Here is a 230,686-nt window from a genome sequence, read left to right on the forward strand (position 1 = left end):
CCGACCGCCGACCGCCGACCGCCGACCGCCGACCGCCGACCGCCGACCGCCGACCGCCGACCGCCGACCGCCGACCGCCGACCGCCGACCGCCGACCGCCGACTGCCGACTGCCGACTGCCGCACGCGTCTCGCGCGCACAGCGCCCTAGCTTTTGGACGTCCGCAGCGCCGCCCGCATCACGGCCCGCGCGATCGGCGCCGCGCTGCCGCCCCCGCTGATGTCGGCCCGGTTCACGGACGTGTCCTCGACGACCACGGCCACCGCGACCGCCGGCTGCGGCGCCTCGTACGCCTGCGCCCAGGAGATGAACCAGGCGTACGGCGTACCGGTGTTGCCGACGCCGTGCTGCGCCGTACCGGTCTTGCCGCCGACCGTGGCCCCCTTGATCGCCGCATTGCTGCCCGTGCCCTCCTCGACGACCTTCACCATCAGACGCTGCAACTGCTCGGCGGTCGCCGGGTTCATCGCCTGCCGGTACGGCCGCCGGCCGTGGTGGGCGATCGTCTCGCCGTCCGATCGGGTCACCCGCTCCACCAGATACGGGTACTTCAGATGGCCGTCGCCCGCGACCGCGGCCGACACCATCGCCATCTGCAGCGGCGTCGCCGTCGTGTCGAACTGCCCGATCGACGACAGCGCCAGCTGGTCCTCGCTCATGTCGGTGTCGAAGTTCGACGGGGAGACCGGCGACGGAATCCGCAAGCGCCGGTCGTTGAAGCCGAATCCGCCGACCGCGTCGAGCATCCCCGCCAGCCCGATCCTCACCCCGAGGTGCGCCATCACCGTGTTGCAGGACCACTGGATGGCGTATGCGAGCGAGGCGCCGGAGCAGCCGTCCGCCTCGTTGGGGAGCCTGGTGCGCGTGCCGGGCAGGATGTACGGGTCGGGCGCGCCGGCCGGCGCGTCCACATCGGTCACGACCCCCGCGTCCAGTGCCGCCGCGGCCGTCACGATCTTGAACGTCGAACCGGGCGGATACGTCTGCCGGATCGCCCGGTTCAGCATGGGCTGACTCAACAGGCCGTTGAGTCGCGACCAGGCGCCCGTGACCCCCTTCCCGGTGCCCGACAGCAGTCCGGGGTCGTACGAGGGGCTGCTGACCAGTGCCAGGATCCGGCCCGTCGACGGCTCGATCGCCGCGACCGCGCCCCGTCGGCCGTCGAGCCCCCGGTACGCGGCCTCCTGCACGGACGCCCTGATGGTGGTGACCACATCGCCGCCGGGCCGCCGGAGGCGGGTCAGGTCCTTCAAGAACGGCAGAGGTGACAGCAGGGGGTTGGTGCCGGAGAGGGTGTCGTCCTCGGTGTTCTCGACAAGACTGGTGCCGTACGTCTGCGAGGCGTAGCCGGTCACGGGCGCGTACAGCGGGCCCTGGCGGTAGGTGCGTTCGTAGCGCAGCTGCTGCCCGCTGTCCCGGGAGCCGGTGACCGGTCGGCCGTCGACGAGGATGTCGCCGCGCGGCTCGGCGTAACGGGCGATGACCGGACGCCGGTTGGCCGGATTGCTCTCGAGCCTCTCCGACTGGACGATCTGCACCCGGGCGGCGTTGACCAGCAGGGCGACGAGCAGCAGCAGACAGAACACGGCGGCGTGCCGGATACAGCGGATCACTGCCCTGCCTCCACGGGGTCGGCGACGACGCCCGGCTCGACGGGCGGGGGCCCGGGTGCGCGGGCCGAGTCGCTGGCCCTGATCAGCAGCGCGACGATGACCCAGTTGGTGACGACCGACGAACCGCCCTGGGCGAGGAACGGCATCGCCATACCGGTGAGCGGGATCAGGCCCGTCACACCGCCGGCGATGACGAACACCTGGAGGGCGACGATCGAGGCGAGACCGACGGCGAGCAGCCGCCCGAACGGGTCGCGCAGCGCGAGTCCGGCCCGGTAGCCGCGCTCCACCAGCAGCGCGTACAGCAGGACGAGTGCCGTCAGCCCCGCGAGGCCCAGCTCCTCGCCCGCGGTGGCCAGGATGAAGTCGGACTTGACGGCGAAGCCGATCAGCACCGAGTTGCCGAGCCCCAGACCGGTGCCGAGCATGCCGCCGGAGGCGAAGGAGAACAGCGACTGGGCGAGCTGGTTGGGGCCCTGCCCGGCGTCGATGGTGGCGAAGGGGTGCAGCCAGTCCTCGACCCGGCCGTGGACATGGGGTTCGAGGGAGCCGACGGCGAACGCGCCGGCCGCGGCGAGCACCAGGCCGACGGCGATCCAGCCCGTCCGGGCCGTCGCCACGTACAGCATGATCACGAACAGGCCGAAGAAGAGCAGTGAGGTGCCGAGGTCCCGCTCCAGCACCAGAACGCCCACACTCAGCAGCCAGATGGCCACGATGGGGCCGAGCACCCGGCCGGTGGGCAGTTGCAGCCTGCTGATTCTCCGGCCGGTGTGGGCGAGAGCGTGGCGGTTGGCGGCGAGATACGCGGCGAAGAACACGGCGAGCAGGATCTTCGCGAACTCGCCCGGCTGGAAGGACAGTCCGCCGATCCTGATCCAGATCTTCGCGCCGTTCACCGCGGGAAAGAAGATCGGCACCGTGAGCAGGGCCAGCGCGGTGGCGACCGAGACGTACGCGTACCGCTGCAGCACCCGGTGGTCGCGCAAGGCGATCACCACGGCGATGAACAGCGCGACGCCGAGGGTGGACCACACGAGCTGGGCGGGTGCCGCCCGGTCGCCGGGGGTCTCCAGGTCGAGCCGGTAGATCAGCACCAGACCGACGCCGTTGAGCAGGACCGCGATGGGCAGCAGCAGCGGGTCGGCGTAGGGGGCGCGCAGGCGCACGGCGAGATGGGCGAGGAGCGCGAGGACGCCGAGCCCTCCACCGTAGGCGGCGGCGTCGGGCGGCACGGCGTCGTCACGGGCGAGTCCGACGCCGATATAGCCGTGGACGCAGATGAGGACGGCGCAGACGAGGAGCGAGAGTTCGACACCCCGGCGCTTGGTGAGGCGTGGCTCCGGAGGGGGAGTGTCCGCCGTCGTTGCGGTCATGCCACGCAACGTAGCTCACTGTGTCCGGGTATCAGCTGAAATGGAGCCGTGGTCGCGGCTCCGGTCCGTCCCGCTCGTCGACGTCCGTGAACCGTACGTCCGTGAACCGTACGTACCCGGGCGGCGCGCCCCGCGCGGCCGCGCCGCCCTCCGGGCTGTCCACGACGTGTTCGCCGGCCGGATCCCCCGGCCGGCCGGGTCAGTGGCGGTACGGCTGCTGCTGCCCCGGCTGCTGCACCTGCCCGTACTGCTGGCCGCCCACGTTCTGGACCTGCAGCTGAGCCGCCTGGTCCGCGGTGATCTGCTGCTCGGCCCCGCAGAAGGTGCACTGCGTCCCGTACTTCGTCGAGAACGGGAACAACGGCACGAAGAACAGTGTGAACTTGGTGACGCGCTTCCTGAGCGTGTGCGCGGCCGGATTGCCGCAGTGGCCGCACACCAGCGTCAGTATCGCCAGCTGGTACAGATAGCCCTTGGTGCCAAAGATGATCACGCTGCCGGTCCCTTCCTGTTCACCGCCTGCCGGCACAGGGCCAGCAGCTTCTCATCGGTAAAGATGTCATGAGTGCCCGAGCCGCTGTCCATCGCGTTGTGGCGCCGTACCGACAGCAGCTCACCGACGACGAGCCGCTGCGCCCCCGCGGGCCCCTCCAGGGTGAGCTCCGCCAGGCACTCCGCCGTGGCGACCCGGGTGTGCGGCAGCTCCTTCCAGGCCGAACGCAGCACCGGCCAGGACTGCCCGGGGTCCCCGGTCACCCGCCACAGTGCCATCGCCGCCTCCACCCGGGTCCACGGCTGCCCCGACCGCAGCAGCCTGCCGAGCAGCGGCGCGCCCGCCGCACCCGCCGCGCCCAGGGTGCCGAGCACCGAGGCGGCCGCGCGTCTGGCGTCCTCGTCGCGCGAGGCGAGCACCGCGCGCAGCACCGGGAGCACCTCGTCGGCGTCGCCCTCGATCGCCCACAGGGCGCCCGCGGCCCGGGCGGCGAGCGAGGGCGTGAAGGCAGGCGAGAAAGGCGGGAAACCGGCGTAGGCGCCCGCTGTGAAGCGCTGTCCGTCCGCCCCTGCGGACCCGTCTCGCGCGGTACCGCCCCGGGGGTGCCCGTAGCCGTGTCCTGGGTCGTGTGCCTTGCCGTCGGGTCTGTTCTCCCGACCGCCCGGCCCGCTCCAGGCGTCCTCGATTCCGACACCGAAGGGCGAGCCGGAGCCGAAAGCTGTCCGGAACACGAACCCGGCACCGGCCCCCGATCCGGGGCTGCCGATCCTCGACCGGTGACCTGCGTGGCGCAACAACGCCCGCAGATCGGCCACCGCGTGCGCCGCCTCCGGTCCGAATGTCGTCAGCGTCCGCAGCGCCGACTCGATCACCCACTCCCGCCGGACACCCGGCGCACCCCGCAGCAGCCGCAGCACCGCCGGCACGGCCTGCGCGGCGACCTGCGGTAACGGCCCGGCGGCCCGCAGCGCCGACAGCCCGCACAGCAGTGGCGCCGCCCGGTCGAAGAGCCGGTCGTCGAGCTCCAGTACGGCGAGCCGGTCGCAGAGCGCCGGCGCGAGCGGCGCCGCGACCGCCCCCAGATGGCCGAGCGCGTCCCCGAGATCGCGCGGCAGATCGGCACGCTCCAGGATCCGTGCCAGCACCGGAACCACCCGTGCGTCGCCGGCCCTGGCCAGCGCGACGACCGCGCTGCCGAGCGTCGGAGGGCCGCCCGGCCACTGCCGTACCCACGCCTCCGGATCGGCGGCCACCCGCTCCGCGAGCGCGTCCGCCGCGGGCTCGGCCAGACAGAACAGCTCCTGAAGCGCACAGGCGGCCGCGTCGGCGAGCCGTGGCTCGGGATCGGCGAGCTGCTCGCCGATCAGCGTGACCAGTTCCTCGTACGCGCCCCGCCAGGTGCGCAGCAGTCCGCTGGTCATCCGTACGGCATCGAGCCGCTGCCCCCAGTCGGGACTGCACAACTGGTCGGCCAGCAGCGCGATCCGGTCGTCCACGCGGTCGCCGAGTCCGGCGTGGAGCGTACGCAGCAGGTCGGCGGCCCAGGGCGCGGTGCGACCGGCCGTGTCCGCCTTCCGCGTCCCGCGCAGCTGTCCGAGCAGGGTGGATGCCGCGGCACGTTCGGCGGCCGGGGCGGTGTCGGCGCCCGCTCCGGGGTCTGCCTCGCGGTCGGCGCCGGTGTCCGGCTCGCGATCGGTGCCGGTCCGGGTGTCGCCGGCGGCTCCGGACGAGGCGTCGACGACGTGCGGAACCGACTCCGCCCGCAGCTCGCGCAACAGCGCCGTGACCGCGCTGACGACATTGACCGGCAGCGCCCACGGCGCGCACCGGGCCAGCTGGGCGAGCGCCGCCAACCGCAGCCCGGGGCCGTACTCCACCGCGGTCAGGCCGGTGAACCACTGCACGACCTCGGGCGTAAGACACTGGTGACGCAGTGCGATACGTCCCGCGGCCTCGACATGGGCGAAGCGCACCTCCGCGTCCCGCTCGGCCACGAGCCGCTCCCGCAGCAGCCGCAGCACCCGCACCGGGTCGCTGTGCAGGGTGGCGAGCGCGAGCGGAGCGGTGAGGCGCACCCCGCGGTCCTCGGCCCCGGCCACCTCGATGAAGACATCGGCGCCCGCGGTCACCGCCGAAGCCGCCATCGCGTAGTTCGCGGCTCCCTCGAACTCCTCGTCCTCCGGGTCGAGTTCGTCGTCGCCGTCCAGGTCGATACCGCCGATGCTGGTCAGCAGCTCCACGATGCCGCCGCGGTCCTGCACCGCGGGATCGGCGACGAGCTCCAGCAGGAAGGGGATGCAGGCGAGTGTGGAGTCGTACACATCGCCCTGGTGGTGCACCGCCCCGTACATCCCGTCGAGCGCGGCCTCGCGCACCTCGGGGTCCGCGGATGCGAGTCCGCGCAGCAGCTCCGGCACATCGTCGGCCGGGCCGTAGGCATGCTCCAAAGAGGCCCAGTCGACCTCGTCGATCCCCCCGAACACGCTCGTCCCCCTCCCAACAGGCTTGGTGTCTGGGGAGAGTGTGCACCAACGCCCCGACATCGTGTCCGGTAACGAGGGGTTACAGCCAACGGAGCGCAAAGCCGAGTGGTGGCAGGGCTGTTGCCCCCGGGTACCAGTGGCCGATCCCATGGTCGAGGGCTCATGGCAGGGGGACAGCAGGACCGGACTGCGGGTGACTCCCGCGAGTGAACCGGGCAGGGACCGGTTGTACGTCACCCTCCCCGGCGGCCGTACCGTCGCCCGGTACGACCGCGGCAGCGGCCGGGTCGGCCTGGTCGCCGGCGGCTACGGCGACGAGGTGCCGGCGGCCCCGGCACCCGGTGTGACCGGGGACGTCACGGTGGGACCACCGCCTGTCCGGAGCTCCGCCGACCTTGCCCGCCTCGCCCTCCACCCGGACGACGATCTTGCACCGAACCGTCCCGGCGAGACGCTGCTCACCGAGTCCGAGGGGCCTGCTGTGCCCGGTGCGGGCCGCGCGCCCGGCGCACGCCGGGCAGGTCTGCGGCAGGTCCCGCGACGCGCCGAACTCGCCGCCCAGTACCGGCTGGGCGGCGAGTTCGGCCGGCTGGTGGCGGCGGGCCGGCGGATCCTGCACGCAGTGCCACTGCCGGGCGCCGACCCCATCGACCACCTGGCCATCGGCTCCGGCGGCGTGCCCGCCGTGCACACCCTCGCAGCACATCGGCAACGGGTGCGGATCGCGGACCCCCAGGTCAGGACCGGTCGCGCCGCGCCTCGTCCGTATCTGCGCCCGACCCGCCGCCGGGCCGAACGCGCCGCCCACACGCTCGCCACAGCGGTGTCCCCGGTCCTCGCGGTGGTCGGCGCCGCCCGCTCGGAGAGCGTGCCCCCGGCGCCGCAGGACGTCCGGATCCTGCGGGACGACGAGGTGCCCGTGCCGGCCCGGCTCGGCGGCGTGCTCAAGCCCTCGGACATCGACATCCTGGACGCCGCGGCGCGTGACCGCAGGACCTGCCTGCGGGTGTGAACGCGGCGGCGAACTCCTGGGCACACATGGGCACACGAATGGTTGCTCCGACGCGGTGTGTCGCCCACGTGCCCAGTCGCCTCCTGCCCGCTCGCCCCCCGCTCGCGCATCGGGAAGGCACCCGGACCGGGCGGCAGGCCACACGTGGTCAGTCGTGGATCGCGTCACCGTGACCGAGCTCCTCGGGAAGCCTCAGTCTGAGCACCGTGGTGACGGTGTGCCGCGTCGTGCCCAGCTCCACCTCGGCCGTCAGCCCCGGCTCCACGGCCTCGTACACCACCTCGCCCACCCCGGTCGCGGTCGCCGTGCCGCGCCTGTCGCTCCTCCGCCCGGCGAGCAGCGCGGCCGCCTGCGCCCGTAGCGCCGGTGTCAGGGTGCTCGAGACCACCGGGGTGTCGTCGTCCGGCAGTACCAGTACCAGCGCGGCCGGCCGGGCGGCCCCGCCCGTGAACCCGACGACCACCGCATCACGCGTATGGGTGTGCCGCAGCTTCCGCCAGGCGCGTATGCCGCCCCGGTACGTCTGGTCCAGCCGTTTGACCACCAGCCCCTCGACGCCGATCGCGGGCAGCGTCTCGTACCAGGTGGCCGCCTCCGTGGCGTCCGGCGTCATCGGCACCGGCTGCAGCGGAGGCCCGAGCGCCCCGATCAGGGCGACCAGCCGCTCGCGCCGCTTCTCGTACGCGAGGGACCGCAGATCCTCGTCGCCCGCGGCGAGCAGGTCGAAGGCGGCGTACGAGGCGGGCAGCCGGCCCGCGAGAACCGGTGCCCGCCCCGGCGTTGCGGCCGCGCGTTTTTGCACCGCCGCGAAGTCCGTACGCCCCTCACGCCACACCACCACTTCGCCGTCGAGCACCGTGCCGTCGGGCAACTGCCGTGCCGCGTCCGCGAGATCGGGGAACGCCGCCGTGATGATCCGGCCCGAACGCGCCTGCAGCAGCACCTCCCCGTCGATCCGGAAGATCACCATCCGGTGCCCGTCGAACTTCGGCTCGTACGCCAGCCCAGCCCCGCGCGGCAGCACGTCCACGGACTCGGCGAGCGCGACCTTCAGCGGGGGCCGGGGCGCAGGCCTGTGCGGGCGTGGCGGCCGGGGAGCGGTCACGGCAGCTTTCCCCCCTGGTCGGGGTCGACGAGCGGAGCGAGCAGATCCCCGTAGCGCGCGAGGCGGGGCGCGATGTCGCCGAGCCGGAAGCCGAGCTCCCCGCCCGCCTCGACCTCCTCCCAGGTCACCGGTGCCGAGACGGTCGGCTCGGCACGGGCGCGCAGGGTGTAGGGGGCCGCGGTCGTCTTCGCCGCCGCATTCTGGCTGTGGTCGACGAAGACCTTCCCCGGCCGCAGCGATCGGGTCATCCGGTGCAGCACCAGCTTCGGCAGCGCCGCCTCACCCTCGACCGCGAGAGCCTTCGCGTATTCCGATACCCGCCGGGAGGGCGTGGGGGCCAGCGGTACGAGCACATGCAGGCCCTTGGACCCCGAGGTCTTGACGTACGCCTCCAAGCCGTCGGCCGCGAGCCGCTCGCGCAGCCACAGTGCCACCTCGCAGCACTGGGCGACGGCGGCGGGCGCGCCCGGGTCGAGATCGAAAACCATGCGGTCGGCGACGGCGGGCGCGTGCGCCTGCCACTGCGGCGTGTGGAACTCCACCACCAGATTGGCCGCCCAGATCAGCGAGGCCAGATCCTGTACGACGACCTGGCGGGCGTTCACGTCCTCCGAGCGCGGCACCGAGGCGGTATGCACCCAGTCGGGTGTCCCGGGCGGCGGGTTCTTGGTGAAGAACAGCTGCCCGTCCGGGCCGTCCGGGTACCGCAGGAACGACAGCGGGCGATCGTGCAGATGGGGGAGGATCGCCTCCGCCGTGGTGGCGTAGTAGTGCACGATCTCGCCCTTGGTGGTGCCCGTGGCGGGGTGGATCACCTTCTCCAGATTGGTGAGCGCCAGGCGCCGCCCCTCCACCTCCGTGATCGGCGTCATACGATGAGAATCCCATGAATCCCGGACGAAAGGGATGAAACGTGCGATCCATATGGAACGGCGCGATCTCCTTCGGGCTGGTCAGCATCCCGATCAAGCTGGTGAACGCCACCGAGAGCCATTCCGTCGCCTTCCGCCAGATCCACACGGCCGACGGCGGCCGGATCCGCTACCGCAAGGTGTGCGAACTGGAGGAGACCGAGGTCGCGACCTCGGAGATCGGCAAGGCGTACGAGGACGCGGACGGCTCGCTGATCCCGATCACGGACGAGGACCTCGCCTCCCTTCCGCTGCCGACGGCGAAGACGATCGAGATCGTGGCCTTCGTCCCCGCGAACGAGATCGATCCGATCCAGATCGACGCCGCCTACTACCTCGCCGCCAACGGAGTGCCCGCCGCCAAGCCGTACACCCTGCTGTGCGAGGCCCTCAAGCGCAGCCAGAAGGTCGCCATCGCCAAATTCGCCCTGCGAGGGCGTGAGCGGCTGGGCATGCTGCGCGTCGTCGACGATGTGATCGCCATGCACGGCCTGTTGTGGCCGGACGAGATCCGCACCCCGGAGGGCATCGCTCCGCAGACCGAGGTGACGGTGCGGGAGGCCGAACTCGACCTGGCCGACGCGTTGATGAACACGCTCGGCGAGGTGGAGCTCGACTCGCTGCACGACGAGTACCGGGAAGCGGTCGAGGCGATGATCGCCGCCAAGGTCGAGGGCGGCGTCGCGGCGCCGCAGGCCCCGCCCGAGGAAGGCCGCGGAAAGGTCATCGACCTGATGGCCGCGCTGGAGAAGAGCGTGCGCGCGGCGAAGGAGGCACGGGGCGAGGAGGGGGAGGTCGCGGAGGTCACCGCACTGAAGAGCCGGTCGGCCCCCAAGACGTCGGGCACGAGGAAGTCCACGGCGACGACGGCGAAGAAGACCGCGGCGAAGAAGACGGCGGCGACCAAGTCCACGGCGACGGCGGCGAAGAAGTCGGCGGCCAAGAAGACGGCCGCCAAGTCGACGGCCAAATCGGCGGCGAAGTCAACGGAGAAGTCGACGGCGAAGAAGGCGACCGCGCGCAAGCGCAGCTCGGCGTGAGCCTGGGAACGAGGCGGACCCTGCGCACGAGTCGGCCTCTGTGCCTGCCCGCCGGCACCGCCCGCTCCGCCTACCCGCCCGGCGTGACGAGCGGTCGCCCCGCCGCCACGTTCCACCGCCCTGCCCGGCCACTGAGTTCGGTGGCGGTGAGCGGCCGGACATCCAGCCGCCAGAAGGCCTGGTCGGGTGCGGACAGCGCGTGGACGACGGCGGCGCGTACGACATCGGGTTCGACGACGCAGACAACGCGACCATCGCCGTCGGCCAGGGAGTCGAGCCAGTCGCCGATCCGGATCCGAAGGCCACGCACCGACTCACCGCCGTGGGGGGCCGCCGACGGGTCGGTCAGCCAGGCGGCGACGGCGGCCTCCTCGGCAGCGGCGACCTCATCAAGCCGCAGCCCACGCCAGCGCCCCATGTCACAGCCCGCGAGTTCGGCCAGCGGCTCGGCCTCGAGCCCGAGGCCCTGGGCGGTGGCCCGGCACCGCGCGGAAGTCGACACGTACCCCCGCCCGCTCATGCCCGCGGCCTGCTCGAGACTCGCCAACCCGGCCTGATCGAGCGGCAGATCGTCGTCGAACCGGGCCTGCCGCACCGCCTGGTTCATCGCGGGGGAGACCAGGGTGACCCGTACGCTCATCGGCGCACTTTCATCCACTGCATCCGCGCACCCTACTGAACAGTGGGCAGGGGGGCGTACGGGGGCGTACGGGAGCGAAAGCGAGTGATCCGTGCCTCAGCCTCTTGGCCGAATGCGAGTGTCGCGATACGGTCACCGCGACAATTTCAATCATCACGACGACGGCGAGACGGAAGCCCGGTGAGAGTCCGGCACGGTCGCGCCACTGTAATGCCGCAGCGGCAGCCCGATCTGTGGGCGCACCCGCCGCGGTGAGTCAGACCCGAGGACCGTCGTCGCGCACCACCGTATGGGACGCGTGTTCCCCAAGGAGGTTCCGCCATGGCCGAGGCTGCCGTCTCAAGTGCCGTTTCCACCCCTGTCGTTCCCGAACTGACCTCTCTTCCCGTGCGGGCGGTTCTGCCGTGGGCGGTGTTCGTCGGTCTCCTCATGCTGGTCGCCCTGTACTTCGTCGGCGCCGAGCAGGGCGCCACGTCCGTCTTCGCGGGGGCAGAGGTGCACGAGTGGGTGCACGACGGTCGCCACCTGCTCGGCTTCCCCTGCCACTGAGGGGCGTCGGCACGTGTACGCATCAACTGTCAGAAATCTTCTGGTCCGCGGCATGCTCGCGGGCCTGATCGCAGGCCTCTTCGCCTTCGCCGTGGCCTACACCCTGGGCGAGCCGTCCGTCGACGGCTCGATCGCGGTGGAAGAGGCCGCGGCGGCCAAGGAAGCAGCCCACCACGCGGACCACGGCGGCGCGGCCGCCGAACCCGCCGAGGAGGAAGAGGAACTGGTCAGCCGCGCGGTCCAGTCGACCGTCGGCCTCGGAACCGGCGTCCTCGTCTACGGGGTCGCCCTCGGCGGCATCGCGTCGCTGGCGTTCTGCTTCCTGCTCGGCCGGGTGGGCCGCTTCACCCCGCGCGCGACCGCCGCCCTCACGGCGGCGGCCGCGTTCACCACGGTCTACCTTGTCCCGTTCCTGAAGTACCCGGCGACGCCGCCCGCGGTCGGCAACCCGGACACCATCGGCAAGCGCACCACGCTGTTCTTCCTGATGATCCTGCTCAGTGTGCTGCTGGGCGTCGCGGCCACCATTGCGGGGCGCCGTCTGGCTCCGCGCCTGGGCAACTGGAACGCCACGCTGGTCGCCGGCGCGGGCTTCATCGCCGCGGTGACACTTGCGTTCGTCTTCCTGCCCGGCAACGAGGACGCGGTGGCCGAAGGCTTCCCGGCCAAGCTGCTGTGGGACTTCCGCGTGGCCGCACTCGCGGTGCAGGCAACGCTGTGGGCGGCGTTCGCGATCGCCTTCGGCTTCATGGCGCAGCGCCTGCTGGCGCCCCGCGAGGCCGGATCCCCGGCGGCTGCCGAGGCCACCCCGGCCCTCGGCTGACACGCTCAACGCCTGTGCCCCTGCCGCGACATGCGGCGGGGCACGGTCATGTCCCCGTCTGTGCCCCGGTGCCGGTGGGGTCGGCGGCCTCCAGCAGTCGCGGCAGGCTGCCGGCGACCGGCAGATGGATCCAGCCCTCCACGCGCGCGACATCCAGATCCGCGCCGGCGGGTGGGACCGTCAGCCCCCGGGCCGCCGCACGCGCCGTCAGCGCACAGATCAACGCGTCGAAGGCATGCTCACTGCTCTCGTACGCTGCCCGCACCGCCGCGTCACACTGCAGCCAAGGAGCAGCCCGCAGCAGCTCCGTCATGGAACGCTCCCTGCTCAGCCCCCACCGAAGCCGAGTGGCGCGCGGATACACCTCACAGACGCTCCCCAGCCCGGACCGGTCCACCGGGTTTCCTCGGGCGGCGAGTTCGTCCTCGATGTGCGCCCACCGCGCGACCATGGCCCCGATCCGGTCGAAGGGAGCGGACAGCGGGGGCCGGCCCGGCTTGACCGCGTCCCACACCAGAAGGTCCGTACGCCGAAAGCGCAGCTGCGCGAGCCGGTGCACGGTGCTGTCCATCCCGCGCCCCGGCCACGGCTGCCGGGCGGCATGCGCGGCGACGGCCTGAACGAACGCGACGGGCCACCCGAAGGGGGAGTCGACAGCGGCGCGATCCTCCGGCCCCAGCCGGGCGAGGAGATCCACGAGCTCGTCGTCGAGGCACCGCACCCGCGGCGCCTCGACGACGGCACGGGAAGAGCCCCAGGTGACCACCGCCGCAGCGGTGTTGCCGAGAGTCGCCGAGAGATCGATGCCGACGGTGCGCATGGCGTTCATCGTGGCAGAGACGGTGAGCGGCAGGTCATGAGATGCCCTGAACCACTGCCCGAGGAATTCCCCCTCGCGATGAGTCGTCACCGGCACGCGCGGCCGGATACGGCTCACCGTCCGACTACGGCCCGGCACTCCAGGCCCCGGCCGATGCGACCGCCTTCGAGCGCCCACTCGCGGCGAGCGGCCGCAATCCTGGCCGGCAGGCCTCCTGACCGCACGCCGAAGCAGAGGACCCGCATGAGCATCGACGAGACGGCCGAGCGCCTGATCCCCCGCCCGCCCGCCCGCCCGACCGGCTGCGCGGCGAGGAGCCGTACGACCGCACCCGGCAGGCCGGCATGGACAGTGACACCGGCGGCTTCGGTATCGGCGCCGAGGTGACCCGTACGGCCTGCTTTCCCGGCAAGCGGATCGACTACGTCCTCCGAGTGGCCGCGTACGAGCCGCTCCGGCTGCTCGGCAAGGTCTCCGTGGCCGGCCCCATGCCGGTGCACGTCACCTGGAGGTTCACCCCGCGGGGAGGCGGCACGCCTGCCCGGATCCGTGTCCGCGGCGACGCGCGCGGCTCCTTCCGCATCGCCGCCCCGCCGATGGCCCGCACGGTCCGCAGCTCCCTCACGAGGGACCTGCGCGACCTCGAACACAGGCTCACTCCCAGCGCCTGACCACCGCCCGACCTCCCGAGGAGCACGACATGCCCGACATCGCTCTCCAGGTCGACCTTCACCGCGCGGCCGTCGCGGGCGGAACCTAGACTGGCGAACGCGTGAAACGTCCGGAATGAGGGAGATCCGACACCATGTCGAAGCGAGGCAACAAGCGGCGTGCCCGCAAGAAGAAGAACGCCAACCACGGCAAGCGCCCCAACACGTGAGGTGACGGGTACCGCTGCGAATCATGTGCCGGAGGGCCCACAAGGGGCCGGGCCCGAGAGCGGGCCCGGCCTTTGACGCCTGACCGGACGTGCCCGGCGACGGAACGCCGCTGCCGACACACCTGATGGTTCGCGTGGTGCGACGGTCTCGGTGCCCGGTGAGGAGCCGGACGTCGACCGGTCAGCCGATCGTCGCTGTTTGGCCGCAGAGCATCGTGCGGTGTTAGAAAGGTCAGTGTGGTCAAACGTCTCGACCGATTCCGGAGCGCTCCGGTTCGGTCACTGACCGACAAGCATCCCCGGAGCGTCGCCGGGCAGGTCTTCGCCCTGCAGGTGGCTGTGGTGGTGCTCCTCGTTGCGAGCGCGGTCGTGGCGCTTGTGCTGCAGTCCCGGCACGACAGCAGCACCGAGGCGAAGAACCGTTCGATCGCCGTCGCGGAGACGTACGCGCACTCTCCCGGCCTTCCGGCCGCGCTGAGGCTCCCCGACCCCTCCAAGGTGCTTCAGCCTTCCACCGAGGCGGCACGGAAGGCGGCCGGCGTCGACTTCATCGTGGTGATGGACACGAAGGGGATCCGCTACACGCATCCCCAGCCGGACCGGATCGGGAAGAGGTTCGTCGGCACCATCGAGCCCTCGCTGGCCGGCCGCGTGTACACGGAGAGCGTTGACGGCCCGCTCGGCCACGAGGTGCAGGCGGTCGTCCCGGTCCGCGATCTCAAGGGCAAAGTCGTCGCCCTGGTGTCCGCCGGCTTGAAGGTCGAGAACGTGACCGGCGTGGTGGACAGACAGCTGCCGATCATCCTCGGCGCCGGAGCGGCGGCGCTCGCCCTGGCCACGGCAGGAACGGCGCTGGTGGCCAGGCGGCTGCGGCGGCAGACCCACCGGCTCGGCCCGGCCGAGATGACCCGCATGTACGAGCATCACGACGCCGTGCTGCACGCCGTCCGCGAGGGTGTCCTCATCGTCGGCAACGACGGTCAGCTGCTGCTGGCGAACGACGAGGCCAGGCGGCTTCTGGACCTGCCGTCCGACGCCGAGGGACGGCACATCTCGGAGCTGCCCAGTCTTGATCCCGGCACGGTGGAGCTGCTGACCTCGGGTCGCGTGGCCACGGACGAGGTGCACCTGGCGGGGGACCGGCTGCTCGCGGTGAACCAGCGGCCCACGAACCATCACGGCGGCCCCAAGGGGACGGTCGTCACCTTGCGTGACTCCACGGAACTGCGGGCGCTGTCCGGCAGGGCGGAGACGGCCCGCGAGCGGCTCAAACTCTTGTACGACGCCGGTCTGGGCATCGGTACCACTCTCGACGTGGTGCGTACGGCCGAGGAACTGGCGAAGGTCGCGGTCCCCCGGTTCGCCGACTACGTCACCGTCGATCTGGCCGACCCGGTGCTGCGCGGGGAGGAGCCGGCCGGTACGGCCACCGACATGCGCCGCACCGCCGTCCATGGCATCCGGGACGACCATCCCCTCTACGAACTCGACCGCCTGATCGACTTCCTTCCCTCCACACCACAGGCACGGGGCTTCGGCAGCGGCCGGTCGGAGCTCGTGCCCGACCTGTCCACCGCGCCCGGCTGGCAGGCCCAGGATCCGGAGCGGACGGGCAGGATTGTCGACTACGGCATCCATTCGCTCATCACGGTGCCCCTCCAGGCACGGGGCGTCATCCTGGGCGTGGCCAACTTCTGGCGCTCGCAGAAGCCCGAGCCGTTCGACGAGGACGACCTGACCCTGGCCGAGGAACTGGTCGCCCGGGCGGCGATCAGCATCGACAACGCCCGTCGCTACACCCGTGAGCACACCCTGGCCGTGGCCCTGCAGCGCAGCCTCCTGCCGCGGGCCCTTCCCGAGCAGAGCGCCCTCGAGGTCGCGCACCGCTACCTGCCCGCGCTCTCCGGAGTGAGCGGCGACTGGTTCGACGTGATCCCCCTTCCGGGCGGTCGCGTGGCGCTGGTCGTCGGGGATGTCGTCGGCCACGGCCTGCACGCGGCCGCCACGATGGGACGGCTGCGCACGGCGGTGCACAACTTCTCCACCCTGGACCTGCCGCCCGACGAGATCCTCAGCCACCTCGACGACCTGGTCGGGCGCATCGACCAGGAGGAGGCGGAGGTGGGCGCCGGTACGGGGGTCATGGGCGCCACCTGCCTGTACGCCATCTACGATCCCGTCTCCCGCCGCTGCGCCATGGCGCGGGCAGGGCACCCCGTACCCGCGCTGGTCCACCTCGACGGCAGCGTGTCGTTCCCCGATCTTCCGGCCGGGCCGCCCCTGGGCCTGGGCGGTATGCCGTTCGAGACCGCCGAACTCGAAGTGGAGGAGGGCGCGCAGCTCGTCCTCTACACCGACGGGCTCATCGAGGACCGCACCCGGGACATCGACGTGGGGATCGAGCTGCTGCGTCAGGCTCTGGCGTTCCATCCCGACCGGTCGCCGGAGGAGAGCTGTCAGGCGGTGATCGAGGAGCTCCTGCCCGGCCGGCCGAAGGACGACGTGGCGCTGCTCATCGCCCGCACACGGGCGACCCCGCCCGACCACGTCGTCCGCTGGGACGTGCCGTTCGAACCGGCCGCCGTGTCGAGGATGCGCGCCGCCGTGGCCGAGAAGCTGGACGACTGGGACCTGTCCGAGGTCGCGTTCCCCGTGGAGCTGGTGCTCAGCGAACTGATCACCAACGCCATCCGCTACGGCTCCGCACCGGTCACGGTGCAGCTGCTGCGGGACCGCACCCTGACCTGCGAGGTGGCCGACGGCAGCAGCACCTCGCCGCATCTGCGGTACGCGGCCACGATGGACGAGGGAGGCCGCGGCCTGTTCCTCGTCGCCCAGATGGCAGAACGGTGGGGCACCCGCTACACGCCCCAGGGCAAGGTCATCTGGGCGGAGATTGCACTCCCCCGATCCGACGGGAGCGTGGACGCCGCGGCGTGGTTCGACATCCTCGAGACGGAGCCCTGACGGCCGGCACGTCCTGCAGCACGTGCCGGGACGAGCCGCCCTGCGGTTGCTGAAGTGCGGTGATCCCGTCACCCATCGGACGATGCGTCAGAACCGGTCTGAATGAGGCTTTTCGGCGCTACGATCCTCATGAAGTTCTCCCCGTCCGGCCGACGACGCTGTGGAGGGGGTCTGGCATCGGGGAGTGGGAGAGGCCGGTGAGCGATTCCACGGGGCATGGGGAGGTTACGCCTCCGGAGGGCACCGGGGCCTGGAAACGGGGCCCCCGCGAGCGCAGGCTCTGCCTGATCGTCGATGTGGAGCATTACAGCGGACGCAGTCACGCCGCCCAGATGCAGGTGCAGGACGGTGTCGCCCACGCGCTCGACCATGCCTGTCGGCAGGCCGGTGTGCGTTGGACCGCCTGCGAGAGACAGGACCGCGGTGACGGTCAACTGCTCCTGCTGCCCAGCGGGGTGGACGAGGGCAAGGCCGTCCCCGGGCTGGTGCTCGGCCTGCGGGACATGCTCCCCGTTCTCAACGCCAGGGCCGCTCGAGACCATTGCGTCCGGCTCCGCGTCGCGATGGCGCAGGGCGCCGTACAGCGGGCGCCGCTCGGCTTCGTGGCGTGGTCGGTGGAGCTGGCGTCGCGGCTGCTGGACTGCGGGGAACTGCGCTCCGCCTTGGCCGGGGCACCGTCCAGCGACATGGCCCTGATCGTCCCGCCCGATCTCTACGCGGACTGCTTCGCGCCCGGGGCGGGCGGTCTCTCGGCCGCGGCCTTCCGCAAGGTGAGGGTGGACATCCCCCAGAAGCGCTTCGCCTCCGATGCCTGGATCAGCGTGCTGCCGAGGGGGCGTACCGCGCCGCTCGGTTTCCCGGTGCTTCCGCCGGACGGCCCGTTGGTACGGCCGCGCCGTCGTACGGGGAGGCTGCTGGGCACGGCCGCGGCCGCGGTGGGCGCGGGCACGCTGCTGATGCTGCGCGACGCCCCCGAGGCCGAGGACGACGGAACGACACCTCAGGGCACAGCGGCCCACCACCAGGCCACGCAGGCACAGGCCGAGGCGGAACGGCGCACCATCGGGCACGGGCAACAATCCTCCGCCGAGGCGGAGGACGTGCAGCCGCTGGCGGAGCATGTCGCCCACGCCGGCCACCACGACGAGGCAGCTCACGTCTGGCCCTCGGAGGAGCCGTTCATGGCATACGACAGCGAGCACGACCAGACCTGGGACGACGGCCGTCTCGGACAGGGTGACGTGATCCAGGACATGGACGACATCGGCTACACCTCGATGTCGGACTACATCGACGAAGAGCACGGTCTCGAGCCGGACCCGTCGCCCGGCCCGCACGACGACTGGTGAACGGCGCGAAGGCTCAGTCGCCGCGTGCGCGGAAGTAGAACTCCTCGCACAGCTCGCGTGCGGTACGCGCATGCCGCTGCACCGCACGCGGCGCCGACGCCTCGACGACCCGCCAGCGGACCGCCTCGGCCCGGGACGAAGCGGCCAGTTCGGTGGCCGTGGCGTCCGGATGGACGCCCAGACATGCCGCCGCGTCTCCACCGGTCGCCAGCGCCACCAGCGCCGCCCCGTCGGCCTCGCTGAGGCGCAGACCTCCGGTTGCCAGTTCGGCCAGGGCGGAGGCGAGTTCGGTCTGCCGCATGAGCGGATGGCGGCGCAGCCCCGCGACAGCCGTACGTTGAGCTTCCAGGGCGCCTCGTACGCCGGAATCGGGATTGCCGCGCAGGACGGTGGCCGCCACCTCCTCCAGCAGGCCCAGCGCGGAGGCGGCCCGTAGCCGGTCGGATGCGGCGACGAAGCGTACGTCGATCTCCTCGAACAGCGTCTCCACGCCGGAGGCGGCCCGCAGCGCGTTCAGCAGTGAACGGGCGTCGCGCGCCCCGTCGGCCTCGGTGAGGGAGTCGACCGCCACCCGGATGCCGTAGGTGCCCAGCAGATCGAGCAGCCGGGTGCGTTCCGCCGTGTCGAGCGGGCCACCCCGTCGGCCCAGGAACTCGTCCGGCGAGTACAGAGCCCGCTCCAGCTCCTGGCGTGGCTCCCCGGCCAGTCTCTGCAGCAGCGCGGTGTCGCCCTCGGTGAACTGGTCGCCCGTCGCGGTCTGGGCGAGCAGTCCGGCCACGGGGACGATGCGGGAGACCATGCCGGTGAGGCGGGAGGTGTAGGTGGCGGCGACGCGTTCGGCGCGCGGCCACGGGTCGCCGGTGCCGCTGCCGAGTTCGTCGATGCGGCTGAGCACGCCGAGGACGTTGAGGGCGGTCATCCGTTCGTGAGCCTGGCGCCGCAGGGACTGGAGGGCCTCGGCGTCTCCGGCTCCGGGGTGCGGCATGACGTACAGCAGGGCGTCGGCCCGTGCGAGGGCGCTCAGCGCGACCTCGTCCAGACCGCTGAGGGTGTCCATGCCCGGGGTGTCGACGAGACTGTACCGGTGGGCGAGGAGGGCGCTGTCCGCGACTTCGACGACCAGTTCGGCGATCTCCTGGCGCGGACTGCCGAGCCGGCGAGGGTCGCGCGGGATGCCTCCCCCCGGGTGCCCCGGGACGAAGTAACGCCGCCCGTCCAGGCGCCGCACCTCCACGCGGTTCTGCACCCCTTGTCGGAACCAGGCGACGAGCATGGTGCACTCGGTGGCGGCCGTAGCCGCGAGCCGACGCCCGAGCAGCGCGTTGACCAGGGTCGACTTGCCGGCGTTCATACGTCCACCGACGGCGATCCGCAAGCGGTCCTCGGCCAGCCGGTCGAGGACCGCTCGCACCGCGTCGGCGGCCTCGCCCGCAGGCAGCGCGGCGAGAGCGGCGCGCGCCAGGTCCGCCGCCGCGCCGCACAGTTCGCCGCGGGGCCGGCGGGCGGGACGGCCGGTGCCGGTCACGTGGTCGGCGGCGTGGTACGGGCGCGGGCGGCAGGTCCGCGCCGCTTCACCGGTGCCATGGCTCTCACCGGCCTTCCTGCGCGAGCTGCCCCGTCGGCGGCGCGTGGTCGGCCTGTGCTCGTTCGAGAGCGACGAGCAGTCGTCGGGCTGGAGCACGCAGGGGTTTCAGTTCCTTCGCCTCCTCCTTGGCCCCCTGCTCGTAGCGAAGATACTTCTGCCACTCGCTCTCCTCGCCCTTGATCGTGGAGGTGAGGCTGTTCCATACCCCCGAACGCTCCTTGGCGCCCGCCATCAGGCTCCTGCTGGCCGCCAGTTCCCGCTCCAGATCGGTGACCCTGGCGGACAGATGCTGGGCCAGGCACCACAGCACCGGAACATGCACACCCGCCGGGTCCGCCCCGCAGGAAACCGCAACAGTGGTGTCCAGTACCCGGTGCGAGGTGGCGAGCGCCTGCTGGAGGTCGGCGAGCGGGGCGGTGGCCCGTGCCCACTCCTGGTCCCCGGCCACCAGGTCGGCCTTGGTGTAGGCGACGACGACGGGTACCTTGCCCGGCCGCTCGTCCACCGCTCGCTGGAGCAGCACGGTCAGCCTGCGTACTGCGCGCCGACCGGAGCCGGCGGTGGTGGCCAGATTGTGGGCGTCCACGAAGACCACCAGACCGTCCGCACCGGATATTTCGGCCAGCACCTGGGCCGTCTCCTCGTCCCTCGCGCGGTCGGTCAGCGCGCCGCCCCGGTAGTCGGTCCAGGTGAAGTCGGCGACAGCACGCCGCCGGTGACTGAGCCGGAACACATGTGCGTCCCGCCGGGAGGATGGCGGCGGGTACGTGCCCTGCCGGATGGAGCGGGCCGCCGAGAGCAGTTCGCGGTCCCGGTCCGGCTCGGTGGCGCGGATCTTGAATCCGCCGTATCCCTTGCGCATCAGCTCGTACATCATGGCGATGTACGTCGTCTTCCCCGCGTTGCTGAGCCCCAGCATGACGATCTTCATGCAGGCTCTCCCGTCGGGTCGGCATCACTTTGCCTCTCGGGTCCGGCGAGCTTGCCCGCGAGGTCACGGGCGCGGTCCAGCAGGGCTGCGACAGCGGCGTTGAGGCGCCTGGTGCGCTCGCGGTCCTGGGCGAGCTGTTCCCGGGACGCGGTCAGATTGCGCTGGAGTTCCTCCAACTCCGTCTCCAGCAGCGAGCGCTGGGCGCTGATGCGTTCGGCGAGGCGGGTGGTGAGACGCGCGGTGACCTCCTCCACGGTGCGAGTGATCTCCGGAGGAATCTCGGTGGTCAACTCGGCTATCAGGCGCTGCGCGTAGCGATTGGTGTCACCGCGCAGTCGCGTCAGTTCCTCCCGCCGCCTGCGTCGGCGGGACAGTACGCCGATCATTCCGAAGCCGGCAGCGAGAGGCAGCAGAAGGCCGCCGGTGGCAACGTAGGCCACCGTGGCGGTCAGGCCTCCGGCGCTCCAGGCGGGCATCACCCGCTCGACGAGTCCGAGGACGCCCCCAGCGTCGTGTTCCGTTCGGACCAGGTGGGGGAGTGCGTCCAGGCGCTCCGGGCGGGCGAGTTCCTCCGGAATGCCGTCCGGGTCGATCCCGCACTCGTGCTCCATCAGCGCCGCGAGCTGGGCGGTGCCCTTGCGGGTGGCGTCCTCCAGGTTCATCCAGACCGCCTCTGCCCCCGCCTCCAGATCCCGCGGCAACTCCGCCGCCAGCTCCGGCCCGGACAGTGAGGCGGTCTTCTCCTCGGCCAGTTGCCGCAGGTCGTTGACGTCGCGCAGGAAGCCGGTGCGCAGCCGGCGCTCCAGTTCCAGGGCGGCCTTGCGCAACATGCCGCGCCAGGCGGCATCGGTGCTCTGGAGGGAACGCACGGCCTCGCGACGGTGCTGGATCTCGCCCACGAGGGTGGGGTCCTGGGCGAGCGAGCGTAACCGCCGGTCCTGCGCGGCGGCCAGCGGAGTCAGTGCGGCACGGGTGACATGGACGATGTTGGCCAGCCGCAGTTCGGCGGCGCGGGGGGCGATCCGACCGGTGAGCGTCTCGATCAGCGGGGCGAAGCCGCTCGCCGCGCGGCGCTTCGCGGCGGTTTCCTCGTCTCCGGCCGATGCCGCCGCCTGCGCGTCCTCCTCGGCCCGGCTGCTGACCGGGAACCAGGGCGCGGCCACATAGCGTGGAGCGTGCCGCGCCAGCAGCACGCGGTTGCGGTCCAGTACTTCGGGCCACGCCCGGTACTTGTCGGTCTGGGTGAGGACGAAGAGGACCTCGGAGATGCGTTCGGTGGCCTGTTCCAGAAAGCGCAGTTCGGAGGCGGTCAGTTCGGTGGAACCGTTGACGACGAAGATCAGCGCGTCGGCGCGGCCGAGCGCGGCCATGGTGATGCGGGCGTGGCCGGACACCAGGCCGCCGACGCCGGGGGTGTCCATGAAGCAGAGCCCGGAGGCGAGCCGCTCCGCGGGGATGCCCACCTCGACGTGATGGACGTCGTCGCGGCGCGCGCCCTGGGTGACCGGATCCACGGCGGCGTACTCGGCTATCTCCTCGATGCGGATGGGCAGCCGCTGGGCGCCACCGTCGAGATACGCGACAGCCTCGGGCCGTTCGGCGTGGCGTACGACGATATGGACGCCGGTGGCGACATCGACTTCCACCGGGACCAGGCCGGGGCGTCCGACGAGGGCATTGAGCAGGCGGCTCTTGCCACGCTTCTTTTCGCCGACCACGACCAGGGTGGCGGCGCCGGCGTGCACGGCGGCGGCCTCGGCGCGGATCGCGTCGGCGGTTCCGGGCGGTGTGACGTAGCCGTGGTCGCCGTCGGGACCCGGCTCGATGGCGGGGGTGCCGGGCGGTGTGGGGTGCCGGCGGGACGCAACGCGGTCCAGGAGGGCGGCGGAGTCCTCGGCGAGCCTGAGCACCTCGGCCTGCAGTGGGTGCGGAGTGGGATTCATGGTGTGTCTTCCGTCGGGGGCGAAGTTTCCGGGGGCCCGGTTTCGGTGCGCTCGGATCCCCGAGGTCCGGACGTGGACCGGGGCGGCTCCTCGTCGAACTCGTCGAACGACCCCTCGGCGGAGGCGTCCTCAGGGTCGACTTCGCGGGTACGCCCGTACGCGGGGCCCTGGGGCACGGGCGGGACAGGACGGCGGTACGGATCGCTGCGTTGCTCGCGGTGTCCGTACGGATCGGTGTGCTGCTCGCGGCCGTCACTCGCCTCGTAGGACGCGTCCCGGCGGCCCTTTCCGGGGTCCTGGGCGGGTTCGTCCCCTCCCCCTCCGAGTCCGAACAGGGATTCGAGCACCGACTTGGCCAAGCCACCCAGGCCACCCGAGTCCTCGCGAGGTGGTTCGTACCGCTCCTTGCTCCTGCGGCGCTCGCTCCCGTACTGATCACGGCGGCCGGACCGGTGGTCTCGCTGTGCCGCGGGTGACGGCTGCCACCCTGGCGGGCGCCCGGGCCGTGGGGGAGAGGTCGGGGGTGGGGGTTTGTGCAGGATCTCCTGATGGCCGGTGGCGTCCGCACTGCACAGATGAGTGAGCACCGACGGATCTCCGTCCCTGGCCTCCCGCCACCCGGCTCCCAGTACGAAGTCCTGTCCGGTCCGCAGCACCGCGTCCCACAGCAGGGCGGCCTCGGCCTGCGGAAACACGTGCATCGTCCGTTGTCTGGCCCACAGCTCGGATGGCAGGGCCGTGTGGTCCGCGGTGAAGGGCTTCGCCCCCGGACCGGTCTCGTCCCACGGCGCGGGTCCGGCAGTGCTGGTGAGCATGGTCGCCGAGCGGGAGGTGCGGGCCTCCCATGCCGGCGTTACCCACTCCTGGTATGTGGGCCCGGCCCAGTCGCTCAACCGCTGTTCCAGTTCCCGCAGTCCAGGCAGCCCGGCGATGTGCCGGTCCCGGTGGTGCCAGCCGACGAATCCGTACAACGGGCGCCCGTGGGACTCCACCGCCCTCGTTTGGTCCACCACGTCGATCCGACAGGCCGCGCCCACCAGTACACCGTGCGCGCCGCGTGCGAGGAGGTACCGGGGACTGTCCGCGAGCCGCTTCCCGCCCGCCACGGTGGCCAGTACGGCGCGCCCGACGGGACCTTGTACCGGAACCTCGGCGGGCATGGCCCGCCACCACTCGTCGATGCGGTACGTGCGCCCGTACACCACGGCGCACCAGCCCTGCGGCGTCGGCGGAACCATGGCTTCGCGCTGTTGGCTGTCCGCCATGGCGCTCAGGCCTCCTGCAGTTTGCCGGAGCGGTAGATGGGGCTCGTGCGCAGGTCGTCGGCCATCTGCTCGGCGCGTTTGCGGGCCTCGGCGACCTGGGCAGCCAGCTCGCCGCGTGCGCTGCGGTCGGTTGCCATGGAGGACTCGACCGCGCTGATCCGGCCGCGGTGGAAGATGCCGTCCATGAAACCGCCGCGCAGGCCGGCGAGTTCGCTGCTCTGCGCGTCGAGGCCGCGGTCCATGGAGCTGATCAGCTCCTGGCGTCGGGGAATGATTTCGGTGAGGTAGTGCATGAGCGCGAAGGTGATCGGCTTGTGCAGGTTCTTCGGGTTGACCTGACCGGGGTCGACAGTGGAGAGGTTGGCCCCGTCGAAGGCGCCGATCTGGACGGGGCAGAGCATCACCGTCACTCCCTCGGAACCGAGGACCTGCACCAGCTTGAAGAGATTGCGCTTGACGGCTTCGAGCGCCTCCTTGATGGGTTTTCCACTGAGCTTGCCCAGCAGGTCCGCCTTGGTGAGCAGTACGACGATGGCGGGGGTGGGCTCTTCCGCCTCCAGCCGTTTCACGCAGACCGTCGAGATGGCCTTCGAGAAGCGGGCGATCTTCATCGGGTCATGGGCCCGGCTGAGTCCGGCAGGCGTGTTGTCGGCGACCCACCGGGCCACATGCTGTCCGTCGAGCGCCAGGATGATGGTGTCGGATATGTCCAGCCGGGCGCGGAGTTTGGCGATGTCCTCGGGGGACTCGGGCTTGCCGAGACGCTCGGTGCCCGCGCCGCCACGGAAGTCCTGGCAGTCGATCTCGAGGAGCGTGGTCATGCCGTGCCGGAAGACGAACTCGTAGTCCACCGGTTCGGTGGCAGTCGCGTCCGGGAGGGTGCCGGCCTCGCACAGCTCCTCCCACGCCTCCGCCAGATCGAGGTCCTTGTCGGGGTCGGTGGCGTACAGGAAGTATCCGTTCACGCCGGTGGAGAGGGTGTCGTACATACCGTGCAGGTAGGTGGTCTTCCCGGAGCCGGTGGCGCCGAGCATCGTCATGGTGATCCTGGGAATTTCGTACATGTCCTGATGCGCTCCAGTTCTCGTGCGTCGGTCGTCAGAGGGAACGGCGTGCCCAGAGGGCTCAGAAGGAAGGGACGTCCTCAAGGAGCTGTTCGAGTCGTTGGGCGGGCGCGAGCAGCGGCTCGAGGCGTTCGTACTCGGCTTCAGCGGTCCGCTGGTGGCGGGCGCTGATTTCGGCCCATGTGTCCTCGCCGATGAGCGGGCTGGCGAGGCGGTCCCACCAGGTGTCACGTGCGGCGGCGTTCCGGGCCGATTCGAGCGACTGCTCCAGTGACGCCTCGAGCGCCAGCGCCCGGCCCGCAATTCCGTAGAAGAGACTCCACAGCGCGGGGAAGACCACGTTGACCGGCTCGGGCCCGCAGGCCACCGGGACAAAGGCACCGCGCAGGTGCTGGGTGGCGGCAACCGCGTCGATCAGCTCCTGGAAGGGGCCGACCACCCGGTCCAGATTGCCGTCCTGGTTCATATCGATCAGGTCGCACTTGGTGAAGGTCAGGACCACCGGGGTGAGCTCGGTGGTGCGCTCGGCCATGGCCGAGCGCACCAGCATGATCATCCGGCGCAGCTCCCGGGCCGAACCCGGCACGGTGACCAGCCGGTGGGCGTCGGCGAAGAGGACCACCGCCTGGGCCGCCATGAGGTCCTCGTGGAGCTGCTGTGCCTGCTCGCTGTTCCCCTTGCGCTCGCGCAGCGCACCACCCCGGTAGTCGCGCCAGCGGAAAGGGAACACGTCCTGCCCTTCGTACTGGAGGACGAATTCGAAGACCGAGCGCTGATTGCTGACGTTCGGGTAGCGGCCGCGCAGCACAGCCTCGGCGGCGGCGCTCAGCACCCGGTGGTCGGAGACGTTCTCGGCGCGCAGACCGAAGCCCTCGATGCCGCCGTGCATGGCGGCGTACATCAGTGAGACATAGGTGGTCTTTCCCGCCGCGCTGTGTCCCAGCATCACGATGTCCACCCGATTCCCCTTCGTTGTCACAGATCAGTCGTAGGGAGAGAACTCGAAGTCCGGATCACCGGCGGGCTGGAAGTAGCGCAGTGCCCGGCGCGGCTCACCGGGCCGGGCACCGGCGTCGGCGGGGCCCTCCGCCGGCACGGTCACCACCAGACCGGAGCTGAGGGCGCCGAGGACCACGGAGGCCTTCGGGTCGGCGGTGAGCAGAGGCAGACGCTGCTCCCGTTCGGCGATCAGGTCGGACACCCGGGGCGTCCGGCTGGCGCCGCCGGTGAGGACCACCGCGTGCAGGGCGGCGGGCTCCAGACCCGCCTCGCGTACGGTGGCGGTCAGCAGGTCGTGGCTGCGGGCGAGCAGCGGTTCGACGGCCGACCGGTACTCGTGGGACCGGATCAGAAAGGGCTCGGGGTAGCCGGGGACGGCCAGGTCCACCGAACTCGCCGTGGACAGTGCCTCCTTGGCGGCCGTCAGTTCTCTGCGGAGCAGGGCACGTTGGGCGACCTGTCCGGGCTCGGCGGACCCCCACAGCTCGTCCCAGGGCAGCGGATCGCGGGCCTCGGCGCGCTCGGCGAGCAGCGCGGCCAGGCATTCGTCGAGGTCTTCCCCGCCGAGGTGCGGATCGCCGCCGACGGCGACGGTGGTGAATCCGTTGGAGGTGCGGCGCAGCACTGCCGTGTCGAAGGTGCCGCCGCCGAGGTCATAGACGGCGAGGCAGTCCCCTTCGGGGACCTCTCCCGCTTCGGCGTGGTGGAGGGCGGCCGCAACGGGCTCGGGCAGGTACTCGGGCCCGTCGATGCCGGCCAGCGCCGCCGCCTCACCGAGCCGAGTGCGCTCAGCGGCGCCCCACCGCGCCGGATGGGTGAGCACGGTACGGGAGGGGGCGCTCCCACCGTGAACGGCTTGGGCCTCGGTCAGCGTCCGGCGTAGCACGGCGGCGGCCAACTCGGCGGTGGACACGCGGCGTTCGCCCAGGATCACACCGTCCTGCCGTACCAGGGCGCGCTTGGGGGCACGCTCGGTGAGATCGGGGCGGTTGACCGCGCGTTGCAGGGCGGCTCTCCCGGTGAGGGGAGTGCCGTCGGCGTCCAGACATACGAGCGACGGCAGATAGCGGCTGTTCTCGATTTCCAGCATGGCGGGCGACGATTCGCCGGCCATGTCGCTCGACCCGGCGACTGCTGTGGCGGCCGTAGTGAAGCACGTACCAAAATCGATCGCCAGCGACCACTCCTGAGCGTGGCCATTGGATGCTTGAGCTCCCACGGATCCCCCATTCCCGCAGGTGGGCACCCCTCCGAGCCCACCCCGCCTGGTTCGCGGGACGACGGTGGAGCAGCCACCACCCTGTACGGGCGGCAATGACATGACTGACATCCTGTGCGGCTCGGGCCCCGCAGACTCGGTCAGATGACGGTGTGTGGCCCGCTCGCCCGGTCCTACGCTCGGTGAACCCGGCACCACACCGCGCCCGACCCTGTTTTCTTCGTACGGCAGCCACGGATTGTCGCAATCCCGGTAGGTTTGCCGGGCGCACACACACGCGTACCGGACAAAGGTCACGGCGCGTGCCCACGCGCGTCTCTCAGGGGGAGGACCGGGCACCATGCGTATCCACCCGTCCTTGCTGCCCCGGTGGGCGCCCGGCAGTCTGCTGGACGAACTACCGGAGGCAGCCATGGACTTACTGCTCGGCCTCGGCCGTCCGGTGACCTATCCGGCGGGCGCTTCACTGATCCGTGAAGGGGCCTCGGACACCACCGCCATGCTGATCCTGCACGGCTGCGTCAAGGTGATCGGCACGTGCGAGGACGGCGGGACCGTGCTGCTCGCGTTACGGGCCCCCGGCGAACTCGTCGGCGAGCTCTCGGCGCTGGACTCCAAACCGCGGTCGGCGACGGTCGTGGCCATCCGTCCGGCTGAGACCCGTCTGCTGACCGCGGAGGTTCTGCGCGACTATCTGCGGCGCACGCCCGAGGCGACCGAGGCGCTGCACAGGTCCATGGCAGCGAAGCTGAGGGGGGCCACCCGCTACCGGATAGACGCCGGCTCGGGAAGTGCCACCGCCCGCCTCGCCCGCGTCCTGGACAATCTGCTCCACACCCACGCCGAGCCGTCCCCGGAGGGCGTACAGATCACCGTGCCGCTCAGCCACACGGACCTGGCTGCGCTCGCCAATGTCTCCGACGCCAGTGTGCAGCGCGCCCTGCGGACGCTGCGCAGTTCCGGTGCGGTCGCGACGCGCTACCGGGGTGTGCTGGTGCGCGAGCCCGCCCTGTTACGCGCCATTGCGAATCAGACCGGGCCCGCCCCGGCGGTGCGGCCCGGCCAGATACGACCGAAGGTGGCACGTGAGGGAGGAGCGATACATGATTTCGGCCCGGCCTGAACCGCTGTCCGGGCATGGGCCCGATGCCCCCGACGGCTCCCCGTCGGCAGCGCCGCCGCCCCGCACACCGTCCGCGGCGGAAGCCTCGGATACCGCCTGGCGCATTCATGCCGCCCTGGGCGAGTGGACCGCCCGCGTGGACACCAAGGCGAGCTTCGCCCTCACCCTGGAGACCGCCGCCCTGGTCGGCATCGCCGGGCTCGTCACCAGTGGCAGCTTCCCCGTCCGCGCTCTGGACGGGCCGCTCCTGGTCATGTTCGTCGCCGCGCTGTTGTCGGTGCTGGCCAGCGCCCTGTTCGCTGTCCTCGTCGTCCTGCCCAGGATGCGGGGACGACAGGCCGAGGCCGAAGCACCGTACAACTTCGTCTACTTCGGACACTTGCGGCACTGGGACCCGGAACGACTCCAAGAGGCGCTCTGCGAGCGTGACCCGTTGCCGATGCTGAGTCGTCAGCTCGTGACGATGAGCCGCATCGTGTGGCGCAAACACCGCTGTGTCGAGCTGTCCTTCCTGCTCGCCGTGGCAGGGGTCGGGCTCCTGGTGCTGCTGCTGTTCCTCTCGTGACGCCCGTGGAGCGAGATTTACGACAACAGGCGCTCAGTGGATTCCCGCGTAGGGCGGCCGACCCCGAACAGGCGCGGTCTCGGCTTCATCCCGTCTCGTACGCCGGTGGCTGTCAGCGGGCCCCCGGGTCGGCGCGCCTCGTTTGCCGATGCGTCGCAGGGTCCGGAGCGGTCCTCGTCGGCGGACGCGGCTGAACGTCGGCGGGGCGGTCCATCCGCGCCACCGTGGACGCCGGGAGCTGGCCGACCTCATTACCGCTAGCGCGGCGCGGTGTCGTCGGCCGGGAACGCGGCGCCGTGGCCGGGCACGATCAGATCCGCGGCGGCAAGTACCCGGAGCCGGGATGCCAGCAGCATCTTGTGGTCCGGGGCCACCGGGTCGTCCACCGGGCCGTTGGGGCGCCACCACAGGTCACCCACGAAGGCCACGACACCCGAGTCCGTGCCTGCCAGCAGGGTGATGTCCTCGCGGCTGTGTCCCGGGGTGCGGATCAGCCTGAGCGAGGAGGTCAGTTCGTAGCCCTCGGCGTCGCGGTCGGTCCACTGGTCGTTCTGGTAGATCGCCTTGTGGTCGTGGACGCGAGCCCGGCCGAAGAGGCCGACGTTCATGGTGTTGTCCGGATGGTGGTGGCTGAGCACCACATCGGTGATGTCATCGGGGCCGATCCCCGACTCCGCGAGCGGGCCGAGGATCCGCTCGCGGCCGGCCACCATGCCCGGGTCGACGATCACGCGGCGTCCCCCGTCACTGATGTACGAGACGGTGGCGGCCACCCCCGGGCCGGTGGAGAGGGTGTAGCCGGTGGTCAGGATCCTGTACGTGGCGCTGCGGCCGAGCGGTGCGTCTGTCATGACCCCAAGTCTTCGGGGCAGAAACCTCCTTCACGAGTGGCCGCACTGCCATCGATCGCAGGAATCGTGCCACACTGCCCGCATGCCACCCTTCGTGACCGTCGCCGCCTACGCCTCGCCCGGTGTCGGGGTGCTCGGAGTCGGCATCGTCTCCGAGGTGTTCGACGCGCGCGGCCCGGACCTGCCCCGCTTCGACTTCGCCCTGTGCACCGACCGGCCCGGACGGATCCGCAGTGATGTCGGGCTGCCGATCGTGGTCGAGCACGGCCTGGACCGGCTGGCCGCCGCCGATCTGGTGATCGCCCTGCCCTGGGCGGACTTCCGTACACCGCCGGGACCCGCCGTGCTCGAGGCGCTGAGCGCCGCACACGAGCGCGGCGCGCTGGTCGCGGGACATTGCGTCGGCGCTTTCGCGCTCGCCGCCGCCGGCCTGCTCGACGGGCGACGCGCCACCACCCACTGGCGGTTCGCCGGCTTGCTGGCCGACCGCCACCCGGACGTCACCGTCGAACCCGACGCCCTGTACATCGACGAAGGCCGGATCGCCACAGGTGCGGGAGCCGCAGCCGGCTTCGACCTGTGCCTGCACCTCCTGCGGCGGGAGTACGGCGCCGCCAAGGCCAACGCCATCGCCCGAGACCTGGTCCTGCCGTCCCACCGCGACGGGGGGCAAGCCCAGTACCTGGCGACCCCGACCCCCGAGGACTGCCATGACGATCGGCTCGCCGACGTGCTCGCCTGGGCCCGCGAGCACCTCCACGAGTCGCTTCCCGTGGCGGAGTTGGCCCGCCGATCCCTGATGAGCAGGCGCTCCTTCGCCCGCCGCTTCGCCGCCTCGACCGGCACCACCCCGCACGCTTGGCTGCTCGGCCTGCGGCTCAGCCGCGCCGAGGAACTCCTGGAGACCACGGACTTCCCTGTCGAGGAGATCGCCCGCCTGGTCGGCTTCGGAAGCGCGGCCGTCCTGCGCTCACAGTTCGTACGGCGTCGGGGAGTGCCGCCCCGCTCCTACCGCCAGTCGTTCACCCGCACGCCGTAGCCGGCGAGGGCATGCCCCATCCCTGCCCTTCGGAGCGGTGAACAGCGCTCAATACCGGTACGAACGGGGCCCGCGACAGCGCCCGTCAAACCGTTTCCGCAGGTCAGGCCCCGCAACAGCGCCCAAAGCGCCATAGCTTCCCAAGCTCAGGTCTTCAGGTTCCAGGCTGTGCCCTCATCTGCTGTCGGGGGCGTCTTCTACTGACACACCTCATGGGAAACCACTTCCAAACCGTCGTCGGCTTGGATGCCACACCTGCAGACGCTCCGGCCCTCGCAGCCCGCGGCCCTGACTGGCTCGCCAAGGAAGGCATAGTCCGCGCCGAGCGCACCCGATTGTGTTCTCGGCGCCCGGCTGGGACACCTGCCTGGTCCACTCTGGGGCCAAGGCGCCAAGGCACGAGGACTGGGAGCCCAGCGACGGACTCAAGATCGAGACAGGCAACCTCACGCCCGCCCGCTGGCTGGAGCAGCGCCCGCCCCACACTGACGGATTCGGCACGGTGACGGGGGTGTGCGCACCCGGCTTCGACGCGTACGCGCGGGTCTTCCACCCGGCGCGGCTCGGTGAGGAACCGGTGCGGTGGGACCGAGTCGCCGCCGTGTACGGGCGGTCAGTGTCCGAAGGGACGCGCTGGCACGAGCTGATCGGCGCCCGAGATCCCATCCGCTACCGCAACGACGACACTCCGGCCGTCCCCGGCGTCTGGGACGAGCACCCGCAGGAGGGCCCGACCCCTGCCGACGTGGCCCGCACCCTGATCTCCGTGCTGTCCCAACACACCCGAACCTTTGACCGCTGCTGGTACGGACCGTGGGACGGCTACGGCCACTACGACTGGGACGACACCCCGGTCTTCCGCACCCCCGGCCGCGACGAGATCCTGCTCGCCGGACCTCTCGACGATGCCGACTCGCCCGCGCAAGACCCCCACGAGGCGTGGCTCGAGACCCCCGACCTGTGGTGGCCCCAGGATCGTGCCTGGTGTGTGGGCGGCGACGTCGACCTGGTGAGCACGTACGTCGGCGGTTCGGCGGCCTGCGTCGCGCACCTCCTCGCAACCCCGGGCCTGGAGGCATATGCAGTCGCCGAGACATCCACGGTCCACTGACGCGGACAGCGCTCAGGCCGGCGCCAGGCGTTGTCACGCCCGCCCTGGGGCACGTCATCCGCCGGCGGCGTCCTCGGCCTCCCAGCGCAGCAGGTCGCCCGGCTGGCACTTGAGCACCTCGCAGAGCGCGGCGAGCGTCGCGAAGCGCACCGCCTTGGCGCGGCCGTTCTTGAGTACCGCCAGGTTGGCGGGCGTGATTCCTACGCGGTCCGCGAGCTCGCCCACGGACATCTTCCGCCTGGCCAGCATCACGTCGATGTCGACGGCGATCGGCATCAGATCACCTCGTCCAACTCGGCCTGCATCTGTGCCACTTCGACGTCGCGCGCGACGGCCTGGGCGAGCAGCATCCGCAGCACGAGCACGATGAGCGCGACCCCCAGGATGGCCACGCCAACCCCGCCCATGATGACGGTGACGCCCGGGTCGTCCCGCTGGCCCGGCGCGTTGAGGACCGTGACCGCGAACCACACGAGGGCAGCCGCCACGATCGCGCCGATCACGCCGTCCACGTACCGGAAGGCGGTGTGGGAGAACACGGTTCCGCGTCGCACCATCGTCACCAGCCGCCATACGCAGACCAGGGCGACCTGGGCCGACACCATGCCCAGGATCGTGATCACGCGCAGCGGGGTCAGCGGGAGCGGCCCGTCCTCCGGGTCGGTGGCCAACGCCCACACCATCAATGCCTGTACGAACACGGTGCCGGCGAGCACCACCGCGAGCACGGCGCGCAGCGCACGCACTGTCAGCTTTCCCATGGCCCGTCCTTCCACCGAGTTGCGATGGGAATCTATCGAATGCCGATAGGTGAAGCAAGGGCTGGGAAGGAGGGTGGGGCGGCAGGTTCGCACCGTGGCGGGACGCCGCCGCCCCCCATGGCATGGCGGTTGCGCGAACCGTCTTGATCTTGTCGAAGTTAGCCTCACTTGAATACAAATCGGACGCCACCCGACTACGCCGAAGCCCTGGGGGTGTATGTCGGGCAAGGCCATGAAGCCAGGCCGACCGGCCGAGGACCACCGGGGGCACTGCTGACTGCCGTTGCCGTCCGCGTTCGCTGCCGTGTCACCTTCATTTGTGTCGACGGGCTGCCCACCGCTCGAGGCAGCATGTGATGGCTCCCGTCACTCCTTTAGATGCGCCTCTCATGCGCATTACGCGCATGAGACCCACGATTGACCACGACTCGTTGTGTCTACTCAAGGGGTAAAGGATCATGCCCACGTTTGTTGCGCTGCTGAACTGGACCGACCAGGGGATCCGCGGTTACAAGGACACCCCGCAACGCGCCGAAGCCTTCACCGCAGCGGCACAGAAGCTCGGGGTGAAGGTCCTGAACCTCTACTGGACCGTCGGTCCGTACGACATCGTGGCTGTCGTAGAGGCACCCGACGACGAGACTGCCACCGCAGTGCTCCTGCAGGCCGGCGCGTTGGGCAACGTTCGTAGTACGACCCTGCGAGCCTTCGGCCGGGAGGAGATGGACCGCATCATCGCCAAAGCCACTGGCTGAGGGACTTCCATGTCGAGGATCTGCTGGTTCGAGTGACACACGCTCAAGGCGCTACGGATCGAGGCCCCTGGACCTCTCCGGAGGCCTTCGCCATTCCTGGGGTGCGACCTGGGCTTACGTCCCAAGATCCTGTCCACGAATAGTTCACAGCCCCCGACATACGCCCGCTCCGGGCGGCACACGGCTGCACACGCAAGAAGACCCCGGCCTCAGCGTTTCCGCTGGTGACGGGGTCTTTGGGCACCTCATGAAGGGCGCCCCCGGCAGGATTCGAACCTGCGCACACGGCTCCGGAGGCCCCGTGCGTCTCAGGTGTTCTACCAGGTCAGAGGCCTAGCGAGGGTGCGATGACGCGGAACCGTCCGCGAATAGGCCGCGCGCCCGGCTCACGGTGTCGAGACTCCGCGGGGAGACATGCCTGTGCTACGCGCCGGATGTCCACTTGCTGTGCTCACGCCTACGCCGTTGGCCCTTCTGGTAGTTGCCCCCTCTAGTTTTCAGTGGGGAGGCCCTTCTGCGACAGGTTTTCCCATCGGCGGGACAGCTTTTCGGCTCGGCGGACTGAGTCCAGGGCCAGGTCGTTTCCGAGGACTAGGCGCAGTCCGCCGTAGATCGGCTTCCACTCGTGAAGCAGCTCGGCGATCGGGGAGGACCATTCCGGGACGTTGCACTCCGTGGCGCTCTCCGCCAGTGACATCGCCGACTCCAGATAGGCGAACGCCGTCACCCGGTTCGCCCGGTCCGCTGCGAAGGCCACTTCGAAGTGTTTCTTCCCACGCTGGTGGAATTCCTGCCACCTGTTGTCGTTCTGGCGGGCGAAGAAATCGGCCTTGTTGATCAGGATGGTGCCGCAGGTGGTCCGAGTGAAGGCGTCGTCCAGCAGGTTCACGGCCCGCTCGGCGAACGACTCGGCGCGCGACCAGTCATTCTGGTGTTTCGCGTGGATCGCCCGCTGCTCCCAGTAACGGGCGTTCCAGCCTCCGAACTGGGGAAGTAGGTCGTCGTAGAACTTCTCCACGTCATCGTTCGGGAAGATGCTGGTCAACAGTTTCTGGGTCATCGCGTAACGGACGAACATCGCTGCTCTGTTGCGCGCGCGCAGGCTGTCCTGGTTCACCAGGGGAGACAGGTTCTGAATACATTCCCGAAGGGACGCGAGGGCTCCCCCATTCCCCAGCGATGTGACGATGGGACCCATTAGGACGTCGCGCTGGCGGGCCACCAGGACATCGCCCTGGACCTCGACGAAGGGTGCCATGCTTCGTCGAGCGGCTCGGACGATGGTGTCCGACGAGACGTTGAGAGCCTTGGCGCATTCGAGCAGGCTGACTGAGTTGCGGCCGCGGCTGGCAATGGACAGCAAGAGGATCAGCGATTTCTTCCACTCGGCGTCGAGCGCGATGATCTCCTGCTCCATGCGCTTGCGGAAGCCGGTGCCGTACTCCAGCTCCATCATGGCCGAGAAGACGTCGCGGCCCTTGAAGTGGCCGACCCGACCCTTCCTGTCCAGCTCCTCCAGTTTGCCCAGCCGGCCTAGCTTTTCGCGCTTGGCGACGAGCGCCTCGGCATCGCGGCGCTGGAGCTGGGTGGGCACGGATGGCGCCACGCTCTTCTCGTACGCCCCCTCGAGCCGGGCCTCCAGTTGCAGGTTCCTGCTGGGGAGCTCCGCTGCCACGACGTAGATCTCCGCTGTGCCCTCCAGCCCGGCCTCGCCGAGGAGCTCGTCGATGTCGTCGGCGAAGTCGGCCGCGCCGTCGATGAAGAGGACGGAGGGTCCGTGACCGCTGAATTTGTCGACCAGTCGCTGTACGTCGAATCGGCTCGACCGGTCGAAGACGAACGACCGGACGCCCGCTGACCGTACCTCCTTCGCAATCCACAGTAGGCCGCTGGACACTCCGGTGAGGCGGGATCCGTAAATGAGGTGGATCCTCGGCTTGTGACTCTCCGAGGCGGCCCATTCCCGGATGCCCTTGGAGACCTCCTGCATCCAGGAGAGCGGCGCCACCAGGTTGTCGATGACGTCACACCAGAGGGGCTCGTCACCGTCGAGGTAGCGATGGGACTTTGGCCGAGGTCCGGGATGATTGGTCTGCAGCTCATGGACCTGAGGAATGCTCAGCTGTTCGCTCTGTGCCAGCTCCAGAAGCGAATCGCTGTCCAGCCCGACCTGCGTGAACCAGTCCTTGGTGAACTCCTCGGCCGTGCCCTTGTACACCACGAAGCCGTACTTATTCAGCTCCCACTCGTTCTCGGCCGAGATGCGCGGATCCACGACGATGGACGGCGCGGCCGCACTCGGCCGGTTCCTGGTGAGGAGCCGCTCGACATCAGGGTCATCCAGCAGTCGGGCGCCCACGACGACGAGGGGGTGCGAGCCGATGGTCGACGCGAGTACCTGATCCCAGACGACGTGCCCCTGAGCGGCGGCCTGGTACTCCGACAGCGAGAAGATCAGCTTGCGCGGCTTCGAGCCGATGATGTGACCGTGGAGATGGATGATCTCCAGGGCGCCGGTCTCCGAGAACTGCTCGTCCCAGGAAATGGTACGTGCTTCGCGATAGCGGGCAAGTGGGCTCGATCCGTACGCCTGTTCCGCCGCGTCGTCCACATTTAGAGTCCAGACGCGCTTCCACGGGAGGCTGATCAGGTCGGTGAACCATTCGGCGTGCTGAACGTCTCCGAACACCTTCTTGAGGAACCGCCAGACCGCTTCCGTCGAGGATCCGAGCACCGAACGCTGGTAGGCCCGCGACAGCGTGTCCTCCGCGACGTTGATCGGAACGTCCGGGTACTCCTCGGCCAGAGCTTTCACCAGGGCTTTCGCCATTGGGACCTCGCCGTGCGGGTTATGGGCTCCGTGACTCGCGCCCGCCCCGAGCAGTACGTGGTACGAACCGTTCCTGGCTGCTGTCTTGAGGAAGCGAAGCTGACTTGTGGTCAGCAGGGACTGAAGGTCTGACAACGAGTGACTCCTTCCGATCACCGCGCAGGGCACATCGACGCTGATGGGGAGCGCGGCCGGTCGCCCCAATCGTTTCATGAAGAACGGTGCATGACGCCTCTTCAGGAAAGTAGTCGACAACCATGAGAGCGGTAGTTGTGGTACTCAAGGACACTCGAGTACGGCTAGGAGGCTGGAGGGTGCGGCGGACCCGTGGGTCGCGGCAGAGGAGGATGCGCCACCGATGAGTTGGCTGGTTTTGGCAGTGACGGGCGGTCTCATCACGGCCGGTATCGGGCTCCAGGTCTGGGCCGCCGGGCCGAGGGGGCAGGGGAGGCAGTACGCGCTGCAGTTGCCGTCAGTACTCCTCTACTCGCTGGCGAGCGCTCTCTTCCTGTACTCGATCTTTCCGGACTCGATCTCGGAGGGCCGGGCGATGGGGTTCGGGCTCGGCGGCGCCGCCGGGTTCGCCGCGTTCTTCATGCTGGCTGCCTACGCCTGGCTCGCCAAGACGAGGCCCTATGACGAAACCGTGGGCGCCCTCAAAGCCGCCGCGAAAGAGAACGCCCGGCTCCGCAAGAGCCTGGACATTGCCCTGGCCACGCACGACGCACCGGTGGCGCCGGCTCGCAGCACCCGGTATGAAACGCCGATCAAGGGCGACCGCCGGCACCAGCTCGGAATGATCACCGGGAATCTGGCGAACGTGCTGGGCGTGGACGTGTGGGTGAATCCTGAGAACACCCGCATGGAGATGTCCCGGATCACTGAGCCGACGATCTCCGCCACCATCCGCTATCACGGAGGTGCCCGAGACGTGGGCGGCCACCTCGTGGCGGACCGCATCGCCCTGGAACTCACCGAGCGGATGGCAGGTCAGACACACGTCGCCGCAGGTCAGGTGCTGACTACCGGGCCGGGTGAGCTCCGCGAGAGCCATGGGGTCAAGCGCATCGTCCATGTCGCGGCGGTTGAGGGGGAACCGGCGTCGGGATTCCGGCAGGTTATGGACCTAAACCGATGCGTCCGCAACCTGCTGAGCGAGGTGGACCGGTTGAACGAGACCGGGGAGGAACTGCGCTCCGTCGTGCTGCCTTTGTTGGGGACCGGGGGAGGCAACAGTGATTTGGGGAGGACCGCGGAGGAGCTGGCGTCCGCTGCCGTGGGCTACTTCCAGGCCCATCCGGCCTCCCGGATCCGCACCGTCTACCTGCTGGCCTATACCGATGCACAGGCCGAGGTTTGCCGGTCCGTGCTCACTGTGCTGCCGGAACTGAACGGTCCGACCGGCAAGTAACGCGATCCCTGCAGTAAGGGCAGTGCTACGACCGGCTGAGGACGGCCCTACTGGCTGGACAACATCATCAAGCCGCGCCGCAAGCGCACGACCTATGCCAAGTACGAAGTTCACGTCCGGCTGTACCTGGTGCCCATGATCGGTTCCAAGCGGCTGGAGTCACTGAGTGTCTCTGATGTCCGGCGTTTCCTCGTCCAGTTGGAGAGGAAGGCTCCGCCTCCCTGGCAGTCAGTCGCGCCGCATTCAACCGGTCGCAGACCGACCTGGCACGTGGAGCTACGGGGCTGCCAAGCGGGGCTGCGGGGCCGTGGTGATGCTCACTCAGCTGCGTCGAGGAGTCCGCAGAGCAAGAGCGCGCCAATGGAGCAACCAGAGAATCGGTCCCACCTGAGTCCAGGCAGCCGACTCCTCCTCTCACACGCCAGAGTCCCCTGGCTGGGGTCTTATAGGCAGCTCACGAGTAGGCCGCGTGGGACTCGAACCCACAACCAACAGATTAAAAGTCTGCTGCTCTGCCAATTGAGCTAGCGGCCCGCGTCGCCATCATAGCCACACGGCCTGTCCCGTTCGGCATCCACATCCACTTGGCGCCTGCCTCGCAGCCCGCGCCCATGGGTCAACGACCCGACTAGCGCAGCAGTCCTGGGAGCTGACGGCTTCATGTGGGCGGGTGAACCTGAGGGACACTGGCCGGGTGCTGGAGCACCCCGTCCGGTTTGCTGAGGGCGAAGCTGGCAGGTTGGCCGGACCGGAGTCCAGGCGTCCGGCCGGGTCGATCCTCTTTCCCCAGGGTCGCTTCTTGCGCCTGGCGCTCATCTTTACGAGGTGCGTGACCACGGATATGGGAGCGCTGTGGCAGGTATCCATCCGGGGCAGCCAGGCTCGGAAGAGGCTGACTACGAGGCCATGTCTGGTGCCCACAGACTCATCTGGCGAGGCATCTGAGGCGTATTCTTTCCGGGGGCTTGTCTCCCGGAAAGAGACGCACTAATGCTATTGCCGATAGCGTTAGCCAGCAAAGGAGGCACGGCATTTCCAATCAGGCGCGCGCCGTCTTCTCGATTACCAAGAAACGCAAAACTATCGGGAAACGATTGAAGGCGTGCCCCCTCACGAAGCGTGATGCTTCGATGTTCCTCGGGATGCCCAAAGCGACCACGGGTGAAACTATCAAATCGCGCAGTAATTGTCACAGACGGCTCATCCCAAGAAAGACGGCCGTAAGTATCAAGATGTCGGTGGTTCCCCTGGTGGCAGGCAAGCTGCAGATGCTTTGGCAGGTACTCCCGACCGCCGCCAGGGGGGACATGCTTGATGCGCTCCACATTGAGGGCACTCAATCTGGCTTCGCGGTAGTGATTCGCAAATTGTGGGTGGCACGTTCCATCTTCTGGCGGTGAGGGGAGATCTCGGATCGCCTCTCCTACCGTACGCACGAAATCGACGGGCGTGGGCCAGGAGAAAGGTACGCCTTTAGGCAAACCAACCAGAAATGCGCGACGTCGTCGCTGTGGAACGCCAAACTCCGCTGCGTCAAGGATAGCTGCATGCACTTCAAAGCCCAAGCCCCTGGCGGCCGCTTCTACCGCCTCAACCAAATGCTTTCCGCGAACGCTTCGAATTGCTGCCACATTCTCCATCAAGAATGCGCGCGGTCTCATCTCGTCCAGCCAGTTCAAGTAGCGCAGCACTAGTAGGTTCCGGGGGTCGTCACGAGCTCCGCGCCGCTGCAATGAAAAGCCCTGGCACGGCGGACCGCCTGCCAGCAAGTCGAGTTGTCCCCGCTCGATGCCGGCCAGCTGAAGAAGCGTCTTTCCGTCGGCAGCCGCTGCATCCACTACTTCAGCCCGCCCCGCCAGATTCTTTCGATGCGTGTCTACGGCGACCTGATCATTATCGAATGCAAGTGCGACAGAAAACCCGGCCTTCTCTAGCCCCAGTGAGAGGCCACCCGCTCCCGCGAATGCGTCGATTGCTTTGAGTGTCACGGATTTAGTACCCCTCCGCGCCTACGAATCCCGGGAATCAGTACGGAAAAACTACTTCCTACAGGCTTGTCTTCCACCTCGAACAGTCCGACCTCTGATGCAACTTCGGGCATTCCGTCTGCAATGTGATCGCCGAATGCCTGTGCAGCCAGGGGGGGGACGGCATTCCCGATTTGCTTGTAGCGGTCGTCAAAAGGCCCCGCAAACTGCCAGTCGGCAGGAAATGTCTGCAAAAGTCCTGCTTCTCTTGCAGTCATTCCACGGTCTTGTTCCGGATGCGCGAATCGACCGCAACTTGGTGTTCTGCATCGGGCAGTAATTGTCGGAGCGGGTCCTGACCACGCGAGCCGCCCATAAACGTCTGTGTATCCTCCATGGGACCCGCGTGTCCGGTCCAAACACTCAGGCCCGACCCCTGCCGGACGTGAACCCCCATCCTGAGGTACTTGGCGAAGGATCTCTATCGTTGAGGCTCGGTGCCGAGAAGTGACGTGCATTGGATCCGCGGGATTGGGCTCGCCACTTGCAATTGGCGGAAGATGACCGATCCAGTCCTTCACTGTGGAGAAGTTGGATGGATCGCATCGAACCTGCGGGAATGTTGGCGTTCGGTTTAGTGTCGCGAGCACCACGGTGCGAAATCGCTCTTGCGGGACTCCGAGTTGAGCCATGTTGAGGATGCGAGCCCGAACGCCGTAGCCAGCTTCCCGAAGCTTCGACCGAAGCTCGTCAAACAAATCCCACGAACGAGAAGAGACCAGATCTGCCACGTTCTCAATCATGACAACATCGGGTCGTAGAGCTACTGCCAAATCGCCAAAGACGCTGAAAAGCTGATTCCTGCCCTTGCGATCTCCACGTACCTTTACGTGGGATGAGAACCCTTGGCATGGTGGGCCACCCGTCAAGAGGAAAGGCTTTCCCTGTGCTCTGGCGCGCACCTGCTCAGCCCACGCCACTCGAAGGTCTTCGTCCTGCAAGGTAAGCAGATCGAGTTGCTCAGGCGCATGACCGAGGTTTGCAGCGTAAGTAGCGTTCGCCCACTTGTCGTTGTCGGCGGCATAAACCGGCACGAACCGGTCAGTTGCGGCCAGACCGGCAGACATGCCGCCGCAGCCGCTGAAGAGGTCTGCGTAGGCCCACTCGGTGTGACTCTGGTTCATGGCTCAGATCTTAGAAGGCTGGACTGACAATACGGGTCTTCTGTGCTGGGCTTGGCCTCAACGTCGTGAGATGCCTGAGGTCCCCTACCCCGCCGGCCAGGCGCTGCTGGTGTCCTGTAGCGAGGGAGCACTGTCGCGGGAGGTGACGAGCCTCACTGAAAGTGGAGGCGAGGGCCCCGTCAACTCTCCAACGTGAGGGCCCAAGACTGGATGAGCGACTGCGTAGAGCCGGGTTGGGCAGGGTCGACAGCGATTATGTCTATGCTGCAGCCCCCGTTGACTCTGCCTAGGCGTTGGATCCGCGGAGGGCCGTGAAGCGCAGGTGCCACGAGTGCAGCAGCATCGGCAGCGAAGGCACCAGCGTGCGCAATCAGTTGGTACAGCGCGTCTTCCGTTACACGCTCGCCAGAACTACGGTACTTGGCGTCGACTAGCCCAACCTTTCCGTGCCGGCGTATGACGATATCGGGGTCAGCCCGCTTTCTTACAGCTTCCGCCTCGCCATGCGCTGCATGGAAGAGCATGATCTTCTGTGACTTTCCGTCAGATACTTGAGCGCTGGGCATGGCTATCCGGCAGAGTTGGCGAACTGCTTCTTCGAAGACTCGATCCACGTTCACCCAACTGCTAAATTGAGCGTCTCCTGATTGGGTGCCGAGTGGTACGCCGTCCAGGAGTGCTCTTCCGACTCTCAGAGTTCTCAGCAGTCCCTCATCTATCTCCAGCTCATTCGATGGAAACGGTGGGTAGGCCACCAACTGGGCGCCGGAAAGGGCATGTACGCATTGCTGAACCCTCCCCTTTTCTGCATGGTGTTGCGAGAGAAGATGCTCAGCGCGCAAGCTAGCCGCGAGTAGGTACCTATTTGTAGCCGTATTCTCTGTCAGTGAGCGATATCGAGTTGTCACTCGATCAGTGCGACCCTTTGCCCACAAGTTAAGGACAGTTTCCCGTACGAGTGCTTTCCCCCTCGGGCGGCTACTTACGGCCTCCACGGTCACGTATTCTTTGCGAATGGATTGTGCTAGTTGCCCTTCGAGTGAGTGAAGGAACTCCCGTGCGAGAGCGACGATGGCTGGGACGGGGCGGCTCGGAGTCGCCAGCTGCTCGGCTTGCCTTCGCCCGCTGGATGAGAGCGACAGGCAGGCTGCTACCGTACCCGGGACAAGTTCGTCAATTTGTACTACCAGTCCATTGTGGAATACGAGCGTTCCAACGTAAGGGCCGACTTCTAGCTCGACTCCGAGACGAGTGCGGCGCAGGGTCGCCACACCGGCGCGCGCCCAGGGCAGTTCCAAAGCCTGCTCAATCGACGTTCCGATATCGATCTCGGTGAGTTGGAGTCGCCCGTAGGTTCTTGTCTTCACGGCGCTTCGGTGCTCTCGGCGTAAGCACCGTGACGCCATGGGTAACCTTGCTCAATCCTCTCCGGCTCCGGGTAGACGTTGAGTCCTCCCCGCCGCAGAAAGAAGCGGATGGATTCATGCCATAGGTCGTGCAAATCCGTTGGGTTCTGGATTCCGACAAAAAGTCCGTGACCAAACGGAGCGTCGGCGGGCAGCTCTTCGAACCACTGAACAACTTGCGACCTGAGCTTTTCGTCCATGCCGGCAGCGGCAAGAATTCTGTCTAGTGCGCCTGAATCGCGAGGAATCTCGATCTGTCGCAAACGGCGCACCAACGCGTCATCCATGTTGACGACGCTGCGGTCCGCGGGATTGAGAGTTGCGATTACGACCAGATTGCGCGCAATGGTCACGTCTCGTGAAAGACTAGGCACCAGAAACGGGCGATCCCTGTACTCAATGTAGGTGAGGAGTTCTCCCAGTACATTTGCTACGTCAGCTCGACTTAGTTCGTCTACGATGAGTACGTGAGTCTTGCCCGGATGAGATAGTGCAGCGTCATTGATTCGGACCAATGCTCCAGGTGTTGGCTCGAAAGTGCCGCCGATAGGTGCAAGTCCTCCGACAAATTCTTCATAAGTGAAGCTGGCGTGGAATTGTACGGTTAGAATGCGGGTAGGGTCGCCCTCAGCGAGGATGAGTGCAGCCTCTTCGGCGATCCGCGTCTTGCCCGTCCCGGCCGGGCCGACGAGGGCTATAATCTGGCGATCTCCGTACCGGCGGCACTTGTCTACTACTCTGCTGGCGGTCACGTCGGTTGAGGGTTCGACTGTTACAGAGGATCCAGCTGAGCCGAGCCATTGAACGTATTCGCTACGAGTCGACGTTTCATTAAACTCGGGAGGATTCGCGATGGCCTCGTCAAGTAGCGGTATGTATTCCTTGGAGAGATGGCGGTACCCGTCGGGCCGATCGCGAGGCTCTAGAAGCAGGCCTTTAAAAGCTGCCCGGGAAAACCAGGTATCGAGTCTGTCCGATTGGTCTGCTCCAGCATCGGGTTGACGAGGTCCTAGGGCCGAGTCCATGAGGATCGGGTCGCTGGGATTGTATCCAGGACGGGACCGGGCGGCGGAGATCCTTTGGATGGCCGTGGTGACGTCGGAATCCCGCAAGCATGGAGTAAGAGCTCTGCCCAACTCTTCCCAGTGCAGCTTGTTGTCTAGAGCCCTCATTGCGCGCCAGATGGCGAGAAGAGGGCGAATATCGGTTCCGTCTGGATACTTGGTGCTTGAAAGGGGGTTTTCCAACTGATACTTCGCGAGAACGGGAACTACGAGCCTGGCGAGCTGAGGCCGCGATGCTAGATGCAGTTCCTGACTGAAGTCGTCTACTCGCTGGTATTGGATCTCTAGTAGCTCCAGAAGCTTATTGCCGAAGTTGGTTGAATGGAGCGTTCCTCCATCTTCATAGAGCAACCCCAGACCGCGAAAAAGGGCCATGTAAGTGCGAAAGCGCTGGTTAGCCTGCTCCTGTAGTTCAGGAGCTACTGGCTTGCTTCTTATGCCGAGATTCTTGCGGACATCCTCATACGGAGCCTTCCACGGCTTGCCATCTGAATGCAGCATCGCGTGAAGCAGCGCCGCCCCTACGTCGGCCGGCCTTGCCAAGGCGCGCAGTTCGGGTACCACGTCTCTGCCAGAGATGTCCCAGTGTCCAGTCACGCGTACAGAGTGCCATGCACGTGCAACAGCCGAGGCTCCTGCGCGGTGGAGTGTGCGCATCCTCCACCGCCGTTGCTGGTCTGCGGAGTCTTGAGGCCGAGTCAAGGGGGCTGCGAGCGGCCCCGACGTGTCAGAGCTCTTCGCGGGTGGCCTCGAGGTCGAGGATCCCCCCGAGCGCGGTCGCACGCTCGCCGTTGTCAGGCCTCCGGCTCGAAGCCGTTGCCCCAGTCTCGTCGACCGCGACCAACCAGTAATTGGCCTTACCTGCGCTGATCCCGCCTAGAGCCGGGCTCGGTCATGTGCGTATCCGCAGTGTCAAAGACAGCATGCCTTCGGTCCGAGGTACACCCGCCGTCAGCTCCGTAGAGCAGCGACCACGCACACCTCTCAATCAGCGACCAGGGCGTCGCGGAGAGATGGACGCCCCTCCATCGGAGCCACCTGCGGGCAAGGGGTCTTAAAGCCACTCCCGACCCTCCCGGGCCGCCGAACAACCTACGGAGCGGCTTTGGCCGGTGTCCTGCCTGGTTTGGGGTCGGGCATGATCAGGGGGCCGTACGCTTTCCGGCTACTCGGGCAGGCTTGTCCCCTGCCCGCAATGTGTCCGAGTGGCCCCCTGGTCTTGCTCGACGCGGGTCCCGGATCGGGGAGGTGGGTAAAGCCGTGGAGGTCCCCACCCCCGGCCTGGTTCTTTTCGCCCCCTTGTGGGCGCGGGCGGGCGACGACGTGCGGCCCCGGTGGCGTAGACATGTAGGGGCAAGCGCGGCGGCGTCCGGCCGGCGCCGCCGCGCTGTGCGCGGCACCTCTGACCTCTGCGTCAGACTGCTACCGCAGTTCAGGAGGCCGGGAATGCAGACGTTCGATGCGTCAAATGCGGTGTTCTCCCGAGCGTCCGCCTCTTCCCCCGGGGGGCCTTGTTCTGCTGGTGTCTATGGCATCTTCGGGGGGCGACTCGGGGGCATAGCAGGCATGGGGCGGGGCAGGTCCTGTGCGTATGGCGGCTGGACTGGCAATGACCTCGCTCGCTGACCGAAGCCCCAGGTCGGGCAGCGAGCGAAGCGAGCCTTGATGACGTAGGGAAAGTCTGTCCGCGGCTGCCATCTTGCGGCCGTGCATCGCTGCTGCTGCCATATCCATGGGCGTATTGCGACGTCGTGGGGGGCCTCGCGTGAGCGATCTGAAGATCACTGTGTGGAAGCGATACGGACATGATCGGCTCTACGTGAATCTCCCGAACGGGGTTGCCGTAGCCTTCCTCGACCGAAGGACAGGGCAAGTAACCATCCTGCGAGAAGAGCACCGTGATGCAGCCATGGATGCCCTGGCACGCTACCTGTCCTCGACTGCCCCTGCCCCATCCCCGCCGACGCCTTCCCCAGCACCCTCGCTGCCGCTGTTATCCGCCCAGGACGACTTGGCGCTGAATCGACCGGGCGCCGCCCTGCGAGCCAAGCTCGCTGCTGCCGGCCCTGGGCCAATGAAGCGAGCTGCGGCTTGGTTGCTGCGTCGTGACTCTGAGTGGGACCCCTGGCGCAAGGGACTGGCTGGCGAGCGTCGCGTGGGTGCCGAACTGCGACGCTTATCAAGTTCTGGCTGGCGTGTGCTGCACTCCGTCCCGCTGCCTCGCGAGGTGGACGTTGATCACCTGCTCATCGGACCCGGCGGAGTCTTCAGCATCAATACAAAGCACCACCGGAAGGCGAACGTGTGGGTCGGGGACGACTCGGTCCGGGTGAATCACGGCAGGCCGCGGCCCTATGTGCGGAAGAGTCGCGCGGAAGCGCAACGGGTCCAGAGAGCGCTGGGTCGCCACTGCGACTTCGACGTGCCTGTTGAGCCTGTCATCGTGTTCGTCGGAGTCAGCGAGTTGAAGTGCGTCGTGACTCTGCTGGACGTCCGGATTTATCAGGAACGCGAGATCGCAGCCCTCGGCCCGCTGCACGGCGTGTTGAACCCAGATCAGATCGAGCGGGTCTATCAGGTTGCGCGGCACCGCAAGGCGTGGGCACAGGCTTGAGAAGCGCACCAAGCCCCGCTCGGGGGAAGCCCTACGCTCCGAAGGCCAACAGTGGCACGTTGTAGAGGTCGGGATTTTGCGGGCGGGTCATGACTGGTGACTTGACCTCTACGACCAGCATCTCGACGAGGAACTGAACACGGGCGCTGAGCAGATGGCTGGTGTGTCCGTTGGCGGATCGCGCCTTCTCTCCGAGAGATGTATGGATGTGTGGAAGCACCGTGTCCGTCTCGGCGTCGTAGGCAAGCGTGCCGCAGCCCATCGCTTCGACCCCGGTCAGGTGCACCTTGCTCCACACCGGTGCCTCAGGGTTCTCCAGCTTCTCGCACGCACCCACGATCTCAGCCTCGGCGAAGCCGGCGATGAACATGGGGATGTAGCCATGCTGGACCCCGTTACTGCGGCAGAACTGGGCGAGAGTGGGAAAGAAGTCGTCGCCGTGGTCGAACGTCACGCCGAAGGTTCGGCCGGTGGTCAACTCGTAGCTGCGCAAGACAGTCCTCTCGGAAGGTCGGGGTCCTCAGCCGTGGGTGCTGTTGAAGTGCTTTTCGATCTCGTCGTGATCGGCTCCTCGCATGAGGAGTAGCTGCAAGAGGATCCGCGCCTTGACCGGGCCGAGGGTGTTGGCTGAGATGAGGCCGCGGGCAAGCAGGTCCGATTCCGACCCCGGAAACCCGTAAGTGCCGCGGAGCACGGGGCCCGCCCCCGTTCGGGTCGCGAGGATCACTGGCATCTGCTTGGCAAGGTCTGTGAGGGCGTCGACGCAAGCCATGGGGACGTGGCCGGCGCCGAAGGCCGCGACCACGAGACCGTTGACCTGTGCGCCGATCGCCTGGAGCACAGCCCCGTCATCACCCAGTCCGATGAGTGCCACAGCAGTCCGGACGTCGCGCTTGGTCTTCTGCAGCGAAATCCTCGGCTGGTCACCTGGATACGTCCACAGCCGCACTCGGTCCTCAGCGATGTAGCCGATGGGCCCCGGGTAGGACGTGAAGGCCGTGGGGCTGGTGGCGTGAGCCTTGCGAACCCAGCGAGCGGCATGAATCTCTTCGCCGAACACGACAACGACGCCTGCACCTCGGGCTTCGACGCTGGCGGCGGTACGAACTGCCGCGAGGACGTTGGCTGGCCCGTCGGCACCTGCCATGCTCGCGTTGCGCATCGCTCCAGTGATCACGACTGGCATTTCACCGGAGTACACCAAGTCGATCAGGTACGAAGTCTCTTCAATGGTGTCTGTGCCCTGGGTGATGACCACACCGTCAACGTCGAGCGCCTCGATCTCCCGTGCAAGGTCGAGCAAGTCACTGAACGCGAGTGAGGCGCCTGGAAGCCTTCGAAAGTCGCGGACCTCAACCGTGAGCCCAGTCTCGGCAAGGCCCGGGACGGCGGCCACGAGATCATCGGCTGAGAGCGTCGGGGTAGCGCCGCCGGTGTCTTGGGAGGTCATCGCGATGGTGCCGCCAAGCGAGAGCACCGCAATCCGTCGCGACTCAGTCATGTGCCGTTCCTTCCGTCTGTGGCTTGCAGGCTAGCTGTCAGCGGGCAACGAACCGACATATGCGCAGGCCGCGTCGATGCCGACCGCAGACACGAGTCGGCTTCTGGACTGAATCAGTCCAGAGGTTCCGTGCTTACCGAGCTGCCCACACCGCTGGATCAACCAAGTCCATGGGAGGTCCAAGTAGTGGGCCAGTGCCCGCAAGCGCTGATCCGCGGTCGGGGCCTTGATGATGGAGTCAGCTGCCACGTCGCCGGCCGCATTGGTGAACTCGCGCACGATGGAGGAACGGCCGGTCACGTCGACGTGCCACATGCCATCGCCACGCACCCAGTTGGCGATGACTGCTTCCCTCTTCGGCGACACCACGAAGCCTTCAACGGATGCGTAAGACGGGTCGCTTGTGAACTGCGCATGGATGCCCAGTGACTCCATGAGAGCCACTGCGAGGAAGAGCAAGACGCGCTCGTGCCGTGGTGAGGTTCGGACAACCGCTTCGGGTACGCAGAACGCTCGCGTGCTCGGGCCCCCGAGCGCCCTGGTGGTGGCCTGAAGGTAGGGGTACTTGTGATCAAAGATCAGCCATGCGCTGGCCTCTTCGCCTCGCTGCTCACGCGTCCAGAACGCGGGTAGCTCGGGTAGATCCGGCAGCGCCTTGAGGATGTGGCGTGCACAGAAGTCTGAGCCAAGCCACATGTGGGCAACGGCGTTCAGTCCCGGCGCTGCCTCTCGGCTGACAGCCGAGGACGACAGGCGGTCGTAGCGCTCGAGGTCCGTTCGTGTCTCTGCCAGGGCCTGGTCGTCGGCCTGCAGTGCGTCGTCGTAGTTGGAAACCGCCCAGAGGATGCCGAATGTCAGGTCGTCCAGTTCGTAGGCGAGTGGCGCGGTCACCTCTTGGATGCCCGCGGTGCGAGTGAGTCGTCTTCTGGCGTTCCGGCCGTCGAGTACGTAGAACTGCGGCGTTTCATCGCTAGCAGCGGCCCCGATGATCAAACCTCGGCCTGGCCGATCGAGAAAGTCGGTGACACGACGTTGGTCAGGCAGGGATACGACCGCTCGTCCGCCCTCGACTCTTGCGGGATGAAGCTGCAAGGCTAGGTCAGATCCGAGCATCGATCTTCCGCCAGGCATCAAGGCGGTCCAGTCGACTCCGTGATCGGGCACCCGCTGGGAAAGTTGCAGGTCAGGCCATTCGGACGCGACCGCAGCGGCGAAGCCGAAGGGATCGTTCACGCTGCTGGCGGCTGGAGGCCAGGGAGGCGTCCCCGCGGCCAATCCATTGCCCGCCTGACTGAGTAATGCAGCTGCACTCCCGACCAGAAACGACCGTCGATCGACCTCGGCCCACACGTTGCCCTCCTCATCTATCCGCAGCTTCATCGTGCCTGCGGCAAGGGCGTTCTGGAGATCAAGGCCTGAAGTGTCCACATGGTTTGACTGCCTGGCTAATCGCGTGCGCCCATCACGACGTTGAGCATTGGCAAGGTCCCATAGCCGTGTCAGAGTCCCGTCGGCGCCAAGTGCTTCGTCACAGGCAATGGCCACTTCTCGGGAAGGGAAGCGTGTTGCCTTCTCGACCTTGCTCAACGTGTCACCGCTGGTGAAGACCCGCGCTCCTAGCTGATCTTGAGACAGGCCTCGGAGCTCCCTCCAATGTCGGAGCTCCGCCCCAAAGAAGTGCTGGGCGGAGTCAGTGGGGGAGAGCTTTCTCGGCGTCTGGGCCATGATCCATGCCTCTCATGTGGACAGATACCGGGCCGCGCCTGTGTCCACATCCGGCCCATGGAGATGGGGCAACTGCTGAGCGTCAATGGATGTAGGCCCGGTTCGCCCGGTGCGAAGCCTTGACGGATGGAGCTGGTGGAGATGGAACGGAGCCAAGATCAGAGGGATGCACTGCTGCGCCGCATGAGGCTCATCCGTATGGAGTTGGACGAACTCACCTGTCGTTTCGACCTACTTAAGGCTGCTTTGGGAACACAGCTGCCTCGATCGCAGCCAAGCGGCCGGCGAGGTCCTGAATCGCGTTCTGGATCTCAGCGAGTTGAGCGGCGAGTGCGTCGTCCCCCTCCGCTTCTGACTCCTGGCCGGCGGGGCGAACGAACACGCCCTTCCCTTGCTGCCCAATGACAAGACCCTCGGTGCGGAGCACGCTGATTGCAGCCTTAACGACGCTCGCCGACACTCCGTACTGAGCGCACAGCTGCGCCGTTGACGGCAACGAGTCTTCAGGCTCCAGAACCCCGTTCTGAATCATCTCGCGCAGCTTGTCGGCGATCTGCAGATACGCGGGCACACCGGACTTTTCGACTCTCTTTGCGGTCGTCACACCTCCAGCTTCGCGGCAACCCTTCCGACTAGGCAACCCAAGTACTCCTTGACAACTAGGCATGCCAAGTCGACTATGTATGCACGGATCAAATCCTCAACCCCTTCTGGGAGGCAAGTGATGCGTCAGATTCCCGTGGACACCGCCGCGATGACGGTGATGCTCATCCAGGCCCCTGAACCGAAGATCAAGAACCGGGAGACCGGTGAGGTCGCGATCGACAAGCAGTCCGGCAAGACACTGTTCAACGTGAACGTGGCGGTGATCGTGGACGGCCGGCCGGATGCGCTGACGATCGTGGTCGCCGAGGACGGTGTGCAGCCGGACCTGTTCCCCGGTGCGCCGGTGGCTCTGCCGGGTCTGGTCGCCCGCCCGTGGGAGAACGACTTCGGGCACGGCATCAGCTACCGCGCCACCGCCGTGATGGCTCAGGCTCAGCAGGTTCCGGCCGCCTCCAACGGCAAGGTTTGATCGTCATGTCCGGAGGAGCCCTCTTAGCGCTGGCGGTCATAGTCACCGCCCTGCTCCTGGTGGCCCGGGTCAAGGCCCCGGCCGTGTACTGGACGCTGGTCGGTCTCCCGGCCGCCCTGTACCGGGTCCTGTCCTCCTACCGCGCGACGATGGAAGCGTGTGAGCTGACCGTGGCTCCGCCGTGGTGGAAGGTCTTCGCCAAGAAACTGTCCGCCGGTGACACCGTGGCCCGTCCCGGCATCCCGAAGGTTCGTGGGATACGTCCCACCACCACTGGGCTTCGCCTCCGCCTGCGGCTGGCAGCGGGCCTGGCCCCGGACGACGTGGTCAAGTCCGCCGAACGCCTGCGGCACGCCTGGGGCATCTACTCGGTCCACGTCGCTGAGATCAAACCGGGCGTGGTCGACCTGCGGTTGACCGGCTTCGACGTCCTCGACCGGGTACGCATGCCGCGCCGCCTCGCCGTCGGTCCGCTGTCCGTCACCGTGGCCCTGCGGGAGGACGGCCGGCCCTTTGTCCGTAACTACCAGGACATCCCGCACGGCCTCACCCTCGGTGCGAACAAGTCGGGCAAGTCGATGTTCCAACGCTGCCTGATCAAAGGACTCGCGCCGCTGGACGTCGCCATCGTGGGCATCGACTGCAAACGCGGCGTGGAACAGACCCCGTTCGCCCCGCGCCTGACCGCCCTCGCCATCACCCCCGAAGAGGCCGACGGGCTGCTGGACGCCCTGGTGGCAGAGATGGAAGAGCGTTTCGACCTGCTGTGCCTGCACCAGGGCATCAACCCGGACACGCCGCTGGAGGACATCACGTCCGACATCTGGGGCCTGCCCAAGCACCTCCGTCCGGTCCCCATCGTCGTCCTGATCGACGAGATCGCCGAACTGTTCCTGATCACCTCCAAGGCCGACACCACCCGCCGGGACCGCATGGTGACCCAGCTCGTGCGCCTCGCGCAGCTCGCCCGCGCGGTCGGCATCTATCTCGAGGTGTGCGGGCAGCGCTTCGGCTCCGAACTCGGCAAGGGCGCAACCGCGCTGCGGGCCCAGCTCACCGGCCGCGTGGTGCACCGCTGCAACGACAAGCAGACTGCCGACATGGGCCTGGGCGACATCAACGAACTCGCCGTTATCGCCGCAACGGCCATCGCCCCCGAGCGGGCGGGAACCGCGATCGCCGGCGACTCCTCGGGCGGCTGGTCCCGCATCCGCACACCCAAGACGACACTCGGTGAAGTCGCCACGGTGTGCCGCGAGTTCGCACACCTGACCCCGCACATCCCGGCCCTGGACCCCTTCCGGCCGCAGCCCACGTCTCCCGCCGAAAGCAGGGACATGGCCGTCGAAACCGTCTGACCCATCCCGCTCCACACCGGTCGGCGTGACCGCCTTCGCGCCAGGTCCCTACCCGACCCATGCCCGAAAGGAGAGACCCCGTGACAGCACCGAAGCGCACCGCCCGCCGAACGGCCAAGCCCAAGCCCACACCGTGTCCGGACTGCACCACCGGCCAGGTCTCCGAATCCTTCAAGGTCGGCACCCACAGCAAGCGCGAGAGCAGCGACCGGCAGGAAGCCCTGTGCCTGACCTGCTTCGGCACCGGCCAAGCCCCGACCCCCTAGGGAGAGACGCCCATGTGTCCTCATGCCCTGGACGCCAAGCTCACCCACGCCCTGACGCTCCTCGCCGTCGGCTACCTCATCGCCCCGGACGCAGACGAGGAGTTCGCGCACCTGCTGTGCCGGGCCCTGTCCACCGAAGCCGAACAGCGCGCCGACGGCCTCTACCCACCGCCCGGCCACACCTACCCGGGCACCGACTGACCCGCCGGGTGCCGGGCGGCAGGACCTGCGAGCCCCGCCCGGCCCCGGCCCCAAATCACCTGTGAAGGAGGTGAAGACCCGTGACCCTCTCGATCCGCCCCGACGCAGTTCTGGTGCAAGCCGTGATCGCCGGGGCCCTGTCCTTCGCCCACCTGCACGACATCGCCGCCGCCGCAGGGCAGGACGGCTGGAAAGCCTGGGCCTACCCCATCTCGGTGGACCTGCTCCTGGTCGCTGCCTGGCGACGCCTGCGCATCCTCCGCAGCACGGGAGGGCCTATCCGCGCCGCGTGGACCTGGTTCGCCGTCGCCCTCGCCGCATCGCTGGGCGCCAACGTCGCCACCGCCGGGCTGCTCGACCTGAACGACGTCCCCGCATGGCTGCGGATCCTGGTGGCCGGCTGGCCCGCCCTCGCCTTCCTCGGCGGAACCCTCCTCGTCCACACCCCAGCGCAGTCGCACGCAGAGATGCCCGAAGCTGACCGATCCGAACAACCGGCCCCGGACATCGCCGTCAGCCGCGACGAACCCGCCCCGGTCCCTGCTCCCCAGGCTGCTCCGGTACCGGCCCTGCCGCCCGCCGTCCCCGTTCCTCCCGCACTCCTTGCACACGCCCGCAAGATCGCCGACGCGCACCGCGCGACCACAGGCGCGCCGATCGGTGCCGACACCCTGCGCGCCCGCCTCGGTGTCGCTCCGCAGCTCGCCGACGCCATCGCTCTCCAGCTCACCGGAAAGGAATGACCGGCCGTGACTGTCGAACTGCCGCTGATCGTCGTGATCGCCCTCGTCGGCTACTTCGGGATCAAGCTCCGCCGCCCGCCGACCTGGCTGATCGTCGTGCTCCTCCTCGGCGGCTTCCTCCTCGCCGACACCTTCCTCGCCCCGGCGATCGAGTCCGGCACCGAGACCGGTGTCGACGTCGTCGACGGCACCACCAAGTAACCCGCCCAGAAGGGAGAAGCACCGTGATACGTCCCGACGCGCAACTCCGCAGCGGTCACATCCCGGCCGACCTGATCCCCCCGGGCACCGACCCCCGCCAGGTGGTCATCGTCCACGCCGCGCCCCGCTCCTGGACCGGACCCGTGCTCCTGGTCCTGATCGCCACGTTCGGGCTCTGCAGCCTGCTCTACCTCACCACCGTGGCCGTGCTGTCCCTGATCCAGGTGGCCGCAACGACCGCTCTCGCGGTCAAAACAGCGGTTCCCACCCTCGTCGGAGGTGGCGGGCTCATCACCCTTGCCATCAAGACGCCCAAGTCAGAGCGCACGCGCGCCAAACGGTGACCGGCCCCGGAGCGGTCTTCAACCGCCAAGTATCCGCCCCCTCCGGGGCCGCGCCCCTACCCGATCTTTCAACCGGAAGGAACGTTCATCATGCCCGACCGCACTGTTCGCGCTGCCCGGATCTGCCCGGACTGCGACGGCTTCCCCGTCGTCGCCGTCACCACCGGCACCCGCAACCAGGACGGCACCCGGACCACCCTGCCCGTCGTCTGCCCGGCCTGCCACGGCACCGGCCACGCCCCCCACTGGCTCGTCACCAGCCGCTGCCCGAGTGTGCATCTTCACCAGCTCGCTGTGTCTTCGTCCGGGCGGGAGGCACACCGGTGATGCGCCGATCCGCTACCTCCCGGCCGACCTCCATCCATCTGTTCTGCGGTGCCGGCGGTGACTCGGACGGATTCCGCCGGGCCGGCTTCGACGTCGTCCTCGGCGCCAACCACTGGGCACGCGCCATCGAGACGCATGCCGCCAACTTCCCCGAAGCTGAACACCTCTGTGTGGATCTCGACCACTACGACATGCGGCGACTGCCCAAGGCCCGCGTCCTGGTCGGCTCGCCAATCTGCACCGAGGGCAGCCCCGCCGACGGCATCAGCCGCCCCAAGCCCCCGCCGACACCGGGACAGCTGGATCTGCTGGAGGAAGGACCGATCCAGGACGCGGCATGGGAGCGCACCCGGGCCACTGCCTACGACATCCTGCGGGCCGCCGAGGTCCACAACTTCGACGCTGTCGTGTGCGAGAACGTCCCCCGGTTCGCCACTGCCTGGCCGCTGTTCTCCTGGTGGCTGCACGCCTGGGAGATCCTCGGCTTCCGCCACCAGATCGTCTCGGTCACCGCTGCCCACATCGGCGCGGACGACAACCCGCACGCCCCGCAGTGGCGGGACCGCATCTTCATCGTCTTCACCCGCCTCGAACTACGGGCGCCGAACCTTGATGTCCGCCCGCCCGCCTGGTGTGCGGTCTGCCAGCAGGACGTGCTGGCCGTCCAGTCCTGGCGCAACGGACGCAAGATCGGCAAGTACCGGCAGCAGTACGACTTCCGCTGCCCCAACCCCGGCTGCCGTCACCAGATCGTCGAGCCGTACGTACGCCCCGCTGCCAGCGCGATCAACTGGGCAGACCCCGGGATCCGGATCGGCGACCGCCACACCAAGGGCATGAAGCCCCTGGCCGCATCCACCCTCCGCAAGATCCGCCTCGGACTGGACAAGCACCGGATGCCGTCCGTAGTCACCGTCAACCACGGCAACCAGGGCGACGGCCGCGCCTTCCCCGCATCGGCGGCACCGCTGCCCACCCGCACGGTACGGATCGGCGACGGAATCGCCATCCCGCCCCTGCTCGTCCCCACCGGCGGCAGCTGGAACACCGACGCCGCTCCCGTCACCGTGCCCATGCGCACCCGCACCACCCGCGAGAGCGAAGCCCTGCTGCTGCCCGGCCCGTTCATCACCGAGCACCGCGGCGGCGGCTCCACCACCCGGGGAGTCAGCGATCCGCTGGCCGCGATCACCGCCGGAGGCAACCACCACGGCCTGGTCATCCCCTACCGCAAGGGCAGCCCGACCACGACCGCAGCACCGCTGCACACCATCGCCACCCGCGAGTCAGCCGGCTTAGTGCTCGGCACCCATAGCGCCCCCGCCCAGATCGACGTGGAGGACTGCTACTTCCGCATGCTGTCCGCCCGCGAGCACCTGCGCGCCCAGCGCTTCACCGACGACTACACGGTGAAGGGCCACGGAGGAGAGCAGACCAAGCAAGCCGGAAACGCCGTACCCGCCAACGTCGCCCAGTGGATCGCCTCCGCCCTGCTGGAGGTGCTCTGATGCCCCACACCCCCGAACTGGCCCCCGCACCCGAAGTCCTGGCACTGACCGTGTGGCAGCCCTGGGCCAGTGCAATCGCCTACGGCACCAAGCGGATCGAGAACCGCACCTGGCCCACCGACCACCGCGGCCCGGTCCTCATCCACGCCGGCCGCACCACCGACCCGAACGCCAGAGACGCCCCCCTGGCCCGCCCGTTCCTGCGCCGCCCATATCCGAAGGCCGCGATCGTCGCCGTGGCCCACCTCGAGGGCTGCCACGAAGACGACGGCTGGTGCACCCTCTGGTCCGCCCGCGGCAGCTGGCACTGGCGACTGTCCACCGTCGTGCCGCTCGCCGCACCACTGCCCTGGTCCGGTTCCCGCGGTCTGTGGACCCCGCCGCCTCGTCTGCTCGCCTCCCCGCTCCTCGCCGATGCGCTGGAGGCTGCCCGTGGCTGACACGCTCGATCCGACCACCCTGGGCGACCTGCTGAGGGTGGCTTCGGCCCCCGACTTCGACCGCTGGCAAGACCAGATCAAAAAGACCGGCGGCTGCGCCCAACCCGTCCACCTCACCGGCTGGACCCTCACCCGCGACAAAGCCACCGGGCAGGTCCTGCACGCCTACACCACCGCCGACGAGCCGGGCGGCCGGCTGCGCATCGCCTGCGGCAACCGCCGCGCCTCCCGCTGCCAGCCCTGCGCCTACCTCTACGCAGGCGACGCCTACCGCCTCGTCCGCGCCGGCCTGTCCGGCGACACCGCCATGAACATCCCTGCAGCCGTACGGGAGCGGCCCCGGGTCTTCGCGACGCTGACCGCCCCGTCCTTCGGCCGTGTGCACAACATCCCCGACACCGGCCGCTGCCGCTGCGGCACCCGCCACACCGAGAACGACCCCGCCCTCGGCACCGCCCTCGATCCCGCAACGTACGACTACGTCGGGGCAGTCCTGTTCAACAACCACGCAGGCGAGCTGTGGCACCGCTTCGTTAACCGGCTCCGCCGCGAACTCGCCGCCTCTGCCGGACTCACCCAGAAGGCGTTCAAAGAGGCTGCCCGGCTGTCGTTCAACAAGGTCGCCGAATTCCAGAAGCGCGGTGCGATCCACTTCCACGCCGTGATCCGCATCGACGGACCCGACGGGCCGGACACCCTGCCGCCCAGGTGGGCCACGACCGAACTCCTCACCCGCTGCATCGAGGCGGCCGCCGTCCACCCCTACGTCACAGCCACGGTGCCCGCTGTCGAGGACCAGCCCGCGCGCACCCTGCGCTGGGGCACCCAGCTCGACATCCGCCCCATCCGCGCCTTCGACGACGGCAGCGACATCAGCGAAGGGGCAGTTGCCTCCTACGTGGCCAAGTACGCCACCAAAGCCGCTGAGACCACCGGCACGCTCGACCGCCGCATTGGCGAACTCGCCGAACTCGACCAGCAGCACGTACCCGACCACGCCCGGCGGCTCATCCGCGCCTGCTGGGAACTCGATGCGATCTACCCGGAACGCAGGATGTGGGCCTGGGCGCACATGCTCGGCTTCCGCGGTCACTTCCTCACCAAGTCGCGCCGCTACTCCTCAACCTTCGCCGAACGGCGCCAGGTCCGGGCCGACTACCGCGCCACCGAGCAACGCCAAGCCCTCGGCCTGCCCGAGCCGGATACGACCCTCGTGCTCGCCGACTGGCGCTACGCCGGCCACGGCCACACCCCCGGCGAGTCCGCCCTCGCCGCATCCATCGCCGAAGACATCCGCATCAACCGAGAAACCGCCAGAGAAGCCAGGCAAGACCAGCTCGCCTTGGAAGGAGCCTGACGTGAAAGACGAGCTGATGACTGTTCCGCAGATCCTCTCCGAGCTCGGTGGTGTATCGCGCCGGACCTTCTACCGGTGGCGGGAGCTGGGACAGGGGCCGGCGGCTTTCAAGCTGCCCAACGGTGAGCTGCGCGTCTGGCGCTCGGACTTCTCGGCTTGGCTCCGTGAGCTGGAAGGGGCTGCTGCGTGAAGTCGACCGACGTGCGGGTGTGGTCGATTCGGGCCAAGAACGGTGCCCGTCCCTCCTATCAGGTGCGATGGAAGGTGGCAGGGGAGCCCTTTTCGCAGACTCGTAAGACCAAAGCGCTCGCCGATAGCTTCCGCTCCAAGCTTCTGAGGGCTGCGCGGGAGGGCGAGGAGTTCGACACTGAGTCGGGGCTACCGGACTCGATGGCTGAGAAGAAGGCCACGCTGAGCTGGTACGAATTCGCGCTGAGGTACCTCGCGATGAAATGGCCGCACGCGGCTCCCAACACGCGCGACGGCATCAATGAATCGCTTGCCTCCGTGACGATCTCGCTTCTGGATGATCGACCGGGGAGGCCTGCCATTGAAGCGCTTCGCAAGGCTCTGCGAACGTGGGCCTTCGTCCTTCCCGGACCCGACGACAGGGAACTCCCTGTCGAGGTCGGCAACACTCTTCATTGGGTCGCCAAAGCCTCGCTCCCTCTGACGGACCTCTCTGACCCGGTGGTCGGACGGGCTGTTCTCGACTCGCTCAAGCTGAAACTGGATGGCACCGCGGCGGCTGCCGAGACGGTACGACGCAAGCGGCGCACCCTCGTCAACGCCTTGAATTACGCCGTTGACCTGGGGGAGTTCTCGGAGAATCCGCTTGCTTCCCTGCGCTGGCAGAAGCCTAAGGTTTCCAGCGAAGTGGACCCGCGGGTCGTTGCGAACCCTGAGCAAGCTCGGTCCCTGCTGCACGCCGTCTCGTACGTCGGCGGCTACCGGCGTGCCCGTGGCCGGCGCCTGGTGGGCCTGTTCGCCGGGATGTATTTCGGGGGCTTTCGGCCTGCTGAGGTAGTGGGCCTGGCCGAGCCGGATCTGACGCTCCCCGCGTCCGGGTGGGGCTCTGCACTGCTGCACCGGACACGTCCGAGCGTGGGCAAGCAGTGGACCGACTCAGGGGCGAGCCACGACGACCGCGGCCTGAAGAATCGATCGAACGAGGACGTACGTCGTGTGCCCATTCCTCCCCAGCTCGTGGTGATCTTCCGCGAGCACATCGAGACCTTCGGGACCGCTGACGACGGTCGTCTGTTCTTCAGCGAGAACGGGGGAGTGGTCTCCTCCTCGACGTACTACCGGGCGTGGCAGGAAGCCCGAGTATTGGCGCTACCGCCGGCCGTGGTGGCCTCCCCGCTCGCCCGGCGCCCGTACGACCTCCGGCACTCCGCGCTCTCGACGTGGCTGAACGCCGGAGTGGACGCCACAGAGGTTGCAGAGCGTGCGGGCAACAGTGTCGAAGTCCTGCTCAGCCGGTACGCCAAGTGCCTCGACGGCAGACAGGAAGTCGCCAACCGCCGGATCGAAGACCTGCTGCGCGAGTACGAGTGATCGCGGCTGGGCCGTGGTGCTTCATACTCCGGGCGTGGACATATCCGACGACGGACAAAAGCTCGATCCTGAGTGGATCGAGGTCGGCAACAACATATGCGGCAGCCTCCGGGGCTGTCGTGACGCCTCCTCTGTGGCGGAGCGGTTCGTGCAGGCCGGCTGGAGGTCGCGGTCGTCATCCTGGTACGCGTACGAGCTTGAGACCCGTTGGTGTCAGGTGGAGATCGAACCCATCGACGCTTCGGACCTCTTGCTGAATGGCGTTGTCGACCCGCGGCGACTCGACGAGCTCGCCGGCCTGCTCAACCGCTTCGGACTGACATACAGACTGGAGCTCCCCGACGCCAACGGCACCCTGGTCCGCGAGGTCCGAGCGTGATCCACTGAAGCCCAACTGCACGGCCCCTGGACCTGTCCGGGGGCCTTGGCCATTTCCGGCTGCTGGCCTGGGACGACGCGCCATGATCCAGGCCGCGAATAGGCCGCAGCGCCTGTCATACGGCGACTCCGAGCGGCATACGGCTGCACATGCAAGAAGACCCCGGCCTCAGCGTTTCCGCTGGTGACGGGGTCTTTGGGCACCTCATACAGGGTGCCCCCGGCAGGATTCGAACCTGCGCACACGGCTCCGGAGGCCGTTGCTCTATCCCCTGAGCTACGGGGGCGTACGCCCCGCTGTTGCGCGGCGACGGGTAGAACCCTACCAGCTCCCCAAGGGTCTCCGTGAACAGGTATTTCGAGCCTCGGAGCGGTGCCCTGCCGCGCCCCTCGCCGTCTCGTGTACACGGATTCCGGTGGGACCGGAATCCGTGTACACGATCTGTTCGACGATGCTCGAGCAGGCTGCTTTGGCCGCTTCCGGGACCGGTCCGGCCGGGTCCGACGTCGCTGTCGGCGGCCAACGCCATGAGCCCCGGCCACACCCGCCCGGAGGGGTCGGGCGCCGGCCCCGCGTCGCTCAGCCCCGGCGCCTCCGACCTGGGCGTCGCGTCCCCGTCCCCCTCGGTCCTGACGCCCCCACGTCCCGCACCTGTCGCCCGCCTGCGTCGCTCCCACGGGTCAACCGCCTCCGCGTCCTCGTGGCCCGCCCGCGCCACCCACTCCCACGGGCCGGACGCGCACCCGCCTCCTCGTCGCCCGCCCCCCCGCGCGTTTCCGTCCGCCCGCGTCCCGCCCGCGCCACCCGCTCCCACGGGCCGGACGCGCACCCGCCTCCTCGTCGCCCGCCCCCGCGCGTTTCCGTCCGCCCGTGCCCCGCCCGCGCGCCTCCGTCCGCCCGCGTCGCGCCGCGCGCGTCGGAAGTGGGTAAAACCCGGACGCAGGGCCGGGTGGCGACCTACTCTCGAGTTGTGTCCGGCACGTCCGGCCGAGTGCTCGTTGTGGATGACAACCGGGTGATTCGGCAGCTGATCAGGGTCAACCTCGAGCTGGAGGGTTTCGAGGTCGTGACCGCGGCCGATGGTGCCGAGTGTCTCGATGTCGTCCACCGCGTCCGGCCCGACGTCGTCACCCTCGATGTGGTCATGCCCCGTCTCGACGGGCTGCGCACCGCCGCCCGGCTGCGCGCGGACGCGCGGACCAGCCATCTGCCCGTCGCCATCATCAGCGCGTGTACGCAGTACGAGATGGACAGCGGCATCGCCGCCGGCGTCGACGCCTTTCTCGCCAAGCCCTTCGAGCCGGCCGAGCTGGTGCAGCTCGTACGGCAGTTGATGCACAGGGAGGGTCCGCCGTCCGTAGACGGCAGGCATGGGGTCGGGCGGGCGGGGAGCACGCGCGGCTGACCGCATCGCGAAACCGGTTCGCAAAGGGCCCCCCTCCCTCCCATACGCTTGTCCCGTGACACCCGCTGAGCTCTCCCGTACCGTCCGGCACGCCGTGTGCCGTGCGGTGGAGGACGGTGTGCTGCGCGCCCCTGTGCCCGAGAGCGTCAGCGTCGAGCGGCCGCGGCCCGGGGGGTCCGGTGACTACGCCACCAATGTCGCCCTCCGCCTCGCGGGGCCCGCGGGCCGGCCGCCCCGTGCCGTCGCCGAAATGCTGCGCTCCCGCATCGCCGAGGCCCCCGGGATTGCCGGGATCGAGATCACCGGGCCCGGCTTCCTCAACATCACCCTCGACTCGCGTGCGCAGCAGGAGCTCGTACGGGAGGTGCTGGAGCGGGGCTGCAAGTACGGGTGGACGGAGCTCACCGGAGCGGTCGCCCAGCCCAGCTGTCGCGCCGACGTGCGGGCTGCCGTCACCGCCGACGCCCTCCGCCGGATCCTGTTGTCGCAGGGGACCCTGAGTCGTATCTACTGCGAAGCGACCGTCGACCCTGCCTGGGCCGATCTGGGGGTACGCATCGGGGCCGAGGGGGCTCGCCCCTTTCTCCGCACCGATGTGATGCCGGTGCCCGCCGAGGACGATGCGGCCACCCTGTTGCGACGCCTCGGGGTCGATGCCGCGCGCTGGGGGCTGCTGGCCGCCGCGCCTCACGACCGGCCGCGGACCGGTGACGAGCTCCTCGTACAGCATGTGAGCAATCCCCTCTTCCGGGTCCGGTACGCCTACTCCCGCACCCGCGCCCTCACCCGCAACGCCGAGCAGCTCGGCTTCGACAGCGCCCCCCAGGCGCACGTCGACGCCCCCGCCCTCACCACCGCGATCGGCGACCACCCTGCCGTCCTCGCCTCCGCGGCCCGGCTGCGCGCGCCCGACCGGCTCGTCCGGCATCTTGAGAGCACCGCCGATGCCCTTCTCGGCTTCCAGCACACGGTGCTGCCCGTGGGTGACGAGAAACCCTCGGCTGCCCACCGTTCCCGGCTGGCTCTCGCCGAAGCCGCCGGGACGGTGCTGGCTGGTGGCCTGTCCCTGCTCGGCATCAGCGCACCCGAATACCTGTGAGATGTGAGAGACAGATGAGCCGATCCGCACACCCCGCCGGACCCCGTCACGCCGACGTCCTTCCCGAGGGCCACTACACCGCCCCGCCCACCGACCTCAACGCCCTCGACGAGAAGGTCTGGGCCCGCACGGTCGGCCGCAACGACGACGGGGTCGTCACCGTCGGGGGGATCGAAGTCACCCGGCTGGCCGAGGAGTTCGGCACACCCGCCTACTTCCTCGACGAGGCCGACTTCCGCGCCCGCTGCCGCGCCTGGGCCGACGCCTTCGGCAAGGACGCGGATGTGTTCTATGCCGGGAAGGCCTTCCTCAGCAGGGCCGTCGTGCGATGGCTCACGGAGGAAGGGCTCAACCTCGATGTGTGCTCCGGGGGAGAGCTGACGACCGCGCTCGATGCCGGGATGCCCGCCGAGCGCATCGCCTTCCACGGCAACAACAAGTCCGAGGAAGAGATCCGACGGGCCGTCGGGGCCGGCGTCGGGCGTATCGTCCTCGACTCCTTCCCGGAGATCGTCCGCGTCGCCCACATCGCCCACAGCCTCGGCAAGCGGCAGCGCGTACAGATCCGTGTGACGGTCGGCGTCGAGGCCCACACCCACGAGTTCATCGCCACCGCGCACGAGGACCAGAAGTTCGGCATCGCGCTCGCGGGCGGCCAGGCGGCGGAGGCCGTGCGGCGAGCGCTCCGGCTGGACGGGCTCGAGCTCATCGGCATTCATTCGCACATCGGGTCGCAGATCTTCGACATGGCCGGTTTCGAGGTGTCCGCCCGCCGCGTCGTCCAGCTGCTCGCCGAAGTACGCGACGAGCACGGCATCGAGCTGCCCGAGATCGACCTCGGGGGCGGCCTCGGTATCGCGTACACCTCGGACGACGACCCCCGCGAGCCGCACCACATCGCCAAGGCCCTGGGCGAGATCGTCACCCGTGAGTGCGAGGCCGCCGGGCTGCGCACGCCGAGGATCTCCGTCGAGCCGGGCCGCGCCATCGTCGGGCCCACCGCGTTCACGCTGTACGAGGTCGGCACCGTCAAGCCGCTCGAGGGGCTGCGGACGTACGTCAGCGTCGACGGCGGGATGTCCGACAACATCCGTACCGCCCTGTACGACGCCGAGTACAGCGTCGCGCTCGTCTCGCGCACCTCCGATGCGCCTGCGATGCTCAGCCGCGTCGTCGGCAAGCACTGTGAGAGTGGCGACATCGTGGTCAAGGACGCGTTCCTGCCCGCCGACCTCGCGCCCGGCGATCTGATCGCCGTGCCGGCCACCGGCGCGTACTGCCGTTCCATGGCCAGCAACTACAACCACGCACTTCGCCCGCCTGTCGTCGCCGTCAGGGACGGCGGGGCGCGGGTGATCGTCCGGCGTGAGACGGAGGAAGATCTCCTGCGTCTCGATGTCGGTTGATGAAATAGATGTCTCGCAATCTGGACGGGGGATAGAAACTTCCGTCCGGTGCGTGAGACTGGTTCGCACTCAAGCTGTGAAAGCTGTGAAGGGAAACGAGGTCGGATGATGCGTACGCGTCCGCTGAAGGTGGCGCTGCTGGGCTGTGGAGTGGTCGGCTCAGAGGTGGCGCGCATCATGACGACGCACGCCGACGACCTCGCCGCCCGCATCGGCGCCCCGGTGGAGCTCGCCGGGGTCGCCGTGCGCCGCCCCTCCAAGGTGCGCGCCGGTATCGATCCCTCGCTGATCACCACCGACGCCACCGCGCTCGTCAAACGCGGCGACATCGACGTCGTCATCGAGGTCATCGGTGGCATCGAGCCCGCCCGCACCCTGATCACCACCGCCTTCGAGCACGGCGCCTCCGTCGTCTCCGCCAACAAGGCACTGCTCGCCGAGGACGGCGCGACCCTCTACGCCGCCGCCGAGCAGCACGGCAGGGATCTGTACTTCGAGGCGGCCGTCGCGGGTGCGATTCCCCTGATCAGGCCGCTGCGCGAGTCCCTGGCGGGCGACAAGGTCAACCGGGTGCTCGGCATCGTCAACGGCACGACCAACTTCATCCTCGACAAGATGGACAGCTCCGGCGCCGGCTACTCCGAGGCGCTCGACGAGGCCACCGCCCTCGGGTACGCCGAGGCCGACCCGACCGCCGACGTCGAGGGCTTCGACGCCGCCGCCAAGGCCGCCATCCTGGCCGGGATCGCCTTCCACACCCGCGTACGGCTCGATGACGTCTACCGCGAGGGCCTGACCGAGGTCACCGCCGCCGACATCGTCTCCGCGAAGCGCATGGGCTGCACCGTCAAGCTCCTCGCGATCTGTGAGCGCGCCGCCGACGGGCGGTCGGTCACCGCCCGCGTCCACCCGGCGATGATCCCGCTCAGCCACCCGCTGGCCTCCGTGCGCGAGGCGTACAACGCGGTGTTCGTCGAGGCGGACGCCGCGGGCCAGCTGATGTTCTACGGCCCCGGCGCCGGCGGCGCCCCGACCGCCTCCGCGGTGCTCGGCGACCTGGTCGCCGTCTGCCGCAACAGGCTCGCCGAGGCAACGGGGCCCGGCGAGTCCGCGTACACCCAGCTGCCCGTGAGCCCCATGGGCGACGTGGTGACGCGGTACCACATCAGCCTCGACGTGGCCGACAAGCCGGGCGTACTCGCCCAGGTGGCAACGGTCTTCGCCGAGCACGGCGTATCGATCGATACGGTGCGCCAGCAGGGCAAGGACGGCGAGGCATCCCTCGTCGTCGTCACCCACCGCGCGCCCGACGCCGCCCTGTCAGGGACCGTCGAGGCGCTGCGCAAGCTCGACACCGTGCGCGGTGTCGCCAGCATCATGCGTGTTGAAGGGGAGTAAGGGACCCATGACCACCAACGGCACCCACCAGTGGCGCGGCATCATCGAGGAGTACCGGGACCGTCTTCCGGTCACGGACACGACGCCGGTCGTCACGCTGCGCGAGGGTGGCACGCCGCTCGTCCCGGCGCAGGTCCTCTCCGAGCGCACCGGCTGCGAGGTCCACCTCAAGGTCGAGGGCGCCAACCCGACCGGGTCCTTCAAGGACCGCGGTATGACGATGGCCATCACCAAGGCCAAGGAGGAGGGTGCGCAGGCCGTCATCTGCGCCTCCACCGGCAACACCTCCGCCTCGGCGGCCGCCTACGCGGTACGGGCCGGAATGGTCTGTGCGGTCCTGGTGCCGCAGGGCAAGATCGCGCTCGGCAAGATGGGCCAGGCGCTCGTCTACGGCTCGAAAATCCTGCAGGTCGACGGCAACTTCGACGACTGCCTGAACCTGGCCCGCGCCCTGTCGGAGAACTACCCCGTGGCGCTGGTCAATTCGGTCAATCCGTTCCGCATCGAGGGCCAGAAGACCGCCTCGTTCGAAATCGTCGACGCGCTGGGCGACGCCCCCGACATCCATGTGCTGCCCGTCGGCAACGCCGGCAACATCACGGCGTACTGGAAGGGCTACAAGGAGTACGCCGAGGACAGGATGTCCACGCACACTCCCCGGATGTGGGGTTTCCAGGCATCCGGCTCGGCGCCCATCGTACGCGGCGAGATCGTCAAGGACCCCTCGACCATTGCCACCGCGATCCGGATCGGAAACCCGGCTTCCTGGCAGCACGCGCTCGCGGCGCGCGACGAGTCGGGCGGGTTCATCGACGAGGTGACAGACCGTGAGATCCTGCGCGCCTACCGGCTGTTGGCCTCCCAGGAGGGCGTCTTCGTCGAGCCCGCGTCGGCCGCGTCCGTCGCCGGTCTGCTCAAGGCCGTCGAACAGGGCAAGGTCGACAGGGGCCAGAGGATCGTCTGCACGGTCACCGGAAACGGCCTGAAGGACCCCGACTGGGCGGTCGCCGGAGCGCCCCAGCCGGTCACCGTCCCGGTCGACGCCGCCGCGGCGGCCGAGCGCCTGGGTCTCGCGTGAGCGTCCGGCAGGGCCGCACGAGCTGACAGCAGAACGGCACAGAGCCCTGCCGGAGTTGGCCGATTGCCTACTGGTGCGTAGGGCAACCCGGCCGAAGCCCCGCGTAGGTGCACAGGAGGCCCGCGACACGCATCGTGCGCCTCCTGTGCGCCCTATGTCGCAGGTGAACCTTCCTTCGATAGGCTGTACCGAACCCCCCGCCGCATATGCCGCGGTGTTGTTGCCGCCCAGGCGCCCGTGGGTGTTCGCACCTCTCGAACAAATCTCGTACACATCGCGTAAGACCCGCACGTCTCGGAGTTCCGCTTCGTGCAGTTCAGAACCAGTTCAGATCCAAGGAGAGTCCTCGAGCGATGGCCGGTCCAGCGTTCCGCGCCGCCGCCGTCCGGGTGCGCGTCCCTGCCACCAGCGCCAATCTCGGTCCGGGCTTCGATGCCTTCGGGCTGTCGCTCGGCCTGTATGACGACGTGGTCGTCCGGGTCGCGGATTCCGGTCTGCACATCGACATCGCGGGTGAAGGCGCGTCGACGCTGCCTCGCGACGAGAGCCACCTGCTCGTACGGTCCCTGCGTACGGCCTTCGACCTGCTCGGTGGGCAGCCGCGCGGCCTCGAGGTCGTCTGCGCAAACCGCATCCCCCACGGGCGCGGTCTGGGATCGTCCTCGGCGGCCATCTGCGCCGGCATCGTCGCCGCACGCGCGGTGACGATAGGGGGCGACGCCAGACTCGACGACGCCGCGCTGCTGGAACTCGCCACCGAGATCGAGGGACACCCCGACAATGTGGCCGCTTGTCTGCTCGGTGGCTTCACGCTCGCCTGGACCGACGCGGGCGCGGCGCGAGCCATCAGGATGGACCCCACCGATTCCGTCGTTCCGGTGGTTTTCGTGCCCGGCAAGCCGGTGCTGACCGAGACCGCCCGCGGGCTGCTGCCGCGCACCGTCCCGCACGTGGACGCCGCGGCCAACGCGGGCCGGGCAGCCCTGCTTGTCGAGGCGCTGACCAGGCGTCCCGAGCTCCTGCTGCCCGCCACCGAGGACAGGCTCCATCAGGAATACCGCGCTCCGGCGATGCCGCAGAGCGTCGACCTGGTGAACCGACTGCGCGCCGACGGCGTCCCTGCGGTCATCTCCGGTGCGGGGCCCACCGTTCTCGCGCTGGCCGAGAGCGGCGTGGCCGACAAGGTCGCACGGCTTGCGGGCGAGGAGTGGGCGGCCAACCGGCTCACGTTCGACGCGGCGGGTGCGAGCGTCCTGCCACTCGCGTCATAGGGACACAAGATTGCCGGTGATGGAGAGGGGGAATGTTTGTTGGAGCCGGTAGTGTTAATCTCAAGTCTGCAACCGACGTCGTTGAGGCGCGGTGCAGCATCGCGGTCCCCGTCGGGGCCACCATCCTTCCGGGAGCCTCCCAAACTGCCTGAGCAGCCTGCCTGAGCAGTTTCGAGCACGCTCCGGAACCGGCACGACACCCCTCGCTTTTCCCAGGAGTGGGCCGAGCAGGGGGACCTCGGGCCGGGCCTTGCACGTATGCACGTATATCTCTCCGCCGTTTTTTACCGGCGGGACCACCGCTCCGGCACGGTCCGCACCACAGGACCGCAGCCGGACAGCACAACCGGTCGCCGAGCCAGAAGGCCGACGTCCGCTCCAGGGAAGGACCCTTCGTGAGCGACACCACCGATCTGATGGGCGTGACTGCCGACAGCAGCGTCGACACCACCGCGCCCGCCGCAGGTGCTGCCTCTGGCACCACCTCACGGCGCCGCCGCTCCGGCACCGGCCTCGAGGGCATGGTCCTGGCCGAGCTGCAGCAGGTCGCGTCAGGCCTCGGCATCAGGGGCACTGCGCGGATGCGCAAGAGCCAGCTGATCGAGGTCATCAAGGAGGCGCAGGCCGGGGGTACCTCCCAGGCCGCAGGCTCTGGGGGAGGGGCCTCCCAGGCGAAGAGCGCCGAGGCCGACACCGGCGAAGCCGGGACGAAGCCGAAGCGGCGCGCCACCTCCAAGGCGCGGACGGGTGACGAGTCCGCACCGGCCGCGGAGAAGGCCAACAAGCCGGTGAAGGCCGAGAAGGCCGTCGCCCCGCAGCAGATCGACATCCCGGGGCAGCCGGCCAGCGACGACCAGCCTGCCGGGGAGCGCCGCCGTCGCCGTGCCACCGCGCAGGCGGGCAGCCCCGAGACACATACCGAGACCCGCGGCGACACCGCCGTCGAGGTCAGGACGGAGACGCAGCCCGAGGCCAAGACCGAGGCCGCTGCCGCGGCGTCCGCCCAGGAAACCGCCGAGGGCCGCCGGGACCGCGGCCAGCGTGGTGAGCGTGGAGGCGAGCGCGGGGGCGAGCGCGGCGAGCGCCGTGACCGTCAGCGCGACCGCCGCGGCAAGGGCGACGACCAGCAGCAGGGCGGCCAGCGCCAGCAGCGTCAGGGCGGCCAGCAGGGCCCGCAGAGCACCGGCCCGCAGGACGACTTCGACGACGAGGCCGGTGGCCGGCGCGGCCGCCGTGGCCGCTACCGCGACCGTCGTGGGCGCCGTGGCCGTGACGACTTCGCGAGTGACGTGCAGGTCTCCGAGGACGACGTCCTGATCCCCGTCGCGGGCATCCTGGACATCCTGGACAACTACGCGTTCATCCGGACCTCCGGCTACCTGCCCGGCCCGAACGACGTGTACGTGTCCCTGGCCCAGGTCCGCAAGAACGGTCTGCGCAAGGGTGACCATGTCACCGGTGCCGTCCGTCAGCCCAAGGAAGGCGAGCGCCGCGAGAAGTTCAACGCGCTCGTCCGCCTCGACTCGGCGAACGGGATGGCGGCCGAATCCGGCCGCGGGCGCCCGGAGTTCAACAAGCTGACCCCGCTCTACCCGCAGGACCGGCTCCGTCTGGAGACCGACCCGGGCGTGCTGACCACCCGCATCATCGACCTCGTCGCGCCGATCGGTAAAGGCCAGCGCGGTCTGATCGTGGCCCCGCCGAAGACCGGCAAGACCATGATCATGCAGGCGGTCGCCAACGCGATCACGCACAACAACCCCGAGTGCCACCTGATGGTCGTCCTGGTCGACGAGCGTCCGGAAGAGGTCACCGACATGCAGCGGTCGGTCAAGGGCGAGGTCATCTCCTCGACCTTCGACCGCCCGGCCGAGGACCACACCACCGTCGCCGAGCTGGCCATCGAGCGCGCCAAGCGTCTCGTCGAGCTGGGCCACGACGTGGTCGTCCTGCTGGACTCGATCACCCGTCTGGGCCGTGCGTACAACCTGGCGGCCCCGGCCTCCGGACGCATCCTGTCCGGTGGTGTCGACTCGACCGCGCTCTACCCGCCGAAGCGCTTCTTCGGTGCCGCGCGCAACATCGAGGACGGCGGCTCGCTGACCATCCTGGCCACCGCGCTGGTCGACACCGGCTCGCGCATGGACGAGGTGATCTTCGAGGAGTTCAAGGGCACCGGCAACGCGGAGCTCAAGCTCGACCGCAAGCTCGCCGACAAGCGCATCTTCCCTGCGGTGGACGTCGACGCGTCCGGTACGCGCAAGGAAGAGATCCTGCTCAGCAGCGACGAGCTCGCCATCACCTGGAAGCTGCGTCGCGTGCTGCACGCGCTCGATCAGCAGCAGGCCATCGAGCTGCTGCTGGACAAGATGAAGCAGACGAAGTCGAACGCCGAGTTCCTGATGCAGATCCAGAAGACGACCCCGTCCGCCGGCAACGGCGACTGAGTCGTAGGCGCAGGTCAGTACGTAGTCCACAGGGCCGCCCCCGTCATTCCGGTACGCCGGAACGGCGGGGGCGGCCCCGTGTGGTGTCAGGGGCCCCGGTACGATCGCGCTCACCTCGAACACATCTCTGACGAACAGATCTTTCCCGTGGGGGGACTTGAGTGCGCACTACCCGTTCCGGCGGCCGCCACAGACGCCGTCTCAGCCGGATCGTCCCTGCCGCGGCCGCCGCACTGGCGCTGCTGACCGGCGGAACGCTGGCCGCGACGTCGTACGCCGATGAGGCCGACGGTGGCACGAGGCCGTCCATGAAGGCGCCGGAGGGCTTCAAGGTCGTCGAGCCGGACACGGACGACACGGAGCCGTCGGCCCGGACGCGGATCATCGGCGGCACCGGCACCACCGCATCCTGGATGGTGCAGCTGCTCTTCGACGACGACGGCGACGACTACTACGACTTCACATGTGGCGGCACGCTGGTCGCGCCCAACAAGGTGCTGACCGCCGCCCACTGCCTGTACGACCAGAACGGCGTACGGCAGAACTGGGGCAAGTACGGCGCTGTCCTGGCCGGGACGAGCAAACTCGTGGGCGGGCCCGACCACTCCGAGGGCCGGTTCGTGGACGTCCAGCGCAGCTGGGTGCGCGCGGGCTACGGCACCGACGGCAACGCCAACGACATCGCGCTGCTCACCCTCGCCGAGCCGCTGGGCTACGCCACCCTGGAGATGGCCAAGCCCACCGACACCGCGCTCTACACGCCGGGTACCAACGGCACGGCGTACGGCTGGGGGCTCACCGGCTCCGGCGAGCAGGCCACCTTGTCCTCGACGCTGCTCAAGGCGACCCTGCCCATCCAGTCGGACACCGACTGCACCGAGAACTTCAACGAGAACCTGCCGACCGAGCCCGGCCTCTACCAGCCCGGGAAGATGCTCTGCACCGGCCCGCTCGGCACCGGTGACGACGCGACCGGGAAGACCACCTGCCCCGGCGACTCCGGTGGCCCGCTGATCGTCAACGGCAAGGTCGTCGGCGTCGTCTCCTGGGGCATAGGCACCAGTGTCCAGTCCTGCAACGTCCAGGGCACCTTCGAGGTCTTCACCAAGGTCTCGACGTACTCGCCCGCGGTCCGCCCACGCGTCGACGACACCGACGTCACCCGCGACGGCAAGGCCGACCTGTTCGTCCGGGCCGGTGACGGCAAGGGCTACTACAAGAAGTCCACCGGCAGCGGCTTCGAGGCCCGCACGTCGCTGTCCGGCTCCTGGAGCGCGTACAACCTGGTGCTCCAGGCCGACCTGAACCGTGACGGCCACCAGGACTACGTCATCCGCCGCAAGTCCGACGGCGACGTCTTCTGGCGGCACCGCTCGGCGACCAGCTCCACCTACGCCGACACGAAGATCGCCGACGGCTGGGGCACCCGTAAGTTCATCGCCGTCCCCGGCGATGTCACCGGCGACCGGCTGCCCGACATGATCTCCGTTGACTCGGCCGGCAAGCTCTGGGTCTACCCCGGCACCGGCAAGGGGACCTTCGGCGCCCGTGTCGGCGGTGTCAGCGGCTACAGCGGCTTCAACTCCCTGCGCGGCAAGGGCGACTTCAACGGCGACGGCCGCAGCGACCTGATCGCGCGCGGCGCGGACGGTTCGGTCTACCTGCTCAAGGGCACCGGCAAGGGCTCGGCGCCGTACGAGGCGAAGCTCAAGGTCCGCGACTGGGACGGCTACAACGCCTTCGCGGCCCCCGGTGATGTGACCGACGACGGCAAGCCCGACTTCGTGGCCCGTACGCCGGGCGGCACGCTGTACCTCTACCCGGGTACCGGGCGGGCCACCAGCGAGATCTTCGCCACACGCGTCAAGATCGGCACCGGTTACCAGCAGTACAACATCTTCGGCTGAAGTCGCAGGTGAGCGCGGGTCCGCCCGTGATCGCCCGGCCTGCCACCAGGGCCCACCGCCATCGGCGGTGGGCCTTCGGCGTTATGGAACGCTGCTCAGTAGTTCAACGTCCTACAAGTGATGACAGCCGACAAGTGATGACAATCCGCGCCTGAACACCTCAGCCGGGGGGTAGTGGGAGCAACGAGAGCCGAGGGAAGCATGACCGAGCAGAGCAACGGCGCCGGCCGAATACGCGGCCGCGGCAAGCGCCGTAAGAAGCCCACCACAGCGCGGCGTGCGGCGACGGTCGCTGCCGGGTCGGCGGCGGGTCTGGCGCTGCTCGGCGCATCGGGCCTCGGGTTCGCCTACTTCAAGATCAACGGCAATCTGCAGGGCGTCGACATCAACCAGCGCCTCGGCACCGACCGCCCCAAGAACCTCGACAACGGCTCCATGGACATCCTGGTCCTCGGCTCCGACTCCCGGTCCGGCGGGAATTCCGCGTACGGGGTGGACGAGGGCGCCGCCCGCTCCGACACCGCGATGGTCGTGCACGTCCACCAGGGTCACAAGAAGGCCAGTGTGGTCTCGATCCCGCGCGACACCCTCATCGAGCGGCCCGAGTGCACCGACGGGAAGGGCACAGCGGTCGCGGGTGCGCAGCGCGCCATGTTCAACACCGCGTACGAGGTCGGCGGCCCTGCGTGCGCCGTGAAGACCGTCGAGAAGATGTCCGGCATCCGCATGGACCACTACATCGAGGTCGACTTCAGCGGTTTCAAGAAGCTCATCGACGAGCTGGGGGGTGTCGAGATCACCACGACCCGGGCGATCGACGACACCAAGAGCCGTCTGCATCTCGAGCCCGGCACCCACACCCTCGACGGTGAGCAGTCGCTCGGACTGGTCCGCACCCGCAAGAGCGTCGGGGACGGCAGCGACCTGGGCCGCATCCAGCTCCAGCAGGCGTTCATGAAGGCGTTCATCCAGCAGGTCAAGGACGTCGGCGTGTTCAGCAGCCCCAAGAAGATGCTCGATCTGGCCGACGCCGCCACCAAGGCGATCACCCCGGACTCCGAGCTCGACTCGGTGGGCGAGCTCATGGGTTTCGCCCAGGGGCTCGACCGCCTCGGGGCCGACGACGTGCGCATGGTCACGATGCCGGTCGAGTACGACCCCCAGAACCCCAACCGCGTCGTGCCCCTCAAGGCCGACGCCCGCACGGTGTGGCGTGCGCTCAAGCAGGACCGGCCGATCCCCGCGTCCGCGCTCGAGGACTCGGCCGGCGACAAGGGCGAGGCCGCCGGCGTCGTGAGGAGTGAGCGGCCGACCGCGGCCGTGAAGGGCGACTAGTACCAGCGAAAAGGTCCCGCGACAAGGCCCAGGAATACTTCCGGACCCACCCCCGTTTTGGGAGATACGGCCGGTCCTGGCAGACTGGTACGTCGGCCCCGGTTCACGCACGAGCAATCCGCACGTGCGACCCGGTGCCCTCCCGAAACTAGGAGACACCTTGAAGCGCGACATCCACCCCGAGTACGTCGAGACCCAGGTCAGCTGCACCTGCGGCGCGTCGTTCACCACCCGTAGCACGATCGAGAGCGGCAACATCCGCGCCGAGGTCTGCTCCGAGTGCCACCCGTTCTATACGGGCAAGCAGAAGATCCTCGACACCGGTGGCCGTGTGGCCCGCTTCGAGGCCCGCTTCGGCAAGGCTGCCGGCTCCGCCAAGAAGTAGCGAGCCACTGCGCCGGTCCTCGGCCGCCCCCGTTCCGGGGTGGCCGAGGCCGGCGCTTTGTCCGTTCTGAGCAGCCCCCTTCGTGTACAAAAACCAGGAGCCCCCGATGTTCGAGGCGGTCGAGGACCTGATCGGCGAGCACGCCGATCTCGAGAAGAAGCTCGCCGACCCTTCGGTCCACGCGGACCAGGCGAACGCGCGCAGACTCAACAAGCGTTACGCCGAGCTGACCCCGATCGTCGGCACGTACCGCTCCTGGAAGCAGGCCGGGGACGACATCGAGACGGCCCGTGAGTTCGCGCACGACGACCCGGACTTCGCCGCCGAGCTCAAGGTGCTGGAGAAGCAGCGCGAGGAGCTCACCGAGAAGCTGCGCCTGCTGCTCGTCCCGCGCGACCCCAGTGACGACAAGGACGTCATCCTCGAGGTCAAGGCGGGCGCGGGAGGCGACGAGTCCGCGCTGTTCGCCGGCGACCTGTTGCGCATGTATCTGCGCTACGCGGAGCGCGTCGGCTGGAAGACCGAGATCATCGACGCCACCGAGTCCGAACTGGGCGGCTACAAGGACGTCCAGGTCGCGGTGAAGACCAAGGGCGGCCAGGGCGCGACCGAGCCCGGACAGGGTGTGTGGGCCCGGCTGAAGTACGAGGGCGGGGTGCACCGCGTCCAGCGCGTGCCCGCCACCGAGTCCCAGGGCCGTATCCACACCTCCGCGGCCGGTGTCCTGGTGACCCCGGAGGCCGAGGAGATCGACGTCGAGATCCACGCCAACGATCTGCGCATCGACGTCTACCGCTCGTCCGGCCCCGGCGGCCAGTCCGTCAACACCACCGACTCCGCGGTGCGCATCACGCACCTGCCGACCGGCATCGTCGCCTCCTGCCAGAACGAGAAGAGCCAGCTCCAGAACAAGGAGCAGGCGATGCGTATCCTGCGCTCCAGGCTGCTCGCCGCGGCGCAGGAGGAGGCCGAGAAGGAGGCCGCGGACGCGCGCCGCAGCCAGGTCCGCACCGTCGACCGCTCCGAGAAGATCCGTACGTACAACTTCCCGGAAAACCGCATCTCGGACCACCGCGTCGGATTCAAGGCGTACAACTTGGACCAGGTGCTCGACGGGGAACTGGACGCGGTGATCCAGGCCTGTGTCGACGCCGACTCCGCCGCCAAGCTCGCCGCCGCCCAGTAGTACCCGGCAACACCCGTAACACCGCACACCGCCCAGCCCCGGAGGACCAGCGTGCAGTCACAATCTGGGGGACGACCCCCAGGCCCCCGCACTCTGCTGCTTGCCGAGGTGGCCCAGGCCACCCAGCGGCTGGCCGACGCCGGCGTGCCCTCCCCGCGCTTCGACGCCGAGGAGCTCGCCGCGTTCGTGCACGGGGTGAAGCGGGGCGAGCTGCATCTCGTCAAGGACGCGGACTTCGACGCCCGCTACTGGGAGGCCGTCGCCCGCCGCGAGGCCCGCGAGCCGCTCCAGCACATCACCGGACGTGCCTTCTTCCGCTATCTGGAACTGCAGGTCGGCCCCGGCGTCTTCGTGCCCCGCCCCGAGACCGAGTCGGTCGTCGGCTGGGCGATAGACGCCGTACGGGCCATGGACGTCGTCGAGCCGCTCATCGTCGACCTCTGCTCGGGCTCAGGCGCGATCGCGCTGGCCATGGCCCAGGAGGTGCCGCGCTCACGCGTGCACGCCGTGGAGCTGTCCGAGGAGGCGCTGCGCTGGACCCGCAAGAACGCCGAAGGCTCCAGGGTCTCCGTCCACCAGGGCGATGCGCTCACCGCGCTGCCCGAGCTCGACGGTCAGGTCGACCTGGTCATCTCCAACCCGCCGTACATTCCGCTCACCGAGTGGGAGTATGTCGCCCCCGAGGCGCGTGACCACGACCCGCAGATGGCCCTCTTCTCCGGTGAGGACGGACTCGACACCATCCGCGGGATCGAGCGCACCGCGCACCGGCTGCTGCGGCCCGGCGGACTCGTCGTGGTCGAGCACGCCGACACACAGGGCGGCCAGGTGCCGTGGATCTTCAACGAGGAGTCGGGGTGGGCGGACGCGGCCGATCACGCCGACCTCAACAAGCGGCCGCGGTTCGCGACCGCACGCAAGGCCATGCCATGACCGGCAACGAAGACCCGTACATGCTCGAGGAGGCCTGTTAAATGGCACGGCGATACGACTGCAACGACGCGAGTGACCGTACGACGGGCCTGCGCGAAGCCGCGTCGGCGGTCCGCCGCGGCGAGCTGGTCGTGCTGCCCACCGACACCGTGTACGGGATCGGGGCGGACGCCTTCACCTCCGAGGCCGTGGCTGACCTCCTCGAGGCCAAGGGCCGTGGCCGCAATATGCCCACGCCTGTTCTGATCGGCTCCCCGAACACCCTGCACGGCCTGGTCACCGACTTCTCCGAGCACGCCTGGGAGCTCGTCGACGCGTTCTGGCCGGGCGCGCTCACGCTGGTCGCCAAGCACCAGCCGTCGCTGCAGTGGGACCTCGGTGACACCCGTGGCACCGTCGCCATCCGTATGCCGCTGCACCCGGTCGCCATCGAACTGCTCACCGAGGTCGGCCCGATGGCCGTCTCCAGCGCCAACCTCACGGGACACCCGTCGCCCGAGGACTGCGACGCCGCGCAGGAGATGCTCGGCGACTCCGTCTCCGTCTACCTGGACGGCGGCCCGACCCCGGGCATCGTGCCGTCCTCGATCGTCGATGTCACGGGCAAGGTCCCGGTACTGCTGCGCGAGGGGGCGCTCTCGGCCGACGAACTGCGCAAGGTGGTACCCGACCTCGAGGTGGCCAGTTGACCGCCCCTGAGGGGCGTGGCATAGCGGAATCCAGCAGTACGGCGTCCACCTTCCGCATCCTCCACGTCAGCACCGGCAACGTCTGCCGCTCGCCGATCACCGAGCGGCTGACCCGCCATGCCCTGAGCGACCGCCTCGGCGATCCCCTCACGCGCGGCCTGATCGTGGAGAGTGCGGGCACCTGGGGCCACGAGGGCGCCCCGATGGAGGCCAACGCCGAGATCGTCCTCGCGGACTTCGGCGCGGACGCGACCGGATTCGTGGGCCGCGAGCTGCTCGACGAACACGTCATCCGCGCGGACCTGGTCCTCACCGCGACCCGGGACCACCGCGCCCAGGTCATCTCGATGGGCCACTCCGCGGGCCTGCGCACCTTCACGCTCAAGGAGTTCACCCGCCTGGTGCGGGCCATAGACCCGGCCACGCTCCCGGACCCCCGCGAGGAGGGCATGGTGGAACGAGCCAGGGCACTGGTGCGCGCCGCAGCGGCCCTGCGCGGCTGGCTGCTGGCCCCGAGTCCGGACGCGGACGAGGTGTACGACCCGTACGGGGCGCCGATCACGTTCTTCCGCTCGATCGGTGACGAGATCCAGCAGGCGCTGGACCCGGTGGTCACCGCGCTGACGGGCGTGCCCGCCCAGCGCTGAGGGCCGCGTCGGGGATCGCGCCCCCCCGCGTCGTGGGGCAGGCGCACGAGCGGAGTCACACACCGCGCGTGCGCACGGTGCGGGTCCTACATTGGAGATGCCGCAGCTCCTCCGAGGACCGGAGCCGTCATGTCCGTGACCCATCAAACGTCTTCCGTGCAGCCCGTCCACGTGGGCACGTCCTTCGACACGCTGCGCCGTCAGGACCCCCAGATCGCGGACATCCTGTCCGGCGAGGCGCAGCGGCAGAGCACCACACTGCAGCTGATCGCCGCGGAGAACTTCACCTCGCCCGCGGTCCTGGCCGCCCTCGGCTCGCCGCTCGCCAACAAGTACGCCGAGGGCTATCCCGGTGCCCGCCACCACGGCGGCTGCGAACTGGTCGACGCCGCCGAGCGGATCGCGATCGAACGCGCCACCGCGCTGTTCGGCGCCCAACACGCCAATGTGCAGTCGCACTCGGGCTCCTCGGCCGTCCTCGCGGCGTACGCGGCGCTGCTGAAGCCCGGCGACACCGTGCTCGCCATGGGCCTTCCGTACGGCGGCCATCTCACCCATGGCTCGCCCGCGAACTTCTCCGGCCGCTGGTTCGACTTCATCGCCTACGGGGTCGACGCCGAGACCGGTCTCATCGACCACGACCAGGTGCGCGCCCTCGCCCGGCAGCACCGGCCCAAGGCCATCGTGTGCGGCTCGATCTCGTATCCCCGCCACATCGACTACGCCGCCTTCCGCGACGTCGCGGACGAGGTCGGCGCCTATCTGATCGCGGATGCCGCGCACCCGATGGGACTGATCGCGGGCGGCGCGGCCCCCAGCCCCGTCCCGTATGCCGATGTGGTGTGCGCCACCACCCACAAGGTGCTGCGCGGCCCGCGCGGCGGAATGATCCTGTGCGGCTCCGAGCTGGCCGAGCGGATCGACCGGGCGGTCTTCCCCTTCACCCAGGGTGGCGCCCAGATGCACACGATCGCCGCGAAGGCCGTCGCCTTCGGCGAGGCGGCGACGCCGGCGTTCGCCGCGTACGCGCATCAGGTGGTCGCCAATGCCCGGGCGCTCGCCGAGGGGCTCGAGTCGGAGGGCTTCGCCGTGCTGACGGAGGGCACCGACACCCATCTGATCGGCGCGGACACCGCCCCCCTCGGTGTGGACGGCAGGACCGCCCGCGGCCGGCTCGCCGCCGCCGGCATGGTGCTGGACACCTGCGCCCTGCCGTATGGAGACGGCCGTGGCATCCGGCTGGGCACCGCCGCCGTCACCACCCAGGGGATGGGACGGACGGAGATGGCGCGGATCGCGGCGCTGTTCACGGCGGCGCTGCGCAGCGAGGGGGAGCAGGCCCGGGACATCCGCGATCAGGTGCGCGAACTCACGGGGAGATTTCCACCGTTTCAGGGGTAGACGAGCCGTCGTGCAACCATCCCGGCTCCCCGGATGTCCTCAAGCATGCGGCTACCACAGCTAGGGTGTGGGGCTGAGATGGCCAGCGATTCCTGTGGGGCAGCCCGTGCGTGATTACCTGCTGACGCTCTGTGTCACGGCCGCGGTGACGTATCTGCTGACCGGTCCGGTGCGCAAGTTCGCCATCGCGACCGGCGCGATGCCGGAGATCCGTGCCCGTGACGTGCACCGCGAACCGACGCCGCGACTCGGCGGCATCGCGATGTTCTTCGGGCTGTGCGCGGGTCTGCTGGTCGCCGACCATCTGTCCAACCTCAACAGCGTCTTCGAGCTGTCGAACGAACCGCGCGCCCTGCTCTCGGGCGCCGCCCTGATCTGGATCATCGGTGTCCTGGACGACAAGTTCGAGATCGATGCGCTGATCAAGCTCGGCGGCCAGATGATCGCCGCGGGTGTGATGGTGATGCAGGGTCTGACGATCCTGTGGATTCCCGTCCCCGGTATCGGCACCGTCTCGCTGACCAGCTGGCAGGGCACCCTGCTGACCGTCGCCCTCGTCGTCATCACCATCAACGCGGTCAACTTCGTCGACGGTCTGGACGGTCTCGCCGCCGGCATGGTGTGCATCGCGGCCGCGGCCTTCTTCCTGTACTCGTACCGGATCTGGTACGGGTACATGCTGGAGGCCGCAGCCCCCGCCACCCTGTTCACGGCGATCCTGATGGGCATGTGCCTGGGCTTCCTGCCGCACAACATGCACCCGGCCCGGATCTTCATGGGCGACTCCGGCTCGATGCTGATCGGCCTGGTGCTCGCGGCGGCCGCGATCTCGGTGACCGGCCAGGTGGACATGGACGCCCTCAAGCTCTTCGAGGGCGGTACACGCGAGGCCACGCACGCCGCACTGCCGGTCTTCATCCCGCTGCTGCTGCCACTCACGATCATTGCCATCCCGGTCGCCGACCTGGTGCTGGCGATCGTCCGCCGTACCTGGAAGGGCCAGTCCCCGTTCGCGGCGGACCGCGGGCATCTGCACCACCGGCTGCTGGAGATCGGGCACTCGCACAGCCGCGCGGTGCTGATCATGTACTTCTGGTCGGCGCTGATCGCGTTCGGCGTCGTCGCCTACTCCGTGCACTCGGCGTCGATGTGGATCGTGCTGCTCATCGTGGCGCTGAGCGCGGTCGGTCTGGTGCTGTTGCTGCTGCCGCGCTTCACCCCGCGCGCTCCGCGCTGGGCGGAGGCGTTCGTACCGCCGCGCTACCGGCGGCGCCGGGTGGGTCCGCAGCCGCCTGTGGACGTCACGGCGGCCGGGCCGGTGGAGACCGGGATCCCCCGGATCGAGGACGAGCTGGGGGAGCGCACCCCGGTCGCCGCGGGGGTCCAGGGCGTGCACGGCGTCAACGGCGCGACCGCGATCGGCGCCCGTTCGCGCTTCCCGGATCGGCGGAGGGCCGGCACCCGCGGCTGACGGCGTCGTACATCACGCCCATTACCAGACATAGCGAACGTCTGCGGTGCACACACGGGCGGGGTCACTCTCATGTGTGAGAGTTGGCACACCTCTGGGTAAAGACCTCATCAAATAGATTGTGATACCGTTCACGAGATCCCGAGAGAGCGCTGAAGGACCGTAGTGCGACGGTCCGTTGGCCCCGAGGCCCCATCTCGGACCGGGATTACGCTCGTCCATGACGACACCACTTTGCCCCCACCAGCAAGCGGAGCTGCCGCCATGCCGTCCAACGACGCACGCACTCTCATCTTCACCGCCGTACCCACCGCTGTGGCCGGCGTCATCGCCGCAGTCATCAGCGGGGTGGTCGCCGGTGGAAAGGGAGCGATCGGTGCGGGGGTCGGCGCCTTGGTGGTCATCCTCTTCATGGGACTGGGCGTCGTCGTCCTGCAGAGGACCGCGAAACATTTCCCGCAGTTGTTCCAGGCCATGGGTCTGATGCTCTATACGACGCAGTTGCTCGTGCTGTTCATCTTCGTCGCTGCGTTCAAGAACACCGAACTGTTCAATCCCAGGACATTCGCCGCCTCGCTGATCGCGGCGACGGTTGTCTGGGTCGCGGCTCAGGCCCGTGCCTCGATGAAGGCGAAGATCCTTTACGTCGAACCGGAACCGTCTGCTGCCTCCAAGGGCGAAAAGACGGGGCTGTCGACGTGACGGGTAGGGCCGGGATAAGCGCTCGATCGGGATCCTGCTATCGTCCGGTTCCAACTGCGGCACTGCGGGCGCGGGCATCTGAGCTGACGCCTGCTCGATCGCGAGGCTTCGATGCCTGACCGCCGCTCCCACATCCGAAACACCAGTCCGGTGCCGACTCGCGGCTGCGCGCCGCTCCGACACAACGAGGTTGCCGAACCCATGCGTCACGCCGAAGGAGCCCGCGGTGAGTGCTGAACAGACCACGCTCGCCTTTGACTGGAGCTGCCGCATCCTGGCCGACAACGGCTGTGGCTTTCCGGCACCGGGCCTGCACTCCTTCCTCTTCAAGCCGATCGTCACCGTCGGAGGCTTCGAGTTCAACAAGGTGATGCTGCTCGCGCTGCTCACCTCGTTGGTCGTCGTCACCTTCTTCACGATGGCCTTCGGTAAGGCCAAGGTCGTCCCGGGCAAACTGCAGATGATCGGTGAGGCGGGTTACGACTTCGTACGCCGCGGCATCGTCTACGAGACCCTTGGCAAGCGGGAAGGCGAGAAGTACGTCCCGCTCATGGTCTCGATCTTCTTCTTCGTCTGGATCATGAACATCTGGTCCGTGATCCCGCTGGCACAGTTCCCGGTGTCGTCGATCATCGCGTACCCCGTCGTTCTCGCGCTCATCGTCTACGTGATCTGGGTGACGCTGACCTTCAAGCGCCACGGTTTCGTGGGCGGCTGGAAGAACATCACCGGCTACGACAACTCGCTCGGTCCGATCAAGTGGCTCGTGTCGTTCATCGAGTTCTTCTCGAACCTGCTGGTCCGGCCGTTCACCCACGCGGTGCGACTCTTCGCCAACATGTTCGCCGGTCACCTGATGCTGGTGATGTTCACCGTCGCCTCCTGGTACCTGCTGAACAGCTACATGATCCCGGCCGCCGGCGTCTCCTTCGTGATGACGGCAGTCATGATCCTCTTCGAACTTTTCGTGCAGGCCGTCCAGGCATACGTCTTCGTACTGCTGGCCTGCACCTACATCCAGGGCGCTCTCGCCGAGCACCACTGAGCCCAACCCGCCCGCACCACCCCGAAAACGTCCGGTGGCCAACCCCACCGGTCCGTAGATGAAAAGGAAGAATCAGCATGGCTGCCACTGAGACCCTCGCCGCCGTCACCGGTTCGCTCGGCTCCATCGGCTACGGCCTCGCCGCGATCGGCCCCGGCATCGGCGTCGGCATCGTCTTCGGTAACGGCACCCAGGCTCTTGCCCGTCAGCCCGAGGCTGCCGGCCTGATCCGTGCCAACCAGATCCTTGGCTTCGCCTTCTGTGAGGCGCTCGCCCTCATCGGCATCGTTATGCCGTTCGTGTTCGGTAAGTAATCGCTGCTTGCTGACACTTTTCGACGAAAGGCACTGATGTGATCGCCAACATCGTTCAGCTGGCGGCCACGGAGGAGCAGAACCCGCTTCTTCCGCCCGGCCCCGAGCTGCTCGTCGGCACGATCGCCTTCGCCGTCGTCTTCTTCTTCTTCGCGAAGAAGCTCCTCCCGAACATCAACCGTGTTCTGGAAGAGCGTCGCGAGGCCATCGAAGGAGGCATGGAGAAGGCCGAGGCGGCCAAGATCGAGGCCGAGAGCGTCCTGGAGCAGTACAGGGCGCAGCTCGCCGAGGCCCGCCACGAGGCAGCTCGGCTGCGCCAGGAGGCGACCGAGCAGGGCGCCGCGATCATCCAGGAGATGAAGGCGGAAGGCCAGCGGCAGCGTGAGGAGATCATCGCGGCCGGTCACGCCCAGATCGAGGCCGACCGCAAGGCCGCGGCCGCTGCGCTGCGTCAGGACGTGGGCAAGCTCGCCCTCGAACTGGCCGGCAAGCTGGTCGGTGAGTCCCTCGAGGACCAGGCCCGGCAGAGCCGCACCATCGACCGCTTCCTCGACTCCCTCGAGGACGGCGCTTCGAAGACCGAGGCCACCCGATGAACGGTGCGAGCCGCGAGGCGCTGGCTGCCGCACGTGAGGCTCTCGACGCGCTGACCGACAACACGTCGGTCGACGCGAAGAAGCTCGCTGAGGAGCTGGCCGCCGTCACCGCGCTGCTCGACCGCGAGGTATCGCTGCGTCGGGTCCTGACCGACCCGGCGCAGGCCGGGGAGGCCAAGGCCGAACTGGCCGGGCGTCTGCTGGGCGGACAGGTGGGCGGCGAGACCCTCGACCTGGTCACCGGCATGGTCCGCTCCCGCTGGTCGCAGTCGCGTGACCTGGTCGACGCGCTCGAGGAGCTGGCGAGCATCGCCGACCTCACCGCGGCGCAGCAGGCCGGCACGCTCGATGACGTCGAGGACGAGCTGTTCCGGTTCAGCCGGATCCTCGCCGCGAACACCGAGCTGCGGTCCGCTCTGACCAACCGGTCGGCGTCGGCGTCCGCCAAGGCCGAGCTGGTGAGCAGCCTGCTCGGCGGCAAGGCCGATCCGGCCACCGTGCGTCTGGTTGTCCGTCTTGTGACCAAGCCGCGGGGACGTAGCCTGGAGGCGGGACTCGAGTCCCTGTCCAAGCTCGCCGCGGCGCGCCGGGACCGGATGGTCGCCATCGTCACCTCCGCGGTACCGCTGTCCGATGCGCAGAAGCAGCGCCTCGGCGCCGGTCTGGCGAGGATGTACGGCCGCGAGATGCACCTCAACCTCGAGGTGGACCCGTCGGTCATCGGCGGGATTCAGGTGCGGGTCGGCGACGAGGTCATCAACGGCACCATCGCGGACCGGATCGCCGAGGCGAAGCGGCGCATCGCCGGCTGACGGCATCAATTCAACAAGCATGGCAAGCGGCCCGGTTGGGCCGTGCAGAGATTGCAGAAGATTCCTGGGGGTCGGCCCCCAGACCCCCAAAGAAACTTCGGGCCCAACAAGGAGAGCAGGGAACCCAGATGGCGGAGCTCACGATCCGGCCGGAGGAGATCCGGGACGCGCTGGAGAACTTTGTCCAGTCGTACCAGCCGGACGCGGCCTCGCGCGAGGAGGTCGGTACGGTCAGCGTTGCCGGCGACGGCATCGCGAAGGTCGAGGGTCTTCCCTCGGCCATGGCAAACGAGCTGCTGAAGTTCGAGGACGGCACCCTCGGTCTCGCCCTCAACCTTGAGGAGCGCGAGATCGGTGCCATCGTCCTCGGCGAGTTCAGCGGCATCGAGGAGGGCCAGCCGGTCACCCGCACCGGCGAGGTCCTGTCCGTCGCCGTCGGCGAGGGCTACCTCGGCCGTGTGGTCGACCCGCTCGGCACCCCGATCGACGGTCTCGGCGAGATCGAGACCTCGGGCCGCCGCGCGCTGGAACTGCAGGCCCCCACGGTCATGCAGCGCAAGTCGGTGCACGAGCCGATGGAGACCGGCTACAAGGCCGTCGACGCGATGACCCCGATCGGCCGTGGCCAGCGTCAGCTGATCATCGGTGACCGTCAGACCGGCAAGACCGCCCTGGCCGTCGACACGATCATCAACCAGCGCGACAACTGGCGCTCGGGCGACGTGAACAAGCAGGTCCGCTGCATCTACGTCGCCATCGGCCAGAAGGGTTCCACCATCGCGTCCGTGCGCGGCGCGCTGGAGGAGGCCGGCGCTCTGGAGTACACGACCATCGTCGCCGCCCCGGCGTCCGACCCGGCCGGCTTCAAGTACCTTGCGCCGTACACCGGTTCGGCCATCGGGCAGCAGTGGATGTACGAGGGCAAGCACGTCCTGATCATCTTTGACGACCTGTCGAAGCAGGCCGACGCCTACCGCGCCGTGTCCCTGCTGCTGCGCCGCCCGCCGGGCCGTGAGGCCTACCCGGGTGACGTCTTCTACCTGCACTCCCGTCTGCTGGAGCGCTGCGCGAAGCTCTCCGACGAGATGGGCGCCGGTTCGATGACGGGCCTGCCGATCGTCGAGACCAAGGCGAACGACGTGTCGGCGTTCATCCCGACCAACGTCATCTCCATCACCGACGGCCAGTGCTTCCTGGAGTCCGACCTGTTCAACGCCGGCCAGCGTCCGGCCCTGAACGTCGGTATCTCGGTCTCCCGTGTCGGTGGCTCCGCCCAGCACAAGGCAATGAAGCAGGTTTCCGGCCGTCTGCGTGTGGACCTCGCCCAGTTCCGTGAGCTGGAGGCGTTCGCCGCCTTCGGTTCCGACCTGGACGCGGCGTCGAAGGCCTCGCTGGAGCGCGGTAAGCGCATGGTCGAGCTGCTGAAGCAGCCGCAGTACCAGCCGATGTCGACCGAGGACCAGGTCGTCTCCGTCTGGGCCGGCACCACCGGCAAGATGGACGACGTCCCGGTTCAGGACATCCGCCGCTTCGAGCGCGAGCTGCTGGACTACCTGCACCGCGAGGAGAGCGGTCTGATGACCTCGATCCGCGAGGGCGGAAAGCTGTCGGACGACACCCTGACCAAGGTCGCGGACTCCATCGCGGCGTTCAAGAAGCAGTTCGAGACCCACGACGGCAAGCTGCTCGGCGAGGACGCTCCGGCGACCGTCAACGTCTCGAAGTGACGACGGAAGGGACCTGACTCATGGGAGCGCAGCTCCGGGTCTACAAGCGTCGCATCCGGTCCGTCACCGCGACGAAGAAGATCACCAAGGCGATGGAGATGATCGCCGCCTCGCGCATCGTCAAGGCGCAGCGCAAGGTGGCGGCCTCGACTCCGTACGCGACCGAGCTCACCCGCGCGGTCACTGCGGTGGCGACCGGATCGAACACGAAGCACCCCCTCACCACGGAGGCGGAAGCCCCGACCCGTGCCGCGGTTCTGCTCATCACGAGCGACCGCGGTCTGGCCGGCGGCTACTCCTCCAACGCCATCAAGGCGGCCGACCGGCTCATCGAGCGGCTCCGTGGCGAGGGCAAGGAAGTCGACTCGTACATCGTCGGCCGCAAGGGTGTCGCCTACTACGGCTTCCGTGAGCGCAAGGTCACGGAGTCGTGGACCGGGTTCACGGACAGCCCGGAGTACGCGGACGCCAAGAAGGTGGCCGCCCCGCTCATCGAGGCTGTCCAGCTGGACACCGAGCAGGGCGGCGTCGACGAGCTGCACATCGTGTTCACGGAGTTCGTGTCGATGATGACGCAGAACCCCGTCGACAACCGGATGCTGCCGCTCAGCCTTGAAAAGGCCGCGGAGGAGAGCAGCGCGAAGGGCGAGATCCTTCCGCTGTTCGACTTCGAGCCGTCGGCGGAGGACGTCCTCGACGCCCTGCTGCCGCGCTACGTCGAGAGCCGTGTCTACAACGCACTGCTGCAGGCCGCCGCTTCCGAGCACGCGGCCCGCCGTCGGGCGATGAAGTCGGCGACCGACAACGCGGGCGAGCTGATCAACACGCTCTCCCGACTTGCCAACGCGGCCCGCCAGGCCGAAATCACCCAGGAAATCAGCGAGATCGTCGGTGGCTCCAGCGCCTTGGCCGACGCGACCGCGGGGAGTGACAAGTAATGACGACCACTGTTGAGACGGCCGCCGCCACGGGCCGCGTCGCCCGGGTCATCGGCCCGGTCGTCGACGTGGAGTTCCCCGTCGACGCGATGCCGGAGATCTACAACGCGCTGCACGTCGAGGTCGCCGACCCGGCCCTGGACGGCGCCAAGAAGACGCTGACGCTCGAGGTTTCCCAGCACCTCGGTGACGGCATCGTCCGCACCATCTCGATGCAGCCCACCGACGGTCTGGTCCGCCAGGCCACGGTGACCGACACGGGCGCGGGCATCAGCGTCCCGGTCGGCGACTTCACCAAGGGCAAGGTGTTCAACACCCTCGGTGAGGTGCTGAACCACCCCGAGGAGAACGCCAACGTCGGCGAGCGCTGGCCGATCCACCGCAAGGCCCCGGCCTTCGACCAGCTCGAGTCCAAGACCGAGATGTTCGAGACCGGCCTGAAGGTCGTCGACCTTCTCACCCCGTACGTCAAGGGTGGAAAGATCGGTCTGTTCGGTGGTGCCGGTGTCGGCAAGACCGTTCTGATCCAGGAAATGATCATGCGTGTCGCCAACCTCCACGAGGGCGTTTCCGTCTTCGCGGGTGTCGGTGAGCGTACGCGTGAGGGCAACGACCTCATCGCGGAGATGGAAGAGTCCGGCGTTCTGGACAAGACCGCTCTGGTCTTCGGCCAGATGGACGAGCCCCCGGGCACCCGTCTGCGCGTCGCCCTGGCCGGTCTGACCATGGCGGAGTACTTCCGCGATGTGCAGAAGCAGGACGTGCTCTTCTTCATCGACAACATCTTCCGGTTCACCCAGGCCGGTTCCGAGGTGTCCACCCTGCTCGGCCGTATGCCGTCCGCGGTGGGTTACCAGCCGAACCTGGCGGACGAGATGGGTCTGCTGCAGGAGCGCATCACCTCGACCCGTGGACACTCGATCACCTCGATGCAGGCGATCTACGTCCCCGCGGACGACCTGACCGACCCGGCGCCGGCCACCACGTTCGCCCACCTCGACGCGACGACGGTTCTGTCCCGTCCGATCTCCGAGAAGGGCATCTACCCCGCGGTGGACCCGCTGGACTCCACGTCCCGCATCCTGGACCCGCGCTACATCGCGCAGGACCACTACGAGGCCGCGATGCGCGTCAAGGGGATCCTGCAGAAGTACAAGGACCTCCAGGACATCATCGCGATCCTCGGTATCGACGAGCTGGGCGAGGAGGACAAGCTTGTTGTCCACCGTGCCCGTCGTGTCGAGCGCTTCCTGTCCCAGAACACCCACGCGGCGAAGCAGTTCACCGGTGTGGACGGTTCGGACGTGCCGCTGGACGAGTCGATCGCCGCGTTCAACGCGATCTGCGACGGTGAGTACGACCACTTCCCGGAGCAGGCGTTCTTCATGTGCGGTGGTCTTGAGGACCTCAAGAAGAACGCCAAGGAGCTCGGCGTCTCCTGAGTCCCGTGACTCATTGAAGGGGGCGGGTGCGTCCCGCCCCCTTCTCCACGCCCCTTAGAATTGACCCAACACCCGGCACAACCGCCGGGTGGTGACCCGAGGAGCCACCCTTGGCTGCTGAGCTGCACGTCGAGCTGGTCGCTGCCGACCGACAGGTCTGGTCCGGCGAGGCCACCCTGGTCGTCGCGCGTACCACGTCCGGCGACATCGGCGTCATGCCCGGTCACCAGCCGCTGCTCGGTGTGCTGGAGTCGGGCCCGGTGACCATCCGTACGACCTCCGAGAGCGGGGGCGGGACCGTCGTCGCCGCGGTGCACGGCGGTTTCATCTCGTTCGCGGACAACAAGCTGTCGCTGCTGGCGGAGATCGCCGAGCTGGCGGACGAGATCGATGTCAAGCGCGCCGAGCGTGCGCTGGAGCGCGCCAAGTCCGACGCGGACGGCGCCGCCGAGCGTCGCGCCGATGTCCGGCTGCGTGCGGTGGCGGTGCACTAGTCACCCCGCCGACAGTTTTTCCCTCAGCCGCGGCCGGGCCGGAGCCACTCCAGACCCGTGCCGCGGCTGAGGCGATGCAGGTGCACGTGATATTCGGTTACGGGACGATGCGAGGAGGTCGGTGGAGATGGTCCTCGCTCTGCTTGTGAGCTGCCTGGTCGTCGCACTGGTAGTGATCGGGTTGTTCGCCTTCGGGCTGCGCCGGCGGCTCATCCAGCGCTCCGGTGGCACCTTCGACTGCAGCCTGCGCTGGAACGTCCCGGAGAAGACCGACCTCTCCGGCAAGGGCTGGGTCTATGGAGTCGCCCGGTACAGCGGTGACCGGATCGAGTGGTTTCGGGTCTTCTCGTACGCCCTGCGCCCCCGCCGGGTTCTCGAGCGCTCGGCGATCGAGGTGCTCGCGCGCCGTACGCCCGAGGGCGAGGAGGAGCTCGCGCTCCTGTCCGACGCGGTCGTACTCGGCTGCCGGCATCGCGGCACCTACCTGGAACTGGCGATGAGCGAGGACGCGCTGACCGGCTTCCTCGCCTGGCTGGAGGCGGCACCGCCCGGCCAGAGGGTGAATGTCGCCTAGCGCCCGGACCGTGCCTGGTCGGGCGCGGGCAGGATGACCCGGGGCGCGCGCAGGGACGCCGGCCGGTTCTCCCACTCCCGCGGATAGCCCACCGACACCTCTTCGAACCGCACCCCGTCGGCCCACAGGGTCCGTGGAATGTGCAGATGCCCGTAGACGACGGTGTGCGCACGGAATCTGCGGTGCCAGTCCGCGGTGCGCTCGGTGCCGCACCACTGGGCGAACTCCGGATAACGCAGTACCTCGGTGGGGTGTCGCGTCAGCGGGAAGTGATTGACCAGGACGGTCGGCAGCGTCGGATCGCAGGCCGCGAGCCGCTGTTCGGTGATCTCCACCCGGGCACGGCACCAGGCGTCACGGCTCGGATACGGGTCCGGGTGCAGCAGGAATTCGTCGGAGCACACCACCCCCTTGCTGTACGCGGCCGCCAGCGACTCCTCCTTGGTCGCGGTGCCTGGCGCGTGGAAGGTGTAGTCGTAGAGGACGAAGAGCGGGGCGACCACGACGGGGCCGCCCGCGCCGTGCCACACGGGGTACGGATCCTCCGGGGTCAGCACTCCGAGCCGGCGGCAGATCGCCACCAGGTGCTCGTACCGTGCCTGGCCGCGCAGCTGGACCGGATCGGCGCGCGGCGTCCACAGCTCGTGGTTGCCGGGCGTCCACACCACGGTGTCGAACCGTTCGGCGAGCAGGGACAGGGTCCATTCGACGTCGGCGACGATTTCTCCGACATCACCGGCCACGAGCAGCCAGTCCGCAGGGGACCGGGGATGCAGGCCTTCGACGATCGCGCGATTGTCCGGATGGGCCGTATGCAGGTCGCTGATCGCGAGCAGCCGGCCCGTTCCCCCGTGTAATCCAGCCACGATCCGGACGGTACCACCGTACGTGAAGGGCCGTCAGCAGCGTGGCTGCCGACGGCCCTCGGTGCTGGGTGGGCGGCGGGCTCAGCCGAGCCCGCTGTTGATCGCGCTCACCAGCTCTCCGTTCGTGGTGTCACCGCTGAACTCCCAGAAGAACGCGCCTCCCAGGCCCTGGCCGTTCGCCCAGCTCATCTTCGAGGTGACGGTGGCGGGGGTGTCGTAGCTCCACCAGTTGCTTCCGCATTTGGCGTACGCCGTGCCGGCGATCGTCCCGGTGGACGGGCAGGTGTTCTTGAGGACCTTGTAGTCCTCGATGCCCTGTTCGTACGTGCCGGGAGCCGGTCCCGTCGCCGTACCGCCCGGGGCTGCCTGGGTCACGCCGGTCCAGCCGCGTCCGTAGAAGCCGATGCCGAGCAGCAGCTTGGACGAGGGCACGCCTTTCGCCTTGAACTTGGTGATCGCCTCGGCGGAGTTGAAGCCCGCCTGGGGGATACCCGCGTACGAGGTGAGAGGGGAGTGCGGGGCCGTGGGGCCCTGGGCCGCCCAGGCGCCGAAGAAGTCGTACGTCATCACGTTGTACCAGTTGACGTAACTGGCGGCGCCCCCGTAGTCGGCGGCGTCGATCTTGCCGCCGGACGAGGCGTCGGCCGTGACGGCCGCGGTGACCAGGTTGTTGGTACCGAACTTGGCGCGCATGGCCTGCATCATGTTCTTGAACGCGGCGGGGCCGCTGGTGTCGCAGGACAGACCGCAGGCGTTCGGGTACTCCCAGTCCAGGTCGATGCCGTCGAAGACATCGGCCCAGCGCGGGTCCTCGACCAGGTCGTAGCAGGACTGGGCGAAGGCGGCAGGATTGGCGGCCGCCTGGCCGAACCCGCCGGACCAGGTCCAGCCGCCGAACGACCACAGCACCTTGATGTGCGGGTACTTGGCCTTCAGCTTGCGCAGCTGGTTGAAGTTGCCGCGCAGCGGCTGGTCCCAGGTGTCGGCGACGCCGTCGACGGACTGGTCGGCCGTGTACGCCTTGTCGTAGTCGGCGTAGGCGTCACCGATGGTGCAGCGGCCGCCGGAGACATTGCCGAAGGCGTAGTTGATGTGTGTGATCTTCGACGCCGATCCGGAGGTCACCAGGTTCTTCACGTGGTAGTTGCGCTGGTAGACGCCCCACTCGGTGAAGTAGCCCAGCTTGACCTTGCCGCCGGGCCCGGGGCCCGGGTCGGTGCCGCCGCCGGTGGTGCGTACGGCGCGGGCTCCGCTGACCGGGCCCGTCTGGTCGGCGGTGTCACGCGCCTGGACCGTGTACGAGTAGTCCGTGCCCGCCGTCAGTCCGGTGCTGGTGTACGTGAGCCCGGTGACCGTGGCGACCTTGGTGCCGTCGCGCAGGATGTCGTAGTTCTTGATGCCCTTGTCGTCGGTGGCCGCGGTCCAGCTCAGCGTCACCGCGGTGTTGGTGATGTTGCTCGCGGACGGGGTGCCGGGAGCGGAGGGCGGATTGTCGCCGGGTACGGAGCCGCCGTCGCACGAGCCGCCGTTGATCCTGCAGTTGCCCGGGGAGCCGGGCCCTGCGCCGTTGAAGCCGAAGGAGACGGAGGCGCCAGGGGCGAGAGTGCCGTTCCAGCTCTTGTTCTTGGCGGTCCAGTGGGTTCCGGAGCCCGTGACGTCGGCGTCCCAGGCCGAGGTGACGGATGTGCCGGAGGGGAAGTCCCACTCGACGGTCCAGGACGCGATCGAGGTGGTGCCGGTGTTCTTCACCGTCCACTTGCCCTCGAAGCCGGTGCCCCAGTCGGACACCTTGGTGTACGTGGCGGTCGCGGCGGTCGCTGCCTCGGCGGGCGTGGCGAGGCCGACCAGCGCGGCGAGGGGGAGCAGCAGGGCGGTCAGTCCCGCCGTGGCTCTGGATCTGAACCGGAATCTGCGTCCGGCGGCAGGGGTCGGAGTGCTCAAGGGTGCTCCTCGAGTTGGCGGACGGACAATCGGAGGGGTCGGTCCGTGCGGGCACTCGGCGGGGCTCACCGCAGTGTGCCGTGCGGTGAGAGTAGGAAGGTCTGGACCAATCGTCAATAGGTCCAGACCAAAGCGGGAGTGTGCGAGGGGCCGGTGTCAGATCCCCAACTCCTGGGCCAGGACGGCCGCTTGAACCCGGCTGCGCAGCCCCAGTTTCCCCAGCAGCCTGCTGACGTGCGTCTTCACCGTGGCCTCCGCCATCGACAGACGGCCCGCGATCTCGGCATTCGACAGCCCCTCGCCCAGACACGAGAGCACCTCGCGCTCCCGCCGGGTCAGTACGTCGAGGATCGCCGGATCAGGGGCGTCGGCCGACCGCACGGGCGCCGGGGCGGCGAACTCCGCGATCAGCCGGCGCGTCACCGCCGGCGCGATCAGACCTTCGCCGCGCGCCACCGTACGCACCGCCTCCAGCAGATCCCTCGCCTCGGTGTTCTTGAGCAAGAAGCCGGCGGCCCCGGCGCGCAGCGCCCCGAAGACGTACTCGTCCAGATCGAACGTCGTCAGGACCAGCACATCCGCCAGCTTCTCGGCGACGACCTGCCGGGTCGCCGAGACCCCGTCCAGCTTGGGCATCTGCACATCCATCAGCACCAGATCGGGGCGGAGCTCACGGGCCAGCCGTACCGCCTCCTCGCCGTCCCCGGCCTCACCGACCACCTCGATCTCCGGTGCGCTGCGCAGAATGAGGACCAGACCCGCGCGCACGGCGCTCTGGTCCTCGGCCACCAGCACCCGGATACCGCGCGTGCCGGGCTCGTGCGCCGGGGTCGTGGGAGAGGTCATGCCGATGGCTCCTTGTCGTTGAGCGCGGGCAGCACCGCCCGGACGCGCCAGATCTTCTGCGGTCCCCCGGGCGGGCCGGCGGCCGGACCCGCCTCGAACGTCCCGTCCAGCAGGACCACCCGCTCCTGCATCCCGACCAGGCCCGAACCGGAGCCCGGGGCCCTCGGCCCCGGCCGCCGCCCGAACGGGCTGGTCACCGTCACGACCAGCGGCTCACCCGTCACACCGGACACGCCGACACGCACCTCACCCGCGTCCGCATGCTTGATCGCATTGGTCAAGGACTCCTGGACGATCCGGTACGCAGCGAGCTCGACCGGCGCTGGCAGCCGCCCGCCGCCGTCCCTGCGGTCGTCGAGTGTGAACGTCAGTCCGCTCGACCTCCCGTTGCTCCTCGCCTGTGCCACCAGCGCTTCGAGGCCGTCCAGCGTGGGAGCCGCGGCCGGTTCGGCGTCACCGCTGCTGTCCCGCAGCAGCCCGATCAGCCGGCGCATCTCCGCAAGACCCTCGACGCTGTTCTCCCGGATCACCCCCAGCGCCTGCCGGGTGGTCGCCGCGTCGTCCAGCGAGAGCGCGGCCGTGGAGTGGATCGCGATCGCCGAGAGATGGTTGGCCACCATGTCGTGCAGCTCACGGGCCATCCGGGCACGCTCGGCCACCACCGCCTGGGTCCGGTCCATCTCCGCGAGCAGCGCGGTCTGCTCGGCGCGCAGACGGGCCGAGTCCGCGGCCTCACGATGGTTGCGGACGATCACGCCGCTGATCGCCGGGAAGAACGAGACCAGTGCCGTGATCACGCCGATGAGCAGTGCCACCGGGTCCCGCAGCCAGGCCAGGAAGCCGATCGTGACCCCGATGGTGATCATGCCGGTCGTCACCGGGATACGGCGGGCGGAGGCCGGGGTCCCGTACACCACGGCCGCGTAGACGAGGTCCGCGAACATCACGACCGTCGCGATGTTGCCCGGGGTGAACTGGTCCGCGACGACCGCGACCGTGCCGACGGCCAGCGCCGTACGGGGCATGGTCCGGCGCACGAGCTCCAGCGCGGCCGTCACCGTCAGCGGTACCAGCGCCGTCCACGCGGGCAGCGGGGCCCGGTCGCCCTGGCTGTGCAGCCCGAGGGACCACAGCAGCAGGCCGACGAGCAGACCGGCGACCGCGAAGAAGACGTCGTCGCGGTGCGGGCGGGGGAAGGTCACCCCTCCATCAAACACGGACAGAGCCCCGGGCTGCGTCCTCGCGGGGACGGATGCGCCGCTACATCGAAGGATGCAGTGCCACTTCGTCACTGACGACGACGAATCGTGCTCCGGCGGCCGGAAGTCTGGACGGGAACGAAGGGAGAGTGCCGTGATCGTCACGCTGATCGTCGTCTGCGAGGTCGGTTTCTGGGTGCTGCTGGCCGCGGGGCTGGCGCTGCGGTACCTGGCGAAGATGCGCAGGCTGGGCGCGGCCGTGCTGCTGCTGGAACCGCTGCTCGAGGTCGTGCTGCTGGTGGTGACCGCGATCGACCTCAAGAACGGCGCCGAGCCCAGCTGGAAGCACGGCCTGGCCGCTCTCTACATCGGCTACACCGTCGGCCACGGCCACCGCACGATCAAGTGGCTGGACGGCCACGCCGCCCACCGGCTCGGCGGCGCCCCCGCACCCGTGCCGCCACCGCGCTACGGCATGGCCCGGGCACGCCACGAGGGCCGCGTCTGGCTCGGCACGCTGGTGGCCGCCGTCGTCGCCACCGTGCTGCTGCAGGCGGCTGTCTGGTACGTGGACGACGCCGGCCGCAGCGGTTCGCTGCAGAGCTGGATGTACGCCTCGTGGCGGGCCGCCGGCATCCACGGCCTGGTCGCGCTCACCTACGTGATCTGGGCCAAGAAGCCCCCGGTGAAGGAGCGGAAGCGGGAGCGTGAGCCGGTGCGGGTCGGGCGCTAGGGGCTAGCGTTCCCCGCCCGGCACCCACAGCACGTCCCCGACCTCCTTGTTGGCCGTACGCGCCAGAATGAACAGGAGGTCGGAGAGCCGGTTGAGATACGTCGCCGTCAGCGCGTTCATCGTCTCGCCGTGCGTCTCCAGCGCCGCCCACGTCGAACGCTCCGCCCGCCGCACCACCGTGCAGGCCTGGTGCAGCAGTGCCGCCCCCGGGGTGCCGCCGGGAAGAATGAAGGAGCGCAGCTTCTCGAGATCCTCCAGGAAGTGGTCGCAGTCGGCCTCCAGCTTGTCGATGTACGACTGCTCGACCCGCAGCGGCGGGTACGCGGGGTCCTCGACCACGGGAGTGGAGAGGTCGGCGCCCACGTCGAACAGGTCGTTCTGCACACGGACGAGGACTTTCACGACATCCGGGTCGAGCTGTCCCAGTGCGATGGCCGTGCCGATGACGGCATTGGCCTCGTTGGCGTCGGCGTACGCGGAGATCCGCAGATCGGTCTTCGGGGTGCGGCTCATGTCGCCGAGAGCGGTGGTGCCCTGGTCGCCGGTACGGGTGTAGATGCGCGTCAGATTGACCATGTGGCCAGCGTAGTTAGCCTCCGGCCCGGTGGAAGCCACCTGTGCCCACCGTCACCGCCCGCGGCGCGAAACCCGCCGCTCCGGGCGGGGAATCGCCCCTGCCGGTGTGATGTCCGTCATTCGAGACGTGACGCGCATCTCTTCACCGCCACAGGGCACCTCACGGGCGCTAATCTCCGCCAGAGAGCGCACATGTAAAAAGCTGTTAAGGAGTGCCGCAGTGGCCAGGAAGCTCGCCGTCATCGGGGCCGGACTCATGGGGTCCGGCATCGCGCAGGTCTCGGCCCAGGCGGGCTGGGACGTCGTCCTGCGGGATGTCACCGACGCGGCTCTGACCCGCGGCCGGGACGGCATCAAGGCCTCGTACGACAGGTTCGTGGCCAAGGGCAAGCTCGAAGCGGCCGACGCCGACGCGGCGTTGGCGCGCATCACCGCCACGACCGACCTGGACGCCGTCGCCGACGCGGACATCGTCGTCGAGGCGGTCTTCGAGAAGCTCGAGATCAAGCACGAGATCTTCCGCGCTCTCGACAGGATCGTCCGGGACGACGCCGTCCTCGCCTCGAACACCTCCGCCATCCCGATCACCAAGATCGCGGCCGTGACGGAGCGTCCGGATCGCGTCGTCGGTACGCATTTCTTCTCGCCCGTCCCGATGATGCAGCTGTGCGAGCTGGTGCGCGGCTACAAGACCAGCGACGAAACCCTCGCCACCGCACGTGAGTTCGCCGAGTCGGTCGGCAAGACCTGCATCGTCGTCAACCGCGACGTCGCCGGCTTCGTCACCACCCGTCTCATCTCGGCGCTGGTCGTCGAGGCGGCCAAGCTGTACGAATCGGGCGTTGCCACCGCCGAGGACATCGACATCGCCTGCAAGCTGGGCTTCGGTCACGCGATGGGCCCGCTCGCCACCGCGGATCTGACCGGCGTCGACATCCTGGTGAACGCCACCAGCAACATCTACACCGAGTCCCAGGACGAGAAGTTCGCCCCGCCGGAGCTGATGCGCCGGATGGTGGATGCCGGTGACATCGGCCGCAAGAGCGGGCAGGGCTTCTACAAGCACTGATCCGCCATCACCCCGGGGGGTGAATTCGGTATCGGTTCGCTTACAAGCAGCAACCGCTTGCGCAGTACGGCAGTCAGTGGTTGCAAAGAAAGACGTGACGTCACAGAGCACTCTCGGGGAGCGCATATGCACATCAGGGGCGACCACACCGAGCTGGTCGTCGGGGGCCGCCTCGACGTCCGCAGCGCGGCGGACGCCCGTACGGTGCTGCACTCGGCCGTCGACGACGGTGCCGGCGACCTGATCCTCGACCTGACGCATCTCGACTCCTGGGACGCCACCGGGCTCGGGGTCATCATGGGTGCGCACCGGCGGGCCGGCCGGTGCGGCCGACGGCTCGTGCTGCGCGGCGTACCGCCGCAGATGCAGCGCCTGCTGGTGGCCACCCGGCTCCACCGGATCCTGGCCATCGAAGGCGGCATCGCGGCCGAATCACTCCCTCGGGTCTGAACGGTCCGAGGTCGCAATCCTCACGAGAGCATCACGTCCGGGACCGGGTGGTACCCCGCCGGTTTCGCGATGCCGTGCGAACGTCTAGGGTTCGATCGCCTGCCCTTTCGACGGACCCGTCAGGTGGGCACCGGACCGAAGCGACAGCGGGCGTGCACCAAGGCCGGGAGGGCATCCGCACGCGGCTCCGGCACCAGGATTCCTCGATCTTGGCGGAGCGAGGCTAGAGCGAACCGCATCTGGGGGCTTTGAGCATGGACAACGACAGCTTCGGCGACGGCATCGGACCGGCGCGCCCGCCGCGTGATGCCATCACGCCGGACCGCGCACCGGTACCGGCGCTCGCCCGCACGGTTCAGCTCGTGGCGGGCGACTTCCTGCTCACCGTCAACCCGGTCGACGGCAGCGAGATCGAGCCCTGCCCGCCCGGGCAGCAGCCCGGCCGGCCCGTGAGGCACACCGCCGTCGAGCGCGCCGAACTGCAGCGTGCCGCGCAGCCGCCCGTGCCGCCGGGGCCCGCCTCGCCGCGGCTGCCGCTGCTGGAGCGGGACGAGGAGCGCGAGCGGCTGGTACGGCTGCTGGGCCGGGGCCGTTCCGTCCGGCTCACCGGCCCCGCGGGCTCCGGCCGCAGCACCCTCCTCGACGCCGTCGCCGAGCGGTGCGGGGGCTTCGCACCCGACGGCGTCATACGGCTCAGCGGCTGTCACCGCACGCCCGCCGAACTGCTCCAGGAACTGTTCGCCCTCGTCTACGCCGCGCCCCGGCACCGCCCGGCCCCCGAGGCGTTCGCCGGGTTCGTCCGCGAGATCGGCGCGATCGTCATCCTCGACGACCTCGAGTTCGGTGGCGCCTCGCTCGACGAGCTGCTGGACGCCGCACCCGAGTGCGCCTTCCTGGTCGCGGCGAGCCCCGACGTCCCCTCGCCGACCCCCGACTCCCACCTCGAAGAGGTCTTCCTCAGCGGTCTCGGCCGGTCCGCCGCCCTGGAACTGCTGGAGCGCACCGTTGACCGGCCGCTCAGTGAGGATGAGCAGAACTGGGCCGGCGACCTGTGGTTCGAGTCCGAGGGCCTGCCCCTGCGCTTCGTCCAGGCGGGCGCGCTGCTGCGGCAGTGCGACAGCCTGCGCGCCGACTCCGAGGCGTTCGAGGAGTTCGCGCCCTTCGCCGCCGCCCAGGGCAACGACGTACCCCTGCCCACGCTGGGAGAAGGGGCCGCACCCGCCTCGCTCCTCGCCTCCCGGCTCGGCGAGTCCGCCCGCCAGACCCTGCGCTTCGCCGTCGCGCTGGGCGGCGAGGTGCCGAACCAGGCGCATCTGCCGGCACTCATCGGCGACACCCACGCCGACGCCGCGGTCGGCGAGCTGATGAGCTGCGGACTGCTCACCCCGGTCGGCACGCGCTACCGGCTGGCCGCCGGTGTCCTCGCGCAGCTCACCGAGAAGGGCTACGGGGAGGACGCGGTCGCCAAGGCGCACAACGCGGCCCAGCACTACGCCTGGTGGGCCGGGCATCCTTCGGTCACGCCCGAGCGCGCCGTCGCCGAGGCGGACGCCATCCTTGCCGCCCTCGGCACTCTGGTGCCGGGGAGCGAGCCCGGACACACCGGCGCAGCCGTGCTGCTCGCCCGCAGCGCCGCGCCCGCATTCGCCACGGGGCAGCACTGGGGAGCCTGGGAGCGGACCCTGAGAGCCGGCTCCGAAGCCGCCCGAATAGCGGGCGAGGTGTCCGAAGAGGCGTACTTCCACCACGAGTTGGGCGTGCTCGCGCTGTGCACCGGAAGTCTGGACCGGGCCAGGGCCGAGCTGGAGGCCTCCATCGCCCTGCGCGGCGCGCTGGCCGACAAGAGCGGCACCGTCGCGGGACGCCGGGCGCTGGCCCTGGTCGCGGACCGTGAGACAGGACCCGGGACGGCCGGCCGCAGCGCACAGGGCGAGGCCCCGGCAGCGCCGGCACGGTCCGAGGGACCGGCCTCACCGCCCCGCGGCATACCGGCGGCCCGCGCCCTTGCCGCCCTGGAGGCGGGCGTGACGCCGTCGCAGCCCCGGGTCAGGTCCACGGACGAGACGGCGACGATCGTGACGCGTCGCGACACGGCCGAGGACACCGAGCTGCCCACCGGGCCCCGCGCGATCCTCTTCGGCGCCCGCCGCAACCTTGTTGCCGTGAGCGCGGGCGCGCTCCTCGCCGCGGTCCTGGGCACGGTGGTCACCCTCGGCTCGCTCTCCGGCGACAAGGACGTGCCGGGCGACGACGTCGGGACCGGCCAGTCCGTGAACGAGAACGACACCACCGACGGCTGGGACTCCTCGGATCCGGCCGTCGACCCGGCGGACGACGAGGGCAAGGCCGACGAGGTGAAGAGCGCCAAGCCGTCGGACTCCGCCACGCCGAGTCCGAGCATGCCGGCGGGCGACCCCTCGGCGCCGGGGGACGAGCCGTCGCCGAGCTCATCGAAGCCGGGCAGCAAGCCGTCGTCCCACAAGCCGCCGACGAGCACTCCGCGGCCGCCGTCGTCGAGGCCGCCCACTCCGACTCCGACGCCGTCCCAGAGCACGCCTTCGCAGACTCCGACGACGCCACCCGCGTCGCCGTCACCCAGCGGCGCCAGCTCGATCACGAGCAGCGCCCCCGCCTCGTCGGACGGCTCCGCGTCCTCCTCACCGGTGATCTGAGCCCACCGCGCGGCACCGCGCACCACAGGTACGGCCCCGGGCGCTGCCGCCCGGGGCCGTACCTGTTCACAGCTGAGAGAAGTCAGAAGAGCCGGAGCTTGTCGTCCTCGATGCCGCGCAGTGCGTTGTAGTCGAGCACCACACAGCCGATCCCGCGGTCCGTCGCCAGCACCCGTGCCTGCGGCTTGATCTCCTGCGCCGCGAACAGGCCCTTCACCGGGGCCAGATGCGGGTCGCGGTTGAGCAGCTCCAGATAACGCGTGAGCTGCTCCACGCCGTCGATCTCGCCGCGTCGCTTGATCTCCACCGCCACCGTCGCACCGTCGGCGTCCCGGCACAGGATGTCCACCGGGCCGATGGCCGTGGGGTATTCGCGCCGGATCAGGCTGTAGCCGTCGCCGAGTGTCTCGATCCGGTCGGCGAGAAGCTCCTGGAGGTGTGCTTCCACGCCGTCCTTGATGAGGCCGGGGTCCACACCGAGTTCATGCGACGAGTCATGGAGGATTTCCTCCATGGTGATGATCAGTTTCTCGCCTGCTTTGTTCACCACGGTCCACACGCTGTCGTCGCCCTCCTTCAGCGTGCACGGCGGCGACATCCAGTTCAGTGGTTTGTACGCCCGGTCGTCGGCGTGGATGGAGACGCTGCCGTCGGCCTTGACCAGGATCAGCCGGGGGGCGGAGGGCAGATGGGCGGTGAGCCGGCCCGCGTAGTCCACGGAGCAGCGGGCGATGACGAGGCGCATGGTCGGCAACGCTACTCGACGTACGCCCTCGCGCGCGATTCTCCCGCCCGTCGCCCGCTGCCACCGTTGTGCGAGTCCCGACGGGTCGCCCTTCTTGTCCCCTTCGTTATTTGGCCGGTTGTGGTCCCAATCTCCTGGTGCGGTCCGGACAGCGCACTTACCGTGGAAGCGGGAGGTCGCAGCACGTGCACTCTGCGTGTTCGTGCGCCGTTGGTATGCCGGCGTACGTCCGCTTCCTCCTTCCCTGCCCGTAAGGCCCCGTATTTTCGGGGCCGCGAGAGGAGAACCCATGTCGCTCGACGTCTCACCGGCGCTGTTGGAACAGGCCGAGCGAGGCGAGGTCGACGAAGCAGCATTCGTCGACTGCGTCCGGACCTCCCTGCCCTACGCATGGGAGATGATCAGTTCGCTGGTGGCTCAGCTGAAGGTGGACGGCGGGGACTTCGCCGACAACCAGACGCCTCCGCCGGACGAGCAGGCACGTGGTCAGCTGCTGCGCGCGCTCGCGAGTGACGCGATTCGCGGCGCGCTGCAACGGCACTTCGGAGTGCGTCTGGCATTCCAGAACTGCCACCGCGTCGCGGTGTTCCCGCTGGACCCCTCGGTCGACGAGCGGCTCGCCCGCTTCACCTCCATACGGGGCCAGCTGCTCAATCAGTCGCCCGAACTGCGCGACTGCTGAAGTCTTCTGCTGCCGCTCCCCATCATGGGAGGTGCAATTGGTGACGGAGCGGCAGCACCTCCCGTACGAACTGGACGAGCCGTCGCAGTGTGCCCTCAGCCGAGCAGGGACAGCACCTCGGCACCCAGCCGCCGTACGTTCTCCTCGGTGGCGGCGAGATCGCCCGAGCCCTCGGCGAGCAGTGCGAAGCGGGTGATCCCGGTGCGCTCGGCAGTCGCTGCGAGACGGTCGGCCGCCAGCCGCGGCGGACCCACGGGGTGCAGTGCGCACAGCAGTTCCGTGTACGCCACGGGGTCGCGCATCGCGCGGTGCCGGCCGTCGATCGTCACATGGGCGTCCAGGCCCTGTTTCAGCCAGCCGGGCATCGCCTTCACCAGGGTCTCGGTGGCCTCGCGGCTGTGGTCGGCGATCTGGACCACGCCGGCCGACACATGGCCCGCAGCCGCGACCTCCTCGGGCGAGCGGCCCGCGGCCAGCGCGTGCCTGCGCCACAATGCGACCATGTCCGCCTTGTCCGTATCGCCGCAGTGCATCCCGAGGAGCATCGGCAGCCCGCGCTCGGCGGCGAGCCGCACGCTCTTCGGGGACGTGCAGGCGACGATGACCTCGGGTCCGTGCGGCGGGCCGTCGAACAGCTCGTCGGGCCGTGGCACGACCGGCACCTCGCGGAAGCTGAACCGCTCGCCCTGGGCGGCGACTTCGGGCTCGCGCAGCCAGCGCAGCAGCAGATCCAGGGATTCGGGGAAGCCTGACTCGTACGCCGCGAGGCCGGAGCCGAACACCTCCAGATCGACCCAGGGTCCGCCGCGGCCGACTCCGAGCGTGAACCGCCCTCCCGAGGTGAGATGCAGCAGTGCGGACTGCTCGCCGAGCGCCACCGGATGCACGCTCGGCAGGACACTCACGGCCGTGCCGACGCGGATCCGCCTGGTGCGGCCGAGCAGCAGCGCCGCAAGAGTCACGGCCGACGGGCACACGCCGTACGGGACGAAGTGGTGTTCCGCCAGCCATACGGAATCCAGCCCGGATTCCTCCGCGACCTCGGCGGTCCGCACCGCGCGGTGCAACGCCTCCCCCTGCCCCTGGCCCGGGAACTGGGCCGCCAGTACGAACGTTCCAACGCGCATCGCCTTTTGCCTCCTTGCGGCCGACGCGTCACTCCCCCACTGGCAACAACGCCTGACACGTGCCAAAGGCACGGCCGAACGTGAAGTTGTTGCGATTGTCCGGTAACTGCCCCCCTGGGCGGGCACCGTCTCACCCCGAGCGGGCGAGTACCCAGGACTGCCGCCCTTACGCTGGAAGGGAACTGTCCGGACTTGCCCCGTGAGGTGTCACGTGTCCCCGCGCCGCAACCGCCCCCGTGGCGGCGACCGACCCACCGAGAGCTCAGGCGAGCCGGGAGAGCGGTACGGCGGCTTCGGCGCAGCTGAGTCCTGGCAGGGCGAGGAGTGGTCGGTGCGCCATGTCGCCGGCGCACGTGCCGTCGGCAAGCGGTACCGCTGCCCCGGCTGCGACCAGGAGATCCCCTCGGGGATGCCGCATGTGGTGGCCTGGCCCGAGCACGGTGGCGTCGAGGACCGCAGGCACTGGCACAAGGCGTGCTGGAACGCGAAGGACCGCCGCACCTCGAGGGTGCAGCGGTCCCGTAATGCGCCGAAGTACTGAAAGGGCCGTCCCGGGGGTCAGACGTCCCGGGAGCTGAGCGAGGCGAAGGCGCCGGCCATCGCGACCGCCGTCACGCCGAAGATGATCCACACGGGTTCCCAGCCGATCGGACCCGAGCCGGCTTCGGTGGTCTGGCCGTAGATGCCGATCAGCTGGCTCGGGATCGCGTACTCCAGAAGGAACTTCTGCACCTTCTCGAGTGACTCCGAGAACATGAACATCGCCGCCACCAGCGGCAGCAGCATGACGCCGATCATGATCGTGATTGCGCCGGCCGAGTGCCGGATCATCGCGCCGACGGCCAGCGACAGCAGGCCGAGCGTCGCGACGTAGAGGCCGACGCCGACCGTGGCGCGCAGCCACTGGTCGGTGGTCGCCTCCGCCGCGTCCACCATCGACGTCTGGAACGCGGCGACGAGCGCGGCGATCACGGTCGTGAGGGTGAAGACCAGCAGGAAGAAGACGATCGACTTGGCGGCCAGCACCCGGCCCCGGCTGGGGCAGGCGGTCAGGGTCGTACGGATCATGCCGGTGCCGTATTCGGACGCGATGGTGAGCACGCCCAGCGTCATCACACAGATCGAGCCGAGCAGCACGCCGAAGAAGCCGAGGCCGAGCGCGGGCTCGCCCTCCATCCGGACGTCCTGGCCCGCCACGAGCGCCGCGACACCGAGACCGATGGAGAGCATCAGCGCGATCATGACGCCGAGCGTCCACATCGTCGAGCGCACCGAGCGGATCTTGGTCCACTCGGAGGCGAGGGCGTCGCCGAGGTGGGCGTTGCGCAGCGGGATCGGGGAGGCGTACGCGGCGACGGGCGCGCCCGGCTGCTGATAGCCCGGCTGCTGGTAGGGGGTGGTCATCGGGCGTCCTCGGGCTTGGTCAGGTCGGCGGGGGCGGCAGCAGCGGCCGGGGGAGCGGTGGGCGGAGCGACAGCCGGGGCCGGTGCACCGGGCGCGACGGCCGCATACGGGTTCTGGCCGGGCTGAGGCGGCGGCGGGGCGTAGAAGCCGTGCTGCGGCACCTCGGGGATCTGCTGCTGCGGCGGGAGGTGGTAACCCATCGGCTGCTGCTGCATCAGGCCCGACTTCTGATCCGCGGTCGAGCGGTAGTCGACGGCGCCCTGCGTCATCCGCATGTACGCCTCCTCGAGCGAGGCCTGGTGCGGCGACAGCTCCCACACCCGCACATCCGCCTCGTGCGCCAGATCGCTGATGCGCGGCAGCGCCAGCCCGGTCACCCGCAGCGCCCCGTCCGGCTCGGGCATGACCTGCCCGCCGGCCTCGGTCAGCGCCGCCGAGAGCTTCTCGCGTGCCTGCGGATCGGTCTGCGGCGTACGCACCCGGGCGAAGTCCGCGGAGTTGTGCGAGATGAAGTCCTTGACGCTCATGTCGGCCATGAGCTGCCCGCGGCCGATCACGATCAAGTGGTCGGCCGTGAGCGCCATCTCGCTCATCAGGTGCGAGGAGACGAACACCGTACGGCCCTCGGCGGCCAGCTGCTTCATCAGATTGCGCACCCAGAGGATGCCCTCGGGGTCGAGGCCGTTGACCGGCTCGTCGAACAGCAGCACCTGCGGGTCGCCGAGGAGTGCGGCGGCGATACCGAGCCGCTGCCCCATGCCGAGCGAGAAGCCCTTGGAGCGCCTCTTGGCCACATCCTGCAGACCGACGACACCGAGCACCTCGTCGACGCGGCGGGCCGGGATGCCCGACAGCTGGGCGAGGGAGAGCAGATGGCTGCGGGCACTGCGCCCGCCGTGCACCGCCTTGGCGTCGAGCAGCGCACCGACCTGGCGTGGAGCGTTCGGCAGCTGCCGGAAGGGCCGCCCGCCGATGGTCACCTGCCCCTCGGTCGGCCGGTCGAGGCCGAGGATCATGCGCATGGTGGTGGACTTGCCGGCGCCGTTGGGCCCGAGGAATCCGGTGACGGCACCGGGCCGCACCTGGAAGGAAAGGTTGTACACGGCTGTCTTGGCGCCATAGCGCTTCGTCAGGCCGATTGCCTCGATCATTCTCCAGCCCCATCGACTTTCGGGTCGTCGGGGCCCAGGCCGTGCAGCCGTACGCCCCCGTAAGAGTTAGGAGGATAACCAGGGCTTGACGGTTCCGGGCAAGGCATAACGCTCTGGCTACGATTCCAGGAAGCCGCCCAGCGGCGGCAGGTCGTCGTACAGCCTCAGCTCGGCCGAATCGTCGACGTACGGCAGGAAGTCGGTCTGCGGCAGCACCCAGCCCTCCTCACCGAAGATCCGCGTTCCCTGCTCCCTCACCGACCGGTCCGCGCCCGCCCTGTGCACCCACGCCGCCGGATCCGGCCCCAGCAGCTCGCGCAGCCGGGCGGACTCCGCGAGCAGACCCGTGAGCAGCTCCGCCTGGTCACCGCCGCCGGGGCGGGGGGTGCCACCGGGCCCGGACAGGACGCCGTGCGCGCTGAAGTAGATGTACGCACCGCTCAGCCGCTCGCCGGACGGCATGGTCATGGGGAAGGTGTCGCCGGGCAGAATCGCCCGCCGGTAGTCCGGGAACTCTGTGGCGTCCACGGCCTTGAGCTGCGCCGAGTCCAGCCATGTGACGACCAGGACCGCCTCCGCCTCCGGGTCGACGAACGGCGTGCCCGCGACGTAGCCGGCCGGGCTGATGTGGCCCGAGCAGCCGACCCCGATCCCGCGCACCCGCACCGGGACCATCGGAACGGCCGCGGGGAGCCCGAGCCGGCTCAGCTTGTGACTGACCTGCCCCGGAGAGGCATTGGAGCCGATCGCGATCACCGGGTGCCGGTGGCCCGTGCCGGCCTGGCCGAGCCCGGCGAGGGCCTCGTCCAGCCGCCGCTGCTGGGCCTGCTCCTCCACGTACCACTCGCCGAGCCGCAGCGGCCGGACGTCCAGCTGCAGCAGCTGGTCGCCGGTCAGCAGGGACGGTTCGGGCGTCGGCCGGCCCGGATAGGTCAGCGGCTCCTTGGCCGGCACGGTGTCCAGGCCCAGGGCTTCGAGGCTGCGGTCCTTCACGGTGACGCCCTTCGGGTTGGTCGCGGCAACGGGCAGAGCCTTCCACGGCAGGTCTACCCGCGCCGAGCGTACGGGACCCCCGCCGGATAGGGGTTGCCCCCTGGCCGCACCGGGCAGGAAGATCAACCCTGGACAGTAACCAACCGAGCGGAGAAGGCAGTTGAGCCGGTTGCCCAAGTGGCTGGGGCGGCGCAGACCGCACCCCAGGTATCGGACATCCATGCGATGGTGGATCGCCGCGCGCTCGGTCTCCGCCCTCATCCTGATGACGCTCGGCGCGCTGACCGCCCTGGCCGTGGTGATCGCAACCGTCTGGACGCTCACCGAGGAGTCCGGCCGCAGCATGGGGGAGCGGCTGCGGGACGGCGAGGGGCTGATGAACCTGACTCTGGAAGCGTTGCGAGCCTGCGTCGGCACGGACAATCTGAGTCCGGAGAAGGACAGCCTGGCCCATCAGCTGCTGGCCACGCTGGCGTCGGTCACCGGCGCCCTCGCGCCCGCCGTGGTGCTGGGAATCGTACTGATCAAGATGTTCGCCCTGCGGCCCTTCATCTGGCGGCAGCGGGCGAGCGTCTCGCACGCCTGGTCCACGGACTTCCCCGGGTATGCGCGGCTGCATGCGCAGAGCGACGCCGGCATCATCGCGGTGCGTTTTTACAATCACCTCGACAACCTCTCCGTGGTCGATCTGCGTGCCCGGGTCCATCTGCGCTATCTGGAGCGCTCCCCGCACGACGGCAGCCTGGTCATCTACAAGAAGTGGCTGAAGGTGCTGGACGAGAAGGGGGAGCCGGCCGACGAGCGCTCGTGGCTGGCGGTGGAGCGCGGCGCGCCGTTCACGGTCTGGATACCGGTCGACGCCCCCGTGTCGGCGCTGCCGGTCACCCGGATCCAGGGCAAGGACCTCAGCCGGTCACAAGGCGCCAAGCTGCTGGTCCGGCTCACCGCGCGGACCGTCGGGATGGGCACCGAGGTGGTCGACGAGCGCTGGTTCGACCTGGAGGGCGACGACTTCGAGATCGGCCGCTTCGTGCCGCTGCAGCCGAATCTGGACAAGGATGTGTGGGCCTGGCGCGGTTGGTCGGGCTTCGACGACCTGTTGCCCGACGAGGGCAACCCGCCGACCGGCGACGGCGGTACGTCGCCGGCCGGGGACGCCCCGGCCGGGACGGTGCCCTCTACGCGTCCCGCTTCTTGAGCACCAGGTAGCCGCCCAGCAGCGACGCCGCGACCCACAGCAGCATGATCCCCAGCCCGCCCCACGGGCCGTACGGGGCCTCCTCGCTGTTCATCGCTTCGGGGACGACCTGCATGATCTTCGAGCCGGCCTGGTCCGGGAAGTAGCGGGCGACGTCCTTCGCGCCCGGAACCGCGGAGAGAATCTGCGAGACCAGGAAGAAGAACGGCATCAGGATGCCGAGCGACAGCATCGAGCTGCGCAGCATCGTCGCGACGCCCATCGAGAACAGCGCGATCAGGCCCATGTAGAGGCCGCCGCCGATCACCGCCCGCAGCACGTTGTCCTCGGCGAGCGTGGTGCGGTGCTCACCCAGCAGGGCCTGGCCGATGAAGAAGGTCAGGAAACTCGTCGCCATACCGACCGCCAGCGCCAGCAGCCCGGCCACCGCGATCTTGCTGAACAGGAAGGTGGCGCGCTGCGGCACAGCGGCCAGCGAGGTACGGATCATTCCGGAGCTGTATTCGGTGCCGATGACCAGGACGCCGAAGACGACCATCGCCAGCTGCCCCAGGATCATCCCGGAGAAGCTCAGGAACGTCGGGTCGAAGGTGACCTGCTCGGCCTCCGGCAGATCGCTGAACGTCGCGTTCATCAGCGCGCACAGCGCGGCGCTCATCGCGACCGTCACGGCCAGCGCGCTGATCAGGGTCCAGGTGGTGGACGAGACCGTACGGATCTTGGTCCACTCCGACTGGAGCACCGCGGGTACGGATGCCATGGGTCAGGCCCCCTTGTCGCGTGGGCCCCACTGCGGTGCGGGGCCGGTGGTGGAGTGCGCGTGGTACTCCACCGCGCCTGCCGTCATCTGCATGAATGCCTCTTCCAGCGAGGCGCGTTGGGCGCTCAGCTCGTGCAGCACGATCCGGTGCTCCGCGGCCAGCTCACCCAGCTGCTCGGTGGTGGCGCCGTCGATCTCCAGCGTGCCGTTTCCGGACTCGACGGCGATCAGGCCGGAAGTGTGCAGCACATCGCGCAGCCGCTCCTGCTGCGGTGAGCGGAGGCGTACATAACTGCGCGAGTTCTGGTGGATGAAATCGGCCATGGAGGTATCGGCCAGTAGCCGTCCCTGCCCGATCACGATCAAGTGATCGGCGGTGAGCGCCATTTCACTCATCAGATGCGAGGAGACGAAGATCGTCCGTCCTTCGGAGGCCAGGGTCTTCATCAGATTGCGGATCCAGTGAATTCCCTCGGGGTCCAGCCCGTTGACCGGCTCGTCGAACATCAGGATCTCCGGATCGCCGAGCAGGGCGGAGGCGATTCCCAGCCGCTGGCCCATACCGAGCGAGAAACCCTTGGTCTTTTTCTTCGCCACCGCCGTAAGCCCGACCATGTCGAGGACGTCGGCGACCCGGCCCGCCGGGATGCGGTTCGCCTGGGCGAGACAGAGCAGATTGTTGTACGCGCTGCGGCCGCCGTGCACCGCCTTGGCGTCCAGCAGTGCGCCGATGTACTTCAGCGGTTCCTCGAGGTCCCGGTAGTGCTTGCCGTCGATCCGGACCTTCCCGCTGGTGGGGTTGTCCAGATCGAGCATCATCCGCATCGTCGTCGACTTGCCCGCCCCGTTCGGCCCGAGAAAGCCGGTCACCACGCCCGGCCGGACCGTGAAGGAGAGATGGTCGACAGCCACGGTGCTGCCGAAGTGTTTGGTGAGACCCTCGAGCTCGATCATGTGTTCACGCTAAGGGTGCGTTCCGGCCCGCGCCACCGGGTTCGGCCAACGGGACAGGGCCACTTCGCAACCGGCCGCCGACGTACGAGTGCCCGGCACCACAGGGGTGCCGGGCACTCGCCCGCGTACGAACGAAGCGTCAGCGGGACTGCTGCGCGGGGACGCCGCGGGAGATCGGCTCGTCGTCGGCGGGGCTGCCGGTCGCAGCGACCGCCGCACCGGTCAGGGTCGCCAGCATCTCGCGGACGTTGGTCAGCTGGGCGTTGATCGAGTCGCGGCGGTTGGTGAGCGCCGCCAGCTCGCGCTCCGATTCGCTGCGGATCCGGTCGGCCTTGGCGTTGGCGTCGGCCACGATGTCCTCGGCCTGGCGCTGAGCGGTCTCCACCGTCTGGCGGGCACGGCGCTCGGCGTCCGTACGCAGCTTCTCGGCCTCCAGGCGCAGCTGCTCGGCCCGGTGCTCGATCTCGGCCAGGCGCTTCTCGGCCTTGGCCTGACGCGACGCCAGGTCACGCTCGGACTGCTCGCGGCGCTTGGCGAGGTTGGTCTCGAAGTCGGCGGCGGCCTGGGCGGCCTTCGCGCGGGTCTCCTCGAAGAGCGCGTCCGCCTCCTCGCGCTTGGACTGAGCGTCCTTCTGCGCATCGGAGCGCAGCGTCTGCGCGTCGCCCTTCGCCTTCTCGACGATACGGACGCCCTCGTCCTCGGCCTTGGCCTTGCGCTCGGTGGCGAACGACTCGGCGTCGTTGCGCACCTGCTGGGCGGCGGACTCGGCGAGTTCACGGTGCTGCTCGGCCGCGCGGCGGGCCTCCTCGCGCAGGTCCTTCGCCTCCTCCTCGGCGAGGCGGAGGATCTTCTCGACGCGCGCACCGAGACCGGCGTACGACGGCTCCGCGTCGCTGACCTGGGCCTGGGCGTTCTGCGTCTCGAGGTGGAGCTCCTCGATGCGCTTTTCCAGAGAAGTGATTCGGGTCAGAGCACTATCACGGTCGGCGACGAGTTTGGTAATGCGGTCATCCACCTGACCGCGGTCGTAACCACGCCGCACGAGCTCGAAGCCGAAGGGGGAGGAAGTGTCGCTCATGGGGTTCCTGTCAATGAGACCGGTGAGGTGTTAGGGGGAATCCTAGGGGCCGAAGCGGCGTGTCATCGAGCGGATGCCCGTTTGATCTGGAGAATGTCCAGCCTTTTGGGTGGCTAGCTCTCGGACGACTTGCCACTCGAACGTGTGGACCCCGCCGCAGCCCCTGCCTTGACGCCCCCAGCGGCAGAGCCGCCATTGGCTCCACCCTTACCCCCCGACGGTGCCTCAAAAGACTCCAGCGCCTCGAGAACATCCTGGACACGGGAAATCTCGGCCTGAATGTCCTCACGCCGACGCACCAGCACATCGAGCTCCCGCTTGCCCTCGGAGACCGTGCGCTCGGCCTCGGCATCGGCCTCCCCCTTCACGCGCTCGGCCTCGCGGACCAGCTCGGCCTTCTTCTGCGCGGCCTCCTTGAGCAGGGCCTCCGCCTTCCTCACCGCGGCGATCCTGACCTTGCCGGCCTCCGAACTGGCCTCGGACACCAGCTCCTTGGCCTTCGCCTCGGCCTCGGCCTGCTGCTCCTCGGCCGCCTTGACCAACTGGTCGACCCGCTCGCCCGCCGTCCTCATCTGCTCGGCCGTCTCCCGGCGGGCCCGCTCGTGCAGCTCCTCGACCTCGCTCTCGACGCGTGCCCGCAGTTCCTCACCGCGCTCCCGGATGGCGGTGGCGTCCCGGCGTGCGCCGACGAGGAGCTCATCGGCGTCCGTACGGGCCTTCTCCACGAGCGAGTTGCCCTCGACCGTTGCCTCGCCGACCAGCCGCTCGGCCTCCTTGCGGGCCGCGCCCACCATGGCGTCCGCCTGCTCCTCGGCCTCGGTGGCGGCGCGCAGCGCCTCCTCCTGGGCCTTGGAGATGAGCTGGTCGACCTGCTTGGCGGCGTCCGCGCGGCGCTTGGCCGCGGTCTCGCGCGCCTCGTCCACCGTACGGTCGGCCGCGGCGCGGGCCTCGCTACGGATCCGGTCGGCCGCCGCCTCGGCGTCCGCCTTGGCCCTCAGGGCCTCCGCCTTGATGCGCTCGGCCGCCTGCTGCGCCGAAGCCACGGTCTCGGCCGCCTCGGCACGCAGACGCTCCGCCTCACCCGCCGCCTCGCCGATCAGCTGGTCGGCCTGGGCCGCGGCATCGGCACGCCGCTTGTCGGCGGCCTGCCTGGCCTCGTCCAGCACCTGCTCGCGGTCGGTGCGCACGGCCGCCCGCAGCTGCTCGATCTCGGCCTCGCCGTCCATCTTGATCTGCTCGGCCTCGGTGAGCAGGCGGGTCGCGTCCGCGTCCGCGTCGGCGCGCAGTGCGGCCGCCTCCGTCCGCAGCCTCTCGGACTCGCTCGACGCCTCGCCGATCAGCAGATCCGCCTGCGCGGCCGCCTCGGAACGGATCCGGTTGGCGTCCTCGCGGGCCTCGGCCCTGGCACGCGAGGCGTCCTGCTCGGCGGAGGCCAGCGCGTCCGACGCCTCCGTGCGCATCCGCTGGGCGTACTCCGCTGTGTCGGCGCGCAGCCGGTCCGACTCGTTGATCGCATCGGTGACCGTCCGCTCGGCGAGCGCCTGCGCGGCCTCGGACTCCTCCTGGGCCCTGGCGCGCAGCCGGGCCGCGTCCTCGGAGGCCCGCTCCCGCTCCGCGTACGCGTCGGCGCGGACCCGGTCCGCCTCCTCCTGCGCCTCGGTCCTGGTGCGCTCGGCGAAGTGCTCGGCCGCGCTGCGCAGTCCGGTGATCTCCTCCTCGGCCTGCTCCTGGAGGCCGTTGACGGAGTCCCGTACCTGCTGGGCGGTCTGCTCGGCGGCGGCGACCATCTCGGTGGCGCGCCGGTCGGCCTCCTCGACGAGGCGGTGCGCCTCGGTCTGGGCCTCCTCGACCCGTCGGCGGGCGGACGCGAGCAGCTCCTCGCTCTGCTCGCGGGCCAGCTCCCGCTCCTGATTGGCCTCCGTACGGGCCGAGTCGAGGGTCTCCTCGGCCTCCCGGCGGCGGCGGTTGGCCTCTTCCTGCGCGGCGGCGAGTGCCTCGGCGGCCTCTGCGCCCACCCGATCGGCGGCCGCGGCGGCCTCCGCCCGTACCCGGTCGGCCGTGTCCTGGGCCTCGTTCTTGAGCCGCTCGGCCTCGGTCGCCGCATCGCTGCGAAGCCGTACCGCGACCGCCTCGCCCTCGGCGCGGGAGGCCGAAGCGTCGGCGGCGGCCTCGTCACGCAGCCGCTCCGCCTCCCGCTCGGCCTGCGCCTGCAGCGTGCGCAGCCGCTCGGCGGCCTCGGCGCGCAGCCGCTCGGTCTCCTCGGCCGCCTCCCGGCGGATCCGCTCGCCCTCGCCGCGCGCCTCGGAGAGTGCCTCCTCGGCGGTGGCCAGCCGTGCCTCGGCCTCGGTGTGCAGCCGGGTCAGTTCGTCCGCGGCCTCGGCCTGCCGGGCCGCGACCGCCCGCTCGGTCTCCTGGCGCAGCTCGTCCGCGGCCGCCTCGGCAGCCGCCCGTACGCCGTCGGCCAGTTCCTCGGCCTCGCCGCGCAGCCGCTCGGCCTCGGCGCGGGTGCGCTCCAGGGTCTCCTCGGCCTGCTTGCGCAGCGTGGTGGCGCGCTCGATGGCCTCCGTACGCACCCGCTCGCTGTCGCTGCTCGCGGCGGTGCGCAGTTCGTCGGCGTCGGTGCGAGCCTTGGTCAGCAGCTCCTCGGCGGTACTGGCCGCCTCCTCGATCTGCTGGACGGCCTCCCGGCGCGCCTCGCCGCGGATCCGCTCGCCCTCGGCAACCGCCTCGGCGCGCAGCTGCTCGGCCTCGCCGCGCAGCCGGCGCGCCTCCTCCTGCAGCTCGACGGTCTTGGCGCGGTACTCCTTGGTGTCGTCCTTGGCCGCGCCCTTGAGCTGGTCGGCCTGCTCGGCGGCCTCGCCGCGCAGCCGGTCAGCCTCGGCCTCGGCCTCCCGGCGGATCCGCTCGGCCTCCTCGCTCGCCGCGCGGGTGGTGGCCTTGGCGTCCTCGGAGGCCCTGGTCAGCACCTCCTCGGCGGTACGGGCGGCCTTCGCGAGGTGGGCCGCGGAGTCCTCGGCGGCAGCCGTACGGGCCTTGTCGGCCGCGCCGGCGACCAGCTTCTCGGCCTCGGCGCGGGCGTCGGCGAGCGCCTGCTCCGCCTCCGCCTTGAGCGCCTCGGAGTCCTTGGTGGCCTCGCCGACCAGCCGGGCGATCTCCGCCTTGGCGGTACGGGTGCGCTGTTCGTTGACCGACTCGGCGGACGCCAGCTGCCTGGCCGCGCTGTCCTTGGCCTCGGCGAGAAGCTTCTCGGCCTCCGCGCGGGCCTCGCGCAGTTTCTCCTCGGCCTGCTGGGCCCGCTGCTCGGCGGTCCGGCTCAGTTCGGCGGCCTGCTGGCGGGCCTGGTCGGACTCGGCGCTTGTGGAGGAGCGCAGCTGTTCGGCGTGGGTGGTCGCTTCCTGCGCCTGGTTGGAGGCGGCGGTCAGCAGCCGCTCGGCGTCCTTGCGGGCGCGCAGAAGGATGGCTTCCGCTTCGCTGCGGGCGGACTCCGTCTCCGAACCGACCCGCCTGCGGGCCTCCTCGGCGATCCGGGTGGCCTCGGTGCGGGCCGCGGCGAGCGCCTGCTCGGCCTCCGCGCGGGACTCCTCCATGAGCCGCTGGGCCTGGGCCTCGCTGCGGGCGCGCAGCTGCTCGGCCCAGGCGACGTTCTCGTTGACGTGCGACTCGACGGTCTGGCGGCGCTCGGCCAGCTCCTGGTCCAGCCGCTGGCGGCGCTGGTTCGCCTCGGCGTGCAGCTCGGCCTGCAGGCGCGCCTGGTGTTCGGCGTGCTCCTGGAGGATGCGCTGCGTCTGGGCACGGGCTTCGCGCAGCTCGCGCTCGGCGTCCAGACGCAGCTGGTCGGCCTGGATCTGGGCGTTGCGCAGCAGCTGCTCGGCCTGGTAGCCGAGGTCGGCGCTCTCGTAGGCAGGACGGGACGCGAGGTTGCGGCGTGCCTCATGGAGCTTGGCACGCAACACCTCGACCTGGTAACCGAGGTCCTCGGCGTGCTGGACGGCCTTCTCCCGCGCGGTCTTCAGCCGGTCCATCTCGGCTTCGAACCGCGAGAGGTGGTCGTCGTCAGCTCGGTGGCTCTCCTGGCGTTCGTAGCCCCGCACTGCGCGGTCCCATCCGTCCCCTGGTCGCATCCAAACGAGCACCGTTCGCCGGCGAACGGCCCCCCGGGGAATGGTGACAGATCAACGACGGAGACGCGGCGCGGCCCCGACCCGGCCCCGGCCCGGAACCGCCCACTCTACCGGGCCGGGAATCCTCAGGTCAGTGCTCGGTTGCAGACGTGACGAGTTCGGTGAGTACGCCGTGGCAGTCCTTGGGGTGGAGGAAGGTGATACGCGAACCCATGGAGCCGATACGCGGTTCGTCGTAGAGCACCCGCACGCCCTTGTCCCGGATGGACTGCGCGTCGCCGTCCACGTCCGCGGTGCCGAAGGCGATGTGGTGCACGCCCTCACCGTTCTTGGCCAGCCACTTTCCCACCGCGGAGTCCTCGCGGGTGGGCTCCAGGAGCTGGAGGTAGGAGGCGCCGCCGTCGGACGTCTCATTGATCTTGAGCATGGCTTCCCGCACGCCCTGCTCTTCATTGACCTCGGAGTGGAACACCTCGAAGCCGTACGTCGCCCTGTAGAACTCAACAGTCTTGTCGAGGTCGAAGCAGGCGATCCCGATGTGGTCGATTCGCGTCAGCATTTCTCCAGTGCAGCGCCATAAGAGGTGGTTACGCAACGTGCGCGCGATCACACCGGCTGCCCGGTGACCCGAGCCCGTACCGCTCAGTACATTTGAGGTAAACCCTCGTTCACTCCTCAGCTGCGGCTGGTAAGGGGATCGTGCACATGTCTGGAACGACCGGTAACACCTCCGTGATCGTCGCGGGCGCCCGTACGCCCATGGGCCGTCTGCTCGGCTCGCTCAAGTCCTTCTCCGGTGCCGACCTCGGCGGCTTCGCCATCAAGGCGGCGCTGGACCGGGCGGGCATCGGCGGTGATCAGGTGCAGTACGTGATCATGGGCCAGGTGCTGCAGGCCGGCGCGGGGCAGATCCCGGCCCGCCAGGCCGCCGTCAAGGGCGGCATCCCGATGAACGTCCCCGCACTGACCATCAACAAGGTCTGTCTGTCCGGGCTCGACGCCATCGCGCTGGCCGACCAGCTGATCCGCGCCGGCGAGTTCGACATCGTCGTCGCCGGCGGCCAGGAGTCCATGACCAACGCGCCTCACCTGCTGCCCAAGTCGCGCGAGGGCTACAAGTACGGCGCCATCGAGATGCTCGACTCGATGGCGCACGACGGGCTCACCGATTCCTTCGAGGGCGTCGCCATGGGCGAGTCCACCGAGAAGCACAACACCCGGCTCGGCATCAACCGTCCCGAGCAGGACGAGGTCGCCGCGCTCTCGCACCAGCGCGCCGCCGCCGCACAGAAGAACGGCCTCTTCGAGGCCGAGATCACGCCCGTGGAGATCCCGCAGCGCAAGGGCGAGCCGGTGATCTTCAGCAAGGACGAGGGCATCCGTGGTGAGACCACCGCGGACTCGCTCGGCAAGCTGCGCCCGGCCTTCGCCAAGGACGGCACGATCACCGCCGGCACGTCCTCGCAGATCTCGGACGGTGCCGCCGCGGTCGTGGTGATGAGCAAGGCCAAGGCGCAGGAGCTGGGCCTCGAGTGGATCGCGGAGATCGGCGCCCACGGCAACGTGGCCGGCCCCGACAACTCGCTCCAGTCGCAGCCTTCCAACGCCATCAGGCACGCGGCCGGCAAGGAGGGCATCGCCGTCGAGGACCTCGACCTCATCGAGATCAACGAGGCCTTCGCGGCGGTCGCCGTGCAGTCAATGAAGGACCTCGGCGTGACCCCGGAAAAGGTGAACGTCAACGGCGGCGCGATCGCGCTGGGTCACCCGATCGGCATGTCCGGCGCCCGTGTCGTCCTGCACCTGGCGCTGGAGCTCAAGCGACGCGGTGGCGGCATCGGTGCGGCGGCGCTGTGCGGCGGCGGCGGTCAGGGCGACGCGCTGATCGTGCGCGTCCCCGGCAAGTAACACCCTTTTCCTCGTCCCTACCCGAAGGAACGGAGCAGTGATGGCGGACGTCCCCCAGCTGGTCGCCCAGGCACGCGAGGGCAGGCCCCGGGCCGTGGCCCGGCTGATCTCGCTGGTCGAGGGGGCGTCGCCGCAGCTGCGTGAGGTGATGGCGGCGCTCGCGCCGCTGACGGGAGGGGCGTACGTCGTCGGTCTGACCGGTTCGCCGGGTGTCGGCAAGTCGACGTCCACGTCGGCGATGGTGTCGGCGTACCGGCGGGCCGGGAAGCGGGTCGGAGTGCTGGCCGTCGACCCGTCCTCGCCCTTCTCCGGCGGGGCGCTGCTCGGCGACCGGGTCCGGATGTCGGAGCACGCCTCCGACCCGGGCGTCTACATCCGTTCGATGGCCACTCGTGGCCATCTGGGCGGCCTGGCCTGGGCCGCGCCGCAGGCGATCCGCGTCCTGGACGCGGCCGGCTGCGACGTGATCCTGGTCGAGACGGTGGGCGTCGGCCAGTCGGAGGTGGAGATCGCCTCCCAGGCCGACACCTCGGTGGTGCTGCTGGCGCCCGGGATGGGCGACGGCATCCAGGCCGCGAAGGCGGGCATCCTCGAGATCGGCGATGTGTACGTGGTGAACAAGGCGGACCGGGACGGCGCAGATGCCACGGCCCGCGAGCTCAACCACATGCTGGGCCTGGGCGAGTCCCGCGGCCCCGGCGACTGGCGCCCGCCGATCGTGAAGACGGTCGCGGCGCGGGGCGAGGGTATCGACGAGGTCGTCGAGGCGCTGGAGAAGCACCGCGCGTGGATGGAGGAGCACGGCGTCCTCACCGAGCGCCGGGCGCGCAGGGCGGCCGGCGAAGTGGAGACGATCGCGGTCACGGCACTGCGGGAACGTATCGGCGACCTGCACGGCGACCGCCGTCTGGGCGCGCTGGCGGAGCGGATCGTGGCCGGCGAAATGGACCCGTACACGGCGGCGGACGAACTGGTCGCGGGTCTCACCGAGTCCTGAGCGGTCCTTCGGTCCACGTCCGGCGGAGCGTGCTTCGCGCACGCCCTGCCGGACGATCCTCCGAGTCCGGCTAGAGCTTGCCCCGCCTGCCGCGCAGATGCTCGGCGACGGGGGTCAGCGATGCGCGCAGGTCGTCCAGAGCCTCCGGCGTGAGCAGGTCGATGAAGTGCTTGCGCACGGAGGCCACATGGTGCGGCGCGACCTTCTGCATCGTCGCGATTCCGTCGTCGGTCAGTACGGCGTACAGCCCGCGGCGGTCCGACTCACAGTGCTCACGCCGGACCAGGCCCGCGTTCTCCATGCGGGTGATCTGGTGGGAGAGGCGGCTCTTGGACTGCAGCGTGGCCGCGGCGAGGTCACTCATCCGCATGCGCCGGTCCGCCGACTCGGAGAGGTTGACCAGGATCTCGTAGTCGTTGTTGGTCAGTCCGAACGGCTGGAGGTCCTTCTCGAGCTGGTGCATCAGCAACCGGCTGACGTCCAGATGGGTGCGCCAGGTGCACTGCTCGTCATCGGTCAGCCAGCGAGTGGCAGTCTCGGTCTCCATATATGGATACTACCCTAAGAAGTTGAAAAGCGGACGAAACCTGGGAGTGTGACGCCCGGCACCCGGCCCCGTACCCAACAAGGGTGCAGACGTTCGACGTCACACTCCGCAGACTACCGTTCACAGGCCGAAGCGACGCTGGAGGTCCCCCAGCTGGCCGGGAAGGCGCGGTGTGGAGCCGTGTTGACCGGCGCCCGAAGGGCTGCCGTGGCCGCCCGGAACCCCCGGTTCCGACGGTACGGTTCCGGTGGCCTGATCAGCCATCAGCACCTCGGTCGACTGCAGCAGCACCGTGCCCGCACCGACGAACTCGAACTGGTGCTCCTCACCGGACGCCCCGCCGAGTCCGGTCAGCGCGCGCACCCCGCCCATGACCCCGGACATATAGCCGTGGTCGTAGTGGTGGCACGGCGACGGACAGTCCGCCCACCCCACCAGGGCCTGCGGATCCACCCGGACCGGCGGCTCCATGAAGACGACCGGACCGTTCGACGCCGCTACGAACTTCCCCGTACCGATCAGGGTCACGAAGCCCGGCACGATCGACTGCTTGAGCGCCAGCGAGGGCTGGTACGCCAGCAGATTTCCGGAGCGGATCGTCAGATTGCCGTTGTCGAGGTCGAAGGAGTTGACGTCGAAGGCGCGGTCGGCGAGCAGCATCTTGCCGCTGCCCTCGGCCACCACCCAGTCGCTCGCATGGAGGGGCGAATGGAAGGAGGTACGCATCAGCCGGTCGAGCCGGCCGTGGCCGATTCCGTTGAAGTCGATCCGCCCGTAATAGGCGATCATCTTGCCCTTCTGCAGGAACCACTGGCTCGACTTGAGCTCCACGCAGAAGGTGTACGGATTGACGTTGTCGTCACTCGGCAGCGTGGCCGGGTCAAAAATCACGGGCGTGCTCACAGCTTCTCCTCCGACGCCTGGACGTACACCGCACCGCTGCCGCTGAGCTCCAGCTGGAACGCCTCGCCCGAGCCGCGTCCCACCATGTCGCGCCAGCCGAGCGCCGTGGAGAGCTTGTTGCGCACATCGCCGTGGTGGGCCACATATGCCTGCGGGTCCACATGGACCGCCCGCCCCGGGGTGATCGGCAGCTCGATGACCCCGCCGTGCGCCATAACCGCGACCGCGCCATGGCCCTTGAGGGTCGTGGTGAACAGGCCCTGGCCCGTCACCTGCCCGCGCACCATGCCCATGACCCCGCCCTGCGAGCCCATGAACATCGTGCCCTGCTGCAGCGTCCCGTCGAAGGCGAGCAGCCGGTCCGCCTCGACGTAGAGGGTGTCGCCGGTCAGCTGGATCACCTGGATGTGGTGGCCGCCGTGGCCGAACATGACCCTGCCGCTGCCTTCCACGGTCATCAGCGGCGTCGCCTCGCCCGCCGCGCGCCGGCCGATCATCGACATCAGGCCGCCCTGACCGCCGCTGATGTTCGGCGTGAAAGAGACCTCGCCGTTGTAGGCGAGCATCGCGCCACGCTGGGAGTACATCTTCTGGCCGGGGACCACGGTGGCCTCGACCATTTTGGGATTGACCTCGCGGAACGGCATCAGACGTCTCCTCCGAGGGTGTTCCGCTCACTGGGTTGGACGTAGACGAGCCCGTCGCCCTCGAACCGGATCTGGAAGGCCTCGCCGCCGCCCTCACCGAGGAACGTGCGGAAGGTCACTCCCGACTGGAAGTCCTGGCGCAGGTTGCCCTGGTGGGCGATGTACGCGCCGGGGTCGACGGAAAGCGGGTACTGAGGCGTCACCCGCATTATCACGGCCTGGCCGTCCGACATGATCGCCGCCTGACCGGTGCCCTCGACGGTGGTGGTGAACAGGCCGTTGCCCGTCGCCCCGCCGCGCAGCCCGGTGAACGTCGTGCCGGTGCGCAGCCCGGCGTCGGTGCACAGCAGATTGCTCGCCTCGACGTAGAGCTTGTCGCCGTGCAGGTTCACCAGGTTGATCTCGGACGCGCGGTCGGCGAAGTAGCAGGTGCCCTGCCCCTTCACCTCCATCACGGTCATCTGCTCGCCGGTGATCCGGCGAGTGACCATCCCGCGGATGCCCTCACCGCCGCCGGACATCTTCTTGAAGGTCATCTGGCCGTCGTAGGCGACCATCGAGCCGTTCTTGGCTTTGACGGCGTCGCCGGTCATATCGACGGCGAGCACTTTGCTGCCTTGGAGTCGGAACATTGCCACGGGAGGACGTTAACCGGTGATTCCGCCCCCGAACAGGTCCACAGGGAGGACCCGGACCCTGACAAAGGGAGGGCAAAGGAAGGTGCCACAATGGTGCGCGAGCTTGTGCATGCATTCACAAGATCTCGTTGCATGATCAGTGTGTCCCTCCCATCGAAGGTGCCTCCGTGGACATCAAGACCGCCTCGTCGCTCCATCGCCTCCGCCTGGTCTCCGCGCCGGAGGCCGTGTCCTTCCTGCTCCTGCTCGTCTGCGCGGTGCTCAAGCGCACGACGGAGTTCAACGCGGTCCCGGTCATGGGTTACGTCCACGGTGCGCTGTTCATCCTCTACGTGCTCTTCTGGCTGGACGCCTGGAACCGCACCCAGTGGGACCTGAAGAGGGCCGCCCTCTACTTCGTCCTCTCCGTCCTGCCGTTCGGCGGCTTCGTCGCCGAACGCCGGCTGAAGCGTGAGGCGGAGGACGCCGTCATCGCCTCGCGCGCCCGTCGTGTGGGCAAGGTCGACGCGTGATCGTCGCCTTCTCGGTCACTCCGCTGGGCGTCGGCGAGGACGTCGGTGAGTACGTCGCCGAGGCGGTCCGCGTGGTGCGCGAGTCGGGACTCCCCAACCGTACGGACGCGATGTTCACCTCGATCGAGGGCGACTGGGACGAGGTGATGGACGTCGTCAAGCGCGCCGTCGGCGCCGTCGAGGAGCGTGCGCCGCGTGTCTCCCTCGTCCTGAAGGCGGACATCCGCCCGGGTGTGACGGACGGGATGACCTCCAAAGTGGAGACCGTGGAGCGCCATCTGTCGTCCTGATCCCCGCAGTTGTGTGCAGAGCCCCTGGCCCGACGGGCCAGGGGCTCTTTCGCGCCCATCGGTTGAGCGAGTGCTCAAATTCGGCTATCTTTCCTCTTGAGCAGTCGCTCAAAAGGTCGCTGACCTGGGGGAAGGCATGGGGCTCTACATCGAGGCACTCATACGCGTGGATCCGGACACGCTCTGGGAGCGGACCCAGCAGCCCACGCAGCACCAGCGGTGGGATCTGCGGTTCACCGAGATCGACCATCTGCCGTGCGTGCCGGGCGAGCCCCAGCGCTTCCGCTACGCGACCTGGGTGCTGCCCTTCCTGACCGTCGCCGGCACCGGTGTCTCCGCGGGGGAGTGCCACCGGGCCGGCGACCGGGTGTCTGCCCTCCGGTTCGCCTCGCCCCACCCGCTCTCACTGCTGAAGGAGGGCAGCGGCTACTGGCGTTACATCCCCGGCCCCGGCGGTATCCGCTTCCTCACCGGCTACGACTACCGGCCGCGGTGGGGCCGCTTCGGCCGGACGGCCGACCGGCTGGTGTTCCGCCCGCTGATGGGCTGGGCGACCGCCTGGTCCTTCGACCGGCTCCGCCTGTGGTGCGAGCGGGACATTGCGCCCGAACGCGCCCGCAGGAACTGGCTGGTCGAAACCGCGGTGCGCCTGCTCGCCGTCGTGGCCGCGGCCGGCTGTCTGTGGGCCGCGTTCTCGGTCGGACCCTCCCCCCACGCCCCGGGGCGTGGGGGTACCCCCATCCCGCGCGCCTCGTCCGCCGTGCTCCCCGACGGACCCGTGACCCGGGTGGCCGACGGCTTCGCGCTCGCCGCCCGGTCGGCATTCCACGCCGGGCGGCCCGGCCCGCCCGAGACCGCGGCATCCCCGCCCGACGGGTCCGTCGCCCTGGGCGGACTCGGCGTGGCCGCACTCGCCGCGGCACTGCTCGCGCCGCCCTCGACCCGAACCCCCGCCGCACGCCGCTGTCTGCGTCGCCCGCCCGGCCGGACCCCCGCCACCGCACCCACCCTGCTCACCACGCTGGAGCGCGCATGACCTCGATCTTCCGCACCGTCATGGGGGAGTCCGCCTTCGGCCGCCTGCATCCGCAGCTCCAGCGCCGGTTCTCGGTCGGCCTGGCGAGCAGCGAGGCGTGCATCGGGCGCGGCGTCATGGACCGCATCTGGCACGGCCGCGGAATCTTCAAACCGTTCCTCGCCCTCGGCGGCACCCGCAACATCCTGGTGCCCCGCACCGGCCGCCGCGTCCCCTTCACCATCGAGAACGTGCCGTACACCGACTCGTACGGACGTGAAACCGTCACCTTCGTACGGACCTTCGCGCTGCCCGGTGGCCCGCGCCGCTTCGACGCCACGATGATCCACAGCCCCGAGCGCGACTGCGTCCTCGACTACCTCGGCACCCACCAACATCTCGCCAGCGACCTCCACTTCAGCGCCGAGCCCGACGGGTCGCTGCTCATCCGCTCCGGAGAACACCGCTTCCGTGAGGGGCCGCTGGACGTTCGTGTACCCGAACTCATCGGCGGCGACGCCGAGGTGCGCGAGTCCTACGACGACGCGACCGGGCGCTTCCGTATCCGCGTCACCGTCACCAACCGGCGCTTCGGACCGCTCTTCGGGTACGAGGGGTCGTTCACCGCCGAATACATGGACGTACGCTCCTGCGGGGTGCGCGCCGGGCTGCGCCCGGTACGTGAGGAGGCGCGGAGATGAGCGCGGGCACCAAGGAAAAGCTGCTGGAAGGGGCGCTCACCACGCTCGTCGAGCAGGGCATCGCCAAGACCTCGGCCCGCTCCATCGCGGCGGCCGCGGGCGTCAACCAGGCCTTGGTCTTCTACCACTTCGGCTCCATGGACGAACTCCTCGCCGCCGCCTGCCGGCACGGTGCCGAACAGCGGGTAGCCCGCTACCGCGACCGCCTGCAGCGCATCGGTACCCTCGCCGAACTCCTCGAATTCGGCCGGGAGATGCACGCACAGGAACGGCAGGCCGGCACGGTCGCGATCCTCGGCCAGCTGCTCGCCGGAGCCCAGACCCATCCGCGCCTGGCACCCGCCACCGCCGCCGGTCTCGAGCTGTGGATCGTCGAGATCGAGAAGGTCCTCACCCGGGTCCTCGCAGCATCCCCACTCGGCGAGTTCACCGACCCCACAGGTCTCGCGCGGGCCGTCGCCGCATCCTTCGTCGGCCTGGAGCTGTACGAGGGCGTCGACCCGGGCGGTGCCGAGCGCGCGCTCGACGCACTGGAGCAGCTCGCGGTCCTGGCCGCGGCAGTCGACGAGCTCGGCCCGGTGGCCCAGCGGGCGGTCCGCCACCGCCTCCGCCGTACGGCACGCCGATGAACCGTATGTGCGCTCAAGGGGTGCCCGGGTGCGACCCGGCGAGCGCGATGCCCAGCGCTGTGCGCTCGTAGAGCACCTGGTGGCCGTAGCGGCGCGAGGCCAGCAGTCCCGCGTCGCGCAGCACCGACAGATGCGCCGACACGGAGGACGGCGCGAGGCCGAGGCGCTGCGCGAGCGCGGTCGTCCCGGCGGGCTCGTCCAGCACGCACAGCACATCCGCGCGGACCCGGCCGAGGAGCCGGGCCAGAGCGTCGGGCGTACGGTCCGTGGCCTGTGTCCACAGGCTGCCGATACCGCGCACCGGATAGATGACGGCAGGCTGCCAGGGCGGCTCGTAACCGCTGACCACATCCGGCCAGCAAAAGACGCTGGGCATCAGCACCAGGCCCTGACCTCCGAGGACCCGGACATGGTCGCCACGCATCCCGGCGATGGTCAGCGTGGCGTCCTGCCAGCCGAGCCGCGGGCTCAACTCCTGTACCAGCCGCCCGAATCCGCTCTCCGCGAGCCTGCGGGAGTGGTACGCCACGTCGGCCTCCAACAGCGCGCGCATCCGGGGCCACTCGGGTTCGATGAGCGCATGCCATGCCTGCTCGAGGAGATCGGCCATCTGCCGCACCGTACGTGCCGGGTCGGCGAGCAGGGCCTGCCCGGCGGAGCTGTCCACCCCGGCGGGGGTGGAGGCGAGCGTGGCCGCGATGTCGTCGTGCGCGGTCGCGGGCGGGGTGGCCCGTACGAGCGCGATCTCCTCCTCGAAGGCGACGCCGGGCCCCTGGGGCGGCGGACAGAAGAAGTCGGGGTTGTGACCGCCGTGCGGCATCAGGGTCCACAGCGGCCGCAGATCGATCTTTTCGGCCGCGCCCTGGATCCGCCGCAGCCAGGGCAGGTGATACCCGCGCCCATCGGGGCGGGCGAGGAGGCGGACAGCTGCCTGCGTCTCCCACAGGGGAGACACCGCGAACCGGCAGCGCAGCAGATCCTGCTCGCCGAAGTGCAGATGAAACGGCATGAGCGGCGTCCCGTGTCGTCGGAAGATTCGGCCTGAGCCGAAAGTCTAGGGAGGCGGGTGGGGCGACGGCACGCTGACCGGCATGCCGACACACAACCTGCCCGACGGGCGACCCCACGAGCCGACCGACCCGGAGCCGGGTGACCCGCAGGTGGGCGGCGCGCGGCGGCAGACAGGCCGCGCGGACGGAGGGGGCCCGGGGAAGGCGGGCCCCTCGCTGCCGCAGGCGGGGCTGTCCGGTCGCGAGGGGTCCCGGGACGGCCGGGTTGCCCAGGGGCGGCCGAGGGAACCGGAGCCCGGCGCCCCGGGGGCGGGCGGCATGCGGGGCCGGCCGGAAGGAGGGGAGCCGCGGGAGGCGGCGCACATCACCGCGCGCCCGGCCGAGGCGGAGCCTGCTCGCACTCAGCCGGACGCCGGGCTCACACCCGGGCGCGCGGGGTACCGGGCCGTGTTCCGCGTGCGCGAGTTCCGCGCGGTGTTCGCCGCGCATCTGCTCTCGTTGCTCGGTGTCGTCGTCAGCGAGATCGCCCTCACGGTGCTCGTCTACGACCTCACCGGATCGCCCCTGCTCAGCGCGCTCACCTTCGCGCTCGGTTTTCTCCCCTATCTCCTGGGCGGCACCCTCCTCGCCGGCGTCGCCGACCGCTACCCCGCTCGCCGGGTGCTCGTCACCTGCGACCTGGTCTGCGCCGCTTGCGTCGTCCTCATGGTGCTGCCCGGCACCCCGGTCGGCGGGCTGCTCGCGCTGCGCTGCGCCGTCGCCGCCGTATCACCCGTCTTCACCGGGACCCGGACGGCCACCCTCACCGACATCCTCGGCGAGGGGGACCTCTATGTACTGGGCCGTTCGCTGCTGCGGATCGTCTCGCAGAGCGCGCTGCTCGCCGGGTTCGGCGCGGGTGGCATCCTGCTCGCCGCCGTGTCCGCCCGGCAGGCGATCTGCGTGACCGCGGTGACGTTCCTCTGCTCCGCCCTGCTGCTGCGCTTCGGAACGGCGGACCGGCCCGCCCGGGCTGCCGGCGGCGGAGCCCTGCTGAAGGAGTCGCTCACCGGAGCCCGGCTGCTGCTCGGTGACGCCCGGATCCGGGCGCTGCTGCTCCTGTTCTGGCTGCCGACCATGTTCGTGGTGACCCCCGAGGCCCTGGCGGCCCCCTACGCCGACGAACTCGGCGTCGGCCCGGCCGCGCTCGGGCTGCTGATGTGCGCGATGCCGGTCGGCCATATCGCAGCCGAGCTGTACGTGGGCTCGGTGCTGAGCCCGCTCGCCCGCTCCCGGATCGTGCTCCCGGTGGCTGCCCTCGGACTGCTGCCCCTGATCGGCTACGCCGTCCTGCCGGGCCTGGCCTGGACCCTTGCGCTGCTCGCGCTCAGCGGCGTGGGTGCGGCGTACGTCATCGGCCTCGACCAGTGGTTCGTGGACGCCGTCCCCGAAGAGCTGCGCGGGCGGGCGATGACCCTGATGACCGCCGGGCTGATGACGATCCAGGGCATCGGAATGGCCCTGGCGGGCGTGGCCGCGCAGTTCCTGCCGGTCCACCGGGTCGTCGCCGCCGCCGGAGCCGTGGGGACCGTGTGCACGCTGGTGCTGATCGCGCAGCTGAGGCGGCACCGGGACGGAGAGCCTGTCAGGGGCCGGAGAAGTGAAGGGACCGAAGAGCGAGACGGGGCTGACCGGCATGTGACCAGTGGGTAAGGTCGGTGCCGTGCCGAAGCCGCTCAGCCTCCCCTTCGACCCCATCGCCCGAGCCGACGAGCTCTGGCAGCACCGATGGGGGCCCGTGCCCTCGATGGCCGCGATCACCTCGATCATGCGCGCGCACCAGATCCTGCTGGCCGAGGTCGACGCGGTGGTCAAGCCGTACGGACTGACCTTCGCACGATACGAGGCGCTGGTGCTGCTCACCTTCTCCAAGGCCGGCGAGCTGCCGATGTCCAAGATCGGCGAGCGGCTCATGGTGCATCCGACGTCGGTGACGAACACCGTGGACCGGCTGGTGAGGTCCGGCCTGGTCGCCAAGCGCCCGAACCCGAACGACGGCCGAGGCACCCTCGCCTCCATCACGGAAAAGGGCCGCGAGGTCGTGGAGGCGGCCACCCGCGATCTGATGGCCATGGACTTCGGACTCGGCGTGTACGACGCGGAGGAGTGCGCGGAGATCTTCGCGATGCTGCGCCCGCTGCGGGTCGCGGCCGAGGATTTCGACGAGAAATAGCCCCGTCGGGCAGCGCGTGACCCGCGCGAAGATCGCCCCTTGCACCCGGTTACGCTCGTGGGCATGAACCCATCCGTGCTGACCCGCTACCGGGCGATGGCCTATGTCACCGCCGTGTGGCTGCTCGTCTTCACCGCGGCGATCGTCGCGAAGTACGCGTTCCACGTCGGCGACACCATGCTGATCTCGCAGATCCACGGTGTGCTCTTCATCATCTACGTGATCTTCGCCTTCGACCTGGGCTCCAAGGCGAAGTGGTCGTTCGGCAAGCTGCTGTGGGTGCTGGCCGCGGGCTGCATTCCGTTCGCCTCCTTCTTCGTCGAGCCGAAGGTCACCCGGGAGACCCGCGGGCTGATCGTGGGCACCGCGACCCCGGTCAAGGCCGACGCGTAACACCGTGTGACGGCGGCGAGCAAGGCTCGCCGCCGCCAGCCATCGACATTTACTAGGACGTCCTAGTAAATTCGTGGGTATGGACGCTCACGCCATCGAGGAAGGCCGCCGACGCTGGCAGGCCCGTTACGACAAGGCCCGCAAGCGGGACGCGGACTTCACCACGCTCTCGGGCGACCCGGTCGAGCCGGTCTACGGGCCGCGGCCCGGGGACACGTACGAGGGCTTCGAGCGCATCGGCTGGCCCGGTGAGTACCCCTTCACCCGCGGGCTGCACCCGACCGGCTACCGGGGCCGCACCTGGACCATCCGCCAGTTCGCGGGCTTCGGCAACGCCGAGCAGACCAACGAGCGCTACAAGATGATCCTGGCCGCCGGCGGCGGCGGGCTCTCCGTCGCCTTCGACATGCCGACCCTCATGGGCCGCGACTCCGACGACCCGCGCTCGCTGGGCGAGGTCGGCCACTGCGGCGTGGCCATCGACTCCGCCGCCGACATGGAGGTCCTGTTCAAGGACATCCCGCTCGGCGACGTGACCACGTCGATGACGATCTCCGGCCCGGCCGTCCCGGTCTTCTGTATGTACCTGGTCGCCGCCGAACGCCAGGGCATCGACCCGGCGGTGCTGAACGGCACGCTGCAGACCGACATCTTCAAGGAGTACATCGCGCAGAAGGAGTGGCTCTTCCAGCCCGAGCCGCATCTGCGCCTGATCGGCGACCTGATGGAGCACTGTGCGCAGGGCATTCCCGCGTACAAGCCCCTGTCGGTCTCCGGCTACCACATCCGCGAAGCGGGAGCGACAGCCGCGCAGGAGCTCGCCTACACCCTGGCCGACGGCTTCGGCTACGTCGAACTGGGCCTGTCCCGCGGCCTGGACGTCGACACCTTCGCCCCTGGCCTGTCCTTCTTCTTCGACGCGCACCTCGACTTCTTCGAGGAGATCGCCAAGTTCCGTGCCGCACGCCGGATCTGGGCGCGCTGGATGAAGGAGGTGTACGGCGCTCGGACCGACAAGGCCCAGTGGCTGCGCTTCCACACCCAGACCGCGGGCGTCTCGCTCACCGCTCAGCAGCCGTACAACAACGTGGTGCGTACGGCGGTCGAGGCCCTGTCCGCGGTCCTCGGCGGCACCAACTCCCTGCACACCAACGCCCTCGACGAGACCCTCGCTCTCCCCAGCGAGCAGGCTGCCGAGATCGCGCTGCGCACCCAGCAGGTCCTGATGGAGGAGACCGGCGTCGCCAACGTCGCCGACCCGCTGGGCGGTTCCTGGTACGTGGAGCAGCTCACGGACCGCATCGAGGCCGACGCCGAGAAGATCTTCGAGCAGATCAGGGAGCGCGGCCGCCGGGCCCACCCCGATGGACAGCACCCGATCGGCCCGATCACCTCCGGCATCCTGCGCGGTATCGAGGACGGCTGGTTCACCGGCGAGATCGCCGAGTCGGCCTTCCAGTACCAGCGCTCGCTGGAGAAGGGCGACAAGCGGGTCGTCGGCGTCAACGTCCACCATGGCTCGGTCACCGGCGACCTCGAGATCCTGCGGGTCAGCCACGAGGTCGAGCGGGAGCAGGTCCGGGTGCTCGGCGAGCGCAAGGACCAGCGGGACGACGCGAAGGTGAAGATTTCGCTGGAGGCGATGCTGGCTGCCGCGCGCGACGGCTCGAACATGATCGAGCCGATGCTGGAAGCCGTACGCGCGGAGGCCACGCTGGGTGAGATCTGCGATGTGCTGCGCGACGAGTGGGGCGTCTACACCGAGCCGCCCGGCTTCTGAGCCGCGCCGGACCCGGCAGGCCGGCGGCGGCAGGTCGCAGTCGGCAGGTCAGAGGGAGAGGGCGCGGAGCCCGGACACCAGCAGCAGGGTGAACCGCCGGGCCCACTCCGCGTCCACCGGCTCCGCGCTCACCAGCGCCCGGTGGACGACCGCGCCCGCCACCACATCGAAGATCAGGTCCGTGTTGCGGGCTGCTTCCTCGGGGTCGTCCTCGTAGGGCAGCTCGCCACGGGCCTGAGCGCGTTCGCGGCCCTCCACCACCAGCCGCTTCTGCCGCTCGACGATCGCCGAGCGGATACGGGTGCGCAGCGCCTCGTCGCAGGTGGACTCGGCCACCACACCCATCAGCGCGGTCTTGGTCTCCGGCTGCCCGAGCAGCGCGGCGAACTGCAGCACCACGCCTTCGACATCGGCGGCCAGACTGCCCCGGTCGGGGAGCTCGAGTTCGTCGAAGAGGACCGCGACGGCATCGACGACCAGCTCGTTCTTGTTCGTCCAGCGGCGGTACAGCGTCGTCTTGGCCACCCCGGCGCGGGTGGCCACATCGCCCATCGTCAGCTTCGACCAGCCCAGCTCGACGAGCGAGGCGCGCGTCGCCTCGAGGATCGCGGCATCCGCCTCGGCGCTGCGAGGTCGACCGGTACGACCCGTACGGGTGGTTTTGGGGTGGGTGCTGCTGGACATGCCCGAGACCATACCCGCCGGTAGGGAATCCGCCGTGAGGCAGCGTATGTGAGCCATTTCACCGGAGGAGCCCTCACGCGGCCCGGCGCATGCAGTTACGCTACGACCTGTAGCGAAAGCCTTGATCGGACTCCTGGACGGGACTCCGGGCAGAGTCGTAGCGACAACCACCGGCGCGAGGTGGGGACCCCGCGCCAATCTTTACCGTGAACGACGTCGGATCGACCAACCGGCTTTTCACATGCGCGCGTGGAAGGGGGAGGATGTACTCATGCAGCCTAGGAACATGTCCATGAGTGGCGTCGTCGACCTTGCCGCGGTGAAGGCGGCCGGTGAGGCCAAGGCGAAAGCGGAGCAGGCCCGGGCCGAGGCGGCCCGTCAGGGCGGCGGCGGTGCAGTGTCCCCCGCCACCCTTGTTTTCGACACCGACGAGGCGGGCTTCGAGCGCGATGTCCTGCAGCTCTCCACCGAGGTTCCGGTCGTCATCGACTTCTGGGCCGAGTGGTGCGAGCCGTGCAAGCAGCTGACCCCTCTGCTGGAGCGCCTCGTCTCGGAGTACAACGGCCGGTTCGTCCTCGCCAAGATCGACGTCGACGCCAACCAGATGCTGATGCAGCAGTTCGGGATCCAGGGCATCCCGGCGGTCTTCGCGGTGGTGGCCGGCCAGGCGCTGCCGCTCTTCCAGGGTGCGGCGCCGGAGGCGCAGATCCGCGCCACGCTCGATCAGTTGATCCAGGTCGGCGAGGAGCGGTTCGGGCTGACCGGCCTGGCCGTGGACGCCGATGCCGCCGATGCCGGTGAGGACCTTGCCGCGGCCGCCGCGCCGGCCGGTCCGTACGACGCCCTGCTGGAGGCCGCCGTGCAGGCGCTGGACGCGGGCGACTTCGCCGGCGCGGTCCAGGCCTACAAGAACGTGCTGTCGGACGACCCCGGGAACACCGAGGCGAAGCTGGGACTCGCCCAGGCCGAGCTGCTCGGCCGCGTAAGGGACCTGGATCCGCAGCAGGTGCGCAAGGATGCGGCCGAGAAGCCGGCCGATGTGGCCGCGCAGATCGCCGCGGCCGATCTGGACCTGGTCGGTGGGCATGTGGAGGACGCGTTCGGCCGGCTGGTCGAGACGGTGCGGCGTACGGCGGGCGAGGACCGCGACGCGGCGCGGCTGCGGCTGCTCGAACTCTTCGATGTGGTCGGAGCGGACGATCCGAGGGTGACCGCGGCGCGTTCCGCGCTGGCGCGGGTGCTGTTCTGAACCGTCTGACCTGAGGGCGCCGTTCCAGCGGTGTTTCGGCGGTGGCGCTTCCTCGCGCCACCGCCGCTTTGGCGACACAGTGACAAAACGCGACTGCGCTTTACCAAAACTTGGTAATCGGAGCGGTTGTTACTCCGAGTACATCAACCCGATTGTTCTGTCCGTTTATCAACGGCAATGTCACCCTCTTTCCGGCGGGGTGGAGGCACCCAGCGTGCTCGGGCGGCACCGGTCGGTCGTGCCGCGGTTATCAGGCCGTTACTAGCCAGTAACGAACCCCCTTGTGCCCCGGCCTGGAATGGACCACGATCGGCCACGCTCGGTCCATTACCGCACCAGCCCGGCTCCCACGCCGTGCCGCGGCTCCTGGGTCCCCACCGAGTCGGTCGGCGGCAGTGGCGCCGGCCGCGGACAGGGGGGTTCCTGCCGAACGGCAGGGCCTGTCCGACCGGTTGCGCGCAAGTGTGGCCAGTGGTTGTCGCTCGGGGGTGATCGCCAGTGTTTCGGACGCACCAAGCGCCTGAAAGTGCGGGCGCTCTCCTTCCCGAGGACGTAGCACTTCTCCCATCCCAGGACGGACCCCAAGGGGCCGGACCGGAGATGTACGTCCGAGAAGGAGGAAAGTCATGGAGTCTCTGGCTCGTGGTGGAACCAGATGGAAGCGGTTCGCCCTTGTCATGGTGCCGAGCGTGGCCGCGACGGCCGCGATAGGCGTCGGCCTGGCACAGGGGGCGCTCGCCGCGTCCTTCGCCGTGTCCGGCCAGGAGTTCAAGGTCAGCGCCGAATACCTTGACGGTTATGGGTTCGCCCAATACGGCGGCGTCGACATGGGGTACAAGGACCTCAAGGGCGACGAGAAGGTTGCGCGACCCGTCGCGATCTCGACCTTCGATCACGCCGAGATCACCAACATGTGTCAGTCGGTCGTCACCGACGTTCCGTTCGTCGGCAAGATCACGCTGCAGCTGAAGGCCGGCAACAAGGGCACCCCGGTAAAGGCGCAGAACCTTTACCTGGACGTGTCCGAGCTGGACGCGAACGCCAAGTTCCACAACATCGACATCGGCGTCGCGGCCAAGGACACGGACAACCCCAAGGGTGGCCCCGGGTACCCCGGCAAGGGTCCGCCCGTCAAGGACAAGTCGATCCTTGAGAACGGATTCGCGCAGCAGGCCGACCGGGCCGAGCTGACCAAGGTCGAGCAGAAGGCGTGGGCGACCACCGCCGGAACGTTCGAGCTGAGCGGTCTGAGCATGCGCCTGCACAAGGGCGACGGCCCCAAGGTCGAGTGCTACTGACGGTAGCCCCGTCCGGGCGGGCGGGTGAAACTCTGGCAGCTTCGCCCGCCCGCCACTCTCTTCACACAGCAACGCCAGTACCAGGGAGCTGTTTTCCATGAGCGCCGAGTCTGCAGTGTCACCGGGGCGGGACGAGCGGGACGAAAACTTCATCAGCGCCATTCGACGGGGCTTCCGCACCTGGCGGGGCCAGCGGCCCTTCTGGGCGGGTCTGTTCACCGTGCTCGGTGGAATCCCCATCGCCTACTTCCCGTACGCGAGCCTCAAGCTCGGCCATATGACGCTCTCGATGGCGACGACCGGGGGCGCCGGCGCGCTGATCATCGGCGTACTGCTGATCACGCTCGGCTTCACGATGTGGTTCCACGCCATCGTGAGGGTGTTCGCGGGTGTCGCCTCGATTCTTCTGGCACTGATCTCCATCCCGGTCGCCAACCTGGGCGGCTTCGGCGTCGGCTTCCTGTCCTCGCTCATCGGCGGTGCGCTCGCGCTGTCGTGGGCGCCCGGGAAGCCCGTGGCCGCTCCTGCCGACGCCCCGGCGAAGGACACCGAGCCCGTGGGCGACGTGAAGACCGCCGCCCTGCCCGACCAGTGGGACGGCCGTGGCGCCGACGCGCACGAGACAACCATCGAAGGCAACGGCGGGAGGAACAGTGCCGGGTGACGTGACACCACCGCTGACCGCGGGGGCGGGCGGCGACGGTTCGCGCGAGAGAAAAGGGCCGCGGCACGCCGCCCCGAGGAAGTCGCTGCTGACCAAGCTCCAGATGCCCGCGAGCAAGGCCATAGCCCTGGCCGCGATGCCCACGGCCGTCTTCGTGGGCATGGGCCTCACTCCCAAGCTGGCACTCGCCGACGACAAGGACATCCCGTTCGCTCCGGGCCCGTGCGTGACGCGGTCGGACGAGCCGGCGGAGTCCGAGTCGCCGAAGCCGTCCGAGTCGCCCAAGCCGTCCGAGTCCGCGTCCCCGTCCGCGACCGCGACGCCGGACCCGGCCCCGAGCGACACCGCCGGTGGCGAGGAGCAGGCCTCGAAGCCCACCGAGGCCCCGACCGTCGACGTGGCCGACAGGGCCGCCGAGGACGCCAAGGCGCCCACGCCGACCCCGACACCGACGCCGAGCGAGACCAGGAACCCGCTGGACCCGCTGGGTGTGGGCGACGCCATCAAGGACCTGTTCGACGGCCCCGACGAGGAGCCGACGGCAACGGCGACGCCGACCCCGAGCGAGACCGAGCCCGCGGACGAGCCGTCCACGCCGGCCGAGAAGCCGTCCGAGCTCCCGGCCGAGAAGCCCGCGGACAAGCCTGCCGAGAAGCCTGCCGACCAGGCGGACGACGCGGTGACCGACACGGTCGACAAGACCGAGGAGGCGATCAGGGACGCGGCCGACAAGGCAGGCGCCAAGGTCGAAGAGCTGGACGAGAGTGCCAAGGGTCTGGACGCCAAGCAGGACGAGGACATCCCGGACGGCGCGAAGCCCCGCTTCCCGTGCCCGACCGCGGACCCGGAAGCCCTGGCCGACGCCCAGCTCGAGCCCGGTCGTCCGCTGCTCCCGGACGATCCGTGGATCCTCGAGAGCTCGATGCTCACCCTGACGGGCCTGGACTACCACGGCATCGTCGAGGTGAAGACGGGCAGCGGGAAGATCAAGAAGGCGCTGAAGTTCACCGCGAAGGGCGTGGACATCAAGGACCTGCACCAGATCGTGAAGGGTCCCAACGGCACCACCGCCCATGTGGAGGCCGACAAGGGCTCCACATCGGAGATCCGGGGCGGCACGGTGACGATGTACACGGAGGAGCTGAAGGGCAACCTCTTCGGCATCATCCCGATCACGTTCAGCCCGGAGACCCCGCCGCCGCTCAATGTTCCGTTCGCCATGTTCACCAATGTGAAGGTCACCCAGGCCGGCCAGTTCGGCGGGACGCTGAGCGTACCCGGCCTGCACAACTACTTCACCGGGCCGAACACCTAGATCCTCCGGGAGCCGCAACAGGGCTGTGGGCCGTACCCCTTTCGGGGTGCGGCCCACAGTCTTGGGTCGAAAGTGTGCTCTCGATCGCACAACTACCGCTGGAAATCTATCTATTGAGGAATTCTGCGGTCTAAAGTGATCAGGCTGTGGTCGTCAGACCCGGCGCGCGGGCGTCGGGGGGCGGCCGCCGGCCTCACCCTCCCGACGTCCGTGCAGGACCCATCCTGTGAGGACCGACCACACTCATGCTCGGACAACTCAGTCGCCCGGTACGCCGGGCGGCGATCAAGCCCATTTACCGAGATGGTCTCCACATCCGAAGGGCCACCCCCGCCGAGATCGCCGTAGCTGCGTGAGCAGCACGGCATCGACGAGGAAAAGGCCGAGTGGACGTGGATGCTCGAGCGGGACGGCGGCAGCTTCGTCGTCGGCAGCAACCCGAGTTGGCGTGAGGCGGAGTACGAGCTGATGGGCGACCGGGAGTTCCTGTACGACTGGTCCAAGCCCTGGCCGCCGGACTTCCCGGCGGAGTCGGGAGAGGTCGACCAGCCCAGCCCGATCGGCAAAGCCCGAGGGCGGTACCCCGGATCCTGTCCGGGGTACCGCCCTCGTTCTCTGTCCTACGCCGCGCGGAAGCCGGCGCGCGCGTACTCCGGGCGTCCGAGCACTGCTGCGCAGGTCATCGGCTGTGCCGCGACGGCAGTGGCTTGATCATCACGGCGAAGACCGGCGAGGCTGCGAACGGTTGCCTCTCGCCCACTTTCCCGTAGTCCCAGCTTTCGTATTTCGCTTGTACTTTGGGATGGGTGACGTCAACGAGAAGGACGGCGATGTCTTGCTCCACGTCGGCCAGCAGAGCGTGGTGAAGCCGGTCCGCGAGCCCCGTCTTGCGCCACTCCGGACGGACCATCAGCTCCGACACGGCATACGTACGCGACCGCTCAGGTGCAGGGTCGAGATGGCCGCGCCACCACTCCCGCCCTGCTGTGAGCGGAGCCCCGTAAGCGAAGCCCGTCGCTTCGTCGCCTTCGTATCCGATGACACAGGTGAAGTCCGGATGGCCGCCCCAGTGGTCGACGAACCAGGGGAATCGCCGGCTGAAGGGGTCGTCCGGTGGGTACTCCGGGATCTGCGCGTGCACGTCGAGGAGTGTTCGGCGGATGACCGCAAGGTCTTCGTGACGGTAGTACCGCACATCGATCACGGAGATCAGCTCCGGTTCGCCCGGAGTCGGTCGGCCCATTCCGCGCCCGTCCGAGACCCAGGAGTGCGGTCACCAACCGCGTGGTTAAAGGCTCTGAGCTCACTGCGAATGCGTCCGGGGATGTCCGAGCCCTCCATGATTCCGAAGACCTCGCCGGCAGTGGCGCAGGCCAGGTCGGCATCACCTTGATGCAGTTGGGCGAGCGCCAGGCGCACGGTGGACAGCGCCCTGTTACGCCGATATCGGTCCGGGGTGATGGCCAGCGCTCGGTGGGATGACGCCTCTGCTTCCGCCGGCAGCCCGAGGCGCTGCTGAACAATGGCCGTCATGGACAGCAACTCCGCGGCCCCGTAGAAGGCGATCCAGCTCGGTCTGGACGCTCGATCTGCCTTGGCGAGAGCCTCCTCGGCGTGTCCGAGGCTTCGGAGCGCCGCCTGCGTGTCGTTCCGGTTCGAGTACCCGATGGCGAGCCGCGCCTGAGCGAGGGAGGCAAGGAGCGGATCGCGGCGCGTGATGGGCAACGCCTGTGCGGCCTGCGCCGCAGCGACCGCGTCGTTGTGTCTCTGCTGCTGTCGGGCAAGCATGGCGATCTGGTTCCACGCGCTGAACTGCGCGGCCCAGTCCAGGGACATGCCGGCCAGGATCACGGTCCGGTCGAGGTACTGCTGGGCCTGGTCGAGGCGGCCCTCATCGGTGCATGACCAGGCGGCCCTGCTCGTGTAGTCGGCCGCAATGCCGAAGAATTGCTGCCCTACGCGCTCGCTCACGCCATGCTGCTGGAGTTCGAGCGTTTGTTGGGCTCCCGCCAAGGCCGCCTTCTCCAGAGCGGAATGTCCACCACGATGGTCGTCGAGGGCAGTCAGATGATCGAGTCCGTCCTGGAGACGCAGCACGTCGGATGCCCCGATACGGCGCGGCACAGGGACAAACGAAGCGGTCGTGCTTCCGACGACGGAAGTGATGAAGCTACGACGCTGCACAGGATCCTCCGGAGGTGCTGCGCTACGCGGCGGGCTGAACCCGAGCTCTTCGACCGAGCAGCCGAAGACTCTCTCCAGTGCAACACATGTACGTGCGATGGGACGTCGCGTCCTTCCGCTCAGCAGATTGCGAATCGTGCGGTCCGAGACGTCCCCCTGCCGGCCAGTGAACTCTTCGATCGCGTCATTCATACGACGCGCCAGCTCCTCCTGAGTCACGCCGAATTCTGTCATCCGGCCCTTCAGGGCGAGGTTGGCTCCCATGCGGTCGAAGCTATTCCGCCGATCCGCCTCGTGCCAGTGGCCGAGTCATGAGGAAGCAAAGTCTTCCGGTGGTGGCGCACGCGGGGAGCGTGACCCTTCCTGTCCATCCGCATTCGGCGGCCGTTGACTGGTGTCCGTTCGCCAGCTGAACCGTATGTGAAAGGCAGCGCCGGTGGAGAGCAACACTTCGGAGGCACCTCCTGGCTCCGAACTCGACGTGTCGTTACGCGAGTTCAAGATGAGCTTCACCTCGACCCCGCGCGGTGCCCGCCTGGCACGGCGACTGGTGTCGCACCGACTGGACGACTGGGGTCACCCCTATGGTTCGGAGGCAAACGAGACGGTCACCCTCATTGCGGCCGAGCTCACCGGCAACGCCGTGCGACACGGTCGTGTCCGTGGCCGGGACTTCCACGTCAGGCTCGTGATGACGTCGACCGCAATCAGGATCGAGGTCTTTGATACCCGTTCAGAGAAACGCCCGCCTGCAGTGCGCGTGCCGGACTGCGATGCCGACGGTGGGCGGGGCTTGTTCCTCGTCTCGCAGCTGGCCACACGGTGGTCTGTCTCAGAGCGGGAGTCCGGGCCAGGGAAGACGATCTGGGCTGAGCTCCGCCTTTGATCGCGCCGGCCGCCGAGGCCGCGGTCACCGGCGGCCTTGCGGTTCGGCGCGCCTCGATTCCCGAGGACGGGCACCGTCAGGTCCGCGCCTGACTGCACCGCTCACAACACCGAGGGCGGTACCCCGGATCTGTCCGGGGTACCGCCCTCGTTCTGTGTCCTATGTCGCCCTGGGATTCGCGCAGCGTGCGAGCGATCGTGATGTCCTGCTCCCCGGTGCGCCGGCCCGGAAGGGTTCGCGGTCGTCATCGGTGACGACCAGATGAACCGCATCCCCGATCGCCGGGCCGGATTCACCGGCGACCCGTGCCGGATTCTTTGCGTTGCCGACGAATCCAATGCTTCCGCATCCGTGCGAGCCGCGTCAGCTGCGCGTCTCCCCGCCCAGGTGGTGCACCCGCACCATGTTCGTCGTGCCCGGGACGCCGGGAGGCGACCCCGCCGTGATGACCATGGTGTCGCCCTCGTGGAAGCGCTTCAGCTTCAGCAGCGCCTGGTCGACCAGGTCGACCATCGCGTCCGTCGTCTCCACGAACGGCGCGAGGAAGGGCTCCACGCCCCAGCTCAGGGTCAGCTGGTTACGGGTGGACTCGTCCGTCGTGAAGGCCAGGATCGGCTGCTTGGCGCGGTAGCGCGACAGACGGCGGGCGGTGTCCCCGGACTGGGTGAAGGCGACCAGGGCCCGCCCGTCCAGGAAGTCCGCGATCTCGCAGGCCGCTCGGGCCACCGAACCGCCCTGCGTACGCGGCTTCTTGCCCGGGACCAGGGGCTGCAGGCCCTTGGAGAGCAGCTCCTCCTCCGCCGCGGTGACGATCTTCGACATCGTCTTGACCGTCTCGATCGGGTACGCGCCCACCGACGACTCCGCGGACAGCATGACCGCGTCCGTGCCGTCCAGGATCGCGTTGGCGACGTCGGACGCCTCGGCGCGCGTCGGGCGGGAGTTGGTGATCATCGATTCCATCATCTGGGTCGCCACGATCACCGGCTTGGCGTTGCGACGGCACAGCTCGATGAGGCGCTTCTGCACCATCGGTACCCGCTCGAGCGGGTACTCGACGGCCAGGTCGCCGCGGGCCACCATCACACCGTCGAACGCCATCACGACGTCCTGCATGTTCTCGACGGCCTGCGGCTTCTCGACCTTGGCGATGACCGGGACCCGGCGGCCCTCCTCGTCCATCACCTTGTGGACGTCCTTGACGTCGTCCGCGTTGCGGACGAAGGACAGTGCCACCAGGTCGCAGCCCATCCGCAGTGCGAACCGCAGGTCGTCGACGTCCTTCTCGGACAGGGCCGGGACGTTGACCGCCGCGCCGGGCAGGTTGATGCCCTTGTGGTCGGAGATCACACCGCCCTCGATGACGATGGTCTTGACCCGCGGGCCGTCGACCTCGGTGACCCGCAGTTCGACGTTGCCGTCGTTGATCAGGATCTGGTCGCCCTTGGAGACATCGGTGGGCAGGCCCTTGTATGTGGTGCCGCAGATGGACTTGTCGCCGGGGACGTCCTCGATGGTGATGGTGAACTCGTCACCGCGCACCAGCTCGACCGGCCCCTCGGCGAAGGTCTCCAGGCGGATCTTCGGGCCCTGGAGGTCGGCGAGCACGCCCACGGGGCGGCCGGTGTCCTCCACGGCCCTGCGGAGACGGTCGTACCGCTCCTGGTGCTCTGCCTGGGTCCCGTGGCTCATGTTGAATCGGGCCACGTTCATGCCGGCCTCGATGAGCACTTTCAGCTGCTCGAAGGAGTCGACGGCGGGGCCCAGTGTGCAGACGATTTTGGAACGGCGCATAAGGCGGATCCTATCGGTTTGTTTCCTCGCGGAATATTCCGTCTGGTGGAATGTACAAATGGGCGGTCTTCCGCTCAGGCGTTCAATAATTCATCGGGCTCCGGGACATCGGGGACATCAGGCATTCACCAGCTCAAAAGTCTGCTGGGCGATCTCCAGCTCCTCGTCCGTCGGGACCACGGCCACGGCGATGCGCGCGTGGTCCGCCGAGATCAGCCGCGGCTCGTGGGACCGTACGGCGTTCCTCTCCGCGTCCAGGACCAGGCCCAGCTCCTCCAGGCCCGCGATCGCGGCCTCCCGTACCGGAGCCGCGTTCTCGCCGACCCCGGCCGTGAACGCGATGGCGTCCACCCGGCCGAGCACCGCGTAATAGGCACCGATGTACTTCTTCAGCCGGTGGATGTAGATGTCGAAGGCCAGCCGCGCCCGCTCGTCGCCCTCGTCGACCCGGCGGCGTATCTCCCGCATGTCGTTGTCGCCGCACAGCCCGACCAGACCGCTCTTCTTGTTCAGCAGTTCGTCGATGTCGTCGGTGGACATTCCTGCCACCCGCCGCAGGTGGAAGGTGACCGCCGCGTCGATGTCACCGGAGCGCGTACCCATCACCAGCCCCTCCAAAGGTGTCAGGCCCATCGAGGTGTCCACGCACCGGCCGCCCGCGACCGCCGACGCCGATGCGCCGTTGCCGAGGTGCAGCACGATCACGTTCACCTCGGACGGGTCCTTGCCGAGCAGGGCAGCCGTACGGCGTGAGACATACGCGTGGGAGGTGCCGTGGAAGCCGTAACGGCGGATACGGTGCGCGTCGGCCGTCTCGACGTCGATGGCGTAGCGGGCGGCGTACTCCGGCATCGTCGTGTGGAAAGCGGTGTCGAAGACCGCAACCTGCGGCAGGTCGGGGCGCAGCGCCCGCGCGGTGCGGATACCGGTGAGGTTCGCCGGGTTGTGCAGCGGAGCCACCGGGATCAGGCGGTCGATCTCCGCCATCACCTCGTCCGTGATGATCGTCGGCGCGGTGAACCTCAGCCCGCCGTGAACCACCCGGTGGCCGATCGCCGCCAGTTCGGGGGAGTCCAGGCCGAGTCCGTCCTGCGCCAGCTCCTCGGCGACCGCCTTCAGGGCCGCGTCGTGATCGGCGATCGGACCCGTGCGCTCACGCTTGTTCTCGCCGCCGGCCAGCAGGGTGTGCACCAGCCGGGACGTCTCCTCGCCGATCCGCTCGACCAGGCCGACCGCGAGGCGGGAGTTGTCGCGCATGTCCAGGAGCTGGTACTTCACCGACGAGGAACCGGAGTTGAGGACGAGAACGCGGTGGGGGGAGGCGGGGGCGGTCATGCAGGAAGCTCCTGACCCTGGGACTGGATGGCGGTGATGGCGACCGTGTTGACGATGTCGCTGACGAGCGCGCCGCGGGACAGATCGTTGACCGGCTTACGCAGGCCCTGCAGCACCGGGCCGACGGCGACCGCGCCGGCCGAGCGCTGTACGGCCTTGTACGTGTTGTTGCCGGTGTTCAGGTCCGGGAAGATCAGGACTGTCGCCCGGCCCGCCACCTCGGACTCCGGCAGCTTCGTCGCCGCCACCGACGGCTCCACCGCCGCGTCGTACTGGATCGGGCCCTCGATCCTCAGATCCGGCCGGGCGGCCCGCACCAGCTTGGTCGCGTCGCGCACCTTGTCCACATCCGCGCCCGAACCCGAGGTGCCGGTGGAGTACGACAGCATCGCGATCCGCGGCTCCACACCGAACCGGGCCGCGGTCGCCGCCGACTGGATGGCGATGTCCGCGAGCTGCTCGGCGTCCGGGTCCGGATTGACCGCGCAGTCGCCGTACACCAGCACTCGGTCGGCCAGGCACATGAAGAAGACCGACGAGACGATCGAAGCATCCGGCTTGGTCTTGATGATCTCGAACGCCGGGCGGATCGTCGCGGCCGTGGAGTGCACGGCTCCGGACACCATGCCGTCGGCCAGGCCCTCCTCGACCATCAGCGTGCCGAAGTAGTTGACGTCCGCGACCACGTCGTACGCGAGCTCCACCGTGACGCCCCGGTGGGAGCGCAGCGCCGCGTACCGCTCGGCGAAGCCCTGGCGCAGCTCGGAGGTCTGCGGGTCGATCAGCTGGGCTGTGCTCAGATCGATGCCGAGGTCGGCGGCCCTCTTGCGGATGATCTCGGTGTCGCCGAGCAGGGTCAGGTCGCAGACGTCACGGCGCACCAGCACATCGGCGGCGCGCAGCACCCGCTCCTCGGTGCCCTCGGGCAGCACCACCCTGCGGCGGGCGGCGCGGGCCTGCTCCAGGAGGTCGTGCTCGAACATCATCGGGGTGACCCGGCCGCTGCGGGCGACCGCGAGCCGGTCCAGCAGGTCGCCGGTGTCCACATGGCGTTCGAACACACCGAGCGCGGTCTCCGCCTTGCGTGGCGTGGAGGCGTTCAACTTCCCTTCAAGACCGAAGAGTTCGGCCGCCGTGGGGAAGCTGGTACCGGAGACCAGGACCACCGGGGTGCCGGGGGCGAGACGATCGGCCAGCGTCAGGATCTCCTTGCTCGGCTGCTCGTTCAGCGTCAGCAGCACACCCGCGATGGGCGGGGTGCCCGCGGAGTGGGCGGCGAGCGCGCCCACGACCAGATCGGCGCGGTCGCCGGGGGTGACCACCATGCAGCCGGGGGTCAGGGCCTTGAGCAGATTGGGCAGCATCGCACCGCCGAAGACGAAGTCCAGCGCGTCACGCGCCAGGCCCGAGTCGTCGCCGAGCAGTACCTTGCCGCCCAGGGCGTGGGTGATCTGGGCGACCGTGGGGGCGGCGAGCGCCGGCTCGTCGGGCAGGGCGTAGCAGGGTACGGGCAGGCGGGCCGTCAGCCGCTCTGCTATGGCCGCCCGCTCGTCGGGCGCGACGCGGTTGGCGACCATCGCGAGGACATTGCAGCCCAGGCCCTCGTACGCACGGAAGGCGTTGCGGGTCTCGGCGCGTACGGACTCCGGGGGCTGGCCCTTGCCGCCGACCACCGCGATCACCGAGGCGCCGAACTCGTTGGCCAGCCGGGCGTTGAGCGCGAGCTCGTCGGGGAGCTGGGTGTCGAGGTAGTCGGTGCCGAGCACCAGGACCACCTCGTACTCCCGGGCCACCCGCAGGAAGCGTTCGACGAGCCGGGAGACCAGTTCGTCGGTACCCTTCTCCGCCTGGAGGGCCGCGGCCTCCTGGTAGTCCATGCCGTAGACGGACGACGGGTCCTGGGAGAGCCGGTAGCGGGCACGCAGCAGATCGAAGAGACGGTCGGGGCCGTCGTGGACGAGTGGACGGAAGACGCCCACCCGGTCCACCTGGCGGGTCAGGAGCTCCATGACCCCCAGCTCGACCACCTGCCGGCCGTCCTTGCGGTCGATCCCGGTCACGTACACGCTGCGCGTCACGCGTGCTCTCCCGTCCATTCCGTCGTTTCGTCCGATTGCGTACCGTCTGCATCAGTGCGTGCAAAAAAACCGCCCGGAGCGGCATTGCCCTCTTGACAATACCCCTGCGGGTAGATAGGGCGCCCGTCGGATGGGGTGTCCGAGGGTGGGTAGAAGGTCCTGCGAACGCGGGCCGAGGCGGGTCCGGCGCAGCGGCTGGGAGCGCGGGGGCTCGGCGGCGCGTGGGACAATCGAATGTGGCTCACCTGTACCACTGACGAGCAGGAGACACGGCACGATGCGCATCGGAGTCCTCACCGCAGGCGGCGACTGCCCCGGGCTGAACGCAGTGATCCGGTCGGTCGTGCACCGCGCCCTGACCGGGCACGGCGACGAAGTCGTCGGCTTCGAGGACGGGTTCAAGGGGCTGCTCGACGGTCACTACCGGCCGCTCGACCTCAACGCGGTCAGCGGCATCCTGGCCCGCGGCGGCACAATCCTGGGCTCCGCCCGGCTGGAGCGCGGCCGACTGCGCGAAGCCGCGGAGACCGCCTCGGAGTTGGCCAGGCAGTACGGCATCGACGTCCTCATTCCCATCGGCGGCGAAGGCACGCTCACCGCGTCGCGCATCCTCGCCGAGGCCGGGATGCCCGTCGTCGGCGTGCCCAAGACCATCGACAACGACATCTCCTCCACCGACCGCACCTTCGGATTCGACACCGCCGTCATGGTCGCCACCGAAGCCATCGACCGGCTGAAGACCACGGCCGAATCCCATCAGCGGGTGATGGTCGTCGAGGTCATGGGCCGGCACGCGGGCTGGATCGCGCTGGAGTCCGGTATGGCGGGCGGCGCGCACGGCATCTGTCTGCCGGAGAGGCCCTTCCAGGTCGAGGACCTGGTGAAGATGGTCGAGGAGCGCTTCGCACGCGGCAAGAAGTTCGCGGTCATCTGCGTGGCCGAGGGCGCGCACCCCGCCGAGGGGTCGATGGAATACCGCAAGGGCGCGATCGACCAGTACGGCCATGAGCGCTTCCAGGGCATCGGCAACCGGCTGGCCGCGGAGCTGGAGAAGCGCCTCGGCAAGGAGGCCAGGCCGGTCATCCTCGGGCATGTGCAGCGCGGAGGCACGCCGACCGCCTACGACCGGGTGCTCGCCACCCGGTTCGGCTGGCATGCGGTGGAGGCAGCGCACCGGGGCGAGTTCGGCATGATGACCGCGCTGCGCGGCACGGATGTGCGGATGGTGCCGCTGGCCGAGGCGGTCCACCGGCTCAAGACCGTGCCCGAGAGGCGGATGTTCGAGGCCGAGTCGGTCTTCTGACCCGGCCTACCGGCCGCCGCCGGGCCCGCGAGGACCCAGGGTCGCAGCGGACACCCTGAACGGAGCTCTCCGCCGTCCCGCCCACGGCCGAAGCGGCACACGCCCCGACCGGCACCACCCCGGTCGCGCGGCCCCGCGGAGCCGAGCACATGGGCAGGCCCCTTTTCGCGGCGCCCGGAGCCGCGAAGGTGGTCGCGGCCGAGTCGGCCGAGAGCGGTGCGGGGACATGTCCTAGCCGAGGGCCAGATCCCAGAAGTGGTCGACGATCCGCTCCAGGAACTCCCGGCCCGCATCGCCGGTGCCGTCGGAGGCCGCGCCCCAGCCGAGCGTCGCCACCATCCGCGACTGGTAGTCGGTGTGCAGCTGCTGGAGCACATCCTCCAGCTCGCGGCGCTCCAGCGGCAGCATCCGGCCCACCGGCCGGACGTAAGCCTGCCAGCGCGCGGTCACCGCGTCCCGCAGCAACTGCGCCAGCTCCTCGTCGCGCCCGGTCGCCGCGAGCAGCTCGCGCAGGTTCAGATCCAGCAATCCGGCCAGGAGCTCGGTCTGCCGCTCATTGCCCCGCCACCGGCCGGTCTCCTCCATCCGCAGATACGCCGCCACATCGACGCCGACCCGTCGCGCCAGATCGTCGGGGGACATACCGCGCGCCATGCGGTGCTCCCTCAGGGTCCGGGCTGCGACGAGCAGTTCACCGGGGGCGCACCACAGCACCCCTGCGAGCGCGGTCAGTTCGCGGGCGTCGGGGGAGGCGAATCCCCGCTCCCACGACATGACCGTGTCCGGCGTGACATGGAGGCCGTACTGGGCGCGCAGGCCGTAGGCGACATGGCCGGGTGCCATCCCCAGGGCCTCGCGGAGTCGGCGCGCGGCGGGGGCGTTGAACGGCGGGGGCGGGGTGTGCTGCACGACCACAAGCTACGGGGGGACAAGCCCGGCGACTACGGTGCGTACGGACAAAGCGACAACTCGTAGGAACATCCGAGCTGATCACCTCCTGGTACCGTCGAGTTCGACCCGGGGCATGGGGGATGTGTGCGGGGGCTACCGTCGAGTACAGCGCGAGCGCACTGTGCCCCGACACCGAAGAGCCCGCGCTCTATGTGATCAAGGGCACGGTGGAGGACCGCTCGGCGCCGAAGGCCCTTGAGGCCTTCGCCGAGCGGTCCGCGAACGACCATGGCTGTGACGCGCCCACCCGGCCCCGGCGCCCCGACCCGCCGCAGCCCCCGGACCGGCCCGCCGATCCGGGGCCCGTCAGCCCTTGACCGCACCGCCCAGGGCGAAGCCGCCGCCCAGCCGACGGGCGATCAGCACGTACAGCACCAGCACCGGCGCCGAGTACAGGATCGAGAACGCCGCCAGCTGGCCGTAGACCACAGAGCCGTAGTTGCCGAAGAAGGTGAAGATCGAGACGGAAGCCGGCAGTTGCTCCGGAGTGAGGATCAGCATGAAGGGGACGAAGAAGTTCCCCCACAGCATGATGAAGGTGTAGATCGTCACCACGGTCACCCCCGGTCCCATCAGCGGGAGCACCACCCGGGTCAGCGTCTGCAGATTCGACGCCCCGTCCGTCCGGGCCGCCTCCTCCAGCACCACCGGGACACCGTCCATGAAGTTCTTCATCAGCCAGATGGCGAAGGGGAGTTGGGACGCGGCCAGGAACAGTGCCGTGCCGTACATCGTGTCGATCAGATTGACCTGGACGAACAGCCCGTAGACCGGGACCATGATGGCGGTGATCGGCAGACACGTCGTGAACAGGATCGTCAGCAGATACGAGCGGCCCCAGCGCGAACGGTGACGCGACAGCGGATACGCGGCGAGCGCCGCGCACACCACCGACAGGACGGTCGCGCCACCGCACAGCAACAGGCTGTTGAGCATCGGCGTGAACGTGATCTCGTCCGTGAGGACCGCGTCGAAGTTCTCCGAGGTCACCGGCGAAGGGACCCGTACCCGCAGATCGGCCTGCGCGTCGACGGACGCCAACAGCAGCCAGACCAGCGGCAGGGCGAAGGCGGCCGCGGTCAGCAGCAGCGCACCGTTCGCCGCGAGCCGGGCCCGGGTGGTCCGGCGCATCACGGCTCCGCCTGCATCAGGCGCAGATAGACCAATGAGAACAGCGCGCCCACCAGCAGGAGCAGCAGTGCCACCGCCGTGCCGTAGCCGATCAGGGACTTCAGGAACGCCTGGTCGTACATGAACACCGGCAGCGTCTGGCTGCGGTTGCCCGGGCCGCCGCGCGTCATGGCCCAGATCAGGCCGAAGACCGAGAGCGTGGAGAGCGTGTTCAGCATCAGATTCGTGCCGATGGAGCGGCGGATCATCGGCAGGGTGATGTGCCAGAGGCGGCGCGGGCCGCTCGCCCCGTCGACCTCGGCGGCCTCCGTGATGTCGCGCGGGATCTCGGCGAGCGCGGCGGAGTAGATCAGCATCGAGAAGGCGGTGCCGCGCCAGACGTTGGCGAAGGAGACGGCCAGGATCGGCAGAGTGAACAGCCAGTTCTGCGACGGCAGTCGCAGCCAGTCCAACAAGGCGTTCAGCGTGCCCTCGCGCCGGAAGAAGGTGTACAGGAGAAACGCCGCGACGATTTCAGGCAGCACCCACGCCGTGATCACCAGGGCGCCGGTAAGGGTACGGACGGGGCGGGAGGCCGCCCGCATCAGCCCGGCCAGTACGAGCCCCAGGGTGTTCTGGCCGACGACCGCCGAGACGAAGGTGAACACGAGTGTCAGCCACACGGCATTGCGGAAGTCGTCGTCCGAGAACGCGCGGCGGAAGTTGTCCAGACCGACGAACTCCGACCCTGAAGACCCGGTCAACTGGGTGTCGGTGAAGGCGATCCAGACGCAGTAGCCGATGGGCCCGGCGAGAAAGAGCAGCAGCAGGACGGTGGCGGGGGCGAGCGGAGCCCACCGCCACCACCCCGTCCGGCGGGCGCTCACCGCACCCTCACCTGGAGACGACCGCGCCGTCGGCGATGGTTCTCAACCGGTCGTCGTACGCCTTCGCCGCCTCGGCCGCCGAGGCGTCACCGGTGGTCACCGTCTCCATCGCCTCGCCGATCGCCGTAGAGACCTGCGGATAGACGGGCAGCGCGGGCCGGTAGTGGGTGTAGGGCACCAGAGCCGTGAAGAATTCGATGCCCGGCATGGACTTCAGATACCGAGGATCGGCGGCCACGTCGCCCCGCACAGCGATCTGCGCGCCGACCACACACCACTGCGTGGCGTTCTCCCGCGTCTGGAGCGTCTTGATGAACTCGAAGGCCAGATCCGGGTTCTTGGCCTTCGACGGGACGGCCCACGCCCAGCCGCCCGACATCGACACCTTGCCCGGTGCCTGTCCGTGCTGCGTGGGCATCGGGGCCTGGGCCAGCTTCTCGCTCCACTCCGGCCACTCCTTGGGGCCCTCGTTCACCCAGTTCTGGCCCATCCAGGAGCCGTCCAGGGAAATCGCCAGCCTGCCCTCGGGGAACCACTCGGTGGCCACCCGGGTGCCGATGTTGGGATCGAGTGCGTCGGACACGTCCGGGCCGAGCTTATGGGTGTAGACGGTGCGCACGAAGTCGAGTGCGTCGATGAAGCCCTTGCCGCCGGCCACCCACTTCTTGGCGGAGGCGTCGTAGAGGGGGTCCTCGCCCGTGCCGTAGAGCAGCATCTCGAAGCCCTGCATGACCGATGCCTCGCCGGGGCCCTTGCCCGTGTAGACATTGAGCGGGATGGCACCGGGGACCTTCTTCTTCACGGTGCGGGCCGCGTCCAGGATCTGAGCCCAGTCCTTGGGCTTCCAGTCCGCCGGGAGCCCGGCCTGGGCGAAGATCTCCTTGTTGAACCACAGGCCCCGGGTGTCGGTGCCGTCCGGGATGCCGTACGTCCTGCCGTCCTCCGCCTCCGCCGCGGCCTTGGCGGTGTCGACGAACCGGCTCCACTGGTCCCACTCGGCCACGTAGTCGTCCAGCGGCTTCAAGTACCCGGCCTTGATGTCGGAGTTGATGCGGAAGGTGTCCTCGTAGACCAGGTCGGGGGCGGTCCTGGGGGAACGCATCATCTGCTGCGCCTTCGTGGCGTAGTCGTTGTCCGGGGCCTGGATCGGGATCAGCTTGACCTTCTTGCCCGGGTGGTCCCTCTCGAACTGCTTCTTGGCGGCCTCGAGATAGGCGTCCTTGAAACGGATCTTGTTGTCGGTGGACCGGTTGTAGGCGACCTTGACGGTGTCCGGATCGCTCCCGGAACCACTGCCGCAGGCGGTGAGGGTGGCCGCGGCGAGGGCGGTGGCGACGGTGGCGAGGATCAGTGGGGCGGTGGGGCGCACGGGCACGACCTCCTCGAAGCCGGGGGCGCCGGGCAGGGGACTGCGGGGCGCGGGGCTGCCCGGTGACCGTATGACCGGGCAGTTGACAAAATCAATCCCCGTACAGGCCAAGGGTGTTGAGCAGGCGGATGGTGCGTGTGGGGCGGCTCAGCGGGTGGTGCGGAGCCAGCGGTACTGGAGCTCGGGCCGCCCGATCTGGCCGTACTGGGGGCTGCGCTCCGCCCGGCCCTCGGTGACGAGATGCTCCAGATAGCGGCGGGCCGTGATCCGCGAGATCCCGACGGCCGCGGCGGCCTCGGTGGCGGTCAGCCCCTCGGCGCTGCCGCGCAGCGTGCGGGTCACCGTGTCGAGGGTGGGGGCGCTGAGGCCCTTGGGCAGGGAGGCAACGCGGGGTGCGCGCAGGGCGGAGAGGGCACGGTCGACCTCTTCCTGGCCACTGGCCTCGCCGGCCGCGGCGCGGAACTCGGCGTACCGGGTGAGCCGGTCCCGCAGGGTGGAGAAGGTGAAAGGCTTGAGGACGTACTGGACGACGCCGAGGGACACGCCTTCTCGCACGATTGCGAGGTCACGGGCGGAGGTGACGGCGATGACATCGGCCGAGTGGCCGGCGGCCCGAAGGGACCGGACGAGCTGCAGACCGTGCCCGTCGGGCAGGTACAGATCGAGCAGCAGCAGATCGATCCCGGTACGCTCCAGCGCGCGTACGGCCTCCCCGCGCGAATGCGCGACCCCGGCCACGGCGAACCCGGGGACACGGCCTACGTAGAGCGCGTGCGCATCGGCGGCGACGGGGTCGTCCTCGACGACGAGGACCCTGATCGTCATGCGCCCACCTCCGCCGTGTGGCGTCTTTCGGTGGGCTGAACCCAAGGTCGACGGCAGTGCTCGGGTCTCATGTGCCCACCTCCCAGGTCCGCAGGGGCAGCGTGACGGTGAACTCGGCGCCGCCGTCGGGTCCTTGGGTGACCGCCACGGTTCCACGCGCGCGGTGCACGGCTTGCTGCACGAGTGCCAGCCCGATCCCGCGGCCGGGCCCGTGCGTGGACCACCCGCGCCGGAAGACGTCCTGCGTGCGCTCGGGATCGACGCCGGGCCCGCTGTCGGCGACCCGCAGCAACAACCGGCCGCCCTCGACCCGCGCGGTGACGCTCACGCGGGCGCGGGTGGCACCTGTGAGGGGCGCGGGGCCGCCGGTCGCCTCGGTGTGCTCGGCGTCCGGAGAACCGGTTCCCGGGGGGAGCGGCGCGCCGGAGCCGGCCCGCTGTGCCGGGCTTGCCACGCCAGTGCCGTCGGACGTGTGCGCGGCGCGGGCCGCGGCCGCCACGGGGGGCGTGTCGCTGACGCGGGCCGCGCCCACGGCGTCGGGCGTGTCCGGCGTGACGCCTGCCACCGTGTCGAGCACCGGGTCCGCCTGGCTCGGGAGCGCCGCGGGCGGTGCCGCGGCCTCCGATGCCGCGTCGACCGCGTTGTCGATCAGGTTGCCCAGGATCGTCACCAGGTCGCGCGACGGGAGCGTCGTCGGGAGGACGCCGTCGTCGATGCGGCTTTCCTCGGCGAGGACCAGTTCCACACCCCGCTCGTTCGCCTGGGCCGCCTTGCCGAGCAGCAGCGCCGCCAGGACGGGTTCTCCGACCGCGCCGACGACACGGTCGGTCAGGGCCTGGGCCAGTTCCAGTTCCGCGGTGGCGAAGTCGACCGCCTCGCCCGAGCGGCCGAGTTCGATCAAGGAGACCACCGTGTGCAGGCGGTTCGCGGCCTCGTGGGCCTGGGAGCGCAGGGCCTGGGTGAAGCCCCGTTCCGAGTCCAGCTCGCCCGACAGCGCCAGGAGCTCGGTGTGGTCGCGCAGAGTGACCACCGTGCCGCGCTGCTCCCCGCCGACGACCGGGCGGGTGTTCACCACGACGACCCGGTCCGCGGTCAGATGCACCTCGTCGACCCGTGGCTCGGACGCCAGCAGCGCGCCGGTGAGCGGGGCCGGCAGCCCGAGTTCGGCCACCGGGCGGCCCACCGCGTCCTCGCCGAGACCCAGCAGGTTCCGCGCCCCGTCATTGGCCAGCGCGATCCGCCGCCGCCCGTCCAGCATCACCAGACCCTCGCGCACCGCGTGCAGCGCGGCCTGGTGGTAGTCGTGCATCCGGCTCAGCTCTGCGGCGTTCATGCCATGCATGTGCCGCCGCAGCCGTGCGTTGATCACATACGTACCGATACCGCCCAGCGCCAGCGCCGCCCCCGCCACCCCGAGCAGCGCCGTGACCTGTTTGGCCACCTGCTCGCTGATCTCCTGGATCGTGATGCCGGCGCTCACGAGCGCGACGACCTTCCCGTCGTCGTACACCGGCGCGACCGTCCGCACCGAGGGTCCCAGCACACCCAGGTGCTTCTCGCTGTAGATCTCGCCCCGCAGCGCGGGACCGATGTGGCCGAGGTACGTCCGCCCGATCTCGCCCGGCTCCGGATGCGTCCAGCGCTTCCCGTCCGTATCCATGATCACGACGAAGTCGACCCCGGCGTCCTTGCGCAGCGTCTCCGCGTAGGGCTGCAGGACGCTCGACGGGTCCGCCGTGCGCGCCGCCTCGACCACCGAGGGCGAGCGCGCGGCGGCGGCCGCCGTGGCCGTGGACTGCAGCCGTGCGGTGTCCTCGGCCTGCGAGCGGTCGGTGAGGTACGCGAACAGCGCGCAGCCCGCCACGATCGCGGCGACCAGCACCACCTGCATCGCGAACAGCTGTCCCGCGAGGCTGCGGGGACGGGGAATGCGCATGCCGTAAGTCTGCCTGGCCGGGTTTGTGTGAACGAAACGTACGTAAGGGTGACCGGGGTCACAGGGTGATGGATAGTCGCGACATCCATAGGGACATGGACGTATTTGAACAAGGAGGACCCCGTGGCCACTGGAGCCGTCAGGCGGGACCGTACGCACTACCTCTATATCGCCGTGATCATCGCGGTCGTGATGGGCATCGTCGTGGGCCTTGCGGCCCCTGGGTTCGCCGTCGAGCTCAAGCCACTCGGTACCGGCTTCGTGAACCTGATCAAGATGATGATCTCGCCGATCATCTTCTGCACCATCGTGCTGGGCATCGGCTCGGTACGGAAGGCCGCCAAGGTCGGCGCGGTCGGCGGCATAGCGCTCGGCTACTTCCTGGCGATGTCGCTGGTCGCGCTGGCCATCGGCCTGGTCGTCGGCAACGTGCTGCAGCCCGGCGACGGCCTGGCGCTGACCGACGCGGTCAAGGAGGCCGGCCAGGGCCAGGTCTCGACCGAGGCCAAGCCGCCGGTCGAGTTCGTCCTCGGGATCATCCCGACCACGATCGTGTCCGCCTTCACCACGGGAGAGGTTCTCCAGACACTCCTCGTCGCGCTGCTCGCCGGCTTCGCGCTGCAGGCGATGGGTCCGGCCGGCGAGCCGGTGCTGCGCGGTATCGGCCACATCCAGCGGCTCGTCTTCCGCATCCTCGCCATGGTGATGTGGGCCGCGCCGATCGGTGCCTTCGGCGCGATCGCCGCCGTCACCGGTTCGGCCGGTCTGGACGCCCTCAAGAGCCTCGCCGTGCTGATGCTCGGCTTCTACGTGACCTGCTTCCTCTTCGTCTTCATCGTGCTCGGCGCGCTGCTGCGCCTGGTCGCGGGGATCAACATCTTCACGCTCTTCACGTACCTCGGCCGTGAGTTCCTGCTGATCCTGTCCACCTCCTCCTCCGAGTCCGCCCTTCCGCGGCTCATCGCGAAGATGGAGCACCTGGGCGTGAGCAAGCCGGTGGTCGGCATCACCGTCCCGACCGGCTACTCCTTCAACCTCGACGGCACCATGATCTACATGACCATGGCCTCGCTCTTCATCGCCGATGCCATGGGCAACCCGATGTCGGTCGGGGAGCAGATCCCGCTCCTGCTCTTCCTGCTCGTCGCGTCGAAGGGCGCGGCGGGTGTCACCGGGGCCGGGCTGGCCACGCTGGCGGGCGGTCTGCAGTCGCACCGTCCCGAACTGGTCGACGGCGTCGGCCTGATCGTCGGCATCGACCGCTTCATGAGCGAGGCGCGCGCGCTGACCAACTTCGCGGGCAACGCCGTGGCCACGGTGCTGATCGGTACGTGGACGAGGGAGATCGACAAGGAGCGGGCCGCGCAGGTGCTGGCCCGGGAGATCCCCTTCGACGAGCGGACGCTGCTGGACGACCACGCCCCGGCGCCGGACGCGGACGTGACCACGGACGCCGGCGTACCGCAGCAGCGGGACGAGCAGACGGCGCCCGCGAAGGTCTGACCGGCAGGGCGACAAACAGCGGGCCTCAGCACCCTTCCAGCCGGCAGGGGTGCCGGGGCCCGCCTCTGTGACCGGGCAGGGTTCGCCCCCGTGGAAACCGGCCACCGACGCAACCACCAGGGCCCCTGCCCGGGTCGACAACGGACCGGGTAACACGTCAGCCGGGGGTCGGGAACGAGAACACCGCACAGGTCGTGGTCCCGTGCGCGTACAGCTTTCCGTCCTCGATCCCCGTCACCCGTGCCTCCGCCGTCGCGGTGGTGCGGCCGACATGCAGCGCCGTGCCCGTGACCCGCAGCGGTGGCGTGTCGGCGAAGGCCGGACGGATCAGATTCAGATTGAGCTGGGTCGTGGTGTACGTGGAGCCCGCGGGCAGCCGGCTCATCACCGCCGAGCCGAGCGCCGCGTCCATCACCGCGGCGAGGTAGCCGCCGTGGACGCTGCCCATCGGGTTGTACAGGTGCTCTCCGTGCGTGGTCTCGAAGACCGCCAGCCCGTCCCCGACCTCCACGAAGCGGAAGCCGAGCGTGCTCATGATCGGAGCGGCGGGGAATCGGCCGTCGATCCCGGCCCGGAGGATCTCTCGCCCCGTCATCTTCAGGATGTCGGCGTTCGGCCGCACGGGTGCGCCCCAGGTGTGCGTACGCGATCGGGCCGCCGGCGCTGTGTGGTTGCTGATTTCCGTACTCATACCGCGAACCTAGGGGCCGGCGGCCGACCATGGGAGTGTCGCATCCGACGCGGTCGATACCGTTCCCGACGTGATGGCGGCATCACTGCGGCCTCGTCCCCCGCACCTCGTGCGGCGGTCTCCGGATGGCCGAGCGGCCGCCCGTGCCCAAAGGTGAAACAGATGGCCGCACCTGCGGCGCACCGGGAAACGGGAGAGGCACATGCCGAAATACCTGGTCCAGGCCAGCTACACGGCCGAGGGAACCAAAGGCCTGCTCGCCGAGGGCGGCACGGGCCGCCGGGAGGCCGTGGAGACGGTCCTCCGCTCGTGCGGTGGCACGCTCGACTGGATGTACTTCGCCTTCGGCGAGAACGATCTCTACCTCGTGGCAGACATGCCGGACGACGTCTCCATGGCCGCGACCGCCCTGACGGTCCACGCCACCGGAGCCGTGCAGTCCAAAGTCGTCCCCCTGCTCAGCGTGGAGGACATCGATGCGGCTACGAGGAAGTCGGTCGAATTCAGGGCCCCCGGCGACTGACCGCACCCTCGCTCCGGGGGGCGTGCGCCGGACCCCACCCCCGTGGGCCCGGCAACACCCCCGCACCAGGAACCGGGTGGACCTCGAACGCCGTCGAGTTCCCGCAGTCGTGGTCATGAAGACCCGCACACAGCAGGAACTCGGCGCTCGGCCCATCGGCTTCCGGAGCGGTGAAGCGTACCGGACGGTGGCCGGGCGCATCCGCGCGGAGTGGGCCCGTGGAGCGGCCGACCCCGCCGGGCCGGTCGGTGCCGGACCGTGCCGCGGGCGCGCCCGGCGAGTGGACGAGGGTCCGACTCACCGGGCGGCTGGGGTCGTTCGAGGACAGCAGCGGCCCCTCGTAACCCCTGCGGGGTCACTGCTGGATCGGCCTGCCGTCCGTCCCGCAGATGTAGCCCGCGACGATGCAGTCCCGCACCCGGCGCTCCAACTCCGCCTGGTTCCAGGCGTTGAAGAAGTCGCCGTGGAAGGTGTATCCGGGTGCGTTGGTGACGTTCGCTCCGTTCCTGGTGCCTGCGAGGGTCAGGCCGCCGCCGTTGACCGGCCAGGTGATCAGCAGCTCGAGCCGTGGTACGACCACCGGATGGCTTGCGGGGCAGGTCTGGCCCACCGCGTACGCCATATGGTCCCGATGGTTGGCGCTGTCCAGGTTCTTCCCGTCCCAGCAGGTCGGGAAGTCCAGATAGTTCTCCAGCTTGGTGCCCGCCGGGCAGCTGATGAAGTCCCGGCTGGACTCCGGTCGGCCCACGCACGACCAGCGGGCGGCCGGGTTCTGGTCGGGGGAGGTGGCCATGGCGTTGCCGACGACGTATCGCAGCCCGTGTGGATGGGCCACCGCCCGGGTGCGGTCGGTGATGCCCTGGTAGTAGACGGTGACCCGCTCGGGGGCCACCGGGGCTCCGTTCTGGTAGAGGGTGGGGGTCCAGTACGAGGAAAGGTCCACCTGGGGCGTGCAGTTGGTGGTGCCTGCGGCAAGTGACTGCAGGGTGGAGGATGCGTCGGCGGTTCTGTTCCCGTAGAACTCGTGGATGTGCGAGCGGCCCGCCTGCCCGGGGAAGACGATCGGGTCGTCGCCCCTGCGATGGCTGGAGAAGCAGTCCGCACGGAACTCGCTGCCGCGCACCGGGGCCGCCGCCTGCGCGACGATCGCTGCTGCCTGGCTGCGGGAGAAGGTGTACGCATGGGCCTGGTGCCCCTGCCGGTGACCAGCGGTGTCCTCGGCTTTGGTCGCCCAGCCGGCCGTGGCCAGCATGAGTGCGCCCGCCGTGGCCGCGAGCAGTCTGCGGATCAGTGGATTCATGGTGTACTCCCGGTCAGCCGAACGGGATACGGACGACGGACTGGTTGCCGATGCCGAGCGTGCTCGGGCCGTTGCCGATCGCGCTCCACACCTCGACCCGTACCCTGCCGTTGGTCAGGTTGCCGTGGGTACCGGTCGCCGACCTCAGGCCTCTCGCCTGCGTGTAGTGCTCGTATCCGGCGACGGGGTCTGTGGCGAAGTACTGGTAGGTCTCCGTGCGGTCCCAGGTGCCGTCCCCCGTGTGGTCGTAACTCACCCTGACCTGCTGGCCGTTGGCGACCGTGGACCCCGCGTCGACGAACAGGTCGAACTGGGTGGCGCCGCCGTTGTAGGTGCGGGTGACGGGGCCCGAGGTGAAGACCTGCGGGTTGTTCGGGGTGCCGTCGTGGTTGGCGCCGCCCGCCGAGGCGAGCGTGGCCGTGGCCGCCGACGCCGCGGCGTCACCCGCGCCGCCGCCCGAACGCAGATGGAGCCGGGAGGAGCCGGACGGCGGCGGGTCGCTCGGACCGGGAGGCGGAGTAGTACCGCCACCGCCGCCACCCCGCGTCCACACGGCGACGTAGTCCACGAGCATCGCACGGCCCGGGACGGTCGCCGCGGTGGGGGTCTTACCCGCCAGCGCGTCCGGGAACGCGCCGCCGATCGCGACATTGAGCAGGATGAAATAGCCCGCGTGCTCCGTCATGCCGGCCCAGGTGCCGGCGTCGAAGCGGCTCTGGCTGACGCTGTGGAACAGCTGCCCGTCCACGTACCAGCGCAGCTCGTTCGGCGCGACCGAGCGGTCCCACTCGAAGCGGTAGGTGTGGAAGGCGGACTGGCAACTGGCTCCGGGGCAGGCCCGGTTGTTGGCAATGCCGCTGGTCTCGTTGCAGGGTCCGCCGGGGTTGACCCCGCAGTGCAGCACCCCCCAGACGGAGTTGATGCCGTTGACGTTCTCCATGATGTCGAACTCGCCGATGGAGGGCCAGTTCCAGTAGTTGCCGCGGTACGGGGCGCCCAGCGCCCAGAACGCGGGCCAGTAACCGAGTGCGGCCTGGCCGGTGACATCGGGCATCCGGATGCGGCCCTCGATACGCAGCGTTCCCCCGGCCGGCGCCTTGAAGTCGGCGCGCCTGGTCTCGATGCGGGACGAGGTCCAGTTGCCCGCGCCGTCCCGGAGCGGGGTGATGCGCAGATTGCCGTTGCCGTCGAGGCTCAGGTTGTCGGGGCTCGCGGTGTAGTTCTGGATCTCACCGGTGCCCCAGTTGCCGGGGCCGCCGGGGTAGGCGTGACCGGTGTCGATCTGCCAGTTGACGGACGAGGGAAGAGTGCGGATGGCGCCGGTGAAGTCGTCGCTCCACTGGAGGTTCCAGCCGGGTGTGGGGGGTACGTCGCCGCGTGCGGGGCCTGCCCCGGTCACGGCGATGAAGCCTGCCAGGGCGATCACCAGGGCGATCACGCCGGCGAGCAGGGGTCGGGTGTGGCGGGTGGTGTGTCTGATGCGGCTCGTGCTCAAGGAACACCTCCGGAAAGGTGGTGCCGAGGGGGAGTGCGGGGATGGCTCGAGAGCACGATTGAGAGCGCTCTCAGGATGTTTTGTAGATGGAGACATGGGCGCCGTCAATGGCTTCACTGTGTCAATTTCCTGAATGCATCAGGCAGTTGGAGCGGTTGATCAGTACTGAACGCCGGCTCGGCAGCCCTGCTCGGGACGGCGCCTCCCGGCACGGAAGCCGCTACTGCCCCGCCCGGGGATGAGCCCGGCAGGCTCTTGCCTTGACGTCGGCGTCAAGGATTACGGTCGCGGCATGCGAATCGGCGAGCTCGCGGCGCGTACCGGGACCACCACCCGCACGCTGCGTTACTACGAGTCCCGCGGGCTCCTGCCCGCCCGGCGTGCGGTGAACGGTTACCGCACGTACGACGAGGACGACCTGCGTCTCCTCCAGCAGATCCGGACCCTCCAGGATTTCGGGTTCGGCCTGGAGGAGACCCGGCCCTTCGTCGACTGCCTGCGCGCCGGACACCCGGAGGGCGACGCCTGCCCGGGCTCGCTCGCCGTCTACCGGACCAAGCTCGCCGAGCTGGACACGCTCATCGGGCGGTTGCAGTCGGTACGGGAACAGGTCGGGGCGCAGCTTCTGAGGGCCGAGGCACAGCTGCCGACCGGCCCGGACCCACAGTGCGAATTCGGAGGTTGACGAATGATTCAGGCAAAGGGCGTTGCGGCGGTGACGGACGCGGACTTCGACGCCGAGGTGCTGGGCGCGGACCGCCCGGTCCTGGTGGAGTTCACCGCGGACTGGTGCGGCCCGTGCCGCCAGCTCGCGCCGGTGCTGAGCGCGATAGCCGCGCAGGAGAGGGCGCGGCTGAAGGTCGTCCAGCTCGACGCCGACACCAACCCGGAGACCATGGCGCGGTACGGGGTGCTCTCGATGCCGACGCTGATGGTGTTCCGCGGCGGCGAGCCGGTTCGGTCCATGGTCGGTGCCCGCCCCAGGCGCAGGTTGCTGCAGGAGCTGGAGGATGCGCTCCAGCCCTGAGCAGCGACCGGCGAGGCGCTTGGAGCCTGACGTCGACGGGCCTCAGACCAGGCGCCGGATCTCGCCGCGCACCCGATAGAAACCGGCCTCGGCCGGGTGCAGCGCGTCGACGACGTACCGGGCGCCCACCTCCCGTATCCCGCGCGGGAACTGGACGTGCCACGACGGTTCGAAGCCGTCGGACACCACATGCACCCGCATCCGGCCGCCCACCTGGACGCATTCCACGACCACTCCGCCGACGGGAGGCGCCGAGATGGTCGCGACCGCCGTCGGCGACACGGCGGGCCGGTACGTCGGCAGCGCGGCCGCCGACTTGACGTCCCTCGCCACGGGGACTGTGCCCTGTTGGGCTGCCGCGACCGCGGCCTCGCTTGCGTCCACGCACACCAGAGAACCGTCCGTGGTGACCATGTAGAGCTTCTCGTCCCGGTACTGCATGGACAGCGCAGAGCCCCCGCCCGTGCCGAGCTTCCACAGCCGGGTGCCGTCCGCGGTGAAGCAGTACACGGAGGACGACGAGTCGCCGGCGAAGACATGACGCCCGTCCGGCGAGGTCGCGCAGGAGTACACCGCGGTGTCACAGCGGTACGTCGCCTGGACCGCCCCCGTCGTCTTCGAGAGCCGCTGCACCACATGACGAACCGTGCCGGCGTAGACCGATTCGGCTTCCTGCCAGCCGAACAGCACAGCCCCCGTGGTTGCCGTGTGCCACAACTGCCCGCCACCGTCAGGGGCGTACGCCGTGACGCCCTTGCTGTGACCGTGGTAGACCGCGCCCTCGTCCGCTCGCACCATCCAGGCCTGGTTGCCGCTCGACCTGCGCCCCCACTGGTGCTCGTCCTCGTGGTCGATGACCGTCAGCCCGCCGTCGGCGTCGGAGACGTTCAGCACGCCCTCACGGATGTCGAGCCAGAAGATGTCGACATCCGCGGCGATGTCGTACGCGGCGAACGGCAGCTTCGACGAGAGGTCGTACACCTTGCCGTCGTCGCAGCCCGCGTAGATCCAGAAGTCGTCCGCCACCAGGCACTTGACGCCGTCCGGCAGTGAGTAGCGGGCGAGCACCTCGCCGCCGTGGCTGAGCGTGTACACATCGCCCGCCTGGTTGCCCACCCAGCAGCGGTCCTCGTCGATGTGGATGCCGAAGGCCGCTGAGCCTGTACGGAACCGCCACAGCACCGGTGCCGTGGAGCGCGCGGTCGAGGGCGCGGAGGTCACCTGGCGACGCGTCACCGGCCGGGCCGCCCGCTGTCCCTGGACCGCGGGCGCGTACCCCTTGCGCACCTTCTCGCCTATCTTCCTGGCCGCAGCGGCCTGCGCCTTCTCGGCCGTGGGGAAGGTCGAGGTCTGCAGCTGCCCGCCCGCGCCGATCCGGCCGTAGCGCACCGAGACGACCGTCCCCTCCACGGCCACCTCGTAGAACTTGTGCGCTCCGCCGCCGTCCTGCGACAGCTCCAGATACGTCGTGGTGCGTGACATGGCAGACCCCTCCCCAGGACGGAACAGGCGGCCGTTTCCCGCCCGTTCCACTGCAGAGAACGCTAGGGGCTGCCACTGACATTCGGTCCGGCCGCGGCCGGGGCCTCGCTGTCCGGGTCGAGTCCTGTGCGCAGGTCCTTGCGCGCCGCCTCACCGAGCAGCGGTGCGAACCGGTCGAAGAGCATCAGGAGCTCTCCGCCCCACATGACCCGGAACTCTTCGTTCACCACCGCGAGGTCGAGTTCATTGGCGGCCGTGAGCTCGACGAAATCCGCTCGCTGTGCGGCGGTCGGCGTGAACGTCCGGCCCGTGAACCGGTCCCGGAACGCCGCTTCGTCCGAGGCCAGCGATGCGTACGAGGCCTCGCGGTCGCAGCTCGCGTAGAAGTACACGAGTTCCTCGGCCTCTGTGCCGATCGCCGCCGCGAGTTCGCCGCGCCGCTCCAGCGGCAGCAGCGAGGCGGCGAACCCGTCCGTGCCGTAGAACGCGTGGCAGAGCCCCGCCAGCTGCAGCTCCGGCCGCGCGCCCCATGCCGCCAGCCGCTCCCGCACCCGCTCCAGATGGGCGAGCAGCGTCCCGCCGGGATGTTCCATCCCCTCCGCACCGCATGCCCGCAACAGCGCGACCGCCCGCGCCACCGCTTCGTCGACCGCCTTCGCCATGGGTCCCCCGTTGGTGTCGATGTCACCTGCCACCCTGCACGAGGCACGAGGCTCGGGACAACGGCGACGACACGGAGGCGGACTCGTCGGCACGCTTCTCCTGCACAAACAAAAAACCCCCGGACCGAATTGACGGCCGGGGTATTTCTCTGCGTATATTAAGTGTTTCCGTGTTTGCGTAGGACACGAAACACGGAGAAGTCGAATAAACGGACTCTATCGCGTCAGGAGCTGAATTGTCAACCGAGGAAATGCGGCGGGAACAACAATTCGTCTCCCTCGTCCATGAGCGGCTCGACCAGCTCAGGGCGGAGGCGGAAGCCGCCGTGCGCGCCACGACTGCGCAGGTCAGCACAGGGCTGCAGGCGCGCGTCGAGCGCGATGTCGGTGTGGCCGAACACTCCGCCTCGCTCGCCGCCCTCGATGCCGCGGACTCCGGACTGTGTTTCGGGCGGATCGACCTGCGCGACGGCGTGACGCATCACATCGGGCGTACCGGAATCCGGCGTGACGACGCCGAACGCACGCCGCTGCTGATCGACTGGCGGGCTCCGGTCGCCCGGCCGTTTTATCTCGCGACCGGGTACGAGCCCATGGGGCTGCGCCGCAGACGGCACATCACCACCCGGGGGCGGACGGTCACGGCGCTCCACGACGAGATCATGGATCTCGCCGACACCACCCGCACCGGCTTCGAGTCGCACGACGCCGACGAGGTGCTGCTCGCCTCGCTCAACAGCGCACGCACCGGACGGATGGGCGACATCGTGTCGACCATCCAGGCCGAGCAGGACCACATCATCCGCGCCCCGCATCACGGCGTGCTCGTCGTCGAGGGCGGGCCGGGGACCGGCAAGACCGCCGTCGCGCTGCACCGGGCCGCGTATCTGCTGTACGCGCACCGGGAGCGGCTCGCCAAGCGTGCCGTGCTGATCGTGGGACCCAATCCGGTGTTCCTCGGGTACATCGGCGAGGTGCTGCCCTCGCTCGGCGAGACCGGTGTGCTGCTGGCGACGGTCGGCGAGCTGTTCCCCGGCGTCACGGCCGCCGGAACCGACAGTCCCGCGGCCGCCGCGGTCAAGGGCCGGGCCGGCATGGCCGGCGTACTGGCCGAGGCCGTACGGGACCGGCAGCAGGTGCCCGAGAAGGGCGCCCCCCTGGTCATCGCGCACGACGACGGGGAGCTCGTCCTGGACTGGGACATGGCCGTCGAAGCGCGCCACAAGGCCCGCGAGACCGGGCTGCCGCACAATCTCGCCCGCCCGTACTTCGCGTTCCGGCTCATCGACGAGCTCACCACCCAGCTCTCCGACCGCATCGGTGCCGATCCGTACGGCGGCCCCAACTTCCTCGGCCCCGACGACATCGCCCAGCTCGGCAAGGGCATCGCCGCCAGCGCCGAGGTGCACGCCGCCATCGCGACTCTCTGGCCTGCGCTCACCCCGCAGGAGTTCCTCGCGGACTATCTGGCCGATCCCACTCACCTCGACGAGGAGGAGAGGGAGTTGATCAGACGCGAAGGCGGGGCATGGACGCCCGCCGACGTGGCCCTGCTCGACGAGGCGGCCGAACTCCTCGGTGAGGACGACTCCGCCGCCCTTGCGGCCGCCGAGGCCGAACGCGCCCGGCAGATCGCCTACGCGCAGGGCGTGCTCGATGTCTCCTACGCCTCCCGTACCTACGAGTTCGAGGACAAGCACGACGAAGAGTCGGAGGTGCTCGCCGCGCACGACATCATCGACGCCGAACGGATGGCCGAACGCCAGGAGGAGGCCGACCACCGCAGTGCCGCCGAGCGTGCCGCCGCCGACCGGACCTGGGCATTCGGCCACATCATCGTCGACGAGGCGCAGGAACTGTCAGCCATGGCCTGGCGGCTGCTGATGCGCCGCTGCCCGACCCGCTCGATGACCCTCGTCGGCGACCCCGCCCAGACAGGTGACCTGGCAGGGTGCGACTCCTGGGATCAGATCCTCGCGCCGTATGTGCCCGGCCGCTGGAAGCTCGCCCGGCTCGGCGTCAACTACCGCACCCCCGCGGAGATCATGGAGTACGCGGCCGAGCGCCGGCGCGCCGCCGACCAGGCGTTCGAGCCGCCGCGCTCGATCCGCACGACGGGCGTACGTCCCTGGGAGCGCACGTTGCCGCTCGGCGAAGTGGCCTCGCTCGCCAGGGCCGAGGCCCCGCAGGAGGGCAGGCTCGCCGTGATCGCCCCGCGGGAGCTGCACGGCGAGCTCGGGGAACTGCGGCACGACGGGCCGCTGGATCTGTCCCGGCCCGTCGTCCTGCTCGATGCGCGGCAGGCCAAGGGCCTGGAGTTCGACACGGTCCTCGTCGTCGCCCCGGAGTGCATGGGGGCCAACGACCTCTATGTGGCGCTGACCCGTGCCACCCAGCGCCTCGGGGTCGTCACACCGGCTTCATCCACACCGTCGCCAGCGGCGGCAGAGTGAGCTGGATGCTCGTGCGGTGACCGTGGGCGGCGACGGACTCCGGCTTCACCTGGTCGAGGTTGAGGACGTCGCTGCCGCCGAACCGAGCATCGTCCGTGTTCAGGACCTCCGCCCAGGCGGGCACGGACGACGGCACCCCGAGCCGGTACTCGTGCCGGACAACCGGGGAGAAGTTCGAGACCGCCAGCAGCGGGGCGCCCTGCGCGTCGAAGCGCAGGAACGAGAAGACATTGTCCTCGGCCGCGTGGCCGTCCACCCAGGCGAAACCCTCGGGGACGGTGTCCCGCTGCCACAGCGCCGGCGTCCGGCCGTACACCTTGTTCAGCTCGCGCACCAGGTCGCGTACGCCGCGGTGGTCCGGCTCCGCCGCGTACGAAGGGTCGAGCAGCCACCAGTCCGGGCCATGACCCTCCGACCACTCTGCACCCTGTGCGAACTCCTGGCCCATGAAGAGCAGTTGCTTGCCCGGATGGGCCCACATGAAGCCCAGATACGCGCGGTGGTTGGCGCGCTGCTGCCACCAGTCGCCCGGCATCTTGCCGACCAGCGACCGCTTGCCGTGCACCACCTCGTCGTGCGAGATGGGCAGCACGTAGTTCTCGCTGTACGCGTACACCATCGAGAACGTCATCTCGTTGTGGTGGTACTTGCGGTGCACCGGCTCCTTCGCGACGTACTGCAGCGAGTCGTGCATCCAGCCCATGTTCCACTTCAGGCCGAAGCCGAGCCCGCCGAAGCCGCCCGGGCCCACATGGTGGGTCGGCCGGGTCACGCCGTCCCATGCCGTGGACTCCTCGGCGATCGTGACGACGCCGGGGCAGCGGCGGTAGACCGTGGCGTTCATCTCCTGGAGGAAGGCGACGGCGTCCAGATTCTCCCGGCCGCCGTGTTCGTTCGGGCTCCACTGGCCGTCCTCGCGGGAGTAGTCCAGGTAGAGCATCGAGGCGACGGCATCGACCCGCAGACCGTCGATGTGGAACTCCTCGCACCAGTAAGCGGCGTTCGCCACCAGGAAGTTGCGCACCTCCTTGCGGCCGTAGTCGAACTCGAGCGTGCCCCAGTCGGGATGCGCCGCGCGCGCCGGGTCGGTGTGCTCGTACAGCGGACGGCCGTCGAACTCGGCCAGTGCCCAGTCGTCCCTCGGGAAGTGCGCGGGCACCCAGTCCACCAGCACGCCGATGCCCGCCCGGTGCAGACAGTCCACCAGGTGGCGGAAGTCGTCGGGGGTGCCCATCCGGGAGGTGGGGGCGTAGAAGCCGGTGACCTGATAGCCCCAGGAGCCGCCGAAGGGATGCTCGGCGGGCGGCATGAACTCCACGTGGGTGAAGCCGAGTTCCTTGACATAGGCAGGCAGCTGCGTCGCCAGCTGACGGTAGGTCAGCCCGGGGCGCCAGGAACCGAGATGCACTTCGTAGACCGAGACCGGTGCCTCGTGGACCGGACGGTCGGCGCGGTGAGCCATCCACTCCTCGTCGTGCCACACATGGTGCGACTCGGTCACGACCGACGCGTTGGCCGGCGGCACCTCGGTACGCCGGGCCATCGGGTCGGCCCGCAGCGTGTGCGAGCCGTCCGGGCGGGTGATGTCGAACTTGTAGAGCGTGCCCTCGCCGACGCCCGGCAGGAACAGCTCCCACACGCCCGTCGCGCCGAGCGAACGCATCGGAAAGCCTGTGCTGTCCCAGTAGTTGAAGTCGCCGGCGACCCGTACGCCCTGGGCATTGGGCGCCCAGACGGTGAACCGAGTGCCGGTGACGCCCTGATGCGTCATCGGATGCGCGCCGAGCGCTTTCCACAGCTCCTCGTGCCGGCCCTCGCCGATCAGATGGAGATCGAGATCGCCGAGCGCGGGCAGAAAGCGGTACGGGTCATGGACCTCGAACCCGCTCTCGTTGTCGTCGTAGGTGACCAGCAGCCGGTAGTCCGGCGTGGTGCGCATGGGCAGCAGTCCCGAGAAGAGGCCGTCGCCGTCCGAGTGCAGCCCCGCCCTGAGCCCCTTGCCGAGCACGGTCACCGTTCGCGCGTACGGGCGCAGTACGCGCAACTCGACGCCGCCACGTACGGAGTGGGCCCCGAGCAGCGCATGCGGATCGTGGTGGGCGCCGGACAGCAGCCGCTGCCGGTCCCCGTCCCCGAGCGGCTTCGCCGCGCGTACGCCGCGGCTGCCGCCGCCTGCCGCGCGGGGCCGGGGTGCGGCGGCGTCCGGCTGCGGCGTGGCCCCGCCCGAGCCGGTGGCGGGCGAACCGGGTCCGGCCGACCCCGCTCCCTCCGCCTCCGGCCGGGTCGCCTTCGCACCGGCGGCCTGCGCCGCGGCCGCCTCCGGACCGGCCGGATCGCCCCCGGCCGCGCTCGACCGGCCGGCGGTCTGCGCCCCGGTGGCACGCGCTCCCCTGGCGGTCTGCGCCCCGCCGGTGGCCGTCCCGCCGGTCTCGGCCCGGCCGGCCGCCTCCGAGGGGCCGGCCCCCGCGGCAGCGGTCCCGGCCGCCTTCGACCGGTCCGCCCCGGTCCGGGCCGGCGTGCCCGACGGTTTCGCCTCGGCGGTCGGGGTCTCGGCCGGCTGCTTCGGCAGGTCGGAGTCGGATGAATGACGGGACGGGGGGCGGCGGGTCACGGGTTCGGCCTCCTGGGGCGACGGTGGGGGTCGGGGTGGGGGGACATCAGTGCGCCGCGGCAAGGCGGTCGATCGCGGCCATCGGCACCGGCAGCCAGTCGGGCCGGTGCCGGGCCTCGTAGACGACCTCGTACACGGCCTTGTCGGTCTCGTACGCGCGCAGCATTTCCGGCTCCTCCCGCGGATCGGTCCCACAGGCCGCCGCGTAGCCCTCGCAGTACGCGGCGCGGCACAGCTCGGCCCAGACGGGGTTCCAGGGGCGGTGGGTGCGGGCCGCGTAGTCGAACGAGCGGAGCATGCCCGCGACATCGCGAACCGTGGGCTGCGGCCGCCGGCGCTCGGTGAGCGGCTTCGCGGGCTCGCCCTCGAAGTCGATGACCGACCAGGCGCCGTCGGTCGAGCAGTGCAGGGCCTGGCCCAGATGCAGATCCCCGTGCACCCGCTGCGCCGCCCAGGTGCACCCGTGCCTGCCGAGCACGGCGACCGCATCGAAGGCGGCCCGCAGCCGGGGCACGTACGGCACCAGGGCGGGTACCGCCTGGGCCGCCGCGTCCAGCCGCTGCGCCATGGCGGCCGCCAGGTGCTCCGTCTGCGCTCCGCTCAGCTTCACGGTGGGCAGGGCGTCCGCGAGCGCCGTGTGCACCTCGGCGGTGACCCGTCCGAGCGCATGGGCCTCATGGTCGAAGGAACGCCCGTCGGCCAGTGCGTCCAGGGCGAGCCTCCAGGCGTCGCGCGAGTCGCGCAGATAGGGCTGGAGAACTCCCAGGGTGAAAGGTTCCGGCGCGTGTGCCTCGTACCAGGCGACCGGCGCCGGCGCGCGGTCGCAGCCGGCCCGGGCCAGTGCCAGTGGCAGCTCCAGATCGGGGTTGGGGCCGGGGTGGATACGGCGGAAGAGTTTGAGGATGTACGTATCGCCGTAGATCAGCGAAGAGTTGGACTGCTCGGCGTCCAGCGGCCGGGGGGCCAGGCCCGGCGGAATCGCGGGCGCACTCTCGAACCGGTCGAAGCGCAGCGGGCCGAGGGAGCCCGGCGTGCGCAGCCGTTCCAGCAGCAGCGCGGCCAGCCGGGGATCGTGCAGCCCTTCGTACACGGTCCGCCCGGCGAGAGGACCCTCTGACAGATGTCCGATCAGCGCCGGAGCGAGGGAACGCGGCAGGGTTTCGCGTACGCCGATGAGCAGTTGGTAGCAGTCGGCGATCGCGTGCGGTGCGGTGAGGTCCGGCTGCCGGACCCGCACCAGCAGATGCAGCAGGCCTGGGCCGGGCCCGTGGAGGGGGAGCAGCTCGGTCGCCGAGACGAGCGAGAAGCCGGCGAGGCGGGACCCCTTGCCGGCGAACCAGCGTTGTCTGGGCAGCCATTGGTGCAGCAGAGGGGCGAGCGAGGGGAGCAGTGCGACGGAAGTCCGGGTGGATGCAGCCTCCGACATGGCATCGCGTCCTTTCCCCGGGTACACCACGAATGCGCAAAGTGTCCCGGATTACAGCTGTGGCTGTCCGGCGGCGCGCGGGGATGAGGGGGAGAGTGCCCGATGCGGGGCGGTGGAAACCGCCCCGCGGGAGCAGATGCCCCTCGGGGACGCGTCAGGCGGGAGCGGCGTCCTTTCGCAGACGGAACCAGTAGAAACCGTGCCCGGCGAGAGTCAGCAGGTAGGGCCACTGTCCGATGGCGGGGAAGCGCACCCCGCCGATCAACTCCACGGGATGACGGCCGTTGAAGGCGCGCAGGTCGAGCTCGGTGGGCTGCGCGAACCGCGAAAAGTTGTGTACGCAGAGCACCAGATCGTCGCCCCCTTCCTCGTTCGAGGGGGCCTCACGCAGGAACGCGAGCACCGCCGGGTTGGAGGAGGCGAGTTCCGTGTACGAACCGAGGCCGAACGCCGGGTTCTGCTTACGGATCTCGATCATTCGCCTGGTCCAGTGCAGCAGCGACGATGGCGAGGCCATCGACGCCTCGACGTTGGTGACCTGGTAGCCGTAGACCGGATCCATGATGGTCGGCAGGTACAGCCGGCCCGGATCGCACGACGAGAAGCCCGCATTGCGGTCCGGCGTCCACTGCATCGGGGTGCGCACCGCGTCACGGTCGCCCAGCCAGATGTTGTCGCCCATTCCGATCTCGTCACCGTAGTAGAGGATCGGGGACCCGGGCAGGGACAACAGCAGCGCCGTGAACAGTTCGATCTGATTGCGGTCGTTGTCCAGCAGCGGGGCGAGCCGCCGACGGATGCCGATGTTGGCGCGCATCCGCGGGTCCTTGGCGTACTCCGCGTACATGTAGTCGCGCTCTTCGTCCGTGACCATCTCGAGCGTGAGCTCGTCGTGGTTGCGCAGGAAGATGCCCCACTGGCAGCTCTTGGGGATGGCCGGGGTCTTGGCCAGGATTTCCGAGACCGGGTAGCGGGACTCGCGCCGCACCGCCATGAAGATCCGCGGCATCACCGGGAAGTGGAAGGCCATATGGCACTCGTCGCCGCCGGCCGCGTAGTCGCCGAAGTAGTCGACGACGTCCTCCGGCCACTGGTTGGCCTCGGCGAGCAACACCGTGTCGGGGTAGTGCGCGTCGATCTCCTTGCGCACCCGTTTGAGGAACGAGTGGGTGGCCGGGAGGTTCTCGCAGTTGGTGCCCTCCTCCTGGTACAGGTACGGCACGGCGTCCAGCCGGAAGCCGTCGATGCCGAGATCCAGCCAGAACCGCAGCGCCGAGATGATCTCCTCCTGGACCGCGGGGTTCTCGTAGTTGAGGTCCGGCTGGTGGGAGAAGAACCGGTGCCAGTAGTACTGCTTGCGCACCGGGTCGAAGCTCCAGTTGGACGACTCGGTGTCGACGAAGATGATCCGGGCGTCCTGGTACTGCTTGTCGTGATCGGCCCAGACGTAGTAGTCGCCGTACGGCCCTTCCGGGTCGCTGCGGGACTGAAGGAACCACGGGTGCTGGTCGCTGGTGTGGTTCATGACGAAGTCGATGATGACGCGCATACCGCGCTGGTGCGCGGCGTCCACGAATTCCACGAAGTCGGCGAGATCGCCGAACTCGGGCAGCACCGAGGTGTAGTCGGCGACGTCGTAACCGCCGTCCCGCAGTGGGGACTTGAAGAACGGCGGCAGCCACAGGCAGTCCACCCCCAGCCACTGCAGGTAGTCCAGCTTGGCGGTGATGCCCTTGAGGTCGCCGACGCCGTCGCCGTTGCTGTCCTGGAAGGACCGCACCAGGACTTCGTAGAAGACGGCTCGCTTGAACCAGTCGGGGTCCCGGTCGCGGGCGGGTGTGTCCTCGAAGGTGTCGTGGACGGGCTCATTGACGATCATGATGTGGGTGACCCTCCGGTCTGCGGGGACGGTCGCAGGACGAGGATGTGCGCGGGCATACGGCCCGGCTCGAGGCGCACATAGTTGGTCCTGCCCCAGTAGTAGGTCTCGCCGGTGAGCTCGTCGCGCACCGGGGCGCTCTCGGACCAGTCGAGCCCGAGCCGCGGCATGTCCAACGAGACCGTGGCCTCCTGGGTGTGGTGGGGGTCGAGGTTGGCGACCACGATGACCGTGTCCGGCCCGGACTGCTTGGAGTAGGCGATCACCGCGTCGTTGTCGGCGTGGTGGAAATGGAGGTCGCGCAGCTGCTGGAGCGCGGGGTGGCGGCGCCTGATCCGGTTGAGCCTGGTGATCAGCGGCGTGATCGTTGTCCCCGCCCGCTCCGCCGACTCCCAGTCGCGCGGACGTAGTTGGTACTTCTCCGAGTGCAGGTACTCCTCGCTGCCGGGGCGCAGCGGGACGTTCTCGCACAGCTCGTACCCGGCATACATGCCCCAGGAGGGCGACAGGGTCGCGGCGAGCACCGCGCGCACCTCGAAGGCGGGCCGGCCGCCTTCCTGGAGATAGGCGTGCAGGATGTCGGGGGTGTTCACGAAGAAGTTGGGGCGCATGTACGAGGCGGCTTCGCCGGTCAGCTCGGTGAGGTACTCGGTGAGCTCGTGCTTGGTGTTGCGCCATGTGAAGTAGGTGTACGACTGCTGGAAGCCGATCGCGGCCAGTGTGTGCATCATCGTGGGCCGGGTGAACGCCTCGGCGAGGAAGACGACATCGGGGTCGGTGGTGTTGATGTCGGCGATCACCTGCTCCCAGAAGACGACGGGCTTGGTGTGCGGGTTGTCGACGCGGAAGATCCGCACCCCGCGGTCCATCCAGAAGCGCAGCACCCGCACCGTCTCGCCGACCAGTCCCGGCATGTCCCGGTCGAACGCGATCGGATAGATGTCCTGGTACTTCTTCGGCGGGTTCTCGGCGTAGGCGATCGATCCGTCGGCCCGGTGATGGAACCACTCCGGGTGCTCCTTCACCCAGGGGTGGTCGGGGGAGCACTGCAGGGCGAAGTCCAGGGCCACCTCCATGCGCAGAGAGCGGGCAGCGGTGACGAAGTGGTCGAAGTCCGCGAAGGTGCCGAGGTCGGGGTGGAGCGCGTCGTGCCCGCCGTCGGCGGAGCCGATGGCCCAGGGCACGCCCACATCGTGGCTGCCGGCCTCCAGGGAGTTGTCCGGGCCCTTGCGGTGGGTGGTGCCGATGGGGTGCACCGGCGGCAGATAGACGACGTCGAAGCCCATCGCGGCGATGGCCGGAAGCCGTTCGGCGGCAGTACGGAAGGTGCCCGGGACGGACTGCCCGCCCTTCCCGAGCACCGCGCCCTCGGAGCGAGGGAACAGTTCGTACCAGGAGCCGTACAGCGCCCGTCGCCGCTCGACCTGGAGCGGCAACTGCGGTGAGCTGCTGACCAGTTCGCGCAGCGGGTTCCGGGCCAGCGCGGCGGCCGCGTCCGGGGCGAGCGCGGCGGCCAGCCGGGCGGCCGCCGAGCGTCCGGTGTCGCGCAGCGCGTCGACCGCCGCGAGCACCGCCTCCCGGCCGTCCTTCTTGGGCACCCCCGCGGCGGCGCGCTCGTACAGCTCGGCGCCCTCCGCGAGGACCAGTGCGGTGTCGATACCGGCCGGGACCTTGATGGTGGCGTGATGCCGCCAGGTGGCGATCGGATCGCTCCAGGCCTCCACGGCGTAGGCCCAGCGGCCTTCGCCGAGGGGGGTGACCTCGGCACCCCATCGGTCGGTGCCCGGGATGAGCTCCCGCATGGGGGTGAAGGGACCCGGGCGGCCCTTCGGGTCGTAGAGAACGACGTTGGCGGCGACCGCGTCATGGCCCTCGCGGAAGACGGTGGCGGTGACCTGGAAGGTCTCACCCGCCACGGCTTTCGCGGGCCTGTTGCCACAGTCGACGAGAGGGCGGACATCCAGGACGGGGATGCGACCGATGAGCGAGTTCACGACATCACCTGGGGGCTGTGCGGGCCGGGCGGATGGAGAGCGTTGTGCTCGTTTCCGGGGTTTGGGTGTTCTTTCTAACTGCTCAGTCGATGACTTCGGTGACTGGCGGGCTGCGCGCATGTCCGCTCCTGTCCGCGTTCACCCGGGTGGGCGGAAAGAATGGTGAGAGGGGTGCACCGGCTTGCGTACCGGATGAGCCTTCCCCGGCATGCCCGGGGGGCAATCCGGTGATGTGTTAACTACTAGGGCGTAGGGGACAGCACAAGACACACAAAGAGGCCGGTTCCGTCGAGAAGAGGGAACCGGCCTGTCTGTCGTTACGTGCGCCGTGTGCCCCGGCGTGGCATGCACCCTGTGCGCCCTGCGCGCACTACGCGCGCTGGTTCGCCGCCGGCCGCAGAAGGGCCGTGAGGCCACTCGAGACATGGCTCATAACCATGCCTTCGTCGAGCCTCACGCTTGCTCTCCCGACCACAACTGCCACGGCTGACGCGCCACCCACTCGTCCGCCGGAGTCGGCTTCAGCGACAGAGCGGCCGCCGACCCCCCGTCGTCACCCGCCATCAGGGCGGGCTGCGCGTCGCCCGCCATGAAGTGGTAGATCCCCGCCACCCCGGCGGCCGCCCCGGTGCCCACGATCTGGGCGAGCCCCTGTTCGAAGACGTGCGGCTCCAGCGCCACGTAGCGCACATCCCGGCCGAGCCCCCGGGCGAACGCCGCCGCCAGCTCAGGGCCCGTCAGCGACCGCTCGCCGCCGATGTCGAAGGTGCGCCCCGCGATGGCGTCCACCGTCAGTGCCGCGTATATGGCCTCGGCCAGATCCCGGTGCGAGATCCACGCGGCCGGGGCATCGGCCGGCAGGGGATAGGCGAGCACGCCCTCGTTCACCAGCGCCGGGCCGTTCCACGGGCTGAAGAGGTTGTCCAGATACACCGGCGGGCGCACCACGACCAGCTCGACACCGCTGTCGGCGAGACTCTCGCGGAACACCGTCTCGGCCAGCCTGCGGGTCTCGAAGGCGGCGAGCCGGGTGCTGTGCCGCGGGACACGGGTGTTGCTGTTGTAGACGATCCGGCGCAGACCGCAGTCGCGGGCCGCCTTCGCGATGTGCTGGGAGTACGCCAGGACCTTGTCGGCCTCGTACACCAGCGGCATCGTCACCGCCGCGTGCGTGGCCCCCTCGAAGAGCCGGCGCACATCCTCCTGCCGACCCAGGTCGCCGTCCACGACCAGAACGCCGGGCAGCTCCGGGCGGTCCTCCTCGGGTTTGCGGCTGAGCGTACGGACGCGGTGCTTGCGCTCGATCAGCAGACGGGCCGTGGCACCGCCCTGGAAGCCGGTCGCCCCCACGACCGCCACGCGCATCGGAATGTCATCGGACATGTGTGTGAAGTGCCCCTTCGATAGGGTGAGCTGGTGCCGGGAACGGCTCTTCAAGGCTCGCGGCGACGGCTTCGGCCGATCAATTAACAATCCGGGGCGGAGGTTGAAGGATCGTCCAATGGAACCCACCCAGAGCAAGGGCGGCGGCAGTGTCCAAGGCGGCCTCCACGACGACCTTTTGAGCGAGCTGCTCCAACCCCTGCGCCTGACAGGGGTCTTCGACAGCCGCTGGCATGTCCGCGCGCCCTGGGCGATCGAGGGCGACGCCGAACAGAGCTGCGCCGTACTGCACTTCATCACTCAGGGAAACTGCTGGATCACCGGCGCGGACCAGACACCCATCGAGCTGCACGCCGGCGATCTCGCCCTCTTCCCCACCGGCACCGCCCACCGGCTCGCCGACCGTCCCGACCGGCGGGGCGTCGCGCTGGCCGCCGTACTGCCCCAGCGCCGGCCCGGCACCTCCGGAGAGATCCGGATCGAGGGGGACGGCCCGGAGAGCCGGCTGCTGTGCGCCGGGCTGCACTACGACGCCTCCGCCGCCACCGGCCTGTACAAGGCACTGCCCTGGGCGCTGGTCCTCGACGGCTCCCAGGTCGACCGTGAGCCGCTGCTGCGCGACACCCTGCGGCTGCTCGCCACCACCGACCGCCCGGTCGGACCCGGCGACCGGCTGATCACCCTGCGCGCCTTCGAGATGGCGTTGGTGCTCGCGCTGCGCCCGCTGCTGCGCGAACTCGCCGACAACCCCGCGTCGCTGCCCGTGCTGCGCCACCCCGGCATCAGCAAGGCGCTGGTCATCATCGCCACCCGGTTCGCCGAGCCCTGGACCATCGAATCGCTGGCCCGCACCGTCGGCATGTCCCGCTCGGCATTCACCGCCGCCTTCCGGGAACTGGTCGGCGAGGCACCCGCACGGCATCTGACCGGCCGGCGGATGCAGGAGGCGGCCCGGCTGCTCGGCGAGACGTCGCTGCCGCAGTCGGCCGTGCCGGAGCGGGTCGGCTACCAGAGCGCGGTCGGCTTCCACCTGGCCTTTCGCAAGTGGTACGGCAGGACACCCGGCGAGTACCGCGCGCAAGGCCCCTCAGCTGCATGACTGGCCGGTTCTTAAGGACCGCTGGACGGTCGTTCATTGCCCTGCCTCCTCGGCGGGAGACAGGCTCGGCTGAAACCAGCATCCCGTTCGAGGAGAGACGTTGACCAGGTCCGGCCAGGAGTACCTCGCATCGCTGCGGGACGGGCGCGAGGTGTGGCTCGACGGCGAACGCGTCCAGGACGTCACGCGCCACGCCGCCTTCCGCAACACCGCGGCGTCCATCGCCCGGCTCTACGACCTGGCACACGACTCCGAGTACACGCAGCGTCTGACCGTGGGCGGCGTGCACCGGGCCTTCGCCGTGCCGCGCTCGTACGAGGACCTCCTCGCGCGGCGCACCGCGTACAAGGTGTGGGCCGAGTCGAGCTTCGGGTTCCTGGGCCGTACGCCCGACTGCATGGCGGGCGGCGCCGCCGGATTCGCGGCCGTGCCGAACCTGTTCACCACGGACACCTTCGACGGTGCGGACAACGTTCTCGCCTGGCACCGCAGGCTCGCCGAGGGCGACCTGTACCCGACCTTGACCCTCACCAACCCGCAGACCGACCGCACCAGGGCGGCCTGCGAGCAGGAGGAGGACGACCTGGTGGTGCGGGTGGTCGCGGAGAAGGACGGAGGGGTCGTGGTACGCGGCGCCAAGATGATCGGCACCGCGGGGGTGTTCGGCAACGAGGTGATCGTCGGCACCATCGAGCCGCTCGCGCCGCAGGACGTCGAGCAAGCGCTGTGCTTCTCGCTGCCCGTCGGCACCCCCGGCCTGAAGTTCGTCTCCCGCACCTCCTACGAGGGCCGGGCGCGCAGCGTCTTCGACAACCCGCTCTCCTCGCGTTTCGACGAGAACGACGCGCTGCTGGTGTGCGAGGACGTGTTCGTCCCGTGGGAGAGGGTCCTGACCTACCGCAATGTCGACACGACCTTCCGGATGTGGTGGCAGACGCCGGCCTACGTCAACTTCGTGCACCAGTCGGCCACCCGCTTCTGGACCAAGCTGGAGTTCCTCACCGGCATCGCGATCCTGCTCACCAAGGCCAACAACACCTACCAGCTGCCGCAGGTCACCCAGGTGATCGGCGGGCTGATGGGCAAGGTCGCCCAGGCCAAGGCGTTCGTGCTGGCCGCGGAGGCCTCGTACGAGGAGGTCGACGGGGGGCGCGGCGGCGTGATGCCCGGCAGGGAGATCTCCCTCGCCCAGCGCATCATGGCGGGCGAGCTGTATCCGCAGGCCGTTCAGGACATCAAACTCCTGGCGGGCGGCGGCATCATCCAGCTGCCCGCCTCCGCCGAGGACCTGCTGCATCCCGAACTCGGCCCCCTGGTGAGGAAGTACATCCGCTCACCCGGGCATGGGGCCGAGGATCGCATCAAGCTGCTGAAGCTCGCCTGGGACGCGCTGGGTTCGGAGTTCGCGGGCCGCCACGAGCAGTACGAGCGCTTCTACCACGGCGCGCCCCATATCTATCTGATGCAGCAGGTGTGGGAGGGCAACACCGACAGCTGCGAGTCGCTCGCCCGTGCCTGCCTGGACGGCTACTCGCTCGGCGAGGAGACCGCGGACCGGTGAGCGCCGACGGTTTCCACGACGCGACCGGCCGGGGCGCCCCGTCCCGGGGGCCCGGTCCCAGCGGAGCCACGCCCGCTCGGGGGCCCGGGCGCGTCGGAGCGACGCCTGCCCGGCGGCCGCGGGCCGCACGGGCCCACCCGGCTGCCGGGGGGCAGCCGGGCGGCCCGGTCGGGCCCGGCCCGGACCGCCGACGGGGCGCCGCGCTCGCCCTGCTCGCCACCACACAGCTGTTGCTGATCATGGACACCGCGATCATCAATGTCGCGCTGCCCTCGGTCGGTGACGACCTGGGGTCGGGGTCGGCCGGGCTGTCCTGGGTCGCCAACGCGTATCTGATCACCTTCGGCGGGCTGTTGCTGCTCGGCGGGCGCGCCGCCGATCTCCTCGGGCACCGGCGGCTCTGTCTCGCCGGGCTCCTTCTGCTGGCCGCCGCATCCGCCGCGGGCGGCATCGCCGGCACGGTCGGCGCCCTGATCGCCGCGCGCGCCGTCCAGGGCGTCGGCGCGGCCCTCGCCGCGGCCGCCGCGTTCGCCCTGCTGCTCACCCTCTTCCCGGACGGCCCCGGTCGGCACAAGGCCCTCGGCGTGTTCGCCGCGATGGGTGGGCTCGGCGGGGTGCTGGGCACCGTACTCGGCGGCGTCCTCACCGATCTGTTCGGATGGCGCTCCACCTTCTGGCTCAATGTGTCCGGTGCACTGCTGCTCGCCGGCGCCGCGCTGCGCCTGCTGCAGCCCGGATCGCGCACCATCGAACGCGGCTTCGACCTCATCGGAGCGCTCACCGCCACCGGTGGACTCGGCCTGGTCGCCCATGCACTCGTCGGCGCGGGAGAAGCCGGCTGGACCGGTGCCCGCACCCTCGCCTCCGCGGGCGCAGGACTCGCCCTGCTGGCCGTGTTCGCTGTGCTGGAATCCCGTATCGCCCGCCCGCTGGTGGCGCCCGTGGTGCTGCGGCGACCCGCGCTGCGAGACGCCAACATCCTCAGCGCCCTTGCCCAGATGGCGCTGTTCCCGATGTTCTTCCTGGTCAGTCTCTACCTGCAGCGGGTGCTCGGTCAGTCCCCGCTCGTCGGCGGTCTCGGACTTCTGCCGCTGTCGCTGGTCGTCGTCGCCGTCGCCCCGCAGACCGGCCGGCTCATCGGCCGCCTCGGACTGCGCGCCACCATGACACTCGGATTCGGCCTGCTCTTCGCGGGCATGGTCTGGCTGGCACTCGCCCTCAGCGCCGCCGGTACCTTCGCCGGCACCGTTCTCGCACCCAGCCTGGTGCTCGGCGCCGCCCTGCCGCTGGTCATGGTCACCACCAACGTGGCCGCCACCGCCCAGGTCGCGCCCACCGAGACGGGTCTGGCCTCCGGACTCGTCAACACCAGCCAGCAGTTCGGCTCGGTCCTCGGACTCGCGGTCCTGGTCGCCGTGGCCACCGCGGACACCACCGCCGCGGGCGATGCCGCGGCCGAGGCCGCGGGCTTCAGGTCCGCTCTGCTGGCCGGTGCCGCCTTCGCGGCGCTGGCCGCCCTGCTCTCCGTACGGCTGCGACTGCCCGCCCCCATCACGGCGCCGCCACGCCAGGACCGGGTCGGCGGCACCGTGGAGTGAACGAGAGGGGCCGCCGCGTCCGGTGACCGTTGACGCGGGGCGCTCCCCATCCCACCCTGAACCGATGTTGCCCGAGGGGGGCATTGAGTTGACCCTGTACGACCTTGTCGCGCCCGGCCTCGATCTGAGCGGTGACCCGCGCTACCGGATAGCGGAGATACGTGCCGCGGACCCGCTCGGCGCCGACGCCCTGCTCGCCGCGCTGCCCGCGATGAACGCCGCCGCCGATGTGCCCGCGCTCACCGTCGCCCTGCGCACCCTTGTGCCCGACCCGGACCGGGTCGCCTCGCTCGGTATCGTCGACGCCCTGGCCGCCATGCGCGATCTTGGCATCGTCCTCGGCTCGCTGAAACGTCACGGCCGCGAACCTGTCGCCGCTGTACCCGAGGTACTGCCCGTGCTCGAAGAGCTGGGCCGGCGCACCGACATGATCCCGCGCGACACCGTGCACCACTACACGACCTGGAACCCCACGGGGAAACGGCAGCGCATGTATCTGGGCGACCCCATGGAGGGCAACCTCCAGGACGCGGTCCGCATGGTCTTCCCCAGCCTGGTCGCCGCGCTCGACAGCTGCGCCGAACTCGCCCGCCTGGAACCGTACGATCCCGGCTTCCCGCTCGCCCTCGACCGCACCGCCGTGCATGTGCAGTCCATGGTCGACTCCATCGACTTCACTGTCGCCCACGTCTCGCCGGTGTTCTTCGCCCAGCAGATGCGCGCCTACTTCGAGGAGATCGATGTCGCCGGCACCGACTACCTCGGTCCGGCAGCCGCCCAGGTGCCCTTGTGGCTGGTCGATCTGACGGTGTGGCAGAGCGACCGAAGCAACGACCGCTACGACGCCTTTCTCGAGGGCTCCGTCCAGTACAGCCTCCCGTCCTGGCGTGCCCACTACGCGGCGCACAAGGGCGGCACCTCCGCCGTGTCCAAACTGTCCGCCGCACTCAGCTGGGAGGGCGCTCGCCGCGTCCCGCGCCGGCTCGCGGACTCCGCCGTCTCCCTCGCCCGTGTGCTGCGCATCCTCAAGACCTTCCGCGCCCGCCACCTCACCATCGCCCGCAAGGCATACCGCGAGGACGTACGGCTGTACGAGGTCGGCAGCGGTGGCGCCCCGGTCGAGCTGCTCCGCGCGGTGCTCGACCTGACCCGGGACAACGAGACTCTTGTGCGCCGGTCCGCCGAACGGCCGCCCGCGCCCGCCGCGTGACCGCCCGAGGAGTCCGAGGAGATCTGAGGAGACCCGTCCCCATGACCCACATCATGATCACCGGTGGTGGCATCGCCGGTCTCACCGCGGCACTCGCGCTGCACGCGGCCGGCTTCGAGCGGATCACGGTCGTCGAGACCGCCCGCGAGATCCAGCCGGTCGGCGCGGGGCTGAACATCATGCCCAACGCGGTGCGCGAACTCGACGCCCTCGGAGTGCTCGACCGGCTCGAGGAGCGTGCGGTGCGCACCCGCGAGCTGCGTTACTACCACCGCAGCGGCGGACTCATCTCCCGCGAGCCGCGCGGGCTCGGCGCCGGCTACCACTGGCCTCAGCTCTCCGTCCACCGCGGCGACCTCCAACTCACGCTCGCCGAAGCGGTACGGGCCCGGCTCGGCAAATCCGCCCTGGTCAGCGGCGTACGAGTGACCGGTGTCGAGGCGCTGCCCAGCCGCCGCCCCCGCATCCAGCTCGAGCACCGCGACGGCGGCCGGCGCGGCAGGGCCTCGCTGGAACCCGACGTCCTCATCGGCGCGGACGGTATCCGCTCCACGGTCCGCGCGGCACTCAACCCGGGCGAGGGCGAACCGCCGTGGAACGGCCTGCTCATCTGGCGTGGTGTCTCCCGTATGCCCGCGAGCCGTATCGGAACGTTCATGTTCATCGCGGGCGACGACCGGCAGAAGGCCGTGGTCTACCCGATCCATGAGCCCGGCGGCGGCGAGGTGCTGGTCAACTGGGCGCTCGTGATGCCGGCGGAGGGGGCCGACGCCACCTTCCGAGGCGACTGGAACCGGCCCGTCCCCGTCACCAAGTTCCTCGGTCACTTCGAGGGCTGGGAGTTCGGCGGGGTCAGCGTCCCCGAGGTGCTGCGCGCCGCCGAAGCCGCGTTCGAGTACCCGATGGTGGACCGCGACCCGCTGCCGTGCTGGTCCCGCGGCCGCACCACCCTGATCGGCGACGCCGCCCACGCCATGTACCCGGTCGGCTCCAACGGCGCGACCCAGTCCATCGTCGACGGCCGCGCGCTCGCCCATGCGATGACCCGCTATCCCGACCCCGTCGAGGCGCTGGCCGCCTACGAGGGGGAGCGCAGACCGGCCATGACCGAACTCCAGCGCTCGAACCGGCAGCTGGGACCGGAGGTCGTCATCAGCCTTGCGCACCAGCGCGCCCCCCGCGGGTTCACCGACATCCACGAGGTGATCCCGGCGGCCGAGCTGGCCGAGATCGCTTCCCGGTACGCGGCCACCGGGGCCTTCGACCCCGAGACCGTGAACCAGGGCTCCCCGTACGGCCGCGCGGTGCGCAGAGGGCTCTGAGCCTTGCCCGGTCGTGACCTTGCCCCGTTGTGGGTGATCAGGGCGGGGGCCGTTGGTGGTTGCTCCGGGGGTGGGTTTCCACGGGCTGGAGCCTTGCCCCGTTGTGGGTGATCAGGGCGGGGGCCGTTGGTGGTTGCTCCGGGGGTGGGTTTCCACGGGCTGGAGCCTTGCCCCGTTGTGGCTGACCAGGGCGGGGGCCGTTGGTGGTTGCTCCAGGAGCCCGTAATCGGTCGTGGCTCACCGGGGAAGGGCGGTCGGACCGGGTAGGGCCCGGCGTGCGCCCCCTGGAGTGCTCGCGCGCCGTGGTTGGGGAGGGCCCGGGGGCACTACCGTCGATGGGGACGGAAAAGGGACGCACACCGTCGTGCGTCCGCTCGGATGTGTACCTCCCCTGCGAAGGTGGGACCTGTGAAGGCCATTCGTCGATTCACCGTCCGCCCCGTCCTCCCCGAACCGCTCCGGCCGCTCAGCGACCTCGCCCGCAATCTGCGCTGGTCCTGGCACACCGAGACGCGTGAACTCTTCCAGACCGTCGATCCCGAGGGGTGGCAGGCCGCCGGGGGAGACCCTGTGCGGCTCCTCGGGGCCGTGTCCGCCGCCCGGCTGGCCGAGCTGGCCGCCGACCGGCGCTTCCTGCGCAGACTGGCCACCGTGGCCGACGACCTGGACGACTATCTGCACGGCCGCAGGTGGTACCAGGCCAACAGCGGCGGCCACCACGTCGCCGAAGGACCCCACTTTCCCACCGCCGTCGCCTACTTCTCTCCCGAGTTCGGTGTCACTGCCGCCCTCCCGCAGTATTCGGGCGGCCTCGGAATCCTCGCCGGCGACCACCTCAAGGCGGCCAGCGACCTCGGCGTACCGCTGATCGGCGTCGGTCTGCTCTACCGGCATGGCTACTTCCGCCAGTCGCTGTCCCGGGACGGCTGGCAGCAGGAGCACTATCCCGTCCTCGATCCGAACGAACTCCCGGTCAGCCTGCTGCGGGAGGCTGATGCCACCCCTGCCCGGGTGTCCCTCGCCCTGCCCGGCGGCCATTCCCTCCTTGCGCACATCTGGGTCGCGCGGGTCGGCCGCGTACCTCTGCTGATGCTCGACTCCGATGTCGAGGAGAACGGCCCGGGCGAGCGTGACGTCACCGACCGGCTGTACGGAGGTGGCAGCGAGCACCGGCTGCTGCAGGAGATGCTGCTGGGCATCGGCGGAGTGCGCGCGGTACGGGCGTACTGCCGGCTGACCGACCATCCCGAGCCCGAGGTGTTCCACACCAACGAGGGCCACGCCGGCTTCCTCGGCCTGGAACGCATCCGCGAACTGGGCGCCTGTGGAGTGGACTTCGACGCCGCTCTGGAAGCTGTCCGGGCCGGGACCGTGTTCACCACGCACACCCCGGTGGCCGCCGGCATCGACCGCTTCGACCGCGAGCTGGTCGCCCGGCACTTCGGGGACCGCGCGGAACTGCCCGGCGTACCCGTCGAGAAGGTGCTCAGTCTGGGCATGGAGACCTACCCCGGCGGTGAGCCCAACCTCTTCAACATGGCGGTCATGGGCATGCGGCTCGCCCAGCGTGCCAACGGCGTCTCCCGGCTGCACGGAGCCGTGAGCCGCCGTATGTTCGCCGGCCTGTGGCCCGGCTTCGACCCCGCCGAGGTGCCGATCACCTCCGTCACCAACGGGGTGCACGCCCCCACCTGGGTGGCCCCCGAGGTGCTGCGACTCGGCGCACGCCAGATCGGCGCGGGCCGCGCCGAGGACGCCCTGTCCGTCGGCGGCTCGGACCGGTGGGACGCCGTTGCCGACGTCCCCGACAGCGAGATCTGGGAGCTGCGCAGATCCCTGCGCGAACAGCTGGTGCTGGAGGTACGGGCCCGGCTGCGCGCCTCCTGGCGCCAGCGCGGGGCCGGGGCCGCCGAACTGGGCTGGATCGACGGGGCGCTGGACCCGGACGTGCTCACCATCGGGTTCGCCCGGCGGGTGCCGTCGTACAAGCGGCTCACCCTGATGCTGCGCGACCGCGACCGGCTGATGGAGCTGCTGCTGCACCCGACCCGCCCGGTGCAGATCGTCGTGGCGGGCAAGGCCCATCCGGCCGACGACAGCGGCAAACGGCTGGTACGGGAGCTGGTGCGCTTCGCCGACGACCCGCGGGTGCGCCACCGGATCGTCTTCCTGCCCGACTACGGCATGGCGATGGCGCAGAAGCTCTACCCGGGCTGCGATGTCTGGCTGAACAATCCGCTGCGGCCGCTGGAGGCGTGCGGAACCAGTGGGATGAAGGCCGCGCTGAACGGCGGGCTCAATCTGTCGGTGCTGGACGGGTGGTGGGACGAATGGTTCGAGCCGGACTTCGGCTGGGCGATCCCCACCGCCGACGGCTCGGCCACCGACGAGGACCGCCGTGACGAGCTGGAGGCGGCGGCTCTGTACGGGCTGATCGAGAACCAGGTCGCCCCGCGCTTCTACGATCGCGGCAGCAGCGGACTGCCCGGGCGCTGGATCGAGATGGTCCGCCGTACCCTGACCACGCTCGGCCCCAAGGTGCTCGCCGGCCGCATGGTGCGCGAGTACGTGGAGCGGCTGTACGCCCCCGCGGCGCAGGCCCACCGGGCGCTGGACGCGGCCACGGCACAGGAGCTCGCGGCCTGGAAGGCCCGGGTGCGCGGTGCCTGGTCGGGGGTGGCCGTCGACCATGTGGAGGCTCTGGACCAGTCGGCGCCCGCGGCGCCGGCGGCCACGGCCGAACTGGGCTCCACGCTCGCCCTGCGGGTGCGCGTCGCGCTCGGTGAACTCCAGCCGGACGATGTGGAGGTTCAGGCGGTGGCCGGCCGGGTCGACTCCGACGACGCGATCCGCGACGCCCGGACCTTCCCGCTGAAGCCGGCGGGCGGCCCGGACCTGGAGGGCCACTGGATGTACGAGGGACCGCTCGCGCTCGAGCGCACCGGTCCGTTCGGCTACACCGTGCGCATCCTGCCCGCGCACCGGCTCATCCCGGCCGGCGCGGACCTGGGCCTGGTGGCGCTGCCGCCGGAGTCGACGGGGGAGGACGCGGGCGTACTGATGCGCTGAACCGTTGCCGGAAAATGAGCGGGAGTGAGTCCTGTTGCCAGGACTCATGCTCAGCCCTGTGTCCCGAACGGTGTCGGGCACACTGGTTCTCCGCGTTCGCTCCGTGTCCGGGCCCGTCGCATCGTGTGCGTGGTTCTGGAATGCGGGGGCGGTTCCTCACGCCCAACGGTGCCTGGTCCGGCCTGGCCGGCCCGATGCCCCCGGCGACCGCTCTGGTCGCCGTGGGGCAGTGCCGTCCGTCGCCGGATCAGGTGCCTTGGGCGCGCCTGCCGATCGCGATGCTCGCGGCATCGTGCCGGGTGGTCCTGCGCTGGTCGCTGTTGGCTCACCTCATGCCGGGAACCTCGATCCTGACGTACCGGGGCCTCTCCGGTCGTCCTGCTCCTGTCAGGGACCGCCGCGGTCGGCCTCTGGCGAGAGTGGGGGAGAAGCGTCAGCTCTGCTGCTGAGCGGCTGCCGCCTCGGCGACGGCCTTGCCGATGTGTGCCTCGGCGACCGCCTTGTCGATGCCGAGTTCGCCGGTGAGCACACCCGAGCCGCCCTCGGCCTCAAGCAGCGCGAGCAGGATGTGCTCGGTCCCGACATAGTTGTGGCCGAGCCGCAGGGCCTCGCGGAAGGTGAGTTCGAGCGCCTTGCGTGCCGTGGCGTCGTAGGGAAGGACCTCGGGCAGCTCGCCGTCCTCGGCCGGGAGAGCGGCGGTGAGGGCCTCGCGGACACGGTCGAGCATCACCCCCTGCGCGACGATCGCCTGCGCGCCGAGCGCCTGCGGCTCGATCAGCAGCCCCAGCGCCAGATGCTCGGGGCGTACCTGGTCGTTGTCGGCGGCGCGGGCCTCGTTGGTGGCCGCCATGATGACGTTCCTGGCGCGCTCGGTGAAGCGGCTGAACCCCTGGCCGGGGTCGAGGTCGAGCGGCTTGTCGGACTCCTTGGTCACGAAGCGCTTCTGTGCGGCCTGCTTGGTGACGCCCATGCTCTTGCCGATCTCGGTCCAGGAGGCGCCCGAACGCCGGGCCTGGTCCACGAAATGGCCGATGAGGTGGTCGGCGATGTCACCGAGGTGATCCGCCGCGATGACCGCGTCGGACAGCTGGTCGAGCGCGTCGGGCTGTGCCTTCTTGATGGCCTCGATCAGATCGTCGAGCCGGACGGGATGAGTCAATCGGACTGGATCTGCCATGCGTCAACCTTAGGTTGACGACCGTTAGATCGTCAACCTTGGGTTGACGATTTACGGTGCTTGGTCAGTCGCGGCGTATCAGCTCCGGATCGATCCGCCTGCCGACCAGAGGCATGCTCCCCAGGGCGGCCGCCGCCGCCACCCCCGCCGCAGCGAGGGCGAGCAGTGGCGTTCCGGCGACGTCCCAGTAGATCTCGCTGCCCCCGGTGATCAGATAGCTGGACTCGGCCAGCTTGCCCGTGACGAGCGCCAGCACGAGTCCGATGCTGAGCGGCAGCACAACCTGGACGCATTGGACCGTCCGCATCGTCCGTGTGCGTGCGCCGATCAATGTGATGGCCGTGACCTGCGCACGTCGTTCGACGGCCCGGTCGGTCACGGACACGAGGAAGGCAGCGGCCCCGATGACCAGGCCCATGATCATGCCGAGGGCGAGCAGAGTCTCGATGACGGCGATCTGCTGAAGACCCTGGATGTTCACGCCGATGAGCTCGATCTCGGCGATCGGGGCGATCGCCGCGATGCCGTCGAGGACTTTGCGGACCTGGGCGGGGTCGGAAGTGCTGACGAGCACAAGCCGAGCCGTCTCGGGGCGCGCGTCGGACGGCAGGGTGGAGGGCGGGAGGAGGAGGGTCGCACTGCCGGCGGCGGACGGCGAGTACGCGCTGTGGACGACCCGCTCGGAGGGCAGCGTGATGTTCAGGTCCTTCCTCTTGCCTCCCTCGAAGCGGAAGGGGAAGGACGTGCCCGGGACCAGGTCCGATCCGACGCTCGAGTTGGGGTCGAAGAGCTGCATCACCTTGCCGTCCTCGCAGCCCTCGGAGCGCTTCACCATCTCCGCCAGTTGCTCGCAGGTGGCGAGGAGCGCGGTGGTCTGGGACGGCAGCACGCCGTCCGGCAGATCGAGGTCGACCCAGGAGTCCATGATCAGAGCGTGTGCGCGCACGCCCGGTAGGCGTGAGAGGTCACGCTGTTGCTCTGCGGTGATCGCGGACAGCGGGAGCGAGTAGTCCTGCACGGGAGCGGAGGGACGGGTGACCTGTTTCAGCTGGATCAGGACGCCCTGGGCGAGCGAAGCGGCGAAGACCAGCAGCACGAGGCCGGTGACGACCCGCATGGTGCTGCCCGGCTCGACCTCGTTGCGGCGCATCGCCAGATTCAGCGTGAGGGACTGGGTGGTCCGGGCCAGCCGGCGGGCGAGGGTGTACGAGATCAGGGGAAGCGTGCGCACCAGCCCCAGGCCGGTCAGCAGAATGCCGGCCGGAATCAGCAGCGCGTTCGGGCCGATGCTGTTGGCGGGGCGGCCGATCAGGCCCGTCCCGCAGTAGCCGATGACGATGCCGAGGCCGCTCACCAGCAGCAGGCCGCCCCATTTGGCCGGGCGTCCGGGCGCAGCGGTGCGCCGTACCGCCAGCGGATTGGCGGCGGCGTCGCGTGCACTGGCCCGTCCGACGAACCAGGCGAGGACCGGGCAACCGATCAGGCAGACGGCGATGGTCGTCGCGGACAGGGCGCCGTCGTCCGGATACCACCTCAGACTGGGCAGCCCGGTGCGCGTCATCACCTGATTGAGGAGCCAGTACTCGCCGAGGCCGAGGAGCGCGCCGAGCAGCGCGGCGACGACGGTCTCGGCGGCGTTCACCCGCTGGGTGCCCTTGACGCTCAGCCCCAGCAGGCGCAGGGAGGCGAGCCGGCGTGTACGGCCGGCGGCGGAGAGCCGCGCGCAGACGGACAGGAATATGCCGAGCGGGAGCAGGACAAGGGTGCCCAGGGCGAACCGGAGGTTGGTGAGTGTGGACGGTTCGACAGCCGGGAACGGGGCGTAGCTGTATCCAAAGCCCTGGAGCGCGCGTCCCTCGTCGGCGATCCGGTCGCGCGTGGTGCCGATGTAGGCGAACAGCTCGTCGGGGTGGGCGAGCCCGGCCGGACCGATCACTCCCTTCTCGTGGCCTGGCAGCAGTCCCTTGACCGTGGGCTGGTCGCGCAGGAGCTCGTGCACCCGCGGGGAGACGAACACCTGGCCGGGGTCGGGCAGTTCGCTCAGCCCGGGCGGGGTCTTGTCCGTGCCCTTGGCACCCTTGGCGACGAACACCCGGGTGAATGTCCTGGAGCCGTACGGGTCCGAGCGCTGGAGGATCAGTGTGGAGCCGGCCGGCTGCGCCGAGGTGGACTGGGGCTCGCGGGCGGCTGAGCGCCCGTCGTGCGCGTCGAGGATCTGCGGAATGGTCAGCACGAGTGCGAGACAGCAGACCCCGATGGAGCCGCCGGCCGCCATCAGGAAGAAACGTATGCGGTTGCCGCGGCCGGCGCCGAACAGCAGGCGCAGGCCGAGCAGGAACTCCCTCACGCCGCCCCCCGTGGGGTGAGGACGCCGTCGGACATCGTGTAGTGGCTGTCCGCCTGGGCGGCGACGGTGGGGTCGTGCGTGACCAGGATGAGGGCGGTGTCCTGAGACCGTGCCAGCTCCAGGAACTCCTTCAGCACGGCATCGGCGTTGGCGCTGTCCAGCGATCCGGTCGGTTCGTCGGCGAACACGACGGACGGGCGGTGGACCAGGGCCCGGGCGACGGCGACGCGCTGGCTCTGGCCACCCGACACCTGGGACGGGCGGCGCTCGCGCAGCTCGCCGAGCCCGAGCCGCTCGAGCACTTCTCCCGCGGCGGCGAGCGCGGGCTTCTTGCGCTGCCCGGCGAGGCGCAGCGGCAGGGCGGTGTTCTCCTCGATGGTCAGCTCGGGCAGCAACTCGCCGTACTGGAAGACGAATCCGAAGCGCTCGCGGCGCAGCGTGCTGATCTCGTCGTCGGTGAGATCGCCCAGTGACCGGTTCTCGAACCGCACCTGACCCCGTGCGGCGGGCAGCACGCCCGCCAGGCAGTACAGCAGCGAGGATTTGCCGGAACCGCTCTGACCGGTGATGGCCACGACTTCGCCACGTGCGACCGAGAGATGGGCGTCGCGGACGGCCGGCTGCGTGCCGTAGGAGAGGTCGACTCCCTTGGCAGCGAGTATTTCTGACGTACTGATGGCTTCCCCCAAGAAGCGAGCGGGCCCAGGGCTGCACCCCTGGGCCCGGCCTTACTGATGTACCGCTCTACGGCTACGGCCTGTAGTGCTTGGCCGGCGAGCAGTTGTCGGGGTCGACGAACCCCGCTGGTGGTCGTGTTGCGTCCAGGGCACCAGTGAAGCTACTGGGGGGTGGACAGGAGGGAAGCGGCAATTGAGTTGATCACGATCTTTTCGTTCGGTCCTCGGCCGGTGATCTTTGCGATGCCGTTGCTCCTGCTTGAGGAGAACCTGATCCTCCGCTCAGCGGCGAGTTCGGCGTCCGACACGTGGCAGGGCGCTGCCCGGGAGCCGTAGCGGCGTCCCGGGCAGCGCCCCCGTTCGTGGTGAGCCTGGTCAGAAGGTGAGCTTGACGCTGTTGATGTAGCCGGTGTCGTAGCGGGCGACATCCTGGACGCGCAGCTTCCAGGTGCCGTTGGCCACCTCGCTGGAGGCGTTGACCGTGTACGTCTCGACCACGTTGTCGGCCGAGTCGCTGCCGCTGGAGTTCTTCAGGCGGTACGCCGTGCCGTCCGGGGCCAGCAGGTCGATGACCAGGTCACCGCGCCAGGTGTGGACGATGTCCACGCCGACCTTGAGAGCGGCGGGAGCGTTGCCCGTGCGGCCGGTGACGCTGACCGAGGAGGTCCCGGTACCGAGGTCGGGGATGGTGACGTCGGCCGTGTTCTCGAAGACGGTGCCCGGGTCGGGGTCGCCGCCGCCGGGGCGGCCGCCGACGTTGATGCCGGCCCACGCGTCGGTCACCGACTTCACCTCGGGGCTGGTCGCTCCGTACAGCTCCGTGGCGACCGCGATGGTGCCGGTACGGGCGGCCGCGTAGTTCGTGGTGGAGTTGAACTTGGTGGTGAGCGCCTTGAACCAGATCAGCGCGGCCTTGTCACGGCCGATGCCGGTGACCGGCAGTCCGTCGGAGGTCGGCGAGTCGTAGTTCACGCCGTTGATGGTCTTCGTGCCGCTGCCCTCGGAGAGCAGGTAGAACCAGTGGTTCGCCGGGCCCGAGGAGTAGTGGACGTCGATGCCGCCGAGGCCCGAGTACCAGGCGTCCTTGGACGAACCGTCCTTGCTCGGCTTGTCCATGTAGCGCAGCGGGGTGCCGTCGCCGTTGATGTCGATCTTCTCGCCGACCAGGTAGTCGCCGACGTCCTGGGCGTTGTTGCCGTAGAACTCCACGGCCGCGGCGAAGATGTCGCTCGTCGCCTCGTTGAGCCCACCGGACTCGCCGCTGTAGACGAGCTTCGCGGTGACGGAGGTGAGGCCGTGCGTCATCTCGTGCGCGGCCACATCGATGGACGTGAGCGGCTTGGCGTTGCCGGAGCCGTCGCCGTACGTCATGCAGAAGCAGCTGTCGGACCAGAAGGCGTTGACGTAGTTGTTGCCGTAGTGGACCCGGGAGTAGGCGCCGACGCCGTCACCGCGGATGCCGCTGCGGCCGTGCACGTTCTTGTAGTAGTCCCAGGTGAGACCGGCGCCGTAGGCGGCGTCCGCGCCCGCGGTCTCCAGGTTGGACGGCTGGCCGTTGCCCCAGATGTCGTCCGGTCCGGAGAACAGGGTGCCGGTGCCCGACGTGCCGCGGTTGAGGTTGTACGTCTTGTGGCCGCCGCGGCCGCCGTCGGTCAGGTTGTACGTCGACCCCGACTGCGTGGACCCGAGGGTGACCTGGCCGCCGTACTGCGTGTTGCCGGTGCCCGTCTCGATGGCCTGCCACTCGAAGAGCTTCGCGCCGTTGGAGGCGTCGGTGACGACGTGCAGTTCGTTCGGCGTGCCGTCGTGCTGCAGGCCGCCGACCACGGTCTCGTACGCCAGCGTCGGCTTGCCCTCGGCCAGCCAGACCACCTTGCGCGGCGCGCGGTCGGCCTTCGTCTTCGCGGACCCCTCCGCCTTGGCCGCACCCAGCGCCTGCTTCTCGGCGACGGACGGTGCGACGTCGGCACTGGTGTCGACGTTCTTGAGCGTGGCCCTGGACGCCTTGGAGACCGACTCGGTCGCGCCCGCCTTGGACTCGGAGACCACGAGGTCACCACCGAGCACCGGCAGCCCGGCGTAGGTGCGCTCGTAGCGGGTGTGCGTGGTGCCGTCACGGTCCTGGGTGACATCGCGGACGAGCAGCTTCTCCTGGGCGGTCAGGCCCAGTTCCTTCGCGGTGGCGGCCGTGGTGGCGGACGCCTCGCGTATCAGCTCCGCGCGCTGTGCGGGGGTCAGACTCCGGGGCAGGGCGCCCGGGTCGGCCTTGCCCGCCTTCGCCGCGGCCGGGGCGGCGGATGCGGTGGGCTGGGCCGAGGACGTACCGGCCTGGAAACCGACGGCGAGGAGGGCGGCAGTGGCGACAAGAGCTCCGGTCGCGGTGGCGCGACGGCGATGCGTGGGTCTCACGCGAACTCCTTCTGCGAGGGGGGTACCGGCGGGCTGGGTGGGCCGGCCGGGCAGAGCATGCCGAGCATGTGGAGCACGTCGAGCATGTGGAGCTTTGTGGAGCGTGGATCGGGGGAAGAGTGGCAGCAGTTGCGCCCTCCTGTCAGGAGCGCGACAAGAAGTTGGCCGGAAATCGTTCGTTGAACGTTGAGTCATGTTCGTTAAGCGGACGTTTCGCCGGTCAGCACGGCGATGTCGACGAGCATGCGCCGAAGGCCGGACCCGCAGCGGGAGTCAGGCGGCGGTGCCAACGCGGCATGTGTGAACGAAGTGTTGTGCACGGGGTGGTCCCGGTCGAGATGAGGGCAGCGAAGCATGGCTCGTTCCGAACGGACCCTTTCGCGACCCGCTCGGCCCCGTGACGGGCACGGTCGCTCGCTGTGCGGGCCCGGTCCTGCCACCACGTCGTCCCCTCGGCGGCCCGGCACCGGCGCGCCTCAGCTCACGACGCTGTCCCGCCACGCCCGGTGCAGGCCCGCGAACCGGCCCTCGCTGCCGATCAGTTCACCCGGAGTCCCGTCCTCCACGATGCGGCCGCCCTCCATCACCAGGACCCGGTCCGCGATCTCGACCGTCGACAGACGGTGGGCGATCACCACCGCCGTACGGCCCTGGAGCACCGTGTCCATCGCACGCTGCACCGCGCGCTCGCCCGGGATGTCCAGGGAGCTGGTCGCCTCGTCGAGGATCAGCACCGCCGGGTCCGCGAGCAGTGCACGGGCGAAGGCCACCAACTGGCGCTGGCCTGCGGAGATGCGTCCGCCTCGCTTGCGCACGTCCGTGTCGTAGCCATCGGGCAGCGAGCTGATGAAGTCATGCGCGCCGATCGCCTTCGCCGCCCGCTCGATCTCCTCGCGGGACGCGTCCGGACGGCCGATCGCGATGTTCTCGGCGACCGTGCCGGAGAACAGGAACGCCTCCTGGGTCACCATCACCACCTCGCGCCGCAGTTCGCGCGTGGCCAGGTCGCGCAGATCGACGCCGTCGAGCAGCACCTGCCCGTCGGTCGGGTCGTAGAACCTGGCCAGCAGCTTGGCCAGCGTCGACTTGCCCGCGCCGGTCGAGCCGACCACCGCGACGGTCCGACCGGCCTCGATCGTCAGATCGAAGCGCGGCAGCACCTCCCCGCCCGTGCGGTACGCGAAACGGACCGATGCGAAGGACACCTCGCGGCCCGGATACCCGGCGTCCCGAGCCGGCAGCCCGCGGGGCTCGCGTGCCTCCGGGACCATGGGCACCTGCGCCAGCAGACCCGCGATCTTCTCCAGGGAAGCGGCCGCCGACTGGTAGGAGTTGAGGAACATACCGAGCCGGTCGATCGGGTCGTACAGCCGCCGCAGGTACAGCACGGCGGCCGCCAGCACACCCAGCGCCAGCGTTCCGCCCGCCACCCGGTACGCGCCCCACAGCACGATCCCGGCGACGGCCGCGTTCGCCACCAGCCGGGAGCCGACGACATAGCGCGCCATCTCCAGAAGTCCGTCACCGTTGCTGCGCTCATGACGATGGTTCAGAACCCGGAACTCGGCGTCGTTGGCGCGCTCGCGCCGGAAGGCACGCACCGGCCGGATGCCGTTCATCGTCTCCGCGAACTTGACGATCACCGCCGCGATCGCCGTCGAGCGGGTCATGAACACGGGCCTGACGCGCCGCTGGTACAGCCGTACGAGCAGATACAGCGGGACGAACGACAGCACGGCCACCCCGCCGAGCCCGAGGTCGAGCCAGAGCAGCATCGCCGAGATGAGGACGAAGGCCAGGACGACCCCTATGAGCTCCTGCAGACCCTCGCTCAGCAGCTCGCGCAGCGACTCGACATCGGTGGTCGAACGCGAGATCAGCCGGCCGGAGGTGTAGCGCTCGTGGAAGTCGACGCTCAGCGCCTGGGCATGGCGGAAGATCCGGCCGCGCAGATCCAGCAGCACATCCTGGTTGACGCGGGCGGCGACCCGGATGAAGGCGTACTGGAATGCCCCCGCGCCCAGCGCGCACACCACGTATCCCGCGGCGACGGCGATCAGCGGCCCGTAGTCGTGCGCGCGGAACGCCGGTACGCCGCGGTCGATGGCGTACGCGACCAGCAGTGGGCCGGCCTGCACCGCGGCCTGCTGGAGCACCAGAAGCAGCGCGGCGGTCACCACCCGGCCGCGCCGCGGGGCGAGCAGGGAACGCAACAGCGCACCCCTCGCCCCGGCGGGTGTGGGCAGCTCGTCCCGGTCGAAGGGGTCCCGGCCGCCGGGCACCGCCGGGTCCGGGGCGGCGGACGTGGTGTCGTCGGCGTCCTCGATGCCGTCCATCGCGGTCGTCGAGGTCATCGTGCGTCGCTCCCTTCGGCGCCGGACATGAGCCAGGCGTACTCCGCGTTGGTACGCAGCAGTTCGTGGTGGGTTCCCACCGCGGCGATGCGCCCCTCGGACAGCAGTGCCACCCGGTCGGCGAGCATCACCGTCGACGGCCGGTGGGCCACCACCAGCGCCGTCGTGTCGTCGAGCACCCGGCGCAGTGCCGCCTCCACCAGGGCCTCCGTATGGACGTCCAGCGCCGAGAGGGGGTCGTCGAGGACCAGGAAGCGCGGCTGCCCGACCACCGCGCGGGCCAGCGCCAGGCGCTGGCGCTGGCCGCCGGAGAGGCTCAGGCCCTGCTCGCCGACCTGGGTGGCGGTGCCCTGCGGCAGGCCGTCCACGAAGTCGGCCTGGGCGATGTCCAGCGCGCGCCGCAATGCCGTCCTGCCCGTGTCGTCCGTGTCGTCCGCGTCGGCCCGGCGGCCCGGGCCGCCAGTCCCGCCCGGGTGGTCCGCGCCGTCCGCGTATGCCGCACCGCCTGCGCCCATCAGGACGTTCTCGCCGACGCTCGTCGAGAACAGGGTCGGCTCCTCGAACGCCATCGACACCAGCGCGCGAAGCCGCTCGCGGGGCATCGCGGTGACGTCCTCGCCGTCGAGCGTGATCCGCCCCGCGGTGGTCTCGTACAGCCGCGGCACGAGCGCGGTGAGCGTCGTCTTTCCGCTGCCGGTGGCGCCGACCAGGGCCATGGTCTCCCCCGGCCGGACGTGGAGGTCGATCCGGGCGAGGACGGGATCGGTGTCCGCCGGCGCGTCCGGGTAGCGGAACTCGACGCCCTCGAACCGCAGTCCGCCCGCGCCGGTGACCGGCCGCTCCCGGGCCTCCTCGTACGTATCGGGTTCCTCCTCGGCGTCCAGCACCTCGAAGTAGCGTTCCGTCGCCGTCGCCGCCTCCTGGCTCATCGCCAGCAGAAAACCGATCGACTCCACGGGCCAGCGCAGCGCCAGCGCCGTCGACAGGAACGCCACGAGCGTGCCGGCCGACAGATCACCGTCCGCGACCTGGATCGTGCCCAGCACCAGCGCCGCGCCGATCGCCAGTTCCGGGATCGTGGTGATCAGCGCCCAGATGCCGCCCAGCAGCCGGGCCTTGCCCAGCTCCGTCCCGCGCAGCCGCTCCGCCTGCCTCCGGAAGGCCTCGGCCTGGGAGCGGTGACGGCCGAAGCCCTTGACGATACGGATGCCGAGCACGCTCTCCTCGACGACCGTCGTCAGATCGCCGACCTGGTCCTGTGCCTGCCGCGCCACGAGCCAGTACCGCGCCTCGAACACCGAACACACGATGACGAGCGGCACGACGGGCGCGAGCAGCACCAGTCCGAGCGTCCACTCCTGCCCGAGCAGGATCACGAACCCGACCAGGATCGTGGCCGCGTTGACGAGCAGAAAGGTCAGCGGAAAGGCCAGGAACATCCGGATCAGCATCAGATCGGTGGTGCCGCGGGACAGCAGCTGACCCGAAGCCCAGCGGTCGTGGAAGGACACCGGAAGCCGCTGCAGATGCCGGAACAGATCGGCCCGCATGGCCGCCTCCACCCCCGCGAGCGGCCGGGCCACCAGCCACCGCCGGAGGCCGAACAGCAGGGCCTCGGCAATGCCCAGCAACAGCAGTACCAGTGCCCCGAGCCAGACCCCGCCGGGGTCGCTGTCCGCGACCGGCCCGTCGACGATCCACTTGAGCACGAGCGGGATGACGACGCCCAGGCACGAGGCCACGACGGCGACCGAGGCAGCGCTGAGCAGACGGCCGCGGACAGGCCGTACGTACGGCCAAAGCCGCAGCAGCGTACGCACGGCGGACCGGTCCTGGGTGTCTTCGGGTGAGGTGGGCATCAGGTGTGAGCCTACGGTTCACCACTGACAACGCTCATGTGGTTTTCTCCTCCGTCGTCTGCCCGGATCCGTGGTCGCGACGCGGTGCCGGCGGGCGGCCGGCACCCGGCCGACGGCCGCCCGCCGGCACCCCCACTGCCCTACCCCCGGACCTTCAGCAGCAGCACCGACCGCGGAGGTACCGTCACCACCGCGCCGCCCTCGTGCACCGTTCCCGGGGCGGCGTCCTGGTCTTCCCTCGAGGTGTCGACCACCAGCTCGTACGCCGAGGCCCACGGCGCGCCCGGCAGCGTGAACCGTGCCGGCCGGTGCGCCGCGTGCAGGATCGTCAGAAAGCTGTCGTCCGTCACCTGTGCGCCCCGGGCGTCCCGGCCCGGGATGTCGCGCCCGGACAGGTACAACGCGAGCGTGGCGGAAGGGGCGTACCAGTCCCGTTCCGTCATCTCCGTACCGTGCGGGGTGAACCAGGCGAGGTCCCGCAGGCCGTCCGCCGCCTGCCGGCGCCCGGAGAAGAAGGCCCGGCGGCGCAGCACCGGATGGGACTGGCGCAGGGCCAGCAGCCGCCTGGTCAGCGCCAGCAGTCCGGCCTGCTCCGGCTGGTCCGGCAGCGACCAGTCCAGCCAGCTGACCTCGTTGTCCTGGCAGTACGCGTTGTTGCTGCCGCCCTGCGTACGGCCCATCTCGTCGCCCGCGACCAGCATCGGCACACCCGTCGACAGCAGCAGCGTGGTCAGCAGATTGCGCACCTGCCTGCGGCGCAGCGCATTGACCTGCGGGTCGTCCGTCTCGCCTTCGGCGCCGCAGTTCCAGGACCGGTTGTCGTTCGTGCCGTCCCGGTTGCCCTCGCCATTGGCCTCGTTGTGCTTCTGCTCGTAGCTGACCAGGTCACGCAGGGTGAAGCCGTCGTGGGCGGTGACGAAGTTGATGGACGCGTACGGCCGCCTGCCGCCCCATGCGTACAGATCACTGGAGCCGGACAACCGGTAGCCGAGATCTCTCACATCGGGCAGCGCGCCGCGCCAGAAGTCCCTTACGGCGTCCCGGTAGCGGTCGTTCCACTCCGTCCACAGCGGCGGGAAGGCCCCTACCTGGTAGCCGCCGTTGCCCACGTCCCACGGCTCCGCGATCAGCTTCACCCTGCGCAGCACCGGGTCCTGGGCGATCACGGCCAGGAACGGGGAGAGCATGTCGACGTCGTGCATGGAACGCGCCAGTGCCGCCGCCAGGTCGAAGCGGAAGCCGTCCACGCCCATTTCGGTCACCCAGTAGCGCAGCGAATCGGTGATCAGCCGCAGCACATGGGGCTGCACCACATGCAGCGTATTGCCGCACCCTGTGTAGTCCGCATATCGCCGGGAATCCGACTGCAGGCGGTAGTAGCCGCGGTTGTCGATCCCGCGCAGCGACAGCATCGGACCCAGCTCGCCGGCCTCCGCGGTGTGGTTGTAGACCACGTCCAGGATGACCTCTATGCCCGCAGCGTGCAGCGCCCGCACCATCCGCTTGAACTCGCCGACCTGCTGCCCGCGTGTCCCGCGCGAGGCGTATCCGGCGTGCGGGGCGAAGTAGCCGATGGAGTTGTAACCCCAGTAGTTGCGCAGACCCCGGCGCAGCAGATGGTCCTCGTGCGCGAACTGGTGCACCGGCAGCAGTTCGACCGCCGTCACGCCGAGCGACACCAGATGCTCTATCGCCGCGGGGTGCGCGAGCCCCGTGTACGTGCCCCGCAGCTCTTCGGGAATTCCCGGGTGCAGCCTGGTGAACCCGCGGACATGCAGCTCGTAGATGACCGAGTCCGCCCAGGGGGTCTTGGGCCTGCGGTCGTCCATCCACTCGTCGCCGTCGGCCTCGTCGTGGACGACGACCCCTTTGGGTACGAAGGGAGCCGAGTCCCGCTCGTCGCGCACCGTGTCGGCGACATGCTGCTGCGGCCAGTCCCGCACATGCCCGTACACCTCGGGCGGCAGCGAGAAGTCGCCGTCCACAGCCCGTGCGTAGGGGTCGAGCAGCAGCTTCGCCGGATTCCAGCGCGCACCCGTCCATGGGTCCCACCGCCCGTGCACCCGGTAGCCGTACCGCTGCCCGGGCCGGATTCCCGGCACGAAACCGTGCCAGATCTCGTGCGTCAGCTCGGTCAGGGGAAGGCGTGTCTCACCGGCGGCCGCACCCGCCTCGTCGAACAGACACAGCTCGACGGCCTCCGCCCCGCCCGCCCACAGCGCGAAGTTGGTGCCCGCGACCCCGTCGGGCCCGACCCGGTAGCGTGCCCCGAGCGGTGTCGGCGCACCCGGCCACACCGGCGGCGTGCGGACAACGCCCGGCTCTCTGTGCCGGCCGTTGACGCCGGCCACCGTCGCAGGCAGGCCGGGCAGCTCGCCCCGCGCTCCCTCCTGCGCTGTCTCCTGCTCGGCTGCGCTCGACACCTGCCGGCCTCCCGCGGCTCGCCCCCGCGTGCACCCGCCCGCGGCGTCCCGGCCGCGAGCACCCCACGCGTGGTCCTCCCACCAGTTCTGCCCGCACCACCCTGCTCCCAACATGGCCGGGCACTCACGTTTCCCCCTCCGTTCGCCCTCACGTCGCCCTCGACGTTTCCCCTGGAGGGGGGCAGTCGTTGGTCGACACGTGACACATGTACTGAAGAGGGCGGGGCGCGCCGTCGTGCTCGCCCTGGCAGGGGCAGGACTGATCGCGGGGCTCGTCGGATGCACCGGCGGCAGCACCGCCGTCGGTGACAAACCACGGGCACCCGAGGACACGATCCGCATCACGCCCGCGGACGGCTCGAAAGGGGTCGGCCCCGAGGGCGGCCTCCGGGTGAGAGTGACGAGCGGTCGTCTGGAGCGGGTGGAGGTGACCCAGGTCGAGGACGCGAACCCCACCGAGGTCCGCGGCCAGATCTCCGAGGACGGCCTGCGCTGGGCCCCCGACGAGGGCGACCGGCTGGAGCTGGCGGCCAAGTACAGCGTCGACGTGGTGGCGCTGGACGGCAACGGTCTTCGCACGGCCCGCCACTCCACCTTCACGACCGCCGTCCCCGAGCACCGCTTCATCGGCTACTTCAAGCCCGAGAACCGCTCGACCGTCGGCACCGGAATGATCGTCTCGTTCGCCTTCAACCGGGAGATCGAGAACCACGCGGCTGTCGAACGAGCCATCCGCATCACGTCCGAGCCGCCCGTCGAGGTCGTGGGCCACTGGTTCGGCAACGACCGCCTCGACTTCCGGCCGCGCTCCTACTGGGCACCGGGCACCCAGGTCACCATCGACCTGCGGCTGCGCGACGTCGAGGGGGCGCCCACCGTGTACGGCATCCAGCAGCGGACCGTCGGCTTCACGGTCGGCCGCTCACAGGTCTCCCTGGTGGACGCCGCGGCCCACCTCATGCAGGTACGGCGGGACGGAGAACTGCTGGCGACGGTGCCGATCACGGCGGGTGCGCCCAAGTCGCCGACGTACAACGGAAAGATGGTGGTCTCCGAGATGTACGACGTGACCCGGATGAATGGTGCCACGGTCGGTTTCAAGCAGCGCAACGGTAAGGGCGAGTACGACATCAAGGACGTACCGCACGCGATCCGTCTGACCACCTCGGGCACTTTTCTGCACGGGAACTACTGGGCCGACCCGAGCACCTTCGGCTCGGCGAACGTCAGCCACGGCTGTGTCGGCCTGCGAGACGTCAAGGGCGGCAGCAGCGACGCCCCGGCCGGCTGGTTCTTCGACCGCACCCTGATCGGCGATGTGGTGGAAGTGGTCAACTCGAAGGACAAGCGGGTCGCTCCGGACAACGGCCTCGGCGGCTGGAATCTGGACTGGACCAGCTGGAAGGCGGGTTCCGCTCTGAACTGAGCCCGCGCCCCTTCTGCCTGTCCGCCAGGCCGCCTCGCCTCTCGCACGCCTGTCGCACGCCCCTTGCACCGCCTCCGTATTCGCTCAGCCGATTCCGATGGACGACTTGGGACTGAACGGTGACATTCGCGGGGACTTTGCATGACGTGCCGTGTGATTATCTAGCGCCGTGCGTGCATGTGGAGCGCGTGGGGGTGCGGGCCGTGGCGGTGCCAGGCCGCGTGAGGGGAGAACACGACTGTGAACGGGCAGCCGATATCGGGGGCATCGGCCAGGACCGGACGCTGGCGCGGGGGCGCCGCGCTGTCCGCACTGGTACTGGGGGCGATGCTGGTTGTGACGGCTTGCGCCGGCGGGAGCTCGGACAAGGGCGGCGACGGCGGCAAGAAGGGCGGCGGGCAGGACGGGAACGCGGCCTCCCAGGCCGTTGTGACCGTCGCACCCAAGGATGGCGCCGACGCGGTCGCCACCAGCGGTGCGCTCAAGGTCACCGCGACCAAGGGCAAACTGACCACGGTCACCGTGCAGGACGACAAGGGCACGAAGATCGAGGGCAAGCTGGCAGGGGACGGGGCGAGCTGGGAGCCCCAGCAGCATCTGGCCGGCGCCACCAAGTACAAGGTGCACGCCGTCGCCAAGGACGCCGAGGGCCGTGAGTCGGCCAAGGACACCACGTTCACCACGCTCGTGCCGCAGAACACCTTCATCGGGCACTACACGCCCGAGGACGGTTCGACGGTCGGCGTGGGCATGCCTGTCTCGATCAACTTCACCCGGGGCATCACCGACCCGAAGGCCGTCGAGAACGCCATCAAGGTCACCGCCGAGCCGTCCGTGCCGATCGAGGGCCACTGGTTCGGCAACGACCGCCTGGACTTCCGGCCCGAGAAGTACTGGGCCGCGGGCACCAAGGTGACCGTGAAGCTCAACCTGGACGGCGTCGAGGGCCGTCCCGGGGTGTACGGCAAGCAGGCCAAGACCGTCTCGTTCACCATCGGCCGCAGCCAGGTCTCCACGGTCGACGCGAGCGCGCACACCATGAAGGTCGTGCGCGACGGAAAGCAGATCAAGAACATCCCGATCACCGCGGGCGCGCCGTCGACCACCACGTACAACGGCCAGATGGTCATCAGCGAGAAGTACAAGGTGACCCGGATGAACGGAGCCACCGTCGGCTTCGGTGGCGAGTACGACATCAAGGACGTGCCGCACGCGATGCGGCTGTCCTCCTCGGGTACCTTCATGCACGGCAACTACTGGGCCTCGGCAGGGACGTTCGGTTCGGCCAACGTCAGCCACGGCTGTGTGGGCCTGCGGGACGTCCGCGGCGCCGGTGACGGCGGCACCCCGGCGGCCTGGATGTACAACAACTCGATCATCGGCGATGTGGTGATCGTGAAGAACTCCAAGGACAAGCAGATCGCTCCGGAGAACGGCCTGAACGGCTGGAACATGCCCTGGTCGGAGTGGGTCGCCTGAGAGCTTCACCGCCAAGAGCTTCGCCGCGGGCCCGGTGCTGTGAGCAACAGCACCGGGCCCGCGCATGTGCCGCGCTCTGCGGGGGCAGACCCCTCGGGCCCCCAGGGCTAACCTGCCCCCATGACTGTTTCCCTCGAAGTCTCCGACGGCGTCGGTACCATCCGCCTGGACCGCCCTCCGATGAACGCCCTGGACATCGCGACCCAGGACCGGCTGCGCGAGCTCGCCGAGGAGGCGACCCGGCGCGACGACGTGCGGGCCGTGATCCTGTACGGCGGCGAGAAGGTGTTCGCGGCGGGCGCGGACATCAAGGAGATGCAGGCCATGGACCACACGGCGATGGTCGTGCGCTCCCGCGGCCTGCAGGAGTCCTTCACCGCCGTCGCCCGTATCCCCAAGCCCGTCGTCGCGGCCGTCACCGGCTACGCGCTCGGCGGCGGCTGCGAGCTCGCGCTCTGCGCCGACTACCGGATCGCCGCGGACAACGCCAAGCTGGGCCAGCCGGAGATCCTGCTCGGCCTGATCCCCGGCGCCGGCGGCACCCAGCGCCTCTCCCGGCTGATCGGTCCCTCCCGGGCCAAGGACCTGATCTTCACCGGCCGCATGGTGAAGGCGGACGAGGCGTTCACGCTCGGCCTGGTCGACCGGGTCGTCCCGGCCGCCGAGGTGTACGAGCAGGCTCACGCCTGGGCAGCGGGGCTCGCCAAGGGGCCGGCGCTCGCGCTGCGGGCGGCGAAGGAGTCCGTGGACACGGGCCTGGAGACGGACATCGAGACAGGCCTCGCGGTCGAACGGACCTGGTTCGCGGGTCTGTTCGCGACCGAGGACCGGGAGCGCGGTATGCGCAGCTTCGTCGAGGAGGGTCCGGGCAAGGCCAAGTTCCTCTGATCGGAGTTGAGTTGGCGCGGCGCTTCGGCGGCGCGTCAATTCCGTGACCGGCCCGGCCCAACCTTAAGGCGGGATTAAGCCGTAGCCGTGCGGCGTGCGCGGCGCTCCTCGACAGGCTCGGCGTCAGCGCAGATCAGGGCGGGTGTGAGGGGTCGCGTCAGGCCGGAGGCATATGCCGTACGGCATCCCCGGAACTACTCGTTCCGGGGACCCTATTCCCCGGGAACGGTCACGCGGTGGGGCTGTTGCGGCCATGATGGAGGCATGGCGGGCCTGGAGGGTGTGGGACAACCGCGGCAGCGCGCGCATGCGGGCGCCGCATGGGGGGCACCGGCCGTCGATGACGAACAGGCGCTCAAGGCGCTGGAGTTGTTCGGCAATCCGGCGGAAGGGGAAGTGCGACTGCCGTCCCGTCCTGAATCCGCCGCCACCGCACGCCGGCTGACGCAGTGTGTGGTTCTGCGTCAATGGGCCCTGTCCGCGCAGATCGGCGAGCATGCAGTCCTGCTCGTTTCGGAGTTGGTCGGTAACGCGGTGCGCCACACGGGTGCGCGGGTCTTCGGGCTGCGCATGCTCCGGCGGCGCGGCTGGATCCGGGTGGAGGTGCGTGATCCCTCCCGCGGGCTGCCGTGTCTGATGCCGGTCCAGGAGATGGACACCAGTGGCCGCGGCCTCTTCCTCGTCGACAAGCTCTCCGACCGGTGGGGTGTGGATCTGCTGCCGCGTGGCAAGACCACCTGGTTCGAGATGCGCGTCAGTGACCACTGACGTACGCAACCCGGTCGCACAGAAGCCCCCTCGTGCCGAAGACGGCGCCGCGGGGGCTTCTGTGTGGAGCGCCGTGGATTGGGGGGTGTATCCACGGCGGCCTGAGACGACCTGGCCCGGGTCAATGGGGGTCGCGTTCCCGACTATGACAGACGGGCGCCCCATCGCCAAAAGTGCAGACTCGGACATATTTCAGCAAAACCGTATTCATCGGAAGTGAATCATAGGTGAAGTGGCCCACCTGCCTGTGAATCGATGAATAACTATCGGTTGCGGTGAGTGTTTCGCGGATTCTGTGGAGATCGACAGGCGCTGCGGCCGCGACCCGAAGCTCTGCCCATTGGGTCAATCGTTATCTTTCCGGCATCTCGCACCTATTGTGCTTATCCGTGAACCCGATCGACCGTCGCAGTGCTCTGCGCGCAGGAGCCGGCGCGGCCGTCGCCGGCGCGCTCGCCACGGGCTGCGCCGCCGACGGTCCCGCGCCGCCGGCGCCCCCGGCGCACGCCGCGCCGACGCGGCCCACCACCCCGTCCCGCCGCCGTCCGGCCGCCGGGCCCCGCCGCTTCCCCGAACAGCCCGCCGAGATCGCGCACGGCCCACGGGGCCGCGACCTGGTGGCCCTCACCTTCCACGGACAGGGCGACCCGGCGACGGCAACGGCGGTGCTGGCCGAGGCCGAACGCGCCGGTGCCCGGATCACCGTGCTCGCCGTCGGCAGCTGGCTGGACGAGCACCCCTCGCTCGCTCGCCGGATCCTCGACGGCGGACACGAACTCGGCAATCACACCCAGCGCCACTTGAGCATCTGCGAGATGCCGGAGCAGCAGGCGTACGCCGAGATCACCGCATGCGCCGACCGCCTGCGCCGGCTCACCGGCTCCATCGGTACCTGGTTCCGTCCCTCGCGCACCCGGCACGCGACCCCGCTCGTCACCGGTCTCGCCCGCCGGGCCGGCTATCCGCACGTCCTCTCCTACGACGTCGACTCCCTCGACTTCACCTCGCCCGGCGCCCCGGCCGTCACGAGCAATGTCACCGGGCAGATCCAGCGCGGGTCGGTCGTGAGCCTGCACTTCGGCTACGCGGACACGGTCGCCGCTCTGCCCGCCCTCCTCGACGAACTCCACCGCCGCCGACTGCGTGCGGTGACCACCACGGAGCTGCTGATCTGATGCATCCGACGACTCCTTTCACCAGGCGGACCGCGGCGCTGCTCGCGGGCGTCCTCCTCGCCCTGCTCGCGGGCTGCGGCTCGGGCGGCACGACCACCGAGGCGGGCGTCACCCGCGCCGCCGCCCCGCCGGACAGGCACAGGAAGGCCGCGGCCTCGGGCCAACTGCCCGGCATGCCGCCCGTTCTGGACCCCGAGGACGTCTATGCCGCCGACCGCCCGGGCATGTTCTCGCCGACGGTCAAGGGCTTCCCGTCCCGGATCTACGTCCCCAACACCAACTCCAACACCGTCTCGGTGATCGACCCGAAGACGTACAAGGTCATCGAGACCGTCCCGGTCGGTGCGCAGCCGCAGCACGTCGTCCCGTCCTGGGACCTGAAGACGCTGTGGGTCAACAACAACCGCGGCCACACACTCACCCCGATCGACCCGGCGACCGGTGCCGCGGGCAGGCCCGTCGATGTCCACGATCCGTACAACCTGTACTTCACGCCCAACGGCAAGTACGCGATCGTCATGGCGTCCCTCGACCGTGAGCTCGTCTTCCGCGATCCGCACACCATGGAGACGAAGAAGACGGAGCCGGTCTCCTGCTACGGCGTCAACCACGCCGACTTCTCGGCGGACGGCAGGTACTTCATCGTCTCCTGTGAGTTCTCGGGTGAGCTGCTCAAGGTCGACACGGAGAAGATGAAGGTCATCGGGCAGCAGAGGCTGCCCTTCAAGGGAGCGATGCCGCAGGACGTGAAGCTCTCCCCGGACGGCAGAACCTTCTACATCGCCGACATGATCGCGCACGGCATGTGGGTGCTGGACGGCGAGAAGTTCACCCGGCCGACGCTGCTGCCCACCGGCAAGGGCGCCCACGGCCTCTACATCAGCCGTGACTCCAAGGAGATGTACATCCCCAACCGCGGCGAGGGCTCCGTCTCCGTCTTCGACTTCCGGCGGAACAAGCTGGCCAAGAAGTGGTGGCTTCCGGACGGGGGCAGCCCCGACATGGGCGGGGTCTCGAACGACGGCAAGGTGCTGTGGCTCTCCGGGCGCTATCACTCCGAGGTGTACGCCATCGATACGCGGACCGGCAGGCAGCTCGCCCGTATCCCGGTGGGCAGCGGCCCGCACGGGCTCGCGGTCTATCCGCAGCCCGGCCGCTACTCGCTCGGCCACACCGGCATCTTCCGGTAGACGTCCGGCCCCGCGCCCGGACGGTGCCGCAGGGCCGGACGTTCGCAGCCCCGGACCGCACCGCGGTCCCGGGCGGGTGCGGTCGGATGGCTCAGCCGGCCGTCAGGATCGCCTCCGACGCCACCGGCCGGAACCCCGCCTTCTGGAACAGCCGGACGCTGCGCGCATTTCCCGGCGACTGCTGGGACCACACCACCGCGTCGGGCACCAACTGGCGGGCCGCTCGTGCCAGGGCCGGACCGAGACCGCGGCCCCGTGCCTCCTCCTCGAGCTCGAGTGCGATCTCCCACCGGCCCGCGAGCCCCCGTCCGAGGATCAGCACTCCTCCGTCGGCGGCCCATACCCGTACGTCGTCGCGGTACTTCAGGGCGCGGGCGACCCTGAGGTGTTCCGGGTCCTCGATCTCGCGCAGCGGACATCGGGCGTACCGGGCAGGGCGCCTGCCACCGTCACCAGGTCGATGGTGTTCATGGAACGGCCGGTGCGGGCCATCAGCGCACACAGAAAGCCCGGGTTCATCGCTGCGGCCAGCCCGTCCGAGTCGGTGGCGGCGAGCTGGGCCCTCACCCACTGAGGGTCCTCGTCCGTGAAGACCACGGAGTGCGCGGTGAAGGCCACCACTCCGGCGTCACGGGTGCTCGGCTGGGGCACCACGCTCACCGCGCCGTCCTGTGGCGGAAACTCCCCCTGTGCCGCGGCGGCCAGAATCCGCGTCAGTTCCCTGCTCATCCCACGTCCTTCCCTGTCCCTGGTACGGGACTCCCCTCCATGATCGGCGAGCGTCGGCCGATAATCTGACCCCTGTCAGTAATGCACCAAGAAGGGGCGGAAGCAGTGGCGGACATCGAAGAGGCGCGCAAGGCGTTCGAGCGCTACGACCTGAACGGCGACGGCCTGATCACGGCGGCCGAGTACAAGAGCGTGATGGCGCAGCTGGGCGACTTCAACGTCACCGAGACCGTCGCCGAAGCGGTGATCAGGACCAAGGACGCCAACGGCGACGGTCAGCTGACCTTCGACGAGTTCTGGGCCTCGCTCAACCAGGCCTGAGTCCTTTGCCGGGGTCTCGCGGCCCCGACGGTTCCGCGCGGCGGCTCCGGAGCGCTCCACCACGCTCCGGGGCCGCCGGCTCAGGAAACCGTGAACGGCTCAGCACTCGATGATGTTCACGGCGAGGCCGCCGCGCGCGGTCTCCTTGTACTTGACCGATACGGAAGCGGCATCTGATCAAGCTTCTGACCTCGGATTTCTTACGATTCTCGGCTCAGAGTCGCCGCATCAGGGACTTTCCAGGGATATTTTATCCTGAACAGGGACTGCCACGAGTGTTCCTTCTCCTTGGCGGGCAGCCTGTGACGCGGCGTCATGCGACGCGACCGCTCAAGCGGGATGATCTGGTGTGCTCCGGCCCGGCACCTCGGGCAGCCGCTCCAGCAGCCCCGGCCTGTTGCAGACCCGCGAATCAGACGTCACACAAAGGCCGAAGTCCTGCGTTGCTCACGGGAATGATCGCGTGACAGCATTGCTTGAGTGACTGAGAACGGGGAGGACATACCGAAGCCTCAACGCGTTTCGCCGCTGGCCGAGTTGGTGGCTGCGTCGGTTCCGGCGACACAGCCGGAGCCCCCCTCGGAGTCGGAACCGGAGACAGTTCCGGTGGCGCCGCAGGCTCCGGAACAGACCGCGTCAGACGCGGAACCGGCCGACGAGGTGGTAGCGCGACGGGAGTTCGCGCATGTGCTGGGGGAGTTTCGGCGCAACGCGGTGCTGGTGCCGTTCGATGCGTACGGGAGTCTGTGGACCGCGGAGCAGGGCGGGGTGCGGTGGATCTGTGCGTTCTCGGACGAGGAGGCGTTGGCCGACTTCGCGCGGGCTCGTGGGGAGGCGGAGCGGGAGTGGGCGTACCGGACGATTCTGGGTGCGCGTCTGCTGGATGTGATGGTGCCGGGACCGGCGGGGGTCGCGCTGGATGCCGGCAGTGACGAGGGCATGTTGTTTCCGCCGGTTGCGGGCATCGTGCCCGATGCGGTGGCGGTTGATCTCGGGGGGACAGTGTGAGCGGGAACGATCCTGATCTGCAGGCGCCGCCGGTGGCGCTGCTGGCCATCGCGATGGGCATCGATCTGGCGCATGCCGAGCTGAAGGAGCTCGGCATGATCGGTGAGGCGACCACCGGGCGGGGGTTCTCTGATCTGGCGCTGTCGGGGCTGGAGTTGGGTCATGCCGGTCTGACGGAGCAGTTCACGACGTTCTGCGAGCGCTGGGAGTGGGGGGTTCGGGCCCTGACCATCTAGGGCAATGCCTTCGCGCAGGGTGTGGGCCTGTCGGTCGGTGCGTACGCCGAGCAGGAGCAGTACGTCAAGGACTCGATCAAGATTGGCGTCAACTCGCTGAACGGGAACCCGCACCTGAGCGAGGACGAGGTCAAACAGATGAGCTGGGACAAGATCAGCTCCCAGACCGTGTTCGACAACCCCGACTGGAGCAAAGAGTCGATGGTCGAGGCGCACCAGGAGGTGAAGCAGACCTGGAGGAACACCGGGTACGACGTGATGGACGCACAGATGGACTCGATGGAGCGCTCCGGCGTGATCGATCCGAAGCTGCGTGAGCAGATGGATGCGGAGTTCCGCGAGATGTTCGACCCGGACGAGGCGACCGTCGCGCAGGCCGAGGAGCCGCGGTGGGGGGAGAGCCGCTGATGGGGGATTTCGGAATCATCGGTGACCTCGCGGGCAAGGCGACGGACAAGATCGTCGACGGGGTCGACGCGGGGATCGACAAGGGCAAGGAGCTCGCAGGCAGGGGCGTCAACTATGTGACGGACCAGGCCGGCGAGTACCTGGAGGACCACGGCTACGCCAAGGTCGCCGATCTCGTCACGGACTGGGGCGACCGCACCGCCTCCTCACTCGGGGCGGAGGTCGGTGAGCAGCAGCTCGGCCAGACCGAGGAGCCGAACGAGCTGATCCATGGCAACCCGACCAAGATCGCCGATTCGGTGAAGAACCTGCGTGACTTCCAGAAGGCGTTCGACCTGGTCGGCGCCGGCATGAGAAGGCTCGACTCCAGCCACTGGAAGGGCGAGGCCGCCAACACCTTCCGGGAGAAGTTCTCCACCCTGCCCACCGACTGGCTGCACGCGGCCGACGCGTTCGACGACGCGGCCGGTGCGCTGGAGCGGTACTCCAACGCCATTACCAGCGCGCAGAGCAAGGCCCGCGAGGCGATTGTCCTGTTCAAGCAGGGCAAGAAGGAGTCCGACGACGCCCGGGACGCCCACAACGAGAAGGTCATCGCGTACAACGCCGTCCGCACCAGCGACAACCCGTTGTCCCACCCCGGCGAACTCTCCGACCCCGGGCTCGCCACGATGGAACGCGCCCAGGAGATCCTCAACGACGCCCGCAAGGCGCGCAACGAAGCAGCCGACCTCGCCAAAGGCGCCGTCACGGCCGCGATGGCCCACGCCCCCAAGGAACCCAAAGGCCGCGAGAAACTCAAGCTCGAGCTCGCCGACTGGAGCATGGCCACCGGCGTCGAGAACATGCACGTGCTGGGCGGTGCCGCCAAAGGCACCGCCGGGCTGATCAACTTCGTCCGCTCCGTCAACCCGATCGACGGCTACAACCTCACCCACCCGGCCGAGTACTACAAGGGCGTCAACATGACGCTCGCCGGCCTGGTCTCCACCGCCGCCAACCCCGACCGCGCCCTGGCGAACGCCTGGGAAACGCTCAAGAGCGACCCCAGCGAATTCTGGGGCCGCCTCATACCCGAAGCCGCCGGAACCAAAGGCACAGGGCTGCTACGAGGCGGCCTCCGTGCGGGGATGCGCAACGGCGTCAAGCCGCCCAAGGGCTCCCGCGGGGACCACGGACACAACCCGGACAGCAACGGCCGGCGATGCAGCGAGACGGTGTGCAAGAAGGACCCGATCGACATCGCGACCGGCCGCATGCTCCTGCCACAGACGGACATCGCCCTACCGGGCTCCCTGCCCTTGGTGTTCCGTCGCACCTTCGACTCCTCACGCCGCGCCGTCGGCTGGTTCGGCCCGGCATGGTCATCCACCGTCGACCAACGGCTGGAGATCGACTCCGAGGGCGTCATCTTCAGCTGTGCCGAGGGCAGCCTGCTCGCCTACCCCCACCCCGCCCCAGGTGTTCCGGTCATGCCCACGCACGGCCGCCGCTGGCCCCTGGACCGGGTGGACGACGGCTACACGATCACCGATCCCGACACCGGGCGGGTCTGGCACTTCACCGACCACACCGACGAACGGGCGCTCCTCGCCCAGATCGACGACCGCAACGGCCGCTGGATCACCTTCGAGTACGACGAGGCCGGCGCGCCGACCTCGATCGTCCACCACGGCGGCTACCACCTCAAGCTCGCCACCAGCGACGGTAGGGTCACCGCCCTGCACCTGGCAGGAGCGGCGGCCGACGGCACCGACCAGGAGATCCTCCGCTACGGCTACACCGACGGTCACCTCACCTCGGTCACCAACTCCTCCGGCCAACCTCTGCGCTTCGGCTGCGACGAGCACGGCCGCATCACGTCGTGGACGGACACCAACGGCAGCCGCTACGACTACGTCTACGATGATCAGGATCGCTGCACCTATCAGTCGGGCACCAACGGACATCTCGAATCCACGTTCACCTGGGACGATGTCGACCCGACGACCGGGCTCCGCATGACCACGTTCACCGACGGTCTGGGGCACACCGAGCGTCATCTGATCAACGACCGTGCACAGGTCGTCGCCGAGATCGACGCACTGGGCGCGGTCACGCGTTTCGAGTACGACCGTCACAACCGACTGCTGTCCCGGACGGACCCGCTGGGCCACGCCAGCCGCACCACCTATGACCAGCACGGCCGTATGACGGTGCTGGAACGCCCGGACGGACGGCAGGGGCGGGCCGAGTACAACGAAATCGGTCTCCCCATACGCATCATCGGCACCGACGGCAACGTCACCCGCCAGACCTTCGATGAGCGCGGCAACCGCACATCGGTGACCGATCCCTCGGGCGCGACGACGGAGTTCGCTTACGACGCGGCCGGCCGGCTCACCTCGGTGACGGACCCGCTCGGCGCTACCACCCGGCTGGTCCTGGACCGCCGGGGCCTCCCATCGAGGTCACCGATCCGCTGGGCGCCACGACCCGCTACGAGCACGACGCCTTCGGCCGCACGGTCGGGATCACCGACGCCCTTGGCGCGGACACCCGGATGGAGTGGACGGTCGAGGGCCGGCTCTCACGCCGGACGGCACCTGACGGCACGGTGGAGTCCTGGACGTACGACGGCGAGGGCAACTGCCTCAGCCACACGGACGCGATGGGCGCCACGACCCGTTTCACGTATACCGACTTCGACCTGCTGACGTCCCGCACGTACCGGGACGGCGTCCGGTACGAGTTTTCCCACGACACGAACCTGCGGCTGACACGGGTGACCAACCCGCAGGGCCTGACGTGGGACTACACCTACGACGCGGCAGGCCGACTGGTCACGGAGACGGACTTCGACGGCCGGGCGCTGAGCTACGACTATGACGCTTCTGGCCGTCTGGCCGCCCGGGCGAACGGCCTGGGCCAGACGATCCGATTCGACCGCGACACCCTCGGTCGGATCGTCCGCAAGGACGCCGAAGGGGCGGTCAGCACCTACGAGTACGACGTCTTCGACGAACTGGCGGCAGCGACAGGGCCGGACGCGACACTGGGACGCCTCCGGGACCGCTACGGGCGCCTCGTCTCGGAGACCGTGAACGGCCGCACCCTCTCGTTCTCACACGACGCCGTGGGACGGAGAACTGGTCGGAGAACTCCGGGCGGGTCGACGAGCACGTGGTCGTACGACATCGCGGGACGTCGTACGGAACTGACGTCCTCGGGCCGGAGGCTGTCCTTCACCCACGACGTCCTCGGCCGTGAAACCACCCGCCACATCGCCGACTTCGCCGTCCTGACCTCCTCGTTCGACTCGATGGGCCGCCTCACGGATCAGGAGGTTACCGCCAACTCGGGTCGCCGCCTGCAGCACCGCGCGTACGCCTACCGTGCGGACGGCGGACTCATCGGCATCACCGACGCACTCTCCGGCGCCCGCCGCTTCGACCTGGACGCGGCCGGCCGCGTCACGGCCGTCCATGCACGGGGCTGGACGGAGCAGTACGCCTACGACGACGCCGGAAACCAGACGGAGGCCTCGTGGCCCGCCACCCACCCGTCCCACTCCGCGACGGGCACACGCGCCTACGAGGGCACTCGGATCACCGGCGCGGGGGCCGTCCGCTACGAACACGACGGTCAGGGCCGGATCGTCCTGCGCCAGAAGACCCGTCTCTCCCGGAAGTCCGACACCTGGCGCTACGAGTGGGACGCGGAGGACCGTCTCACCGCGGTGACCACACCGGACGGCACGGTCTGGCGGTACGCGTACGACCCCCTGGGCCGCCGAATATCCAAGCAGTCCCCTTTCGAGACGGTCCACTTCACCTGGGACGGCACGACCCTCTGCGAGCAGACGACCGCGAACGTCGTCCTGACCTGGGACCACGCGGGTCTCCGCCCCCTGGCCCAGACGGAACGCCGCACGGACACGGACGACGAGCGCTTCTTCGCGATCGTCACCGACCTGATCGGCACCCCGGCGGAACTCGTCGACGAATCAGGTGACGTGGCCTGGCGCACCCGCACCACCCTCTGGGGCACGACCACGTGGACCCGCGACGCCACGGCATACACCCCACTCCGCTTCCCGGGCCAATACTTCGACCCCGAATCGGGCCTCCACTACAACCACTTCCGCTACTACGACCCGGAATCGGCCCGCTACCTCACCCAGGACCCCCTGGGTCTGGTCCCTGCCCCGAACCCAGCAACGTATGTCAACAATCCGCACACGTGGAGCGACCCAAGAGGACTTTCACCGTGCCTCTTCCCCAATCGGATGCCGGGCGAACTGGCAGGCGAGCTGGCCGACGCCGAACGTCTCGGAGTAAAGCCCTTGCGTGTCGGCGATGAAGGCTTCGATGACGTCATCAACTCGGGCACGGTGAAGTGGGCGGTGACTGAGGAGGGAGAGCTGGTGTTCATCCCGAAGCACGTTCAAGGCACCGAGCTGAAGCACCCCGTGCTGACGAACGGGGCACCTGTGCGTGCGGCGGGCGAGGCGGAGATCGCCGGAAGCGGTGGCAACTACTTCGGCATGGACATCAACAACCAGAGTGGACACTACTGGCCCTCGCAGGAGAGCCTTGACATCGGGAAGGAGGCATTTGAACGTGCCGGAATCCCCATCCTCTGACCGTTCCCCTGAAACGCGCGGCTGCCACGGGAGCGGGCGCCGGTTCCTCGGCTCTTCGCTGGAGGACCTGGAACGGTACGTGCTGACACCCGAAGCGGGGGCCTGCTCGCTGGAGCACTGGGAACAGTTGCGTGATTTCGCCGTCGGCGGCATGCAGTCCCATGGTCTCTCGTACGAAACCAGGCTCCGATGGGGTCGTCTCGCTCTCTCCGCAATCTCAAGAAAGGAGCGGAGCCAGACGCCACAGCAGGCGATGGCCGAGTCTGCCCACGTGCGTGCCTACATGATCCGGGAATTCGGGGTCAGCAACGCGGATGCGGCTCGGGACCTTCCCGCTCTCTGCTCAGAGATCCTGCGGAACGTGGGAGTGTCGCTGGAGGCAGGCGCGCGGCTCGCCGAAGGGTGGAAATCAGCACCGCGGGATCAGATGCTGCAACTGCGCCGGATCAAGAACATGCTGACTCCGCTGCTTCCCCTCCGCGCACTCCTGGAAGGTGACGACCTCGCCTTCCAGGAGACGCGAGCCTGGCTGGAGCTCGTTCCGCGCCTTCCCTGAACGACGCTCGTCATCAGACACAGCCAACCGCCGCCGGGAAGCGTCACGGTGTATATCGAGCCGCCACGGGCCCATCTACCCTGAGAAGCAGGTCCCACCATGAGTAACGCCCTTAGGGACGAGGTCGAGCGCAGCCTTGGGGATGAGCTTCCCGCCGACTACAAGGAGCTCATCCATGTCTAGGGAGGAAGTGACTGGGACGACTTTCCGAGGACGACGTCGCTCGCGAGGAGTTTTTCCGATCCCTGTGCCGCGCCGACCAGCGGTGCTCCTAATGTTAAGCGACCCGAGGGTGTGACGCTCAGCAAACTCTCCGTTGTTCTGTCATGCGGCAAGGAGGCCGCATCCAGCCTCGCGAGTCGCCTTCGAGGATTTCAGAACAAACCCGACTTCTCGTCTAAATACCGCATCAGCGACGGCCGGAAGTCGTCACTGTGCTGGTCGTGGACGAGCCCGAGAACGAGCGCGGGTATTGGGTCGGGCGGGATGATGTTCGCGCGGAAACGGCGTAGTCGAAGCGGGCCGCCTGGTGACCTTGGGGTCGCTTGCTTCGACGAGGGTGACGGAGCTGGTGACGATGCTGATGTCTTCGGCTGCGGCCGGCCACTCGGTGAACTCGGGCGCTCGTCGTGCCGGCTTGGACAGGCCTTCGCACGGGCGTGCCGCTCACGCGGCTTGTGCCGAACTGGCCGCATCACCGCCGCGGAGGATCGCTCGCTTGGCGTCGGCCGCCACCTGATCGACCGGGCCGTGTTCGGCTGCCGCTTCTTCGACGAGTTCGCGCAGTCGGTCCCGCTCAAGTGGCGCTGGATGAGGGGCCTTCGTCGGAATCCGATTAGGCAGCCATGGCGTCGAGGGATGTCTGTCGCCACACGTCTGCCACAAACTTCCAGGTCGCGGCCCCATCTGCGAGCGAATTCCCAGGGACTTTTCAGGGACTTTCACGTCTGTCCCAGGGAGGTTCCAGGGACTTTCCGCCGCGAAAGCAGGGAAGGCCCTGACAGTGCTGAAAGACGTAAAAACGCTGCTCAGGGCCTAGATCCTCAGCACTCGATGATGTTCACGGCGAGGCCGCCGCGTGCCGTCTCCTTGTACTTCACCGACATGTCCGCGCCGGTCTCCTTCATGGTCTTGATGACCTTGTCCAGCGAGACCTTGTGGCTGCCGTCGCCGCGCATCGCCATCTTCGCGGCCGTGACGGCCTTGACCGCCGCCATGCCGTTGCGCTCGATGCACGGGATCTGGACCAGGCCCCCGACGGGGTCGCAGGTCAGGCCCAGGTTGTGCTCCATGCCGATCTCCGCCGCGTTCTCGACCTGCTCGGGGCTGCCGCCGAGCACCTCGGCGAGCGCGCCCGCCGCCATCGAGCAGGCGGAGCCGACCTCGCCCTGGCAGCCGACCTCGGCGCCGGAGATGGAGGCGTTCTCCTTGAAGAGCATGCCGATCGCGCCCGCGGCGAGCAGGAAGCGGACGACGCCTTCCTCGTCGGCTCCCGGCACGAAGTTCATGTAGTAGTGCAGGACCGCGGGGATGATGCCGGCGGCGCCGTTGGTCGGCGCGGTGACGACCCGGCCGCCCGCGGCGTTCTCCTCGTTCACGGCCATCGCGTAGAGCGTGATCCACTCCATCGCGAGCGCCTGCGGGTCGCCCTCGGAGCGCAGCTTGCGGGCCGTGTTGGCGGCACGGCGGCGGACCTTGAGACCTCCGGGCAGGATGCCCTCGCGGGACATGCCGCGGGCCACACAGGCCTGCATGACGTGCCAGATCTCCAGCAGCCCCTCGCGGATCTCGTCCTCGGTGCGCCAGGCCTTCTCGTTCTCCAGCATCAGGGCGGAGATGGACAGCCCGGTGTCCTTGGCGAGCTTCAGCAGCTCGTCGCCGGTGCGGAAGGGGTACTGCAGCACGGTGTCGTCGAGCTTGATCCGGTCCTCGCCCACGGCATCCTCGTCCACGACGAAGCCGCCGCCGACCGAGTAGTACGTCTTCTCCAGCACGGTGGCGCCCTCGGCGTCGTACGCGAAGATCGTCATGCCGTTGGCGTGGTACGGCAGCGCCTTGCGGCGGTGCAGGACCAGGTGCTCGTCGAAGTCGAAGCCGATCTCGTGCATGCCGAGGAGGTTGAGCCGTTTGCTCGTCCTGATCCGCTCGACCTGGGCGTCGGCGCTCTCGACGTCGACGGTTCGCGGGGAGTTGCCCTCCAGGCCCAGCAGGACCGCCTTGGGGGTGCCGTGGCCGTGGCCGGTCGCGCCGAGGGAGCCGTACAGCTCCGCGCGTATGGCGGTGGTGTGGGCGATCAGTCCCTCGTTCTTGAGGCGGCGGGCGAACATACGCGCCGCCCGCATCGGGCCGACCGTGTGGGAGCTGGACGGGCCGATGCCGATCGAGAACAGGTCGAAGACCGAAATGGCCACGGGGGTACTCCTCAAGGTTGGTAGACGCCGTTGTCTGCCGGGGGTGGTGCAGAGAACACAGGGCAGTACGTGGTGCGGGGCACCGCACCCACTGACCAGTGTGCGCGGTGCCCCGTTCTGTTTTGCTTCGGGCTCGAAAGGATTACTTCGTCAGCCCAGGGTAAAGCGGGTGCTTCCCGGCCAGGGCCGTCACGCGGGCGCGCAGGGCCTGGACGTCGTACGACGGCTTGAGCGCCTCGGCGATGATGTCCGCGACCTCACGGAAGTCGTCGGCCTGGAAACCGCGGGTGGCCAGCGCCGGCGTGCCGATCCGCAGACCCGAGGTGACCATCGGCGGCCGCGGGTCGTTCGGGATGGCGTTGCGGTTGACCGTGATGCCGACCTCGTGGAGGCGGTCCTCGGCCTGCTGGCCGTCCAGCTCGGAGTTGCGCAGGTCCACCAGGACCAGGTGCACGTCCGTGCCGCCGGACAGCACGGAGACACCGTGCTCGGTCACGTCGGTCTGGACGAGACGCTCGGCGAGGATGCGGGCACCGTCGAGCGTACGCTGCTGGCGCTCCTTGAAGTCCTCGGAGGCCGCGACCTTGAAGGAGACCGCCTTCGCCGCGATGACGTGCTCCAGCGGACCGCCCTGCTGGCCCGGGAAGACCGCGGAGTTGATCTTCTTGGCGAGCTCGGCCGTGGACAGGATCACACCGCCGCGCGGACCACCGAGGGTCTTGTGCGTGGTGGTGGTCACGACATGGGCGTGCGGCACCGGGTTGGGGTGCAGACCGGCGGCGACCAGACCCGCGAAGTGGGCCATGTCGACCATCAGGTACGCACCGACCTCGTCGGCGATCCGGCGGAACGCCGCGAAGTCCAGCTGGCGCGGGTACGCGGACCAGCCGGCCACGATCAGCTTCGGCTTGGACTCCTTGGCGAGGCGCTCGACCTCGGCCATGTCGACCTGACCGGTCTGGTCGTCGACGTGGTACGGGACCACGTTGTAGAGCTTGCCGGAGAAGTTGATCTTCATGCCGTGGGTCAGGTGGCCGCCGTGGGCCAGGTTCAGGCCCATGATCGTGTCGCCCGGCTTGAGCAGGGCGAACATCGCGGCCGCGTTCGCCTGCGCGCCGGAGTGCGGCTGCACGTTGGCGTGCTCGGCCCCGAAGAGCTCCTTGATGCGGTCGATAGCGATCTGCTCGACCACGTCGACGTGCTCACAGCCGCCGTAGTAACGGCGGCCCGGGTAGCCCTCGGCGTACTTGTTGGTGAGGACGGAGCCCTGGGCCTCCATGACCGCGACCGGGGCGAAATTCTCCGAGGCGATCATCTCGAGGGTGGACTGCTGACGGTGGAGCTCGGCGTCGACAGCGGCGGCGACGTCCGGGTCCAGCTCATGGAGAGGGGTGTTGAGAATCGACATCACTCGGTCCCTAGGGGTCGTGGTCAGCTGGCGAAGTCGGTGTACTCGTCCGCGGAGAGCAGGTCCTTCGGCTCCTCGCTGACGCGCACCTTGAAGAGCCAACCGCCCTCGAACGGGGCGGAGTTCACCAGCGACGGGTCGTTGACGACGTCCTCGTTGGCCTCGGTGACCTCACCGGAGACGGGGGAGTACAGGTCGCTGACCGACTTGGTGGACTCCAGCTCGCCGCAGGTCTCACCCGCGGTCACGGTGTCGCCGACCTCGGGGAGCTGGACGTACACCACGTCGCCGAGCGCGTTGGCCGCGTGCTCCGTGATGCCGACCGTCGACACGCCGTCCTCGGCGGCCGACAGCCACTCGTGCTCCTTGCTGTAGCGCAGCTGCTGGGGGTTGCTCATGACCTGAATTCTCCTGTACGCGGGGGAGTGCTGGTGAACGAAGAGAGGGTGCGGACGATCACTTCTGGCGCTTGTAGAACGGCAGCGCGACGACCTCGTACGGCTCGTGTGTTCCGCGGATGTCCACACCGACACCCGGCGTGCCGGGCTCGGCGTGTGCCGCGTCCACATAAGCGATGGCGATCGGCTTGCCGAGGGTGGGGCTCGGGGCCCCAGAGGTGACCTCGCCGATCACCGGGGCGTCGGCTCCGCCCACGGCAACGACAGCCATCCCGGCGCGCGGGACGCGGCGGCCCTCGGCGATCAGGCCGACCAGCTTGCGCGGCGGGCTGGCGGCGGCGCGCTCGGCGGCGGCCCGGAGGGCCTCGCGGCCCACGAAGTCGCCCTCCTTCTCGAACTTCACGACCCGGCCGAGACCCGCGTCGAACGGCGTCAGGGCGGTGGTCAGCTCATGCCCGTACAGCGGCATGCCCGCCTCCAGGCGCAGCGTGTCGCGGCAGGAAAGACCGCACGGGATCAGACCGGCCGGGGCTCCCGCCTCGGTCAGCGCCTGCCAGAGCTTCTCGGCGTGCTGCGGCTCGACGAACAGCTCGAAGCCGTCCTCGCCGGTGTAGCCGGTGCGGGCGATCAGCGCCGGGATGCCGGCGACGGTGCCGGGCAGGCCCGCGTAGTACTTCAGTCCGTCCAGATCGGCATCCGTCAGCGACTTCAGGATGCCGGGGGACTCCGGGCCCTGGACGGCGATCAGCGCGTACGCGTCACGGTCGTCGCGGACCTCGGCGTCGAAGCCCTCCGCGCGCTCGGTCACGGCGTCCAGGACGATCTGCGCGTTGCCCGCGTTGGCGACGACCATGTACTCGGTCTCGCCGAGGCGGTAGACGATCAGGTCGTCGACGATCCCGCCGTCCTCCTGGCAGATCATCGTGTAGCGGGCCCGGCCGACCCCGACGGAGCCGATGTTGCCGACCAGCGCGAAGTCGAGGAGCTCGGCGGCCTGCGGGCCGGTGACGGTGATCTCCCCCATATGGGAGAGGTCGAAGAGGCCGGCCTTGGTGCGGACGGCGTTGTGCTCGTCGCGCTCACTCCCGTACCGAAGCGGCATGTCCCAGCCCGCGAAGTCGGTCATGGTCGCGCCCAGCGAGCGGTGCAGGGCATCGAGAGAGGTGAGACGGGGGGCGTTGCTCATAGATGTGGCTCCCAGGGCATGGCCAGGCGAGGACAATCCTCCCCATCTGTCATCGGAACCTGAGAGGTTCGCCTCGACTACGCGGAACGGGTAGTCGTGACTTGCACCTTGGGTGGAGCCACTCGACAGCGGCTCGCTTTTCAGATCTGCCTCATCGCACGCGGTACGGGGCCTGAGAGATTCAAGGGAGGAACTTGCTCCTTCGGCGCCCGCCACACCAGGTGGCCGGGACTCTCCCGCGCGGATTCAAGCGGCCGGTATGCAGTTGGCGCGCACATCATTGCACGCATCGGGGAAGAGTGGGACAGGTGACCCGGGAGCGCGTCGCCGTCGGGCCCGGGGTGTCGCACAGCGGTAAATAGGTTGAGCGGCATTACCATTTCTTTACGCTTCATGGGCAAGGGTGTGGATGAACCCGACATGGGGGAGGGTGATGACGATGCAGCCGTCCGGTGCGTATGCCACGACCACGGGGGTGCCCGCTCAGCCGGGCATGCCCGCTCGCCTGGCAGGGGCGCCCGCGCCGGTACTGCGCGACCTGAGGGACCGCTCGGGGCGCAGCCCGCACAGCCTCGTCTTTGCCGCCGGTGACGTGGTGGTCGTCTCCGGACTGCCGGGCAGTGGAAAGTCCACGCTGATCCACCGGGCCGCGCGCGGCCTCGGGATCGACTCGCAGGACACCCGGGACCGGTGGGATGCCCTGATGCCGCGCCTGCTGCCGTACGCCCTGTACCGCCCTTTCGTCCGGATCGCCCACTACGCGGGCCTGCGGCGCGCGCTGCGCTCGGGCAGGAGCGTCGTCGTCCACGACTGCGGCACCCAGGCCTGGGTGCGGCGCTGGATCGCCCGCGAGGTGCGCAGACGCGGGACCGGGCTGCATCTGGTCCTGCTCGACGTCACTCCGCAGGTCGCCCGCGCGGGTCAGCGCGAGCGCGGCCGCGGCGTCTCCGGCTACGCCTTCGCCCGCCACCGCCGGGCGGTCTCCCGCCTCCTCACCGCCGCGCAGTCCGGCCGACTCCCGGCCGGCTGCACCTCGGCGGTACTGCTGGACCGCGAGGCGGCGGGCACGCTGGCGCGTCTCGGATTCACGGAGAAGTAAGGCCCTGCGCGGGCCCGCCGCGCGACGCCGGGCCCGGCATGCCTGCGCCGTGCGCTCCTCGGCCGGGCGGGCCCGGCCCGGTAGCCCGGGCGCTGCCGGGCGAGAAGGGCCCATGCGCTGCGGTTGTGCGGGGGCGATCGGAGGGCCCTCGGCCCGTTCGGCGACGGCTCGGGCGACGCGGGGCCCTGCCCGGCCCGGGCTCGTGGGGCCGTGCCGGGCCCGGCGGGCGACCGGGCCCATGTCGGGTGCCCGGACCCGTTGGCAGGCGCGCTGCGGCGTGCTCGCCGAACGGACGGCCCTCGGCCGGCTCCGCGACGGACGGGCCATGCTGAGGTCCGGGGCCCGGACGCCTCGGCACGTATCGTGCCCGCGGCGTTAAGGTCGGGGGCGCGACCCCCGGGATTGGCGGGGGAGGACCGGGGGAGAAGGACACGCGCATGGAGCTTTCGCAGCACGCCCACCCGCACCCGTACAGCGGCTGGCCGGGCAATGAGCTGGAAGAGGTGCTCGGCGCCTCGCTCGGCAATCCCGCCGCCGGCGGGCGGCTGGTCGAGGTACTCGGCCGCAGCCTGATCTGGATCCCGCTTCCCAACGGCGGCGGCCCCGGCAGTCCGAATCTCGATCTGCCCACCATGGAGATCGACGGCGCACCCTACGTCCCCGTCTTCAGCTCCGAGCAGCAGTTCCTCGCCTGCGTCGGCAGCCATATGCCCTTCACCGTCGCTCCCGCCCAGGAGTTCGCCCGCGGACTGCCTCCGCAGCTCGGCATCGCCGTGAACCCCGGCGGCACCGTCGGCGCTCCGCTGCCCCCGCCCGCCGTCGCCGAGTTGTGCCGCCTGGGCCGCACCGCCCTGGAAGGGCCCGCGACCGGTGGCCGGGTGCGGCTGTACGAGCCGGACTGGCAGGAGGAGCCTGTCGACTTCCTTGCCGCCGCGGCCGGCGAGTTCGAGGCCATCGGCGTCGTGCTCAGCGCCCGCCGCGCCCTCGCCTCCGTCGAAGGCGACGCCCCGGCCCTCTTCATCGGTGTCCAGGTCTCCTCCTTCGAGGGCTCCGACCGCAACGCCCCGATGGACGCGCTCGGCCGTGCGCTGGGCCGGGTACAGGTGAGCTGGCCGGTCAACCTCGTCCTGCTGGACATAGCGCAGGACCCCGTAGCCGATTGGATGCTGGAGCGGGTGCGGCCCTTCTACCGACGCCGGCACGCCTAGGGCCTCTTTTCGGATCTTCCGGGCTCGCGTGCCCTGGCACGCTCCCCACAGCCTTCGGGCTCGGGAGGTGCCCCCAGCACCAGACCCGCTCAGTGTCCGGCCTGATCCGAGAGAAAGGCACTGCCGTCAAGTAGGTGCCAGGACGGCCGATTAAGCTGGTTTCATGGCCGCCTGACCGGATGGCTGTGCCGAATGTCGGATCGCAGAGGACTTCAAGAGGGGCGGAACCAGGGTGAGCGCGTCAGGCACCGCGGCGACCGGGCAGGTCGAGCACATGCTGCGCCAGGTGACACCCGGACGCTATGACGCGTACGAGGCACTGCTGCACGCACTCGCCGACCCGGCGGGCGGCCGGATCTGGATGCTCCTGTGGCACGGGCAGTCCGGATCGCCCGATGCCCAGTACGGAAACATGGAGGTCGACGGCGTCGGCTACGCGCCCTGTGTCACCTCCGCCCAGGAGCTGTCCGTCTCCGGCTGGAACCGCGCGCACGAAGTGGTCACCGGACGCGACATCGCCCGTGCCCTGTACCCCGAGGGCTGGGGTATCTGGCTCAATCCGCATGCCCCGGGCGGCGGCGTCGGTATTCCATGGCTGGATCTGCGCAGGATCGCCACCGGACTCGACCGGATGCCGGCAGGACCTCTGCGGCTGTCCGAGCCGGCCATCGAGATCCCGCAGTTCTATGCTCTGCTCACACAGAACGCGCATCGCACTCCCGCGGTCCGCTCGCTGCGGCGCGCCTGGGTGCAGCCCGCGGTCGGGGCTGCGTATCTCGCCATCGGGCTGGATCTGTACGACACGAGCCCCCAGTCCGTCGACGCGGTGCGCGCGATGATGCACCAGTCGGTCGGCGCCGTGCCGGACGGCCTGCCGGTCTCCACGGTGGCGATGTCCGACGAGTACGACCCGGTCACGATGTGGCTGCGGGCCAACGCCCGGCCTTTCTACGACCGTGAGGCCCACGGCGGCTCCCCCGCCCCCGCGGGCGGCGGCTACGGGTACCCGCCGCCGGCCCCGCGCGCCTACTGACGCGTCTGCCGCCCTGCCACCACCGGGCGCCGATCTGCCGCCGATCGTGGCCGCACGCTGAGACAGTCACCGCGCGTAAGGGTGAGAACCACCCTCTTACGCGGGGGTAGTTGTGCCCTCCGACCCGCTCAGCAGCCGGTTGCGTCCGGATAACGGAAGCTCGCTGCCCGCATCACGGTTGCGCAAACATTCACCGCCAGGTCTGGCGGGTGATCGCAAACCCGTTGAAGACTCCCGGCTAACGAGGGCCTTCGGTCCTTTGTGCTAACTAGCACCAACTGATGCGGGACAGGCCGTTACAGCGGCAGTTCATGGGGGGCCGGCCACCGTCGGCCGAGAGGGGTCAAAGGCACGTGACCGCACCGATCGATACCTCCGGCTCGGCCGCCGAGGCACAGCCGGAGGCAGTACTCGCGGGGGCCGGGAAGGGAAAGATCGAGGGCCGTTCGCTCGGCCAGATCGCCTGGACGCGGTTCAAGCGTGACAGGCTCGCGGTCGCCGGCGGCATCATCGTCATCCTGCTCATCCTGGCGGCGGCGCTCTCCCGGCCGCTGCAGGCTCTTCTCGACCTGGACCCGAACGCGTTCCAGCAGGACCTGGTCGACCCCAACACCTCGCTGCCCAAGGGCGACTTCGGCGGCATGAGCTGGGATCACCCGCTGGGTGTGGACCCGAAGTTCGGCCGTGACATCTTCGCCCGCATCCTCGAAGGCTCCTGGGTCTCGCTCGTGGTCGCCTTCGGCGCCACGATCCTGTCCAACGCCATCGGCACGATCCTCGGACTCGTCGCCGGCTACTACGGCGGGCGGGTGGACTCGATCATCAGCCGTCTGATGGACACCTTCCTCGCCTTCCCGCTGCTCCTCTTCGCCATCGCCATCTCGGCGACGCTGCAGGGCGGTGCCTTCGGGCTCGAGGGTCTGCCGCTCCACATGAGCGTGCTGATCTTCATCATCGGCTTCTTCAACTGGCCCTACATGGCCCGTATCGTGCGCGGCCAGACGCTGGCCCTGCGTGAGCGCGAGTTCATCGACGCCTCGCGCGGCATGGGCGCCCGCGGTCCGTACATCCTGTTCAAGGAGCTGCTGCCGAACCTGGTCGGACCGATCATCGTCTACGCGACGCTGCTCATCCCGACCAACATCATCTTCGAGGCGTCGCTCAGCTTCCTCGGCGTCGGCATCCAGCCGCCGCAGGCGTCCTGGGGCGGAATGCTCAGGGAGGCGGTCGACTACTTCCAGGTCGATCCGCAGTACATGCTCGTCCCTGGCCTCGCGATCTTCATCACCGTACTGGCCTTCAACCTGCTCGGTGATGGCCTCCGGGACGCGCTCGACCCTCGCAGCCGCTGATGTCTGCCGGGCCAGAGTCCCAATCAAGTTTGTCGACAGTGAAGGGGAACCCGACCATCATGCGAAGGTCAGCAGTGGCCGCTCTCGCGGTCATCAGCAGTGCGAGCCTGCTTCTCGCCGGCTGCAGCAAGGCCGAGGACGGCGGCAGCGAGAACACCGGCAAGGCTGCCGGCGCCAACGCCGCCACCACCGGCGTCGTCAATGCCTCGGACAAGAAGGGCGGCACGGTCACCTACGCGATGGCCGATGCTCCGGAGTCCTTCGACCCGGGCAACACGTACTACGCCTTCATCTACAACTTCAGCCGCCTCTACGCGCGTCCGCTGACGACCTTCAAGCCGGCCCCCGGTGAGAAGGGCAACGAGCTGGCCCCGGACCTCGCCGAGTCGATGGGTGTCCCCAGCGACGGCGGCAAGACCTGGACCTACAAGATCCGCAAGGGCGTCAAGTACGACGACGGCACCGAGGTCACCGCCAAGGACGTCAAGTACGCCGTCGAGCGCTCCAACTTCGCGCGTGACACCCTCTCGCTCGGTCCGAACTACTTCCAGCAGCTCCTGGATGACCCGGACAAGTACAAGGGCCCCTACAAGGACAAGAGCGACAAGGGCCTGTCGTCCATCCAGACCCCGGACGACCACACCATCGTCTTCAAGCTCAACAAGCCGTTCGCGGACTTCGACTACCTGGTCAGCGCCCCGCAGACCGCCCCGGTGCCGAAGGCCAAGGACAAGGGCGTGGACTACACCAAGTCCATCGTCTCCTCCGGCTCGTACAAGTTCGAGAGCTACAAGGACGGCCAGTCGGTCACTCTGGTCCGCAACGAGAACTGGGACGCCAAGACCGACCCGCTGCGCAAGCAGTACCCGGACAAGATCGTCCTGAACCTGAAGGTCGCGCAGGCGACCATCGACAAGGACCTGATCGCCGGTGACCTCGTGGCCGACCTGGCCGGGCGTGGTGTCGACACCCAGACCCAGGCGCAGATCCTGGCGAAGCCGGACCTGAAGGCCTCCACCGACAACGCGCTCGGCGGCCGTCTCGTCTACACGGCGATCAACTCCAAGGTCAAGCCGTTCGACAACGTCGAGTGCCGCAAGGCCGTTCAGTACGCCATCGACAAGGTCTCGGTGCAGACCGCGATGGGCGGTCCGATCCGCGGTGACATCGCCTCCACGGTGCTGCCGACCGACATCCCGGGCTACGAGAAGTTCGACACCTACGCCACCCCGGACAACAAGGGTGACCAGGCCAAGGCCAAGGCTGCCCTGAAGGCCTGCGGCAAGGAGAAGATCTCCACCTTCATCTCCGCGCGCAGCGACCGCCAGAGCGAGGTCGACGCCGCCACCGCCATCGTCCAGTCGCTGGGCAAGGTCGGCATCGAGGCCAAGATCAAGCAGTACCCGTCGAGCAAGTACTTCTCCGACTACGCGGGTGTTCCGAAGTTCACCGAGAAGGAGAACATCGGTCTGATCATGATGCAGTGGGGTGCCGACTGGCCGACCGGCTACGGCTACCTGCAGCAGATCGTGCACGGCAAGGCCATCGGCCAGTCCGGCAACACCAACCTGTCGCAGCTGGACGACAAGGCGATCAACAAGCTCCTCGACGACGCGATAGCCAACACCGACGAGGCGGCCCGCAACAAGGCCTACGCCGAGATCGACAAGAAGGTCATGGACCAGGCGGTCATCGTCCCGCTGTCCTATTTCAAGGTCCTGCTGTACCGCTCGTCGCACGGCACCAACATGGTGTCGACGGCCGCCTTCAGCGGTCAGTACGACTACCTCAACATCGGCACGACGAAGAAGTAGCCCCGGAAGGCAGGTGAAGGCATTGGTGCCCGCGGGCCTTACGGCCCGCGGGCACCGGCGCCGGTCCTCGTGATCTCGTACATTGCCCGCCGCACGATCGCAGCGGTGATCCTGCTGCTGGTCGTCACCGCGGTTACCTTCGGCATCTTCTTCATCCTGCCGATGCTGGCCGGACAGACCGCCGATCAGCTGGCCCAGCAGTACATCGGCAAGAACCCCACGCCCGAGGACATCGCGGCGGTCAAGGCGAACCTGGGCCTGGACCAGCCGGTCTACGTCCAGTTCTGGGACTTCATCAAGGGGATCGTCACCGGCGCCACCTATGACATCGGCCCCACCACGGTGCGCTGCGACGCACCCTGCTTCGGCTACTCCTTCAAGGACCACCTCGAGGTCTGGCCACAGCTGACCGAGCGTCTGCCCGTCACCATCTCGCTCGCGATCGGTGCCGCGGTGCTCTGGCTGGTCTCCGGAATCGTCGTCGGTGTGATCTCCGCGCTGAAGCCCGGATCGTTCTTCGACCGGGCCGCCATGGGCGGTGCGCTCGCCGGTGTCTCGCTGCCGATCTTCTTCACCGGTCAGCTGCTCCTGCTGGTGTTCAGCTACCAGATCCCGATCTTCGGACGGACCTATGTGCCGTTCACCGAGAACCCTTCGCAGTGGGCCAACTCCCTCTTCCTGCCCTGGTGTTCACTGGCGCTGCTGTATGCGGCGATCTACGCCCGGCTCACCCGCTCCGGCATGCTGGAGACGATGAACGAGGACTTCATCCGCACCGCGCGCGCCAAGGGCCTGCGCGAGCGGAACGTGGTCACCAAGCATGGTCTGCGGGCCGCGCTCACCCCGATTGTCACGGTCTTCGGCATGGACGTCGGTCTGCTGCTCGGCGGCGCGGTGATCACCGAGTCGGTGTACTCCCTGCACGGCATCGGCGAGTACGCGGTACAGGCGATCAGGGTCAACGACCTGCCGCCGATCCTTGGTGTCACTCTCCTCGCGGCGTTCTTCGTCGTGTTCTTCAACCTTGTGGTTGACCTTCTGTACGCCGTCGTCGACCCGCGGGTGAGGCTGTCATGACCGAGCTGTCCAAGACCGGCGCCGCCGTCGGCGAACCCGTGCGCACGGGGGCTTCGACCCCGAGCGCCTTCCTCGACGTCCGCGATCTGCGCGTCCACTTCCCGACCGACGACGGCCTGGTCAAGTCCGTCGACGGGGTCAGCTTCCAGCTGGAGAAGGGCAAGACCCTCGGCGTGGTCGGCGAGTCCGGCTCGGGCAAGTCCGTGACCTCGCTCGCGATCATGGGCCTGCACCGGCTGGGCGCCCGCGGCAAGAACGTGCAGATGTCCGGCGAGATCTGGCTCGACGGCAAGGAACTGGTCGGCGCCGACCCGGACGAGGTGCGCCGGCTGCGCGGCCGCGACATGGCGATGATCTTCCAGGACCCGCTGTCCGCGATGCACCCGTACTACACCGTGGGCAGCCAGATCGTGGAGGCCTACCGCGTCCACAACAAGGTCTCCAAGAAGGTCGCCCGCACCCGCGCGATCGAACTTCTCGACCGCGTCGGCATACCCGAGCCGAAGAAGCGTGTGGACTCCTATCCGCACGAGTTCTCCGGCGGTATGCGCCAGCGCGCCATGATCGCGATGGCGCTGGTCAACAACCCCGAACTGCTCATCGCGGACGAGCCCACCACCGCGCTCGACGTGACGGTGCAGGCCCAGATCCTCGACCTGATCCGGGATCTGCAGAAGGAGTTCGGCTCAGCGGTCGTCATCATCACCCACGACCTCGGCGTGGTTGCCGAGATCGCCGACGACATCCTGGTGATGTACGGCGGACGGTGTGTGGAGCGCGGCCCGGTCGACGAGATCTTCTACAAGCCCCAGCACCCCTACACCTGGGGCCTGCTGGGCTCGATGCCGCGCATCGACCGGGACCAGACGGAGCGGCTCATCCCGGTCAAGGGCCAGCCGCCGTCGCTCATCAACGTGCCGAGCGGCTGCGCCTTCAACCCGCGCTGCCCGTACGCGGACGTCCCCAAGGGCGGGATCACCCGCACCGAGCGCCCGGACCTGCTCGAAGTGGGCTCCGGCCACTTCACCGCCTGCCATATGTCGCAGGAGGACCGTACGCGGATCTGGACCGAAGAGATTGCGCCGAAGCTGTGAGTGAGAAGACGACTGATGTGACGATCCCGCAGCAGGCGGCCTCCCCGGGCGGTGCGGCCGCCGCGGCTTCCGCGCCGGACCTGCTGCTCAAGGTCGAGGGCCTGACCAAGCACTTCCCCATCAAGAAGGGGCTGTTGCAGCGACAGGTCGGCGCGGTGAAGGCGGTCGACGGCATCGACTTCGACGTACGCCGTGGCGAGACGCTGGGCGTCGTCGGCGAGTCCGGCTGCGGCAAGTCGACGATGGGCCGGCTGATCACCCGCCTGCTCGAACCGACGGGCGGCAAGGTCGAGTTCGACGGCACGGACATCACGCATCTGAAGACCGGTGGTATGCGCCCGCTGCGCCGCGACATCCAGATGATCTTCCAGGATCCGTACGGCTCGCTGAACCCGCGGCACACCATCGGCTCCATCGTCGCGGCCCCGTTCCGGCTGCAGGGTGTGGAGCCGGAGGGCGGCACGAAGAGGGAGGTCCAGCGTCTGCTCGAGCTGGTGGGCCTCAGTCCCGAGCACTACAACCGCTACCCGCACGAGTTCTCCGGAGGCCAGCGCCAGCGCATCGGCATCGCCCGTGCGCTCGCGCTGAAGCCGAAGCTGGTCGTCGCGGACGAGCCGGTCTCCGCGCTGGACGTGTCGATCCAGGCGCAGGTCGTCAACCTGATGGACGACCTCCAGGACGAGCTCGGCCTGACGTACGTGATCATCGCTCACGACCTGTCCGTCATCCGTCATGTGTCGGACCGGATCGCGGTCATGTACCTGGGCAAGATCGTGGAGCTGGCGGACCGCACGTCGCTGTACGAGACGCCGATGCACCCGTACACCAAGGCCCTCATGTCCGCGGTGCCCGTGCCGGACCCGCGGCGGCGCGGCGGGAAGAGCGAGCGGATCCTGCTCAAGGGCGACGTACCCTCGCCGATCTCGCCGCCGAGCGGGTGCCGCTTCCACACGCGGTGCTGGAAGGCGACGGAGATCTGCACGAAGCAGGAGCCGCCGCTGATCGAGCTCAGGCCCGGGCAGCAGGTGGCGTGCCACCACCCGGAGAACGCGCAGGACCAGGCGCCGCAGGATGTGGCGCTGGCGTCGGCGCGGGACGCGGTGGAGATCGTGACGGCGACGCCGAAGGCAGCCGAGGCTCCCGCGAAGGCCGACGACGTGGCCGACGACGCGGCGCCCGGGACCGTCGACGCGGACGCCGCCGAGGGAACCGCTCCGACCTCGGGGGACATCGCCAAGGAGTAGCTCCGCCCACGGACCCGGCACAATCGTCCGGTGCTCCAAGAACTGTTCACGCCCTCCGTCCAGCATGCGCTCGACCTCGTCGGGATCTTCGTCTTCGCGATCTCCGGGGCTCTGCTCGCCGTACGCAAGAACTTCGACGTATTCGGCATCGCGGTGCTCGCCGAGGTCACGGCGCTGGGCGGAGGGCTGCTGCGTGATCTGATCATCGGGGCCGTACCCCCTGCGGCCTTCACCGATCTCGGGTACTTCCTGACACCCCTGATCGCGGCCGTGCTCGTCTTCTTCCTGCATCCGCAGGTCGAGCGCATCCAGGTGGGCGTGAACGTCTTCGACGCGGCAGGCCTCGGGCTCTTCTGCGTCACCGGCACGACCAAGGCGTACGAGTACGGGCTCGGCCTCACCGCGTCCGCCGCGCTGGGCCTGGCCACTGCCGTCGGCGGCGGTGTGCTGCGCGATGTGCTGGCCAACGAGGTGCCGTCGCTGCTGCGCTGGGACCGCGACCTGTATGCCGTCCCCGCCATCGTCGGTGCGACGATGATCGTGCTCTGCATCCGTTTCGACATGCTGAACGCGGCGACGAGCGGGCTGGCCGTGGTGACGGCGTTCGTGCTGCGGCTGCTGGCGATGAGGTTCCACTGGCGGGCGCCGCGGGCGTGGAACAGGCGCTCGCAGGCGGTGGAGGAGACGCCCTGAGAGTGCCAGAAAAAGCTACCGCTCAGTAATTACCTGTTGTACGGTACCGCCATGGCACAGGCAGTTCAGGCACGTATCGGTGACAGCGAGTTCGACCGCGACACGGCTGTCGCGCTGCGTGAGACGGGCGTCTACGACGCCGAGCTCTCGGCGGGCTGGACCATCATCCACGCCGTGAACGGCGGCTATCTGCTGGCGCTGCTCGGCCGGGCGCTCGGCGAGGCGCTGCCTCACTCGGATCCCTTCACCGTGTCGGCCCACTACCTCACCGCGTCCCAGCCGGGCCCTGCGGTGATCCGTACGGAAGTGATCCGGACCGGGCGCACGCTCTCCACGGGCCAGGCCTCGCTCTTCCAGTACGCGCAGGACGGCACCGAGGTCGAGCGCATCCGGGTCCTCGCGACGTACGGCGAGCTGGACACGCTGCCGGACGAGGTGCACACCACCGCGACGCCCCCGGCGATCCCGCCGATCGAGCACTGCCTCGGCCCGGCGGACGGGCCGGCCGCGATCCCCGGCAGCTCCGCGATCACCGAGCGCCTGAACATCAAGCTTGACCCGGCGACCGTGGGGTGGGCGATCGGCGCGCCCTCGGGCAAGGGCGAGATGCGCGGCTGGTTCGGTCTGGCGGACGGGCGGGACGCGGACCCGCTCTCACTGCTGCTGACGGTCGACGCGCTGCCGCCGACGTCGTTCGAGCTCGGCCTCAAGGGCTGGACCCCGACCGTGGAGCTCACCACCCACATCCGCTGCCGCCCGGCCCCCGGGCCGTTGCGCGTCGCGATCACGACGCGCAACCTGGCGGGCGGGTTCCTCGAGGAGGACGCGGAGGTCTGGGACTCGGCGGACCGCCTGGTGGCCCAGTCCCGCCAGCTGGCCAAGGCCCCGCGCACCTGACCCCCGGTCCGGGGGGTCGGCCCCGGGCCGGTTGCTCCGCCCCCGGCCGGGACTGTGGTCCCGGCCGGGGGCCGCTGCATGCAGGACCGCCGCCGTGTACGCGGGAACGACGGCGGATTCCTCGTCAGTCCAGCCAGTGGGTCCGGCCGAGGCTCACCAGGCGCAGCTGGCGCCGGGCCAGCGAACTGACGCGCTCCTCACCCTCGGGTCCGGCCTCCAGCAGTGCCGAGGCCGTCATGACCATGTGGTCGACGTACACACCGGCGAGCATCTGCAGATCGTCCTCGCTCCACCCGGCCATCTCCGCCTGACGCGCGAACGCGGCGGCCACCTCGTCCGCGAACCGGCGCAGTTGCCCGGCTATCGCCTCGCGAACCGGTGCCACGCCGCCGTGGCGCTCGCGCGCCACGAAGCGGACATGCGCCGGGGAGGTGCGGACAAGGGCCGCGATCAGAGCCACGGTCCGCTCGATCCGTGCCCCGTCGCCGGACTCCTTCAGTGCCTCGCCGATGGTGATGTGCAGGCTGCCCAGCGCCTCCTCGACAAGCGCGACACCGAGGTCGGCCATGTCCCGGAAATGCCGGTAGAACGCGGTAGGCGCCACGCCGACGGCCCGGGTGACCTCGCGCAGTCCGAGACTGCTCAGGCTCTGTTCCTCGAGCAGCTGGAGCGCTGCGTCGAGCAGGGCCTGACGGGTCTTCTGCTTCTGGGCCTGGCGGATTCCGACGGTGTGACTCATGGCATTCAGTAAACAACCGTTCTCGGGGAAAAGAAACAGTAGACTCATCAGTCAGTGAACAGTTGTACTCACAAGTGTTCACTGAGAGTTCGTCAGAGTGCACCGACACCTACTCAGCGAAAGGACGACCATGATGGCCCTCGTAGCAGCGCTCCTCCTGATGGGGATCATGCTGGGCGCCGTGGTCCAAATCCCCACCTCCGTAAGCCTCGTGGCCTGCACCGTCATCGGATGCTGGCTGCTCGTCTTCGCCGTGCGCGAGCGTCGCGCCCGGCGTCACTGACCAGGACGGAGGAACCCAGCCATGCAACTCGCCACACTGGTACGCCATGAACGCGCTGAGCGCCGCACCGGGGACACCGATGCCGCGCTCCGCACGGGCCGCCCTGCGCAGGGCCTCTCGGAACGCCGCAAGGACGCCGACGGCATGGCCGTCGCCGCCTTTGTGTTCGGTCTCGTCGGCCTGCTCGTCGGGAACATCCTGCTCGGCCCGACCGCCGTCGTGCTCGCCGCGCTCGCCCTGTGGCGCGGCACCGCCCGCCGCGGCCGCGCTCTGCTCGGACTCGCCCTCGGCGTCGCCGACCTCGTCGTGCTCGCCGTACTGGTGACCGTGAACGACGCGGTCATCTGGGGCTTCGGCGGCTGACCAAGGGCCGCGTGGCGCGGCACCCGAGCCGCTCACACCCCGCCAGGGGCGCACGCAGGACGACCGTGCACCCCTGCGCCGCGCCCGCGCCCCCGCCACGCCTCGTAGAATCGTGGCCATCATGGCCTACCTCGACCACGCCGCGACCACTCCGATGCTTCCGGAGGCAGTCGAGGCGATGACCGCCCAGCTCGCTGTCACCGGCAACGCCTCGGCACTTCACGCTGCCGGGCGCCGGGCCCGCCGTACCGTCGAGGAGTCCCGCGAGACGCTCGCCGACGCCCTCGGCGCACGACCCAGCGAGGTCGTCTTCACCTCCGGCGGCACCGAGGCCGACAACCTCGCCGTGAAGGGTCTGTACTGGGCACGCCGGGACGCCGACCCGGCCAGGACCCGCGTACTCGCCAGCCCTGTCGAGCACCACGCCGTGCTCGACGCGGTGGACTGGCTCGGCGAACACGAAGGCGCGACCGTCGAGTACCTGCCGGTGGACGCCTACGGCAGGGTGCACCCCGAGGCGTTGCGCGAGGCGATCGAGCGCAACCCCGACGATGTGGCGTTCGCCACCGTGATGTGGGCCAACAACGAGATCGGCACCGTCATGCCGGTGGCCGAACTGTCCCGCGTTGCCGCGGAGTTCGGCATCCCGCTGCATGCCGACGCCGTCCAGGCCTTCGGCCAGCTCGAGGTCGACTTCGCCGCGTCCGGGCTCGCGGCCATGACCGTGTCCGGCCACAAGATCGGCGGTCCGTACGGCATCGGCGCACTGCTGCTGGGCAGGGAGTACAGCCCCGTGCCCGTCCTGCACGGCGGCGGTCAGGAACGGCACGTACGCTCCGGCACCCTCGATGCTCCCGCGATCGCAGCCTTCGCGGTGGCCGGCGCCATCGCCGCCGAGCGGCGGCCCGACTTCGCCCGGGAGATCGGCGCGCTGCGCGACCAGTTGGTCCGGGCGGTACGCACGGCCGTGCCGGACGCGATCCTCGGCGGCGATCCGGACGAACGGCTCCCCGCCAACGCCCACTTCACCTTCCCCGGCTGCGAGGGCGACTCGCTGCTCCTGCTGCTGGACGCCCAGGGCATCGAATGCTCGACCGGCTCCGCCTGCACGGCCGGTGTCGCCCAGCCCAGCCATGTGCTGCTCGCCAGCGGTACCGACCCCGACCTGGCCCGCGGCACGCTGCGGTTCAGCCTCGGCCACACCTCCACCAAGGCGGACGTGGATGCGGTGGCCGAGGCGATCGGCCCCGCGGTCGAACGGGCCCGTACGGCGGGACTCAGCTAGCTCAGGGTCTTCAGCGCCGCCGCGGAGTACGGCTTCAGCTCCTCGGACCGGTCTCCCAGGACCTTCGCCGCCCACTCCGGGTCCTGGAGCAGGGCGCGGCCGACGGCGACCAGGTCGAACTCGTCGCGTTCCAGGCGGTCGAGGAGGTTGTCGATGCCCTGGACCGGGGCGTCCTCGCCCATGAAGGCGCGGATGAAGTCGCCGTCGAGGCCGACCGAGCCGACGGTGATGGTGGGCCTGCCGGTGAGCTTCTTGGTCCAGCCCGCCAGGTTCAGGTCCGAGCCCTCGAACTCCGGGAGCCAGTAGCGGCGGGTGGAGGCGTGGAAGGCGTCGACGCCGGCCGCGGCGAGCGGGGTCAGGATCGCCTCCAGCTCCTCCGGGGTCTCAGCGAGCCTCGCGTCGTAGGCCTCCTGCTTCCACTGCGAGTAGCGGAAGATCACCGGGAAGTCGGGCGAGACCGTCTCGCGGACCGCGGCCACGATGTCGGCCGCGAATTTCGTACGGGCCACGGGGTCGCCGCCGTAGGCGTCGGTACGGCGGTTCGTCCCCGCCCACAGGAACTGGTCGAGGAGGTAGCCGTGGGCGCCGTGCAGTTCGACGCCGTCGAAGCCGATGCGCTCGGCGGCCGCGGCGGCTTCGGCGAAGGCGCCGATGACGTCGTCCAGGTCGCGCTGGGTCATCGCCTTCCCGGTGCCCTCGATACCGTCGACGCGGATGCCGGAGGGGCCGACGGCGGGGGCGTCTGCATAGGGCGGGTCGCCCTGCTTGCGCACCATGCCGATGTGCCACAGCTGCGGCACGATCGTGCCGCCCGCCGCATGAACGGCCTCGGCGACCTTCGCCCACCCCGCCAGCTGCTCCTCACCGTGGAACCGCGGCACACGGTCACTCTGCCCGGCCGACTCGTGGCCGACGTAGGTCCCTTCGGTGACGATCAGGCCCACACCCGCGGCGGCGCGACGGGCGTAGTACGACTGCACGTCGTCACCGGGGACGCCGCCCGCGGAGAACATGCGCGTCATCGGCGCCATGACGATGCGGTTCGGGACGGTGAGGCCGTTCAGCGCGACGGGCCGGGAGAGGATCTCGGCCGCGCGGGAGGCGGAGGACGCAGTGACGGTCACGGGGGTGCTCCTCGTAGGTACCAGGCGGTATGTGCACGTGCATGGAATGCGTGCAAGCGTCAACCCTTCCCGTGCTCACGGCATTCCGCCCGTCCGGCGAGACGCCCTGTGATCCCGGACACGTGCCCGGCGCCAGGGCGGTCAGTGCTCCCCCAGTCGGGCGCGGAGCATCGGCCTGGGCCATCGGTGTGGTGAACACCCGCTCCCACGTGCGGTCGACGGCCCGCGTCCGCAGCCGGTTGTAGAGGCCCCCCGTGCGTCTCCGGCAGGTGGACCCACTGCGATCAGGTCCGGAACTTCCAGGCGATCGCAATCAGCTCACGGTGATCCCGCCAACGGCCACCCCGTTTCGGTGTTCGGTCAGGAAGCAGCGGCTCGATTCGCGCCTGCGGTCGGGCGGGTAGGCGGGCGGCCGACGCCGCATCGTGGAGCGGCACGGGGCGCCCCTGTGGCATCTGCTCCAGCAGCCAGGCGTACTCGTCCTGCATCTCGTGGACCTTCTCCATACGCGAGGTGTCCCGCTGCACGGACGTCGGCATCTGCTGCAGGCGGCGGTCCACGGCGAGCAGGTAGCGCATCAGGTCCGGCAGCCGGCGCAGGCCCGTGCGTGTGACGAAGCCGGCCGGCACGAGGGCCGCCGGCTGCTCGCGTACGTCCGCGGGGTGCTCGGGACACTCGGCACCCGGACTCCGCCCCGCGCCCGGCTAGCCGCCGGCGGCGGCCTTCGCGGCCTCGCGGGCCGCGGGGCCCGCCTCCCGCACCATCTCCACGTAGCGGTTCCAGTCCCAGTGCGGCCCCGGGTCCGTATGGTCGGTGCCCGGCACCTCCACGTGTCCGATGATGTGCTCGCGGTCCACCGGTATGCCGTACCGCTCGCAGATGCCGGCCGTCAGCCGCGCCGACGACCGGTACATCGCGTCCGTGAACCCGGCGGGCCTGTCCACGAAGCCCTCGTGCTCGATGCCGATGCTGCGTTCGTTGAACGAGCGGTTCCCGGCGTGGAAGGCCACGTCCAGCTCCCGTATCAGCTGCGCCACATGCCCGTCCTTGCGCACGACATAGTGCGTCGCGGCCCCATGGCCCGGGTCCTTGAACACCTTCAGGGCCGAGCGGTAGCTGCCCTGGACGACATGGATGACGACCCGGTCGATGCCGAAGTCGTCGGGGCGGTCGGCGAGCCGCCAGTTCGCCCGGGACGCGGCCGTCCACTCCGCGCCGACATGATCGATCTCACCCTCCTTGCGCGGCTTCGCCATCCCCGGCAGCCGCCACCAGGCACGCCGGAGCGCATCCTGGGCCAGGACGCCCCCGCCCACCACCACGGCACCGCCGCCGATCAGCACGGCCCGCCGGCTCACACCGCGCCGGCTCTCGCCCCGCCCGCCGCTCGTGCGGCCCGCATGCCCGGAATCACTCCCCATGCGCTCTCCAACGCATACTCGCAAGCCTTCGGTTCCCCGGGCCCGTACCCTGGTAGCGCTATGACTCAGACTTCCCAGCGCCCCCTCCGTGTGCTCGCCGCCATGTCCGGCGGTGTGGACTCCGCCGTAGCCGCCGCCCGCGCCGCCGAGGCCGGACACGACGTCACCGGTGTCCACCTGGCACTCTCCGCGAACCCGCAGTCGTTCCGCACGGGCGCGCGCGGCTGCTGCACCATCGAGGACTCGCGCGACGCCCGCCGCGCCGCGGACGTCGTCGGCATCCCCTTCTACGTGTGGGATCTCGCCGAGCGCTTCCGCGAGGACGTGGTCGAGGACTTCATCGCCGAGTACGAGGCGGGCCGTACGCCCAACCCGTGTCTGCGCTGCAACGAGAAGATCAAGTTCGCGGCGCTGCTCGACAAGGCGCTGGCGCTGGGCTTCGACGCCGTGTGCACGGGCCACTACGCCACCGTCGTCCTCAACGAGGACGGCACCCGCGAGCTCCACCGCGCCAGCGACATGGCCAAGGACCAGTCGTACGTCCTCGGCGTGCTGGACGAGAAGCAGCTGGCGCACGCCATGTTCCCCCTCGGGGACACGCTCACCACCAAGGACGAGATCCGGGCGGAGGCGGAGCGCCGGGGCCTCGCCGTCGCCAAGAAGCCCGACAGCCACGACATCTGCTTCATCGCCGACGGCGACACCCAGGGCTTCCTGGCCTCACGGCTGGGCACGGCCGAGGGCGACATCGTCGACGAGTCGGGCACCAGGCTCGGCAGCCACGACGGGGCCTTCGGCTTCACCATCGGCCAGCGCAAGGGCCTGCGCATCGGCCACCCGGCCCCCGACGGCAAGCCGCGCTATGTGCTCGACATCTCCCCGGTGAACAACACGGTGACCGTCGGCCCCGCCGAGGCGCTCGACGTCACGTCGCTGACCGCGATCAGGCCGCGTTGGTGCGGCGCCGCCCCGGCGGGTCCGGGCACGTACACGGCCCAGCTGCGTGCCCACGGCGGCGAGACGCCGGCGACGGCGGAGCTGGTGGACGGCGAACTGCGGGTGACCTTCACGGAGCCGGTCCGCGCGGTCGCCCCCGGCCAGGCGATCGTGCTGTACGACGGCACCCGCGTGGTCGGCTCGGCGACGATCGCCACGACGGAGCGCAGGGCAACGGCGGTGGCGTGAGCGACGTTGCCGCAGCCTCCTTCGACTGACGGCGATCTGCTCCAACCGACTCCCGGGCTGTTGGGTCCTGCCGGACGCCGCTGAGCGCGAGCACCGGTTCGACGAGGAGAAACGGCTCCTGCGGTGCGGAGCCGCGCTGTGGCGTGCCCCCTCAGCGGACCACGAGCACGCGCTCGGTGACCGAGGTCGGAAGAGATCCGGGCACCGTCCCGTCGCTCGTCACAGCGGTGGTCCGCCCACACCGGTGGCCTGCGGACCGGTTCGCCACGGGGGCGTGCGCAGACGACCGCAGCCCCCTGCTGCATCGCCGACGCCTCGTCGCCCAGCCTCTCGGCGTCAGCCTTCCGGCCAGGGGAACCCCAGTTGCTCCGCGTACTCCCGAGAGCCGCCGCTGATCTTCGTGTATCCCTTCGGGTCCTCCTCGGCCAGTCGCCGCAGCACCGCCCCGGCCTGTTCATCGGGGGGCGTGCCGTCGTCCGGGAGCCGCCAACTGAACTGCAGCCAGGGGCCGTCCTCCTCGGGCTGGAGGACGAACCACAGCACGACCGTGCAGGGGGCCGAGAAGTCCGTGTGCGCCCGGCCCCCTCGCAGATGCCATCGGCCGACGAGATCCGGACGCTCGCGCAGGCCTTCGGTGATCAGCCGGGCCGTCGTCCGGGCGGGCCACGACCAGGAGTGGTCGGTCTCGGCCCGCAGGATCTCGGCGGCGTAGTCGGCGGCGTCGAAACGGTACTCGGGGAGCACCACACCCTTGGCGGTGCCGCGCCAGCCGCCCCACACCACCTCGTCGCCCTCTTCGCGGATGGTGACGTACAGCGCGCCGCAGCACCCCTCAGTGCAGTACGCCTCAGCCAGTTGCACCTCCTGGCCGTCCGCCGTGGCCCGCAGCGAACCGTTGTGGAGCAGGTCTTCGGGGGAGTTGCCCGACCCCCGGCCGAACGCCGCGGGGACCAGCGGACGCCCGTCGACGAGGAACCGGG

The 230,686-nt window shown here is 69.4% G+C and carries 198 protein-coding genes, 2 tRNA genes, 7 pseudogenes and 1 riboswitch (1 of these 208 running past the window's edge); of the genes and pseudogenes, 118 read left to right on the plus strand and 89 right to left on the minus strand.

Translation table 11 applies throughout. The annotated features are described in order from the left end of the window. Positions 1–146: 146 nt before the first annotated feature. The 4 genes from ACFYWI_RS00505 to ACFYWI_RS00520 form a co-directional block, all read right to left on the minus strand. The gene (locus ACFYWI_RS00505) at positions 147–1,613 is read right to left on the minus strand and encodes a penicillin-binding transpeptidase domain-containing protein (RefSeq protein WP_389223207.1); all 1,467 of its coding nucleotides are present in this window, start codon (positions 1,611–1,613) and stop codon (positions 147–149) included. Beyond that, entirely contained in the window at positions 1,610–2,989 is a 1,380-nt protein-coding gene (locus tag ACFYWI_RS00510; protein ID WP_389223210.1) for an FtsW/RodA/SpoVE family cell cycle protein, read from the minus strand. The genes ACFYWI_RS00505 and ACFYWI_RS00510 overlap by 4 nt, the downstream gene beginning before the upstream one ends. Positions 2,990–3,188: 199 nt before the next feature. After that, positions 3,189–3,482: a zinc-ribbon domain-containing protein gene (locus tag ACFYWI_RS00515; RefSeq protein ID WP_389223213.1), complete on the minus strand. Its 294-nt coding sequence runs from the start codon at positions 3,480–3,482 to the stop codon at positions 3,189–3,191. Beyond that, positions 3,479–5,965 (minus strand): PBS lyase, encoded by a 2,487-nt coding sequence (locus ACFYWI_RS00520; protein ID WP_389223216.1) that lies wholly within the window; start codon positions 5,963–5,965, stop codon positions 3,479–3,481. Before ACFYWI_RS00520 ends, ACFYWI_RS00515 begins: the two co-directional genes overlap by 4 nt. A gap of 193 nt (positions 5,966–6,158) precedes the next feature. Between ACFYWI_RS00520 and ACFYWI_RS00525 the strand changes: the two genes are divergently transcribed. Next, positions 6,159–6,977, plus strand: a complete 819-nt coding sequence (locus ACFYWI_RS00525) for an NERD domain-containing protein (protein WP_389223219.1) — start codon at positions 6,159–6,161, stop codon at positions 6,975–6,977. 148 nt (positions 6,978–7,125) lie between these two features. On the opposite strand, the gene ACFYWI_RS00530 is transcribed toward ACFYWI_RS00525, so the two are convergent. Then, positions 7,126–8,082, minus strand: a complete 957-nt coding sequence (locus ACFYWI_RS00530; RefSeq protein WP_389223222.1) for an RNA ligase family protein — start codon at positions 8,080–8,082, stop codon at positions 7,126–7,128. Next, a complete protein-coding gene (gene ligD, locus ACFYWI_RS00535; RefSeq protein WP_389223225.1) occupies positions 8,079–8,954 on the minus strand; it encodes a non-homologous end-joining DNA ligase in 876 nt (291 codons plus the stop codon). Before ligD ends, ACFYWI_RS00530 begins: the two co-directional genes overlap by 4 nt. A gap of 41 nt (positions 8,955–8,995) precedes the next feature. Here ligD and ACFYWI_RS00540 point away from each other — a divergent pair, with 41 nt between their 5' ends. Further along, positions 8,996–10,033: a Ku protein gene (locus ACFYWI_RS00540; protein WP_389223227.1), complete on the plus strand. Its 1,038-nt coding sequence runs from the start codon at positions 8,996–8,998 to the stop codon at positions 10,031–10,033. A gap of 70 nt (positions 10,034–10,103) precedes the next feature. Here the strand turns inward: ACFYWI_RS00540 and ACFYWI_RS00545 are convergent, their stop codons facing one another. After that, positions 10,104–10,673: a histidine phosphatase family protein gene (locus ACFYWI_RS00545; protein ID WP_389223230.1), complete on the minus strand. Its 570-nt coding sequence runs from the start codon at positions 10,671–10,673 to the stop codon at positions 10,104–10,106. Positions 10,674–10,994: 321 nt separating this feature from the next. On the opposite strand from ACFYWI_RS00545, the gene ACFYWI_RS00550 reads away from it, so the two are divergent. Both ACFYWI_RS00550 and ACFYWI_RS00555 read left to right on the plus strand, forming a co-directional pair. Next, positions 10,995–11,222 carry a CbtB-domain containing protein gene (locus ACFYWI_RS00550; RefSeq protein ID WP_389223233.1) on the plus strand — a complete coding sequence of 76 codons (228 nt, stop codon included), beginning with the start codon at positions 10,995–10,997 and terminating at the stop codon, positions 11,220–11,222. Between the two features lie 13 nt (positions 11,223–11,235). Continuing rightward, a complete protein-coding gene (locus ACFYWI_RS00555) occupies positions 11,236–12,045 on the plus strand; it encodes a CbtA family protein (RefSeq protein WP_389223236.1) in 810 nt (269 codons plus the stop codon). 46 nt (positions 12,046–12,091) lie between these two features. On the opposite strand, the gene ACFYWI_RS00560 is transcribed toward ACFYWI_RS00555, so the two are convergent. Next, on the minus strand, positions 12,092–12,865 hold the full coding sequence (locus ACFYWI_RS00560; RefSeq protein ID WP_389223239.1) for a DUF429 domain-containing protein: 774 nt from the start codon (positions 12,863–12,865) through the stop codon (positions 12,092–12,094). Positions 12,866–13,209: 344 nt separating this feature from the next. Between ACFYWI_RS00560 and ACFYWI_RS00565 the strand changes: the two genes are divergently transcribed. The 4 genes from ACFYWI_RS00565 (at position 13,210) to ACFYWI_RS00580 (ending at position 18,061) form a co-directional block, all read left to right on the plus strand. Further along, positions 13,210–13,536: a hypothetical protein gene (locus tag ACFYWI_RS00565; protein WP_389223241.1), complete on the plus strand. Its 327-nt coding sequence runs from the start codon at positions 13,210–13,212 to the stop codon at positions 13,534–13,536. A gap of 134 nt (positions 13,537–13,670) precedes the next feature. Then, a complete protein-coding gene (locus ACFYWI_RS00570; protein ID WP_389224404.1) occupies positions 13,671–13,745 on the plus strand; it encodes a 50S ribosomal protein bL37 in 75 nt (24 codons plus the stop codon). Between the two features lie 237 nt (positions 13,746–13,982). Beyond that, positions 13,983–16,712: a SpoIIE family protein phosphatase gene (locus ACFYWI_RS00575; RefSeq protein WP_389223244.1), complete on the plus strand. Its 2,730-nt coding sequence runs from the start codon at positions 13,983–13,985 to the stop codon at positions 16,710–16,712. A gap of 197 nt (positions 16,713–16,909) precedes the next feature. After that, positions 16,910–18,061: a hypothetical protein gene (locus tag ACFYWI_RS00580; RefSeq protein ID WP_389223247.1), complete on the plus strand. Its 1,152-nt coding sequence runs from the start codon at positions 16,910–16,912 to the stop codon at positions 18,059–18,061. 13 nt (positions 18,062–18,074) lie between these two features. Here ACFYWI_RS00580 and ACFYWI_RS00585 read toward each other — a convergent pair whose 3' ends face one another. The 7 genes from ACFYWI_RS00585 to ACFYWI_RS00615 all read right to left on the minus strand — a co-directional run bounded on the left by ACFYWI_RS00585 (position 18,075) and on the right by ACFYWI_RS00615 (position 26,938). Then, positions 18,075–19,742 carry a dynamin family protein gene (locus ACFYWI_RS00585; protein ID WP_389223250.1) on the minus strand — a complete coding sequence of 556 codons (1,668 nt, stop codon included), beginning with the start codon at positions 19,740–19,742 and terminating at the stop codon, positions 18,075–18,077. Beyond that, positions 19,651–20,577: a hypothetical protein gene (locus ACFYWI_RS00590; protein WP_389223253.1), complete on the minus strand. Its 927-nt coding sequence runs from the start codon at positions 20,575–20,577 to the stop codon at positions 19,651–19,653. Before ACFYWI_RS00590 ends, ACFYWI_RS00585 begins: the two co-directional genes overlap by 92 nt. Next, a complete protein-coding gene (locus ACFYWI_RS00595) occupies positions 20,574–22,520 on the minus strand; it encodes a dynamin family protein (protein WP_389223256.1) in 1,947 nt (648 codons plus the stop codon). The genes ACFYWI_RS00590 and ACFYWI_RS00595 overlap by 4 nt, the downstream gene beginning before the upstream one ends. Continuing rightward, positions 22,517–23,785, minus strand: a complete 1,269-nt coding sequence (locus ACFYWI_RS00600; protein WP_389223258.1) for a hypothetical protein — start codon at positions 23,783–23,785, stop codon at positions 22,517–22,519. Before ACFYWI_RS00600 ends, ACFYWI_RS00595 begins: the two co-directional genes overlap by 4 nt. A gap of 5 nt (positions 23,786–23,790) precedes the next feature. Beyond that, on the minus strand, positions 23,791–24,849 hold the full coding sequence (locus ACFYWI_RS00605) for a hypothetical protein (protein WP_389223260.1): 1,059 nt from the start codon (positions 24,847–24,849) through the stop codon (positions 23,791–23,793). 61 nt (positions 24,850–24,910) lie between these two features. Beyond that, a complete protein-coding gene (locus tag ACFYWI_RS00610) occupies positions 24,911–25,807 on the minus strand; it encodes a hypothetical protein (protein ID WP_389223263.1) in 897 nt (298 codons plus the stop codon). 24 nt (positions 25,808–25,831) lie between these two features. Next, a complete protein-coding gene (locus tag ACFYWI_RS00615; RefSeq protein ID WP_389223266.1) occupies positions 25,832–26,938 on the minus strand; it encodes an Hsp70 family protein in 1,107 nt (368 codons plus the stop codon). A gap of 469 nt (positions 26,939–27,407) precedes the next feature. Here ACFYWI_RS00615 and ACFYWI_RS00620 point away from each other — a divergent pair, with 469 nt between their 5' ends. Continuing rightward, complete coding sequence (locus tag ACFYWI_RS00620) at positions 27,408–28,190, plus strand: Crp/Fnr family transcriptional regulator (protein ID WP_389223269.1); 783 nt, start codon at positions 27,408–27,410, stop codon at positions 28,188–28,190. Continuing rightward, positions 28,171–28,755, plus strand: a complete 585-nt coding sequence (locus tag ACFYWI_RS00625; RefSeq protein ID WP_389223273.1) for a Pycsar system effector family protein — start codon at positions 28,171–28,173, stop codon at positions 28,753–28,755. The genes ACFYWI_RS00620 and ACFYWI_RS00625 overlap by 20 nt, the downstream gene beginning before the upstream one ends. 257 nt (positions 28,756–29,012) lie before the next feature. Here ACFYWI_RS00625 and ACFYWI_RS00630 read toward each other — a convergent pair whose 3' ends face one another. Then, the gene (locus ACFYWI_RS00630; RefSeq protein ID WP_389223276.1) at positions 29,013–29,606 is read right to left on the minus strand and encodes an MBL fold metallo-hydrolase; all 594 of its coding nucleotides are present in this window, start codon (positions 29,604–29,606) and stop codon (positions 29,013–29,015) included. An 82-nt stretch (positions 29,607–29,688) separates the two neighbouring features. On the opposite strand from ACFYWI_RS00630, the gene ACFYWI_RS00635 reads away from it, so the two are divergent. Further along, positions 29,689–30,645 carry a helix-turn-helix domain-containing protein gene (locus ACFYWI_RS00635; RefSeq protein ID WP_389223279.1) on the plus strand — a complete coding sequence of 319 codons (957 nt, stop codon included), beginning with the start codon at positions 29,689–29,691 and terminating at the stop codon, positions 30,643–30,645. A 337-nt stretch (positions 30,646–30,982) separates the two neighbouring features. Then, complete coding sequence (locus tag ACFYWI_RS00640; RefSeq protein WP_389223281.1) at positions 30,983–31,756, plus strand: hypothetical protein; 774 nt, start codon at positions 30,983–30,985, stop codon at positions 31,754–31,756. A gap of 54 nt (positions 31,757–31,810) precedes the next feature. On the opposite strand, the gene ACFYWI_RS00645 is transcribed toward ACFYWI_RS00640, so the two are convergent. Next, positions 31,811–32,032 carry a helix-turn-helix transcriptional regulator gene (locus ACFYWI_RS00645; protein ID WP_010981499.1) on the minus strand — a complete coding sequence of 74 codons (222 nt, stop codon included), beginning with the start codon at positions 32,030–32,032 and terminating at the stop codon, positions 31,811–31,813. Continuing rightward, positions 32,032–32,517, minus strand: coding sequence for a DUF2975 domain-containing protein (locus tag ACFYWI_RS00650; RefSeq protein WP_389223284.1), 486 nt, complete (start codon positions 32,515–32,517; stop codon positions 32,032–32,034). Before ACFYWI_RS00650 ends, ACFYWI_RS00645 begins: the two co-directional genes overlap by 1 nt. Positions 32,518–32,975: 458 nt before the next feature. Between ACFYWI_RS00650 and ACFYWI_RS00655 the strand changes: the two genes are divergently transcribed. Beyond that, the gene (locus tag ACFYWI_RS00655) at positions 32,976–33,272 is read left to right on the plus strand and encodes a GYD domain-containing protein (protein WP_389223287.1); all 297 of its coding nucleotides are present in this window, start codon (positions 32,976–32,978) and stop codon (positions 33,270–33,272) included. A gap of 490 nt (positions 33,273–33,762) precedes the next feature. Here ACFYWI_RS00655 and ACFYWI_RS00660 read toward each other — a convergent pair whose 3' ends face one another. Beyond that, the gene (locus tag ACFYWI_RS00660; protein WP_389223290.1) at positions 33,763–36,237 is read right to left on the minus strand and encodes an SIR2 family protein; all 2,475 of its coding nucleotides are present in this window, start codon (positions 36,235–36,237) and stop codon (positions 33,763–33,765) included. A 415-nt stretch (positions 36,238–36,652) separates the two neighbouring features. Here ACFYWI_RS00660 and ACFYWI_RS00665 point away from each other — a divergent pair, with 415 nt between their 5' ends. Beyond that, positions 36,653–37,513, plus strand: a complete 861-nt coding sequence (locus tag ACFYWI_RS00665) for a macro domain-containing protein (protein ID WP_389223293.1) — start codon at positions 36,653–36,655, stop codon at positions 37,511–37,513. 45 nt (positions 37,514–37,558) lie between these two features. Next, a pseudogene (locus ACFYWI_RS00670) lies at positions 37,559–37,723 on the plus strand (site-specific integrase); the annotation flags it as partial. A 251-nt stretch (positions 37,724–37,974) separates the two neighbouring features. On the opposite strand, the gene ACFYWI_RS00675 reads toward ACFYWI_RS00670, so the two are convergent. The 5 genes from ACFYWI_RS00675 to ACFYWI_RS00695 all read right to left on the minus strand — a co-directional run bounded on the left by ACFYWI_RS00675 (position 37,975) and on the right by ACFYWI_RS00695 (position 43,731). Further along, positions 37,975–38,047, minus strand: a tRNA-Lys gene (locus ACFYWI_RS00675). A 362-nt stretch (positions 38,048–38,409) separates the two neighbouring features. Next, on the minus strand, positions 38,410–39,501 hold the full coding sequence (locus ACFYWI_RS00680; RefSeq protein WP_389223296.1) for a DNA cytosine methyltransferase: 1,092 nt from the start codon (positions 39,499–39,501) through the stop codon (positions 38,410–38,412). After that, positions 39,498–40,664: a DNA cytosine methyltransferase gene (locus ACFYWI_RS00685; RefSeq protein WP_389223299.1), complete on the minus strand. Its 1,167-nt coding sequence runs from the start codon at positions 40,662–40,664 to the stop codon at positions 39,498–39,500. Before ACFYWI_RS00685 ends, ACFYWI_RS00680 begins: the two co-directional genes overlap by 4 nt. Before the next feature lie 179 nt (positions 40,665–40,843). After that, positions 40,844–42,070: a hypothetical protein gene (locus ACFYWI_RS00690; RefSeq protein WP_389223302.1), complete on the minus strand. Its 1,227-nt coding sequence runs from the start codon at positions 42,068–42,070 to the stop codon at positions 40,844–40,846. Beyond that, positions 42,028–43,731 (minus strand): McrB family protein, encoded by a 1,704-nt coding sequence (locus ACFYWI_RS00695; RefSeq protein ID WP_389223305.1) that lies wholly within the window; start codon positions 43,729–43,731, stop codon positions 42,028–42,030. Before ACFYWI_RS00695 ends, ACFYWI_RS00690 begins: the two co-directional genes overlap by 43 nt. 1,168 nt (positions 43,732–44,899) lie before the next feature. Here ACFYWI_RS00695 and ACFYWI_RS00700 point away from each other — a divergent pair. After that, a complete protein-coding gene (locus ACFYWI_RS00700) occupies positions 44,900–45,748 on the plus strand; it encodes a nuclease-related domain-containing protein (RefSeq protein ID WP_389223308.1) in 849 nt (282 codons plus the stop codon). A 31-nt stretch (positions 45,749–45,779) separates the two neighbouring features. On the opposite strand, the gene ACFYWI_RS00705 is transcribed toward ACFYWI_RS00700, so the two are convergent. The 4 genes from ACFYWI_RS00705 to ACFYWI_RS00720 form a co-directional block, all read right to left on the minus strand. Next, on the minus strand, positions 45,780–46,241 hold the full coding sequence (locus tag ACFYWI_RS00705) for a PPC domain-containing DNA-binding protein (protein ID WP_389223311.1): 462 nt from the start codon (positions 46,239–46,241) through the stop codon (positions 45,780–45,782). A gap of 27 nt (positions 46,242–46,268) precedes the next feature. Beyond that, a complete protein-coding gene (locus ACFYWI_RS00710) occupies positions 46,269–47,249 on the minus strand; it encodes an asparaginase (protein ID WP_389223313.1) in 981 nt (326 codons plus the stop codon). A 30-nt stretch (positions 47,250–47,279) separates the two neighbouring features. After that, positions 47,280–48,974 (minus strand): helix-turn-helix domain-containing protein, encoded by a 1,695-nt coding sequence (locus ACFYWI_RS00715; RefSeq protein ID WP_389223316.1) that lies wholly within the window; start codon positions 48,972–48,974, stop codon positions 47,280–47,282. Positions 48,975–49,209: 235 nt separating this feature from the next. Next, positions 49,210–49,578: a winged helix-turn-helix domain-containing protein gene (locus ACFYWI_RS00720; protein ID WP_389223319.1), complete on the minus strand. Its 369-nt coding sequence runs from the start codon at positions 49,576–49,578 to the stop codon at positions 49,210–49,212. Between the two features lie 120 nt (positions 49,579–49,698). On the opposite strand from ACFYWI_RS00720, the gene ACFYWI_RS00725 reads away from it, so the two are divergent. The 14 genes from ACFYWI_RS00725 (at position 49,699) to ACFYWI_RS00790 (ending at position 58,733) form a co-directional block, all read left to right on the plus strand. Continuing rightward, a complete protein-coding gene (locus tag ACFYWI_RS00725) occupies positions 49,699–50,049 on the plus strand; it encodes a hypothetical protein (RefSeq protein WP_389223322.1) in 351 nt (116 codons plus the stop codon). Between the two features lie 5 nt (positions 50,050–50,054). Then, entirely contained in the window at positions 50,055–51,407 is a 1,353-nt protein-coding gene (locus tag ACFYWI_RS00730; RefSeq protein ID WP_389223325.1) for an FtsK/SpoIIIE domain-containing protein, read from the plus strand. An 80-nt stretch (positions 51,408–51,487) separates the two neighbouring features. After that, positions 51,488–51,673, plus strand: coding sequence for a hypothetical protein (locus ACFYWI_RS00735; protein WP_389223328.1), 186 nt, complete (start codon positions 51,488–51,490; stop codon positions 51,671–51,673). A 12-nt stretch (positions 51,674–51,685) separates the two neighbouring features. Continuing rightward, positions 51,686–51,874: a hypothetical protein gene (locus ACFYWI_RS00740; protein ID WP_389223331.1), complete on the plus strand. Its 189-nt coding sequence runs from the start codon at positions 51,686–51,688 to the stop codon at positions 51,872–51,874. An 80-nt stretch (positions 51,875–51,954) separates the two neighbouring features. Then, positions 51,955–52,617 carry a DUF2637 domain-containing protein gene (locus ACFYWI_RS00745; RefSeq protein WP_389223334.1) on the plus strand — a complete coding sequence of 221 codons (663 nt, stop codon included), beginning with the start codon at positions 51,955–51,957 and terminating at the stop codon, positions 52,615–52,617. A 6-nt stretch (positions 52,618–52,623) separates the two neighbouring features. Beyond that, a complete protein-coding gene (locus ACFYWI_RS00750) occupies positions 52,624–52,818 on the plus strand; it encodes a hypothetical protein (RefSeq protein ID WP_389223337.1) in 195 nt (64 codons plus the stop codon). Positions 52,819–52,841: 23 nt separating this feature from the next. Then, entirely contained in the window at positions 52,842–53,162 is a 321-nt protein-coding gene (locus tag ACFYWI_RS00755) for a hypothetical protein (RefSeq protein WP_389223340.1), read from the plus strand. Between the two features lie 90 nt (positions 53,163–53,252). Then, positions 53,253–53,489, plus strand: coding sequence for a hypothetical protein (locus ACFYWI_RS00760; RefSeq protein ID WP_389223343.1), 237 nt, complete (start codon positions 53,253–53,255; stop codon positions 53,487–53,489). Then, positions 53,489–54,997, plus strand: coding sequence for a DNA cytosine methyltransferase (locus ACFYWI_RS00765; protein WP_389223346.1), 1,509 nt, complete (start codon positions 53,489–53,491; stop codon positions 54,995–54,997). Before ACFYWI_RS00760 ends, ACFYWI_RS00765 begins: the two co-directional genes overlap by 1 nt. Next, entirely contained in the window at positions 54,997–55,437 is a 441-nt protein-coding gene (locus ACFYWI_RS00770) for an ASCH domain-containing protein (protein ID WP_389223349.1), read from the plus strand. Before ACFYWI_RS00765 ends, ACFYWI_RS00770 begins: the two co-directional genes overlap by 1 nt. After that, entirely contained in the window at positions 55,412–56,794 is a 1,383-nt protein-coding gene (gene repSA, locus ACFYWI_RS00775) for a replication initiator protein RepSA (RefSeq protein ID WP_389223352.1), read from the plus strand. Before ACFYWI_RS00770 ends, repSA begins: the two co-directional genes overlap by 26 nt. Before the next feature lie 16 nt (positions 56,795–56,810). Continuing rightward, positions 56,811–56,984: a helix-turn-helix transcriptional regulator gene (locus ACFYWI_RS00780; protein ID WP_389224406.1), complete on the plus strand. Its 174-nt coding sequence runs from the start codon at positions 56,811–56,813 to the stop codon at positions 56,982–56,984. Continuing rightward, positions 56,981–58,354: a tyrosine-type recombinase/integrase gene (locus ACFYWI_RS00785; protein ID WP_389223355.1), complete on the plus strand. Its 1,374-nt coding sequence runs from the start codon at positions 56,981–56,983 to the stop codon at positions 58,352–58,354. Before ACFYWI_RS00780 ends, ACFYWI_RS00785 begins: the two co-directional genes overlap by 4 nt. A gap of 34 nt (positions 58,355–58,388) precedes the next feature. Beyond that, complete coding sequence (locus tag ACFYWI_RS00790) at positions 58,389–58,733, plus strand: hypothetical protein (protein WP_389223359.1); 345 nt, start codon at positions 58,389–58,391, stop codon at positions 58,731–58,733. A 214-nt stretch (positions 58,734–58,947) separates the two neighbouring features. Here the strand turns inward: ACFYWI_RS00790 and ACFYWI_RS00795 are convergent. Beyond that, positions 58,948–59,019: transfer RNA gene (locus ACFYWI_RS00795), tRNA-Arg, on the minus strand. A gap of 636 nt (positions 59,020–59,655) precedes the next feature. Here ACFYWI_RS00795 and ACFYWI_RS00800 point away from each other — a divergent pair. From ACFYWI_RS00800 to ACFYWI_RS00925, 26 genes are all read left to right on the plus strand, one after another. Then, entirely contained in the window at positions 59,656–60,138 is a 483-nt protein-coding gene (locus ACFYWI_RS00800) for a response regulator (protein WP_389223362.1), read from the plus strand. Between the two features lie 55 nt (positions 60,139–60,193). Beyond that, entirely contained in the window at positions 60,194–61,237 is a 1,044-nt protein-coding gene (gene nrtL / locus ACFYWI_RS00805) for an ArgS-related anticodon-binding protein NrtL (protein ID WP_389223365.1), read from the plus strand. A 14-nt stretch (positions 61,238–61,251) separates the two neighbouring features. Further along, positions 61,252–62,643, plus strand: a complete 1,392-nt coding sequence (gene lysA / locus ACFYWI_RS00810) for a diaminopimelate decarboxylase (RefSeq protein ID WP_389223368.1) — start codon at positions 61,252–61,254, stop codon at positions 62,641–62,643. 108 nt (positions 62,644–62,751) lie between these two features. Further along, positions 62,752–64,041 carry a homoserine dehydrogenase gene (locus tag ACFYWI_RS00815; RefSeq protein ID WP_389224408.1) on the plus strand — a complete coding sequence of 430 codons (1,290 nt, stop codon included), beginning with the start codon at positions 62,752–62,754 and terminating at the stop codon, positions 64,039–64,041. Positions 64,042–64,048: 7 nt separating this feature from the next. Next, positions 64,049–65,119: a threonine synthase gene (gene thrC, locus ACFYWI_RS00820; protein WP_389223371.1), complete on the plus strand. Its 1,071-nt coding sequence runs from the start codon at positions 64,049–64,051 to the stop codon at positions 65,117–65,119. Positions 65,120–65,472: 353 nt separating this feature from the next. Then, entirely contained in the window at positions 65,473–66,390 is a 918-nt protein-coding gene (thrB, locus tag ACFYWI_RS00825) for a homoserine kinase (protein ID WP_389223374.1), read from the plus strand. A 395-nt stretch (positions 66,391–66,785) separates the two neighbouring features. After that, positions 66,786–68,837 carry a transcription termination factor Rho gene (gene rho / locus ACFYWI_RS00830; RefSeq protein WP_389223377.1) on the plus strand — a complete coding sequence of 684 codons (2,052 nt, stop codon included), beginning with the start codon at positions 66,786–66,788 and terminating at the stop codon, positions 68,835–68,837. A gap of 161 nt (positions 68,838–68,998) precedes the next feature. Then, positions 68,999–70,744: a trypsin-like serine protease gene (locus tag ACFYWI_RS00835; protein ID WP_389223380.1), complete on the plus strand. Its 1,746-nt coding sequence runs from the start codon at positions 68,999–69,001 to the stop codon at positions 70,742–70,744. Positions 70,745–70,945: 201 nt separating this feature from the next. Further along, positions 70,946–72,079: an LCP family protein gene (locus tag ACFYWI_RS00840; protein ID WP_389223383.1), complete on the plus strand. Its 1,134-nt coding sequence runs from the start codon at positions 70,946–70,948 to the stop codon at positions 72,077–72,079. Positions 72,080–72,239: 160 nt separating this feature from the next. Further along, positions 72,240–72,464 (plus strand): 50S ribosomal protein L31, encoded by a 225-nt coding sequence (rpmE, locus tag ACFYWI_RS00845; protein ID WP_264247201.1) that lies wholly within the window; start codon positions 72,240–72,242, stop codon positions 72,462–72,464. A gap of 106 nt (positions 72,465–72,570) precedes the next feature. Next, the gene (gene prfA, locus ACFYWI_RS00850) at positions 72,571–73,650 is read left to right on the plus strand and encodes a peptide chain release factor 1 (protein WP_389223387.1); all 1,080 of its coding nucleotides are present in this window, start codon (positions 72,571–72,573) and stop codon (positions 73,648–73,650) included. A 51-nt stretch (positions 73,651–73,701) separates the two neighbouring features. After that, positions 73,702–74,583 (plus strand): peptide chain release factor N(5)-glutamine methyltransferase, encoded by an 882-nt coding sequence (gene prmC / locus ACFYWI_RS00855; RefSeq protein ID WP_389223390.1) that lies wholly within the window; start codon positions 73,702–73,704, stop codon positions 74,581–74,583. A gap of 41 nt (positions 74,584–74,624) precedes the next feature. Then, the gene (locus tag ACFYWI_RS00860; protein WP_389223393.1) at positions 74,625–75,272 is read left to right on the plus strand and encodes an L-threonylcarbamoyladenylate synthase; all 648 of its coding nucleotides are present in this window, start codon (positions 74,625–74,627) and stop codon (positions 75,270–75,272) included. Continuing rightward, entirely contained in the window at positions 75,269–75,919 is a 651-nt protein-coding gene (locus tag ACFYWI_RS00865; RefSeq protein ID WP_389223396.1) for a protein-tyrosine-phosphatase, read from the plus strand. Before ACFYWI_RS00860 ends, ACFYWI_RS00865 begins: the two co-directional genes overlap by 4 nt. A gap of 129 nt (positions 75,920–76,048) precedes the next feature. Then, the gene (gene glyA, locus ACFYWI_RS00870; RefSeq protein ID WP_389223399.1) at positions 76,049–77,320 is read left to right on the plus strand and encodes a serine hydroxymethyltransferase; all 1,272 of its coding nucleotides are present in this window, start codon (positions 76,049–76,051) and stop codon (positions 77,318–77,320) included. A 106-nt stretch (positions 77,321–77,426) separates the two neighbouring features. Then, entirely contained in the window at positions 77,427–78,791 is a 1,365-nt protein-coding gene (locus ACFYWI_RS00875; RefSeq protein ID WP_389223402.1) for an MraY family glycosyltransferase, read from the plus strand. A 264-nt stretch (positions 78,792–79,055) separates the two neighbouring features. Then, a complete protein-coding gene (locus ACFYWI_RS00880) occupies positions 79,056–79,493 on the plus strand; it encodes a hypothetical protein (RefSeq protein ID WP_389223405.1) in 438 nt (145 codons plus the stop codon). A 274-nt stretch (positions 79,494–79,767) separates the two neighbouring features. Continuing rightward, the gene (gene atpB, locus ACFYWI_RS00885; RefSeq protein WP_389224410.1) at positions 79,768–80,538 is read left to right on the plus strand and encodes a F0F1 ATP synthase subunit A; all 771 of its coding nucleotides are present in this window, start codon (positions 79,768–79,770) and stop codon (positions 80,536–80,538) included. Between the two features lie 77 nt (positions 80,539–80,615). Then, positions 80,616–80,852: an ATP synthase F0 subunit C gene (atpE, locus tag ACFYWI_RS00890; RefSeq protein WP_389223408.1), complete on the plus strand. Its 237-nt coding sequence runs from the start codon at positions 80,616–80,618 to the stop codon at positions 80,850–80,852. Positions 80,853–80,890: 38 nt separating this feature from the next. After that, complete coding sequence (locus ACFYWI_RS00895; protein WP_389223411.1) at positions 80,891–81,448, plus strand: F0F1 ATP synthase subunit B; 558 nt, start codon at positions 80,891–80,893, stop codon at positions 81,446–81,448. Beyond that, positions 81,445–82,260: a F0F1 ATP synthase subunit delta gene (locus tag ACFYWI_RS00900; protein WP_389223414.1), complete on the plus strand. Its 816-nt coding sequence runs from the start codon at positions 81,445–81,447 to the stop codon at positions 82,258–82,260. Before ACFYWI_RS00895 ends, ACFYWI_RS00900 begins: the two co-directional genes overlap by 4 nt. Before the next feature lie 128 nt (positions 82,261–82,388). After that, positions 82,389–83,987: a F0F1 ATP synthase subunit alpha gene (gene atpA / locus ACFYWI_RS00905; RefSeq protein ID WP_389223417.1), complete on the plus strand. Its 1,599-nt coding sequence runs from the start codon at positions 82,389–82,391 to the stop codon at positions 83,985–83,987. A gap of 20 nt (positions 83,988–84,007) precedes the next feature. Continuing rightward, on the plus strand, positions 84,008–84,925 hold the full coding sequence (locus ACFYWI_RS00910) for a F0F1 ATP synthase subunit gamma (protein WP_389223420.1): 918 nt from the start codon (positions 84,008–84,010) through the stop codon (positions 84,923–84,925). Continuing rightward, positions 84,925–86,367 (plus strand): F0F1 ATP synthase subunit beta, encoded by a 1,443-nt coding sequence (atpD, locus tag ACFYWI_RS00915; RefSeq protein ID WP_389223422.1) that lies wholly within the window; start codon positions 84,925–84,927, stop codon positions 86,365–86,367. Before ACFYWI_RS00910 ends, atpD begins: the two co-directional genes overlap by 1 nt. A gap of 110 nt (positions 86,368–86,477) precedes the next feature. Next, positions 86,478–86,861 (plus strand): F0F1 ATP synthase subunit epsilon, encoded by a 384-nt coding sequence (locus tag ACFYWI_RS00920; RefSeq protein ID WP_389223425.1) that lies wholly within the window; start codon positions 86,478–86,480, stop codon positions 86,859–86,861. Positions 86,862–86,988: 127 nt separating this feature from the next. Next, positions 86,989–87,435 (plus strand): DUF2550 domain-containing protein, encoded by a 447-nt coding sequence (locus ACFYWI_RS00925; RefSeq protein WP_389223432.1) that lies wholly within the window; start codon positions 86,989–86,991, stop codon positions 87,433–87,435. Here ACFYWI_RS00925 and ACFYWI_RS00930 read toward each other — a convergent pair. From ACFYWI_RS00930 to ACFYWI_RS00945, 4 genes are all read right to left on the minus strand, one after another. After that, positions 87,432–88,304, minus strand: coding sequence for a metallophosphoesterase family protein (locus tag ACFYWI_RS00930; RefSeq protein ID WP_389224412.1), 873 nt, complete (start codon positions 88,302–88,304; stop codon positions 87,432–87,434). The two genes, ACFYWI_RS00925 and ACFYWI_RS00930, sit on opposite strands and share 4 nt — an antisense overlap. Positions 88,305–88,382: 78 nt before the next feature. Further along, entirely contained in the window at positions 88,383–90,242 is a 1,860-nt protein-coding gene (locus ACFYWI_RS00935) for a glycosyl hydrolase family 18 protein (RefSeq protein WP_389223435.1), read from the minus strand. Positions 90,243–90,398: 156 nt separating this feature from the next. Continuing rightward, a complete protein-coding gene (locus ACFYWI_RS00940) occupies positions 90,399–91,088 on the minus strand; it encodes a response regulator (protein ID WP_389223438.1) in 690 nt (229 codons plus the stop codon). After that, on the minus strand, positions 91,085–92,290 hold the full coding sequence (locus ACFYWI_RS00945) for a sensor histidine kinase (RefSeq protein ID WP_389223441.1): 1,206 nt from the start codon (positions 92,288–92,290) through the stop codon (positions 91,085–91,087). The genes ACFYWI_RS00940 and ACFYWI_RS00945 overlap by 4 nt, the downstream gene beginning before the upstream one ends. Before the next feature lie 151 nt (positions 92,291–92,441). On the opposite strand from ACFYWI_RS00945, the gene ACFYWI_RS00950 reads away from it, so the two are divergent. Then, positions 92,442–93,020 (plus strand): hypothetical protein, encoded by a 579-nt coding sequence (locus ACFYWI_RS00950; RefSeq protein WP_389223444.1) that lies wholly within the window; start codon positions 92,442–92,444, stop codon positions 93,018–93,020. Between the two features lie 3 nt (positions 93,021–93,023). Here the strand turns inward: ACFYWI_RS00950 and ACFYWI_RS00955 are convergent, their stop codons facing one another. Continuing rightward, on the minus strand, positions 93,024–93,596 hold the full coding sequence (locus tag ACFYWI_RS00955; protein WP_389223447.1) for a cob(I)yrinic acid a,c-diamide adenosyltransferase: 573 nt from the start codon (positions 93,594–93,596) through the stop codon (positions 93,024–93,026). A 220-nt stretch (positions 93,597–93,816) separates the two neighbouring features. Here ACFYWI_RS00955 and ACFYWI_RS00960 point away from each other — a divergent pair, with 220 nt between their 5' ends. The 3 genes from ACFYWI_RS00960 (at position 93,817) to ACFYWI_RS00970 (ending at position 97,787) form a co-directional block, all read left to right on the plus strand. Continuing rightward, entirely contained in the window at positions 93,817–94,665 is an 849-nt protein-coding gene (locus ACFYWI_RS00960; RefSeq protein ID WP_389223450.1) for a 3-hydroxyacyl-CoA dehydrogenase family protein, read from the plus strand. A gap of 126 nt (positions 94,666–94,791) precedes the next feature. Beyond that, positions 94,792–95,115, plus strand: a complete 324-nt coding sequence (locus ACFYWI_RS00965; protein ID WP_389223453.1) for an STAS domain-containing protein — start codon at positions 94,792–94,794, stop codon at positions 95,113–95,115. Positions 95,116–95,369: 254 nt separating this feature from the next. Further along, a complete protein-coding gene (locus ACFYWI_RS00970; protein WP_389223456.1) occupies positions 95,370–97,787 on the plus strand; it encodes an ATP-binding protein in 2,418 nt (805 codons plus the stop codon). 82 nt (positions 97,788–97,869) lie between these two features. On the opposite strand, the gene nucS is transcribed toward ACFYWI_RS00970, so the two are convergent. Beyond that, positions 97,870–98,532 (minus strand): endonuclease NucS, encoded by a 663-nt coding sequence (gene nucS / locus ACFYWI_RS00975; protein ID WP_389223458.1) that lies wholly within the window; start codon positions 98,530–98,532, stop codon positions 97,870–97,872. Positions 98,533–98,821: 289 nt separating this feature from the next. On the opposite strand from nucS, the gene ACFYWI_RS00980 reads away from it, so the two are divergent. Then, positions 98,822–99,214 carry an SCO5389 family protein gene (locus tag ACFYWI_RS00980; RefSeq protein ID WP_389223461.1) on the plus strand — a complete coding sequence of 131 codons (393 nt, stop codon included), beginning with the start codon at positions 98,822–98,824 and terminating at the stop codon, positions 99,212–99,214. 95 nt (positions 99,215–99,309) lie between these two features. Here the strand turns inward: ACFYWI_RS00980 and ACFYWI_RS00985 are convergent, their stop codons facing one another. Further along, positions 99,310–100,341, minus strand: coding sequence for an LLM class flavin-dependent oxidoreductase (locus ACFYWI_RS00985; protein WP_389223464.1), 1,032 nt, complete (start codon positions 100,339–100,341; stop codon positions 99,310–99,312). 211 nt (positions 100,342–100,552) lie between these two features. Here ACFYWI_RS00985 and ACFYWI_RS00990 point away from each other — a divergent pair, with 211 nt between their 5' ends. After that, complete coding sequence (locus ACFYWI_RS00990) at positions 100,553–100,882, plus strand: ATP/GTP-binding protein (RefSeq protein WP_389223467.1); 330 nt, start codon at positions 100,553–100,555, stop codon at positions 100,880–100,882. A 17-nt stretch (positions 100,883–100,899) separates the two neighbouring features. Here the strand turns inward: ACFYWI_RS00990 and ACFYWI_RS00995 are convergent, their stop codons facing one another. From ACFYWI_RS00995 to ACFYWI_RS01005, 3 genes are all read right to left on the minus strand, one after another. Next, positions 100,900–101,745, minus strand: coding sequence for an ABC transporter permease subunit (locus ACFYWI_RS00995; protein ID WP_389223470.1), 846 nt, complete (start codon positions 101,743–101,745; stop codon positions 100,900–100,902). Beyond that, positions 101,742–102,896 (minus strand): ABC transporter ATP-binding protein, encoded by a 1,155-nt coding sequence (locus tag ACFYWI_RS01000; RefSeq protein WP_389223473.1) that lies wholly within the window; start codon positions 102,894–102,896, stop codon positions 101,742–101,744. The genes ACFYWI_RS00995 and ACFYWI_RS01000 overlap by 4 nt, the downstream gene beginning before the upstream one ends. A gap of 117 nt (positions 102,897–103,013) precedes the next feature. Continuing rightward, the gene (locus tag ACFYWI_RS01005) at positions 103,014–103,889 is read right to left on the minus strand and encodes a hypothetical protein (protein ID WP_389223476.1); all 876 of its coding nucleotides are present in this window, start codon (positions 103,887–103,889) and stop codon (positions 103,014–103,016) included. A 220-nt stretch (positions 103,890–104,109) separates the two neighbouring features. Between ACFYWI_RS01005 and ACFYWI_RS01010 the strand changes: the two genes are divergently transcribed. After that, positions 104,110–105,087: a hypothetical protein gene (locus ACFYWI_RS01010; protein ID WP_389223479.1), complete on the plus strand. Its 978-nt coding sequence runs from the start codon at positions 104,110–104,112 to the stop codon at positions 105,085–105,087. On the opposite strand, the gene ACFYWI_RS01015 is transcribed toward ACFYWI_RS01010, so the two are convergent. From ACFYWI_RS01015 to mce, 5 genes are all read right to left on the minus strand, one after another. Continuing rightward, a complete protein-coding gene (locus ACFYWI_RS01015) occupies positions 105,068–105,847 on the minus strand; it encodes an ABC transporter permease (RefSeq protein ID WP_389223482.1) in 780 nt (259 codons plus the stop codon). The genes ACFYWI_RS01010 and ACFYWI_RS01015 overlap by 20 nt on opposite strands. A 3-nt stretch (positions 105,848–105,850) precedes the next feature. Then, positions 105,851–106,801, minus strand: a complete 951-nt coding sequence (locus ACFYWI_RS01020) for an ABC transporter ATP-binding protein (RefSeq protein WP_389223485.1) — start codon at positions 106,799–106,801, stop codon at positions 105,851–105,853. 139 nt (positions 106,802–106,940) lie between these two features. Next, the gene (locus ACFYWI_RS01025; RefSeq protein ID WP_389223488.1) at positions 106,941–107,879 is read right to left on the minus strand and encodes a cellulose-binding protein; all 939 of its coding nucleotides are present in this window, start codon (positions 107,877–107,879) and stop codon (positions 106,941–106,943) included. A 113-nt stretch (positions 107,880–107,992) separates the two neighbouring features. After that, complete coding sequence (scy, locus tag ACFYWI_RS01030; RefSeq protein ID WP_389224414.1) at positions 107,993–111,970, minus strand: polarized growth protein Scy; 3,978 nt, start codon at positions 111,968–111,970, stop codon at positions 107,993–107,995. A gap of 160 nt (positions 111,971–112,130) precedes the next feature. After that, entirely contained in the window at positions 112,131–112,559 is a 429-nt protein-coding gene (mce, locus tag ACFYWI_RS01035) for a methylmalonyl-CoA epimerase (protein WP_328396307.1), read from the minus strand. Between the two features lie 146 nt (positions 112,560–112,705). On the opposite strand from mce, the gene ACFYWI_RS01040 reads away from it, so the two are divergent. Both ACFYWI_RS01040 and meaB read left to right on the plus strand, forming a co-directional pair. Beyond that, positions 112,706–113,908 (plus strand): acetyl-CoA C-acetyltransferase, encoded by a 1,203-nt coding sequence (locus tag ACFYWI_RS01040; RefSeq protein ID WP_389223491.1) that lies wholly within the window; start codon positions 112,706–112,708, stop codon positions 113,906–113,908. A 40-nt stretch (positions 113,909–113,948) separates the two neighbouring features. Then, on the plus strand, positions 113,949–114,905 hold the full coding sequence (gene meaB, locus ACFYWI_RS01045; protein ID WP_389223494.1) for a methylmalonyl Co-A mutase-associated GTPase MeaB: 957 nt from the start codon (positions 113,949–113,951) through the stop codon (positions 114,903–114,905). A 70-nt stretch (positions 114,906–114,975) separates the two neighbouring features. Here the strand turns inward: meaB and ACFYWI_RS01050 are convergent, their stop codons facing one another. The 4 genes from ACFYWI_RS01050 to ACFYWI_RS01065 form a co-directional block, all read right to left on the minus strand. Next, on the minus strand, positions 114,976–115,452 hold the full coding sequence (locus ACFYWI_RS01050) for a MarR family winged helix-turn-helix transcriptional regulator (protein WP_389223497.1): 477 nt from the start codon (positions 115,450–115,452) through the stop codon (positions 114,976–114,978). Between the two features lie 120 nt (positions 115,453–115,572). Continuing rightward, positions 115,573–116,355 carry an AIM24 family protein gene (locus ACFYWI_RS01055; protein WP_389223500.1) on the minus strand — a complete coding sequence of 261 codons (783 nt, stop codon included), beginning with the start codon at positions 116,353–116,355 and terminating at the stop codon, positions 115,573–115,575. Further along, positions 116,352–117,002, minus strand: a complete 651-nt coding sequence (locus ACFYWI_RS01060; protein WP_389223503.1) for an AIM24 family protein — start codon at positions 117,000–117,002, stop codon at positions 116,352–116,354. The genes ACFYWI_RS01055 and ACFYWI_RS01060 overlap by 4 nt, the downstream gene beginning before the upstream one ends. Continuing rightward, complete coding sequence (locus ACFYWI_RS01065) at positions 117,002–117,634, minus strand: AIM24 family protein (protein ID WP_389224416.1); 633 nt, start codon at positions 117,632–117,634, stop codon at positions 117,002–117,004. Before ACFYWI_RS01065 ends, ACFYWI_RS01060 begins: the two co-directional genes overlap by 1 nt. 173 nt (positions 117,635–117,807) lie before the next feature. Between ACFYWI_RS01065 and ACFYWI_RS01070 the strand changes: the two genes are divergently transcribed. The 5 genes from ACFYWI_RS01070 (at position 117,808) to ACFYWI_RS01090 (ending at position 120,787) form a co-directional block, all read left to right on the plus strand. Continuing rightward, positions 117,808–118,152: a DUF3817 domain-containing protein gene (locus ACFYWI_RS01070; RefSeq protein ID WP_389223506.1), complete on the plus strand. Its 345-nt coding sequence runs from the start codon at positions 117,808–117,810 to the stop codon at positions 118,150–118,152. Further along, a complete protein-coding gene (locus tag ACFYWI_RS01075; RefSeq protein ID WP_389223509.1) occupies positions 118,149–118,442 on the plus strand; it encodes an MTH1187 family thiamine-binding protein in 294 nt (97 codons plus the stop codon). The genes ACFYWI_RS01070 and ACFYWI_RS01075 overlap by 4 nt, the downstream gene beginning before the upstream one ends. A 136-nt stretch (positions 118,443–118,578) precedes the next feature. Next, a complete protein-coding gene (locus tag ACFYWI_RS01080) occupies positions 118,579–119,478 on the plus strand; it encodes a hypothetical protein (protein WP_389223512.1) in 900 nt (299 codons plus the stop codon). Next, positions 119,475–120,158, plus strand: a complete 684-nt coding sequence (locus tag ACFYWI_RS01085) for a DUF4166 domain-containing protein (RefSeq protein ID WP_389223515.1) — start codon at positions 119,475–119,477, stop codon at positions 120,156–120,158. Before ACFYWI_RS01080 ends, ACFYWI_RS01085 begins: the two co-directional genes overlap by 4 nt. Next, a complete protein-coding gene (locus tag ACFYWI_RS01090; protein ID WP_389223518.1) occupies positions 120,155–120,787 on the plus strand; it encodes a TetR/AcrR family transcriptional regulator in 633 nt (210 codons plus the stop codon). Before ACFYWI_RS01085 ends, ACFYWI_RS01090 begins: the two co-directional genes overlap by 4 nt. 13 nt (positions 120,788–120,800) lie before the next feature. Here ACFYWI_RS01090 and ACFYWI_RS01095 read toward each other — a convergent pair whose 3' ends face one another. After that, entirely contained in the window at positions 120,801–121,796 is a 996-nt protein-coding gene (locus ACFYWI_RS01095) for a DUF5937 family protein (RefSeq protein WP_389223521.1), read from the minus strand. A 319-nt stretch (positions 121,797–122,115) separates the two neighbouring features. On the opposite strand from ACFYWI_RS01095, the gene ACFYWI_RS01100 reads away from it, so the two are divergent. The 4 genes from ACFYWI_RS01100 (at position 122,116) to ACFYWI_RS01115 (ending at position 126,182) form a co-directional block, all read left to right on the plus strand. Next, positions 122,116–123,489 (plus strand): MFS transporter, encoded by a 1,374-nt coding sequence (locus tag ACFYWI_RS01100; RefSeq protein WP_389224418.1) that lies wholly within the window; start codon positions 122,116–122,118, stop codon positions 123,487–123,489. A 10-nt stretch (positions 123,490–123,499) separates the two neighbouring features. Beyond that, complete coding sequence (locus ACFYWI_RS01105) at positions 123,500–124,009, plus strand: MarR family winged helix-turn-helix transcriptional regulator (RefSeq protein ID WP_389223524.1); 510 nt, start codon at positions 123,500–123,502, stop codon at positions 124,007–124,009. 63 nt (positions 124,010–124,072) lie between these two features. Continuing rightward, positions 124,073–124,402: a DUF3817 domain-containing protein gene (locus ACFYWI_RS01110; protein ID WP_389223527.1), complete on the plus strand. Its 330-nt coding sequence runs from the start codon at positions 124,073–124,075 to the stop codon at positions 124,400–124,402. A 79-nt stretch (positions 124,403–124,481) separates the two neighbouring features. Next, complete coding sequence (locus ACFYWI_RS01115) at positions 124,482–126,182, plus strand: methylmalonyl-CoA mutase (protein ID WP_389223530.1); 1,701 nt, start codon at positions 124,482–124,484, stop codon at positions 126,180–126,182. A 48-nt stretch (positions 126,183–126,230) separates the two neighbouring features. Here ACFYWI_RS01115 and ACFYWI_RS01120 read toward each other — a convergent pair whose 3' ends face one another. Then, positions 126,231–126,878, minus strand: coding sequence for a TetR/AcrR family transcriptional regulator (locus tag ACFYWI_RS01120; RefSeq protein ID WP_389224420.1), 648 nt, complete (start codon positions 126,876–126,878; stop codon positions 126,231–126,233). A gap of 259 nt (positions 126,879–127,137) precedes the next feature. Between ACFYWI_RS01120 and ACFYWI_RS01125 the strand changes: the two genes are divergently transcribed. The 5 genes and pseudogenes from ACFYWI_RS01125 to ACFYWI_RS01145 form a co-directional block, all read left to right on the plus strand. Beyond that, entirely contained in the window at positions 127,138–128,115 is a 978-nt protein-coding gene (locus ACFYWI_RS01125) for a tetratricopeptide repeat protein (protein ID WP_389223533.1), read from the plus strand. 626 nt (positions 128,116–128,741) lie between these two features. After that, complete coding sequence (locus ACFYWI_RS01130) at positions 128,742–129,413, plus strand: DUF6230 family protein (RefSeq protein ID WP_389223536.1); 672 nt, start codon at positions 128,742–128,744, stop codon at positions 129,411–129,413. Between the two features lie 97 nt (positions 129,414–129,510). After that, the gene (locus ACFYWI_RS01135; protein WP_389223539.1) at positions 129,511–130,077 is read left to right on the plus strand and encodes a DUF6114 domain-containing protein; all 567 of its coding nucleotides are present in this window, start codon (positions 129,511–129,513) and stop codon (positions 130,075–130,077) included. Position 130,078: 1 nt separating this feature from the next. Then, positions 130,079–131,392 (plus strand): hypothetical protein, encoded by a 1,314-nt coding sequence (locus ACFYWI_RS01140; RefSeq protein ID WP_389223542.1) that lies wholly within the window; start codon positions 130,079–130,081, stop codon positions 131,390–131,392. 284 nt (positions 131,393–131,676) lie between these two features. Beyond that, positions 131,677–131,935: pseudogene (locus tag ACFYWI_RS01145) on the plus strand (hypothetical protein); the annotation flags it as partial. A 136-nt stretch (positions 131,936–132,071) separates the two neighbouring features. Here ACFYWI_RS01145 and ACFYWI_RS01150 read toward each other — a convergent pair. Beyond that, complete coding sequence (locus tag ACFYWI_RS01150) at positions 132,072–132,635, minus strand: GNAT family N-acetyltransferase (protein WP_389223545.1); 564 nt, start codon at positions 132,633–132,635, stop codon at positions 132,072–132,074. Continuing rightward, positions 132,602–133,840, minus strand: coding sequence for an XRE family transcriptional regulator (locus ACFYWI_RS01155; protein WP_389223548.1), 1,239 nt, complete (start codon positions 133,838–133,840; stop codon positions 132,602–132,604). The genes ACFYWI_RS01150 and ACFYWI_RS01155 overlap by 34 nt, the downstream gene beginning before the upstream one ends. Positions 133,841–134,012: 172 nt before the next feature. Between ACFYWI_RS01155 and ACFYWI_RS01160 the strand changes: the two genes are divergently transcribed. Further along, positions 134,013–134,462, plus strand: coding sequence for an ATP-binding protein (locus ACFYWI_RS01160; protein WP_389223551.1), 450 nt, complete (start codon positions 134,013–134,015; stop codon positions 134,460–134,462). A gap of 363 nt (positions 134,463–134,825) precedes the next feature. On the opposite strand, the gene pyk is transcribed toward ACFYWI_RS01160, so the two are convergent. The 3 genes from pyk to pta form a co-directional block, all read right to left on the minus strand. Beyond that, positions 134,826–136,256 (minus strand): pyruvate kinase, encoded by a 1,431-nt coding sequence (gene pyk / locus ACFYWI_RS01165; protein ID WP_389223554.1) that lies wholly within the window; start codon positions 136,254–136,256, stop codon positions 134,826–134,828. 117 nt (positions 136,257–136,373) lie between these two features. Then, positions 136,374–137,591: an acetate kinase gene (locus ACFYWI_RS01170; protein WP_389223557.1), complete on the minus strand. Its 1,218-nt coding sequence runs from the start codon at positions 137,589–137,591 to the stop codon at positions 136,374–136,376. Next, positions 137,588–139,669: a phosphate acetyltransferase gene (gene pta / locus ACFYWI_RS01175; RefSeq protein ID WP_389223560.1), complete on the minus strand. Its 2,082-nt coding sequence runs from the start codon at positions 139,667–139,669 to the stop codon at positions 137,588–137,590. The genes ACFYWI_RS01170 and pta overlap by 4 nt, the downstream gene beginning before the upstream one ends. 277 nt (positions 139,670–139,946) lie before the next feature. Between pta and ACFYWI_RS01180 the strand changes: the two genes are divergently transcribed. Beyond that, positions 139,947–140,972 carry an ATP-dependent 6-phosphofructokinase gene (locus ACFYWI_RS01180; RefSeq protein ID WP_389223563.1) on the plus strand — a complete coding sequence of 342 codons (1,026 nt, stop codon included), beginning with the start codon at positions 139,947–139,949 and terminating at the stop codon, positions 140,970–140,972. Between the two features lie 231 nt (positions 140,973–141,203). On the opposite strand, the gene ACFYWI_RS01185 is transcribed toward ACFYWI_RS01180, so the two are convergent. Then, positions 141,204–141,815: a helix-turn-helix domain-containing protein gene (locus tag ACFYWI_RS01185; protein WP_389224422.1), complete on the minus strand. Its 612-nt coding sequence runs from the start codon at positions 141,813–141,815 to the stop codon at positions 141,204–141,206. A gap of 188 nt (positions 141,816–142,003) precedes the next feature. Between ACFYWI_RS01185 and ACFYWI_RS01190 the strand changes: the two genes are divergently transcribed. After that, positions 142,004–142,240 carry a hypothetical protein gene (locus tag ACFYWI_RS01190; RefSeq protein WP_389223566.1) on the plus strand — a complete coding sequence of 79 codons (237 nt, stop codon included), beginning with the start codon at positions 142,004–142,006 and terminating at the stop codon, positions 142,238–142,240. On the opposite strand, the gene ACFYWI_RS01195 is transcribed toward ACFYWI_RS01190, so the two are convergent. The 5 genes from ACFYWI_RS01195 to ACFYWI_RS01215 form a co-directional block, all read right to left on the minus strand. Next, on the minus strand, positions 142,230–143,054 hold the full coding sequence (locus ACFYWI_RS01195) for a carbohydrate ABC transporter permease (RefSeq protein WP_389223569.1): 825 nt from the start codon (positions 143,052–143,054) through the stop codon (positions 142,230–142,232). The genes ACFYWI_RS01190 and ACFYWI_RS01195 overlap by 11 nt on opposite strands. Continuing rightward, a complete protein-coding gene (locus ACFYWI_RS01200) occupies positions 143,054–143,920 on the minus strand; it encodes a carbohydrate ABC transporter permease (RefSeq protein WP_389223573.1) in 867 nt (288 codons plus the stop codon). The genes ACFYWI_RS01195 and ACFYWI_RS01200 overlap by 1 nt, the downstream gene beginning before the upstream one ends. A gap of 7 nt (positions 143,921–143,927) precedes the next feature. After that, positions 143,928–145,289, minus strand: a complete 1,362-nt coding sequence (locus ACFYWI_RS01205) for an extracellular solute-binding protein (RefSeq protein WP_389223576.1) — start codon at positions 145,287–145,289, stop codon at positions 143,928–143,930. Positions 145,290–145,436: 147 nt separating this feature from the next. Next, the gene (locus ACFYWI_RS01210) at positions 145,437–146,114 is read right to left on the minus strand and encodes a response regulator (protein ID WP_389223579.1); all 678 of its coding nucleotides are present in this window, start codon (positions 146,112–146,114) and stop codon (positions 145,437–145,439) included. Positions 146,115–146,181: 67 nt separating this feature from the next. Beyond that, positions 146,182–148,050: an ATP-binding protein gene (locus ACFYWI_RS01215; RefSeq protein WP_389223582.1), complete on the minus strand. Its 1,869-nt coding sequence runs from the start codon at positions 148,048–148,050 to the stop codon at positions 146,182–146,184. Between the two features lie 123 nt (positions 148,051–148,173). On the opposite strand from ACFYWI_RS01215, the gene ACFYWI_RS01220 reads away from it, so the two are divergent. Beyond that, positions 148,174–149,553 (plus strand): cation:dicarboxylate symporter family transporter, encoded by a 1,380-nt coding sequence (locus ACFYWI_RS01220; protein ID WP_389223585.1) that lies wholly within the window; start codon positions 148,174–148,176, stop codon positions 149,551–149,553. A gap of 157 nt (positions 149,554–149,710) precedes the next feature. Here ACFYWI_RS01220 and ACFYWI_RS01225 read toward each other — a convergent pair whose 3' ends face one another. Beyond that, complete coding sequence (locus tag ACFYWI_RS01225) at positions 149,711–150,244, minus strand: PaaI family thioesterase (protein WP_389223588.1); 534 nt, start codon at positions 150,242–150,244, stop codon at positions 149,711–149,713. Positions 150,245–150,446: 202 nt separating this feature from the next. On the opposite strand from ACFYWI_RS01225, the gene ACFYWI_RS01230 reads away from it, so the two are divergent. Then, on the plus strand, positions 150,447–150,767 hold the full coding sequence (locus ACFYWI_RS01230; protein WP_389223591.1) for a GYD domain-containing protein: 321 nt from the start codon (positions 150,447–150,449) through the stop codon (positions 150,765–150,767). A gap of 355 nt (positions 150,768–151,122) precedes the next feature. Here ACFYWI_RS01230 and ACFYWI_RS01235 read toward each other — a convergent pair whose 3' ends face one another. After that, the gene (locus tag ACFYWI_RS01235) at positions 151,123–152,067 is read right to left on the minus strand and encodes a DUF1996 domain-containing protein (protein WP_389223594.1); all 945 of its coding nucleotides are present in this window, start codon (positions 152,065–152,067) and stop codon (positions 151,123–151,125) included. Between the two features lie 13 nt (positions 152,068–152,080). Beyond that, the gene (locus tag ACFYWI_RS01240; protein ID WP_389224424.1) at positions 152,081–153,547 is read right to left on the minus strand and encodes a glycoside hydrolase family 16 protein; all 1,467 of its coding nucleotides are present in this window, start codon (positions 153,545–153,547) and stop codon (positions 152,081–152,083) included. Between the two features lie 307 nt (positions 153,548–153,854). On the opposite strand from ACFYWI_RS01240, the gene ACFYWI_RS01245 reads away from it, so the two are divergent. Continuing rightward, complete coding sequence (locus tag ACFYWI_RS01245) at positions 153,855–154,247, plus strand: MerR family transcriptional regulator (RefSeq protein WP_389223597.1); 393 nt, start codon at positions 153,855–153,857, stop codon at positions 154,245–154,247. 3 nt (positions 154,248–154,250) lie between these two features. Beyond that, a complete protein-coding gene (gene trxA, locus ACFYWI_RS01250) occupies positions 154,251–154,589 on the plus strand; it encodes a thioredoxin (protein WP_389223600.1) in 339 nt (112 codons plus the stop codon). 42 nt (positions 154,590–154,631) lie between these two features. Here trxA and ACFYWI_RS01255 read toward each other — a convergent pair whose 3' ends face one another. Next, positions 154,632–156,071 carry a WGR domain-containing protein gene (locus tag ACFYWI_RS01255; protein WP_389223603.1) on the minus strand — a complete coding sequence of 480 codons (1,440 nt, stop codon included), beginning with the start codon at positions 156,069–156,071 and terminating at the stop codon, positions 154,632–154,634. A gap of 62 nt (positions 156,072–156,133) precedes the next feature. Next, the gene (locus ACFYWI_RS01260; RefSeq protein WP_389223606.1) at positions 156,134–156,733 is read right to left on the minus strand and encodes a DUF6817 domain-containing protein; all 600 of its coding nucleotides are present in this window, start codon (positions 156,731–156,733) and stop codon (positions 156,134–156,136) included. 251 nt (positions 156,734–156,984) lie between these two features. On the opposite strand from ACFYWI_RS01260, the gene ACFYWI_RS01265 reads away from it, so the two are divergent. Continuing rightward, positions 156,985–159,186, plus strand: a complete 2,202-nt coding sequence (locus ACFYWI_RS01265; protein WP_389224426.1) for a HelD family protein — start codon at positions 156,985–156,987, stop codon at positions 159,184–159,186. On the opposite strand, the gene glgB is transcribed toward ACFYWI_RS01265, so the two are convergent. The 5 genes from glgB to ACFYWI_RS01290 all read right to left on the minus strand — a co-directional run bounded on the left by glgB (position 159,143) and on the right by ACFYWI_RS01290 (position 168,479). Then, positions 159,143–161,797: a 1,4-alpha-glucan branching enzyme gene (gene glgB, locus ACFYWI_RS01270; protein WP_389223609.1), complete on the minus strand. Its 2,655-nt coding sequence runs from the start codon at positions 161,795–161,797 to the stop codon at positions 159,143–159,145. The two genes, ACFYWI_RS01265 and glgB, sit on opposite strands and share 44 nt — an antisense overlap. A gap of 46 nt (positions 161,798–161,843) precedes the next feature. Further along, a complete protein-coding gene (locus ACFYWI_RS01275) occupies positions 161,844–163,223 on the minus strand; it encodes a maltokinase (RefSeq protein ID WP_389223612.1) in 1,380 nt (459 codons plus the stop codon). A gap of 154 nt (positions 163,224–163,377) precedes the next feature. Then, positions 163,378–165,102, minus strand: coding sequence for a maltose alpha-D-glucosyltransferase (treS, locus tag ACFYWI_RS01280; protein ID WP_389223615.1), 1,725 nt, complete (start codon positions 165,100–165,102; stop codon positions 163,378–163,380). After that, entirely contained in the window at positions 165,099–167,216 is a 2,118-nt protein-coding gene (locus ACFYWI_RS01285; protein ID WP_389223618.1) for an alpha-1,4-glucan--maltose-1-phosphate maltosyltransferase, read from the minus strand. Before ACFYWI_RS01285 ends, treS begins: the two co-directional genes overlap by 4 nt. A gap of 333 nt (positions 167,217–167,549) precedes the next feature. Further along, positions 167,550–168,479: an SDR family oxidoreductase gene (locus ACFYWI_RS01290; RefSeq protein ID WP_389223621.1), complete on the minus strand. Its 930-nt coding sequence runs from the start codon at positions 168,477–168,479 to the stop codon at positions 167,550–167,552. Between the two features lie 118 nt (positions 168,480–168,597). Here ACFYWI_RS01290 and ACFYWI_RS01295 point away from each other — a divergent pair, with 118 nt between their 5' ends. From ACFYWI_RS01295 to glgP, 6 genes are all read left to right on the plus strand, one after another. After that, a complete protein-coding gene (locus tag ACFYWI_RS01295; protein WP_389223624.1) occupies positions 168,598–169,578 on the plus strand; it encodes an AraC family transcriptional regulator in 981 nt (326 codons plus the stop codon). Positions 169,579–169,678: 100 nt separating this feature from the next. Continuing rightward, positions 169,679–171,139 carry a 4-hydroxyphenylacetate 3-hydroxylase family protein gene (locus tag ACFYWI_RS01300; RefSeq protein WP_389223626.1) on the plus strand — a complete coding sequence of 487 codons (1,461 nt, stop codon included), beginning with the start codon at positions 169,679–169,681 and terminating at the stop codon, positions 171,137–171,139. Further along, positions 171,136–172,737 (plus strand): MFS transporter, encoded by a 1,602-nt coding sequence (locus tag ACFYWI_RS01305; RefSeq protein WP_389223629.1) that lies wholly within the window; start codon positions 171,136–171,138, stop codon positions 172,735–172,737. The genes ACFYWI_RS01300 and ACFYWI_RS01305 overlap by 4 nt, the downstream gene beginning before the upstream one ends. A 64-nt stretch (positions 172,738–172,801) precedes the next feature. Further along, positions 172,802–173,947: a monodechloroaminopyrrolnitrin synthase PrnB family protein gene (locus ACFYWI_RS01310; RefSeq protein WP_389223632.1), complete on the plus strand. Its 1,146-nt coding sequence runs from the start codon at positions 172,802–172,804 to the stop codon at positions 173,945–173,947. A gap of 41 nt (positions 173,948–173,988) precedes the next feature. Next, positions 173,989–175,269 (plus strand): FAD-dependent monooxygenase, encoded by a 1,281-nt coding sequence (locus ACFYWI_RS01315; RefSeq protein ID WP_389223635.1) that lies wholly within the window; start codon positions 173,989–173,991, stop codon positions 175,267–175,269. Between the two features lie 408 nt (positions 175,270–175,677). Further along, a complete protein-coding gene (gene glgP / locus ACFYWI_RS01320; protein WP_389223638.1) occupies positions 175,678–178,338 on the plus strand; it encodes an alpha-glucan family phosphorylase in 2,661 nt (886 codons plus the stop codon). A gap of 60 nt (positions 178,339–178,398) precedes the next feature. On the opposite strand, the pseudogene ACFYWI_RS01325 reads toward glgP, so the two are convergent. The 8 genes and pseudogenes from ACFYWI_RS01325 to glgX form a co-directional block, all read right to left on the minus strand. Continuing rightward, positions 178,399–178,657 (minus strand): annotated as a pseudogene (locus ACFYWI_RS01325) (IS200/IS605 family accessory protein TnpB-related protein); the annotation flags it as partial. A 114-nt stretch (positions 178,658–178,771) separates the two neighbouring features. Next, a complete protein-coding gene (locus tag ACFYWI_RS01330) occupies positions 178,772–179,515 on the minus strand; it encodes a Clp protease N-terminal domain-containing protein (protein WP_389223641.1) in 744 nt (247 codons plus the stop codon). A 64-nt stretch (positions 179,516–179,579) separates the two neighbouring features. Beyond that, complete coding sequence (locus ACFYWI_RS01335) at positions 179,580–181,862, minus strand: ABC transporter permease (RefSeq protein ID WP_389223644.1); 2,283 nt, start codon at positions 181,860–181,862, stop codon at positions 179,580–179,582. Next, a complete protein-coding gene (locus tag ACFYWI_RS01340; RefSeq protein WP_389223647.1) occupies positions 181,859–182,551 on the minus strand; it encodes an ABC transporter ATP-binding protein in 693 nt (230 codons plus the stop codon). The genes ACFYWI_RS01335 and ACFYWI_RS01340 overlap by 4 nt, the downstream gene beginning before the upstream one ends. A 363-nt stretch (positions 182,552–182,914) precedes the next feature. After that, complete coding sequence (locus ACFYWI_RS01345) at positions 182,915–184,948, minus strand: M4 family metallopeptidase (RefSeq protein WP_389223651.1); 2,034 nt, start codon at positions 184,946–184,948, stop codon at positions 182,915–182,917. A gap of 476 nt (positions 184,949–185,424) precedes the next feature. Continuing rightward, positions 185,425–187,302, minus strand: a complete 1,878-nt coding sequence (locus ACFYWI_RS01350; protein ID WP_389223654.1) for an ABC transporter ATP-binding protein — start codon at positions 187,300–187,302, stop codon at positions 185,425–185,427. Then, complete coding sequence (locus ACFYWI_RS01355; RefSeq protein WP_389223657.1) at positions 187,299–189,161, minus strand: ABC transporter ATP-binding protein; 1,863 nt, start codon at positions 189,159–189,161, stop codon at positions 187,299–187,301. Before ACFYWI_RS01355 ends, ACFYWI_RS01350 begins: the two co-directional genes overlap by 4 nt. Before the next feature lie 140 nt (positions 189,162–189,301). Continuing rightward, on the minus strand, positions 189,302–191,524 hold the full coding sequence (gene glgX, locus ACFYWI_RS01360; RefSeq protein WP_389224428.1) for a glycogen debranching protein GlgX: 2,223 nt from the start codon (positions 191,522–191,524) through the stop codon (positions 189,302–189,304). Positions 191,525–191,783: 259 nt separating this feature from the next. On the opposite strand from glgX, the gene ACFYWI_RS01365 reads away from it, so the two are divergent. The 6 genes from ACFYWI_RS01365 (at position 191,784) to ACFYWI_RS01390 (ending at position 198,510) form a co-directional block, all read left to right on the plus strand. Further along, entirely contained in the window at positions 191,784–193,010 is a 1,227-nt protein-coding gene (locus ACFYWI_RS01365; protein ID WP_389223660.1) for an Ig-like domain-containing protein, read from the plus strand. A 240-nt stretch (positions 193,011–193,250) separates the two neighbouring features. Further along, complete coding sequence (locus tag ACFYWI_RS01370; protein ID WP_389223663.1) at positions 193,251–194,489, plus strand: Ig-like domain-containing protein; 1,239 nt, start codon at positions 193,251–193,253, stop codon at positions 194,487–194,489. 120 nt (positions 194,490–194,609) lie between these two features. Next, complete coding sequence (locus tag ACFYWI_RS01375; protein WP_389223671.1) at positions 194,610–195,377, plus strand: enoyl-CoA hydratase/isomerase family protein; 768 nt, start codon at positions 194,610–194,612, stop codon at positions 195,375–195,377. Positions 195,378–195,641: 264 nt separating this feature from the next. Continuing rightward, positions 195,642–196,145 carry an ATP-binding protein gene (locus tag ACFYWI_RS01380; protein ID WP_389223674.1) on the plus strand — a complete coding sequence of 168 codons (504 nt, stop codon included), beginning with the start codon at positions 195,642–195,644 and terminating at the stop codon, positions 196,143–196,145. A 389-nt stretch (positions 196,146–196,534) separates the two neighbouring features. Further along, a complete protein-coding gene (locus tag ACFYWI_RS01385) occupies positions 196,535–197,320 on the plus strand; it encodes a polysaccharide deacetylase family protein (RefSeq protein ID WP_389223677.1) in 786 nt (261 codons plus the stop codon). Continuing rightward, on the plus strand, positions 197,320–198,510 hold the full coding sequence (locus ACFYWI_RS01390) for a hypothetical protein (RefSeq protein WP_389223680.1): 1,191 nt from the start codon (positions 197,320–197,322) through the stop codon (positions 198,508–198,510). Before ACFYWI_RS01385 ends, ACFYWI_RS01390 begins: the two co-directional genes overlap by 1 nt. Positions 198,511–198,601: 91 nt before the next feature. Here ACFYWI_RS01390 and ACFYWI_RS01395 read toward each other — a convergent pair. Further along, positions 198,602–199,239: pseudogene (locus ACFYWI_RS01395) on the minus strand (GNAT family N-acetyltransferase). Between the two features lie 105 nt (positions 199,240–199,344). On the opposite strand from ACFYWI_RS01395, the gene ACFYWI_RS01400 reads away from it, so the two are divergent. The 5 genes and pseudogenes from ACFYWI_RS01400 to ACFYWI_RS01420 all read left to right on the plus strand — a co-directional run bounded on the left by ACFYWI_RS01400 (position 199,345) and on the right by ACFYWI_RS01420 (position 206,392). Then, positions 199,345–199,560, plus strand: a complete 216-nt coding sequence (locus ACFYWI_RS01400; RefSeq protein ID WP_384044606.1) for an EF-hand domain-containing protein — start codon at positions 199,345–199,347, stop codon at positions 199,558–199,560. Positions 199,561–200,166: 606 nt separating this feature from the next. Next, complete coding sequence (locus ACFYWI_RS01405) at positions 200,167–200,568, plus strand: SseB family protein (RefSeq protein ID WP_389223684.1); 402 nt, start codon at positions 200,167–200,169, stop codon at positions 200,566–200,568. Beyond that, a pseudogene (locus ACFYWI_RS01410) lies at positions 200,565–201,212 on the plus strand (hypothetical protein). Before ACFYWI_RS01405 ends, ACFYWI_RS01410 begins: the two are co-directional and overlap by 4 nt. Continuing rightward, a pseudogene (locus ACFYWI_RS01415) lies at positions 201,212–205,836 on the plus strand (putative T7SS-secreted protein). The pseudogenes ACFYWI_RS01410 and ACFYWI_RS01415 overlap by 1 nt, the downstream one beginning before the upstream one ends. Next, on the plus strand, positions 205,808–206,392 hold the full coding sequence (locus tag ACFYWI_RS01420; RefSeq protein ID WP_389223687.1) for a hypothetical protein: 585 nt from the start codon (positions 205,808–205,810) through the stop codon (positions 206,390–206,392). The pseudogene ACFYWI_RS01415 and the gene ACFYWI_RS01420 overlap by 29 nt, the downstream one beginning before the upstream one ends. Before the next feature lie 1,043 nt (positions 206,393–207,435). On the opposite strand, the gene ACFYWI_RS01425 is transcribed toward ACFYWI_RS01420, so the two are convergent. The 4 genes from ACFYWI_RS01425 to gcvT form a co-directional block, all read right to left on the minus strand. Beyond that, the gene (locus ACFYWI_RS01425; RefSeq protein ID WP_389223690.1) at positions 207,436–208,803 is read right to left on the minus strand and encodes an L-serine ammonia-lyase; all 1,368 of its coding nucleotides are present in this window, start codon (positions 208,801–208,803) and stop codon (positions 207,436–207,438) included. Positions 208,804–208,945: 142 nt separating this feature from the next. Then, a complete protein-coding gene (gene glyA / locus ACFYWI_RS01430; RefSeq protein ID WP_389223694.1) occupies positions 208,946–210,211 on the minus strand; it encodes a serine hydroxymethyltransferase in 1,266 nt (421 codons plus the stop codon). Between the two features lie 23 nt (positions 210,212–210,234). Then, the gene (gcvH, locus tag ACFYWI_RS01435; protein WP_389223697.1) at positions 210,235–210,609 is read right to left on the minus strand and encodes a glycine cleavage system protein GcvH; all 375 of its coding nucleotides are present in this window, start codon (positions 210,607–210,609) and stop codon (positions 210,235–210,237) included. A 58-nt stretch (positions 210,610–210,667) separates the two neighbouring features. Continuing rightward, positions 210,668–211,795, minus strand: coding sequence for a glycine cleavage system aminomethyltransferase GcvT (gcvT, locus tag ACFYWI_RS01440; protein WP_389223700.1), 1,128 nt, complete (start codon positions 211,793–211,795; stop codon positions 210,668–210,670). A gap of 151 nt (positions 211,796–211,946) precedes the next feature. Then, a riboswitch (glycine riboswitch) is annotated at positions 211,947–212,044 on the minus strand. Between the two features lie 184 nt (positions 212,045–212,228). Here gcvT and ACFYWI_RS01445 point away from each other — a divergent pair. From ACFYWI_RS01445 to ACFYWI_RS01490, 10 genes are all read left to right on the plus strand, one after another. Beyond that, positions 212,229–212,894: an AAA family ATPase gene (locus ACFYWI_RS01445; protein ID WP_389223703.1), complete on the plus strand. Its 666-nt coding sequence runs from the start codon at positions 212,229–212,231 to the stop codon at positions 212,892–212,894. A 437-nt stretch (positions 212,895–213,331) separates the two neighbouring features. Next, the gene (locus tag ACFYWI_RS01450) at positions 213,332–214,102 is read left to right on the plus strand and encodes an enhanced serine sensitivity protein SseB (RefSeq protein ID WP_389223706.1); all 771 of its coding nucleotides are present in this window, start codon (positions 213,332–213,334) and stop codon (positions 214,100–214,102) included. Positions 214,103–214,334: 232 nt separating this feature from the next. Further along, entirely contained in the window at positions 214,335–215,135 is an 801-nt protein-coding gene (locus ACFYWI_RS01455; protein WP_389223709.1) for an enhanced serine sensitivity protein SseB C-terminal domain-containing protein, read from the plus strand. Between the two features lie 353 nt (positions 215,136–215,488). Further along, positions 215,489–216,487 (plus strand): ABC transporter permease, encoded by a 999-nt coding sequence (locus ACFYWI_RS01460; RefSeq protein ID WP_389223712.1) that lies wholly within the window; start codon positions 215,489–215,491, stop codon positions 216,485–216,487. Positions 216,488–216,546: 59 nt separating this feature from the next. Then, complete coding sequence (locus ACFYWI_RS01465) at positions 216,547–218,301, plus strand: ABC transporter substrate-binding protein (protein ID WP_389223715.1); 1,755 nt, start codon at positions 216,547–216,549, stop codon at positions 218,299–218,301. A gap of 69 nt (positions 218,302–218,370) precedes the next feature. Next, entirely contained in the window at positions 218,371–219,378 is a 1,008-nt protein-coding gene (locus tag ACFYWI_RS01470) for an ABC transporter permease (RefSeq protein WP_389223718.1), read from the plus strand. Continuing rightward, positions 219,375–220,472 (plus strand): ABC transporter ATP-binding protein, encoded by a 1,098-nt coding sequence (locus ACFYWI_RS01475; RefSeq protein WP_389223721.1) that lies wholly within the window; start codon positions 219,375–219,377, stop codon positions 220,470–220,472. Before ACFYWI_RS01470 ends, ACFYWI_RS01475 begins: the two co-directional genes overlap by 4 nt. Continuing rightward, positions 220,469–221,716 (plus strand): ABC transporter ATP-binding protein, encoded by a 1,248-nt coding sequence (locus tag ACFYWI_RS01480; protein WP_389223724.1) that lies wholly within the window; start codon positions 220,469–220,471, stop codon positions 221,714–221,716. Before ACFYWI_RS01475 ends, ACFYWI_RS01480 begins: the two co-directional genes overlap by 4 nt. Positions 221,717–221,746: 30 nt before the next feature. After that, on the plus strand, positions 221,747–222,409 hold the full coding sequence (locus ACFYWI_RS01485) for a trimeric intracellular cation channel family protein (RefSeq protein WP_389223727.1): 663 nt from the start codon (positions 221,747–221,749) through the stop codon (positions 222,407–222,409). Between the two features lie 51 nt (positions 222,410–222,460). Beyond that, positions 222,461–223,306 carry a thioesterase family protein gene (locus ACFYWI_RS01490; protein WP_389223730.1) on the plus strand — a complete coding sequence of 282 codons (846 nt, stop codon included), beginning with the start codon at positions 222,461–222,463 and terminating at the stop codon, positions 223,304–223,306. Positions 223,307–223,430: 124 nt separating this feature from the next. On the opposite strand, the gene ACFYWI_RS01495 is transcribed toward ACFYWI_RS01490, so the two are convergent. Continuing rightward, complete coding sequence (locus ACFYWI_RS01495) at positions 223,431–224,045, minus strand: TetR family transcriptional regulator (protein ID WP_389223734.1); 615 nt, start codon at positions 224,043–224,045, stop codon at positions 223,431–223,433. Positions 224,046–224,178: 133 nt separating this feature from the next. On the opposite strand from ACFYWI_RS01495, the gene ACFYWI_RS01500 reads away from it, so the two are divergent. The 3 genes from ACFYWI_RS01500 (at position 224,179) to ACFYWI_RS01510 (ending at position 225,976) form a co-directional block, all read left to right on the plus strand. Continuing rightward, a complete protein-coding gene (locus ACFYWI_RS01500) occupies positions 224,179–224,328 on the plus strand; it encodes a hypothetical protein (RefSeq protein WP_389224453.1) in 150 nt (49 codons plus the stop codon). Between the two features lie 21 nt (positions 224,329–224,349). After that, positions 224,350–224,691, plus strand: a complete 342-nt coding sequence (locus tag ACFYWI_RS01505) for a hypothetical protein (RefSeq protein WP_389223737.1) — start codon at positions 224,350–224,352, stop codon at positions 224,689–224,691. A gap of 121 nt (positions 224,692–224,812) precedes the next feature. Further along, positions 224,813–225,976 carry a cysteine desulfurase family protein gene (locus ACFYWI_RS01510; RefSeq protein ID WP_389223740.1) on the plus strand — a complete coding sequence of 388 codons (1,164 nt, stop codon included), beginning with the start codon at positions 224,813–224,815 and terminating at the stop codon, positions 225,974–225,976. On the opposite strand, the gene ACFYWI_RS01515 is transcribed toward ACFYWI_RS01510, so the two are convergent. The 3 genes and pseudogenes from ACFYWI_RS01515 to ACFYWI_RS01525 all read right to left on the minus strand — a co-directional run bounded on the left by ACFYWI_RS01515 (position 225,973) and on the right by ACFYWI_RS01525 (position 228,521). Next, positions 225,973–227,100, minus strand: coding sequence for an NADH:flavin oxidoreductase (locus ACFYWI_RS01515; protein ID WP_389223743.1), 1,128 nt, complete (start codon positions 227,098–227,100; stop codon positions 225,973–225,975). The genes ACFYWI_RS01510 and ACFYWI_RS01515 overlap by 4 nt on opposite strands. Before the next feature lie 431 nt (positions 227,101–227,531). Continuing rightward, a pseudogene (locus ACFYWI_RS01520) lies at positions 227,532–227,756 on the minus strand (DUF3418 domain-containing protein); the annotation flags it as partial. Between the two features lie 48 nt (positions 227,757–227,804). Further along, positions 227,805–228,521 carry an N-acetylmuramoyl-L-alanine amidase gene (locus ACFYWI_RS01525; RefSeq protein WP_389223746.1) on the minus strand — a complete coding sequence of 239 codons (717 nt, stop codon included), beginning with the start codon at positions 228,519–228,521 and terminating at the stop codon, positions 227,805–227,807. Between the two features lie 60 nt (positions 228,522–228,581). Between ACFYWI_RS01525 and mnmA the strand changes: the two genes are divergently transcribed. Then, positions 228,582–229,706: a tRNA 2-thiouridine(34) synthase MnmA gene (mnmA, locus tag ACFYWI_RS01530; protein WP_389223749.1), complete on the plus strand. Its 1,125-nt coding sequence runs from the start codon at positions 228,582–228,584 to the stop codon at positions 229,704–229,706. Positions 229,707–230,042: 336 nt separating this feature from the next. Here mnmA and ACFYWI_RS01535 read toward each other — a convergent pair whose 3' ends face one another. Continuing rightward, on the minus strand, positions 230,043–230,686 hold the end of the coding sequence (locus ACFYWI_RS01535; RefSeq protein ID WP_389223752.1) for a hypothetical protein. 1,162 nt of this gene lie beyond the right edge of the window; 644 of the gene's 1,806 nt are visible here — the last part of the coding sequence; its start codon lies off the right edge, out of view; it ends in the stop codon at positions 230,043–230,045.

Source organism: Streptomyces sp. NPDC002889 (genome assembly GCF_042888425.1).
Taxonomy (GTDB): Bacteria; Actinomycetota; Actinomycetes; order Streptomycetales; family Streptomycetaceae; genus Streptomyces.

Bases quoted from the DNA above. Each gene is read 5' to 3' on its own strand.
- ACFYWI_RS00510 (WP_389223210.1), bottom strand. From the start codon at position 2,989: ATGACCGCAACGACGGCGGACACTCCCCCTCCGGAGCCACGCCTCACC.
- ligD (WP_389223225.1), bottom strand. From the start codon at position 8,954: ATGACGCCGATCACGGAGGTGGAGGGGCGGCGCCTGGCGCTCACCAAT.
- ACFYWI_RS00545 (WP_389223230.1), bottom strand. From the start codon at position 10,673: ATGAGCGTACGGGTCACCCTGGTCTCCCCCGCGATGAACCAGGCGGTG.
- ACFYWI_RS00550 (WP_389223233.1), top strand. From the start codon at position 10,995: ATGGCCGAGGCTGCCGTCTCAAGTGCCGTTTCCACCCCTGTCGTTCCC.
- ACFYWI_RS00560 (WP_389223239.1), bottom strand. From the start codon at position 12,865: ATGCGCACCGTCGGCATCGATCTCTCGGCGACTCTCGGCAACACCGCT.
- ACFYWI_RS00565 (WP_389223241.1), top strand. From the start codon at position 13,210: ATGGACAGTGACACCGGCGGCTTCGGTATCGGCGCCGAGGTGACCCGT.
- ACFYWI_RS00590 (WP_389223253.1), bottom strand. From the start codon at position 20,577: ATGAAGATCGTCATGCTGGGGCTCAGCAACGCGGGGAAGACGACGTAC.
- ACFYWI_RS00595 (WP_389223256.1), bottom strand. From the start codon at position 22,520: ATGAATCCCACTCCGCACCCACTGCAGGCCGAGGTGCTCAGGCTCGCC.
- ACFYWI_RS00600 (WP_389223258.1), bottom strand. From the start codon at position 23,785: ATGGCGGACAGCCAACAGCGCGAAGCCATGGTTCCGCCGACGCCGCAG.
- ACFYWI_RS00605 (WP_389223260.1), bottom strand. From the start codon at position 24,849: ATGTACGAAATTCCCAGGATCACCATGACGATGCTCGGCGCCACCGGC.
- ACFYWI_RS00615 (WP_389223266.1), bottom strand. From the start codon at position 26,938: ATGCTGGAAATCGAGAACAGCCGCTATCTGCCGTCGCTCGTATGTCTG.
- ACFYWI_RS00620 (WP_389223269.1), top strand. From the start codon at position 27,408: ATGCGTATCCACCCGTCCTTGCTGCCCCGGTGGGCGCCCGGCAGTCTG.
- ACFYWI_RS00625 (WP_389223273.1), top strand. From the start codon at position 28,171: ATGATTTCGGCCCGGCCTGAACCGCTGTCCGGGCATGGGCCCGATGCC.
- ACFYWI_RS00630 (WP_389223276.1), bottom strand. From the start codon at position 29,606: ATGACAGACGCACCGCTCGGCCGCAGCGCCACGTACAGGATCCTGACC.
- ACFYWI_RS00635 (WP_389223279.1), top strand. From the start codon at position 29,689: ATGCCACCCTTCGTGACCGTCGCCGCCTACGCCTCGCCCGGTGTCGGG.
- ACFYWI_RS00645 (WP_010981499.1), bottom strand. From the start codon at position 32,032: ATGCCGATCGCCGTCGACATCGACGTGATGCTGGCCAGGCGGAAGATG.
- ACFYWI_RS00650 (WP_389223284.1), bottom strand. From the start codon at position 32,517: ATGGGAAAGCTGACAGTGCGTGCGCTGCGCGCCGTGCTCGCGGTGGTG.
- ACFYWI_RS00655 (WP_389223287.1), top strand. From the start codon at position 32,976: ATGCCCACGTTTGTTGCGCTGCTGAACTGGACCGACCAGGGGATCCGC.
- ACFYWI_RS00665 (WP_389223293.1), top strand. From the start codon at position 36,653: ATGGGGTTCGGGCTCGGCGGCGCCGCCGGGTTCGCCGCGTTCTTCATG.
- ACFYWI_RS00685 (WP_389223299.1), bottom strand. From the start codon at position 40,664: ATGAACCAGAGTCACACCGAGTGGGCCTACGCAGACCTCTTCAGCGGC.
- ACFYWI_RS00690 (WP_389223302.1), bottom strand. From the start codon at position 42,070: ATGGCGTCACGGTGCTTACGCCGAGAGCACCGAAGCGCCGTGAAGACA.
- ACFYWI_RS00710 (WP_389223313.1), bottom strand. From the start codon at position 47,249: ATGACTGAGTCGCGACGGATTGCGGTGCTCTCGCTTGGCGGCACCATC.
- ACFYWI_RS00715 (WP_389223316.1), bottom strand. From the start codon at position 48,974: ATGGCCCAGACGCCGAGAAAGCTCTCCCCCACTGACTCCGCCCAGCAC.
- ACFYWI_RS00725 (WP_389223322.1), top strand. From the start codon at position 49,699: ATGCGTCAGATTCCCGTGGACACCGCCGCGATGACGGTGATGCTCATC.
- ACFYWI_RS00730 (WP_389223325.1), top strand. From the start codon at position 50,055: ATGTCCGGAGGAGCCCTCTTAGCGCTGGCGGTCATAGTCACCGCCCTG.
- ACFYWI_RS00740 (WP_389223331.1), top strand. From the start codon at position 51,686: ATGTGTCCTCATGCCCTGGACGCCAAGCTCACCCACGCCCTGACGCTC.
- ACFYWI_RS00760 (WP_389223343.1), top strand. From the start codon at position 53,253: ATGCCCGACCGCACTGTTCGCGCTGCCCGGATCTGCCCGGACTGCGAC.
- ACFYWI_RS00765 (WP_389223346.1), top strand. From the start codon at position 53,489: ATGCGCCGATCCGCTACCTCCCGGCCGACCTCCATCCATCTGTTCTGC.
- ACFYWI_RS00770 (WP_389223349.1), top strand. From the start codon at position 54,997: ATGCCCCACACCCCCGAACTGGCCCCCGCACCCGAAGTCCTGGCACTG.
- repSA (WP_389223352.1), top strand. From the start codon at position 55,412: ATGCGCTGGAGGCTGCCCGTGGCTGACACGCTCGATCCGACCACCCTG.
- ACFYWI_RS00780 (WP_389224406.1), top strand. From the start codon at position 56,811: ATGACTGTTCCGCAGATCCTCTCCGAGCTCGGTGGTGTATCGCGCCGG.
- lysA (WP_389223368.1), top strand. From the start codon at position 61,252: ATGAGCCGATCCGCACACCCCGCCGGACCCCGTCACGCCGACGTCCTT.
- ACFYWI_RS00815 (WP_389224408.1), top strand. From the start codon at position 62,752: ATGCGTACGCGTCCGCTGAAGGTGGCGCTGCTGGGCTGTGGAGTGGTC.
- thrC (WP_389223371.1), top strand. From the start codon at position 64,049: ATGACCACCAACGGCACCCACCAGTGGCGCGGCATCATCGAGGAGTAC.
- thrB (WP_389223374.1), top strand. From the start codon at position 65,473: ATGGCCGGTCCAGCGTTCCGCGCCGCCGCCGTCCGGGTGCGCGTCCCT.
- ACFYWI_RS00840 (WP_389223383.1), top strand. From the start codon at position 70,946: ATGACCGAGCAGAGCAACGGCGCCGGCCGAATACGCGGCCGCGGCAAG.
- prfA (WP_389223387.1), top strand. From the start codon at position 72,571: ATGTTCGAGGCGGTCGAGGACCTGATCGGCGAGCACGCCGATCTCGAG.
- ACFYWI_RS00860 (WP_389223393.1), top strand. From the start codon at position 74,625: ATGGCACGGCGATACGACTGCAACGACGCGAGTGACCGTACGACGGGC.
- glyA (WP_389223399.1), top strand. From the start codon at position 76,049: ATGTCCGTGACCCATCAAACGTCTTCCGTGCAGCCCGTCCACGTGGGC.
- ACFYWI_RS00880 (WP_389223405.1), top strand. From the start codon at position 79,056: ATGCCGTCCAACGACGCACGCACTCTCATCTTCACCGCCGTACCCACC.
- atpE (WP_389223408.1), top strand. From the start codon at position 80,616: ATGGCTGCCACTGAGACCCTCGCCGCCGTCACCGGTTCGCTCGGCTCC.
- ACFYWI_RS00900 (WP_389223414.1), top strand. From the start codon at position 81,445: ATGAACGGTGCGAGCCGCGAGGCGCTGGCTGCCGCACGTGAGGCTCTC.
- atpA (WP_389223417.1), top strand. From the start codon at position 82,389: ATGGCGGAGCTCACGATCCGGCCGGAGGAGATCCGGGACGCGCTGGAG.
- ACFYWI_RS00910 (WP_389223420.1), top strand. From the start codon at position 84,008: ATGGGAGCGCAGCTCCGGGTCTACAAGCGTCGCATCCGGTCCGTCACC.
- atpD (WP_389223422.1), top strand. From the start codon at position 84,925: ATGACGACCACTGTTGAGACGGCCGCCGCCACGGGCCGCGTCGCCCGG.
- ACFYWI_RS00925 (WP_389223432.1), top strand. From the start codon at position 86,989: ATGGTCCTCGCTCTGCTTGTGAGCTGCCTGGTCGTCGCACTGGTAGTG.
- ACFYWI_RS00940 (WP_389223438.1), bottom strand. From the start codon at position 91,088: ATGACCTCTCCCACGACCCCGGCGCACGAGCCCGGCACGCGCGGTATC.
- ACFYWI_RS00955 (WP_389223447.1), bottom strand. From the start codon at position 93,596: ATGGTCAATCTGACGCGCATCTACACCCGTACCGGCGACCAGGGCACC.
- ACFYWI_RS00965 (WP_389223453.1), top strand. From the start codon at position 94,792: ATGCACATCAGGGGCGACCACACCGAGCTGGTCGTCGGGGGCCGCCTC.
- ACFYWI_RS00970 (WP_389223456.1), top strand. From the start codon at position 95,370: ATGGACAACGACAGCTTCGGCGACGGCATCGGACCGGCGCGCCCGCCG.
- nucS (WP_389223458.1), bottom strand. From the start codon at position 98,532: ATGCGCCTCGTCATCGCCCGCTGCTCCGTGGACTACGCGGGCCGGCTC.
- ACFYWI_RS00980 (WP_389223461.1), top strand. From the start codon at position 98,822: ATGTCGCTCGACGTCTCACCGGCGCTGTTGGAACAGGCCGAGCGAGGC.
- ACFYWI_RS00985 (WP_389223464.1), bottom strand. From the start codon at position 100,341: ATGCGCGTTGGAACGTTCGTACTGGCGGCCCAGTTCCCGGGCCAGGGG.
- ACFYWI_RS00995 (WP_389223470.1), bottom strand. From the start codon at position 101,745: ATGACCACCCCCTACCAGCAGCCGGGCTATCAGCAGCCGGGCGCGCCC.
- ACFYWI_RS01000 (WP_389223473.1), bottom strand. From the start codon at position 102,896: ATGATCGAGGCAATCGGCCTGACGAAGCGCTATGGCGCCAAGACAGCC.
- ACFYWI_RS01010 (WP_389223479.1), top strand. From the start codon at position 104,110: ATGCGATGGTGGATCGCCGCGCGCTCGGTCTCCGCCCTCATCCTGATG.
- ACFYWI_RS01015 (WP_389223482.1), bottom strand. From the start codon at position 105,847: ATGGCATCCGTACCCGCGGTGCTCCAGTCGGAGTGGACCAAGATCCGT.
- ACFYWI_RS01020 (WP_389223485.1), bottom strand. From the start codon at position 106,801: ATGATCGAGCTCGAGGGTCTCACCAAACACTTCGGCAGCACCGTGGCT.
- ACFYWI_RS01025 (WP_389223488.1), bottom strand. From the start codon at position 107,879: ATGAGCGACACTTCCTCCCCCTTCGGCTTCGAGCTCGTGCGGCGTGGT.
- mce (WP_328396307.1), bottom strand. From the start codon at position 112,559: ATGCTGACGCGAATCGACCACATCGGGATCGCCTGCTTCGACCTCGAC.
- ACFYWI_RS01040 (WP_389223491.1), top strand. From the start codon at position 112,706: ATGTCTGGAACGACCGGTAACACCTCCGTGATCGTCGCGGGCGCCCGT.
- meaB (WP_389223494.1), top strand. From the start codon at position 113,949: ATGGCGGACGTCCCCCAGCTGGTCGCCCAGGCACGCGAGGGCAGGCCC.
- ACFYWI_RS01050 (WP_389223497.1), bottom strand. From the start codon at position 115,452: ATGGAGACCGAGACTGCCACTCGCTGGCTGACCGATGACGAGCAGTGC.
- ACFYWI_RS01060 (WP_389223503.1), bottom strand. From the start codon at position 117,002: ATGCCGTTCCGCGAGGTCAATCCCAAAATGGTCGAGGCCACCGTGGTC.
- ACFYWI_RS01065 (WP_389224416.1), bottom strand. From the start codon at position 117,634: ATGTTCCGACTCCAAGGCAGCAAAGTGCTCGCCGTCGATATGACCGGC.
- ACFYWI_RS01080 (WP_389223512.1), top strand. From the start codon at position 118,579: ATGGGGCTCTACATCGAGGCACTCATACGCGTGGATCCGGACACGCTC.
- ACFYWI_RS01085 (WP_389223515.1), top strand. From the start codon at position 119,475: ATGACCTCGATCTTCCGCACCGTCATGGGGGAGTCCGCCTTCGGCCGC.
- ACFYWI_RS01090 (WP_389223518.1), top strand. From the start codon at position 120,155: ATGAGCGCGGGCACCAAGGAAAAGCTGCTGGAAGGGGCGCTCACCACG.
- ACFYWI_RS01095 (WP_389223521.1), bottom strand. From the start codon at position 121,796: ATGCCGTTTCATCTGCACTTCGGCGAGCAGGATCTGCTGCGCTGCCGG.
- ACFYWI_RS01100 (WP_389224418.1), top strand. From the start codon at position 122,116: ATGCGGGGCCGGCCGGAAGGAGGGGAGCCGCGGGAGGCGGCGCACATC.
- ACFYWI_RS01110 (WP_389223527.1), top strand. From the start codon at position 124,073: ATGAACCCATCCGTGCTGACCCGCTACCGGGCGATGGCCTATGTCACC.
- ACFYWI_RS01115 (WP_389223530.1), top strand. From the start codon at position 124,482: ATGGACGCTCACGCCATCGAGGAAGGCCGCCGACGCTGGCAGGCCCGT.
- ACFYWI_RS01120 (WP_389224420.1), bottom strand. From the start codon at position 126,878: ATGGTCTCGGGCATGTCCAGCAGCACCCACCCCAAAACCACCCGTACG.
- ACFYWI_RS01125 (WP_389223533.1), top strand. From the start codon at position 127,138: ATGCAGCCTAGGAACATGTCCATGAGTGGCGTCGTCGACCTTGCCGCG.
- ACFYWI_RS01130 (WP_389223536.1), top strand. From the start codon at position 128,742: ATGGAGTCTCTGGCTCGTGGTGGAACCAGATGGAAGCGGTTCGCCCTT.
- ACFYWI_RS01135 (WP_389223539.1), top strand. From the start codon at position 129,511: ATGAGCGCCGAGTCTGCAGTGTCACCGGGGCGGGACGAGCGGGACGAA.
- ACFYWI_RS01150 (WP_389223545.1), bottom strand. From the start codon at position 132,635: ATGGGCCGACCGACTCCGGGCGAACCGGAGCTGATCTCCGTGATCGAT.
- ACFYWI_RS01155 (WP_389223548.1), bottom strand. From the start codon at position 133,840: ATGGGAGCCAACCTCGCCCTGAAGGGCCGGATGACAGAATTCGGCGTG.
- pyk (WP_389223554.1), bottom strand. From the start codon at position 136,256: ATGCGCCGTTCCAAAATCGTCTGCACACTGGGCCCCGCCGTCGACTCC.
- ACFYWI_RS01170 (WP_389223557.1), bottom strand. From the start codon at position 137,591: ATGACCGCCCCCGCCTCCCCCCACCGCGTTCTCGTCCTCAACTCCGGT.
- ACFYWI_RS01180 (WP_389223563.1), top strand. From the start codon at position 139,947: ATGCGCATCGGAGTCCTCACCGCAGGCGGCGACTGCCCCGGGCTGAAC.
- ACFYWI_RS01185 (WP_389224422.1), bottom strand. From the start codon at position 141,815: ATGGCACCCGGCCATGTCGCCTACGGCCTGCGCGCCCAGTACGGCCTC.
- ACFYWI_RS01190 (WP_389223566.1), top strand. From the start codon at position 142,004: ATGTGTGCGGGGGCTACCGTCGAGTACAGCGCGAGCGCACTGTGCCCC.
- ACFYWI_RS01195 (WP_389223569.1), bottom strand. From the start codon at position 143,054: ATGCGCCGGACCACCCGGGCCCGGCTCGCGGCGAACGGTGCGCTGCTG.
- ACFYWI_RS01210 (WP_389223579.1), bottom strand. From the start codon at position 146,114: ATGACGATCAGGGTCCTCGTCGTCGAGGACGACCCCGTCGCCGCCGAT.
- ACFYWI_RS01215 (WP_389223582.1), bottom strand. From the start codon at position 148,050: ATGCGCATTCCCCGTCCCCGCAGCCTCGCGGGACAGCTGTTCGCGATG.
- ACFYWI_RS01225 (WP_389223588.1), bottom strand. From the start codon at position 150,244: ATGAGTACGGAAATCAGCAACCACACAGCGCCGGCGGCCCGATCGCGT.
- ACFYWI_RS01230 (WP_389223591.1), top strand. From the start codon at position 150,447: ATGCCGAAATACCTGGTCCAGGCCAGCTACACGGCCGAGGGAACCAAA.
- ACFYWI_RS01235 (WP_389223594.1), bottom strand. From the start codon at position 152,067: ATGAATCCACTGATCCGCAGACTGCTCGCGGCCACGGCGGGCGCACTC.
- ACFYWI_RS01245 (WP_389223597.1), top strand. From the start codon at position 153,855: ATGCGAATCGGCGAGCTCGCGGCGCGTACCGGGACCACCACCCGCACG.
- trxA (WP_389223600.1), top strand. From the start codon at position 154,251: ATGATTCAGGCAAAGGGCGTTGCGGCGGTGACGGACGCGGACTTCGAC.
- ACFYWI_RS01255 (WP_389223603.1), bottom strand. From the start codon at position 156,071: ATGTCACGCACCACGACGTATCTGGAGCTGTCGCAGGACGGCGGCGGA.
- ACFYWI_RS01260 (WP_389223606.1), bottom strand. From the start codon at position 156,733: ATGGCGAAGGCGGTCGACGAAGCGGTGGCGCGGGCGGTCGCGCTGTTG.
- ACFYWI_RS01265 (WP_389224426.1), top strand. From the start codon at position 156,985: ATGCGGCGGGAACAACAATTCGTCTCCCTCGTCCATGAGCGGCTCGAC.
- ACFYWI_RS01275 (WP_389223612.1), bottom strand. From the start codon at position 163,223: ATGTCGGAGGCTGCATCCACCCGGACTTCCGTCGCACTGCTCCCCTCG.
- treS (WP_389223615.1), bottom strand. From the start codon at position 165,102: ATGATCGTCAATGAGCCCGTCCACGACACCTTCGAGGACACACCCGCC.
- ACFYWI_RS01285 (WP_389223618.1), bottom strand. From the start codon at position 167,216: ATGCGCGCAGCCCGCCAGTCACCGAAGTCATCGACTGAGCAGTTAGAA.
- ACFYWI_RS01290 (WP_389223621.1), bottom strand. From the start codon at position 168,479: ATGTCCGATGACATTCCGATGCGCGTGGCGGTCGTGGGGGCGACCGGC.
- ACFYWI_RS01295 (WP_389223624.1), top strand. From the start codon at position 168,598: ATGGAACCCACCCAGAGCAAGGGCGGCGGCAGTGTCCAAGGCGGCCTC.
- ACFYWI_RS01310 (WP_389223632.1), top strand. From the start codon at position 172,802: ATGTTGCCCGAGGGGGGCATTGAGTTGACCCTGTACGACCTTGTCGCG.
- ACFYWI_RS01315 (WP_389223635.1), top strand. From the start codon at position 173,989: ATGACCCACATCATGATCACCGGTGGTGGCATCGCCGGTCTCACCGCG.
- ACFYWI_RS01330 (WP_389223641.1), bottom strand. From the start codon at position 179,515: ATGGCAGATCCAGTCCGATTGACTCATCCCGTCCGGCTCGACGATCTG.
- ACFYWI_RS01350 (WP_389223654.1), bottom strand. From the start codon at position 187,302: ATGACCTCGACGACCGCGATGGACGGCATCGAGGACGCCGACGACACC.
- ACFYWI_RS01355 (WP_389223657.1), bottom strand. From the start codon at position 189,161: ATGCCCACCTCACCCGAAGACACCCAGGACCGGTCCGCCGTGCGTACG.
- ACFYWI_RS01375 (WP_389223671.1), top strand. From the start codon at position 194,610: ATGACTGTTTCCCTCGAAGTCTCCGACGGCGTCGGTACCATCCGCCTG.
- ACFYWI_RS01380 (WP_389223674.1), top strand. From the start codon at position 195,642: ATGGCGGGCCTGGAGGGTGTGGGACAACCGCGGCAGCGCGCGCATGCG.
- ACFYWI_RS01390 (WP_389223680.1), top strand. From the start codon at position 197,320: ATGCATCCGACGACTCCTTTCACCAGGCGGACCGCGGCGCTGCTCGCG.
- glyA (WP_389223694.1), bottom strand. From the start codon at position 210,211: ATGTCGATTCTCAACACCCCTCTCCATGAGCTGGACCCGGACGTCGCC.
- gcvH (WP_389223697.1), bottom strand. From the start codon at position 210,609: ATGAGCAACCCCCAGCAGCTGCGCTACAGCAAGGAGCACGAGTGGCTG.
- gcvT (WP_389223700.1), bottom strand. From the start codon at position 211,795: ATGAGCAACGCCCCCCGTCTCACCTCTCTCGATGCCCTGCACCGCTCG.
- ACFYWI_RS01445 (WP_389223703.1), top strand. From the start codon at position 212,229: ATGACGATGCAGCCGTCCGGTGCGTATGCCACGACCACGGGGGTGCCC.
- ACFYWI_RS01450 (WP_389223706.1), top strand. From the start codon at position 213,332: ATGGAGCTTTCGCAGCACGCCCACCCGCACCCGTACAGCGGCTGGCCG.
- ACFYWI_RS01465 (WP_389223715.1), top strand. From the start codon at position 216,547: ATGCGAAGGTCAGCAGTGGCCGCTCTCGCGGTCATCAGCAGTGCGAGC.
- ACFYWI_RS01475 (WP_389223721.1), top strand. From the start codon at position 219,375: ATGACCGAGCTGTCCAAGACCGGCGCCGCCGTCGGCGAACCCGTGCGC.
- ACFYWI_RS01490 (WP_389223730.1), top strand. From the start codon at position 222,461: ATGGCACAGGCAGTTCAGGCACGTATCGGTGACAGCGAGTTCGACCGC.
- ACFYWI_RS01495 (WP_389223734.1), bottom strand. From the start codon at position 224,045: ATGAGTCACACCGTCGGAATCCGCCAGGCCCAGAAGCAGAAGACCCGT.
- ACFYWI_RS01500 (WP_389224453.1), top strand. From the start codon at position 224,179: ATGGCCCTCGTAGCAGCGCTCCTCCTGATGGGGATCATGCTGGGCGCC.
- ACFYWI_RS01505 (WP_389223737.1), top strand. From the start codon at position 224,350: ATGCAACTCGCCACACTGGTACGCCATGAACGCGCTGAGCGCCGCACC.
- ACFYWI_RS01510 (WP_389223740.1), top strand. From the start codon at position 224,813: ATGGCCTACCTCGACCACGCCGCGACCACTCCGATGCTTCCGGAGGCA.
- ACFYWI_RS01525 (WP_389223746.1), bottom strand. From the start codon at position 228,521: ATGGGGAGTGATTCCGGGCATGCGGGCCGCACGAGCGGCGGGCGGGGC.
- mnmA (WP_389223749.1), top strand. From the start codon at position 228,582: ATGACTCAGACTTCCCAGCGCCCCCTCCGTGTGCTCGCCGCCATGTCC.